The following is a 224,444-nucleotide window of genomic DNA, read 5'->3' as shown; positions in this document are numbered from 1 at the left end:
GAGCGTCCATTGCGCTGTCTCTCGCTCAACCTCGGGATAAGCGGCCAGGCCGGTGTACCGCCTCACCGACATTGCGATCTCGAACTGGTACCTCATCCGGCGCGAGCAGATTCGGATTCGGGGGGCGGCGGCGCTCGTCGGTCCCACGGGCGCGGGCAAGTCCACGATCTTCGATGCGGTCGGCACGGTGCTGGCCGGCAACAATGCGAGCCGGCTCGCCCTCAACGCTTCCGCCTCGGGCCGCAGCGCCCGCACGGTGCGCGACTACTGCCTCGGCTGGATCAGCGACCCGGCCGAGGGCGGGCGCCCGACGCGGGAGGCCTGCGAGACCCTCATCAGCCTCGTGTTCGAGAATCCCGCGAGCGGCCGCATCGTCACGGTCGGGCTTGCGCTCGCCGCCCGCTCGGAGGAGCCGAAGGAGGAGACGCTTTCGCGCTTCATCGCCGTCGGTCACCGTTTCGAGATCGCCGATTACGTGCGCGAGACGAGCGAGGGCAGCTTCGTCGCACCCTGGGCGGAGATCGCCGCGGATCTCCGCCGCCGGTCCGACACGTTCGAGGAGTTCCGCACCTCCGGCGAGCGCTTCACCGCCGCCGTGCTGGCGACCCTGCGCGAGGGGGCGGCCGTGCCCGATCCGCGCCAGTTCCTGCGCACCTTCTCCAACGCGGTGGCCTTCAAGCCGATCTTCGACACCAGCGCCTTCGTGCGCAGCTTCGTACTGGAGGCCGAGCCGCTCGATGTCGCCCGCATCCGCCAGTCGATCGAGACGTGGCGGCGTCTGCTGGAGACCATCGAGGAACTGGAGAAGCGCCTCGCCCACCTCTCGCGCATCTGCGCGCGCTACGAGGGCTGGGCCCGGGCGAGCCTCACCGCCGCGCTGGACGAGATGCGTGCGGCGAGCGCGGATCTCCGCCGCCGCATCCTTGACCACGCCGAGGCCCGCCGCCTGCTCGCCGAGACGTCGGAGCGCCTGCGCATCGCCCGCGAGAGCGTGGCGACGAGCCAGGGCTTCGTGCGCGAGATCGATGCCGAGATCGCTGCCCGCAAGGCACTGATCGTCGGCAGCGTCGCGGAGGCACGGCTCGCGGCCTCCCATGCCGGTCTCGCCATGGTCGCCCGCGACCGGCGCGACCTCACCAACCGCCTCGCCGGGATCGTTGGCCTCGTGCAGGATGCCGGCCGCCTCAGCGCCATTGCCGGCCCCCTGCGCCGGATCGATCCGGGGGCCGCCCGCATCGTCGAGGCCTGCGCTCGCTCGGGGCTGCGCCGCGAGGCCCCCCCGGAGGACATTCTCCGGGTCGACGGGCCGTTGAAGGGGCTGCTCGACGGCCTTGCGCAGATGCCCGACGTGGCCGACGCTCTGGAAGAACAAGCGGAGGATCTCGCCCTCAAGGCCCGTGAGCGCGAGAACGAGGTGCGCGGCCTCGACGTGCAGGTCGGGGCCGGCCGGTCCTCGGCCGCGCGCCTGTCCTCCGACACGGAGGCCTTCCGCGATGAGTTGGGCCGGCTCGGCATCGAGGCGGCGCCGATCTGCGAACTTGCCGAAATCGTCGATCCGAAATGGGGCCCGGCACTCGAAGGCTTGCTCGGCCGCGCCCGCGAGGCGCTTGTGGTCGAGCCCGACCGGCTCGACCGCGCCTTCGCCCTGCTCGAATCGCGGAAGAATCAATTCTTCCGCTGTCTCCTGGTGAAGACCACCGATACCGCGCGGCGTTCCGCGCGGCGCTTCGATGACGGGCCGATGGGCCTGATCGAGACCGACAGCGACCACGCCGAGGCTTTCCTCGCGGCACGGCTCGGCGGCTACGACCTTGCCCCGGACGATGCCGCGCTCCGCAACATGAGCCGTGCGGTGGCGCCGAGTGGGCGCTCGACCTCGGGCATGGCCTATTCGGTGGTGCGCCCTGTGCCGCTGATGATGACCCGCGGCCAGCGCGGGCCCACCGCCGAGACCCGCCGCCGCCTCGACGAGGCACGCGAGGAGGCGCGGACCCTGCGGGCCGAGGCAACCGTGATGCGCGAGGCCGCCCGCATCGCCGCGCTGCTGCGGAGCCGGCTGGCGGAAGCGCCGGTCGATATCGAGGCCCTGCGCGCCGAGGCCGACGCCATCGAGGGCCGCCGCCGCAGCCTCTCCACCGAGCAGGAGACGGTCGCCCGCGCCGATGCCGGCGTGATCGAGGCGGAGCTGAAGGAGCTTCAGAAGGAGCGCTCCGCCTATCTCACCGAACTCGTGCAGGTGCTGGAGCCCAAGCGCGACGCCGCGCTCGCGGAAGAAGCCGGGCTGAAGGCGCGTGTCGCGCAAGGGAAGGAGGCGGCGCGCGCCGCATTCCTGGCCTACCGCACGGCGCTCCGGCGCTGGACCACCGGCGACACCGTTCGCATACGCCTCACCGGTACCGTCCCCGCCGACGTGCCGGACACGGTGACCGGGATCGCCGCGGCGCGGGCCGACCGCGCTGCGCTCGACACCAGGGCGCTGGCCTCGCTCGCTTCGCAGGCCCGTGCCTCCGCTCGCGAGGCCGCCGACAGCGTGCGCAACCAGGGCCGCGCCGCCGAGCGCGACCTTGCCGAGTATTGCGCCGCGTGGCGCGTCGAGAATCCCCTCGGTTCGGGCGAGCAGCCGGCTTCGTTCGGCTATGCCTGGGCGACCCGCGAGCGCGACGAGGTGGCGGGGCACGAGTTGCGCCGTTACCGCGACCAGTCGCTCCGGGCAGAGGCCGAGATGCGCCGCCTGATGACCGAGGATCTGCTGACGCGGCTCGCCGACAAGTTCGAGCGCATGCGCGCCCGGCTCGATGCCCTCAACGAGCGCCTCGCCTCGCAGACCTTCACCGGCCAGACCTACGCCTTCGAGGCGGAGGTGGACCGCCGCTACGCCGCCGTCCACGCGCTCGCCACTGAAGTCGCCCGCTCACCCGACGCGGCGCAGGCGGTGCTACCGGGCCCGGAGGAGGGCCCCGACAAGAGCCCGCTCGCAGCCGCACTCGCCGAGATCACGGCGCTGATCGAGGGCGAGGAGAACGCCGCACGGCTGGCAGATTACCGAAACTACTTCGTCTACGAGATCGGCATGCGCGACCGGGCGGGCAACCGCACCACGCTGTCGAGCCGGGCGCTGCGCGGTTCGGGCGGCGAGGCGCAGGCGCCGTTCTACGTGGCGATCGCCGCCTCGATGGCCTCGGCCTACTATCCCGGCGACCGTCCCGGCGACGAGACGCCGGGCTTAGGTCTTTGCCTTCTGGACGAGGCCTTCTCGAAGCTCGACGTGCGCAACAGCCAGTCGCTGGTCGACCTCTTCCGCGCCTGGGGGCTGCAACTCCTCATCGCCGCGCCGGAGGACAAGCGCACGACGCTGACCGAGGTGATGGACACCGTCGTCACCGTCTACAAGAGCCCGGATCTCGGCTCGGTCCGAATCGAGGCCGAACATCCGCTGGAAACCGCCAAGCGGGCGCTCGCCGAAATCAATCCGGATCGCCGCGGAATCGACGCTTTCCGTCTCTCGAACGCCGCGGAATAACGATGAGGCGGCCGGTCAGCGAACGGATCGCAGATCGGGCGCCCGTTCATCGAACTTTATCCTCTCCGGGCATTGACGACCCCGGCCACCCCGCGTAGAAGCGCGCCACTCCGGTGGATCGAGAGTCGCTTTCGGGTCGAGGCCAGGGGCTTCGGCGACCGTCGTCAGACCGATACCGGCATCACACCCTGACGTTTTCGTCAGATCAGCGGGTAAGAACGCGTCGTTCACGGCGTGATCCTCTGCCTCACCATCGTCAAAGGCCTTGATCGGCCTCTGGCGCTATTCGTTTTGCCGCGGGCTTGCTCGCGGACCGACCGCTCCGCAAGGGGCTTCGACAGGTTTCAGACGGTGGCCGCCCTGTGCGGCCGGATGAAGAGGGCACAGGATGCCGACGATCAACCAGCTGATCGCCCAGCCGCGCAAGGCGCAGAAGGCGCGCAACAAGGTGCCGGCGCTCAACGCCTGCCCGCAGAAGCGCGGCGTTTGCACGCGCGTCTACACCACGACCCCGAAGAAGCCGAACTCGGCGCTTCGTAAGGTCGCCAAGGTGCGCCTGACCAACGGCTTCGAGGTGATCGGTTACATCCCCGGCGAGGGCCACAACCTTCAGGAGCACTCCGTGGTCATGATCCGCGGCGGCCGCGTGAAGGACCTTCCGGGTGTGCGCTACCACATCCTGCGCGGCGTGCTCGACACGCAGGGCGTCAAGAACCGCAAGCAGCGCCGTTCGAAGTACGGTGCAAAGCGTCCGAAGTAAGAATCTCCGGGCGGCCATTTTCACGGCCTCGCAAGGATGTCGCCGGCGTTCACGCTCAAGGCGGCCTGCGCGAGGTGCTTAAGTCGATTGATCTGAGAGTAAACAGATGTCCCGTCGTCACTCTGCCGAGAAGCGCGAGATCATCCCGGACGCCAAGTACGGCGATGTCGTTCTGACCAAGTTCATGAATTCCATCATGTACGAGGGCAAGAAGTCGACCGCCGAGCGGATCGTCTACGGCGCGTTCGACATCGTCGAGAACCGCGCCCGCGCCAATCCGATCGAGGTGTTCCGCGCCGCGCTCGACAACGTCGCCCCGGCGATCGAGGTCCGGTCCCGCCGCGTCGGCGGCGCGACCTACCAGGTCCCCGTCGAAGTCCGCACCGAGCGCCGTCAGGCTCTCGCGATCCGCTGGCTGATCCAGGCCGCCCGCGGCCGCAACGACCGGACCATGATCGAGCGTCTCTCCGCCGAGCTGCTCGACGCCGCCAACAACCGCGGTAACGCCGTCAAGAAGCGCGAAGACACCCACCGGATGGCCGAGGCCAACCGCGCCTTCTCGCACTACCGCTGGTAATTCGCCGGTCCTGAGACCTTCGAGCGCGGCCAAGGGGCCGCGCTTCGTGCCCGCTTTCTCCCGGAGAGACCCCGATGCCCCGCACGCATGCGATCGAGGACTACCGCAACTTCGGCATCATGGCCCACATCGATGCCGGCAAGACCACGACGACCGAGCGGATCCTCTACTACACCGGAAAGTCCCATAAGATCGGCGAGGTCCATGAGGGCGCCGCCACGATGGACTGGATGGAGCAGGAGCAGGAGCGTGGCATCACGATCACCTCGGCTGCAACCACCTGCTTTTGGCGCGAGAAGCGCCTGAACATCATCGACACCCCCGGCCACGTCGACTTCACCATCGAAGTGGAGCGCTCGCTCCGCGTGCTCGACGGCGCCGTATGCGTGCTCGACGGCAACCAGGGCGTCGAGCCCCAGACCGAGACCGTGTGGCGTCAGGCCGACAAGTACGACGTGCCGCGTGTCGTGTTCGTCAACAAGATGGACAAGATCGGCGCCGACTTCTTCAAGTGCGTTGCCGACATCATCGGCCGCGTGGCCGGCAAGCCGGTTTGCTTGCAGCTGCCGATCGGTGCCGAGTCGAGCTTCAAGGGCGTGATCGACCTCATCAAGATGAAGGCGATCGTTTGGTCGGGTGAGGCGCTCGGCGCCAACTTCTCCGAGGAGGAGATCCCGGCCGATCTCGCCGATCAGGCGGTCGAGTACCGCACCAAGATGATCGAAGCCTGCGTCGAGCTCGACGACGACGCGATGACCGCCTACCTCGACGGCGTCGAGCCGGACGAGGAGACCCTGCGCCGGCTCGTGCGCAAGGCGGTGCAGCTTCGCGCCTTCCACCCGGTGCTGTGCGGCTCGGCCTTCAAGAACAAGGGCGTGCAGCCGCTCCTCGACGCCGTCGTCGATTACCTCCCGTCTCCCGCCGACCGCGGCGAGATCAAGGGTCTCGACTTCAAGACCGAGGAAGAGGTGGTTCGCCACCCGTCCGACACCGACCCCTTCTCCATGCTCGCCTTCAAGATCATGGACGATCCCCACGTCGGGACGATCACCTTCTGCCGCGTCTATTCCGGCAAGGTCGAGTCGGGCGCCAACGTCATCAATTCGTCGCGCGACAAGAAAGAGCGCGTCGGCCGCATGCTCCTGATGCACGCCAACAACCGTGAGGACGTCAAGGAGGCCTTCGCCGGCGACATCGTCGCCCTGGCCGGTCTCAAGGACACCCGCACCGGCGATACGCTGTGCGATCCGAAGGACGCGGTGATCCTCGAGAAGATGGAGTTCCCCGAGCCCGTCATCGAGATCGCCGTCGAGCCGAAGTCGAAGGCCGATCAGGAGAAGCTCGGCATCGCGCTCTCCAAGCTCGCCGCCGAGGATCCGTCCTTCCGCGTCTCGACTGACCAGGAATCCGGTCAGACCATCCTTCGCGGGATGGGCGAGCTGCACCTCGACATCAAGGTCGATATCCTGCGCCGTACCTATAAGGTCGACGCGAATATCGGTCAGCCGCAGGTGGCGTACCGCGAGAAGCTGACCCGCCGTCAGGAGATCGACTACACCCACAAGAAGCAGACCGGCGGCACCGGTCAGTTCGCCCGGGTGAAGTTCGTGGTCGAGCCGAACGAGCCGGGTGCCGGCTTCGCCTTCGAGTCGAAGATCGTCGGCGGCGCGGTGCCGAAGGAGTACATCCCCGGTGTCGAGAAGGGCCTCAACTCGGTCCTCGGCGCAGGCGTGCTCGCCGGCTTCCCGGTGGTCGACGTCAAGGTCGAGCTGATCGACGGCGCCTACCACGACGTCGACTCCTCGGCGCTGGCCTTCGAAATTGCCTCCCGCGCCGCCTTCCGCGAGGCGCTGCAAAAGGGCGGATCGGTTCTGCTCGAGCCGGTCATGAAGGTCGAGGTTGTCTCGCCGGAAGAGTATACCGGCTCGGTCATCGGCGATCTCAACTCCCGCCGCGGCCAGATCCAGGGCCAGGACATGCGCGGCAACGCCAACGTCATCAACGCGATGGTACCGCTGGCCAACATGTTCGGCTACGTGAACCAGTTGCGCTCCTTCTCCCAGGGACGCGCCAACTTCACGATGCAGTTCGACCATTACGAGGAAGTGCCGCGCGGCGAGGCCGATAAGGTCATTGCCAAGTACGCCTGACGCGAACGCGTCAAACTTCCTCGATCAACGACACTGACGATTAGGAGGCCCTGATGGGTAAGGAAAAGTTCTCCCGTACCAAGCCGCACTGCAACATCGGCACGATCGGGCACGTGGATCACGGCAAGACGTCGCTGACGGCGGCGATCACGAAGGTTCTGGCGGAGTCGGGTGGGGCGACCTTCACGGCCTACGACCAGATCGACAAGGCGCCGGAAGAGAAGGCGCGCGGCATCACGATCTCGACCGCCCACGTCGAGTACGAGACGACCAACCGCCACTACGCGCACGTCGACTGCCCCGGCCACGCCGACTACGTGAAGAACATGATCACCGGTGCCGCCCAGATGGACGGCGCGATCCTGGTCGTGTCCGCCGCCGACGGCCCGATGCCGCAGACCCGCGAGCACATCCTGCTCGCCCGCCAGGTCGGCGTGCCGGCGCTGGTGGTGTTCCTCAACAAGGTCGACATGGTCGATGACGAGGAGCTCCTGGAGCTGGTCGAGCTGGAGGTGCGCGAGCTCCTCTCCAAGTACGACTTCCCCGGCGACGACATCCCGATCACCAAGGGCTCGGCCCTGATGGCGCTCGAGGACAAGGAGCCGAAGATCGGCAAGGAAGCCGTCCTGGCGCTGATGGCGACGGTGGACGAGTACATCCCGCAGCCGGAGCGTCCGATCGACATGCCGTTCCTGATGCCGATCGAGGACGTGTTCTCGATCTCGGGCCGCGGCACGGTGGTGACGGGACGCGTCGAGCGCGGCATCGTCAAGGTCGGCGAGTCGGTGGAGATCGTCGGCATCCGTCCGACGACGACGACGACGGTGACCGGCGTCGAGATGTTCCGCAAGCTGCTCGACCAGGGCCAGGCGGGCGACAACGTCGGCGTGCTGCTGCGCGGCACCAAGCGCGAGGACGTGGAGCGCGGCCAGGTCGTGTGCAAGCCGGGTTCGGTGAAGCCGCACTCGAAGTTCAAGGCCGAGGCCTACATCCTGACGAAGGAGGAGGGCGGCCGCCACACGCCGTTCTTCACCAACTACCGCCCGCAGTTCTACTTCCGCACGACGGACGTGACCGGCGTGTGCACGCTGCCCGAGGGCACCGAGATGGTGATGCCGGGCGACAACGTGACCATGGACGTGGTGCTGATCGTGCCGGTGGCCATGGAAGAGAAGCTGCGCTTCGCCATCCGCGAGGGTGGCCGCACCGTCGGTGCCGGCGTCGTCGCCGCCATCAACGACTAACCGCAAGCATCATCGACAGGGGACGTAAGAGGGGCGGGCCCTCGCGCCCGCTCCTCAACGTTTCCGCCGAGGTCAGGTCATGAACGGTCAGAACATCCGCATTCGCCTTAAGGCGTTCGATCACCGCATCCTCGATGCGTCCACCAAGGAAATCGTCTCGACCGCGCGCCGCACCGGCGCGCAGATCCGAGGCCCGATCCCGCTGCCGACCCATATCGAGAAGTTCACGGTGAACCGTTCGCCGCACATCGATAAGAAGTCGCGCGAGCAGTTCGAGATGCGCACGCACAAGCGGGTGCTCGATATCGTCGACCCGACGCCGCAGACCGTGGACGCGCTGATGAAGCTCGACCTCGCCGCTGGCGTGGACGTGGAGATCAAGCTCTAAGTCCGCGTCGGATTTAGAGCTTACCGTTTCATCGCGCGAGGGAGAGACCTATGCGCTCAGGCGTCATCGCACGGAAGGTCGGCATGACCCGCGTCTTTACGGACGCTGGCGAGCATGTGCCCGTCACTGTGCTCCAGATTGATCAGTGCCAAGTCGTGGCACACCGCACGACCGAGAAGGATGGCTACGTCGCCCTCCAGGTCGGCGTCGGCAAGGCCAAGGTAAAGAACGTGTCGCAGGCCGAGCGTGGCCGCTTCGCGGTCGCCAAGGTCGAGCCCAAGAAGAGGCTCGCCGAGTTCCGCGTGTCCGAGGACGCGCTGATCCCGGTCGGTGCCGAGATCACCGCCGATCACTTCATCCCGGGTCAGTTCGTCGACGTGACGGGCACCAGCACGGGTAAGGGTTTCGCCGGCGGCATGAAGCGCTGGAACTTCGGCGGTCTGCGCGCCACCCACGGCGTGTCGATCTCCCACCGTTCGATCGGTTCGACCGGTGGCCGTCAGGATCCGGGCAAGACCTTCAAGAACAAGAAGATGCCGGGTCACCTGGGCGTCGAGCGCGTGACCACGCAGAACCTCAAGGTCGTCCGCACCGATCCGGAGCGCGGCCTGATCCTCGTCGAAGGCGCCGTCCCCGGTGTCGCCGGCGGCTGGATCCAGGTTCGCGACTCGGTCAAGCGCAAGCTGCCGGCCGATGTGCCGCTGCCGGGCAAGTTCCGTGAGAACGGTTCTGCCGGCGCGTCCCAGGTCGAGGCGGCCCCCGAGGCTCCGGCGTCCGAGGAGAACGCGTGATGAAACTCGATATCACCACGCTCGACGGCGGCTCCGCCGGCTCGGTCGAGCTCAACGAGGCGATCTTCGGCCTCGAGCCGCGCGCCGACATCCTGCAGCGGATGGTGCGCTACCAGCTCGCCAAGCGGCGCGCCGGTACCCACGCCGTCAAGAACCGCTCGGACGTCGATCGCACGACCAAGAAGCTGTACAAGCAGAAGGGCACCGGCAACGCCCGTCACGGCGCTGCCTCCGCCCCGCAGTTCCGCGGCGGCGGCCGGGCCTTCGGTCCGGTGGTGCGCGACCACAGCCATGACCTTCCCAAGAAGGTCCGGGCGCTGGCGCTCAAGCACGCCCTCTCGGCCAAGGCCAAGGCCTCGACCCTGATCGTCGTCGACGACATCAAGGTCGACAACCACAAGACCAAGGCCATGATCGAGCGCTTCGAGAAGCTCGGTCTGTCGAGCGCGCTGATCATCGGCGGCGCTGAAGTGGACGAGAACTTCGGCCGCGCCGCCCGCGCCATTCCGAAGATCGATGTGCTGCCCGTCCAGGGCATCAACGTCTACGACATCCTGCGCCGCGACACGCTCGTGCTGACGCGCGCCGCCGTCGATGCGCTGGAGGAGCGTTTCAAATGAGTGCCGATCCGCGCCACTACGACATCATCGTCTCCCCCGTGATCACGGAGAAGGCGACGAACCTCACTGAGCAGAACAAGGTCGTCTTCCGGGTTGCCCCGAAGGCCACCAAGCCGCAGATCAAGGAAGCGGTCGAGCGTCTGTTCGACGTCAAGGTCACGGGCGTGAACACGCTCACGACCAAGGGCAAGAAGAAGTTCTTCCGCGGGCAGCGCGGGCAGCGTTCGGACGTGAAGAAGGCGATCGTGACCCTCGCCGAGGGTGATACGATCGACGTCACGACCGGCCTCTGAGACTTGAAGCGTTAGGATCAAGCCGATGGCCTTGAAGACATTCAAACCGGTCACGCCGAGCCTGCGCCAGCTCGTGCTCGTCGATCGCCGTGAGCTCTACAAGGGCAAGCCGGTGAAGGCGCTGACCGAGGGCAAGAGCTCCTCGGGCGGCCGCAACAACCTGGGCCGCATCACCGTCCGCTTCCGCGGCGGTGGTCACAAGCGGGTCCTGCGCAACGTCGACTTCAAGCGTCGCGAGAACCTCAACGTTCCCGCGACGGTGGAGCGGATCGAGTACGATCCGAACCGGACGGCGTTCATCGCGCTCATCACCTTCCCCGATGGGAAGCAGAGCTACATCCTCGCCCCCCAGCGCCTGTCGCCGGGTGACAAGGTGATCGCCGGTGAGAGCGTCGACGTGAAGCCGGGCAATGCGGCGCCGATCGGCTCCATGCCGGTGGGCACCATCGTCCACAACGTCGAGCTGAAGATCGGCAAGGGCGGCGCGATCGCCCGCTCCGCCGGCAACTACGCTCAGATCGTCGGACGCGACCAGGGCTACGTGACGCTGCGCCTGAACTCGGGCGAGCAGCGCCTCGTGCACGGTCAGTGCTTCGCGACTGTGGGTGCGGTGTCGAACCCGGACCACATGAACATCTCGCTGGGCAAGGCCGGCCGTAACCGCTGGCTCGGCAAGCGCCCGCACGTTCGCGGTGTCGCCATGAACCCGGTGGATCACCCGCACGGCGGCGGCGAGGGTCGTACCTCGGGCGGCCGGAACCCGGTCACGCCCTGGGGCGTGCCCACCAAGGGGAAGAAGACCCGGTCCAACAAGCGGACCGATACCTTCATCCTGTCCAGCCGCCATAACCGCAAGAAGTAACAGCCATGGCACGTTCCCTCTGGAAAGGGCCGTTCGTCGACGGCTACCTCCTCAAGAAGGCCGACGCCGCCCGCGGCGGCAGCCGCAACGAGGTCGTCAAGATCTGGAGCCGTCGCTCCACGATCCTTCCGCAGTTCGTGGGCATCACCTTCGGTGTGCACAACGGACACAAGCATATCCCGGTCTACGTCACCGAGGAGATGGTCGGTCACAAGTTCGGCGAGTTCTCGCCGACCCGCACCTTCCCCGGTCACGCGGCCGACAAGAAGGCAAAGAGGCGCTGAGATGGGCAAGCCTGCCACCCCCCGCGCGCTCCCCGAGAACGAGGCGAAGGCCGTCGCGCGGATGCTCCGCGTGTCGCCCCAGAAGCTCAACCTCGTGGCGGCGCTGATCCGCGGCAAGAAGGTCGACACGGCCCTTGCCGATCTCGAATTCTCCCGCAAGCGCATCGCCCGCGATGTGAAGAAGTGCCTGGAGAGCGCGATCGCCAACGCCGAGAACAACCACGATCTCGACGTGGACGATCTCGTCGTCTCCCAGGCCTTCGTCGGCAAGGCGCTGGTGCTCAAGCGCTTCCACGCCCGTGCCCGCGGTCGCGGCGCGCGCATCCTGAAGCCCTTTGCGAACCTCACGATCGTGGTTCGCGAAGTGCGCGCTGAAGCGGCCTGAGGAGTTTACCGATGGGTCAGAAGATCAATCCGATCGGCCTGCGTCTCGGCATCAACCGGACCTGGGATTCCCGCTGGTTCGCCGAGAAGGGCGAGTATGCCAAGCTGATGCATGAGGACGTGGCCATCCGCGCCGCCCTCATGAAGCAGCTCAAGCAGGCCGCCGTCTCGAAGATCGTTATCGAGCGCCCGCACCGGAAGTGCCGCGTCACCATCCACTCGGGCCGTCCGGGCGTGGTGATCGGTAAGAAGGGCGCGGACATCGAGAAGCTGCGCAAGCTCGTCGGCACGATGACCAAGGCCGACGTGACCATCAACATCGTCGAGGTGCGCAAGCCCGAGATCGACGCGACGCTTGTCGCCGAGTCGATCGCGCAGCAGCTCGAGCGCCGTGTCGCCTTCCGTCGTGCCATGAAGCGCGCCGTGCAGTCGGCCATGCGTCTGGGCGCCGAAGGCATCCGCATCAACTGCGCCGGCCGTCTCGGCGGCGCGGAGATCGCCCGCACCGAGTGGTACCGCGAGGGCCGCGTGCCCCTGCATACGCTTCGTGCGGACGTCGATTACGGCACCGCCACTGCCTTCACGACCTACGGGACGTGCGGCATCAAGGTGTGGGTGTTCAAGGGCGAGATCCTCGAGCACGACCCGATGGCGCAGGACAAGAAGGCCCAGGAAGAGGGTGGCCGTTCCGGCGGGCGCCGCGAGCGTGACGGTGACGACCGGGGTGGCCGCGGCCGCCGCGAGCCGTCGCACGCCTGACGCTCGATCAAGCAGAAATCTTGAGAGGCTGCCATGCTGCAACCCAAGAAGACCAAATTTCGTAAGCAGTTCAAGGGTCGCATCAGTGGCGCGGCCAAGGGCGGCTTCGAGCTGAACTTCGGCCAGTTCGGCCTCAAGTGCCTGGAGCCCGAGCGCATCACCGCGCGGCAGATCGAGGCGGCCCGCCGCGCGATCACCCGCGAGATGAAGCGTCAGGGCCGGGTGTGGATCCGGGTGTTCCCGGATCTGCCCGTCACCGCCAAGCCCACCGAGGTCCGCATGGGCTCCGGTAAGGGTGCCCCCGAATACTGGGCGGCCCGGGTCCATCCCGGCCGCATCATGTTCGAGGTGGATGGCGTTGCCGAGGACATCGCCCGCGAGGCCCTGCGCCTTGGAGCCGCGAAGCTGCCGGTGCGCACCCGCGTCATCCAGCGCATCGCTGATTGATAGGAAGAGATCATGAAGTCCGACCAGAGACTGTCTGATCTGCGCGCTCTGTCGGCGGATCAGCTTTCCGACGAGCTCATCAGCCTGAAGAAGGAGCAGTTCAATCTGCGCTTCCAGGGCGCGACGGGCCAACTTGAGAACGTCGCCCGGGTCCGTGAGGTCCGCCGCGACATCGCCCGTGTCCGCACGCTGCAGCGTCAGAAGACGCTGGACGCGGCCAAGGCCTGAGGAGATTCCACATGCCCAAGCGCGTCCTTCAAGGCGTCGTCGTCAGCGACAAGACCGATAAGACCATCGTCGTGAAGGTGGAGCGTCGCTTCACCCACCCGGTGATGAAGAAGACGGTTCGCCGCTCGAAGAACTACCATGCGCACGACGAGGCCAATGCGGCCAAGATCGGCCAGACGGTGTTCATCGAGGAGTCCCGTCCCTATTCCAAGACCAAGACTTGGAAGCTGGTCGAGGACCAGGCTGCGGCGGCCGAAGCGGCCGGCACGGCGGCTTAAAAGCCTTCCCCATAAGAGTGACGGTGCGGGCGTGGAGCGAGAGCTCCGCGCCCGTTTTCGTTGATCCGCTTGAAATAGGAAACCGGTTTTGAATGTCCGCGGCGGCTTCCCCGGCGACGATGGTCAGGGCCCGCGCTGGTCGGCTTCTCATTCTTGTTGAGGCTGAAACCCTGATCCGGAGGCCATACCGCAACGGTAGCCGTATGCTTGTGGCTTGGGCGGAACCGCTCCGATGGGGCGCCGTGCTCTCAACGCCGGCACAGTTTTTTGCGGTGTGACCCGCCGAACGTCGCTGATCGTCTTGGGCCAGAGCTCGGCCGAGCGCGAAGCGGTGAGGCGCCATTCGCGCAGACGGCCGAGGTCTCGAGCACCCAAGGAGCTGCTTCACTTCGGGGAGGTGGCGCGAAGGCCTTGAAACATGTGTCGGCCCTCATCCGAACGATAGAGCAATACATTTCGGCGTATCGAAATACAGCCCAAGATCTTGAAATAATGTACGGGAGCCCTATTTAAATTTGTATTTTGAGTGGTTCAGTGTGTTGATAATCTACGTTGAGAATGATCGAATTTATAAGATAATTTCGTGTTGTTTATCGTCGTTCGATCGACAATCTCTCCGAGGGGTCCTGCGAGGATGCAGCGGCTCCTGAAGGAGCGCAGGAATGTCAGGCAACTTCGACCAAGCCTGGGAAGCCCTCGTCGCACATTTCGGCGCCGAGCAGATCAACGGCATTACGAGTTCACGCCGGCAGTTCGGCGACCATCTTTTGCCGGATGTCCAAATCGCGATCACGGCGCAACTTACCCCCCATAAGCCGAGGCTGTTCGGGGTCCACCAATTTCACGAGCACATCGCTCTCACGATTTCCGGCCTTCTCGTTCGGAGCGGCGAGTATCGGATCTCGATTACGCCGCTCCAGTATCAAGACGTGGATGTGGGGGAAGAGGATCCGTTCGCGGCTCTGAATAATGGCCTTTGGCTTTTCCAGGTAGAAGGCCGCCCCGTCGCGATCCTCCTCTCCAGTTACATCGATTACTCTGTGAGATCGAAATTTTCACAGGTCGAGATCGCCACGATGCCGGATCCGGTATCGCTACAATTCGCAGCCGGTTTCCTCGCAGAGATCCAAGCGGCGGGAGCACGGTCAACGCTTTACCGCGGTAAGGTTCTCTCGTTCGAAGCCGCCACCGACAGTTCCGGCATGCGCGCAGCGATGCAGGTTCACAGATTGCCCCGCATCCCGCGTGAGGCGGTCATCCTGGACGCGGATGCGATGAAACGCCTCGACCGGCACGTCTTCGAGTTTGACCGGCACAGGGAGGATCTAAAACGGCTGGGCCAATCCACCCGGAAGGGCATCCTCCTCTACGGTCCGCCGGGTACCGGCAAAACCCACATCATCCGCTACATCGCTTCGAACCTGCCGGCACGAACGGCGATCTTGATTACCGCCGAGCAGATCAAGATGCTCGGCCGCTACATGTTGCTCGCCCGGACGCTCCAGCCCAGCATTGTCGTGCTCGAGGATGTCGATTTGGTCGGCCGCTCCCGCGAGAGCATGAACAGCCCCAACACAGAGGTGCTCCTTAACCGTCTTCTCAACGAAATGGATGGCCTTCGCGACGACGCCGATGTGCTGTTCATCCTCACCACCAATCGGCCCGAGGAGATCGAGGAGGCTCTGGCCTCACGCCCGGGTCGCGTGGACGAGGCGATCGAGATCGGGAACCCGGACGCGGCCTGCCGCACGCGGCTTGTCAGCCTCTACGGAAAGGCTCTCAATTTCGAGGATGGGGCGATCAATGCCATCGTCACCCGCTCGGAAGGAGCGAGCGCCGCTTTCATGAAGGAGATGGTCCGCCGCCTCGCGCAAGCCGCGATCACCGCCGGATCGGGCAACCGAGTTACGGTGGCGACCGTCGAATCCGTCCTCGGCGAGGCCGTCAGCAGCCGCACCCGCATCGGTCGCCGAATCGTCGGCCTGGCGTCCAGCGTATCCGAGCGTGCAGGAAAGCAGGCGCCCCCCTTCGACGGCTGTGGTGATGATCTCTAGAGTCGCTCTCGGCTAACGAGAGCCGGTATGGCTCCGTCAGATACCGGCTGAAGCAACGACAGCTCGGCGCTCGCCTGTCGGCCGCTGACGTGAGTCGACGAACAGAAGACGGGAATGGTGCGGTCGGCATCGATGGCGCCGTTCCGCCAACGCCTGGACGCGGCGTGAAAGGCTGTCGTTCGCATAGAACTCAAGCCACTCCCCTCCGTCGGTCTGCGATCAGCCCTTCCGCTTCGGATCGCGGTTTCCGGCGGCGCGGATGAGACCGGCGAGGCCGGCCTCGATCACCATGTCGGCGGCCTCGGAGGGCGTGAACCAGCGGGCTTCACGCTGGCCGCGTTCGGGAAACTTCTTAAGCTGCTTGCGCACTTCCAGAGGAAACACCTTCACTTGGCAGAGAACCGCGTCACGGTTCTTGAGGCGCTTCTCGTAGAGATAGAAGCCGATCGGCCGCTTGCCGACGCGTCCGACGATACCGGCCTCCTCATAGGCCTCCTGCGCCGCCGCCTCGAAGGGCTTGCGCCCCTTCATCGGCCAGCCCTTCGGGATGATCCAGCGGCGGGTCTCGCGCGAGGTGACGAGCAGAATCTCCGTGCCACCTTCCGGTGTCCGGCGCATCGGCAGCACGCCGACCTGGGGCCGCGCTTCGCGGCTGCTCTCGATCGGGCCGGCCGTCATTCTGCTGAAACGCCCTGCGGCCCGCACGGTTCGCGCGCAGCGTCTGCCGCCAGGCCTGTCCCGAGCGGGAGCAGACAAGGGCAAACTTGCTTGAAGGATTGATGACGGGAAGGCACGTCGCTGCGATCGAAGCTGCCGTCGCATCCAGGTGATGAGCGACAGGGGGTCACTAGCGGAATCGTGGGGCGCGACTCAATCGAAATTTATCCGGCAAAAGGAAGTGAGACCGACCCGCGCGAGGGCGGATCAGCTCGCCGTCGAGAGGTTCTCGATGAGCGCATTCAAGTCGGCCCGCATCGCCTGAATTTCCGGCTCCGACATATTGAGCTGGCACATCACGGACTGTCTGACCGTGATCGCCTCCGAGCGGAGGGCCCGGCCCTGATCGGTGAGGGCGATCTCGACCTCGCGCTCGTCGGACTGACGGCGGCTCCGGTTCAGCAGTCCACTCGTCTCCAGGCGCTTGAGCACCGGTGTCAGTGTGCCGGAATCGAGGCGCAGGCGACGGCCGATCTCGGAGACGGTGATGCCGTCGTTCTCCCAAAGCACGAGGAGCACGAGATACTGCGGGTAGGTCAGCCCCATCCGTTCCAGCATCGGCCGATAGGATTTCGTCATCCGGTGGGCCGCGGCGTAGAGCGCGTAGCAAAGCTGATTGTCCAGCAGCAGCGGATCCCTCAGTACCTCTGCGCTCTCATTGGGAGCATTCACGGTTCACATCCTGCCGTTCGACAACGCCTTCCAGCCTGCCGCACCGGGGAAGGGGCGCCAACCTGCCGGTGATCCTCGTCCCTGCGGCGCTCCCTGACGATAGCGGATGCAACCCGGCAAGGCACATGCACAATTGTCCCAGTTCCGACCTCCCGGCGCTTTCTCCACCGCCGGTTCGGACACTCGTTCTTATCTCTCTTGGTCGAACACGCAAAAAGGCGGCCGTAGGGCCGCCTTTCGCACCGATCATTGTGTCACACGTTCCCCCGCAGCGCGGGAGCCGAACTCAGGCGGCGTCGGCGGTCTCGACCGAAGTCGGGCCGGAATCCTTGCCGCGGGCGTCGACGTCACGATCCACGAACTCGATGACGGCCATCGGCGCGTTGTCGCCGTAGCGGAAGCCGGCTTTCATGATGCGGCAGTAGCCGCCCGGACGCGACTGGTAGCGCGGGCCGAGCACCGAGAAGAGCTTCTTGACCATGTCCGCGTCGCGGATCTGGGCCATGGCGAGGCGGCGGGCATGGATGCTGTCGGTACGGCCGAGCGAGATCAGCTTCTCGATGACCGGACGCAGATCCTTGGCCTTCGGCAGAGTGGTGACGATCTGCTCGTGCTTGATCAGCGCGGCGGACATGTTGGCGAACATCGCCTTACGATGCTCGGTGGTGCGATTGAAGCGGCGACCGCGATAGCCGTGACGCATGGTGGCTGGTCCTTCTCAGTCACGGCCGCCGTGCCACGGTACGGCCGAGTGCCCTAGGGCTGTTTTCAGAAAATCCGCGTAACCCTGCGGCGGGATTCCTTGGGGAGTGTCCGCCCCGGCTTTGCTGGGGCGGGAGGTCGAGGCGGCCGGACAAGCGGCGCCGTGAAGCGCCGCCCAGTTCGGCCCGAGGCGGCCTCGCCTCAGTAGTGCTCTTCGAAGCGCTTGGCGAGATCCTCAATGTTCTCCGGCGGCCAGCCGGGAACGTCCATGCCGAGGTGCAGGCCCATGCCGGCCAGCACTTCCTTGATCTCGTTCAGCGACTTGCGGCCGAAGTTCGGGGTGCGCAACATCTCGCCCTCCGACTTCTGGATGAGGTCGCCGATATAGACGATGTTGTCGTTCTTCAGGCAGTTCGCCGAACGGACCGACAGCTCGAGCTCGTCGACCTTCTTGAGCAGCGCCGGGTTGAAGGGGAGCTGCGGCGCGAGCGGCGCGGCCTCTTCCTTCCGGGGCTCCTCGAAGTTCACGAAGACCTGGAGCTGGTCCTGGATGATGCGGGCGGCGTAGGCCAGCGCATCCTCCGGCGACACGGCACCGTTGGTCTCGAGCGTCATCGTCAGCTTGTCCTTGTCGAGATCCTGCCCCTCGCGGGTGGTCTCGACGCGGTAGCTGACCTTGGTCACCGGCGAGTAGAGCGCATCAACCGGGATCAGGCCGATCGGCGCATCCTCGGGGCGATTGCGCTCCGCCGGGACGTAGCCCTTGCCGGTAGCGACCGTGAACTCCATGCGGATCTCGGCCCCGTCGTCCAGGGTGCAGATCACGAGGTCGGGGTTCAGAATCTGGATGTCGCCGACGGCGCCGATATCACCCGCGGTGACAAGGCCGGGGCCCGTCTTGCGCAGGGTCATGCGCTTGGGCTGATCCGTCTGCGAGCGGATGGCAATGGTCTTGATGTTGAGGACGATGTCGGTCACGTCCTCACGCACGCCGGGGATCGACGAGAACTCATGCAGCACGCCGTCGATCTGGACGGAGGTGACCGCAGCGCCCTGAAGCGAGGAGAGCAGCACGCGGCGCAGGCTGTTGCCGAGCGTCGTGCCGAAGCCGCGCTCGAGCGGCTCGGCCACGACGGTGGCGACCCGCTTGGGATCGTCGCCGGCCGTCACCTGCAGCTTGTTCGGCTTGATGAGCTCTTGCCAGTTCTTCTGAATGACCACGGTCCTACCTCTTGCCAAACCCGCGCCGCCGGCGTCCCGGAAAGCGCTACGGCCGGCCCTGGATTGCTCTGGGAGCATCTGGACCGGTCCCAAAAAATTCAGGGCTTCTCGCCCGCCACCCAGAGGGCGGGAACGAAGCTGTAGCCCGCGCCATCGCGGGCCACGTATCCCAGCGCCGGAAACTCGAGATGCGAGCCGGCGATGAGGGTTCTCTCCGTCGCCACCTCGTCGAGCACACGCTTGCGGGTCGCCCGGGCCTGATCCCCATCCACATCGAAGGCGACGCCCGCCTCCGGCTGCTTGAACTGGATCGCCGGCATATGCACCACGTCGGTCCACATCAGCAGGGACTTGTCCCCTGATACGATCCGCATGCCGCAATGGCCGGGCGTATGACCGGGTAGGGGAGCGGCGGTGATGCCGGACACCAGCTCGCCGCCCTCGTGCTTGCGCAGCCGGGCACCGTAGGGTGCCACCGCCTTGCGGGCGTTCTCGAAATACGGCTTCGCCTCGTCCGGCGCCCGCGACAGTGCCGCATCGGGAAGCCAGTGCGCGGCTTCCGCTGCATGGATGACGAGTTCCGCGTTCGGGTAGGCCGCGCTGCCATCCTCCTTCACCAGCCCGCCCGCATGGTCAGGATGGAGATGGGTCAGGAGCACGGTCTCGATCTCCTCCGGCGCGACGCCGGCGAGCGCGAGGGCGGCGGGAACCCGGCCCATGGTCTCGGGGCCGAAATGGCCATACCCGGAATCGATCAGCACCGGCTTGCGGCCGGCACCGGTGACGAGGAACGCGTTCAGCGTGACGATCGGAGCCTCCGGGCGGAAGCCGGCGCGCTGGAGCGCGCCGGCCTCGTCCTGCGGAATGCCCGTGACAAGATCGAGGGAGCCTTGAAACCAGCCGTCGTTGAGCGCGGTGACCGTGAGGTCGCCGAGGTTCCAACGCAGCGCGCCGGGTAGAGGCTTCGATCCGTCCGCCATGGGCTTCTCCGCTCGGGGATGCTCCGGTGTCGTGCGATCAGACGCGGCGGCGCTTGCGCGGCCGGCAGCCGTTGTGGGGGATCGAGGTGACGTCGCGGATCGAGGTCACGGTGAAGCCCGCGGCCTGAAGCGCGCGCAAAGCCGACTCACGGCCCGAACCGGGGCCGGAGACCTCGACCTCGAGGGTGCGCATGCCATGCTCGGAGGCCTTGCGGGCCGCGTCCTCGGCCGCGACCTGGGCGGCGTACGGGGTCGACTTGCGCGAGCCCTTGAAGCCCATCGCGCCGGCCGACGACCACGAGATCGTGTTGCCCTGCGCATCGGTGATGGTGATCATCGTGTTGTTGAACGAGGCGGCGACATGCGCCACGCCCGAGACGATGTTCTTGCGTTCGCGCCGGCGGACGCGGGTCGGTTCCTTAGCCATCTTTTCGCTTTCGTCCTTCAATCACGCCCGTACTTCCAGGCGCTCGGGATTCTTTTGGGATTTGGCGGCGCGGCCTTGGACGACCGGTCCGCCACACCGGCCCCCGAAACGGGACACCCGGCGCGACGCGAAGGAGACCGAGCGAGGCACGGCCTCCGAATGCCAAAAAATTACTTCTTCTTGCCGGCGATCGGCTTCGCCTTGCCCTTGCGGGTGCGGGCGTTGGTGTGGGTGCGCTGGCCGCGGACCGGGAGCTGCTTGCGGTGGCGCAGGCCGCGGTAGCAACCGAGATCCATCAGGCGCTTGATGTTCATCGAGACTTCGCGGCGCAGGTCGCCCTCGACGATGTAGTCGCGGTCGATGGCTTCGCGGATCTGAAGCACCTCGGCGTCGGTGAGCTGGTTCACGCGACGCTCGGCCGGGATGCCGACCTTCTCGGTGATCTCCTCGGCCTTCTTCGGGCCGATGCCGTGGATGTACTGGAGCGCGATGACGACGCGCTTGGCGGTCGGGATGTTGACGCCGGCGATACGAGCCAAGATGTTCTCTCCATGTGGCGGACCCGGTCGGCCACGCCTCGGCGGATGAAAGCGCGCGTCCGGTGGAGGCCGGCCCCTGCGCGCCGCCCAGAACGACAAATCGGCCCGAAAGCGCGCTCTATGAGGCGCCCCGAACCACATCCCGCTTGGACGAAGGGGGTCCGCCTAGCGCGGGACGGACGGCTTGTCAACGCTTTGAAAACCGGATTGCGCTCCACGCCTCGCCGGACCCTCGGCGACGCATGAAAAAGCCCGCCCCGTCGGAACGGAGGCGGGCTGCAAACTCTGCGCCGCGGCGGCGTCTCAGGAAGAGGCCGTCTCGCGGAATCCATCGAGAAGGCTGGTCACATCCCCGGTCACCGTATCGATCGGCTTCATGCCGTCGATCTTCCGCAGCAGCCCGGTGCCGGCATAGTAATCGGAGAGGGGCGCGGTCTGCTTCCGGTAAGCGTCGAGCCGGGTCTTGAAGACCTCCGGCGTGTCGTCCTTGCGCACCGGCTGGCCGCGGGCGGCGGTCTCCTCGGCGCGCTTGGCGATGCGGCCGACGAGGGCGGTCTCGTCGACGACGAATTCCACCACCGCGTCGAGAGCGATGCCCTTCTCCGCCAGCATGGCGTCCAGGGCCTTGGCCTGCTCGACCGTGCGGGGAAAGCCGTCGAGGATGAAGCCGTTCTTGGCGTCGGCTTCTTCGATGCGGTCGGCGACGATGCCGACCACGATCGCATCGGACACGAGGCCACCGCTCTCCATGATCGCCTTCGCTTCCAGTCCCACCGGCGTCTCGGCGTCGACGGCGGCGCGCAGCATGTCGCCTGTCGAAAGCTGCGGAACGCGATAGCGCTCCACGATACGCTCGGACTGCGTACCCTTCCCCGCACCCGGCGGTCCGAGCAGAATGATCCGCATAGCGTCTCCCCGTCCTCAAGGCCCGGCGCCGGGCTCGTTCTTCATGGGCGGCGCGCCCACCTTCCTGAGGCCGCGCCGTCGTTATATCGCTGTGATGCGCAATTCCGGACTGCGCGTCCACCAAACCTTTGTCGAAGAGGGCGTCTCGGGGCGCCTCAGCGGCGGCGCGTCGTGGAGGCGCCGCGCAGCTTCGCCTTCTTCACGAGGCCCTCGTACTGATGCGCCATCAGGTGCCCGTGGATCTGCGCCACCGTGTCCATGGTGACCGAGACCACGATCAGCAGCGAGGTTCCGCCGAAGCCGAGCGCCGCCGAGGTGTAGGAGGCGACGATTTCCGGCACGAGGCAGACGAAGGTGAGGTAGGCCGCACCGATCACCGTGATGCGCGTCAGCACCTTGTCGATGAAGGCCGCGGTCCGTTCGCCCGGACGGATGCCAGGGATGAAGCCGCCCTGCTTCTTCAGGTTGTCGGCCGTCTCCTGCGGATTGAAGACGATCGCCGTGTAGAAGAACGTGAAGAAGATGATCAGGCCGGCATAGGCAACCATGTAGAGCGGCCGGCCATGGCCGAGATAGGCCGTCAGCGTACCGAGGATGCCGGTCGAGCCCTGGTTGGCCGAGAAGCTCGCCACCGTCGTCGGCAGCAGCAGCAGCGACGAGGCGAAGATCGGGGGGATCACGCCCGAGGTGTTGAGCTTGAGCGGCAGGAACGAGGACTGGCCCTCGTACATGCGGTTGCCGACCTGGCGCTTGGGGTAGTTGATCAGGAGCCGGCGCTGGGCGCGCTCCATGAACACGATGAAGTAGATCAGCGCGACCGCCGCGAGGCCGGCACCGAGCAGGATGGCGGGCGAGAGCGCGCCGGTGCGGGTCAGTTCGAGCGCGCCGAAGATCGAGGCCGGCAGGTGGGCGACGATGCCGGCGAAGATGATGAGCGAGGATCCGTTACCGATGCCGCGCGAGGTGATCTGCTCGCCGATCCACATCAGGAACAGCGTGCCGCCGGTCAGCGTCACGACGGTGGAGAGGATGAAGAACGGGCCGGGCGTAATGACCGCATTCGAGCCCTGAAGGCCGAAGGCGATGCCCCAGGACTGGACCAGCGCCAGCACCACCGTGAGGTAGCGGGTGTACTGGTTGATGACCTTGCGGCCCGATTCGCCCTCCTTCTTCAGCGCCTCCAGTGTCGGCACGACCGAGGTGAGGAGCTGAACGATGATCGAGGCCGAGATGTAGGGCATGATGTTGAGCGCGAAGACCGCCATGCGCTCGACGGCACCGCCGGAGAACATGTTGAACATGCCGAGCACGCCGCCGGCTTGGTTCTGGAAGTTCCGCGCGAATTGCTCGGGATCGATGCCCGGGATCGGGATGTAGGTGCCGAGCCGGAAGACGATGAGCGCGCCCAGGGTGAACCAGATGCGCTTCTTAAGCTCGTCGGCCTTGGCGATGGCGCCGAAATTCAGGTTCGCGGCAAGCTGTTCGGCGGCTGAGGCCATGTCTCGTATCCCAGGAATTGCCGTCGGGACGCGTCTCGAACGGTCCCTGAAAGCGAAAGCGGCGGCCGCGTGCGAGCACGGGCCGCCGCTTCGGCGTTCGACTTAATCGTGGCGTCAGGCCGACGCAACCGCGCCTTCCGCCGCGCCGCGATGGGCGACGCCGGCAGCGAAGGTCGTGGTCACCGAACCGCCGGCCTTCTCGACGGCCTCGATGGCCGACTTGGAGGCGCGGGTGACCTCGAAGCTGAGCTTGGCGGTCAGCTCGCCGACACCGAGCAGCTTCACGCCGTCGCGGGCGCGAGCGATGATGCCGGCCTTGACCAGCGCATCGACCGTGACGGCAGCGTTCGCGTCGAGCTTGCCGGCATCCACCGCCTGCTGCACCCGGCCGAGGTTCACCTCGTTCAGGTCATGGGCGTGGATGTTGTTGAAGCCGCGCTTGGGCAGGCGACGATGCAACGGCATCTGGCCGCCCTCGAAGCCTTTGATGGACACGCCGGTCCGGGCCTTCTGACCCTTCACGCCGCGGCCGGCTGTCTTGCCCTTGCCGGAGCCGATGCCCCGGCCGACGCGCATCCGGTTCTTGGTCGCGCCTTCGTTGTCGCGGATCTCGTTGAGCTTCATGGGTAAGCCCTCCTCACGCCGCGGCGTCGTCGAGGACGCGCACGAGGTGCGCGACCTTGCGGATCATTCCGCGCACCGAGGGAGTGTCCTCCAGCTCGGAAACGCGGTGCAGCTTGTTCAGCTTGAGGCCGACCAGCGTCGCACGCTGGGAGGCTTCGCGGCGGATCGGCGAGCCGATCTGCTCGATGCGGACAGTCTTGGTTGCCATGCTGCCCTCCCTTACGCGACGGCCGCTTCGGAGGTGTCGGCCGGGTCGGCGTCACGGCGACGGGCCTGGAGGGCCGACACCTTGAGACCGCGACGGGCCGCGACCGAGCGCGGGCTGTCCTCGTTCTTGAGCGCGTCGAAGGTGGCGCGCACGAGGTTGTAGGGGTTGGACGAGCCGAGCGACTTGGCGACGACGTCCTGCATGCCGAGCGTCTCGAACACGGCGCGCATCGGGCCGCCGGCGATGATGCCCGTGCCCTGCGGAGCAGCGCGGAGAATCACCTTACCGGCGCCGTGGCGGCCGTTGACGTCGTGGTGCAGGGTGCGGCCCTCGCGCAGCGACACCCGGATCAGACCGCGCTTGGCGGCTTCGGTTGCCTTGCGGATCGCCTCCGGCACCTCACGGGCCTTGCCGTGGCCGAAGCCGACGCGGCCCTTCTGGTCGCCGACGACGACGAGCGCCGCGAAGCCGAAGCGACGGCCACCCTTCACCACCTTGGCGACGCGGTTGATGTGGACGAGCTTGTCCACGAACTCGCTGTCGCGCTCCTCGCGGTCGTCGCGGCGACGACCCTCGCGTTCACGTGCCATATCTGATTCCTATGATCTCACTGACGCGGATCGCAAAGACCCGCTCGCTCGATGGGTCCCCTCCCCACGAGGGGGAGGGAACGCGGCGTCTTAGAAGTCCAGGCCACCCTCACGGGCGGCGTCGGCGAGAGCCTTGACGCGACCGTGGAAGATGTAGCCCGAGCGGTCGAAGACGACCTTGGTGACGCCCGCAGCCTTGGCCCGCTCGGCGACGAGCTTGCCGACCGCCTCGGCCGCCGCCTTGTCGGCACCGGTCTTGAGGCTGGCCTTGAGATCCTTCTCCAGGCTCGACGCGGAAGCGAGCGTGCGGCCCGCGGCGTCGTCGATGACCTGGACGTAGATCTGCTTGGACGAGCGGAACACCGACAACCGCGGACGGCCGTTGGCGGCAGCTTTGAGGGCCCGACGGACCCGCGCCTTGCGACGCAGGAGGGCTTCGTTCTTGTTCGACATGATCGCCCCCCTTACTTCTTCTTGCCTTCCTTGCGGAAGATGAATTCGCCAGCGTACTTCACGCCCTTGCCCTTATAGGGCTCGGGACCGCGATACTCGCGAATCTCCGCCGCCACCTGACCGACGCGCTGCCGGTCGATGCCCGACACCACGATTTCCGTGGGCTTGGGCGTCACGATGGTGATGCCGGCCGGGATCTCGTATTCGATGTCGTGGCTGTAGCCGAGCGAGAGCTTGAGCGCCTTGCCGGCCATCGCGGCGCGGTAACCGACGCCCGTGATCTCCAGCTTTTTCTCGAAGCCCTTGGAGACGCCCTCGACGAGGTTCGCCACCTGGGCGCGCGAGGTGCCCCATAGGGAACGGGCCTGCTTCGACTGGTCCTTGGGCTGCACCGAGACGGCGCCGTCCTTGAACTCGACGACCACCTGGGACGGGACGACGAACTGGAGTTCGCCCTTCGAGCCCTTCATCTTCACCGTCTGACCCGTGACCGTGGCGGTGACGCCAGACGGGACGGGGACGGGCTTCTTGCCTACGCGAGACATGTCGCTGTCCTCCGGATCAGAACACCTTGCAGAGCACTTCACCGCCGACGTTACGCTCGCGCGCAACGTGATCGGCCATGACGCCCTGCGGGGTCGAGATGATGGTGACGCCGAGGCCGTCGGCGACGCGCGGCAACTCGCCAACCGACGAGTAGACACGGCGGCCGGGCTTCGACACCCGCTTGATCTCCCGGATGACCGGGCGACCGTCGTAGTACTTGAGTTCGATCTGGAACTCGGTGCGGCCGTTGCCGAGGTCCTGCACCGCGTAATCGCGGATGTAGCCCTCGGACTTCAGCACGTCGAGAACCGAGGCGCGCAAGCGCGAGCCGGGGGTCTGGACGACGTTGCGGCGACGGCTCTGGCCGTTGCGGATGCGGGTGAGCATATCACCCACGGGATCGTTCACCATGGATGCCTCCCCTTACCAGCTGGACTTCACGAGGCCGGGGATGAGGCCCCGGTTGCCGAGCTCGCGCAGAGCCACGCGTGAGATGCCGAGCTTGCGGTAGTAGGCCCGCGGACGGCCGGTCATCTCGCAGCGGTTGCGGATGCGGGTGGCCGACGAGTTGCGGGGCAGTTCCGCGAGCTTCAGGCGCGCCTCGAAGCGCTCCTCCATCTCGCGGGACTCGTCGTTGGCGATGGCGAGGAGGGCTTTGCGCTTCTCGGCGAAGCGCTTCACCAGATCCTTGCGGTGGTTGTTCTTCTCGACTGAGCTTTTCTTAGCCATGTCTTTCTCCAGTGTCCGCGTCTAAGCGACGAAAGCCGTCGCTTACTGCCGGAACGGGAACTTGAAATGGGCGAGGAGAGCCTTGGCCTCTTCGTCCGTGGTGGCGCTCGTCTGGACGACGATGTCCATGCCCCAGGTCTGCTCCGCCTTGTCGTAGGAGATTTCCGGGAACACGAGGTGCTCCTTGAGGCCCATGGCGTAGTTGCCACGGCCGTCGAAGGAACGCGGGTTCAGGCCGCGGAAGTCGCGGACGCGCGGCAGCGCGATCGTGACGAGACGATCCATGAACTCGTACATGCGGGCCTTGCGCAGGGTCACCTTGCAGCCGATCGGCATGCCTTCGCGGACCTTGAAGGTCGCGATCGCCTTGCGGGCGCGGGTGATGACCGGCTTCTGGCCGGCGATGAGCGCGAGGTCGCCCGCCGCAACGGTGGCCTTCTTCGAATCCGCGGTGGACTCGCCGACGCCCATGTTGATGACGATCTTCTCGATCTGCGGGACCTGCATCGGGTTCGCGTACCCGAACTGCTCGATCAGCTTCTGCCGCACAACCTCGTCGTAATGCTTACGCAGACGCGGGATGTAGGCGTTCTTGTCGGCCTCAGCCATCGATCTGATCCCCCGTGGTCTTGGCGAAGCGGACCTTGCGGCCGTCTTCGAGGATGCGGAAACCCACGCGGGTCGGCTTGCCGTTCACGTCCTGGAACGCGAGGTTGGAGAGCTGGATCGCAGCCTCCTTGGAGATGATGCCGCCCTCTTCGTTCTGGGTCTGCTTCTGGTGCTTCTTGACCAGGTTGATCCCGCGCACGAAGGCCTTGCCGTCTTTCGGCATGACCTGGGTGACCTCGCCGGAGCGACCCGCGTCGCGACCGGTGAGAACGACGACCGTGTCGCCCTTCTTGATCTTGGCGGCCATCACAGCACCTCAGGAGCGAGCGAGATGATCTTCATGTGGTTGCGCGCGCGCAGCTCGCGCGGCACCGGTCCGAAGATACGGGTGCCGACCGGCTCCTTCTGATTGTTGATCAGAACGGCGGCGTTCTTGTCGAAGCGGATCACCGAACCATCGGCGCGCTTCACGTCCTTGGCGGTGCGCACGACGACCGCCTTCATGACGTCGCCCTTCTTCACGCGGCCGCGCGGGATCGCCTCCTTGACGGAGACGACGATGATGTCGCCGACGCCGGCATACTTGCGCTTCGACCCGCCGAGTACCTTGATGCACATCACGCGGCGCGCACCCGAATTGTCGGCGACGTCCAGATTCGTCTGCATCTGGATCACGGGAGTGACCTTTCCTTGTTTCAGGCGGGTTTCCGCACACGGACGGTATTGCCCGGCGGACGACGCCTGATGGGGATTTGAAGTCCCCGGCTCATGTAAGAGACCGCGCTATCGGCGTTGGAGCGCCGGCGCGGTCACCGCGTACGAAGGGATGCGAGCACCCCAAGGACTGTCGCGAAGGCGTGCCCGATACTACGGACGCGTGCGCTGTGCAAGCCTGAGCCGGGTGAATTCGCGCCGGCCGACCGCTGGAGGGAGGGGCGCACGAAGGATTTTACGGCTGAGCGCCGGTGTCGTCGAAATGCGGCCGGACCGTCGTCCTTCGCCGTCCCTCAGGGATCGAGCCGGGCCGGTCAGCAGCCCTTGCAGATCGAGCCCATGGTCTTGTTCATCTTGGCGTCCCAAGCCTTGTCGCGCGCCTGCGCGGCGCGCTGGGCCTTGAGCATCTGTTCCTGGGAGACGGGCGAGATGTCGCCCTGTGTCAGCGCCGGCGGCGGCGGCTTGGTCTGTCCGGTCGCGGTGACGGTACGGCCGGTCGGAGTGAGCCGATGGTTACCCGCGTCCTGAGCGAGGACGGGAGCGGAGAGCAAGAAGCCGGAAAGCAGGAAGGCGGAGACGGCGATCGGGCAACGCATGACTTCTTATCACTCCCTGGCGCGGGCCGCCGGAACGTGCGGACACGAGGCCGCAGCTCTGCGCGGAGGACGAGGCTGAAAGGGGGTCCCTCGGGGATATCACCGAGGCCACGCGCCCGCCGCACCGTCCGCGCGCCCGGAGACACCTAGGTGGCACCGGACCGAGCCGGTCGCAAGCGGCGCAGCGACCGGGCGGCCACCGCTTCCGTGCGGATGCACACCGTTGTCGGCCCATGCCTGCAACCGGACCGGTCCAGGCGCCGCGCCGAAGCCGTCCCGCTTCGGGGGCGAATCGGCGGCTCTTTTCAGTGCGTCTCGGGGTGAGCGTCGGCCACGGTGTTGGCCTTCGAGTAGTTCGTCCGCGGCCGTCCGGTCGGATCCTCGAAGGAGCCCGCCCACAGGCCGAGACGCTTGCCCCAGGCAACCGTCTCGGCACCGACATAAGCGGCCCGCTGGTTGCGCTCGGCCATGGCGAGGCCCTTCTCCGCCATCCAGGCGCTCAGGTCTTCCTTGTCACGATGGCAGACGGAGAGCGCGCGGCCGTAACTGTCCGTTTCGCGGATCTGGCAGGTGACGGTGGCATCCTTCAGGTGGGCGGCCAGCGCGTTGGCCGAGTGGGCGCCGCAGGCATAGCCGTGGCCCTTGGCGTTGAGGCAGGACTGTTTGAGTCCAGGTGCCGCCACGCCGTAGAGGCCGACGACACGTCCGCTGACGACCAGCGTATCGCCGTTCAGGATCCGCGGCCGACCGCTCACGCTTTCGCTGGCATGGCCCGCGCCGATGTCTCCGACGCCGAATGCGGCGAGGACGATGACGCTAAGACCGAGAAATCCCGTTCGTCTCATCGAAATACCATGGGTTTTCGACGCTCTGCTCGCGGAGGAATCCCCTGAGGAGGCGTCGGCGATTGCTCTGCCGAAGACGCTCACGTGTCTGTCGCTCACGTGATGGACGAAATGCCCGATCCCTCCCGCCCCGAAGGGCTTCGACAGGGGAGCGAGCGTCCGTCGGACGACCTAAAGCATGGCTTATGCCCTTTTCGTGGCCGGTAGCATGCCGCGGCGACATGCCGGTGCCGCGCCCGTCGCCGCAGGTCCCGTTTCAGGTTTCTTAACCAAGAACGGCCGTTCCGACGCACTCGCCAACGCGCATGCCGGCTGCCCCCTGTCGGAACGGCACGCCGGCCCTATCCTTGCCGCGCTGGTAGGCTCGCCTCCCGGTCGCTTGCGCCCACCGGGCGGCGATGCCCCCAAACCGTTCGGCGGGCGCAAGCGTAGAGGCAAGCGTAGAGGGCGGTCCCATTCCGCGCTGCTTGCTGTCCGCCAAGCATCGGATGCCGGCACGCGGAGAGGATGCGCGATCCAGACGGTGCGTCGGGACGCGACCCGTATCCTTGCCGGCGAACGGGATCGTCGCGGCAGACGTTTGCCCGAGCAGGGGTGAGGCGTCGTGCCGACCTCAGGGCGAGGAGGGTCGGACGATGGCGGTGAGCTTGGCGGATCTCGTGCGCGGGGCGGCCGGTGAGGCCCGGCGGCTCGCGGCCGCCTTTCCGGCGCGTGGACGGAAGGACGACTTCCCCTGGGCGGTCATCGCATCCTTTGATGCCGACGTGCGGGGCCATGTCGAGCGCGACCGGCGGATCGAGGATGAGCGCGACCGTGTGCTGATCGCCTCCGTCACCCTGGCCGAGACCTCCGGCGATGCCGACGCGGAGGAGTGGGACCGGGCGCGCCGCCAACTCGTCAGGGCGGTCGATTACCTGGAGGAGACGGTCCTCCGCTTCGGCATCGTCAACCGGGAAGCGGCCAAGCGCGGCTACGGAGCTGCGGGGGACCCAGTGTCATCGCCGCCCGGATGAAGCCGGCCGTCTCCTCCCAGGCCGGCATTAAGCATTGAGAAATCGCGTTCCGGTACGCTAACACTTGCGCAGCAGAGGCTTGACTTGGCGCATCGATGCTACAGCCGATCGAAGCCGGCCTGAGCCGCCCCTGGTACCGGCTCAAGTTTCCGGACGCGCTCGAAGCGCAGTACCGTGCCGAGACCGACCGGCAGTGCGGACGCTACGTGCAGTCCTGGCTCGCTGTCTTCACCCTGTTCAACGTCCTTTCCCTTGTCATGGACCGCGAAGTCTTTGGTCCTGAGGGGTTCGTCGTGCCCCTGGCCATGACGCTCGGCGTCTTCTGCCCGGTGGCGCTGGCGGCGATCGTCTCCCTGCGGGGACGGCCGACGATGGTGCGGATCTCCGCGGCCGTCCTCGCCACGGCGCTCGTCGATATCGTCGTCGTCCTCAACAGCGCCCGTCTCGCGCCCGCCCCGCATGCCGACGTCTACATCATCATCGCCACCATCGTTCCGCTGGTGGTGGGGCTGATCGCGCCGATGCCGTTCCGGCACTGCCTGTGGTTCTGCGGTGCCTCGTTTGCCCTCTATGGCGGCCTCGTTCTGGCGTTCGGACTGTGCAACGCGGAGCGCAACGGCCTGCCCCTGCTGGTTTCCGGGCTGATCCTAGTGCCGCTGAAGCTCTGCTACTCACGGGAATGGGAGGCCCGGAAAACCTTCCTCATCGGCTTACGGGTGAAGCTTCAGGGCGAGGCGCTCGCCCGCGCCAATGCGCGCCTCACGACGCTCTCGGAAACCGACTCGCTCACGGCCCTGTCCAACCGTCGCCACTTCTCGGAGCGCCTGGAGGCGGCATGGGCCCTCGCCGGCGAGCGGGATGCGTGGCTCGGCGTCATCCTCATCGACCTCGATCATTTCAAGCTCCTGAACGACACCGCCGGGCACGCGGAGGGGGACCTTTGCCTTGTGGCGGTGGCGGGGGCGCTACAGGCCTCCATCGCGGCCCGTGGCGGTCTGGCCGCACGCTACGGCGGGGAGGAGTTCGTGGCCCTGTTGCCGGACGCCGAACCGTCCGCGGCGCGGGCGGCCGGTGAGGCGATCCGCGCGGCCGTCACGGATCTCGCCATCCGCCATCCCGGCCTGCCTGCAGGGACGCCGGTCACCGTGAGCGTCGGCACCACCGCCGCGCGGGGGCGGACGCGCGATTTCGGCATTCAGGCCTGCGACCTGTTGAAGGCTGCCGATTTCGCGCTTTATGCGGCCAAGAACGAGGGCCGCAACCGGGTCGAGAGTTTCATGCCCGCCGCGAACGCGAACCGGCAGGCCGGCGCCGAGGCTCGCGCCAGCATCCCCTCCGCCTGAACTCGCTGGCCAGCCGAACAAAACGCGCGCTGCTGCGTCTTCCCGTCCGGGGCCGGCCGAATGTTGCCGGGTGAGAGGAACGACCGACGGATGCTGCTCGACGAGGAACGATGGGCCGGCTTACGCAAGGCTGACGCGCGGGCCGACACACCGTGCGACGCATCGGACGGCCCGCGTCTCCGACGGCTGAGTGCGGGACTCGCGGCGCCCGGCCCCTGGTTCTGGGCCCTCGTCGGCGTCCTGACTCTCCTCGACGCCCTCTGGCTTGCGATCGTCGGGATCGGTGTCGCTTGGACCGGCCTGTTTGCGGTGCTCGGTTCGGTGACCGTCCTGCTCGGGCTTGCCCTCCTGTTCAGTGCCGTCAAGCCGGAGCCCAAGCTGCGGGCCATGGCCCTGTCGAGCGCCTATCTGGCCGCCTTCACCACGGCGGCGGCTGTGCTGCATTATCTGGGAGCCACCCTGGCGCTGCCGTTCGCCGATCCCGCCCTCGCGCGGGTCGAGGCGGCCATGGGCTTCGATTGGCGCGGCTGGGTCGACGGTCTTGCCGCGCATCCGCACCTGTCCTGGTGGCTGGCGCTGGCCTACCATTCCAGCGGGCCTCAGGTTGGGCTCGTCGTCATCGCCTTGAGTGCGGTGTCACGGGTCGCGCGGCTCTGGGCCTATGCCCGCCTGTTCAGCCTCGCGCTGCTCGCCTCCATCGCGGTCTCGGCCTTGTTTCCCGCGATCGGGCCCTACGCCTATTACGAGCCGAACGCCTATCCGCAGGGGCATCTCGAAACGGTCGGAGCCCTCTGGCATCTCGACGCGCTGTATGCCCTGCGCGACGGAACGCTGCCGACGATCGCGCTCTCGGAGATCCGCGGCCTCGTCACCTTCCCCTCGTTCCACGCCTGCCTCGCGGTCCTCACCGCCTGGGCGCTCGCCCCGGTGCCGGTGATCGGACCGCTCGCGCTTCTCCTCAACGCCGCGATCATCGTCGCCACGCTCGGCGCGGGCGGACACTACGGGCCGGACGTGCTGGCCGGGACGCTGATGGGAGTCGTCCTGGTGGCCGCTCACCGGTTCCGGCGACCGTTCTCGCTCGCAGGCGCGGGGTTCTCGCGCAAAACGTTGCCGGGCAGAGGAGTTGGGCCGCTCCCGCGTCCGCGGATGACGGGTTGACGCTTCGGCCGGGATCGGGCGGGCGAACCGGCTTTCAGCGAAGCTGCGGGAGCGTAGGCGCCTCATCCCGCATCGGCGAACAGGTCGAGCTGGGTCGAGGCCGCGGCGCGGCGGCGGGGGCGGCGTGCGACGAAGCGTGGGAGCGCGGTGCCGGGCCTGCCGTAGAGGGCCACGCCGACGATGCGGCTGCGGTCTCCACTCAGCACGATCGACGCGGTGTGCGGACCGGAGCGGGCGACTTCCTCGACGAGCGGTTCCGAGGCCGGAAGTTCGGCCAGCGCGCTCAGCAGATCCGACAGGCCGGCGGCCTCGACGCCCATGACGCGGAAGTCGAAACTCCGGCCGGCCCAGATGTTGCGCGCCGCAGCGGCCCGGGTGGCCGAGAACGGGTTATCGATGATCTCAGTCGCTGGGTCGCGCAGGAACCCCGCGATGCGCTCACGCTCCGGCACGCGATGCGCGCTGGCAAGCAACGCGGAAAGTTCGGGCTTGGTGATCGACACCGGCCAAGGCTTGCATAGCTTGACCGGCCGCGTCGAGCCCGGATGGGCCGAGCGCTGTGGAGAGCGCATTCCGGCGAAGTGGAAACCGGTTCGTCGAAAGAATGCGCTTCAAAACAAGAATCGAGAGACGCCGGCCTGATGCAATCAGGTCGAATACGGCTCTAAAGCTTCGTCCCGAAAGGTGGTCGCCGGCTTTCGGAAAAAGACGATGCACAAACAAGGGGATAGGCCATCGTCCTGGATCCGATATCCAGGACGATGGTCTCGCGACACCAACGTGTTGGATCGCCGGAGTCCAATATCGAGCAGACAGACCACACGCCTTCGTCCTCTGGGGACGTACCATAGCGTGTGGATCGAAAGATCAGCGGCCGGCGGATTTCACAGCCGCGGAGACGAGGTTCTTGGTGGAGGGCGCAGCCGCGATCACCTTCGTGGCCGACTTCTTCGGCTTCTTCGTTTCGCGGTTGCCGCGTTTCTTCTCGGTGGCCATGTCGATGGCTCCTTCGGGTTCACGTGCGGTAGAAAGGCGTGCCGCGGCTAGTGAGAAGCCTTCACCGAGACCGCCATCGGAAGATTTCCCGGCCAGTAGCGAGCGATGAAGCGCGTCCTGTCCCAAAGTTCGATGGGATGATCGTTGAGGAGCGCCAAGGCATGCGCCTTCGCTTCGGGGTCGGTCCTGGCGCGAATAAAGCGTCCGGGCCCTTCGGCACCGGTGCTTCCGACATCATAGAGACGATAGGACGACGACGCGCCGCCGTGTTCGCTCATTTGAATAAGATTGGTCATGATCTCCGCCTGTGTGATCCAGGCGGGGACACATATGTCCTCAGCCATCGGAGCCTGAGGATTGCTCTTCCGATGGTGAGATCATCCTGCGCTTTTGAGGCACATAAAGATAGTCCTGTGTGAGCCGCCGAAAAAATTTGCCGAAGTCCTGAGTTTTACGGCGAAATAGCTTCGAATTCCGGCCTCTGGCCGTGTCTTGCGGGTGTTCGATCCAGCCCTCTGAGGTCCGGTGCCGATCCGCCATCGCGACAACCGGAACGCATCGTCCCGCCTCCTGTTCTCTCGCCGAGAGGGCGCGCTCACCGCCGCGCCGATGGGAGGGCCGCCGCCGATGCCGGACAAGCTTAAGAGAACCCTGCTCGGCGCCGTCATCGCCGTGGCGCTCGCCGCGGCCGTCTCCTACGGGCTCATCAGCCAACAGACCGCCGACAAGCTTCAGACCGAGGCCAACCAAACCCTCAACGAGGGACAGCCGGGAAGCCCGCCACAACAGCAGCCGACGCCGTCTCCCGAGGCCCAGAATTCCGGCAATCCGCAGCCGAACCCCGCTCCTGCCGCCCGTTGAAGCGGATCATTCGGCCCGCGCAGCCCTTCAGGATGCGGCCCATCGTGCCGGGGCGGATCCCGTGAAAGCTCAATCCACCTCGCCGCCCGAATGAAGGACATGGAGCCTGACAGCCCGGACGCATCCTCAACGCGACCGTTTGACGTGGCTTGACCGGTTTGCTCTCTACGGCATCCCGAACAATGCCTAGGATGGTTCGATGCCGCGTCTTCTACCCCTGATCCTCGCTGCGGCGATGGCTCCCTTGGGCATCGCACAAGCCGATGAACTGACCATCGAAGGCGTCGGGATCAGTCGCGATGTCGACTGTCACGGGAAGGACGTAGGGGTCTATGGCGCGGAGAATGAGATCGCGCTGACCGGACGATGCGGGCTCATCTCCGTGCACGGGTCGAAGCACAAGGTGAGTTTCGAAGAGGGACGGGCGCTCTTCGTCTCCGGTATGGACAACACGGTGCAGGGCGGCCGGGCCCAGGATGTGACCGTCAGTGTGACGCAGAACATCGTCACGGCGACGCTGGGCGGCGGCAGCCCCCCCGGTAAACTGGATACGTCGGGTGCCAACAATCGCGTCTCGCTCGTCCTCGCCGGACCCACGCAGCTACAGGTGAACGGCGCGGACCATGTCGTGGAGTGGACGCGCAGCGAGGGCGCCCCGAACCCCGAAGTGACGGCATCCGGAGCCAAGAACGTCATCAAGCGGAAGCCGTAGGGCGCCTCGTTGCGGAGGCCGTAGGGGGACGGTCGATCCCGGTGTTCGGCACCAATCGCCGCTCTCGGCCGTTATCCCTGTGAAGCGCGGCTTACCGTCGGCGCACCGATTCCAGGAGCCAACTCCATGAAGCGGCTATTGCTCGCCTCTGCCCTCGTTCTGTCCCCGCTCGCTCTGTCCGCGACAGCCCAGGCTCAAGGGACCATTCGCGGCGCCGAACGCGGCGTCGAAGACGGCAACCGTGCCGCCGGCCCGGTCGGCGGTGTCGTGGGCGGTGCTGTCGGGGCCGCGACCGGCACCGTCGGCGGTGTGCTCGGGGTCGATCCCGATCCACGCCGCGAGGAGCGTATCGAGCGGCGCGAAGAGCGGACCGTCCGTGAGCGTCCGGCCCGGTAATTGAGGTTGAGCGTGTCGGGGGCGATGCCGCTCCCGACCCTTCTCGGATGCCTTCAGGGCGCCGAGACCACCTGTGTGTCAGTCTCCTTCTGACACGATTTGCAATTCCAAATTCTTGGTGCGGACGGCGGGACTCGAACCCGCACAGCCTTGCGGCCGCAAGATTTTAAGTCTCGTGCGTCTACCGGTTTCGCCACGTCCGCATCGGTGCAGCGGTAGCGGTCCGGTGAGGCCAGATCAAGCGGGTGGGTGCCAGCCGTAGACCCAGGCGTAACGCGCGCTCATGCCCTCGGGGCCGGTGCGGCGCATCACCGTGTCCCGGGCAAAGCCGATCAGCCGGCCGGCATGGTAGAAGCGCCCGTTGCGGCGAGCGGCCCGCTGCACCGCGCGAACGCGGGACTGGCGTGCCGCAGCGTAGGCTGCCAACGCTTCGGGCACGCTCGCCGGGCCGGACAGGCTCGCCGCTAGAACCGCGGCATCCTCGATGGCGAGCGCCGCGCCCTGGGCCAGGAATGGCAGCACCGGGTGGGCGGCATCGCCCAGAAGCGCAATCCGGCCCCGTGCCATCGGCCGCACCGCCGGTCGGTCCACCAGCGACCACACCACCCAGCTATCGGGCAGGGTCAGCAGCTCCGTCAGCGGCGGCGCCGCGTCGGGAAAATGGTCGCGCAGGACGGCCGGGTCGCCGATCCGGCCCCAATCCTCGTCACCCTCGCGCTCGGGGACGATCGCCACGACGTTGAGCCGCTTGCCGCCGTTGATCGGATAATGGACGACATGGCGCCGGTGCCCGAGCCAGAGCCCCGTCTCGGCGCCCTGAAGTGCCTCCGGCGCGGCTTCACGCGGGATCACCGCCCGCCACGCCGCTTGGCGGTGGAGCCGCAGCGGGCGTGTGTCGAAATGCTGCCGCAGGCTGGAGCGCACCCCGTCGGCGCCGATGACGAGGTCGGCGTTCAGGGTCTCGGTGCGGTCGCCGTCGATGCTGCGCACCGTCAGGCTGACGCCGTCCCCGGTCTCGCCCAGGCCCGAGATCTCGCGCCCGACGCAGAGGCGGATGCCGGGGCGCCCACGCACGGCATCGAGCAAGATCGTCTGCAGGTCGGCGCGATGCAGGACGTAGTAGGGTGCGCCGTGACGCTCGCGGATACTCGCGCCGAGGCGGATGCCGCCGACGACGCGGCCGGTGGTCAGCGCGCGCACGGTGACGCCCGGCGGCTCGTCACTCGCCCGGCGCAGGGCCGCGCCGAGCCCGAGACCGATCAGCACCGCGCTGGCGTTCGGCGAGAGCTGGAGGCCGGCGCCGACCTCGGAGAACCCGGTGCGACGCTCGATCAGCGTGACGGCATGGCCGGCCGCGGCGAGCGACAGCGCGGCGGTGAGCCCGCCGATCCCGGCGCCGACGATGACGATGGAGAGCGCCGCCACGGACGGCCCGGTCCGGTCAGGCCGCCTTGGACGTCTTTTCCGGCGTCTCGTCGTGCCACACGCACCCGGCCGGCTCCGCCGTTCCCGGCTTCAGCTTCGGGTCGTAGCGGAACAGGGTCGAGCAGTACTGGCAGATGATCTCGGTCTCGCTGCCCATGTCGAGGAAGACGTGCGGATGATCGAAGGGCGGCAGCGCCCCGATGCACATAAATTCCTTCGAGCCCACCGCGATCACGGTCACGCCGGCCTGATTGTGGAAGTGGGGAACCGCCTTGTCAGCCATTGCACGTCCCTGAAACGGAGGCCGTGGTCTAGCGCGTTCGGGGCCGCACGCCTAGGGTCCCGCTTCGACCTGCCGACGGTCTGAACGACCCGCGCCTGCGAGGCGGCGGCCATTCGCGGGAGGCGCGGGCCCGATGCGGTATTCTCTTGTTCGCGTTGCCGAAGCGTCCGATCGGCAGGTCTACCATGCCATTCGCCGCTCCTCGTTGTGGGAGGAAAGGGGACGGGTTGGTTATGACGATGCCCGGCCTGAGGAGCTTTTTCCGAATCACCACGCTCTGCTCTTGATGCGGGATGAGGCGGGCATCGGCACCACGCGCCTCGACGACCTCGGGAACGGGACAGGGATCGTCAGGCTCGTGGCCATCACGGCCCCCCTTCGCAGGAACGGGCATGGCTGCGTGCTCGACGCGATGGTGGAGGATTACGCGAGAGCGCTTGGCCTCGGCAGGCTGTTCGTCAGCGCGGCGTCGGATGCCGAAGGGTTCTATTCGTCGACGGGATGGATACGACTGACGAGGGATGCGCCGGTCCTCCTCGGACAAGCCGAGGGCTTTGTGCCGATGACGAAACGCATCGTTCGACAAGGTACGCTGATTTGATGTGACTCCCGATTGGCCGCCCCGCTAGCTCGGTCCGGAACGAACCAAGGTGCGGTCGGGCCAATCAAACAGCGCCAAAGGCATTCATGCTCGGGCGCGCTCGGGTTGGCGCCGGCCCTGGGGCGGCGTAAGACGAGGGCATCCGCCTCGAACGTCCCTCGCTAAGCGCCCGATCCCCATGAGCCGTGAAGAGCAAGCCGTCGCCGAAGGCGGGCGCCGCGCCCCGGAGCCGCCGATCCACGGGCCGGAGGGGTTCGAGGGGATGCGCCGCGCCGGCCGCCTGACCGCGGAGGCGCTCGATCTCCTGGTCGAGGCCGCCCAGCCCGGCGTGACCACGGAGCATCTCGACCGGCTCGCCTTCGAGTTCGGCATGGATCACGGCGCCTATCCGGCCTCGCTGTTCTACCGCGGCTACCGCAAGTCGATCTGCACCTCGATCAACCACGTCGTCTGCCACGGCATCCCCAACGACAAGCCCCTGCGCGAGGGCGACATCGTCAACCTCGATTGCTGCCTGATCCTCGACGGCTGGCACGGGGATTCGAGCCGCATGGCCTATATCGGCGAGGTGCCGCGCAAGGCGCAGCGCCTGTGCGAGATCACCTACGAGGCGCTGATGCGCGGCATCCGCGCGGTGAAGCCGGGCGGCTCCACCAACGACATCGGCCGCGCAATCCAGACCTACGCCGAGGCCGAGCGCTGCGCGGTGGTGCGTGATTTCTGCGGTCACGGTCTGGGCCGCGTCTATCACGACGCGCCGACCATCCTGCACTACGTCGAGGCGAGCTACGACGTGCCGCTCAAGGCCGGGCAATTCTTCACCATCGAGCCGATGATCAATCTCGGGCGCCCGGCGGTGAAGGTGCTCTCCGACGGCTGGACCGCCGTGACCCGCGACCGCTCCCTCTCGGCGCAGTTCGAGCATACGGTGGCGGTGACGGAAGACGGCTACGAGATCTTTACCCTCTCGCCCAAGGGCCTCGACCAGCCCAAGCCGCACGGTCTCGATCCGCACGGCGCGCAGGCCGACTGACGGCCCGCCGGGAGATGGCCCGCCGGACGGCCGAACCGCCTGCTCTACCGGGCTTTGCCGAGGCGGCCGCTCCCGCGCCCGCCGAGGAGGCGCCGCACTATCACGGCCACCGCGAGCGCCTGCGCGCCCGCTTCGCGCAAGTCGGTGCCGAGGCGTTGGCCGATTACGAACTGCTCGAACTCACCTTGTTCCGCTCGATTCCGCGGCGGGACGTGAAGCCGCTCGCCAAGGCTCTGATCCACCGGTTCGGCTCGTTCGCCGAGGTCGTCAGCGCCGAGCCTGCCCGGCTCTTGGAGGTGGAGGGTGTCAGCGCCGGCGTCGCCGCCGACCTGAAACTCATCGAGGCCGCCGGCCGGCGGCTGGCCCGTGGCGCCATCGCCGCCCGCCCGCTGCTCTCTTCGTGGAGCGCCCTCATCGAGTATCTTCGCTCCACCATGGCCTTTTCAGGCCGCGAAGAGTTCCGGGTGCTGTTCCTCGACCGGCGCAACCACCTCCTCGCCGACGAGGTGCAGGGCCGCGGCACCGTGGATCATACGCCGGTCTACCCCCGCGAGGTGGCGCGCCGGGCGCTCGAACTCGCCTCCACCGCGATCATCCTCGCCCACAACCATCCGTCCGGCGATCCGACGCCCTCGAAGGCCGACATCCGCATGACGCGGGAGATCGTCTCGGCACTCGGTCCCCTCGGTATCGTGGTGCACGACCACGTCATCCTTGGCCGTGACGGTCATGCGAGCCTCAAAGCGCTCAAGCTGATCTGAGGCGTCCGAGGGCTCGGGTGTGCCCGTAGAAATTTCCCTGACGGGTTGCACAAACCTTCAGCGGAGCGTCGCTTCCAGGGATAGGCTTGCGCGGGTCGTCCGCTACATCGATCAGAGGGTCGCCCCGTGTCGCTCGCATCGACGAGGGCGCAAGGCGATCTCCTGCCCGCGGCGCCTCGTGCCGCGGCAGCCGGGGAAGAGACAGTTTCAGGGCTGGCAGGCGACCCGCCGCGTGGCCTGCCTCTTGCTCCGGCAGGACGAGACATCAAGGGGAATCGCGCGGATGGCGCACACGGCGTTCGATGAGATGAACGGGGGCGGGGCAGGCCAGCTGGAGCCGGCGGCCGTGCGCGAGGCCTACGACATCCTCAAGGCCTGGCTCGACAAGACGCCGCCGGAGCATTTCAACACCCGCCGCAGCCAGGCCGAGATGCTGTTCCGACGCATCGGCATCACCTTCGCGGTCTACGGCGCCAACGAATCGACCGAGCGGCTGATCCCGTTCGACATCATCCCGCGGGTGCTGACGAAGCCCGAGTGGGACTTCCTGGAGCGCGGCCTCAAGCAGCGGGTGACGGCGCTGAACGCCTTCATCAACGACATTTACGGCGCCGAGGAATGCATCAAGGCCGGGATCATCCCGCCCGACCTCGTCTACCGCAACCCGCATTACCGCATGGAGATGCGTGCCTTCGACGTGCCGCACGACCTCTACGTCCACATCGCCGGCATCGACATCGTGCGGACCGGCGAGAACGACTTCTTCGTGCTGGAAGACAACGCCCGCACGCCGTCCGGCGTCTCCTACATGCTGGAGAACCGCGAGGTGATGATGCGGCTCTTCCCCGAGCTGTTCTCGCGTCACCGCGTCGCCCCGGTCGAGAACTATCCCGACGCCCTGCTCGCGACCCTGCGCAGCTTGGCTCCGGCTTCCGCGACGCGCGACCCGACGGTCGTGCTGCTGACACCCGGCCGCTACAACTCGGCTTTCTACGAGCACTCGTTCCTGGCCGACAAACTCGGCGTCGAGCTGGTGGAGGCGGGCGACCTCTTCACGAAGGACGAGGTCGTCTACATGCGCACGACCGAGGGGCCACGGCGCGTCGACGTGATCTACCGCCGCCTCGACGACGATTTCCTCGATCCGCTGGTGTTCCGGCCGGATTCGGTGCTCGGCGTGCCGGGGCTGATGAACGCGTACGAGCGGGGCAATGTCACGCTGTCGAACGCGGTCGGCACCGGCATCTCGGACGACAAGGCCGTCTACAGCTACATGCCGGAAATCGTGAAATTCTTCACCGGCGAAGACCCGATCCTGCACAACGTGCCGACCCATCGCTGCCGGGAGAAGGACGCCTTCTCCTACGTCATGGACAACTTGAAGGACCTCGTGGTGAAGGAGGTCAACGGCTCGGGCGGCTACGGCATGCTGGTGGGCCCGCACGCGACGCGGCGCGAGATCGACGAGTTCGCCAAGAAGCTGCGGCACGCGCCCGACAACTTCATCGCTCAGCCAACGCTCTCGCTCTCCACTTGCCCGACCTTCGTCGCCTCCGGCGTCGCCCCGCGCCACGTCGATCTGCGCCCCTTCGTGCTGGCCGGCGCCGACGAGATCCGCATCGTGCCCGGTGGCCTGACGCGGGTTGCGCTGAAAGAGGGCTCGCTCGTTGTCAATTCGAGCCAGGGTGGCGGCACCAAGGATACCTGGGTGCTCGATGCCTGAGCGCTTCGCCCGATTCTTAAACAATCTTCAGGCGGGCCGGGCAGCGTCGGTGATGAAACACCGCGCATCTGCCGTCCCGGTCGCCAACGCGCCCGCGAGCTGACGCCATGCTGTCCCGGACTGCCGACAACCTCTACTGGCTCTCGCGCTACGCCGAGCGAGCGGATTTTCTGGCCCGCATCCTCGACGCGGCCCTGCGGCTCGCCGCCCTGCCGTCGAGCTACGGCGGGCGCACCTCGAACGAGTGGGCCTCCGCCCTGTCCTCGGCGGGCGATCCCGAGCTGTTCAAGACCCTCTACGATTCGGTCAACGAACACACGGTCTGCAACTTCCTCGCCTTCTCGCCCCACAACCCGTCCTCGATCCGCTCCTGCATCGCCACGGCGCGGGAGAACGCCCGCTCGATCCGCACGGCGCTCACCACCGAGATGTGGGACACGATCAACGGCGCCTATCTCGAACTGCGTTCCTACGAGGGGCGCGACCTCTCGCGCGACGAGTTCACGCAATTCCTCGACTGGGTGAAGCGGGTCTCGCTGACCTTCGACGGCTCGGCCTACCGGACGATGCTGCGCAACGACGCCTACTGGTTCACCCGTACCGGCACGGCGATCGAGCGGGCGGACAACACCGCGCGTATCCTCGACGTGAAGTACCAGATCCTGCTGCCGGCCTCGGAGCGGGTCGGCGGCTCGCTCGACTACTTCCAGTGGACGACGATCCTGCGCGAGGTCTCGGCCTTCAACGCCTATCACTGGGTCTACCGCGAGAGCATCAAGCCGGTGCTCGTCGCCGACCTGCTGATCCTCAACCCCGAGATGCCGCGTTCGCTCGCGAGCTGCTACCGGATGCTGGTGGAGCACCTCGATCTGATCGCCGACGCCTACGGTCGCCGCGGCGAGAGCCAGCGTCTGGCGAGCAACCTGCGGGCCAAGCTCCGCAGCGCCGACATCGAGCGCATCTTCGCCTCCGGCCTGCACGAGTTCATCCAGGGCTTCATCGTCGAGAACAACAGTCTCGGCGCGGCCATCAGCGATCAATATCTGGTGTGAGGGAAACCGGCTGATACGGCGTCCGCTTCGATCAAGCGGGCGCCGTATCAGCAAATGCGCAGTGCTCGCGCGAGGTCCAAATCCGCCCTCCCGAAGGCATCGAACGGATTTGGGAGAGCACTCGAAAGCTGGCCTAAGGCCATCGCGTGGCGCCTCGGCATGAGGAACGGCAAGCCTCACAAAATCATCCCGGCGAACGGGGTTCGAGGCTGCCGCCGATGCACGGGCGATTCGGCTATCCACGCCCCGTAATCGCGCGATGATGCGTGACACCCGTTTCCATGCATGCAGGGCTGAATATGCCGGCCGACATTGCTGCGCTGCACATCGGGTTTGTCGAGTAAAACACCTCTCGACGCATCGATTTGGAAAAAATGTGTCGGTTCATCGCAAGTCCGGCGCCGATACTCCATCAAAATTGTCGCAGGTCGTAGCCTGAGCGGGTGCTCGGCACGGCCCCGAAGAATGAAAATAATCGATCGCGCATTTTGGGGAGATGATCGCCAGCCGTCCTCCGGCTGAAACCGATCCCGTTCGACCGCTGCGGCGCGTGGTGAGCGGGCGGCGCATACGCGCAGCAAATCTTCTGTCCCCATCTCGTCCTGCTCGGCCGGCCCTTTGGAGATCCGTTCACGATGCTGTCGATGCATGTTGATGCCGAGACGGACTGGAAGGCCTCGGACTGTACCGTCACCGAGCCTTCGACGATCCGGCGTGCGATCTCCGCGGCTTCGATCGGGAACGTCGCCGAATGGTATGATTTCGGCGTCTATGCGTTCTTCGAGCCGACGATTCAGAAGGTGTTCTTCTCGAATCTCTCCCACACGATGGGGGAGATCGCGACCTTCGGGCTGTTTGCCGTCGCCTTCCTGATCCGGCCGCTCGGCGGCATGTTCTTCGGCCCTCTGGCCGACCGGATCGGCCGCAACAAGGTTCTCGCGGCCACGATGATCCTGATGGCCGTCGGCACCTTCGCGATCGGCTGTATTCCCAGTCAGGACAGCATCGGCATTGCCGCACCCCTTCTCCTGCTGGTCGCCCGCCTGGTCCAGGGCTTCTCCACCGGTGGTGAGTATGGCAGCGCCATGACCTTCATCGCCGAGTACGCCCCCGACCGGCGGCGCGGCTATCTCGGCAGTTGGCTGGAGTTCGGCACCTTCACCGGATACCTGCTCGGCGCGATCGTCGTGACCGTGGCGGGTCTCGCCCTGACCGAGCAGCAATTGCTCGACTGGGGCTGGCGTCTACCCTTCTTCCTGGCCCTGCCGCTCGGCCTCGTCGGCGTCTACCTGCGTTCGCAACTCGCCGAGACGCCCGCTTTCGCCGCGCTCGAGCAGGAGACGGAGGATCGCGAGAAGCGCCTGCGCGCGGGACAGACCGCGAAGGATATCCTGGCCCTCTGGCCCTACGTCCTCGTCTGCATGGGGTTGGCGCTCGCCTGGAACGTGCCGAACTACATGCTGACCTCCTACATGCCGACCTACGTCACGCAGACCCTGCCGATGATGCAGCATGCGGGCGGCATCTCGCCCACCGAGTCTCAGGTTCTGCAGATCGCGGTGATGGTGCTCGCGCTCCTGTCGATCCCGTTCATCGGCCGCCTGTCCGACCGGTTCGGACGGAAACCCTTCGCTCTGGCCGGGGCGGTCGGCCTCGTCGTCCTGGCCCTGCCGATGATCCTGCTGATCCGCTCTCAGAGCGAGGCCGCGGTCTTCCTCGGCCTGCTGATCATGGGGATGCTGCTGATCTGCTTCAGCGCCACGATGCCCTCGACCCTGCCGGCCCTCTTCCCCACGAACCTGCGGGCGAGCGGGCTCTCGATCTCCTTCAACGTGTCCGTCTCGCTCTTCGCCGGAACGACGTCGGTCGTCGTCGGATCGCTCGTCGCCTATACTGGCGACCTCAACTGGCCCGCCTATTATCTGATGATCGCGGGCGTGATCGGCGTGGTCTCGATCCTGCTCATCCGCGAACCCAACGGCACCAGCATGTGGGGCTCGCCACCGGCGGCCGCCAGCGAGCAGGAGGCGCACGACCTCGTCCAGAGCCTCAACGCCGCTTCGACGGGTGGTCCGGGGCCGGTCGCCGCCGCGCATCGCCAGATACTGTGAGCGCAGGGCAGGGAGCCGCCGTCTTCGGACCGGTTCCTTCCAAAGCGTGGTGAACGGGGAAGACGCCCGCGAATCCGCGCGCCGGGGAGGAGCGCACCGGACGAGCGGCTGGGAAATTCCGCTCTGCCAACGCTTTGAGCAGGGCCGCCGATTTCCAAACCGGGTTGCGTGTCCTAGCTTGCCGGGACTCATCCCGGCAGGATCAAGGCATGCGCATCCGGATCGTCCACGATACGGTCTATACCTACCAGCAGCCCGCGCGGGGCCTGATTCAGATCCTGCGGCTCACGCCCCGCGACCATGACGGTCAGCACGTGCGCGAGTGGCGGATCGAGCCCTCCGTCAACGGACGGCTCACCGCCCGCGAGGACGGGTTCGGTAATCTCGTCCACTGGTTCACCGCCGACGATCCCACCGACACGCTCACCGTGCGGGTGACCGGCGAGATCGAGACCTTCGAGACGAGCGGTGTCGTGCGCGGCGCGGTGGAGCGCCTGCCTGACCTGTTCTACCTGCGCGACACCCCGCTCACCGAGGCAAGCCCGGAACTCAAGGCCTTCGCGGAGAAGGTTGCGGGCAGGGGGGAGCGTGATGCGCTGCCGTTGCTGCACCGCTTGCTCGCCGCCGTTCACGACACCGTGACCTTCGAGCCGGGCCCGACCAGCGCCAGCACCACCGCCGCCCAATCCTTCGAGGGGGGGAAGGGCGTGTGCCAGGATCTCACCCACATCTTCCTCGCCGCCGCCCGGCACCTGGAGATCCCGTCGCGCTACGTCTCCGGCTATTTCCGCCGCGACGACGGCGCCGACGACCAAGAGGCGGGGCATGCCTGGGCGGAATCATTGGTGCCGGGTCTCGGCTGGATCGGGTTCGACCCGGCCAACGGCATCTCGGCGACCGAGGCGCATGTGCGCGTCGCCGTCGGCCTCGACTATCTCGGCGCCGCGCCGATCCGCGGCAGCCGCGTCGGCGGAGGCACCGAAACCCTCGACGTGGCCTTGCGAGTCGAGCAGGTGCAATCCCAATCGCAGTCTCAAGGCCGTGGTCAGCAGAGCCAGAGTCAAAGCCAGAGCTTGGGCCAAGGCTGAGCCGGGCCGGGCCTTGGAGCCCGGCTTTTAACAAAAGGTGTCTTGCCGGGTCGGCTCGGAGCATGCGATGCGGGCCGCCCGAACCTGCCCGGCGCACGGGCCCCTGCCTGAGGCGGCGACCGCCATGACCTACTGCGTCGGAGTGCTCGTCGAGGACGGGCTGGTGATGATCGCCGACACCCGCACCAATGCGGGGCTCGACAACATCTCGACCTTCCGCAAGCTGCACATGTTCAACACGCCCAATGAGCGCGTGATGATGCTGGCCTCCGCCGGCAACCTCTCCATGACGCAGTCGGTGCTCAGCATGCTTCGCGAGGGCGTGGACGACATCGAGGGCGAGACGCCGCCGAAGCTCGAAGACGCGGCCACGATGTTCAAGGCGGCTCAGCTCGTCGGCCGGGCGATTCGCCGGGTGCGCGAGATCGAGTCGGCCGGGTTCGAGGCGGCCAACCTGCGCATGGAGGTCTCGTTCCTGTTCGGCGGCCAGATCGGCACCGAGCCGATGCGGCTGTTCATGATCTACTCGGCCGGCAACTTCATCGAGTGCAGCCGCGAGGCGCCCTTCCTTCAGATCGGCGAGCACAAATACGGCAAGCCGATCCTCGACCGGGCCGTCACCTTCGAGACCGACCTCTACGACGCGCTGAAGGTGGGCCTCGTCTCGATGGATTCCACCATGCGCTCGAATCTCGGCGTCGGACTGCCGATCGACATCGCCGTGCAGCGCCGCGGCGCCCTCGACCTCGAAGTGAGCCATCGCATCGAGGCCGGCGAGAGCTACTTCCACGATCTGCGCGAGCGCTGGTCGGCGGCGCTCCGCGCGGCTCACCGCGCAATTCCGCGCCCACCCTACGGGCCGCAGCGGTAGCCGCTGCCATCACTCGCGAGCGAAGCAGTCCAGGGGGCGTCCTGTCCGGAAGGGGCGCGCATCGGATCGCTCCCGCCCCGTCTCGCGATGACGGCGGCGGCATCACGCCGATCGACTCAGCACCTCTTCGACGAACGCCGGCACCGTCTCGCTCGCGCGCCCGAGCCGGGTCGCCTCGAACAGACCGGCATTGTCGGCGGCCTCGAGCGTGAGGGCGAGCGTCGGGATGCCGAAAGCGCGGGCCTGCGCGACGTAGCCCGCCGCCGGGTAGACCGCGCCGGAGGTGCCGATCGCCACGAACAGGTCGGCCTCGGCGAGCGCCTCGTCGATCGCTTCGAGGTGGTGGGGCATCTCGCCGAACCACACCACGTCGGGCCGCATGTCGCCGCTATGGCCGCAATGCGGGCAGGGGGTCTCGACGGTGAGATCCTCGTGCCAGACGGTGTCCGTTGCGCAGGAGGTGCAGCGGGCCTTCAGCAGCTCACCGTGCATGTGCACCACGTGGCGCGAGCCGGCCCGCTCGTGCAGATCGTCGATGTTCTGCGTGCACAGGAACAGCCGGCCGCCGCGCTCCGCCAAGCCCGCTTCCAGCCGGGCCAGCGCCATGTGGGCAGGGTTCGAGGCGGCAGCGCGGGCGTCGCGGCGGCGATGGTTGTAGAAGTCGTGGACCAGCACCGGATCGGCGGCGAAGCCTTCCGGCGTCGCGAGGCGCATCGGATCGAACCGGGCCCACGCGCCGTCCGTGTCGCGGAACGTGCCGAGTCCGCTTTCGGCGGAGATCCCGGCACCCGTCAGAACGAAGATGTTGGACATCGCGCGGCTCAAGCGTCCGGCAGGCGGGTGGCGAGCACCTTGTCGATGCGCCGCCCGTCCATGTCGACGACCTCGATCCGCCAGCCCTGGGTCTCGATCGCATCGCCCTCCGTCGGGATGCGTCCGAGCTGGACGATGAAGAAGCCCGCGAGCGTGGAAAAGTCGTCCGAGCGCGGGCGCTCCGGAAAGCCGAGGCGATCGAACGCATCGGTCGCCGATATCATGCCGTCGATGAGCAGCGAGCCGTCCTCGCGCTCGACCACCATCCGCTCCTCGCCGGGCTCGGGGATCTCGCCGGCCATCGCCTCCAGCAGGTCGGTCTGGGTGACGATGCCCTCCAGGCTTCCGTACTCGTCGACGACGATCGCCATGCGCACCGGCTTGGTCTGGAACATCTCCAGCACCTTGAGGATCGCCAACCCCTCGTGGACGACGATGGGTTCGCGGGTCGCCCCCTTCACGTCGAGCGGCTTGCCGTCGAGGAACTGGTCGAGCAGATCCTGCTTGCGCAGCACGCCGACGACGTCGTCGATCTGCGCCCGGCTCACGACGAGCTGCTCGTGGCGGCAGGTGCGCACCGCCTCGATGATCTCCTCCTGCGAATCGTCGAGATCGACCCAATCCACCTCGTTGCGCGGCGTCATGATCTCGCGGATGCGCCGCTCGCCGATGGCGAGGATGCGCGCCACCGCATCCTCCTGCGCCTCGTGCAGCAGGCCCGCCTCGTGGCTCGCGGTGACGAGCAGGCTGAGTTCCTTCGGCGAGGGGAGGTTTCCTTCACCCTCGCCCGGCCTGAGGCCGAGGAGCCGCAGCACCCCGTTGCCGAGGCTGTTGAGGAGGTGGATCGCCGGGCCGAACACCAACAGGAACAGGGTCAGCGGCCGCACGATCACGAGCGCCGTGCGCTCGCTGCGCTGGAGCGCGAGGCTTTTCGGCGCCAGCTCGCCCAGCACGATGTGCAAGGTGGTGATGACGGCAAAGGCCAAAGCCACGGCCAGCGTGTGCGCGGTGGGGCCGGCGGCGGTCTCCGGCAGCCAGTAGAGCAGCGGTTCGATCAGGTGGGCCAGGGCCGGCTCGCCGACCCAGCCGAGTGCCAGCGAGGAGAGGGTGATGCCGAGCTGCGTCGCGGCGAGATGCGCATCGAGCCGGTCGGTGGCGCGCTGAAGCGCCCTGGCATTGAGCCGACCCTCGTTAACCAGTTCGGCGACCCGGCTGCGCCGCACCGCGACGAGGGAGAATTCCGCCGCGACGAAGAAGCCGTTGGCGAAGACGAGCGCGACGACCGCAATGAGGCCGAGCGCCGAAGACCAGAGACCGTCCGAAATCGTGCCCTCCCGGGGCCAAGCCGCACTGCTGACCGCCCCTGAGGCGGCACCGATGCTTGAGTGTCTCTCACAAAACTCCCGCTGCGCCGTCGCGCCCGGAAAGCAACCGTACGGTGATCGGGAGTGTTGTGAGGCACTCTTAGAGCCGAACCCCGCCATGGGGGAAGAGGTTCGGGCGCATTCTCGCGTGGGCGACCGCGCCTGCGTCATCCGATCGGCGCGCATCGTCATTTTCGTTGAAGCCGGCCGCCACCATCCGGGACGATGCTGTATGGGGAGGGTGTCGCCCCGGCCGCGCCACACTTCGTTTCCATGCATTTCGAAGGGCCGATCCCGGTGCGGGGCCCGGTATTGGCGTTGTCGAGGAATGTGGCCGTGATCAAGCTGCCGAAGCTGTTTCGGCCCAAGCGCCGCGATGCCGCGATGGCCGCCCCCTTCTTCGATCCCGCCTTCTACCGCTCGGCCTATCCCGACGTGGCCGCGGGCGGCGGCGACCCGCTCCGGCACTACCTCGACCATGGCTGGCTGGAGGGCCGCGACCCGTCCGCGGTGTTCTCGACGCTGTTCTACGCCGACCGCCACCTCGCCGACCGGGCGCCGATCAACCCGCTTGTTCACTACGCGGGGCTCTCACCGGCGGAGCGCCTGCGGGTCGCGACGCAGCCGGGTCCGGATTTCTCCGCGCTCCAGGCCGGCGTGGTCGAGCCCTATTTCGATGCGCCGTACTATGCCCGCCTCGCCGGTCTCGAAGGAGGCGAGGATCCGCTCGCCCACTACCTGAGCAAGGGCTGGCGACGCGGACTCGACCCGAACGACGCCTTCTCGGGTGATGCCTACCTGCAGCGCCACGCGCATATGCGGCGCCTCGGCGTCAGCCCGCTCTATCATTTTGCCGCGACGCGGCGGCTTCAGGCCTCGGAGGCCGCCGCCCCGCCCGCGCGGCGCACCAAGCCGCAGGCAGCCGTACTTCCCGTCGATCCGGCCGAGGCCACCGACGCGCAGATCTACGAAACGGTGGCAGCGGCCTTTGACCGGGAGCACTACCTCGACACCAATCCCGACATCCGCCGCTCCGGCGTCGATCCGGTCCGCCATTTCCTCGATTTCGGTGCCCGCGAGGACCGCGACCCGAGCCCCGACTTCTCGGTGCGGTTCTACCGCAAGCATTACCGGCGGGAGATCGGGGCGGGGGTGAACCCGTTCTTCCACTACCTCGCGGTGGGCCGGGGGCGCGGCTTCCGGCCGACGCCGTTCGGCCTCGGCACATGGCCGGCGCAGGTCGCGCCGAGCCCGGCCGAGTGGGAGCAGGCACAGCCCGCCGCCGACCTCGCTTCGGCGCGGGCCGTGCTGATCATGCCCGTCTACAAGGGCTACGACGACACCCTGCGGGCGATCCACGCGGTGCTGAGCGCGCCGCAGGCCACGCCCTTCGCCCTCCTCGTCATCGACGATTGCAGCCCCGATCCGCGCCTGAGCGCGGCGCTCGCCGACCTCGGCGGCCGGGGCCTGTTCGCCCACCTCGTCAACGAGGCGAATCTCGGCTTCGTGCGAACCTGCAACCGCGGCCTGGAACGGGCCGCGGGCAAGGACGTCGTGCTCCTCAATGCCGACGTCGTCGTCTACGGCGACTGGCTCGACCGCCTGCTCTGGCACCTCGACGCCGATCTCCGCGTCGCGACGGTCACGCCGTTTTCCAACAACGCCACGATCTGCAGCTACCCGCGGCCGAACGTCGACAACCAAGCCCGGCTCGAAATCACGCCCGCCGAGATCGACGCCTTCACCCGCGCCTGCAACGCCCGCACGAGTTCGCCGGTGCCGACCGGCGTCGGCTTCTGCATGGCGATGCGCCGGGAGGCGATCACGGCGGTGGGCCTTCTCGATGCCGAGACCTTCGGGCGCGGCTACGGCGAGGAGAACGACTTCTGCATGCGCGCCCTCAAGGCGGGCTTCACCAACGTGCTGGCCCACGACATCTTCGTGTTCCACTCCGGCAGCGTCTCCTTCGGCGCGCTGCTCGCGACCAAGGGCGCGGACATCTTCCGCGCGATCCTGACCAAGCACCCCGACTACCAGCGCCGGGTCCACAACCACATTGAGGTGGATCCCGCTCGCTTTGCCCGGCGCCGCCTCGACCTCTACCGCTTCGCCCGGCGCGCCGCCGCGAGTGCCGGGCGCGGTATCGCCCTGATCGTGACCCACGATTTCGGTGGTGGCGTCGAGACCCATATCGAGGCGCTGAGCCTCCGGCTCGCCGAGGCCGGCCTCGCCGTCGTCTACCTGCGCACCGACGAGCCCGGCGGGTTCAGGCTCGGCCTGCCCGGAGCGGGCGGAATCGATTTTCCCGTCTCGATCCTCGATCCGCTTTCCCTCGACCGGGATGCGGATCTCCTCGCCGAACTCATCGGCTGGCTTGGCCCGGCGATGGTGCATGTCCACTCGCTGGCGGGACTCGATGCGCCCTCGACCCGCGCGGCGATGCGGCTGATCGAGGCGGCGGGCAGCGGCTACGACGTGACGCTGCACGACTACGCCTCGGTCTGCCACCGCAACAACCTCGTGCGGCCCGACGGCGTCTATTGCGGGCTGGCGGAGCCCGCCACCTGCCGCGACTGCATCCGCCTCGACCGCGACGCCGACGGGATCGTCCTGCCCGATCCCGCCGAGCGGCGGCGGGACTGGGCCGGGTTCCTCGACCGCGCCCGGGCGGTGTTCGCCCCCTCGGCCGATCTCGCGGATCGCATCGGCCACGCGCTGCACCTCGACCGCATCGCTTTGCGCCCGCACGAGGAGACGCTGGCCGGCGTGGAACCTAAGGCGCGCCAGCGCCGGGAGGGGCCGTTGCGGGTCGCGGTCATCGGATCGATCGGCGCGCACAAGGGCTACGACGTGGTCCACAATCTCGCCCTCGACGCCCGGCTGCGGCAATTGCCGATCGTGTTCACGATCGTCGGGCACTCTGCCGAGCCGCGCGCCATGGAGGCGGCGGGTGTGCGCGAGACTGGCCTCTACGGCAGCGACGCGGCGGCGCTCGCCGAGATCGCCCGGCTCGATCCGGATCTCGTCCTGCTCCCCTCGATCTGGCCGGAGACCTACTGCTACACGCTCTCGCTCGCGCTGGCGGCGGGGGTGCCGCCGGTGACCTTCGACCTCGGCGCCCAGGCCGAGCGCCTGCGCGAGAGCGGGGCGGGCCATCGCCTCGATCCGGCCTTGGCCGACGACCCGCAGCGGCTAAACGCGGCCCTGCTCGCGCTTCCCATCGACGCGCTCTGGGCCGCCCGCGCGCCGTTCCGGCCGACTGTCTATCCACGGATTCTGGAAGATTACTACGGGCTCGACCCTGCCGCCCTCTCGACCGTTTCGCCCGAGGCGGGGAGGGAAGGGGCGGCTCCGATCGGTCACCGCGACGGGCGATGCCCCGCATGAACCCCCACATGTCATAGACGAGGCTGCGACTCAGCGGCTACAACGGTCAAGCTAGGCGAGTCTCGCGCGGTCTCGCCTCGGCGTTCGTTGCAAGCCAAGGGGAAGCCCATGACCACGCAGAACCTCAATGTGACCGCCCGCGAACGCGACACGCTTCTGGCGGCGTTGCGCTACTATCAATTCTACCGGATGCAGGGACATCCGTTCGATCCTCGCAAGGACGACTTGATCGACACCATCGCCGCCGGCAGCGGCGAGGCCCTCGACGTGACCGAGATCGACGATCTCTGCGCGGGCTTGAACGGCAACCGCCACGCCCTGGCCGGCGTGGCCGCCTGAAGCGCCTCCGCAACGCCCGCCGAGGCCCGATAGAGTCACTCAGGTCAACAGGGCGTTGAGTAGAACGGCCGCTCCGAGGCCGAGCAGGAACGCCGCCGCGAGCAGCGATGTGTCCGCGGTGGTCACCGGGAGGCTGCACCCGCCGAGATGCCGACCAGAAGCGGCCGGCGGGTCACTACGAACTGGCCCGGAACCGGCGCCCCGTCGTCGATCCGGGCACTCACCGGAACCGCGCCACCCGCCTGTGGCAGGCGCTGGGTGAAGGCCTTCGCCGAGCCGGCCGGGCTCGGCACCGCTTCGACGAGGGACGGCGCGAGAAGCGCATAGGCGGCCATCACCGTTCCGGCCGCCGCGATCTTGATCAGGTCCCGCATGATGTCCGCCCCTCCAGACCGGAGCCTTCGGCTCTCGCGTGGGGCGGTTCTACCGCCCCCTGGTTGCCGGCGGATTGCCTCGTACGGTTACCGGATTGCGTCGCGCAGGATCGACGAAACATCGGAAAACGAACGGGCGGCCCGCCAGCCCGAGCGCCACCTTAGGGCCGCCACGCCCCTGCGGATGAGCGCCAGCGCACCCGGCATCGCGCCGGCCGAGGTTCCGGGAGGGGCCCGTCAGGAGGAGGCCGGGGTCTACCCGCCGAACACCGAAGTCAGAACCTCGCCGCCCCGGTTGATCGCGACCTCCCACAGGCCGAGATTGCGCTGCGTCACCCGCTCCAGATCCTTGGTCGAGGTGATCGGCATGCCGTTGATCGCCACGATCACGTCACCCTTGCGGAACCCCGCCCGGCCGGCGAGCGAGCCGTCCTCGACGGTGGTCACCGCCACGCCCTCGTCCGGCAGGTCCGCCTGAAGCTCCTCGCCCACCGCCGGCGAGGTGTTGACGAAGGTTGCGCCTGCGAACGGCGTGCGGGAGCGGACCTTGAGGCTGTCGCGGGGCCGCGTCTCCGGCGCCGGTCCGAGCTTGACGGAAATCGTCTGCCGTTTGGTGCCGCGCAGAATGCCGAAATCGGCCGTGCCGGAAATGCCCTTGAGGGCGTAGCGGTAGCCGAAGGCTTCCGGATCTTCGACGGTCTGTCCGTCGATCGTGAGGATCACGTCGCCGCGCTTGAGGCCGGCTTCCTCGGCCGGACTCTTGGCCTGCATGCTCGCCACCAGCACACCGGTCGGCCGGTCGAGCCCGACGCTCTCGGCGATATCCGGGGTCACGCCCTGCACCCGTGCTCCGAGCCAGGGCCGGCGCACGAGGCTGCCGCCGCTCTTGGCGGTCTCGACCACGGCGCGGACCATGCTCGCGGGGATGGCAAAGCCGATACCGTGGCTGCCGCCGGACTGCGAATAGATCGCTGTGTTGATGCCGACGAGATGCCCCTTCAGGTCCACCAGCGCGCCGCCCGAATTGCCCGGATTGATTGCCGCGTCGGTCTGGATGAAGAACTGGTAGTCCGACGATCCGACCTGGGTGCGGGCGAGCGCCGAGACGATGCCCTGCGTCACGGTTTGTCCCACGCCGAAGGGGTTGCCGATCGCCATCACGAAGTCGCCGACCTCCAAGTGGTCGGAATCACCGATCGGCATCGAGGCGATGTCGGCCGGACCCTTGATCCTGAGCACGGCGAGGTCGGTGCGGGGGTCGCGCAGCACGATCTGCGCCTCGAACTCGCGCTTGTCGGCGAGCGCCACCTTCACCTCGTTCATGTTCTCGATGACGTGGTTGTTGGTGATGACGAGGCCCGAGCCGTCGACGATCACGCCCGAGCCCAGGGAGCGCTGTGCCCGCTCGCCGGGCATGCCGCTGGGGCCGCGGCCCGGGCGGTCCTCGCCGAAGAAGCGGCGCATGAACTCCTCCATGGCGTTGGACCGGGCGGAGCGCTTCTCGACATGGGAGGCATAGACGTTGACCACGGAGGGCGCGGCCCGCTTCACCACGGGTGCGAAGGAGAGCTGGATCTCGCCCTTCGACAGAGGCACCGCCTTGTCCGGGGAGGCCTTCTCCGCGGCGGGCTTTCCGGGGGTGTTCGCCATCTGCGCGCTCGCGGGCGCGGCGGCGAGAAGCACGGATACGAGGCAGGCCGGCAGGAGCGGCGAGGAGGGCATGCGAGGTCTCCGGAGGTCGCTGGAGCGGTGGCGGGCTATGTAGCCCCTGCGACCGCAGCGCGCGAGGGGCTGGTGCAGCGTCCGCGTCATGCATCGTCGGCCGGCATGCGATGCCGACCGCGAGCGTCTTGCTGTCAGGCCCGCCCCAAGCGTCGGCGCCCGCCCCAGGCAAGTCTTGTCCTTGGTCGGCTTCGGCTCTGCTCGGGTTTCGCTGTGGGGTGAGTTTCACCTCCGGACGACCGTGTGGACCGACGAAAAAGGGCAGCCGCCCGATGGCGACTGCCCCGACCTCGTGTCCCGGCCGGTGCTGGCTTTCAGTGCCGGCGGGCGTTGTCGTTCAGGCGGTTGGCGCTGCGGACGATGTCGCTGAAGCAGCTCAGCGAGGCGTCGGCGGCACGCTGCATCTCCGTCACCTGGAGGCGGATCGCCTCCGCCGGGGACTTGGCCCGGGCCAGGGCCTGGAAATGGGCGATGACCGCCTCGCCCTCTCCACGCGCGAAGGCGAACAGCTTCGCGTTGATCTCGGTGAGCGGCGCGAGCGTCGGCGCGAAAGCGAAGTTCGCGCCGATGCGTACGCTTTGCGGCTTCGACCGGGCATCCTCGGACGTCCTGGCTTCGGGATTGGCCTCGGCTAGCGTCGGAAGCAGCGTGGTCCAGGCGTGCGTCTCGGTCACCGCCTCGACGGTTTCGGCCACTTCGGACGCGACGACTTCCGGTTCGGCCGTCACGGCAGGCACTTGATCCGACGCGGCGGTAACCGTCTCCTCGCGTGCCTCGACCGCCTGCGCGACCGGCTGGTCATCCGCGGCGGACTGCGCCTCGACCGGGGCGGACTCGCCGGGCGGTTCGACGGCCTCGGCTGCACCGCTCTCTGCGGAATGCTCGGTGGTGGCCTCCACGGCTTGAGCCTCAACGGGCTGAGCCTCGGCGGTCTCGGTCTCGTCCGTCTTAGGCTCCAGGCTCGCGTCGGCCGGCGTCTCGGCCAACAGGGCGTCGGCGACCTCGGACGGCGTTGCGGTGACGGTCGGCGGCTGGGTAGTGGCGGGCGCTCCGGGTGGGCGTCCCCTGCGGCGGCTCGACGACATGGGCCTTCTCCTCGTTCGAAACCCTCTGCCTCAGCGTGGGTCCGAGCCGAGCCCGGAGCGCTGCGACGGAGCATAGCGTCGGAGCACGGGCGTGCCGAGCCCGCTCGTCGCGGATTCGGCCTCCCATGCTCCCCAGGCGGGCCGGGGCCCGCAGCCGGACCGGATTAGCGGCCAGCGGCGCTCTGAGCGAGGGCACCGTATTCCTTGGCCTGGGCCTGGAACGCGGCGAACTGGGTCTTCAGGAACTCGGACTGGATCTCGAAGGCCTCGCGCGGGTCCTTCGCGCGCACGACGCGCTGCACGTAGTCGAAGGTGCTGTCGGCGTTGGTCTTGGCGTGGTCGAGGCTCTTGAGCACCGCCGCGTTCAGCGTCGACTGGACGGTCGAGGCCGAGTTCCGGAGCTGCTCGGAGGTCTTCACCGCACCGTTCAGCAACGTACCGAAGGCGTTGCGAGCTTGATCGACGCTCTTGTCGGCGAAGTCGCGGAACTCTGCGGGGATCTCGAAGCTCTGGGTGCTCATCTGTCTCTCCTGTCAGACGGACCGGGAGAATTCGGTATCGGGGAGCGTGTAGAGCATCCCCGCAGCTAACCGGCCCGCACCTCATATGTTGCGGTGCAACATGAAAGTCAAGGACAGTTTCGAGCACTTGGACAGCACTGTCCAGCAGGGCGCCACATTGAACTAAGCTTCTGTTAAGAGCTGTGATTCCGCTACACCGCCGCTCGGCAGGCAGACGTACCATTATGCACTATAATGGTGGAAAGTGCCCTTTGCCAAGGGTGTTGCCTATGGAATGGACACCGATAGCTCCGCCGCAGCCTCACTCATATCGCACTGCCGCATCCTGAATTCGTCCCCGATCCGCCGATACAGTGCCAGCAGGGAAAGAGCGTGGGCGGCGAGCGTCAGCGGCGCTTGCCAGTACCGGTCATAGGCCGCCCGGCCGAGACGGGCGGTCAGCGCGTCGCCCTTGAGCGCCTCGAAGGCGCCGGCCAGCGCCGCCACCTCCGGCTCGACGACGAACCCGGTCTCACCGTCCGCAACCTTCTCCGCGGCGCCGGAGCGAAGCGACGCCACGACGGGGATGCCTTGAGCCAGTGCCTCGTAAACGGTGAGCGGCCCGGTCTCGACCCAGCGCGAGGGCGCGCAGAGTGCACGCGCTCGGCGGCGCAGGATCGCCTCGACGGCCTCCGGGCTTCTCCAGCCAAGCACCTCGGCGCCCTCCGCCCGCAGACGCGCTTCGAGCGGACCGGCCCCGATGAAGAGCGCGGGCAGTCCGGCCCGTCGCGCGGCCTCGGCGACGAGATCCGCGCCCTTCTCCGGAGTCAGGCGCCCGACATAGACGATCGCATCGCCCGAAGCCGGCATGGCCGGCGCGCGCTTCTCCACCCGCACCGGGTTGTCGATGCGGTGATGGCGCAGGCGCAGGCTCCCGGACCGACCCGCCACCCGCGCACGGCTGCCGTCGCAGACATGGACGACGTCGAGATCGGCTCCTCGCGCCGCGACCCGCAGCGCGGCAGCGCGGCCGACCCGCACCAGCTTGTGCAGCCGGCTCTTCGGATCGCAGGCGGCTGCCAGGCAGGCGCCGGACAGCGGGACGAGTGCGCAGGGCTCGGCCCGATCGAAACGGTAATCGACACCGTTCGGACAGGTGAGGGCATAGTCGTGCAGCGTCAGCACCAGGGGAACGCCGCGGCCGAGCAGCACCGGCAGCACGGCGGGCGAGAGCGCGCGGGTCCACTGATGCAGGTGAAGACAGTCGGGCGCCACCGGCAGGCTGTCGAGCGCGCTCGCGAGCCGCGCGGCGGCCTCGCCGTTCCAGATCCCCGACGTTGCGCCACGCCATGCCGGCAGCGACCACACGTCCGGCAGGCCGAGGTCGATGCGGTGCAGGCGCGGATGGTCGAGCAGCGGATCGACGGGGCCGGTGATGGCCTGAATGTAGGTCACCGCCGCGCCAGCCTCGGTCAGGGCGCGGGCGGATTCCACCGCGACCTTCTCGGCGCCCCCGCTGGCGGCGGCGAATTCAGCGAGAATCACGACATGCATGGAGGCATCCCGGCCAGAGGCGGGTGCGTCATCCCGACAGGTGACCCAATTCTCGGACAAGAACGACGCTCCGGAGAAGACGTCGCGACGGCGCGGCGAACGTCCGCTCTCAAGGTTTACGGGAGATCAACTGCCGGCTGGTAAACGTTGGCGAACTGTTCGCAGAGCGTCGAAGGTAAGCCGGTTACCGGCTTCCGGGACGATCTGCGGGAAAGAACCGGGAATCGCCGTGCACGTCGTCCTCGTTCTCGACCATGCCCACATCAATGGCGGCCAAGCCAAGGTCGCACTCGACTCCGCCGTGGGCCTGCGCCGGCGCGGCCACCGGGTCACGGTGTTCGCTGCGGTCGGCCCGGTCGATCCCCGGCTCGCCGAGAGCGGAGCGCGGGTGGTCTGCCTTGGGCAGGACGACATCGCCTCCACCACGAACAAGCTCGCCTTTGCCGCCCAGGCGATCTGGAACGCCCGCGCCACTGCCCGCCTCGCCGCGGAACTGAGGCTGTGCGATCCCCGGGACACGCTGGTGCATGTCCACGCCTTCGCCAAGGCGCTCTCGCCCTCGATCGGCACGGCGATCCGGCGGTCGGGGCTGCCGTGTCTCTACACGATGCACGAGTTCTTCCTCGTCTGCCCAAATGGCGGCTTCTACGAATATCCGGCCGACCGGATCTGCCACCGCACCCCGATGTCGGCGGCCTGCCTCACCACGAATTGCGACGCACGCTCCTACCCGCGCAAGCTCCTTCGGGTGGTGCGCCATCTCGGCCTGGAGCACGTCGCCGGCCTGCCCAACCTGTTCCGCCACGTGGTCACCATCAGCGCGCTCCAAGAGCGGGTGATCGCGTCGCTTCTGCCCCCGCGCACGGTGTTCCACCGGATCGACAACCCGATCTCGGTCGAGCGGCAACCGCCCGGGCACGAGGGACGCGGTGATGTCCTGTTCGTCGGTCGCATCTCGACGGAGAAGGGCGCGCCGGTCTTCGCCGAGGCCGCGCGGCGGGCCGGCATCCGCCCGGTCTTCGTCGGCGACGGGCCGAACGCGGCGGAGCTGAAGGCGCGCTATCCCGAGGCGGTGATGCTGGGCTGGAAGACCGGGCCCGAGGTGCAGGCCCTGATGCGGCGGGCCCGGGCGCTCGTCTTCCCGAGCATCTGGTACGAGGGCCAGCCGCTCACCGTCTACGAGGCGCTCGCCTGCGGCTGCCCGGTCATCGTCTCCGATGCCTGCGCCGGGCGCGAGGCGGTGGAGGACGGCGAGAACGGGTTCTGGTTCCGCTCCGGCGATGCCGGCGCGCTCGCCGCCCACCTGACCCGGCTGTCGGACGACGCGCTGGCCGCCCGCATGGCCGAGCGCGCCTACGAGCGCTACTGGTCGGCGCCGCTCAGCGTCGACGCGCATCTCGACCGGCTGGAGCAGGTCTACGGCTTGGTGATGCGCGAGGTCCGCCCCGCTCTGCACCCGACGGAACGGCCGGGCCTGCGCGGTGCGGCCCCTGCGGGACCGTGACGGTTCGCAGAACGGCACGAAACAGGAAGGCCGCGCTCGCGTTGGTCCGCATCGGAGCCGCATTGCGGCGCATGACGACAGACCCCGAGGTACCCCGTGTCCGACAAGACCCAACCGACCGACGAGACCAAGCCCAAGGGCTTCCAGCAGGACGGCCAGGGCGACAAGTCCATCCCCGAGAACTCGAAGGAGGAGAAGGACGAGCGCCTCGACGAGGCGCTGGAGGAGACCTTTCCGTCGAGCGATCCGGTGTCCGTGAAGATCACGAAGTAAGGGGCCGGGCGGGCGATCCGCCCGCCCTTCCGCCTCAGGCGGCGAGGTCCGGCTCCCGTCGGATCAGTCCGACGGCCTGCGCGGCAGGGCTCGGCCGACCGAATAGGTAGCCCTGTACCTCCCCGCAGCCATCGGCCCGCAGATGGGCGAACTGGGCTTCGGTCTCGACGCCCTCGGCCACGGTGACGATGCCGAGGCTCGCGCCGAGGCCGATCACCGCCCGCACGATCGCGGTCGAGTGCGGATTTTCGCCGAGCCGGCTCACGAAGGAGCGGTCGATCTTGATCTTGTCGAAGGGAAATTTCTGCAGGTAGCTCAGCGAGCAGTAGCCCGTTCCGAAATCGTCCATGGCGATCCGTACGCCGAGATCCCGCAGGGCATGCAGCGTCGCCACGTTGGCTTCGCTCGCGGCCAGCAGCACCGACTCCGTGACCTCCAGTTCGAGGCGGTGCGGTGCGAGCCCGGAGAGGGCGAGCGCCTCACGCACCGTCGCGACGAGGCCCGGATCGCGGAATTGCACCGGCGAGAGGTTCACCGCGACCCGAACCGGATCGGCCCAAAGGCTCGCCTCGGCGCAGGCTTGCCGCAGGACCCAGGCGCCGATCGGGACGATCAGGCCGATGTCCTCTGCGAGCGGCACGAATTCGGATGGCGGGATCGCGCCCTCGACGGGGTGGTGCCAGCGCAGCAGCGCCTCGAACCCGACGATCTCCCGCGAGCGGACGCCGACGACCGGCTGATAGGCGAGCGTGAGATCGCCCCGGGCGAAGGCCTCATGCAGGTCGGCCTCCCGTCGGCGCCGGGACCGGTCCCAACTGTCCATCGCCGCCTCGAAACAATGGGCAACGCTGCCGCCATCCGCCTTTGCCCGGTAGAGGGCGAGGTCGGCGTGGCGCAGCAGGGTATCGGAATCCGTCCCGTGCTCGGGTAGGCACGCAATGCCGACGCTCACGCCGACCTGGCACTCCCGGTCGCCGAGCCTGACCGGGCGTGACAACGCCTCGATAATCCGGCCGGCGACGGCGGACACGGTCGCGGCGTCGGGGTTGCGCAACAGCACCGCGAACTCGTCGCCGCCGAGGCGTGCGACCAGATCCTCCCCGCGCAGGCAGGCCGTGATCCGGTCCGCCACCGTCCGGAGCAGAGCGTCGCCCGCCGGGTGGCCGAGGCTGTCGTTGACGAGCTTGAACTTGTCGAGGTCGAGGCAGAGCAGGGCGGCGCCCGCGCCGGTGCGGGCCTGCTCGGCGATCGCCTCCGCGAGGCGGGTCGTGAACAGCGCCCGGTTCGGCAGGCCCGTCAGCGCATCGTGGTGGGCCATGTGGGTGATGCGCGCCTCGGCGCGGCGCTGCTCGGTGACGTCGATGGCCGCGCCGAGCACGGCCGGGCGGCCCTCGAAGGCGAGGCTGCGCTCGAACAGCGTCACCTCGATCAGCGAGCCATCGGCCCGGCGATGACGGTGCAGGCGGCCGTCGCGGGCGAAACCGCACGATCCGGCTTCCGACAGGTCCGGCAGGCTCCGGGCCAGGAAGGCCTCGCGGCTGTAGCCGTAATGGGCGATGGCCGCCTCGTTCACGGCGACGAAGCGGGACGAGTCCCCATCGACCAGCCACATCGGCAGCGGATTACTCTCGAACAGGAAGCGGAACGAGGCCTCGCGCGCCTTGATGTCCCCGACATCGGTCATGGCGACGGCGACGAGATCGCCGATGGCCTGCGCCTCCACCTTCAGGTGCAGCGTCGTCCCCTCGGTGCGCGGCACGGCGAGCTCGAATGTCGCCCGGTCGGCGCATCCCAGAACACCCGACAGCCGTTGCGTCACACCGAGCCGGACCGGGACGAGATCGCCCAGGCGCTGCCATTGCAGGCCTGCGACCGGCCGCCCGAGTATCTCCGCGGCGCCCTGATTGAGGGCGACGATCTTGAAGTCCGCGACCGCACCATCCGCATCGCGGACCGCGCCGAGCGCCATCAGGCCCTGGCCGGTCGCGCCGAACATCGCCTTCATCAGTTCGGTGCGCACGCCCTCGCTGTCGACGTGGACGAGGAGGAGGGGTGTTCCGCTGCCGTTGGCGAGCGGGACGCCGACGAGATTCCAGGTGGTGACGACGCTGTCGGTGATGCGGTCGCAGCGGGCCCCGGCCGGCTCGCCGGTGCGCAGGGCGGCGACCCCGATCTCCTCGATCGGACGGCGAATCTCGTCGGGCATCTGCACGAGCCTCCGGTCGCGGATCTCGTCCTCGAACCAGTCGCGAAATCCCGGGCCACCCCAGAGGATGCGCTCGGCCCGGCCTTCGCGGGTAGCGACCAGGGCGCAGCGGTCGGCCAGGCGGCCGAGCCGGCCCAGGACGACGGCTTCGTAACCCGGCATCGCCCCGGGCCGGGGCCGGCAACTGCGCCAGTGCTGGACCAGCGCGGCGGCGTGCGCGTCTGATGTCGGGATGGGCAAGCGAAGGCCGTGCTCCGAGAGGATCGAAGCACGGCTAGGCCCTCATTCGTTGAGGGGAAGTATATGAGCCGGCTATTCAGGCCGGATCGAGGGCATGATCCGTCCTCGGCCAGTACAAGACCGGCCAGGGACCGGTTTTGTCTTGACTACTGTTCCAGCAGGCGCCGGGCGATGACCTGGGCCTGGATCTCGGCGGCACCCTCGAAGATCGAGAGGATGCGCGCGTCGCAGAGCACGCGGCTGATCTTGTATTCCAGCGCGAAGCCGTTGCCGCCGTGGATCTGCAGGGCGTTGTCCGCCGCGGCCCAGGCGACGCGGGCGCCGAGCAGCTTGGCCATGCCGGCTTCGAGGTCGCAGCGCTTACCCTCGTCCTTCTCGCGGGCGGAGAAGTAGGTGAGCTGGCGGGCGATGTTGATCTCGACGGCCATCATCGCGAGCTTGTCGGCCACCCGCGGGAACTCGACCAGCGCCTTGCCGAACTGCACCCGCTCCTCGGCGTAGCGCAGGCCGATGTCGAGGGCCGATTGCGCCACGCCGATGGCGCGGGCCGCGGTCTGGATGCGGGCCGATTCGAAGGTCTGCATCAGCTGAGCGAAGCCCTTGCCCTCGATCTCGCCGAGCAGGTTGCCGGCGGGCACCGCAAAGTCTTCGAAGGAGAGTTCGTACTCCTTCATGCCGCGGTAGCCGAGCACCTCGATCTCCCCGCCCGACAGGCCCTGGACCGGGAAGGGCTCCTCGTCCGTGCCGCGGGGCTTCTCGGCGATGAGCATCGAGAGGCCGCGGTGGCCCTTCTCCTCGGGCTTCGTGCGCACGAGCACGGTCATGATGTCGGCGCGCACGGGGTGGGTGATCCAGGTCTTGTTGCCCGAGATCTTCCACTGGTCGCCGTCCTTGACGGCCTTGGTGCGGAGCGAGGCGAGGTCGGAGCCGGTGTTCGGCTCGGTGAAGACGGCGGTGGGCAGGATGTCGCCCGAGGCGATGCCCGGCAGGAAGCGCTGCTTCTGCTCCTCGGTGCCGCCGCACAGGATCAGCTCGGCGGCGATCTCCGAGCGGGTGCCCAGCGAGCCGACGCCGATATAGGCGCGGGACAATTCCTCCGAGACCACGCACATCGCGGCCTTGGGCATGCCCATGCCGCCGTATTCCTCGGGGATGGTGAGGCCGAACACACCGAGTTCGGCCATCTTCTCGATGATCGACATCGGGATGTAGGCGTTCTCGAGGTGCCACTCGTGGGCCTGCTCCACCACCTCGGCCTTGCCGAAGCGGCGCATCTCGGAGCGGATCGCCTCCATGTCCTCGTCGAGGCCCGAGGCACCGATGGTGGCTGCACCCGCGCTGGTGGCCTCGCGGATTCTGGCGACCAGCGCGGCGCGGTTGGCGGGCGTGTTGCCCTCCGCCACCATGGCGTCGATGGCCGGCGTGCGCAGGCCCGCGAGTTCGGCGGCGGTGAAGCCGAGCGCGGTCGGGCGGACCATTTCGCCCTGGCTCATGGGGATGCCGCCGAACATCTGGTCGAGATATTCGCCGACGCCGATCTTCACGAGCAGCGCCTCGGTCTCGCCGAAGCTGCCCTCGCCCTGGAGGCGTTCGGCGTAGTCGGCGAGTTCGCGCACCGCCTCGCCGTAGGTGGCGAGCCAGGACAGGCCGTGGGCGGCGTGCTGCTCGCGCTCCAGCGCGCCCGCATCGAGCTTGCCCTCGGGGCCCGTCACCCGCGCCTTCACGCGGGCGGTCGCCTCGGCGACGAGAGCCCTGGCGCCCACGGCGGCGTCCTTGGCCAGGGCGACGAAATCGGTCGGGTCGTTGGCGGGCTGGACGGCGGGGGAAGCTGCCATGGGGGCCTCTCTATCGATGAAGGCGCTCCGAGCCGAAGCGGATACGGGTTCGGCGTGACCGAGCGCGGTTCTCGGGAAAACGGTCAGATGCTTCCTTTATAGGTCGGATCGCCGGCACAATAGTGGTTTCTCATCGCCGCATCCCCCGTCTTTAGGCTGAATTCATCATACGGTTCACCGTGTTGCGCGCGTCTGAGGTCAGCTGGCCAAGCCGACGCCGGCGGCGGCCACCACCATGCCGGCGATCTGCACCGGGGTCAGCGCCTCGCCGAACATCACGTAGGCGATGGCCGCCGAAACCGGCGGTACGAGGAAGAGCAGCGAGGCGACGCCGGCCACCGCGCCGCGCCGGATCAGCGCCAGCAGCAGGAGGATGCCGCCGACCGAGTTGACGAGGACCGACCACGCCATGCCGAGGCCGAGCGGCAGGCTGAGGGTGAGATGCGTCTCGCCGGCGATCAGTGCGAGCGGGACCGCGAAGGCGGTGCCGCCGATGAATTGCAGGCAGGCGTTGGTGACGAGGTCGGCGCCGGCACCCTTGCGCTTCTGCCACAGCGTGCCGGCGGTCATGGCCAGCATCGCCGCAAGGCACACCGCGAGCGCGTCCGGCGGGATGCCGGCGGCGTCGACCGCTCCGAGCTTCGGCGCGAGCACCAACCCTGCGCCGAGGAAGCCGAGCCCGATGCCGGCCCAGCGCCGCGGCGCGACCCGCTCACCGAGCAGAGGCTGCGAGGCGGCTGCGGTGAGGAGCGGCTGGAGGCTCCCGACCAGCGCCGCGATACCGGCGGGCAGGCCGCGATGCACCGACCAGAACACCCCGGCGACGTAGATGCCCTGCATCAGCACGCCCGCGACCATCCCGTCGCGCCAGCCGGCGGCGCTTCGCGGCCAGCGGGCGCGCAGGACGAAGGCGATCCCGGCCAGGACGAGCGCGACCAGGGCCAACCGCAGGGCGACGAAGGCCAGCGGCTCGGCATAGGGCGCCACGTAGCGCGCGGCGACGAAGCCGCTCGCCCAGATCAACACGAAGGCGGCCGGGATCAGGCTGGAGGATACGCTCGACATGGCGCCGGGCAGGCACCACGCAACCGACCTCAAGGCAACCGGGAAAACCTGAGGGCGGCCATGCTCCCCCCGCACCGGAGCGAACCCGAGATTGACGCGCGGCATCCGATAGCCCGTATGGAGCAGCCCGCCTCGACTCAGCCGAAGAAGCCGTCTCCCCCCTTGAGCCGATTCAAGAAGATCCTCGACGTGACGGGCATCGCCGCGCAGCGCTTCGTCGCCCATGACGGCTGGGCGATCGCCAGCCACATCGCGCTGTCGATGCTGACCTCGCTGTTCCCGTTCCTGATCCTGCTCGCGGCACTCGCCGGCCTGATCGGCACCAAGTCGCTGGCCGACGAGGCCGGCACGCTGATCTTCGACGCGGTGCCGCGGGAGGTCGCCAAACCCATCGTCGGCGAGGTGCACCGCTTGCTCACCGAGCAGCGCGGCGGGGTGCTGACAATCGGGGCCGTGCTTGCGCTCTACTTCTCGTCGTCGGGCGTGGAATCCCTGCGGGTCGGGCTCAACCGCGCCTACGGCATCCGGGAGATGCGGCCGTGGTGGCTCACCCGGCTCGAATCGATCGGCTACGTCGTCTGCGGCGCCTTCTCGATGCTGGCCTTCGCGCTGCTCGTCGTGCTCGGGCCGCTGATCTGGCGCCAGCTCGTCTTCGTCGCGCCGGGCCTGGAGCCGCTGGCGCTCACCGTCGCCATCGGCCGCATCGGCGTCACCGCCTTCCTGATCGCGCTGGTGCTGGTGATCGCCCACAAGTTCGTCGCGGCCGGGCGGCGGCCGGTGCTGTCGGTGCTGCCGGGCATCGCCGTGACGCTGGGCCTGTGGTTCCTCGCCGGCCTCGGCTTCGGCTTCTACCTCGACCGCTTCTCGAACGCCTACGCCTCGACCTACGGGGGCCTCGCCACGGCGATGATCTTCCTTGTGTTCCTTTACTGGCTCGCGGCGATGTTCCTGTTCGGCGGCGAGGTGAACGGCACCGTCATCGCGGCGCGGCGCCAGCGGCTTCAGGCGCGGATGCGGGCGCGTCAGGCGGAGGCGTCGCGGGTGAGCGCGAATCCGCTGCCGTGATCGATCCCATGAGTTTGCGCTCGCGGGCCAGTTCCGCGAGCCGCTCGATCCGGATGCCGGACGGCGGCAGGTCGATCACGAAGCGCTCGGCCATCTCGCCCAGGACGAAATCGGGGCGGACGGCTTCGAGATAGTGCCAGTCGATCCCCGTCGACCACAGGAAATGCACCTCGCGGAACGTGTCGGCGAAGAGCGCGGTGAGCGTCGCGACCGGACTGTGGGCGGTGTGCTGCGCGTAGGAATCGCCGAAGATGACGAGGCGGCGCGGATCGGCCCCGGGATCGTCGTTGCGGAACACCGCGTGCGCGCCGAGATGGGCGTCGCCGCCGCGGCCTAACGCTTCCATCTCCAGCAGGAGATCGTTGGCGTGGATGCGCCGCGCCGCGCTCGCGATCGCGCTGCTCTCCGCAAGCTCTGACCTGTGGGGCGTGAATTTGAGGCCGAGATCGCCCGCGAAGGGGAGGGCGGTGCGTTCGCGCCGGGCCTCGATGTCGTCGCGCGGGGGCACGCCCATCCGCGCCAGGATCGTGCGGTAGGCCAGCGTGCAGCCTTGATGCGTCCAGTGGGTATCGGTGCGTAGATAGAGCGGCGGGCCGTCAACCGCCGCGCGGAAGGCGCCCGCGAGATCGACCCAGGCGCGGGCGCCCGGCGAGGCGGTGAGCCAGCGGGCGAGCCGGAGCGCCGGGGCGCGGGCCGGATCGAAGGCGAGACCTTCGGCCCGGTCGGGATAGACGGTGAGCTTTTCCGGGGCGAGAGCGTGGACGTAGGTCGCGCCGAGCCGGGCGCAGCGCCGCGCGCGGGTCTCGATGATCCGCCGCCAGCGCCACAGCGTCCCCCGCGCGACGCCCGGCCGGCCATACTGCGCCAGCACCCGGTTGTTGCCGCGGATCAGGAACAGCCAGCCGTCCCGGCCCTCGTACACATCGGCGGCCGGGTCGGGGGCGGAGATCATGCGCCGGTTCTAGCGGCTGGCCGGACTGCCGGCCAGAAAAACCCTCCCCCCGCGGAGGGGAGAGGGGGCTTCAGTTCGGATCTATCCGCCGAACAGCCGCTTGATGCCGGCGAGCAAGCCGCCGCTGCTGGCGGGCTCTTGCGCCGTCGTCGCGGATGGGGCCGGGGCGGCGGCCTGCGCCGAGGCCACGACCGTCTGGACGAGGCCGAGGGCGGCCGTGTCGGTGGTCTCACGGTCGATCAGGATCAGGCTGCCGGTATCGCGGTTCTCGACATAGGGATCGACGGCGATCTGACGGTCGAGGGTCAGGGTCACGTCGCCGATGTCGTTGACCGCGAGTTTCTCGGCAGGTCCCGCCTGTCCGGTCTCTGGGTCGATCCGGCGGTGCACCGCCTTCACCACGGCGTTGACGGTCTGCGTGCCGACCTTGGCCCACAGGCTGGCGCCGGGGACGAGATCGGATTCGGCGGCCCAGAACAGACGCACGTCGAGGCTGTCGGTCAGCGTCAGCGGCGCGTCCGAGGTCGCAATCACCGCGCCGCGGGAGGCATCGACTTCGTCGGCCAGCACGAGCGTCACCGACTGGCCCTCGCTCGCCCGCTCCAGATCACCGTCGGCGGTGAAGATGCGGGCGATCGTCGAGGTCTTGCCGGAGGGCGCGACAGTGACGGCGTCACCCGGCGCGACGGAGCCCGAGGCGATCAGCCCCGAGAAGCCGCGGAAATCCGAGTTCGGGCGGTTCACCCACTGCACCGGCATACGGAAGGCGGCGGCGCGCTCCTCCGACTTCACCGGCACCTCTTCGAGGTAGCGCAGCAGCGGAACGCCCGCGTACCACGTCGCGGCGGTGCCCGGCAGCACGACGTTGTCGCCGTTCTTGGCCGAGAGCGGGATCGCTCGCACCTCGGTGAAGTTCAGCGGCGCGGCGAATGCCTGGAAGCCGGAGACGATCGCGTCGAACTTGTCCTGCGACCAGCCGACGAGATCCATCTTGTTGATGGCGAGCGCCACCCGGTGAATGCCGAGCAGGGAGACGAGGAGCGCGTGGCGCCGGGTCTGGCGGGTCAGCCCGTGGCGGGCGTCCACCAGGATCACGGCGACGTCGGCGGTCGAGGCGCCGGTCGCCATGTTGCGGGTGTACTGCTCGTGGCCGGGGGTGTCGGCGACGATGAACGAGCGCCGGTCGGTCGAGAAGAAGCGGTAGGCGACATCGATGGTGATGCCCTGCTCGCGCTCGGCCTGAAGGCCGTCGACCAGCAGCGCGAGATCGACCTCGCCCCCTTGCGTGCCGTGCTTGCGCGAATCGCGCTGGAGCGCCGTCACCTGATCGTCGAAGATCTGCTTGGTGTCGTGCAGGAGCCGCCCGATCAGGGTGGACTTGCCGTCATCGACCGAGCCGCAGGTAATGAAGCGCAACACCTCCTTGCTCTGGTGCTGGCGCAGGAAGGTGTCGTAGCCGAACGTTTCCGGAGACTGATGGATGGTCATCAGAAGTAGCCCTCCTGCTTCTTGCGCTCCATGGCGCCGGCGCCATCCTTGTCGATGACCCGGCCCTGGCGTTCCGAGGTGCGGGCGGCCAACGTCTCGCCGATGATCTCCGGCAGGGTCGCGGCCGGGCTCTCGACAGCCCCGGTCAGCGGGTAGCAGCCGAGCGTGCGGAACCGGACCTGCCGCTGTTGCGGAGTCTCGCCCGGCTCGAGCGGAAAGCGGTCGTCATCGATCATGATGAGTTGGCCGTCGCGCTCCACCACCGGCCGCTCGGCGGCGAAGTAGAGCGGGACGATCGGAATGTTTTCCTGCTCGATGTAGAGCCAGATATCGAGCTCGGTCCAGTTCGAGAGCGGGAACACGCGGAAGCTCTCGCCACGCCGCTTCTTGAAATTGTAGAGGTGCCACGGCTCGGCGCGCTGGCGCTTCGGGTCCCAGCGGTGCTGGGCGTTGCGCAAGGACACGATGCGCTCCTTGGCGCGGCTTGCCTCCTCGTCCCGGCGGGCGCCGCCGAAGGCCACGTCGTACTTGTACTTGTCGAGCGCCTGCCGCAGGGCCTGCGTCTTCATCACGTCAGTGTGCACTTCCGAACCGTGGCTGACCGGGCCGATGCCCTTGGCGAGCCCGTCCTGATTGGTGTGCACGATGAGTTCGAGACCGAGTTCCTCGGCGCGCCGATCGCGGAAGGCGATCATCTCGCGGAACTTCCAAGTCGTGTCGATATGCAGCAGCGGGAACGGCAGGCGCCCAGGCGCGAAGGCCTTCAGCGCCAGATGCAACAGGACGGACGAGTCCTTGCCGATCGAGTAGAGCATTACCGGATTCTCGGCCTCGGCGACCGCTTCCCGGAAGATGTGGATGCTCTCGGCCTCCAGACGCTGCAGATGCGTCAGGCGGGTGCGCGCGGGCGCGGCAACGGCGGCGCTCATCAGACCAGTTCCCTTCTGTGTTCGCGTGAGGTCGCAGCGCTGGCCGGCTCTTCGAAGGCGGCAGCCTCCTGTCCGGGCGCTACGTCGCCTTCCGGCCCGTGCAGGTGCAGGCCGCACTCTTTCTTGGATTCCTGCTCCCACCACCAGCGGCCGGCGCGCTCGTCCTCGCCGATCTTGATGGCGCGGGTGCAGGGCGCGCAGCCGATCGAGGGGAAGCCGCGATCGTGCAGCGTGTTGTAGGGAATGAAGTTGTCGCGCACGAAGCGATCGACGTCCCCGCGCGACCAGTCGGCGAGCGGGTTGACCTTGATCAGCCCGCGGCCCTCGTCGGCCTCCGCCAGCGGCGTGTCCGCGCGGTTGGCGGATTGCCCGGCGCGCAGGCCGGTGAACCACGCCGCCGCGCCGTCCAGCGCCCGCCCGAGCGGCTCGACCTTGCGGAACCCGCAGCAGGCCTGCCGCGCGGCGACCGAGTGCCGGAAGCCGTTGATGCCCTCGCGTGCAACGAAATCCTCCTCCGCGATTCGCTCCGGCGCGTAGGCGCGGATGCGGATGCCGTAGGCGGCCTCCGTCTCGGTCCAGACGTCGTAGGTCTCGGGGTAGAGCCGGCCGGTATCGAGGGTGACGATCTCGGTGCGGCCCTTGTTCAAGGCGAGCGCGTGCGTGAGCGCCTGATCCTCGATGCCGAGGCTGGTGGTGAAGACGAGACGGCCCGGGATGCGGTCCTCGACGAGGCGGATGCGCCCCCGGAGGTCCAACCCCGCCATCTGGCTGGCGAGGTCCCCGGCCGCTCGGACGAGAGCAGCGGTCATGTGAGTAAAATCGGATTGCCTGCTTGTCGGAGTTCTGAAATGTTCGCTATAACGAACGCTGTCAAGGCGTCGGGACCCTTGTGGTGCTGTCGCGCACGCAATTCCCCGCTGCGCCGCGAGCGAGCCTGCAACGGTCACCGCGGCGGATCGTTGCCCAGTTAGAAAATAATCTTCTCAACGAGGCGCCCAGTCGGGCCTGTCGCTCAAGTGTCGGGCGACGCCTTCGAGAGACCATCCTCGCCACCCAATCCGGAGAGGCCGCCCTTGGACTCGATCGACCTCAAGATCCTCGCGCTGCTGCAGAAGGACGCCACGCTCTCCATCGCCGCCATCGGCGAGCAGGTCGGGCTGTCGCAGACCCCGTGCTGGAAGCGCATCCAGCGCCTCGAAGCCGACGGCGTGATCGACCGGCGCGTGGCCGTGCTCGACCCTGTGAAGCTCGGGCTCGGCCTCACCGTCTTCGTCTCCATCGAGACCGCCGACCATTCCAAGGACTGGCTGGAGCAATTCGCCGACCGCATCGCGGCGATGCCGGAGGTGCTCGAATTCTACCGCATGGCCGGCGACGTCGATTACATGCTCCGCGTCGTCGTGGCCGATATGGCGGCCTACGACACGTTCTATAAGAACCTGATCGCCACGCTTCCTCTTAAGAACGTGACCTCGCGCTTCGCCATGGAGAAGGTGAAGTCGACGACCGCCCTGCCGTTGCCGGCGCCGCCCCCGCGGGGACGCGCCGAGCCCCGGCTGGCGGTGGTCGGAGAATAAAATTCCTTATTGCGGCGCAGCAACGAACAATCTCTTCTCTCTGCGGGGCGTTCTTTAAAACGGACGTTTCGACGTTGACAGCGGCGCTCCGGCGGACGACATGGCACCCACAATGTCCAGGCAAGCACTTCTCCCCCGCACGGCTCCCTTCGGAGATCAGGAGCGGGCCCATCTCGACGCGGCGCTCGGCGCGGCGACGCCGATCCAGCGTGCGTGGCTGACGGGCTTCCTCGCCGGCCTCGATGCGGCCGCCGGCCAGCCCGCGACCGCAGCCGCCGCCCCGGCCGCGCCCCCGAAGGCGGCCGAGCCGCTGACGATCCTGTTCGCCTCCGAATCGGGCAATTCCGAAAAGCTCGCGAGCGACGTGAGCAAGCTGGCGCGCAAGCAGGGCTTCAAGCCGAAGATCGTGGATTTCGCCGATCTCGATCTGGCCACCCTGCCCAAGGCCGGCAAGCTCATCGCCATCGCCGCAACCTGGGGCGAGGGCGAGCCGCCGGCCCGCGCGGTGCGAGCCTATGGCGAGTTGATGGGCGACGCGGCCCCCCGCCTGGAAGGCGTGCAGTTCGGCGTGCTGGCGCTCGGCGACACGAGCTACGCGGAGTTCTGTGCGATCGGGAAGGCGCTCGACACGCGCTTCGAGGCGCTTGGCGCCAAGCGCGCCTACGACCGCGCGGACCTCGACCTCGACTTCGAGAAGCCGGCCGCCGAGTGGATCAAGGGGACGCTGAAGGCGCTCGCGCCGGCCGAGAGTGCGGCCGACAACGTTGTGGCGGTCGATTTCCGCGCCGGAGCCGAGGACGAGGATGGCGAGGTCAGCCGCGAGCCGGCGGTGGTCGAGGTGATCGACCATGTGAACCTCAACTCCTCGCGCTCCGATAAGGAGACGATCCACCTCGCCCTCGAATTCGAGGATGGGGCGCCGGCCTACGAGCCCGGCGATTCGCTGGAGATCTTCCCGGAGAACGACCCGCAGCTCGTGGACGAGATTTTGCGCGCCACAGGACTCTCCGGTGACGAGGCCTTGCGCAAGGCGCTGCTGGCCGAGCGTGACATCACCACGCTCTCGCCCACCACGGTCGAGCGCTTCGCCAAGGCCACGGGCCATGCCGATGCGCAGAAATTCGTCGAGAGTGGCGAAGTGAAGGCCTGGATCGAGGGGCGGCACCTGATCGACCTGATCGAGCGCTTCCCCGCTGAACTGACGGCCGAGCATCTCAACACCGTGACCCGGCCGCTGCCGCCGCGAGCCTATTCCATCGCCTCCTCGCGTCGGGAAGTCGGCGACGAGGTGCATCTCACCATCGCCGCCGTGCGCTACGAGACCCACGGCCGCGCCCGCTCCGGCGTCGCCTCGGTGCATGTGGCCGACCGCATCAAGAACGGCGCCAAGCTGCGGGTTCGGGTGAAGCCCAACAAGCATTTCCGCCTGCCCTCCGACCCGTCGACCGACATCATCATGGTCGGCCCCGGCACCGGCGTCGCCCCGTTCCGCGCCTTCGTGCAGGAGCGCCGCGCCACGGAAGCCCCCGGCCGCTCCTGGCTGTTTTTCGGCGACCGCCACTTCACCCACGACTTCCTGTACCAGCTCGAATGGCAGGACGCGCTGGAGGACGGCTCGCTGGCCAAGATCGACGTCGCCTTCTCCCGCGATCAGCCGGAGAAGATCTACGTGCAGGATCGGATCGACGCACATGCCGCCGAGGTGGTGGAATGGCTCGACGGCGGCGCCCATTTCTACGTCTGTGGTGACGCCAAGAACATGGCCAAGGACGTGCGCGCCGCCGTGGTGCGCGCCTTCGAGAGCGTGAAGGGCCTCAGCAGCGCCGATGCCGAGGCGCATGTGGCTTCGCTGGAGCGCGCCCGGCGCTACCAGCAGGACGTTTACTGAGACACGACGTTGACTGAGGAAGGACGGCGTTCCTTCCCGATCTGGACTTCATCCTGAGACGCTCGCGCCAGCGCGCTTCGCTGGAAGGCTCCAGGGATCGCCGCGAGAACGGGAGCCCTCCTTCGAGGTCTCCGCTTCGCTCCGTCACCTCAGGACGAGGTGGTGAGCGGGGATGAGCGGCCGAACTCGATCATTGCAGAGATCACCGCCATGGACGACCACAAGCCGATCGAAACCCCTGACGGCCCCGCCGTGGACACGCCCGGCATCGGCGCGCGCCGCTACGAGACGCCGCCGACCGAGCTTCCGATCACGGAGGCCGAGGCCGCACGCGCCGCCGGGCTCGCCCATAACGAGCACCTGAAGATCGCCAGCGGCTATCTCCGCGGCGGGCTCGCCGACGGGCTGCTCAAGCACGCCACCGGCGCGATCTCCGAGGATGACGGCCAGCTCGTCAAGTTCCACGGCATGTACATGCAGGACGACCGGGACATCCGGGCGGAGCGCACCAAGAAAAAGCTCGAAAAAGCCTTCAGCTTCATGATCCGCCTGCGCATCGCGGGCGGCGTCATCACGCCGAAGCAGTGGCTGATCCTCGACAACATCGCCACGACCTATGCCGGCAGCGCCCTGCGGGCGACCACCCGGCAGACGTTCCAGTATCACGGCGTCATCAAGTCGAACCTCAAGCGCACCATGGCGGCGATCGACTCGGCGCTGCTCGACACCATCGCCGCCTGCGGCGACGTCAACCGCAACGTCATGGCCGCGACCAACCCGGCCCAGGCCGGTGCCCACAAGGTCGCGCTCCAGCTCGCCAAGGACATCTCCGACACCCTGCTGCCGAAGACCGGCGCGTGGCGCGAGATCTGGCTAGACGGCGAGCGCGTGGTCGGCGGCGAGGACGCGGCGGAGGTCGAGCCGGTCTACGGCAAGACCTACCTGCCGCGGAAGTTCAAGACCGTGGTCGCGGTGCCGCCCTCCAACGAGGTCGACATCTTCGCCCATGACCTCGGCTTCATCGCCATCCTCGACAAGAAGAACCAGGTCACGGGCTGGAACGTCACCGTCGGCGGCGGCATGGGCATGACCCATGGCGAGACCGACACGTTTCCGCGCACCGCCGACGTGCTGGGCTTCGTGAAGCCCGAGGACGCCCTGAAGGCGGCGGAAGCCGTGATGACGGTCCAGCGTGACTGGGGCAACCGCAAGAACCGCAAGAACGCCCGCCTCAAGTACACGATCGAGCGCTTCGGCCTCGACGCGTTCCGCGAAGAGGTCGGAAAGCGCATCGGCAAGCCGCTCGGCGAGCCGAAGCCCTTCACCTTCGACGGCAACGGCGACCGCTACGGCTGGGTCGAGGGCGACGACGGGCGCCACCACCTCACGCTCTACGTGCCGTCGGGCCGGATCAAGGACATCGACGGCGGGCCGCAATTCCTCTCGGGCCTGCGCCGCATCGCCGAGGTGCACGAGGGCGATTTCCGCCTCACCGGCAACCAGAACGTCATCATCGCCAACGTGCCGGCCGGCAAGCGCGCGGAGATCGACGCGCTCGTCGACGAGTACGGCCTGACCCGGGGAGCGGGAGCCCTGCGCCGCAACTCCATGGCCTGCGTCGCCTTGCCGACCTGCGGTCTGGCGCTGGCCGAGAGCGAACGCTACCTGCCCGACCTCCTGTCGGAGCTGGAGGAAAGCCTCGCCCGGCACGGGTTGCAGGACGAGCCGATCACCATCCGCTCGACCGGCTGCCCCAATGGCTGCGCCCGACCCTTCATCTCGGAGATCGGCCTCGTCGGCCGCGGCCCCGAGCGCTACCACCTCTATCTCGGCGCCGCCTTCGACGGCTCCCGGCTGAGCAAGCTCTACCGCGAGGACGTCACCGCCTCCGAGATCAAGGGCACCCTGGATCCGCTGTTCGCCGCCTATGCCAAGGATCGGCAGCCCGGCGAGCACTTTGGGGATTTCGTGATCCGCGCCGGCTTCGTCGCGAAGACCAGCAACGGTCCGGACTTCCACGAGCGAACGGGGCCGCTGCGGGCCGCCTGACCGGCCACGCGCGCCTCTCGTCTCCGCAATGCCGGTTTTTGATAAGCCGGCAGCCACGGTTCGGGACGATGTTCGACGATCGGGGACGGTCCGGTGCTCCCGCGCCGTCCCCGAGGCGCAGCCTCACCACGAGACCCGGGCCGTCATCAGCGCCTGGAAGGGTTCGCCGACCGCCACCAGCACGTTGCTGGCCCCCGAGGACGGGTAATAGGTCTCGTCGAGGAAGTTCTTGAGATTGAGCTGGAGCGCGGCCGGGAAGCCGTTCACGTGGGTCCGGTAGCTCAGGAAGGCATCGCACACGACGTAGTCGGGCAGGGTGAAAGTGTTGGCCGCATCGCCCGGTCGCTCGCCGACGTAGCGCGAGCCCAGCCCCACTTCGAGGAAGCCGTCGCCGAGTTGCAGCGAGCCTACGGTCGTGGCCGGGGCGACGAGCCCGACCTGATGCGTGACGAACAGCGTTGCGGTCGTCCGCGGCGTGTTGAGCAACTGGTTTCCGGCCAGCAACGGATCCTCGGTGACGATGGCATCGGTGAACCCGTAGCTCCCGATCACCGACCAATCCGGCAGGATCTGCCCGGCCACGTCGAGTTCGAAGCCGCGCGAGCGCGCCTTTCCGGCGGTCGCCGCCGTGCGGATGCCGTTCACGACCTGCGTGACGAGCACGTTGGTCTTTTCGGTGTCGAACACTGCGCCGGTCACGAGCAGGCCGGCCCCCAGCTCCGCCTTGACGCCGACTTCCCAGGCGTCGCCCTCTTCGGGCAGCAGCGCTCCGGTGCGGTCGAGGTCGGTCACGTTGGGACGGAAGGACTGGGTGTAGCTGCCATAGACCGAGAGGTGAGGGGCGATCCGGTAGACGAGACCCGCCCGCGGCAGCGGCTTGATCCCGTCGATATCCGTCGAGACGATCGCCGGGACTCCCGCAAAGGCGAGCTGATCGTAGAACTGCGCGCTCGCCCCGGCCACGAAGATGAGCTGGTCGGTCAGATGGATCGAGTCCTGAAGGTAGAGGCTGGTGTTGATGAGCCGGTCGCGGTTGTTGCTCGCCGGCAGCGACAGGCGGTTCGAGGCGGCGATCCGGCCGTAGACCGGATCGAAGACATTGAAGTCGCCCTGGTTGGCGCCGCGATAGCTCTCCCGGCGATAATAATCGACGCGCTCGTGCATCGCCCCGACCAGCAGGTCGTGGTGCAGGCCCAGCGCCTCGAACCGGCCGACGAGGTCTACCCGGGCGACCTGGGAGTTGAAGTCGGCGCCGCGGGTCGCGTCGGCCCGGCGGGTGAGGAAGCCGGTGGCCGCGTTGTAGGAGACCGGACGGATCTGGTTGTCGTCGTAGGTGAGGTTGCTGGCGGTGAAGCCGACCTGCATCTTCCAGGCGTCGTTGAAACGGTGCTCGACATCGAGGCTGCCGAGATGGCTCATCGCCTCGACCCGGCTCAGGGCCTCGTCGAAGCGCCGCTCCCGCGGGACCCGCAGGGGACGGCCGGTGCGGGGATCGAAGGTCGTGCCCCGGTCGAACGGGATGTTGTAGTGGGCGAACTCGTAGCCGACCGTGACGGTGGTATCGTCGCCCCGCCATGTCAGCGAGGGCGCCGCGACCTGTCGCTGGATCGTGCCGAAGTTGCGCCAGTAATCGTAGTCCTGCACGTCGCCCACGATCCGGTAGGCGAGGTTGGTCCCCTCGATGGGGCCGGTCAGATCCGGCTGGATGATCGCGCCGCCGAAGCTCGTCGCCGTGACGTCGAGGCTGTTCTGCCGGGTGAAGAGCGGCCGCTTCGACACCAGGTTGATCAGGCCGCCGGGCTCCGAGATGCCGTAGAGCAGCGAGGCCGGCCCCTTGAGCACTTCGACCCGCTCGATGCTGTGGCTGAAGTTCTGCTGAAGGACCGTGCGGCGCCCGTCGCGCAGGATCGAGCTGTCGCGGGTAGTGCCGAAGCCGCGGCGGACCACACCCTCCTGCGTGCCGCCGAGGCTGTTGGTCTGGGCAATGCCGCTGACGTTGCGAAGGGCCTCGTCCAGGCTCAGCACCCGCTGGTCCCGCAGGACGGCCTGGGAGACGACGGCGATGTTGGCCGGCGTGTCGAGCAGCGGCGTCTCGGTGCCGGTCCCGAAGCTGCTGCGCCGCGGCTGGTAGCCGATCGCGGCGGTGCCGTCGCCGGTCACGGTGAGTTCGTCGAGTGTGACGCCGGCTCCCTGCTCCTGAGCCTGGGCGGTGCGGTCTGAGGCCAGGAAACTCGTGGTCGACAGCAGCAACAACAGCGTGGCTGCCGTGCAGCGATGCTGCACGATCACGCAGGAAATCCGCATCGGCCCGGTCTCTTCCTTGGTTGAGTCCGGACTGTCATTTGATGGTTTGACGTCTAAATCAAATAATATCTTTTATAACTTTTCCAAGTCGACGATTTAACGCTGTAGTTCATGAAGTATTTTTCAAAAATGTATTGAATTGCATGGATGTAAGAGCAGTCAAGTTCCGCATTTGCTGAATGTCACCGTTTCGTGGTGTAAATCGTCCCGAAGAGGCGCTGCGCCAGAGTCGGACAGGCGGTCGCCGAAACCCGGATCCGCCATTCCGAAGCAATCAAGCGGACAGGGTGTCGTCCACAGCCAGCAGGCGTCAGGCCGGCACTGCCACGTTGTCGATGAGCCGCGTCTTGCCGAGATAGGCCGCCACCAGTACCCGCGCCTCGTGCACGGCCCGCGCGACGGGCCGGAGCGTCTGCGCATCGCGCACCTCGAGATACTGCACCGGACCGAACCCCGCCGCCTCCAGAGCCGCGATGCCCTCGGTGACGAGCGGAGCCGCCTCGGCGCCGCGGGCCAGACGCTCGGCGATGTCGGCGAGCACCGCGTGCAGGCGTGGCGCGATGTGCCGCTCACGCGGGTCGAGGTAGCGGTTGCGCGAGGAGAGCGCGAGGCCGTCCGCCTCGCGCAAGGTCGGAACGCCCTCGATGGTGACCGCCATGTCGAGGTCGCGGGTGACCGAGCGGATCACCTGCAATTGCTGGAAATCCTTCTCGCCGAACAGGGCGATGTCGGGCCGCACCTGATGGATGAGCTTGGTGACGACGGTGGCGACGCCGGAGAAATGGCCGGGCCGGAAAGTGCCGCACAGGCCCTCCGCCGCGGGGCCGGGCTCGATGCGCGTCGAGAAACCGGCCGGGTACATGATCTCGACGGAGGGGAGCCAAGCGGCGTCTGCGCCGGCCTGAGAGAGCAGCGCGAGGTCGGCCTCGGTGTCGCGCGGGTAGCGCGAAAAATCCTCGTTCGGGCCGAACTGGGTCGGGTTCACGAAGATGCTGACGATGGCCCGCCGGCCGATCGCCTTGGCGTGCGCGACGAGGGCGAGGTGGCCCGTATGAAGCGCGCCCATGGTCGGCACCAGCACGATGCGGTCGCCGCCAGACCGCCATGCATCGACCTGCGCACGCAGAGCCTCAAGGGTGTCGAAGCGAACGGTCGTGTCGGACATGGGACGGCTCGGTGCAGGGAAACGCGCGGCACAGGTAAGCGCCGCCGCCGCCGGATTCCAGCGGGGCGGCCCCCCTTCACGGGCAATAGCGCAGGGGCCGGTCGAACGGGTCGTCGTAGCCGGGCCCGGGACGGAAGCCGTAATAGCTCGGCTTGCCCAACCCGTATTCCGAGCCGACATAACTCGGATCGTACGGCGCGTTGGTCGGCACCGGGACGATGCGGGGGGCGCAGCCGACGAGACGACGGGGCAGGGGGCGGGGCGGCCGGTCGCCCTCAGAATCCCCGTCGCCCCGAGGGAAGAAGCGCGGGGCCGAGGGCGCCCCAGCGGGCGTGCCGGGCTCGAACACCGGCAGGTCGGCCGCGAATGCGTGGCTGCCGAGGAGGGCGGCGAAGGGACCGGAGAAGAGACCGCAAAGGACGAGGAGAGCGCAGAGCACCCGCTGCCGACCGGCCGTCATCGCCATCACTCTCCCGCTCCGTCGCACGATGCCTTGCAGCTTATGGTGAACGGATCGTTATCGCGCGGCGCCTTCACGCCCGCGGATAGACGATGACGGAGAGATAGGTCATCGGCGTCTCGATGAGCTTGGCCGGGCCGTGCAGGCCGTTCGAATCGAACATCAGCGCATCGCCGGGCGCCAAGTGATAGTCCTGGCCCGAGTGGTGATAGATCACCTCGCCGGTCAGCATGTAGATGAATTCCGTCCCGACATGGCGGAAACTCGTATAGGCCTCGGCTTCGTCCTGCAGGGTGATGAGATAGGGCTCCACCACCACGTCGCCGCGGATTCCGGCGCCCAGAAGCTCGTAGAGATGCCCGACCTTGGTGCCGCGCCGCTCGATCGGCACGCCCTGGCCGCGCTTCACGTAGCTGCAGTCACGGGTCTCCTCGAAGGCGGCGAAGAGGGCGGTGATCGGCACGTTGAGGGCCGAGGCGATCGCGTTGATCGAAGCGAGCGAGGGCGAGATTGCCCCGTTCTCGATCTTGGAGATCATGCCCGGCGAGATGCCGGCCGCACTGCCGAGGTCGGCCACCGACAGGTCGCGCTCCCGTCGCAGCAGGCGGACTTGGTGGCCGAGCGCCTTTTCCAGGGGACGCTCCTCCGCGACGGGCGCGTTCGACGCAGTGTTCAGCATGGATCCCTGGCTGCTCCTTTCGCCGTTGCGGCGCGAAATGATTATGGCGCAGGATTTCGCCACCGCCACCGGGAGCGGCCGCTGCGGGACGTCATGTGGCCCGCTGCAACTGTCATTTCGCCGATGCTGAACATCGGCACGTGGCTGCGATGAAGCCTCTGTTCCGCCCCGCGTTCGCCCGTGATGCCGACATTCCGGGCAGGCTCGGTGCGACGTAAACGCGTTTCGCGTTCGTGCAGGCTGTCACGGCGATCCGTGCCCGCATTCACGATTCGTCAAAACATCCTGCCACCGGCAGACACTTCACCATCCGATACGACAAAAGGGCCCGCGCTGTTCGCGCCGACCCTTCCCAAGGCCGTTTCTCGATTGAAATCCTGGAGCATCGTCCCGGATATCGGATCCGGGACGATGCTCTCGGCTTTTGTTTTGCATCGTCTTTTCCCGAAAGCCGGCCACTGCCTTCCGGGACGATGTTCTAGAACGGAATGTCGTCGTCGAGGTCGTAGTTCGGCTTGCCGCCGCCGCCGCCGCCGCCGCCGCCGCCGCCCGAGGAGGGCCGGCGGTCGCCGCCGCCGGAGCGGCTCGAGCCGTAATCGTCCCGCCCGCCGCGGTCGCCGCCGCGATCACCACCCCGGTCGCCGCCGCGGCTGATCTGGCCGCCGCCCTCGTCCTCGCCCGCGAAGTCGCCGCCGCCGCCACCGCCCCGGCCGTCGAGAATCGTCATCTCGCCGCGGAAGCGCTGCAGCACCACCTCGGTGGTGTACTTCTCTGCGCCCGATTGGTCGGTCCACTTGCGGGTCTGGAGCTGGCCCTCGATGTAGACCTTCGAGCCCTTGCGCAGATACTGCTCCGCGACCTTGGCGAGGTTGTCGTTGTAGATCACGACCGAGTGCCACTCGGTCTTTTCCTTGCGCTCGCCCGACGCCTTGTCCTTCCAGGACTCCGACGTCGCGATGCGCAGATTCACCACGGGATCGCCCGAGGACAGACGCCGGGTCTCGGGATCGCGCCCGAGATTGCCGACCAGAATCACCTTATTGACGCTGCCCGCCATCTCATCTCTCCATCCGGTCCGATCTCACAGGGCATTGTACGCCACGCCCGCGATGGCCGCGACTCTTGAGGGTGCCGCCCCGTCCGGGCAAGCCATCCGCGACCGTTGTGCCCGCTAACCACCGCGTGTCGTAGCCGCCGCGAATGTTCTATCTCCGTTCTCGTTGCTCGACAAGCCGCATCACGCTCGTCGACGCGCGGTCCCAGTCAGGCGACCTTCACGACGAGCTTGCCGAAATTGGCGCCCCGCAGCATTCCGGCGAAAGCGGCCGGTGCGCTCTCCAGGCCCTCGACCACGTCCTCGCGCGCCTGGACCCGTCCGGCGCGCAGCCAGCCGCCGACGTCGCGCACGAAATCGCCGTGCATCGCGGCAAAATCCCAGACGATGAAGCCGCGCAGCGTCAGCCGCTTGGTGAGGATGGCACGCATCAGCACCGGCGAGCGGTCGGGCCCGGCGGGGAGTTCGCTCAAGTTGTAGCTCGCGACGAGGCCGCAGACCGGCACCCGCGCGAAATCGTTGAGGAGCGGCAGCACCGCGTCGAACACCGCTCCGCCGACATTCTCGAAATACACGTCGATCCCGTCGGGGCAGGCGCGGGCCAGCGCATCGGGGAAATCGGCGGCGCGGTGGTCGACCGCCGCGTCGAAGCCGAGCGTCTCGGTCAGGTAGGCGCATTTCTCCGCGCCCCCTGCGATGCCAACGGCCCGCGCGCCCTTGATGCGGGCGATCTGGCCGACGAGGGAACCGACCGGCCCCGCGGCGGCGGCCACCACCACGGTTTCCTTCGGCTGTGGCCGGCCGATCTCCAGAAGCCCGGTATAGGCGGTCATGCCGGGCATGCCGAGGATGCCGAGGAACTGGCTCGGCGGCCCGTCGGCGGGGTCGATGCGCTGCAGATTCTGGCCGTCCGAGACGGCGAATTCCTGCCAGCCGGAATTGGCCAGCACGAGATCGCCCTCGGTGAATGCCGGATTCTCCGAGGCGACCACCTCGCTCACCGTCTGACCGACCATGGTCTCGCCGATTTCGACGGGCTTGGCATAGGATTTCGCCGCGCTCATCCGCCCGCGCATGTAGGGGTCGAGGGAGAGCCAGCGGGTCCGCAGCAGCACCTCGCCCTGTTGAGGCGTCGGGGTTCGCCCCTCTTCCAGGCGGAAATGTTCGGGCTTCGGCTCGCCGTGCGGGCGCGCAGCCAGCACGATCCGACGGTTGACGACTGCCATGGAGCCCTCCGGGGTTCGTTCGGGGTGGAACCGGGCAGATGGGTCGCGCGCTGGTTCCGGCAATGCATGTTCTTGCAATGCATGGCGGCACAACAGCGGAGGTTCGCGATGGCGTGGAAGACGGCAGCTGTGACGGCGGCGATGCTGGCGGTGTGCGGCACCGCCGGAGCGGCGGGGGCTGATCCGCTGTCGGGCTATCGCGGGACATCGCGGGTGCTGGTGCTGGCCGCGCCGGATGCCGATGACGCGCGGCTGAAGGCGCAGCGGCAGGCGCTGGCATCGGCGCGGACGGGTGCGTCCGAGCGTGATCTCGTCACGATCGAGGCGGTGGGGAAGGGGGCGGAGGCCTCCGCCCTGCGTCGGCATCTCGGTCTTTCGGACGATGCTTTCCGGGCGGTGCTCGTCGGCAAGGACGGCGGGGCCAAGCTCACCTCGGCAGAGCCGATTCCGCCGCAGCGCCTGTTTTCCACCATCGACGCCATGCCGATGCGGCAGGACGAGGCGAAGCGGCGCTGACCCGCGCAAGAAAAAGGGGCCGCGAGCGGCCCCTTCATCAACTTCGGTTCGATCAGTAGCAGCGTTCGACGAGAACGCGGCGGTAGCCGTAGGGCGTCCAGGTCAGGCGCGGGACGGTGTAGCAACCGCCACCGCCGCCGAAGTACGGATCGTAGCCGACGTTCGAGTAGCCGTAGGGACCACCCCAGCCGCCATAGCCACCGCCCCAGCCACCATAACCGCCGTAGAGGCCGCCCGCGGCGAGGCCGAGACCCAGTCCGAGGCCGACGCCGCCGAGACCGATGCCGCGCCGGTAACCCCAGCCGCCGCCCCGCCAACCGCCATATCCGCCGCGCCAGCCGCCGAAGCCGGCCCCGCGATAGAAACCGCCCCGGCCGGCAAATCCGCCGCCGAAACGCGGGCCGCCGAAGCCGCCGCCTCGGAACCCACCGAACCCGCCGCCGAAGCGCGGACCGCCAAATCCACCACCACGGAAACCACCGCCACCGAACCCGCCGCCACGGAAGCCACCGAAGCCCGGACGGGCATCGGCGGTGGCCGGGATCATCATCAGCGCGCTCGCCATCAGCGCCGATGCCAGAACAACCCGTTTCATCAGATCGTCTCCACCCGAGAGAGAAATTGCTCCCCTGCTGGTTTTGAACGTGTGACGGGAAAAAACGGTCCCTGCGACCTCTGGTCCCAAACATCTTGTGATCACGCGATGCACCAAACGGCGCGTCGGGCAGGCCGCTTGAATGCTGCCATGCTTTCGCGCGAGGAGGGCGGATACGGCCATGCCTGCCCCGCAGGGGCCGCCCCTTCAGGAACCGCTCGCCCGTGATGCGCCGCTGCCTCGCCGTTCCCGCTCTCGCTGCTGCCCTGGTCGCCGGCTTCGTTGTCGGGCCGCTCGCCCCCGCGCCCGTCCAGGCGCAGGCGGCGCCCGTCGCCAAGGGGCCGTGCCAAGCGGTCGAGTTCGAGGGGCAGCCCTACACGGTCTGCACCGTCGATCTGCGGCGCGAGCGCGTGCGGCTGTTCTGGCTCGGAACGGACGGCTTGCCCTACGGCTCGCTGTCGAGCCTCGCCGACCGGCAGGGCCCGCGCCTCAGCTTCGCGATGAATGCCGGAATGTACGACAAGGGGCAGGCCCCGGTCGGGCTCTATGTCGAGGACGGGCGCGAGCTGAAGGGCGCCTCCATCGCCAACGGGCCGGGCAACTTCCACCTCAAGCCGAACGGCGTCTTCTTCGTGAAGGGCGACCGCGCCGGCGTGCTCGACACCGGACGCTACCTGCGCGCCAAGCCGGCACCGGATTTTGCCACGCAATCGGGGCCGATGCTGGTGATCGACGGCAAGATCCACCCCAAGATCTCGGCGGACGGCCCGAGCCAGAAGATCCGCAACGGCGTCGGCGTGCGCGATGGCGGGCACGTCGCGGTGTTCGCGATCTCGGAGCGCCCAGTGACCTTCGGCGCCTTCGCCCGCCTGTTCAAGGACAGCTTCGGTTGCCGCAACGCCCTGTTCCTCGACGGCAGCGTATCGAGCCTCTACGCGCCCGGCCTCGGCCGCTCCGACCTGAGCCGGCCGCTCGGGCCGCTGGTGGGGGCGGTGGGAAAGTAGACGGGCAGTCGGAGCACCACGCCTTCCCAATCACGCCCTCATCCTGAGGTGCCCGCGCCAGCGGGCCTCGAAGGATCCTCCAGGGATCTCGCGGGGTCTGGAGGATCCTTCGAGGCTGCGCTTGCGCTGCGCACCTCAGGATGAGGTTCGAGAGTGGGAGTCAGTTGCGGGCGGGAGGCGCTATCGCTGCCCGAAGGCCGTGCTCTTGAACAGATCCTTGAACTGGTGCGGCTGGCTGCGCCAGTACTGCTTCGGTGCCCGTACCTGCGCGCCGAGTTCGGCCGCAGCGTGCCAGGGCCAGCGGGGATCGTAGAGCATGGCGCGGGCGAGCGAGACCACATCGGCCTTGCCCTCCGCCAGGATGGCTTCCGCTTGGCGCGGCTCGGTGATGAGGCCGACGGCGATGGTGGTGAGCCCGGTCTCCGCCTTGATCCGCTCGGCGAAGGGCACCTGATAGCCCGGCCCCACGGGGATCTTCTGGGCCGTCGAGAGGCCGCCGGTGGAGACGTGGATGGCGGCCGCACCCCGGCGCTTGAGGGCCCGGGCGAGTTCCACCGTCTCGTCGAGGGTCCAGCCCTCCTCGACCCAATCGGTCGCCGAGACGCGCATCCAGACCGGCTTGCCCGCGGGCACGACTTCGCGCACAGCCTCGAAGCATTCGAGCGGAAACCGCATCCGGTTCTCCAGGCTGCCGCCGTACTGGTCGTCCCGGCAGTTGGAGAGCGGCGAGAGGAACTGGTGCAGCAGGTAGCCGTGGGCGCCGTGCAGCTCGACGGCGTCGATGCCGAGGCGCAGGGCGCGCTTGGCCGTCGCGACGAAACCGTCGCGCACCCGCTTCAACCCGTCCGCGTCGAGGGCGTGCGGCGGCACCTCGCCTTCCGCGTGGGGCACCGCCGAGGGCGCCTCGGTCCGCCAGCCGTCGGGGGCGTCCGGGGCGATCTGGGCGCCGCCCTCCCAGGGCGCGCGGCTCGACGCCTTGCGGCCGGCATGGTTGATCTGGATCGCCACCGGAATGGGAGCGTAGCCGCGCACCGCGTCGAGCACGCGGGCGAGCGCCCGCTCGGTGGCGTCGTCGTAGAGGCCGAGATCACCCGGCGAGATCCGCGCCTCGGGCGAGACCGCCGTCGCCTCCAGGGTGAGGAGCCCGGCGCCCGACTGCGCGAGCTGGCCGAGATGCAACAGGTGCCAATCCGTCGCCGCGCCGGCCAGCGCCGAGTACTGGCACATCGGCGCGATGATGATGCGGTTCTCGAGTTCCAAGTCGTCCAGGCGCAGGGGCTCGAACAGGCGGGCGGACATCGGCAGGCTCCGGTCGCGGTGGCGGCGATTGGCGGCCTATCTGGGATAAGCTGCCCACGGCCGCCAGCCCGGAACCGCGCAAGGGGCACACGAGATCCTCGCCGCGGGCTTCCCCCGGCGGCGAGTTCCTCCATCTCATTCTGTGCGAAAAACGGAAGGACCGTTCGGGATGGGATTGCTGGTCGAGGGGACGTGGCACGACAAGGGCTACGACACCGCCAAGTCCGGCGGGCGCTTCGAGCGCTCGGCCGCCGCCTTCCGCAACTGGGTGACGCCCGACGGCACCCCCGGTCCTTCGGGGGAGGGCGGGTTCGTCGGCGAGGCGGAGCGCTACCATCTCATCGTCGCGCTCGCCTGCCCCTGGGCTCACCGCACGCTGATCGTCCGCCGACTGAAGGGGCTGAAGGCCATCACCGTCTCCGTGGTCTCGCCGTACATGCGCGAGGAGGGCTGGGTCTTCCGGGCCGAGGAGGAGGGCGGGGTGCCGGGCTCGACCGCCGATCCGCTGTTCGGGGCCAAGCGGCTCTACGAGATCTACGTGCGGGCGAAATCCGACTATTCCGGCCGCGTCACCGTGCCGGTGCTGTGGGACAAGGAGCGCGAGACCATAGTCTCGAACGAATCGGCCGAGATCATCCGCATGCTGAACGGCGCCTTCGGCGCAGGCGGGCCGGACCTCTACCCGGAGGCCCTTCGGCCTGAAATCGATGCAATCAACGAGCGCGTCTACGACCGGGTCAACAACGGCGTCTACAAGGCGGGCTTCGCCACCAAGCAGGACGCCTACGAGGACGCCTTCACCGCCCTGTTCGCGGAACTCGACGCGCTCGAAGACCGGCTCGGCCGGCAGCGCTACCTCTGCGGATCGGTGCTCACCGAGGCCGATATCCGCCTGTTCACCACGCTGGTGCGGTTCGATGCGGTCTATGTCGGGCACTTCAAGTGCAACCGGCGCCGGATCGCCGACTACCCCAACCTCTCGAACTACCTGCGCGACCTCTACGCCCTGCCGGGCGTGGCGGAGACGGTGAACCTCGATCAGATCAAGCGCCACTATTACGGCAGCCATCCCGGTATCAACCCGACCGGGATCGTGCCGCTCGGCCCCGAACTCGATTTCACTGCGCCCAACGATCGCGCCCTGCGCTTCGGCGGTTGAACCGGGGCGCCCCGCAGGAAATATCCCCGGCGACAACCGGCAGCGAATGCCGACCAGGAGGAACACCACGCCATGACGATCCGCTCGCGCGCCCCGCTTCTCGCCCTACTGGGTCTGGTTGCCGCCGGCCCGGCCTCGGCTCAGCAGGCCGAGGTGAAGATGACCGGCCAGTGCGAGCGGCTGGTGATCGGCGGCCTCGACATCACCCAGAACTGCAAGGAACAGCTCGTCAACACGGTCGCGCGCGGGCGCACCACCTTCGATTTCGCCGCCTGGGACGGACAGTCCCTCAGCTTCAGCGGTGCGGGCACTCAGCACGAGCAGACCGAGGAGACTGAGCAGCTCCAGCCGATCAGCCTCGTCGTGCCGGGCATGAGGAACAGCGAGGGCATCGCCCGCAGCCCGGCCCCCGCGGTCGGCGCCTGCAAGTTCTCGAAGCCGGAGCCCGGCAAGACCCGGATCGCCTGCGAGGCGACCTCGCAGGGCAAGACCTATGCGGGCGTATTCGTCACCGAGACCAAGGCCGGCGCCGAACCGGGCAAGGAGGGGGCAAAGGATCTCCCGAAGGACGGTTCGGCCAATCCGCCGAAGCCTTGAGCCCGCTATGGCCTGATGCTCGTGCCGGCTGTGCGCTGACCGGCCACGAGACGTCGGCTTCGTGATGTCACGCGCTCGTTCGCCGAACCGGCCCCGGTCCTGCGCAAGAGCGCTTTGGTGATTGCGAAAACGTCTGGTCAGCCGCGCCGCCAAGCCCCATGTAACGCGAAGATGCGCCGCACGAACCCGCGCTGCCCGCATCGACGTGCGTTTTGTGAATCTCCGAGGGCTCCATGCTCGAAGCCAACGCCGCCGCCGGCGCCCCCGTCGACGGCCTCATCAAGGACACCACCACGGCGGGGTTCCGGCAGGATGTCATCGCCGAGTCGATGAACCAGCCGGTGATCGTCGATTTCTGGGCGCCCTGGTGCGGCCCGTGCAAGCAGCTCACGCCGGTCCTCGAGAAGGTGGTGCGGGCGTCGGGCGGGCGGGTGAAGCTCGCCAAGCTCAACATCGACGAGCATCCCGGCGTCTGGCAGCAGATCGGCCAGCAGCTCGGCCTGCAATCGATCCCAGCCGTGATCGCGATCGACCGCGGCCGTCCGGTGGATGCCTTCATGGGCGCCGTGCCGGAATCCGAGGTGCGCGCTTTCGTCGATCGGCTCGCCGGCCCCTCCGAGATCGATCAGGTGCTGGAGGAGGCCGCCGCGGTCGCCTCCGCCGGCGATCTCGCTGCCGCCTCCGAACTCTACGCCGCGGTCCTGCGCGAGGAGCCGGAGAACCTGAAGGCCATCGCCGGCCTCGCCAAGACCCAGCTCGAACTCGGTGAGGCCGAGAACGCCAAGCAGGTTCTCGCCATGGTGCCCGCGGACAAGTCCGACGACCCGCTGCTGGCGGGCGTACGCGCCGCCCTCGAACTCGCCGACCAAGCCGGAAGCCTGGGCGACCTCGCCGCGCTGCAGAGGCGCATCGAGGCCGACGGAAGCGACTTCCAGGCCCGGTTCGATCTCGCGCTCGGCCTCAACGCGGCGGGCAAGCGCGAGGAGGCGGTCGATCAGCTCGTGGCCATCGCCCGCGCCGACCGGAGCTGGAACGAGGACGCGGCGCGCAAGCAACTGCTCCAGTTCTTCGAGGCCTGGGGCCTGATGGATCCGGCCGCGATCCGGGGACGCCGCCAGCTCTCGACGCTGCTGTTCTCGTGAGCCACACTCTCCGCGAGAACGCCGGGGCGACCGAAGCGGCCGGATGCGGCGCCCCCCGTCCGGTCCCACAGCAGGAAAGCCGCGCATGAGCCCGCAGCCGAGCTGCAAGTCGCCGGCGGATTGCCCCGCCGTCATCCCGATCTTCCCGCTGCCGGGGGCGCTGCTCCTGCCGCGGGGACAGATGCCGCTCAACATCTTCGAGCCGCGCTATCTCGCCATGGTGGACGACGCGCTGCGCTCCGACCGGATCATCGGCATGATCCAGCCGGACGCGGACGGGGCCGGCTCGCCGCTCAGCCCCCGGCTCTACCGGGTCGGCTGCGCCGGGCGGATCAGCCAGTTCGCCGAGACCGGCGACGGCCGCTATCTGGTCTCGCTCACCGGCGTCAGTCGCTTCCGGGTCGAGAGCGAATTGTCCGTCACCACCGCCTATCGCCGCTGCCAAGTCTCCTACGACGCCTTCGCCCAGGATTTCGAGGCGCGGGCTGGCGAGGAAGCGGTCGATCGCGAGAGCGTGCTCCAGACCCTGCGCAACTTCGTCGATGCCAACGAGCTTCAGGTCGATTGGGCCGGAATCGACGAGGCGTCGAACGAGGCTCTGGTCAACGCGCTCTGCATGATGAGTCCGTTCGGCGTCCGCGAGAAGCAGGCGATGCTCGAAGCGTCCGACCTGAAGACGCGCGCCGAGGTCCTTGTCGCCGTCACCGAAATGGAGCTGGTGCGCGCCAGCGGCTCCGAGCCGACGCTGCAGTAATCAAGGGCTTCCGACCGCTGGCGGTCGGGGAGCCCGCCCACAGGACGCAAACATCATGGCCGATACGCCTGCCCCCACCGTCGAAGCGACCCGGGTCGATCCCCGGCTGCTCGAACTCCTGGTTTGTCCGCTGACCAAGGAGGCGCTGGAATACGACGCCGCCCGCGAGGAGCTGATCAGCCGCTCCGCCAAGCTCGCCTACCCGATCCGCGACGGAATCCCGATCATGCTGCCGGAAGAGGCCCGTTCCCTGACGGATTGATCGGTCGGCGACGCGCCGTCGATGCTGTGAGAGAGCGAACATGAAAAAGGGCGCCCGGCTTTCGCGGGGCGCCCTTTTCGTTGGACGATTGAGGACGGTTAGCGTCCCTGCTGGATCGCCGAGAGCAGCCACGGGCCGCCGGGCTCGCGCACGAAGGTCCAGAACTCCTTGGCCTCCTGCGGGCCGTTCTCGACATGGCGGTTGGTGGCCCGCTCGAACACCTCGTCACGCAGCGAGAAGCGCATGGCGACGGTGGCGAACTCCATCGGGCCCTCACGCCACGCCTCGGACAGGTCGCCCTGGAGAAGCTTCACGTCCGAGATCCGGTTGACCACGCCGCGGGCGGCGTTGGCGCGCAGGTCTTCCTCGAAGTAGTTCACCATCTCCGGGGTCGCGACTCGGCGCAGGGCGGCCACGTCCTCGCGGCCATAGGCGTCCTGGATCTCCTGAAGCGAGCGCTCGAAGGCCTGGAAGTCGTCCGGCTGGACCTGAACCGGCTGGACGGGCTGCGGACGGGCATTGCCGCCCAGACCGCCACCCATCGGATTAACGCCGGGATTCATGCCACCCTGCGGCGGCAGGCCGGAGCGGGCATGGGGCGCGTTGCCGGCCATGGCGGGCTGGCCCTCCTGACGACGGCGGAAGAAGCGCACCGCCAGCATCACGAGGAAGGCGATCAGACCGATCTGGAAGATCAGGCCGATGAACGAGCCGATGCCGCCGAGGCCGCCGGAGAAGCCGGCACCCAGCAGGGCACCGAGAAGTCCGGCGCCGAGCATGCCGCCGAGAAAGCCGCCGCCGAAGCGCCGGCCCTGGCTCTGGCCTGCCATGCCGGGATTGTTGAAGCCGGGGCTCGGGCTCGTCTGCGAGCGCTGGATCGGTCCCATCGCGCCCGGCGAGGTCGCGGTGGAGGGCGGCGCGCTGAAGGTCTTCGAGCCACGCGAGCCCATGCCGCCACCGCCGCCCGGCCGCGCATCGACGGCGGGCGCCGCAAGGGCGAGCGAAGCCGCAAGCGCAAGGAGGGTCACGACGCGCCGACGGCGCGCGGGGGAGGATGCCATGGGTCAAAACCTCGTGGTGAGCGTGAAAGGGAACAATCGCCCCTTTAAGATGGTGGCGTCCGAGCGGGATTTTTAGTCCCGATCCAGGGGTGAGTTTCGAACGGTTAAGAGTGTCTCACGAACCGCCACGCTGCGGCCCGAACCCATCTTGGGGGGCGGCGGACGGCGCCAAGCCGCGCCCTTGCGGGCTCGGGCGTCACCGGGCAGCCGGGAAAACCAGCCGTACGGTCGCGCCCTCGCCGGGCCGGCTCTCGATGGAGATCGTGCCGTTCTGGCGCTTCATCAGCCCGTGCACGATGGCGAGCCCCGCACCGCGTCCGGATTCACGGGTGGTGGCGAACGGCGCGAGCGCCCGCGACAGCATCTCCGGCGACAGGCCGTGCCCGGTATCCGAAACCGTGAGGCCGACGGCCCCGGCCTCCGGGCGCTGGAGCGAGCGGTCGCCCGGCTCGATGGCGAACAGTGCGACGCGGATGCGGCCCTGCCCGGCCATCGCCTCGCAGGCATTGGCAAGGATGTGGCCCAGTGCTAGTTCGAGCTGGATCGGGTTGCACAGGGCCGGCGGTAGATCCTCCGGGATCGACAAGTCGAGCCGGATCCCGGCCGGCAGAGTGGGGCGCAGCCGGTCGAGACCGAACCGCACCGCCGCGGCGAGATCGACCGGGCGCAGGTCGGGCGCGATCCGCCGGGAATGGGCAAGGAGCTGGCGGGTGAGCACGGCGGCCCGCTCGGACGCCTCGGTGGAGCGGGTGATGGCTCGCTGAATGAACGGCTCGGGCCGGTCGCCGAGGCGCCGCTTGAGCCCGTCGATATAGCCGATCAGGATCTGCAGGAAGTTGTTGAACTCGTGTGCGACGCTGTTGGTGAGGAGGCCGAGCGCCTCCCGTTGCCGCGATAGGGCCAGCGCATCCTCGGCATCCCGCCGCCGCGTCACGTCCACGATCTGGCCGAGGACGCGGGGGGCGCCCTCGCCGGGCAGGGCCGTGAGGTGGATCTCACCCCAGAACGAGGCGCCGCCGCTGCGGCCGAACAGCAGCTCGGCGCTGCCGGCCTCGCCGCGGGTCAGCGCCGCGCGCAAGGGCGTCCAGCCGGCATGATCGCTTTGGCGGCAGGCAAGCGCCTCGATCCCGCTGCCGACCAAGGCGGCCTCGTCGAAGCCGGTCAGCGCCAGCAGGGCGGGGTTGACGCCCGTGATCGTCGGCCCGGCCTCCAATACTTCCAGCATGAGTGCGGGCAACGGGAGCAGGGCGAGGAACCCCGTCCCGGCTCCCCCTTCCGGGGTGGGTGATGCAGCGGCGCCGGACAACATCATGGGGCGCCGCCGGTAAGGGCGAGGGCGTTTGTGGCAGGCGACGAGGCTCGGCGGGCGAGGGGACGTCTCATGGATGGTCCGGAGCGCGGCAGCAGCATGGCCGTCAACGCTCGAAAGTCGATCCGGATCAGCGGTTGGCGGTGGTGACGGGCGAAGTGCCGTTCTCGAGGCCGACCCAGGCCTTGCCGTCCTGTCCCTCGCGCTTGATGAAGCTGTAGCCGGTGCGCTGCCAGGGCAGCACCGCGTTGGTCTTGTTGTCGAGGATGAGGTCGCCCCGGTCGGTGCGCACCATCAACACCGCGTGGCCCTCGCCGATCTCGTCAATCACCACCGTCATGCGCAGGGCCCGGCGCGGCAGGCGCCGCTCCACCAGCATCCGGCGCTTGAGGAGCTGGATGTCCTCGCAATCGCCGAAGCCGTCATCGGGAAAATCCCAGCGATCGACGACACCCCAATGGGCCATGTCGGTGATCGGCTTGATGCGGGCGTTGACCCGGCGGTTCACCGTCGTGAGCGTGTGCCAGAGCGCGGGCGTCAGGGCGACGAGTGCCGGCTCCGAGGTATCGACGGCGCATTCGGACGGGTATCGGGCGCAGAAATCGTTCCAGGCCGCCACGGGCCGGGCCGGCGCGCCTGCATCGGCGGCGGTGCCCGCTTCGGGCAGGCCGGCGACGGTGCGGGCTTGGCTCGGCTGGACCGGTGCCGCGGCGCCGCCGAGCAACAGGGTGGCGCCGACGAGGGACAGATGGGCCGCCCGGCGGAGGCGCCGCCTCACGTTCCCGCGGGGGAACGCCGATCCGTCGCCGACGCTCCGAAGCACCGCGTACCGCATGGCCGACCGTCCTGCCGCCCCTGTTTCCCGGCAAAGCTTGCACGGGCCGGCGCCCGGCTCAATACGAAAGTGACGGAAGGGTGAAGGCGGATGGCCGCTTATCTGTGCCATGGCGAGACAACCCCGATCAGGCTGGCAATCCGGTCACACTTGCCCGCGCGAACGGCTTCAGCCGTGCGGGAGCGAGCAGCGAACCGGGCCGCGGATCACCGGTTCGCCGTGGTGACGGGCGAGCTGGCCCCACCGAGCGAAACCCATGCCAGGGTGTCCTGCCCCTCGCGCTTGATGAAGACGTAGCCGGTCTCGTGCCAGGGCATCACGGCGTTGGTCTTGTTGTCGAGAATGTAGTCGCCGCGGTCGGTGACGAGGGTGAGCACGGCATGGCCCTCGCCCTTCTCGTCGATCACGACGGTCATCCGCATCGCCCGGCGCGGCAGGCCGGCCTCGGCGAGCATCCGGCGCTTGAGGAGCTGGAAGTCCTCGCAATCGCCCGCACCGTCCTCGGCGAGGTCCCAGCGGTCGGGGCGGCCCCAATGCTCCTGATCGGTGATGGGCTCGATCGTCCGGTTCACGCGCCGGTTGACCGAGACGATGCTCGACCAGACGGCCGGGGTCAGGGTGATCCGGGTGGGCTCGGCCCGGTCGAAGGCGCATTCGGCCGGATAGGACTGGCAGAACTCGGTCCAGGCCAGGATCGGCTTGGCCGCGGCACCGGGGGTGAGGCCGGCGCTCGCCGCGGGCAGGGCTGCCATCTGCGAGGCCGTCTGCGCCTCGGCGCTGCCGATGAAGCCGACGCAGAGGGCCAGCAGCGCCAGCATCCCCATCTGGAGACCCGACTTGAGATGACCCGTCCCGGTGGTGCGCATCGTGGCGTTTCCTTCGAACGAGGCCAGGATGTCGCCGCACCTCCTCCGCCGCGCTGAAGCCGATCCGCGCAATTTTATCGATTCGCCCCGGCGACGATCCGCTTCTGCGTGAGGGCGAATTGCGGCTCACGGATCTGCGGCAAATGCGGGGGATCGCGTTAGGGACCGGGAAACCCTGAAGCGCCGCCGGTCGGCCCCATGAGATCGCGGGCGCACCGGCCGCCGCATTCCGTGGTTGCGCGACGAGGGGCTGGGCATTTCGCCGGCTCCACCGCTTTGCTGCGGACGGGGCGGCGTGTCCGGGGAAGATCCGGGAGATGGAGGCTTGGGAAGGCGGGAGCGGGCGGGCGATCGGCTACTACCCCTCTGGGCCGGCGATCTTCAGGCCTCGGACCACGCGCGGCGGAACGCTCCGTTCAGGAGCCAGCCTGTGCGATGAGGTATCGATCCGGCAAGGGCTCCGATGCGGCGCCCCGTCACGTCAGAGCGTGATGCCCTCGTGGAAGCGGTCGGGTGAGATCGGCAGCATGAACTGCGCGCCGATTCCACCTTCGAAGTAGCGCACCACCCGACCGGGCGTGGAGCCGACCAGAAGGTGCGTGCCGATCGGCGGCGACGAGGCGGTGGCGAGCGCCACGCCCGACATCGAGATGTCGATGATCCGGGCGGCGATGAACCGGCCGCTTTCCAGGCGCAGCGTGACGCCGGGCTGGTTCGGCACGAGGCGTTCGTTGGTCCGGCCCTCCGGCAGGCCGAGGCTCTCGCGGTTGGCGAGCCACATGAGCTGGGACGCGATCTTGTCGCGCTTGCGCGGCGTCGCGTTGATCCGCATGGCGAAGCCCCGCGGCGGGTGGCGGACGATGACCCCTTCGAGCCGGCCGATCTGTTCGAGATACAACACTACGCGCTCGTTGAGCGCGCCGATCACGGCGCAGGTCAGGCGGACGCCGCCGGGGGACATGTCCACCGTCTGGCACGGATATTCCCGCCGGTCCGCCAACATGTAGCGACCGAGCAACGTCGCGCGCACCCGCTGGTGCCGGCGCTGCTCGGCGGCGTAATCGGACAGGGTGGGGGCCATCCCGGATCGGGAAAGCTCAGTCATGTCAGCTCGGCGGTCTCGATGTCCCTGCCGAATCACTAGCCGCGTTGCGGTTACAAAAGACTTGCAGGCATATCGAACATGACTCGCAAGCCGTCACGAAAGTGAGATCCGGCGGTGAAAGCGGTCCGTATCAAGCACCGCCCATCGCCTTCGTCCGCTGGGGACGGTGCCCCGCGCCGCAGGCGGTCAGGCGTTGCTGCGCCCCCCCTCGTGAACCAGCAGGTGGCCGAACCGGACGGGGCGGGCATCGTTGGCGGGCTCGGGCAGGGCGTCGACGAAGGTTCGCATCGCCGCGGGCTCCGGCGCGGCCGTCTCGAGCACCCGCAGGGACACGGCTTCGAGCCGCAGGATCGGGCGGCTGCCGAGCCAGGTCGGAATGCAATGGGGGCTGAGGGAGCCGAGAATGCGCGCCTGGGTCTTGCCGCGGTGGCGCAGGGGCAGGAGCAGGAGTTCGAGATCGAGAGTCTCGTCCCGCGCGGTGACGCCGGTGATCCCCGCCACCACGCCCACCGTATCGCCGGTGACGGTCTCGACGAGTTGCCACGGATCGGAGAAGGCCGGCTGCCGATCGCCCCACAGATCGACGAAGGAAGTGCCCCGCAACTCGCGGCCGAACAGGGCGCACAGGCGGGTGCCGGCCAGGCGCACCGCACTCGACTGCCGCGCCGGATCGGTTTCCAGAATGAAGCTGTCGGCGAGCAGGTTGCGGATCTCGCCGGGCTCGATCTCACCGCGCTCGGGCGCGGACCGTTCTCCGCGCAGCCGGTCCCAGTAGGTGTGAAGCTGACGGCTGGTCGGATGCTTCATGATGTTCCGCATCGGTACGGCCCGGTTCGAAACGGGCTCGGTTCTCGGTCGGCACGGGACAGAACGCGTCTCCGTGCGCCGTTCGTGGTCCCTCTCCGCACACCCTATGCCGTCCCGTCCCGGCACGCTCGCGCAACTCATCCTTAACCTTAACGGGCCATTTACGAATTCGGCGGCAATTGGCCGACCCTGTGCCCGATTGGACCTTGCGGCGTCCCGCCTGCCCCCGACATGGTGCCGAATGGATGCTTCTCCCGACCTGCCGCACCAGGGCCGCGTACCCGTCTTCAACCTGCCGAGGGTCGTCACGGTCTCGATCGCGGTTCTGGCCGTGATCCACATCGTCCGCAGCGTCCTGCCGGATGAACTCGACCTGTCGGTGCTCCTCAACCTCGCCTTCATTCCCGCCCGCTGGACCGCCGCGTTCGATCCCGCATCCGCGGCCGAGATCGTCCGGGCGGCAGGGGAGGGAGCGGCCCGGCCCGACATTGCCACGGCGCGGCAGGAATTCGCCCGCTATCTCGTCGCCGAGCCGTCGGCGATGCCCTGGACCGGCGCGACCTACGCCCTGCTGCACGGCTCGTGGGTGCACCTGATCTTCAACGCGGTGTGGCTCGCCGTCTTCGGCACCCCGATCGCGCGTCGCTACGGGGTCCTGCGCTATGGCCTGCTGGCGCTCGCAGGCGTCGTGGTCGGCGCGCTCGTCCACCTCTTCGTCGATCCCTACAGCCTGATGCCGCTGGTCGGCGCCTCGGCCGGCATCTCGGCCCTCATGGCGGCAGCGGCCCGCTTCGTGTTCCAGCCTCCGCCGCCCTTCGTGGCCGGGGCGCCCTGGCAATTGCCGCCGCGGCCGAGGCTGCAGACGATCCCCGAATTGCTGCGCAACCGCCCGGCGGTGCTGTTCCTCGGGGTCTGGTTCGTCACCAACCTGCTGTTCGGCGTCCTGGCCCTGCCGCTCGGGGGCAGCGAGGGGCCGATTGCCTGGGACGCGCATCTCGGCGGCTTCGCCGCCGGCTTCTTTCTTCTGCCGCTGATGGAGCGCCGCGGCAGGTCACAACGGGGTTAATCATCCGTTACGAAAGCGCTCTCGGGGCCTTCATTCCGAGATGATAGCCTGGATATAGACGAATTTTTTCAGACACTTCCAAGGTTTGCCAAAACGGCCTGTGACTTTGGCGCCACATCGGTTTCTTTTGAAATGGAGGTGGCAATAAAACGGCCGCCTCGTCCGTCGATTATCTGAACGAAAGCGGATTAAAACCAAACCAGCAAATGATCGCTTTGTTCCTGATGGAGAGTGGACCCCGGTGAAACAACGAGCAGCCGTCATCGCCCGTCTCGGGCTCGCCCTATCCGCCGCTGCGTGGGGCCTCGGTGGCACAGCCGCCCAAGCCGCCTCCGCCGCGCAGCCCGGCCAGACCGTCGGTGTGCCGTTCGGTGCGCCGTTCCCGAAGGGCTTCTACGCCGTGAACCTGTCGAGCTTCGGCGTGCGCGAGACTTCGCCGCTCGATTCCGAGAGCAACGTCAACCTGCCGACCCTGCTGTGGGCGACGCCCTTCTCCGTTCTCGGCGGGCAGGTGCAGTTCGTCTTCGTCGCGCCCATCGCCGCCTCCAGCGTGCGCGGCGCGCCCTACAACAGCGGCTGGGGTCAGCCCCTGCTCGCGGGCCAGCTCGCCTGGGATCTCGGTGGCGGCGTCGGCGTCAGCTACCTTCTCGGCGGCTACCTCCCCTGGGACACCCGCTTCCTCACCCAGTCCCCCTCGCTGAGCCACCGCTTCGCGCTCACCTACGCCGCCAACGACTGGGCCATCACCGGCAACCTGCTCTACGGCCACATCCTCGAGCCGCGCTCGCCCAACGGCGTGCTCTATCCCGATTACCTCAACCTCGACGTCACCCTGACCAAGAAGTTCGGCAAGTGGCAGGTCGGCCCCGTGGCCTTCGGCTCGGTCGATCTCACGACCAACGTCGTCGGCTACCGGCAGCAGGGCCAGATCGCGGTGGGCGGCCTCGTCGGCTACAACTTCGGCTTCATGAACGTGCAGGGCTACGTCACCCGCGACGTGGCTGAGCGCAACTACGGCGGCAAGGAAACCCGCGGCTGGCTGCGCATCATCGTCCCGTTCCTGCAGAACAAGGGTGAGGCCGAGCCGAACCGTACCCTGATCACCCGCCGTCAGGCTGAGGGGCGCTGAGAGAGGACTCACGCGCCGACCGCGTCACGATACGAAGCCGGCCCCGATGGCGCTCCGCCGTCCGGGTCGGCTTTTTCATTGCACGCTGTCCGTGATCGAGGTGCCGGTGCCGTGCAAAGCCGCGCATCACGCAAGAACACATCGGCCCTCACGGCGACAGTGAACTTTTCTTCCGATTTTTCTCTTTCATGAACAATAGCGCCTCGTCCGGCGCTTGCCAGCGCGGCCGAGGCGCCACACACTTGCCAGGGAAGAACCGGGGCCAACCCGGTCGTATCCGCTCCCGCACCGCGGGCTGACGGTGCGGTCACCCTTGGGAGGAGACTTCATGACCGTTGCGCGTATCCTGGCAGAGAAAGGCGGCTCGGTGGTCACGGTGCCGCCCCATCGCACCATCGACGAGGCGATCCACCTGCTGGCCGAGAAGCAGATTGGTGCCCTCGTGGTCGGCGATGCCGAGGGCCGCGTGATCGGCATCCTGTCCGAGCGCGACGTGATGCGGGCGCTGGCCAGCGAAGGCGCCTCGGCCCTCGACCGCCCGATCTCGCATCACATGACCGCGAAGGTCGTCACCTGCACCCGGCGCGCCAGCATCGAGGACGTGATGGAGACGATGACGGAAGGCCGCTTCCGCCACCTGCCGGTGGTGGAGGAGGGGCGTCTGGTCGGTGTCGTCTCGATCGGTGACGTGGTGAAGCGGCGTATCGCGACCGTCGAAGCCGAGCATCGGGCGATGCGCGACTACATCACGATGGCCTGACGACAGGCGGGAATCGGGGCTCGTATCACTCGCGGCGGCCTTAACCGCGCGCCGCCGCGCCCTCGATCATGCGCCGGATCTCGGGCAGGGCCGTCCGCACCGCCTGACGGCCGAGGGCGATTCCGTCGGCCGCCCGGTGGAACTCGAACTGTCCGAACTCGGCAAGAAGCGGCCGGATCGCCACGTCCGGCGGTTCGCTCGCGAGCCGTGCCCGTGAGATCCGATCCTGGGTGATGTTGAACGCGTCGAGCATGACCCGCGCGACGCCGGGGCTCGGCGGGACGGCGGATGGCGCTGGCGCCGGTCTGCGGCGGCCCATGAGGCGGCGGCTCGCGCCGCTCAGCAGCCCCCAGCGGCCCCGGCGGCGCATGGTGGCCTCCAGCGTCTGCTCGATCGCACGCTCGACCGGCTCGTCGGGAGGGTCGTACACGGGATCGTCCCGCTCGGGACGGATCACCGTCGCGGGCGCGCGCGTCTCGCCCGCGAGATTCACGCAGATGACGAGGTCGGCGCCGAGTTCGCGTGCCAAGCGGACGGGCACCGGATTCACCAGCGTCCCGTCCATCAGCAGGCGCCCTTCGAGCGCGACCGGCGGGAAGATGCCGGGGATGGCGTAGGAAGCCCGCACCGCCTCGACCAGGGGGCCGCGGGACAACCACACCTCGTGGCCGGTGCCGAGTTCGGTCGCCACGCTGGCGAAGGCAAGACGCAGATCCTCGATGCGGAAACCGTCGAGTTCGCGTGCGAGACGGCGGCGCAGGCGCTCGCCCGCGATCAGGCCGGATCCGGTGATGCGCGGGTCGAGCAGGCCGACCACCCGGCGGCGGGTGAGCGAGAGTGCGAACGCCTTGAGGGCGCCGATGCGGCCCGCGGCGTAGGCCCCGCCGACCACGGCACCGATGGAGCAGCCCGCAACCACCTCCGGGAAGATCCCGGCTTCCTCCAACCCCTCGATCACGCCGATATGCGACCAGCCGCGGGCGGAGCCGCCGCCGAGTGCCAGACCGATGCGGGGGGAGCGGAAGCGCGGCGCCACCGGTTCCACGGCCCCTTCCGGAAAATGGGGCACGGTGGAACGGGACGCCTCGAACATCATCGATCCGGGTCGGCAGGGACGAGGGTAGGGGTGCCGGTGGCAGGATCGCGCTCGACCGCGCGGTAGAAGCAGGAGCGGCGGCCGGTATGGCAGCAGCCGCCGTCGCCGGCGACGTCCACCCGGATCAGAATCGCGTCCTGATCGCAATCGACCCGCATCTCCACGACCCGCTGGATCTGCCCGGAGGTCGCGCCCTTGTGCCAGAGTTCACTGCGGGAGCGCGACCAGTACCATGCCTCGCCGGTCTCCAGGGTGCGGGCGAGGGCCTCGGCGTTCATGTGTGCGAGCATCAGCACGCGCCCGTCCCCCGCATCGACGGCGATGCAGGCCACGAGGCCGTCGGGGCCGAAGCGCGGCGTGAGCCCCGCGCCTTCCTCGATCTCGGCGCGGGTGCCGGGGGAAGCGAATCGGTCGGTCATGATCGCAGGCTGATACGTCTCAGCCCTTCGGGTTCCGGACGAAAGTCAGGAAGCGGACCTGCTCGGACGGATCGTTCTTGTAGATGCCACGGAACTGCGTGGTGATAGTGGAGACGCCGGCCTTCTGCACGCCGCGCATCGCCATGCAGAGATGCTCGGCCTCGATCATCACCGCGCAGCCGCGCGGCTGAAGGATGCTCTCGATCGTGTCGGCGATCTGCGCGGTCATGGTCTCCTGCGTCTGCAGGCGACGGGCGAAGGCATCGACCACGCGGGCGAGCTTGGAGAGGCCGACCACGCCCTTCGTGGGGTAGTAGGCGATGTGGGCGAGCCCCATGAACGGCACCATGTGGTGCTCGCAGTGGGAATAGAACGGGATGTCGCGCACCAGTACGGCGTCGGAGTAGCCCTCGACTTCCTCGAAAACCCGCTCCAAGAGCGCGTCCGCGTCGGCGCGGTAGCCGCCGAAGATCTGCTCATAGGCCTTCACCACCCGGGCGGGGGTGTCGATCAGCCCCTCGCGGGTCGGGTCGTCGCCGGCCCAACGCAGGAGCGTGCGCACGGCGGCCTCCGCCTCCTGCCGGCTCGGGCGGCCGAGCGCCACCTCGTTCGGCACCCGCTGGGCCGATTCGGGCAGGGGCGCGATGTCGGGGGCGATGTCGGGACGGCCCGGATCGTTGGCGCCGCGCATTCCTTGTAGGCCGACCGAACTCATGCGTCGCTCGTCGTCGCTCATGCCGTAGGACAGGGATTTGAGAGCGGCATCCATGGCATCTCCGGCCTTCGCCACACGCGCCTTCAAGGTGGTGCTGTCGGGCTTGGCGTACATCGTCGATCCGTCCCGGCGTCTTAAAAGCTCAAGTGCCGACGCCCTCGAACGATCCGAATCCTGGGCCAGGGCGTGACCGGGGTCGACGGTACCATTCTCGCGGAATGGCGGTGTCGCGCCTATATCGTCGCAATCGCGCCGTCGCGCAATGCATGGCATGCGTATCTGGCGCAACGAATCCTGCGACCTCACTCGAACAGGCGCCGCGAAAGGCGTGTCAGCGATGATCGACGACATCTACAACCGCCGCATCCTGGAACTGGCCGCCGACATTCCCCGCCTCGGCCGGCTGGCGGCGCCGGACGCCACCGCCACGGCCCATTCCAAATTGTGCGGCTCGACCGTCACCGTCGATCTGAGTCTGGAGGCGGACGGCGTCACGGTCGCCGACTTCGCCCATGACGTGAAGGCCTGCGCCCTCGGGCAGGCCTCCTCCTCGCTGATGGCCCGCCATGTCGTCGGCGCGACGGCCGAGGAGTTGCGTGCGGTTCGCGCCCGGATGCGGGCGATGCTGAAGGAGAACGGTCCCGCGCCGGAGGGCGAATGGGCGGATCTTTCCGTGCTGGAACCGGTGCGCGACTTTCGAGCCCGTCACGCCTCCACACTCCTGACCTTCGACGCCGTGGTGGACGCCCTCGACCAGATCGCCGCCCGCAAAGGCTCCGGCGCGCCCGAAGCCGCATGATTCGCCGGGCGGCGCATGGGGCGATCCGCGCCTACCAGCTCACGCTTTCCGGGTTGGTCGGGCGCCATTGTCGGCACTGGCCATCCTGCTCGGCCTATACCGATGAGGCGATCCAGCGGCATGGCCTCTGGGCCGGCGGCTGGATCGGCTTTGCCCGCATCTGCCGCTGCGGTCCGTTCGGCACACACGGCATCGACCTCGTCCCCGAACATCTGCCGGAGCGGGCCGCATGGCACCGGCCCTGGTCCTACGGCCGCTGGCGCGGTGTCGAAGCGCCGCCGCCCTTGGTGTGCGAGGCGGTGGAAGAGGGCCGCTGACGGCCTTCATTTTCCGAGATTCGTCGGCCACCGCGCGGCCTGCCGACAGCTCGTGCGGCCAGCAGGACTGCGGGACGGGCGTTCCGGCGATAGCGCGCACGAAAAAGCCCCGACCTTTCGGCCGGGGCTCTCTCGTTTCGGAATCTGCGTCGTCGCTTAGCGGCGGTCGCCGAGCAGCGAGAGCAGGAACTGGAACATGTTGATGAAGTCCAGATACAGCGTCAGGGCGCCGTTGATGGACATCTTGGCCGCGCCCTCGGCATCGAAGCCGCTGTAGAGGTACATCTCCTTGAGCTTCTGCGTGTCGTAGGCGGTCAGGCCGGCGAAGATGAGAACGCCGAGCACCGAGATCGCGAACTGAAGCGCGGAAGAGGCCAGGAAGAGGTTCACCAGCGAAGCGATGATGATGCCGATCAGGCCCATGATCAGGAACGAGCCCATGCCCGACAGGCTACGCTTCGTGGTGTAGCCGTAGAGGCTCAGGCCCGCGAAGGTCGCCGCCGTGATGAAGAACACCCGCACCACGCTGCCACCCGTGAACACGAGTAACAGGGTGGACATCGAGGCGCCCATCACCGCCGCGAACGCCCAGAACATCATGCGTGCGGACGAGGCCGACATGCGGTCCATCCGGAACGAGAACACGAAGATGAAGGCGAGCGGCGCCAGCATCAGCACCCACTTGAAGGGGCTGTTGTAGAGGAACTGCCCGAACGGAGTCAGGGCGACACGGCCGGCACCGGTCTGCGCGACGGCGGCCATGTTGAGGGCGAGCGCCACGAGACCGGAGATCCCGAGGCCGACGACCATGTTGTTGTAGACGCCCAGCATGAAGCTGCGCAGGCCCTGGTCGACTTCGACCTGAGAGCCGGCGTACCCCTGCGGCTGGGCGCCGGCGCGGAACGGGCTGTTGTCGAATGCCATGAAAGTTTCCCTTGAAACCTCTCGGCGCGGAGTTGTGACGGGGTCCACGCGCGACCCCTGGCGCATCGAACGCGCCTTAGGCTCGAATATGTTCGCTTGAAGAACCATAAACAAGTGGGCCCTCAGCGTGCGGCCGCGTTTTCAACCTCCCGGAATAACGAAGATTTTTGCCGATCGATCGGGATGAAAAATCCCGTTCAATCGTGGCGACCTATTTTCAGAACTGGCGCAGATAGGGAGCCGGCCGCTGGCCGAGGATGCGCCACGTCCCCGCCAGCCCCACCACGACGGCGAAGACGACGGCGAAACCGGCAACCGCCAGCGCTCCGGCCGGGTCGGGCGCGAAGTCGAGGCGCATCACCCGGGAGACGATCACCCAGCCCGCAACCGATCCGGCCAGGATGCCGAACAGCGCGGTAATGAGCCCGAGGGCGCCGTATTCCAGGGCGTAAGCCGAGAGCAGGCGCATCCGCGTGGCGCCGAGAACCTTCAGCACCACCGCGTCGTAGAGCCGGGCGCGGTGGCCGGCGGCGAGCGCGCCGGCCAGAACCAGAAGGCTCGCGATCACCGCGACGACGCTGGCGCCGCGGATCGCCAGGACCAGCTTGTGCACGAGGTCGTTGACGGCATCGAGCGCGTCCTTCACCCGCACGCTCGTCACCGAGGGGAAGGCCTTCGCCGCATCACGCACCACCTCGGCTTCCAGCTTCGGGTCAGGCCCGTTGGGGAGCGTCAGGGTCGCGAGGTCGGCATGCGGCGCGCCGCGGAAGGTGCCGGGGGAGAACACCATCACGAAGTTGATGCCGAGCGAGCGCCACTCGATCTGGCGCAGGTTGGCGACCCGCGCAGTGATCGGGCGGCCGAGCACGTTGACGGTCACCGTGCCGCCGACCTTGAGCCCGAGGGCGCGCGCCAGTTCGAGATCGAAGGAGACGAGCGGCTGGCGCGCCTCGTCCGCGCTCCACCACGCCCCCTCGACGATCGACGAGCCGTCCGGCGGGGTCTCGGCGTAGGTGATGCCCCGGTCGCCGTCGAGCACCCAGGCGGCGTCTTCCGGCGGCTTGATCTGGCCGGCCGGTACGCCGTTCAGCGCCGTGATCCGTCCGCGCATCATCGGCACCCGCTCGATCTTGGCGTCGGGCGCGCGGGCACCGAGGAAGGCGGAGAACGCGTCCGCCTCACGCGAGGGCACGTCGAGGAAGAACAGGCTCGGGGCCCGGCCCGGAAGTGAGCTTTCGAGCGCGCGGGTGATGTTGCTGTCGATGGCGCTGAGCGTCACCAGCAGCGTCGTGCCGAGGCCGAGCGAGAGCACCACCGCCGGGGTCAGGGCACCGGGACGGTGCAGGTTGGCCAAAGCCATGCGCGGCACCATGCCCTTCGGCCGCGGCAGACGGGCGGCCCCGGCCATCAGTCCCGCCGCGACGAGGCGTAAGGCCCCGAAGGCAAGCGCGGCGGCCGCCATGAAGATCAGCGCCACCTTGCGGTCGAAAGCGGTGACGAGGGCAAGGCCCGCGAGCGCAAGCAGGGCGGCGGCGAGCACCGCGAGGTAGCGCCAGCGCGGGCGGCGCGCGGACGGATCGACGGCATCGCGAAACAGCCCGGCGACGGAGACGTCGTGGGCGCGGCCGAGCGGCAGGATCGCGAAGGCGAGCGCCGTCAGCAGCCCGTAGGCCGCCGCCAGAGCGAGGCGGGCCGGGGCGATCTCGGGGTTGAGCGGCAGCGGAAGCTGGTCGCGGAGTGCAAGGTCGAGAAGGAACGGTAGGGCCGCGCCGACGGCGAGGCCGAGCACGGTGCTGATCGCGGCGATCAGCATCACCTGGATCAGGTAGAGCGCGACCACCTGCGAGCCCGGCGCGCCGACGCTCTTGAGGGTGGCGATCGAGGCCTGCTTGCCATCGACGAAAGCGCGCGCGGCATTCGCCACGCCGACCCCGCCGACGATCAGCGCGGTGAGTCCGACGAGCGTCAGGAACTGCGTGAAGCGCTCGATGCCCTTGGCGAAGCGCGGATCAGCGTTGTCACGCGCGCGCATCTCGAAGCCGGCCTCGGGCAGGGCCTTCTGCACCGCCGCGTTGACCGCCGTCAGGCGCGCGTCGTCGGCGCCGGGCATCTGCAGGCGGTAGGTGAAGCGGTTGAGGCTGCCGGGTTGGATCAGGCCGGTGGCGCGCAGCGCGGCGAGCGAGACGAGCAGGCGCGGCCCGAATCCGATGCCGGAGCCGATCCGGTCGGGTTCCGAGGCGAGGGCGGCGCGGATCTCGATGGGAAAGCCGCCGAGCGTCACCCGGTCGCCGGGCTTGAGCCCGAGCCGGGTCAGCAAGGCCGGGTCGGCCGCCGCGCCGAAAACGCCGTCCCGTTCCGCGATGAGATCCTGCACCGGCGCCTGCGGGTCCGTCTCGACCGTGCCGACTGCCGGATAGCTCGGATCGACCGCCTTCAACTCGACCAGGGCCGCGCCGCCATCGCCCGCCACCGCCATGGCGCGCAGGCTCGCGACCTCCGAGACCGGCGCCTGCCCCTCCAGCACGGCCCGCTCGGCCGGCGTCGCCTCGCGGTTGATCAGGCTGTAGGTGATGTCGCCGCCGAGAATCCGCCGGCCCTCGCGCCCGAGCCCGCCGGAGAGCGAGGCGGCGATCGAGGTGACGCCGCTGATCGCCGCCACGCCGAGCGCGATGCAGGCGATGAACACCCGAAAGCCCGAGAGCCCGCCGCGCAGCTCGCGCAGGGCCAGCCGGAGGGTGAGCGGCAGACGGGAGGCGGGGACCGGCTTCGAAGAATCCGGCTGGGACAGCGTGCCGTGCATGCGGGCTCGAGCGTTTCGTCGCCGGTCGGGCCGGCGGGGCCAATCTGGGCATTGAAGCGGCGCACGCAACTGTTCGCACCGCCGCACGGATCCATGCGGATCAGGACAGTATCACGGCACCGTCACGGGAAGGTCGATCGTCACCCGTGTTCCGACACCTTCCTCGCTTTCGATGGCGATCTGCCCGCGCAGGGTCGAGACGACGAGATTGTCGGCGATGTGCAGGCCGAGCCAGGTGCTGTCCTTGTCGCGTCCGGTGGTGAAGAACGGGTCGAAGATCCGCCGCAGGTTTTCCCGCGGGATGCCGTGGCCGTCGTCCCGCACGACCATCCGGATCTGCGTGTCGCCGCGCCGGCTGACGTCGAGGACAGGCGTGTTGGACCTCGTGGCCCTTGCGCCGCAGGATCGGATCGAGCGTGCTCATCTCCGCGAAAGGCCGGGCGTCCGGCCGGGTGAGCAGCAGGGTCGCCGGCAGCAGGACCAGGACGGCGACGGCGAGCCGCAGCGCGGTGCCGCCACCCGGGACCCTTCCAAGCACCGGCGGCAGCCGCTACACCGGCAGCCCTTCGATCCGCCGAGTATCGGAAAGCCAGCCGTGTCGTCCCTGCGCCTGGGCGTGAACATCGATCACGTCGCCACCGTCCGCAACGCCCGCGGCGGGCTCGCGCCCGATCCGGTGCGCGCCGCCCACGAGGCCGTGGCGGCGGGTGCCGACGGCATCACCGCGCATTTGCGCGAGGATCGCCGCCATATCCGCGACGCCGACATCGCGGCGCTCAGGAAACTGCCGGTGCCGCTCAACCTCGAAATGGCGGCGACCGACGAGATGGTCGGCATCGCGCTCGCCACCCGGCCGCATGCCGCCTGCCTCGTGCCGGAGAAGCGCGAGGAGCGCACCACCGAGGGCGGCCTCGACATCATCTCCGGCCGCGCGCATCTGGCCCCGCGCATCGCCACGCTGTCGGAGGCCGGCATCCGCGTCTCGCTGTTCGTCGAACCCGACGAGGCGGTGATGGAGGCGGCCCACGCCCTGCACGCGCCCGTGGTCGAGCTGCATACCGGCTCCTATTGCGAGGCGGTGATCGAGGGCGATCAAACGAGAATCGCGCACGAACTCGGCCGCATCGTGCGGGCCAGCGCGCACGGCGCCGGGCTCGGCCTCGAGATCCATGCCGGTCACGGCCTCACCGTGGAGAGCGTCGGCCCGGTGGCGGCGCTGCCGCAGATCCGCGAGCTGAACATCGGCCACGCCCTGATCGCCGAGGCGATCTTCGTCGGCCTGCGGCAGGCGGTTCACGACATGCGCGCGGCGATGGACCGGGCGCGTCGGCAGGCCGAGCCGTGATCCTCGGCATCGGCACCGATCTCTGCGACATCCGCCGCATCGAGTCCTCGCTCGAACGCTTCGGCGAACGCTTCACCCATCGCGTCTTCACCGACGGCGAGCGGGCGAAATGCGACCGGCGGGCCGCCCGCGGCCCGTCCTACGCGCGGCGCTTCGCCGCCAAGGAGGCTTGCGCCAAGGCGCTCGGCACCGGCATGAGCCAGGGCGTGTTCTGGCGCGACATGGAGGTGGTCAACCTGCCCAGCGGCCAGCCGACGCTCAATTTGAGCGGCGGTGCGCGGGAACACCTCGCCCGCATGGTTCCGGAGGGTTACGAGGCGCGGCTGCACCTCACGCTGACCGATGAGCCGCCTCTCGCACAAGCCTTCGTGATCATCGAGGCGGTGCCGATTACCGCGACATCATAGGTTTGTATCTGCACATCCCCTGCGTTGCGGGGCGGCGCAGCATAGTCTAGACCCGCCGCCCAGCAGGACAGCCACCGCCACGTGGGACGCGGCTGCCGATCTTACGGCGGGGCCGGAGGCTGTTTCACTCATGAGCATGGGACGCGCGCGCTTGGATCGCGAGGGCAAGACGGAGATCCGGCCGGCCGAGCCCGGAACCTGGGCGAGCATCCGGGAAACCGTGAAAGTCGGCGTGCAGGCGCTGCTCATCGCGCTCGTGGTGCGCACGCTGCTGTTCCAGCCGTTCAACATCCCCTCGGGCTCGCTGATCCCGACGCTGCTGATCGGCGACTACCTGTTCGTCTCGAAATACACCTACGGCTACTCGAAATACTCCTTGCCGCTCTCCGAGTACCTGCCGTTCCAGGCGAATGGGCGGGTCTGGGGCGCCGAGCCGAAGCGCGGCGACATCGCCGTCTTCAAGTTGCCGAAGGATAATTCGACCGACTACATCAAGCGCGTGATTGGCCTGCCCGGCGACAAGATCCAAGTGATCGAGGGCGTGCTCAACATCAACGGCAAGCCGGTCAAGCGCGAGCGCATCGCCGATTACGAGACGCTCGATGCCTTCGACCAGACGGTGAAGGTCGCCCAGTACAACGAGACGCTGCCGGGCGGCGTGACGCACCGGGTGATCGAGCGCGATGGCGACCGCGGCTTCTGGGACAACACCGAGGTCTACACGGTGCCGGCCGGTCACTTCTTCATGATGGGCGACAACCGCGACAACTCCACGGATTCGCGCGACCTCGCCAGCGTCGGCTACGTGCCGTTCGAGAACTTCGTCGGCCGCGCCGAGATGATCTTCTTCTCCATCGACGAGCGCACCCCCGCCTGGCAGATCTGGCGCTGGCCGTCGGACGTGCGCTGGGGCCGCATCTTCTCGACGATTCACTGACCTCCTGACGAACGTGACAGCGACGGGACGATCCGCCCCTCTCCCTTGGGGAAGAGGGCGATGAGCGAGGACGGCGAAGGCGCCGCTCGCTCCAGCCGCGCCCGGCGCGCGCATCGTCCCCGGCCGAGCCTCGCGGTGCTGGAGGCGCGCATCGGCCACGTCTTCGCCGATCCCACCTTGCTGCCGCTGGCGCTCACCCATGTGAGCAAGGCTGGTCCCTCCGGCCGGGTCGGCAGCTATCAGCGCCTCGAATTCTTGGGCGACCGGGTGCTCGGGCTCGCGGTCGCCGAGACGCTGTACAAGGCCCTGCCGGGCGCGGAGGAGGGCGAGCTGTCGCGGCGTCTGGCCGGCCTCGTGCGGCGCGAGACCTGTGCCGTGGTGGCCGAGGCCTGGGAGGTCGGGCCGCATCTCAATCTCGGCCCCGGCGAGATCCAGACCGGCGGGCGGCGCAACCAGACCATTCTGGCCGATGTCTGCGAGGCGATTCTCGGCGCGGTGTTCCTCGACGCCGGCTATGAGGCGACGCGGGCGATCGTGCAGCGCGCCTTCCGCCCCGGCGAGGAAACCGCGGCCCCGCGCGGGCGCGATGCGAAATCGGCCTTGCAGGAATGGGCGATGGCGCGCAGCCTCGCGATCCCGGTCTACGAGGTGGTGGAGCGCTCCGGGCCCGACCACGCCCCGGTCTTCCGGATCGCGGCGCGGGTCGAAGGCATCGAACCCGGATATGGCGAGGGCGCCTCGAAGCGCGTCGCGGAGCAGGAGGCGGCTCGTGCCGTGCTCGCCCGCGAGGGCATCGGTGGGACGCAAGGACAGGATGGATCAGGTGTTTAGGTCGCGGATGGTCGAATCGGATGTCTGAGCACGAGCCGGAACACGAGGCTGACGAAGACGGCGCCCCGCAGGAACAGCGGCCGGACGTGCAGCAAGCGACGCAGGAAGGGACGCGTGCGGGCTTCGTCGCGCTGATCGGCGTGCCGAATGCCGGCAAGTCGACCCTGCTCAACGCCCTCGTCGGCGCCAAGGTCTCGATCGTCTCGCGAAAGGTCCAGACGACGCGGGCGCTGGTGCGCGGCATCGTCATGGAGGGCGAGGCGCAGATCGTGCTGGTGGACACGCCCGGCATCTTCGCCCCGAAGCGCCGCCTCGACCGGGCCATGGTGCACTCCGCCTGGAGCGGCGCTGCAGATGCCGATGCGATCTGCCTGCTGATCGATGCCCGGAAAGGTGCGGACGAGGAGGTCGAGACCATCCTGCGCCGCCTGCCTGAGGTGAAGCGGCCCAAGATCCTGATCCTCAACAAGATCGACCTGATCGCCCGCGAGCGCCTGCTCGAATTGGTGGCAAAGCTCAACGCGATGGTGCCGTTCGAGGACACCTTCCTGATCTCGGCGCTCAAGGGCGACGGTGTCGCCGACCTGCGCAAGGCGCTGGCCGCGCGGATGCCGCCGAGCCCATGGCTCTACCCCGAGGACCAGATCTCCGACGCGCCGCTACGCATGCTGGCCGCCGAGATCACCCGGGAAAAGATCTACGACCGCTTGCACGAGGAATTGCCCTACCGCTCCACCGTCGAGACCGACCAGTGGCAGGTGCGGCCCGACGGATCGGTGCGCATCGAGCAGACGATCTTCGTCGAGCGCGAGAGCCAGCGCTCGATCGTGCTGGGCAAGAACGGCCAGACCATCAAGGCGATCGGGCAGGCGGCCCGCATCGAGATCACCGAGGTGGCCGAGGCCAAGGTGCACCTGTTCCTGCACGTGAAGGTCCGCGAGAACTGGGCCGACGATCCCGCGCGCTATCGCGAGATGGGCCTCGAATTCCCGACGGGCTGACCTCTATTCCCTCATCCATCCCATCCTCGCCCTCATCCTGAGGTGCCCGCCCGAGCGGGCTTTGACGGATCCTCCAGGGATCGCGCGGGATCTGGACGATCCTTCGAGGCCGCCGCTCCGCGTCGGCACCTCAGGATGAGGGCGGGGGCTGGACGGATCGTGCTCCCGATGGCCGCAGCCTGAATGCCAACCCCCATGCCCCAAACCGACTCCGACATCCGGGCCATCCTCTACGGCCTCCCTCCCGCAGACCTCGCGGAGGTGCCCGAGGACGCCGCCCAGGTCTCACCGCTGATCCCCGGATCGGCGCGGCTGGAAGATGTCGCCGAGGCGAGCCTCGACTCAGCCCTGTTGCTGGCCCCGCCCGGCACGGCGGAGCGGCGCTACGCCCTGGCGCTCGCGATCCGCGCCGTGCGGCCCGGCGGGCGACTGGTGGCGATGGCGCCCAAGGACAAGGGTGGCACCCGGCTCGCCAAGGAGCTGCGCGGCTTCGGCTGCGCCGTCACCGACGAGCCGCGACGCCATCACCGCATCTGCACGGCGACGCGTCCCGAGGTGCCCGCCGGCCTTGAGGCCGCATTGGCGGGCGGCGCCCCGCGCCACATCGACAACCTCGCGCTCTGCACCCAGCCCGGAATCTTCTCCTGGGACCGGCTCGATCCCGGCAGCGCCCTGCTGCTGCGGCATCTGCCCGTGCTCTCGGGGCGCGGGGCTGATTTCGGCTGCGGCCTCGGCATCCTGGCCCGTGCGGTGCTGAAATCGCCGAAAGTCGCGTCGCTCGCCCTGATCGACATCGACCGCCGCGCCATCGAGATGGCCCGCCGCAACGTCGGCGAGCCCGGCGCCACCCTGCACTGGGCGGATCTGCGCAGCGCCGAGCCGGCCCTGTCGGGCCTCGACTTCGTCGTCACCAACCCGCCCTTCCACGATGGCGGCTCCGAGGATCAGGCGCTCGGCCAAGTCTTCATCAACCGCGCGGCGGCGGTGCTGCGGCCGAGTGGAACGCTCTATCTCGTCGCCAACACCCACCTGCCCTACGAGGCGCCCCTGCGCGCCGCCTTCCGTACCGTCACGACGCTGGCGACGGAGGGGGGCTACAAGCTGTTCGAGGCGCGTAAATGAAGGCGCTCCGCCTCGACCGGCTGCTGGCCAATCTCGGCTACGGCTCGCGCCGGGAGGTCGAGGGGCTGGCCCGCGCCGGCCTCGTCCGCCTCGACGGGCAGGCCCTGCGGGACGCCTCGCAGCGCATCCCGCTCGCGCCCGATCTCTCCGCCCGGATGCGGGTGCAGGGCGAGGCGCTCGATCCGCTGCCGGGTCTCTGCCTGATGCTGCACAAGCCGCTCGGCGTCACCTGCTCGCACAAGGAGGTCGGGCCGCTGGTCTACAGCCTGCTGCCCGAGCGCTGGCGGCGGCGCGATCCGGCGCTCTCCACCGTCGGGCGCCTCGACAAGGAGACCTCGGGCCTCCTGCTGATGACCGATGACGGCGCGCTGCTGCATCGGATCATCGCGCCGAAGGCCAAGGTGTCCAAGCGCTATCGGGTGACCCTGGCCCGCCCGCTCCAGGGCGACGAGACCGCGATCCTCGCCTCGGGCGAGATGATGCTGGAGGACGAGGACAAGCCGCTCCTGCCGGTGGAGATGGAGACCGACGGCCCGACCCATTGCACCGTGACCCTGCACGAGGGCCGCTACCATCAGGTCCGGCGCATGTTCGCCGCGCTCGGCAACCACGTCGATGCCCTCCACCGCGACCGCGTCGGCGGCCTGGCGCTCCCCGCGGACTTGCCGGCGGGCGAGTTCCGGATCCTGGGGCCCGGCGAGATCGCCACTTTGTTCGAGGGGTAGCGCTCTATCCTGCCACGGCCCTGCGCCGCGCGAGGCGCCGGTCGAGGAGCACCAGTGTCCATCCGACCGTGAGGAAGGCCGCCGCGATCGCCCCGGCATAGGCCGCCACCGGCCCCCAGCCGATCTTGCCCACATCGAGGAACGGGTAGGGATAGCGCGCGTCGTAGGCGCCGCGCACGAGCGTGTAGCCGAGGTAGATCAGCGGGTAGCTCGCAAACAGCGCGAGATCGCGCAGCGCAAGGCGCCCCTTCGGCACGAAGGCGAGCCAGAACAGCGGCACCATCACCGGCAGCGCTTGGTGGAGCAGGACATCGCCGACGAGGTCGCCGCCGCGCAGGGTCCTGACCCCGTAGAGCAGCAACCGCTGCACGAGGCCGACGAGCAGGGTCGCGAGCACGGTCGTGGCGACGAGCCGGGGCTGGGCCAGGGCCGGCACCCGCAGGGCGATCCCACCGAACACCGCGAGGACGAGGAGCCCGGTGAGGTTCGTGAAGTAGGCGGCCATGATCCAGGCCGCGAGCGGCATCGAGCCGGTCCGGCCGAACACGGCGGAGAAGCCGACCCCCACACCCACGGCGGCGCAAAGTGCGATCAGGGCCGCAGCGAGGCGGGCGGGGCGGGAATTCATGGCCGGATCACGTCTGGGCGGAAGTGGCAGCAGCTTCTGGCTCCTGTTCGCGACCAAGACGTGACGCGGCTTGACACGCGAGGCCCCGTGCCGGACGCCACCGGCCCGTGCTGCTCGATCTCCTGCATCTCCTCACCACGCCCGCGCCGCGGGCCCAGCGCCGGCTCGGCTACCTGCGCGACAGCATCTGGCTGATGTCGCGGGCGCGTCGCTGCCGCCGGGCCTGGGCGCCGCATCTGGAGGCGAGCCGGGCGGTGATGCGCGCGGCCATCGCCGCCACCGAGCGGCGCGACACCGCCGTGGTGCTGGGCTCCGGGCTCCTGCTCGACGTGCCGTTGGCGGATCTCGCCAAAACTTTCCGGCGGGTGGTGCTGATCGATGCCGTGCATCTCCGGCCCACCCGGCGCGCGATCCGCGCCTTCCCCCATGTCGAGACGCTGACGGCGGATCTCAGCGGCGCGATGGCGCTGATGACCGGTGCGGCGCGCGATCTCGATCCCCGCCTGCCGCCGGTCTGCGCCGAACCCGGCACCGGCCTCGTCATCTCCGCCAACCTCCTCTCGCAACTGCCGATCCGCCCGGTCGAACGGCTGGAGGCCTCGCGCCGTCCCCTCGGGGCCTGGACCTCGGCGGACGGCGACGCCTTCGGCCGCCGGATCGTCGAGGGCCATCTCGATGCGCTGGCGGGCCTGACGGCGCGTGTCTGTCTCGTCACCGACATCGACGAGACCGAGGAGGACCGGCAGGGGCAGGTCCACGCGCGGCACGACCTTCTCTACGGCGTGCGGCTCGGACGTCCAGAGCAGGCCTGGACCTGGGAGCTCGCTCCGTTCGGCGAGACCGCGCGCGGCCGGCGCCTGATCCATCGCGTCGCAGGGTTTTCGCATTGGACGCCGTGAGATGAGCCCCCGCCGCCATCGCTGCGGGCATCCGTCGAACTCTCAGAACAAAATAAGAAGAACGATCCAGGTGTTCGGCTGTCTGGCAGTCCCGAAGGGTTTATCTGGCGAGATCAGCCGGTACATCCAACTCGATTGTCGGATCGGGCGGAATGTTCGGATAATCTGATCGGGAAAAACAGAAAAGACATTCGGGAGGTTTCAGCATGATGCGCCGCTTCTCCATCCTTCTGCTTGCCGCGATCCTCGCGCCCGGTGCCGCCAGCGCCCTGTCGATGACCGACACGCTGGAGGCGTGGCGGCAGAGCTCGACCATGGATCGCCTCCAACTCGCGACCCGCTTCGGCAAGTCGTTCGTGTCGGTCAACGAGAGCTTCACGGCTGGCTACTTCGTCAAATGCATCGACGAGGTGGCGGGCTATTCCAATGCGCAGAAGGCCAAGATCGAGGACGCGGTCCGCGAATGCGTCGCCTCGCAGCTCCGGATGACGGGCAAGGGACAGGCGGACGAGTAGCCGCCTCTCAAATCTCGATCTCGGTGCCGATCTCGATCACCTGCCGCGCCGGCACGCAGAAATGGGCGCCGGTGCGCTCGGCGTTGTTCTGCATCACTGCGAAGACCGCCTCGCGCCAGTCCGACATGCCGCGCTGGTCGGAAACGGGGATGATCGTCTCGTGGCCGACGAAGACGGTGAGATCCTCGGTGAACTCCTTCGGCAGGAGGCCGGCGCCGACGGCACAATCCAACCCCTCGGGGATCGAGGCCGATTGCATGAAGCCGTAATGCAGCACGACGCGGCGGATGTCGGGGGTGATCTCGGTGACGCGGGCGCGCTCCTCGCGCGGCACCGTCGGCGTCTCCTCGAACAGGGCGGTCACGATCAGCACGCGGGCGTGCAGCGCGCCCAGGCGCTCGACGAAGCGCAGCATCGGCAGCGGGATACCTTCGGTCGCCGAGGACAGGAAGGCGGCCGAGCCCGGCAGGGTCGTCGGCGGCTCGTGGCGGAGGCTCTCGAGGAAGTGTGCCTCCGGCGGGCGCAGGCCCGTGCGCGCCTGTTCCAGGCAGGTGTTGCCCTTGAGCCATGTCAGCATCAGGAAGGCGATCGCACCCGCCAGCAGCAGCGGAAACCAGCCACCCTCGAATAGCTTCACGCTGTTGGCCGAGAGGAAGATCAGGTCGATCACGAGGAAGAAGCCGTTGACCGCAAGCACGATGGGCCAGCCGAAACCCCATTTGCGGGCGACGAGGCCGGCGAGCAGGGTTGTGATCGCCATCAGCAGCGAGACGGCGATGCCATAGGCCCCGGCCAGCGCGTCGGAGGAACGGAAGATCAGAACGGCCGCCAGCGTCGCGGCGGCCAGCAACCAGTTCACCAGCGGCACATAGATCTGCCCGCTCTCGTCGGGCGCGGTGTGGACGATGCGCAGCGGCGGCAGGAAGCCGAGCTGGATCGATTGCCGGGTCAGCGAGAACACCCCCGAGATCACGGCCTGTGAGGCGATGACGGCGGCCAGCGTGGCCAGCCCGATCAGCGGGTAATGCAGGACGCCCGGCGCCAGGCGGTAGAACGGGTTCTCGGCCGCGGACGGATCGACCAACAGGATCGCGCCCTGCCCGAAATAGTGGATCACCAGCGCCGGCAGTACGAGAACGAACCACGCGACGCGGATCGCCCGCGCGCCGAAATGGCCGAGATCGGCATACATCGCCTCGCCGCCGGTGACGGCGAGGAAGGCCGCGCCCAGCATCGTGAAGCCGACATGCAGGCCGGCATGCGCCGTGAACTCGACCGCGCGCAGCGGATTGACCGCCGCCAGGATCTGCGGCGCCTGCACGATGCCGCCGATGCCGAGGGCGGCCAGCACAAGGAACCAGACCAGCATCACCGGCCCGAAGATCCGGCCGATGAAGGCCGCCCCCTGGCGCTGCACGAGGAACAGGCCGACGAGGATGACCAGCGTGATCGGGACGATGAAGCGGTCGAGGGCGGGCGCATCGACCCGCAGGCCCTCCACCGCCGAGAGCACCGAGATCGCCGGGGTGATCGCGCCGTCGCCGTAGAGCAGGGCGGCGCCGACGAGGCCGACCACGAGCAGCAGTGCCTGCCGCGAGCCGGGTTGCGCATGGCGGGCGCCGAGCAGCGCCAGCATGGCGACGATGCCGCCCTCGCCGCGGTTGTCGGCGCGCAAGATCAGGATCGCGTATTTCAGCGAGACGACGAGGATCAGCGCCCACAGGATCAGCGAGACGGCGCCGGTCACTGCGACCGGGCTCGGATTTCCGCCCGGACTTGCGGCGCGCACCGCCTCCTTCAGCGCGTAGAGCGGGCTCGTGCCGATATCGCCGTAGACGACGCCGAGGGTGGCGATCAGCAGGCCGGCGCCAAGGCGGCGGCCCGGCCCGGATACCGATCCGTCCGCTCCGGAGAGGGGGGCAGCGGGCTCGCTCAAGACTGCGCTCCGAAAGGCGGGGCCGTTGGTGGCGATTCACCTATGGGGGCGGCGGATTAAAAGCCAGGGTCTTTCGTAATTGTGTGCCGGGTCGATTACGGCTCGCGAGACGGGGAGGCATCCGGCCCGGTCTTGTCGGGGTTGGGGCGGCCGTCGCGCAGCCGAGCGGCGGCGGCCGCCGCCTTCTCGGCGATGCGGCGGCGCAGGTCGTCGGACAGCTCGATATCGACGAGGCGCCAGCCCCAATCGCGCAGGCGTAGGCGGATGCGGAACTGCTCGTGGCGTGGCCGGTCCGGCGGCACGGCGACCAGCACGGAGCGGAAGCCGCGCATGTCGGCGGCGAGATAGTAGCGCAGCAGCCGCTTGAGATCGGGGATGCGCAGGCCGTCGCGCCGCTCGTGCCGGCCGGCCGGCGCGGCGAGGTCGGCGCCCTGCGGCCAGCCGTCGTCGAGGAGGTCGATCACGGCCTTCGGCGTCAGCGCCGATTCCATGATCGGGAGTGCGACCGCCGCCGCCGCGTCGGCGATGCGCTGCCGCTCGCGCGGATCGAGGGCGTTGCTGTCGGCCTTCACGGCGGCGCTGATCTGGCGCGCGAGCGACAGGCGCAGCGTGCGGAAGTTGACCCGCTGCTCCACGGCTGCCGCGTCGCCCGCCTGCACCGCGGCAGCGAAGCCGTAGAGCGACCAGAACGGCGTCAGCGTGTAGGCGAACCAAGCCGCCACCGCGAGAAGGGGAATGAGCCACCACCGCATCGGATCAGCCGCGGATGCGCGGATGGATCATGCCGGGTTGTCCCCGGCCCCATTGTCCCCGGCGCCATGCCAGCCCGTCAGCCCGGAAAAGGCCGCGACGACGCCCTCGTAGACGGGGCGCTTGAAGGGAACGATGAGGTCCGGCAGCGTTTCCAGCCGCTCCCAGCGCCACGCCTCGAATTCGGGCTTGTGATGGCCGCCGCCGGGGGCCTCCACGTCGATCACCGACGCGTCGCCGGTGAGGCCGAAGGCGAACCATTTCTGGCGCTGGCCGCGGTAGCGGCCCTTCCAGGCCTGCTTCATCACCGCGGGCGGCAGATCGTAGGCGAGCCAGTCGCGGGTTTCGCCGAGCAGCGTGACGGCGTCGGCCGGCACGTTGGTCTCTTCGTGGAGTTCGCGGAGCGCCGCGGCGAGGGGCTCTTCCCCCTCGTCGATCCCGCCCTGCGGCATCTGCCACGCGAGATCGCCATCGACATGTTCGGGGCCCGCCTCGCGCTTGCGCCGCCCGATGAAGACGCGGCCGTCGCGGTGGAACAGGGTTACCCCCACGCAGGGGCGGTAGGGCAGCGCGCTGCCCTCGGGCAGGCGCAGGAGGTCGTCGTCGGGGCGGGTCATGGCGGGCTCGTGCTGGCGGCGCGACCATAGGAGGCCGAACCGGTGCGGGCAACGCCGACCTAACCCCTATCTGAGGCCGTAAAACGAGCGTGGGCGCGGCCTCGGCCGAGCCCACGTCTTTCCCTGCCGTTCCCGAGGTAGAACTCAGGCGGCGCGCACGTTGGCGAGGAAGCGGCCGACTTCCGCCGAGAGATGCTGGGACTGGTGCGACAGCTCGGAGGAGGCGGCGAGCACTTCGGCGGCGGTCGCCCCCGCCTCCTCGGCGGCCTGCGCCACGCCCGCGATGTTGCTCGTCACCTCGCCCGCACCCATGGCCGCCTGGGCGACGTTGCGCACGATCTCCTGTGTCGCCGCGCCCTGCTGCTCCACCGCTGCCGCGATCGAGGCCGCCACCGAACTGATCTCCTCGATGCGCCCGGTGATGCTGCCGATGGCCGAGACCGCGTGGCCCGTGGTCTCTTGAATGCGGCCGATCTGGCCGGAGATCTCCTCCGTCGCCCGTGCGGTCTGGTTGGCGAGTTCCTTCACTTCCGCCGCGACCACCGCGAAGCCGCGGCCGGCCTCACCCGCGCGCGCCGCCTCGATGGTGGCGTTGAGGGCAAGCAGGTTGGTCTGCCCCGCGATCGTGGTGATCATGGTGACGACGTCGCCGATCTTGGAGACGGCCGCGCTGAGAGCCCGGACATGGGCCGCCGTTTGCGCGGCCTCTCCCACCGCCGCCTGGGCGAGCGTCGAGGAGCCGCTGACCTGCCGACCGATCTCCTGCACCGAGGCGCCCAGCTCCTCGGCCGCCGCCGCCACGGTGTTGACGTTGGTCGCGGCCTCTTCCGCCGCTGCCGCCACGCTGATCGATTGGCCGGCGGTACGGGTCGCGGCGCCGGTCATGCCATGCGCCGAGGCCTGCAATTGGGCTGCGGCGGACGAGACGAGGCTGACGACGCCGCCGACCGCGCCCTCGAACCGCTCCGCCATCTCGCGCATCGCCGCCTTGCGCTGCGCTTCCGCCCCGGCGCGGGCCGCGGCGCTCTCCTCCTCGAGGTTGCGCATGCGGATCAACCCCGCCTTGAAGATCTGCACCGCGTCGGCGATCGTCCCGATCTCGGTCCGCCGACCCTGATGCGGGATCGTCACCGTAAGGTCGCCCGCAGCCAGCGCCTGCATCGGCTCGACCACGGAGGCGATACCGCGGGTCACGCCGCGGGTGATCAGCACCGCGAGCAGGATCGCGAGGACGAGCCCGAAGACGAGGACGGCAAGGCCGATCGTCCGCACCTGCTGGAACACGGTCTCGCCCTTCGCCATCGCGCGTGCGGCGCCTTCGTTGTTGAAGGCGATCAGCTTCTCCAGGGCGTTCGACATCGCCCGGCGCGGGGCGAGGCCTTTCGCCTCGTAGTGGGAGAAGGCGTCCGCCTTCCGGCCCTGACGCGAGAGATCCATCACGGTCCGCCGCTCGGCCTCGAAGGTGGCGGTTTCCCGCGCATAGGTATCGTAGAGCGCCCGCTCCGCGGCATCGGTGATCAGGGTCTCGTAGGCCGCGCGCTTGTCGGTGATGAGCTTGCCGAAGCGCTCGAAATCCTTGTCCATGGACGCGATCAGTTGCGGGTCGGTCGCTTGCGTGTGCCGCAGCATCACGCCGTTCATCCGCGCCGCCGCCGTGTCGATCTCGCCGAGCAGGCGCACGCTGGGAAGCCAATTGCGCTCGATGTCGAGTGCTTGGTCGCGCATCGTCTGCGTTCCGACGAGGCCCAGAACCCCTAAGCTGACGAGAAGGATCGTCAGAACCGTGAATGAAGCGATGAGCTTGCTGCGAATGGGAAGAGTTTGGAGCGACACGGAGGACTCCGACAGGAACGGCTCGCGCGATTCTGCTGAGCGAGCGGCGGGATCCTGGCCCGAAAACACTTACCGGATCGCGAATTGTTCAAATGATTTTGCGCGGCGTGACAGGATTAAATGGATGTATGCTTCGTAGTGAGCCGAAGACTGACATGAGTCGATTTTCATGCAATTTGCGCGTGTCCCATGCGCCAAGAAGGCAGGGCAAGCGTGTCACGGTGTGCCGTCCGGAGATTTGCCGGGGTCAGACGGCATCACCTCGACGAACTCGCTCGATCGGGCCGGCTCCTGACCAATCCGGCCGGATGACCGATTTTGGATGGCCGCCATCCCACCATCGGCAACCGCCGTTCGGGCGATGTTTAAGGCGCCGCGCTCGTCAGCTTGGAGACGTTGCCCGGGCGGCGCAGGATCGCGCTCACCGGCACGAGCCGGATGCCGCGTGCCTCCAGATCGCGCGACCACCGCGACAGGCGCTCGATCGTCAAGGGCGAGGCACTGGACGAGGCCAGCACGAGGCCCTTCTGCCGAGCCAGCGTCTCCAGGCGTGCGAGTTCCGCGTCGATGGCGTCGGGCCGCGCGACGGCGTCGATCACGATCTCGGCCCGCGCGGTCGGCAGCTTGGTCTTCGCCGCGGCGGTCGCGACCTGCGAGCCGGGCGCCGCGCCGTCATCGACGAAGCCGAGCCCGCGGGCGGATAGGTCTTTCAGCACCGGTTCGAGGGCGGCGGGCTCGCTCATCAGCTTGGCGCCCATGAAGTTCACGGCCGCGACGAAGCCGGGGAACCGGCTCATCGCCCAGGCGGCCCGGTCGAGGTTCTCGCCGGGGCGGGCCGAGGCCAGGAGCGTCTGCGGCCCTGGATCGCTGTCGGGATAGTCGAACGGCTCCATCGGCAGTTGGAGCAGGATCTCGTGTCCGGCCTCGCGGGCGCGGGTCGCGGTCTTTTCGAGATCGTTGCCGTAGGGCGAGAGCGCGAGGCTCACTGCCGCCGGAAGCCGGGCGATGGCGCCGAGGGTGGCGTTCTCGCCGATGCCGAGACCGGACACGAGGATCGCGATGCGCGGCCCGGTGCCGGGCTCGTCCGGGCGGGCGTAGACGTCGAGCGGCCGCAGCCGTCCTTCGCCGAGGCGGGGCAGGGGGCCGTGGCGCCCGCGCTCGGTCAGACGCGAATCGGGGGCCGGCGCGAGCTTCACCTGGGCGGCGTTCGGGACGCGGATGATCACCGGTGCATCGGGTGCCGTCGAACCGTCGGGGCGGAACACGCTGACGCCGGAGGCCTGTTCGACCTCGCTGGCGGACTGGGCCGGTCCCTTCGAGGCGGGCGGTGCAGGGTCTGCGATGCGGGGGGCGGAGGCCGGGGCCTCGCGGATCTCGATGAGCGCTTGGGCCCGAGGCTCGCCGCCGCGGGGATCGCCTGTGAGCGCGATGCCACCGGCGATCAGCGCCAGAATCATAGCGCCGCCGCCCGCCGCCGCCGCGCCTGCGGACGGGCGCAGGGCAAAGCGGGGACGGGCCGCCTTGTCCGCGACACCGAGAGGCTTCGTCAGGATGTCGTCGGCCGCGTCGCTCACCCGCCGTCCTGCCTGTTGGCGCATGCTCTGAGAACCGGGCGCAGCCTCCAACGAGAAACGGCCCGCAATCCCGGTCTGAACCGGTATTGCGGGCCGTCATGGTTAATCTTTCCCTAACACCGCAGCGGATGCCCGCTGCGGGCCGGCACAATCAGTTCTGCGTGGCCGGCTTCGTCACGTTGGCCGCACCCTTCTGGATGCCGTGCAGGAAATCGACCGCAGAGATGAGTTGCTTGTCCTTGGCCGGATCCGGCGGGATGTAGGCCGAGGAACCACCGCGCTCCTCGGTGTCCTTCTGCTTCAGGTGGCCCTTCAGGCCGGCCTCGCCCTTGGTCTCGTCCTTGCCCTTCAGGTCGTCGGGCACCTCCTGCAGCACCTCCTGATCCGGCTCGATGCCCTTCGCCTGGATCGAGCGGCCGGACGGCGTGTAGTAGCGCGCGGTGGTCAGGCGCAGGGCGCCCTGGCCGCCGAGCGGGATGATCGACTGCACCGAGCCCTTGCCGAAGGAGCGCGTGCCCATGATGGTCGCGCGCTTGTGATCCTGCAGGGCGCCGGCCACGATCTCGGAGGCCGAGGCCGCGCCGCCGTTCACCAGCACCACGATGGGCTTGCCCTTGGCCAGATCCCCGGCCTTGGCGGAGAAGCGCTGCGTCTCGTCCGGGTTGCGGCCGCGGGTCGAAACGATCTCGCCGCGGTCGAGGAAGGCGTCGGACACCATCACCGCCTGATCGAGCAGGCCGCCGGGGTTGTTGCGCAGATCGAGCACGTAGCCCTTGAGCTTGTCGCCGCCGATCTCGCCCTGGAGCTTGTCGATCGCGGTCTTCAGGCCGTCATAGGTCTGCTCGTTGAACTGGGTCAGGCGGACATAGCCGACATCACCGCTCTCGACCTTCGAGCGGACGGGGCGGATCTTGATGACGTCGCGCGTCAGCGAGACGTCGAGCGGCTCCTTGGCCTCCTTGCGGGAGATCTTCAGCTTCACCGTGGAGTTCACGGGGCCGCGCATCTTGTCGACGGCTTGGTTCAGGGTGAGACCCTGGACCTGATCCTCATCGATCTGGGTGATGATGTCGTTGGCGAGCAGGCCGGCCTTGGAGGCGGGCGTGTCGTCGATCGGCGAGACGACCTTGATCAGGCCGTCCTCCATGGTGACCTCGATGCCGAGGCCGCCGAACTCGCCCTTCGTCGTCGTCTGCATGTCGCGGAAGGATTTCGCGTCCATGTAGCTCGAATGCGGATCGAGCGAGGTCAGCATGCCGTTGACGGCCGACTCGATCAGCTTCGACTCCTCGGGCTTCTCGACGTAGTCGGTCCGCACCTTCTCGAACACGTCGCCGAACAGGCTCAGCTGCCGGTAGGTCTCCGCCGAGGCCGCGATGGCGCTCGTGCCGGACAAGAGCTGGGTCTGGGTCGACAGGGCCGAGGCGCCGACGCCGAGGACCGCGCCGAGTAACACGAGGGACACTTTGCGCATTATCCGCGAACCTTCTCGCTGGAACTTCTGGCCCACCACGGCTCCGGATCGATGGAGCCGCCGTCTTTCCTGAATTCGACGTACAGGACGGGATCAATCCGATCATCGTCCTTCTGTGACGCAGCCTGCGTCACGTTCGCCGGCGTGCTTGCCGGGGTGCCGCTGCCCTCGCCCATCACGGCTACCGGTTCGCCCGCCAGTACGAACTGGCCGACCTCGACGTTGATCTGATCCATCCCCGCGAGCAACAGATAGTAGCCGTCGCCCGCATTGATGATCAAGAGACGCCCGTAGGAGCGAAAGGGTCCGGCAAACGAGACCCATCCGTCCGCGGGCGAGGAGACCACCGCCTTCGGCCGCGCCCGCAGCGAGATGCCGCGGGTGGTGCCGCCCTGGCCGTCGGGCTGGTTGAAGCCGCGCAGCAGGGGGCCGCTCACCGGCCTGGGCAGATCGCCGCGGGCTTCCGTGAACTTCACCTTGGGGGCGAGCCGCGCCGGATCGCGCGCGCCGGCTGCCGCGAACTTGTCCTGGATCGCCCGCTGCTCGCGTTCGGCGGCGGCGCGGACGGCGTCGGCGGCGCGGCGGGCGCTCGACAGCTCGCCCTCCATCCGGTCCACGAGTTCCTTGAGCGATTTGGCCTGGGTGCCGAGCTCGGTACTCTTCTGGCGCTCGGCGGTGAGGCTGGTCTCGACCTCCGCCTGCCGGCTGCGGCGGGCCGCGATCAGCGCGTCGAGGCGCTGGCGCTCGGCGGCCCAGCCCGCGAGATCTTTCTTCAGCGCCTCGCGGTCGGCGGCGATGAGGCCACGCACCCGCACCAGTTCGGTGAGGTCGCCGGCCAGGGTGTCGGCCTCGCCGCGCAGCTCCGGCACCACCGCGCCGAGCATCATCGAGGTACGGATCGCCGCCAGCACGTCCTCGGGGCGCACCAGCACGGCCGGCGGCGGGCGCCGGCCCATGCGCTGGAGCGCGGCCAGGATCTCGGCGATGACCGCGCGGCGCGCCTCCAGCGATTTGCGGATCGCCGCGTCGCTGTCGGTCAGCGCGCGCAGGCGCTCCTCCAGCCGGTTCATCCGGTCCTCGGTCGCCTGGGCTTGCCGCCCGGCATCGAGCAGGGCGGCGCTGAGCTTGGTCCGGTCGGAGCCGATCGCGGCGATCTCGGACTCGAGTGCTGCCCGGTTGCCGCTGCTGGCCGCCAGCGCGTCCTCGATCTGCTTGAGGCTTTGGGCGCGGCGATCCCGCTCCTCCTGCGTGCGCCGCATCGCCTCCGGATCGGGCACCGTCTGCGCGCGCACGGGCAGGGCGAGGCCGCCTGCAAGGCAGGCAAGAGCCGTCAGCGTGGCCGTCAGGATCGTTGCCGACCGGAAATGCGCCGTCACCTTGGATCTCATGCCTCGGGATCGCCCCGGTGATAGGGGTGTCCGGCCAGGATGGTCAGTGCCCGGTAGACCTGCTCAAGGGCGAGCACGCGCACCAGGCCGTGCGGTAGTGTCGCCGCCCCGAAGGCGAGAATATGGTCGGCACGCCCGCGCACATTCTCGTGAAGGCCATCCGCCCCGCCGACGACGAGGACGAGGCTGCCCCGCCCCGCATCGCGCCATGACCCGATCTTGTCGGCGATGCGCTCGCTCGGCCAGTCGGAGCGGCCGCGCTCGTCGCAGGCGATCACTGCCGCGTCGCCCGGCACCAGGGCGAGGATCGCCGCCGCCTCCTCGGCGATGCGGTCGGCCGAACGGCGCGCGCGCGATTCGGGGATTTCGGCGAGGTCGCAGGCGGTGACGCCGAGGCCCTTCCCGAGCGCGACGGCGCGCTCGCGGTAGCGGGCGGCGAGATCCCGCTCCGGCCCGTTCTTCAGGCGTCCGATGGCGACGACGAGCAGGCGCAAGGGGCGTGAGCGATCCCGTAAGCAAGGTGACGGGGCGCGATAGCACGATCATGCCGGGGGCGGGGAGCCGATCGCGCCGGAAAACGTCGCCGGCAATGCAGTCTGCAAGACGAGAGCACGGCCGAGCCGGGGTGGCGGCGCGGCGGCGGCGACCTACCTGCCGCCCTCACGAACGCCTTTGGCCCCTCAGCCGTCCTTCCGCTGCGCCCACCCCTCCGGGATCTCACGACAGGATCACGATGCACTCGCCCGCCAGCGCCGCCCCGACGCGCCTCGACCGCAAGGCCGTGGGAGCGGTCGTGCTCGGCAACGCCCTCGAATTCTACGATTTCACGATCTACGCCTTCTTCGCCAAGTCGATCGGCGCGACCTTCTTCCCCTCGGACAGCCCGACCGACAGCCTGCTCGCCTCGCTCGCCCTGTTCGGGATCGGCTACGTGATGCGCCCCGTGGGCGGCGTGCTGATCGGCGCCTTCGCCGACCGGGCCGGGCGCAAGCCCGCCATGCTCATCACCATCGCGCTGATGGCCGTCGGCATGCTGATGCTGGCGGCCTGCCCCGGCACGGCGGTCCTCGGCGTCTGGGCTCAGGTGATCGTGATCGCCGGGCGGCTGATCCAGGGCCTGGCGCTCGGCGGCGAGGTCGGCCCCTCCACCGCCTTCCTGATCGAGGCGGCCCCGGCGCGGCACCGCGGCTTCGTCGCGAGTTGGCAGATCGCGAGCCAGGGCTGCGCCGCCCTGTTCGCCGGCCTGTTCGCCACCGTGCTGACCCTGGTGCTCGGCGATGCGGCCATGGCCGATTGGGGCTGGCGGCTGATGTTCGGCCTCGGCCTCCTCGTCGTGCCGGTCGGCCTCGTGATCCGCAGCCATCTGCCGGAGACGGCGGGCGAGGGTCACGATCCCGCCGCCGCCGGTTCGACGGGGGCCGTGCTCGGCCGCCTGCTGCGCCAGCACGGACGGATGCTCGGCCTGACCTTCCTCATCATCGCCGCCTCGACCGTCTCGAACGCCATCGGCACCAACATGCCGGTCTATGCCGGGGCAACGCTCGGTCTCTCGGAGATGGCGGCCAACGCCGTTCCGATCGCCCTGGGGCTGGCCTCGGTGATCTTTCCGCTCCTCGGCGGTTGGCTTGCCGACCGGTTCGGGCGCAAGCCGGTGCTGATCTGGCCGCGGGCCCTGATCCTCGTGCTCGCCGTGCCGGTCTTCCTGTGGATGCTGCGAGAGCCGAGCGCGCTCAGCGTCTACGCCGTCACCTTCCTGCTCTCGGCCCTGTCCTCGATCAACGCGGCGGCGATCATCGTCGCCATTCCCGAAGCCCTGCCGCGGGCGGTGCGCAGCGCCGGGCTGTCCATCGTCTACGCGCTCTCGGTCTCGATCTTCGGCGGCAGCACGAACTACGTCGTGAACTGGCTGATCGCCGCGACCGGCGACCGGATGGTGCCGGCCTACTACCTCGCCGCCTTCAGCCTCGTCGGCACACTCGCCGCCCTGCTGCTGCCGGAGACGCGGGGGCGGGATATCCATGTCGACACAGCGACGCGGAGGTGAATCCCGGCAGCGCGTCATCGCCGAGGGGTAGGCCTTGGCGAGCCGGAGAGAACCCGATCGGGCCCGGGCATCCAAGGCGATCGGTGAGAGGGGGCGGAAAGCGTCGCGTTCGCGGTGAGAGCGCTGTCTCGCCAATGTCCGCGGGTTCGGAGACTGAGTATTTCGGTGCAATGAATCCTTAGGAGAAATAAGACTTAGTGTGTCTCTGTCAGAGGACGCACGACGACGTGTTCGTGGCCCGGTGAGATGAGAATGAGATTCTTTCGCGGCCGCCGAGAACTTCTGAGCGGTATCGTGCCAATTTATACGGACCCGGAAGCTTGCATCCGCCAGCTCAGGGAGTTGCAGAAGCAGATCCCGTCGCTCTATGCGCTGCTCTCCGTCAACGCCTGCGCCCTCGCCTTCACCCATTACCCTTTTGCGCCGGCTTGGCTGACCGTCGGGCTCCCCGGCGCAATGATCGGCTTGTGTGCAGTACGGGCCGTGCACTGGTGGCGTCTTCGGCCGCAGGCGATGTCCGGGGCCGCCGCCGTCAAACGGATGCGCGGCACCAGCTTCCTCACCGTCCTGTTCTCGGTCCTCTTCGTCGCTTGGGCGATGACGCTCAACGCCTATGGCGGCCCGTTCGAGCAGGGCCACGTCGCGATCTTCGTGGCGATCACCGTCATCGCCTGCATCTTCTGCCTGACGCATCTGCCGGCCGCGGCGCTGATGGTGACCGTCATCGTCATGGGCAGCTTCCTGATTCACTGCTTCACGAGCGGCAACAGCGTCTTCATCGCGATCGCGCTCAACACCGCCTTCGTCACGGTGGTGATGGTGCGTATCCTCACCAACAACTTCCTGGCCTTCCTGCAACTGGTCGAGTCCAAGGCCGAAGCGCAGCGACTCGGCGCGGAGAACCAGCGGCTGGCGCATACCGACAGCCTCACCGGGTTGCCCAATCGGCGCTATTTCTTCCAGCGTCTCGACGCTTTGATCACCGCCTCGGCGACCGAAAACGCCGCCTTCGCCCTCGCGATCTTCGACCTCGACCGCTTCAAGCCGATCAATGACACGTTCGGCCACACCGCCGGAGACCGGGTGCTGGAGGAAACCGGGCGCCGTCTCGGCGCCTTCGCCGTGGACGGCGTGACGGTCGCGCGCCTCGGCGGCGACGAGTTCGGCGTGCTGATCCACGCGGTCGACTGCACGGCCGCCGCGGTCGAGCTTTGCAACCGCATCTGTTCGGCGCTGCACACGCCGATCTCACTCGGCGAGACGCAAGTCGTGCCGGGATGCTCGGGCGGCTTGGCGCTGTATCCCAGCGCCGGACGCGCCGCGGACGCGCTGTTCGACCGGGCCGATTATGCGCTCTACCATTCGAAGGAGCGGAAACGCGGGACCACGACCCTGTTCTCGCAGGAGCACGAGGACGCAATCCGGGCCGAGCGCGCGGTCGAGACCGCTCTCCAGAGCGCGGATCTCGCCGCCGAGATCGAGATGCACTACCAGCCGATCCTCGACACGCTGACGGATCGCATCACGACGGTCGAGGCGCTGGCCCGCTGGACGAGCCCCAAGCTCGGCCGCGTGCCGCCCGACCGCTTCATCGCCGTGGCGGAGCGCTGCGGGATGATCCACTCGGTGACTCTGCTTCTCCTGCGCAAGGCGCTCGCCGACGCAGGCAGGCTCCCGCCCGAGATCGGCCTGTCGTTCAACCTCTCCTCGCACGACCTCGCTTCTTCGGAGACGGTCATCGCGATCCTCGCCGCGGTCCGGCAGAGCGGGATCGATCCCCGGCGGATCACGCTGGAACTGACGGAGACCGCGCTGATGCGCGACTTCGAAGGAGCGCAGAAGGCGATCACGCTCCTGCGCGCGCTCGGTATCAAGATCGCGCTGGACGATTTCGGGACGGGGTATTCGAGCCTGAACTACGTCCACCGCCTGCCGCTGGACCGGATCAAGATCGACCGCGGCTTCATGGCCAATGTCGAATCCGATCTCGGGCGCAGCGTCGTGATCACCATCCTCGATCTGTGCCAGAACCTCGGTCTGGACGGCATCGCCGAGGGGATCGAGACCACGGCGCAATTGAGCGCGGTGCGCCGCCACGGCTGTCGCTACGTTCAGGGCTATCTGATCGGCATGCCGAAGCCGATGTCGGAGTTGCTCGGCGGCCTTCGCGGCGTGGCGGAGGCGCACCCGGTTTCCGCCTGAAGCGGCCGGGGCGCCTCGCGCTGCCCGTGTTCCTTCGTCTCTGCCCGCTTACTGCAGGCCATCGGGCCGGTCGCCCGCAGCCCAGGCGAGCGCCTGTTCCAGGCGGTCGTTGCCCCAGAACAGTTCGCCGTCCTCGGTGAGAAAGCTCGGCGCGCCGTAGATGCCGCGGGAGCGGGCCTCCTCGCCGGCCACCTTCAGGCGGCCCTTGTTGGCCTCCGAGGCTGCCGCCTTGAGGATCTGGGTGCCGTCGAGCCCAAGTGCATCGAGGATGCGCCCCACTGCTGCCGGCTCGGCGATGGAGCCGCCCTTGGCAAAACTCGTCTCGAACACCGCCTTCGAAAACGGCACCAGCCAGTCCTGATCGGCGCCGTAGGTCGCCACGCGCACCGCGCTCAGCGAATTCTGCGGGAAGGGATTGGGGCGCGTGACCGGCGGGAGCCCGAGCCGGGCGGCCTCGCGGTCAAGGTCGCGCCACATGTTGCGCCCCTTGGCCGGGTAGAGGTTGAACGGCGAGTTGGTCCAACCCTGCGACGCGAAGATCGGCCCGAGCAGGAACGGTCGCCAGCGCAGCTCGACATCGGCGGTCTTGGCCAGCGCCTCGATGCGCATGGCCGAGAGGTAGGAGTAGGTCGAGGCGAACTCGTACCAGAATTCCAGGGTCGCTCGCCGCGGCATTCGTCGATTCTCCGGATCGGCTCGTCCGTCCTGCCGGTGACCCTACCACGTCTGCGGCGGCACTCCGGGGCAGGCTGGATCGGAAACGAGGCAACGGGCATGCCGCCCCGCCGGTTGCGCGCCGCGCGCCTCCGCTGTTAATCCGCCTGCACCCTGTTGCCCGAGCCCAACACCATGTCCGACGCCAGCCCCAACAAATCCGTCAAGAAGGTCGTTCTCGCCTATTCCGGCGGGCTCGACACCTCGATCATCCTCAAGTGGCTTCAGACCACCTATGGCTGCGAGGTCGTGACCTTCACCGCCGATCTCGGCCAGGGCGAAGAGCTGGAGCCGGCGCGCCGCAAGGCCGAGCTGCTCGGCATCAAGCCGGAAAACATCTTCATCGAAGACCTGCGCGAGGAATTCGTCCGCGACTACGTGTTCCCGATGTTCCGGGCCAACGCGGTCTACGAGGGGATCTACCTGCTGGGCACTTCGATCGCCCGGCCGCTGATCGCCAAGAAGCAGATCGAGATCGCCGAGCGCGTCGGGGCCGACGCCGTGTGTCACGGCGCCACCGGCAAGGGCAACGATCAGGTCCGGTTCGAACTCGGCTACTATGCGCTCAAGCCCGACGTGACGGTGATCGCCCCCTGGCGCGAGTGGGACCTGCGCTCGCGCGAGCAGCTCATCGCGTTTGCCGAGCAGCACCAGATCCCGATTGCCAAGGACAAGCGCGGCGAGAGCCCGTTCTCGGTCGATGCCAACCTCCTGCACGCCTCCTCCGAGGGCAAGGTTCTGGAGGATCCGGCGGTCGAGGTGCCGGATTACGTCTATTCGCGTACCCTCTCTCCCGAGGACGCGCCGGACACGCCCACCATCGTCACCATCGGCTTCGAGCGGGGCGACGCCGTCTCCATCGACGGCGAGGCGCTCTCGCCCGCCACGCTGCTGGCCAAGCTGAACGAGCTCGGCCACGCCAACGGCATCGGCCGGCTCGATCTGGTCGAGAACCGCTTCGTCGGCATGAAGAGCCGCGGCATGTACGAGACTCCCGGCGGCACGATCCTGCTGCCGGCCCACCGCGCCATCGAGTCGATCACGCTGGATCGGGGCGCCGCCCACCTCAAGGACCAGCTGATGCCGCAATACGCAGAGCTGATCTACAACGGCTTCTGGTTCTCGCCCGAGCGCGAGATGCTCCAGGCGCTGATCGACAAGAGCCAGGAGAAGGTGACCGGCGAGGTACGGCTCAAGCTCTACAAGGGCGGCGTCCACGTCATCGGCCGGACGAGCCCGCACTCGCTCTACGATCAGGACCTCGTCACCTTCGAGGAGGGCGCCGTCGCCTACGACCACCGCGACGCGGCCGGCTTCATCAAGCTCAACGCCCTGCGCCTGCGTACCCTGGCGCAGCGCAAGAAACGCGAGGGCTGAGCCCCGCGCTTCAGCGATCCCCTAGGAAGGCGGGATCGTTCGAGACGAGGAGCACGCGCAGGTCGGAATCCGGGACGTAGTCGCGGGCTTCCCAGACGAAGGTGGTCGGACCCGTCTTGCGCACGCCCTGGCGGCAGAAGCTGACGAGGGCGTCCGCACGGCCCTTGTCCACCGTCAGGGTGAAGCGGCCGATGCGCCCGGCCCAGTTGCGGGCCGTGGTGACGATGTAGGGCACCTCGAAGGCGCGGGTGTAGCCCTCGGGCTTCGCCGCGGCGAGACGTCGGATTCCGGAGAGGCCGGCATCGTCGAGGCAGTAGCGCGCGCGGAAATCGCGCGCCGCGGCGTCCTTGGGCGAGAGGAACCAGTTGCCGGCGATCGGCGCATAGCTATGGGCGATGCGCAGCTCGGCGTCCGCCGGAAACACCTGCTCCCAATGGAACTTGGCCTCGCTGCGCCACTGCGCGCCGGCGTCCGGCGTCGCATCGGACAGCAGGTCGGCCTTGTGCAAGGCCTGGAGGTCGGCCGGCGAGAGCCGCTTGAGCGCCGTTTCCAACTCTTCGCGCCGCAGCGGGTTGAGCGGAAGCCCCTGCTGTTTGAGGCGTTCCGTGATCTCCTGCGTACCGTGGAACGCGCGCTCCTCCAGGGCCGGCTCGATCGTTCGGCCGTCGGCCTTGACCGTGAAGCCGACGAAGTTGGCGCTTCCCCGAACCGGCAGCGAGAGGGCGCTGAACGAGAGTTCGGCCCCGTCGATGGGCGGGAGCGGGAAGGCGAGGCGCAGGGTGCGCGGCGCCTTCGAGCGGTTGCGGAAGACGTAATCGACGTCGATGCGGTCGATGCCGATGCGAAGATCCTCGCTCGCCAGTTCGATCTCGGCATCGCGCACCAGAACGAGGCCGCCCGCGTCGAGGGTGGCGGCGCTGTCGTTCGCCCGGACGGGTAAGGTCACGGATGCCAGCGCCAGAATGAGGGCGCCCGGCACCGTTCCCGTGATCCATCCTCGCTTCATCCGGCCGCTCCCTCTTGCAAACGCTGCACCGCTGATAGGCGGGCGGCACAGCGATTCGCAAAGGGGGGAAGGATGCGCTCAGGCCGGCTCCCAGCCGATCGTGCCCTCGAGCTGCCGGAACGGGCCCGGCCCGAGATCGCCGTAGCGCAGGAAGATCTGCATCGCCGGCTGCATTTCGCGGTGCAGGCGCTCCAGGCGGGCCTCCTGTTCGTCGGTCAGGATGGCGCGGCCTTCCGCGTCCTTCTCGGGCGGTTCGCCGAGATGGACCGCCATCTCCACCGTGTACCACGTCATGTGGCCGTAGGGCCGCTTCGGATCGACGCTCGGCACGTCGTACTCTTCGTCCCATTCGAGGCTGAACGCCCGCAGCAGCCGAAGGTGCTCGTCGGTGACTTCGAAGGTGATGTGCTCGGGCGTCTCGCCGGTGGCCTCGTCGCGGAACACGTCGAAGACATCCCCCGTCGCGAGCTTGGCGAGCGGGTTGTGATACTGGTAGCGGCCGGGCTTCAGCGTCGCGTTCTGCAGGAACACGGCGAGCGCGTCGCCCATCGCCCGGTGCTCCTCGTCCGCGCCCTCGTCGTCGCCGGTGACGTTGAAGATGTCGCCGTCGCGGTCGGTGCTGCCGTAGGGCGCGTCCGGATGGATCATCGGCGCGCCGGTCTCCGCTCCGTTCCAGGCCACGACCATCCGCCGGATCAGCGCGATGCGCTCCAGCGTCAGGTCGAAGGTGTCCGTCTCGCTCATGTCGCCGGTCTGCCTCTCGCGCCCCGCGGGGCGGTGGAGGGCCCCGTCGCAACGCTCAGTGGCCCAGCGCCCGCGCGGGTGCAAGCCGTGCGCTGTCTTGTTAGGCGGCCGGTTTCACGGTCTCGCGGGCGAGCAGGGCGTCGACCGCCTCGGGCAGGGCGTCGAAATGCTCGATGACCCAGTCGGGCGCAAGTTCGCGCATCGGCACTGGGGTATAGCCGAAGGTCACGCCGACGACTGGGATGCCGGCGGCCTTGGCCGCGGCGACGTCGGCCTTGGAATCTCCCACCATCACGGCGCGGTGGAGATCGCCCCCGGCGCGCTCGATGGTCGCGGTGATGTGGCGCGGATCCGGCTTCGAGAAGGCGAAGGTCTCCTTGCCGACGATCGTGTGGAAGCGATGGCCGATGCCCAGCGCATCGAGCAACGCCACGGCGTGCGACTCGACCTTGTTGGTGCAGATCGCGAGGCGAAATCCCGCCGCCTCCAGCCGGTCCAGCGACTCGACCACGCCGGGGAAGAGATAGGAATTGTCGGTGAGATGCTCGCCGTAATAGGCGAGGAAGTCCTGGAACAGCGTTTCGAGCCGCTCCGGTGTCAGGCTCGCACCCGCGACCGTAAAGCCGCGCTGGATCAGGGCACGCGCGCCTGCGCCGAGCAGGTCGCGGGCCTGTTCGAGGGGGAGCGGCGCGTGGCCGTCCCGGGCGAGGATGACGTTGAGGGTGCCGATCAGGTCGCCCGCGGTCTCGGCGAGGGTACCGTCGAGATCGAACACGACGATCGGGGAGCTGTGCGCGTTCATCGGCGTCCCGGTGCGTTCCATTGTCAAGCTGGCTAGCGGTCGTCTCTCCTACGATCAACCCTGGCGGTTGATGCCCGGTTAGCGCGGACCCTCAGTGTTGCCTCTCTGCCCAAGCTCCGCCACGGAGCGGGTGCTTGATCGCGCCACCGATGATTCGCCGTTTTCGCTCTTCCGCAACAAGACGATGTCCCGCCCCATGCGTGTCCCTTCGCGTCTTTCTCTTCCCCGGTCGTCCGCCGGCCTGCTCGCCGTGGCCCTGGCCTGCCTGCCGGTGGCGGCCGAGGCGGCCGGGCCCTATGAGTTCGTGGCCGCGCCCGCGGTCGATCTGAACCGGATCTACCGGATCGACCGCGCCAACGGCGAGGTCACCTCCTGCCAGTACGGCCTGCGCGACGACAGCGTCGGCGTCACCCTGTGCTTTGCCGCCGGCGAGGGCGCCGGCCCGCAGAGTCCGGGCGAGTACGGCCTGATCGCCTCGCGCCACGCCCGCGAGTCGGGAATCTACCGGGTCAACTACCGCACCGGAGAGACCAGCGCCTGCTACGTCCAGATCCGTCAGGAACTCGTCGTCTGCACCGAGCAGGCCGGTCCACCGCCCGCCGGCACCGCGAGCGGGGCGGGTGCCGCCGCAACCGGACCGGCCCCCGGCCGCGCCGGCCCGAGCGCCACGCCGCCGCAGGGAACACGGCCCTGACCGCAGACGAAGCGTCGGACGCCCCTTGGGAGGCATCCATGCTTCTTTGCGTCCGTCTTTTGCGGTCGCTGGGAGGCGTGCTAGGGCCTGCCTCCCATTCCACCCCAGATTCGACGGTTCGATGCAGCCCCCGATGCAGCCGATGAATTCGCTTCCCGAGGTCGTTTCGTGAGCGCGCCGGATCTGAAGCGGGCGGCGGCCGAGCGCGCGATCCCCCTGGTCGAGGACGGGATGCGCCTCGGCATCGGCACGGGCAGCACGGCCGCGGCCTTCATCACGCTTTTGGGCGAGCGCGTGCGTGCGGGCCTCAAACTGACCGGCGTGCCGACCTCGGAGGCGACCCGCCTCGCCTGCGAGCGCGAGGGTATCCCGCTCGCCACCCTCGAAGAACTGCCCGAACTCGATCTCACCATCGACGGGGCCGACGAGGTCGATGGAAGCTTGCGCCTCATCAAGGGGGGCGGTGCCGCCCTGTTGCGCGAGAAGATCGTCGCGGTCGCGAGCCGCCGCATGGTGGTGATCGCCGACGCCGGGAAGCAAGTCGAGACCCTGGGCGCCTTTCCGCTGCCGGTGGAGGTGAACCTGTTCGGCATCGGCGCCACCACCCGCGCCGTCGAGGCGGCGGTGGCGGGAGCCGGCTGCACGGGCGAGATCGTGCGCCGCCACGACGCGTCCGGCGCGCCGCTGCTGACCGACGGCGGCCACGCCATCCTCGATCTGCGGCTCGGCCGCATTCCCGATCCGGAGGCTCTGTCGGCCCGGCTCTGGGCGGTGCCGGGCGTGGTCGAGCACGGCCTGTTCCTCGGCATTGCCGACGCGGCCATCCTCGCTGCGGCCGAGGGTGATGCGGCCGTTGTCAGCGTTCTCGGCCGCCTCTGACGCCCGGCCGCCGCCCTCCCTTTTTTCGGAGCTTCTCCCGCATGGTTCTCCGTCTTGCCGCCCTGGGCGGCCCCTGCCTCGCGGCCCTTCTGTCGCAGGCCGTTCTCGTGCCGGCGGCGCACGCGCAACAGCCGGCCGCCAAGCCCCCGGCCGCCTCCCCCAAGCCGACGGCGAAGCCCGGAACGGCCCCGCCGCCGGCCCCCGCGCCGGAGCCGGATCTCAGCGCCGCCCACCTCGCACTCGCCCGCGAGGTGATGCTGAGTTCCGGCATCGCCCGCTCCTTCGACTCGATCATCCCGACCATGGCCGAGCAGATCCGCAAGAACGCGGTGACGCGGCCCGACCTCGCCAAGGATCTGGACGAGGTGCTGAAAGGTCTCGATTCCGAGATGGAACTGCAGAAGCAGCGGCTCATCACTATCGCCGCGCGCATCTACGCCAAGCGCCTGAACGAGGCCGAGCTGAAGGACATCGTCGCCTTCTTCCGCTCGCCCGCGGGCAAGCGCTACGTCGAGACCCAGCCGCAGATCCTCGATGACATGGTCGGCGCCATGCAGGATTGGACCCAGGAAGTCTCGGAATACATCATGGTTCGCACCCGCGCCGAGATGGGCAAGCGCGGCCACCAGCTCCAGTGACCCTCGGCACCGCCGCGGCCCCGCGGCTCTACGCGGCCGGTGCCGTCGCCCTGGCGCTGGTGGCGCCGATGATGGCGCTCGCCAACCGGTCGAGCCCGCTCGTCGTCGGTATCGCGGCGCTGCTGTTCCTCGCCGGCGCCGTTGCCGAGCGCGGCGGGCGCGCCGCCTCCGACGTGATCAGCCCCCTGCGCGCCCCACTTGGCCTTGCCGCGCTGGCCTTCCTCGGCTGGTGCCTCGTCTCGCTGGCCTGGAGCCCGTTTCCCGCGCTCTGGGGGCGCGTGCTGTCCGAGTTCCTACCGACGCTCGCCGCCGCGGCGATCCTGGCCCGGCTCGCGCCGGCCCGGCTTCCGGCCTGGGCGCTGCCCCTCGGTGCCGGCCTGCTCGCTGCCGCCTGCCTTTTTATCGCGGGAAGCCTCGCCCTCGGGCTGGCGCCGCAGGCGTGGCTCGGGCAGCGCGTGGCCCTGTTCATGTTCAACCGCCCGCTGCTGACGGTGCTGCTGCTCGCCGGGCCGCTCGCCGCCTTCCTCGCCCTGCGCGGCCATCGCCTCGCCGCCGGGGTCCTGCTCGCGGTGGCGAGCCTCGCCATCCTGCGCTCGATCAGCGGCGCGGCTATCCTCGGACTGCTCGCGGGCGCTGCGATGTTTGGGGTCGGGCGCCTGTTCCCGAGATCCATGGCCCTGGCGCTTGCGGCGCTGGTCCTCGGGCTTGCCTTCGCCCTGGCCCCGGTCGAGGGCGACATCCTCCACCGGCTGATGCCGGAGGCGGCGCATGAGCGGCTGACCCAGTCTTCGTCGCGGGCGCGGGTCGCCATCGCCCAGAGCTTCGGCGCCGCGGTGGCCCAGGCCCCGTGGATCGGCTCCGGTTACGGCATGGGCCTGCGTTTCGCCGAGGTGCCGGCGGCCCAAGCGCTCGAACCGGAAATGCGGGCGATGCTGGCCGTCGGCCACCCGCATAACAGCTTCCTTCAGATCTGGGCCGAACTCGGCCTCGTCGGCGCGGCGCTCGCGGCGCTGGTCGCCTTCCTGGTCCTAAGGGCGGCGGCGACGCTGCCGCGCCTGCTGTTCGCAACGGCACTCGGCTTACTGGGCGCGGCGGTGGCGGTGATGTTCGTCGAGCACGGCGCGTGGCAGGGATGGTGGACGGCGGGCCTCGCGGCCGCCATCACATGGCTGCGGGCGGCGGCTTGCGCCAAATCCCCATACGAGCCCGCACGCGAGAGCGAAGCCGCGCGCTCATGAGCGAGACCGAGATGAGCGAGTCCAAGAAGGGCGAGACCGAGATGGGCCAGTCTTGCGACGTCGATCTGTTCGTGATCGGCGGCGGTTCGGGCGGGGTGCGGGCGGCCCGCATCGCCGCAGGCCACGGCGCGCGGGTGATGCTGGCCGAGGAGTATCGCGTCGGCGGCACCTGCGTGATCCGCGGCTGCGTGCCGAAGAAGCTGATGGTCTATGCCGGCCGCTTCACCGACGAGTTCGAGGACGCCGCCGGCTTCGGCTGGCACCTCGAGCCACCGCGCTTCGACTGGGCCGCGCTGAAGCGCTCCCGCGATGCCGAGGTGGCGCGGCTGGAAGGCATCTACGGCCGCAACCTCGCGGGTGCCGGCGTCGAGGTGGTGGCCGACCGCGCGGTGATCGAGGACCCGCACACGGTGCGCCTCGTCAATTCGGGCCGGCGCGTGCGCGCAAAGTTCATCCTGATCGCGACCGGCGCCACGCCCGTGCGCGAGCCGCTGATTCCGGGTGCGGAATTCGCGATCGATTCGAACGGCGTGTTCGAGCTGGAGACCCAACCGGAGCGCATCCTCGTGGTCGGCGGCGGCTACATCGCCGTGGAATTCGCGGGCGTCTTCGCCAGCCTCGGATCGAAGACCACGCTGCTCCATCGCGGAACGAGCCTGCTGCGCGGCTTCGACCCCGAGATCGCAGACGCGCTCGGCGAGGCCTATGCCAAGCGGATGGACCTGCGCCTGAATCAGACCGTCGAGCGCCTGGAGCGCGACGGATCGGCGATCCGCGCCACCCTGAACGGGGGCGAGAGCCTCACCGTCGATTGCGTGCTGGTGGCCACCGGCCGGCGCCCCAACGTCGCCGGGCTCGGGCTGGAGCGGGTCGGGATCGACCTCGACGAACGCGGCGCGATCCCGGTCGAGGCGGACTCGCGCACGAAGGTGCCCTCGATCTACGCCGTCGGCGACGTGAACGGCCGCGCCGCACTCACCCCCGTGGCGATTCGCGAGGGCCACGCCTTCGCCGACACGGTGTTCGGGCAAAAACCCTGGTGCGTCGATCACCGCCTGATCGCCACCGCCGTGTTCTCGACGCCGGAGGTCGGCGTGATCGGCCACAACGAGGACGTCGCCCGGCGCTGCTACGGCGACATCGACGTCTACAAGGCGAGCTTCCGTCCGATGAAGGCGACGCTCTCGGGCCGCGACGAGCGGGTGATCATGAAGGTTCTGGTGGACCGCGCCAGCGACCGGGTGGTCGGCGTCCACGTCCTCGGGACGGATGCCGGCGAGATCATCCAGGCCATCGGCATCGCCGTCACCATGGGCGCGACCAAGGCCGATTTCGACCGCACCATCGCCGTGCACCCGACGCTGGGCGAGGAACTGGTGACGATGCGGACGCCCCATGTGGTGAAGCACCCGGTGGGGGTGGGATAGCGCATCGGAGTTTTCCGAGGACCGGCGACACCCTTTCGAGATGAGGCTCGCGCCTACTCCGCCGCCGGCAGGCTCAGCGACAGCAGCCGCGCCGTGCGCGAGCGGCTGCCGGTGTTCGGGTCGGCGCCGGGCTCGAACGCACGGCGGCCGTCATCGAGGGCGCCGTTCACCGCGTCGATGGCGAGGATCAGCGCGGAGATCATCCGCGAATCGATGCTGCGCTCGCGGGCTTGGCGCACCACGTCGGCGATCAGCGCGTCGGTCTCGCGGGTGAGCGCGTCGAGGGCGGCCGACGATTGCGCTTCGCGGGCCTCGGCCAGGATGTCGAGCAGGCGGTCGAGGACGATGTCGATACGCTCGCGCCGTTTGCGGGCGAGGCGCTGGCCGAGCCATGCGACGCCCGAGCCCAGCGTGCCGCCGAAGAAGGCGAACAGGTAGATCCAATCCTCGTAGCGATCGAGGAAGGTCTGCTGCTCGCGCTCGAAATAGTCCACCGCGCCGGGATGGTTGGGAAGCTGGGCACTCGTGGCCGTGACGGTGGTGTCGTAGTCCGGCGGCTTCATCTGGTGGGCGATCGGGGCGGAGGCCGCGAGGCGCGAGCGCCACTCGAACAGGTGCTGCACCACGGAGGCGACGGCGACGCGGCTCACCGCGCCGCGGGCCATCAGCCGGTAGGAGACGCCCACCGTCTCGACATCCTCCTCCGGGCGCTTGGGTCGTCCGCCGAAGGTGCCTGCCGAGAGCGTGACGGCCTGGAGCGTCGGCATGCGCTGCACGATCGCCTTGCCGTCGGGCACGCTGACGAGGGTGACCTTGCGCTCCGGCGCGGCCGCCTCGACCGCCCGCAGCATCGCCTGCGCCGGTTTGGCGGTGGGCGAGGCGATGATCGCCACCGCATCGACCCGCTTGGCTTCCAGCGCTCCGGTGATCTCGGAGGCTTTCAGCGGCACGAGGCCGATGCGACCGGCCGCGAGGGCGTCGCTGCCGAGCGCCTCGGCCTCCGGGGCCGCCTTGAAGTCGTAGAAGTCGAGCAGGCTCGTCAGCACCGGCAGGTCGGCCTCGTGGCGCGTGACGACCCCGAGGCGCCGGGTCGAGAGATCCGAAAAACTCTCGATCCCGCTGGTTTCCGGGGCGGCGACGATCAGCGCCTCGTCGTGGAGGATGGCCAGCGTCAGGCCATTATCCGGTAGCTTCACATCGGGCCGCACCACGGCGAGGTCGGCGCGGCCCTGCTCCAGGGCGGCAGCACTGTCGCGCACGTCGTCAAAGGGCGCGACCTTCAGGCGCACGTCCTCGTGATTGCGGGTCAGCGCCCGCGCATAGGTCTCGATCAGCCCCGCTTCGACCCCGTCGCGCGGGCCGACCGCCACCGTGAGCAGTGTGGGACGTGATAGGGTGACGACGAGGCCGGCTACCGCCGCGAAGCCGAGGGCCAGCAGCACGTAGAGCCATTCGCGCCTCATGAGCGTGGCCACCATGCGGCGGCGGAGCCCTCGAAATCGCGTGCGATCCATCCGAGATTCATGAATCGAAAACCTGTCCGGATCGTGAAGAACGAATGATCGCCCGAACCGTTTCAAGCCGAAGTGAAGGCAGACCCGAAGCAAGGCCCGAGCCGCCGGTCACGCCTGCGTGGCTGGAACGGGTGACGACGCATTATCTCGACCGCTACGGCGCCTCGTCCGAGATGCTGCGCCGGGTGCTCGCTCGCCGTGTCGAGCGCCGCTGCCGCTCCCGCGACGAGGATGCGAGCGCGCATGCCGGGTTGATCGAGGAGACGGTCGCCCGTGCGCAGCGGGCCGGGCTCGTGGACGATGCGCGCTTTGCCGCCGCCCGCTTGCGGGGTCTGAGGCGGCGCGGCACGTCGACCCGGCAGGCGCAGGCGCGGCTTGCCGCCAAGGGGATCGACCGGGAGACGATCGCGGCGACCCTCGCCGAGGAGGACGAGGCGGCCGGGACGCAAGGTGGCGAGGCCGATACCGAGGAAAAGGCAGCCCTCGCTTATGCCCGCCGCCGCCGCCTCGGCCCCTATCGCCGGCCGGAAACCCGCGAGGCCCACCGCGACCGCGACCTCGCCGCCATGGCGCGGGCCGGCTTCTCCTACGCGCTCGCCAAGGCCGTGCTCGCCGGCGAGGCAGATGAAGACGCGACATCCGTCAACCAAGAGTGAGGTCTGCCCCTCGACAGGCTCGCTCACCGCTCCACGTCGGAGGCCACGCGGATCGCTTCCGCTTCAAGACGACGAGGACGACGTACATGACCGACCGCCATGCGAGCGCCCACTGGGAAGGCGACGGCAAGACCGGCAAGGGCACGATCACGACGCAATCCGGTGTGCTCTCGGACAACCCCTACGGTTTCAACACCCGCTTCGAAAACGAGCCCGGCACCAACCCGGAAGAGCTGATCGCTGCCGCACATGCGAGCTGCTTCACCATGGCGCTGGCCTTCCAGCTCCAGTCGGCCGGCCTCAAGGCGACCTCGCTCGACACCAAGGCGGTCGTCACGCTCGTGCAAGACGGCGACGGCTTCAAGGTCACGAAGTCGGCCCTCACCCTCAAGGCGGTGATCCCTGGCATCGACGAGGCGAAGTTCGCCGAACTCGCAGGCAACGCCGAGAAGGGCTGCCCGATCTCGAAGCTGCTCAACGCCGAGATCACCCTCGACAAGACGCTCGCCCAGGGCTGACGCGTCCCGGCCCTTCCGTCGCGCCGCGTTTGCGCGGCGGGAGGGCACTTTTCCGGTGCGCAGGCCAATGCGCCACATTGATCCGGGCGCCCGCACGTTCATCTTCCGTTCGATGGACGACAAGCTCGCGCGCAAGCTGCGCATCCTCGCGGATGCCGCCAAATACGACGCCTCCTGTTCCTCGTCGGGCGCCCCGAAGCGCAAGGCCGGCGCGGGGGAACTCGGCTCGACCACCGGGGCGGGCATCTGCCACGCCTACACGCCGGACGGGCGTTGCGTTTCGCTGCTGAAGATTCTGCTGACGAATTATTGCCTGTTCGACTGCGTCTACTGCGTGAACCGGCGCTCCTCGAACGTCGCCCGCGCGCGCTTCTCGGTCGAGGAGGTCGTGACGCTCACGATCGAGTTCTACAAGCGCAACTACATCGAGGGATTGTTCCTCTCGTCGGGCATCATCCGCTCGCCCGATTATACGATGGAGATGCTGACCCGCGTCGCCAAGAAGCTCCGGCGCGAGCACGGATTTCGCGGCTACATCCATCTGAAGTCGATCCCCGAGGCGAGCCCCTGGCTGATCGAGGAGGCGGGGCTCTACGCCGACCGGCTCTCGATCAACCTCGAACTGCCGACGGAAGAGAGCCTGAACCGACTCGCCCCGGAGAAGGACGGCGCGGCGATCGAAAGCGCGATGGGCCAGATCGGCGAGCGCATCATCGAGGCCAAGGAGGAGCGCCGCCGCTTCTCGCCGGCCGGGCAATCGACGCAGGTGATCGTCGGGGCGGACGCCACCACCGACGAGGCGATGATCCGCAAATCCGCTTTGCTCTACGGCACCTACGGGCTCAAGCGCGTCTACTACTCGGCCTTCAGCCCGATCCCCGACGCCTCCGCCGCCCTTCCGCCGCAGGCGCCGCCCCTGCGGCGCGAGCACCGGCTGTATCAGGCCGATTGGCTGATCCGGTACTACGAGTTCTCCGCCGACGACGTGGCCGGAGCGTCTGAGGACGGCATGCTCGCCCTCGACATCGACCCCAAGCTCGCCTGGGCGCTGAAGAACCGCCACCGCTTTCCCGTCGATGTGAACCGCGCCGACCGGGAGATGCTGCTGCGGGTGCCGGGGATCGGGGCGCGGGCGGTCGATGCCATCATCAAGGCCCGCCGCCACGGCCGCCTGCGCCTCGACGACGTGGCCCGCCTGAGTTCGGGGCTGAAGCGGGCGCGGCCCTTCCTCATCGCCGAGGATTTCCGGCCGACGACACTGACCGACCGGCTCGATCTGCGAGCGAAGCTCGCCGAGCCTGCCGAGCAGTTGAGCCTGTTCTGATGGGCAAGCCGTCGCGTGACCTTCCCCTCACGGAGCGGGCAGGGGATTTCGGCGGCATTCACGTCGTCAGCCTCGCCCCCGGTGCGGATCTTTCAGGCTTTCGCGCGGCGGCTCGCCGCTTGATCGCGGCCGAGATACCGCCTGAAAACACCGCCTGGCAGAGTGAAGCCCCGAGCCTGTTCGGCGCCGAGACCGCCCCCGTGGACGGCCTGCCGCTGCGGCTCCCCCGCGCGGTGACCGAACTGATCCCGATGGTGGTGCCCCACCGCGACCCCGAGCGTTACGGCTTGCTCTACGCCCTGCTCTGGCGCGTCCTGCACGGTGAGCGGGCACTGATGGAGGTCCTGAGCGATCCGCTCGTCCACCGGCTGCACCGGATGCGAAAGGCGATCGGGCGCGACCTGCACAAGATGCACGCCTTCCTGCGCTTTCGGCGGATGCCGGGGGAGGGGGCCGAGCGCTTCGTCGCGTGGTTCGAGCCCGACCATCACATCCTGGAAGCCGCCGCACCCTTCTTCGTCGATCGCTTCCGCGCGCTGACATGGTCGATCCTGACGCCGGAGGGCTCGGCCCACTGGGACGGTTCGCTCCGCTTCGGCCCGCCCGGCCGCCGTGAGGACGTGCCGGAGGGCGACGGCTTCGAGGCCGGCTGGCGCGACTATTACGAGAGCACGTTCAATCCGGCCCGGCTCAACCTCGATGCCATGCGCGCCGAGATGCCCCGCAAGTACTGGCGGAACATGCCGGAGACGGCGGCGATTCCCGCCCTCGTCCGGGCCGCGAGCGCCCGTGCGCAGGCGATGATCGAGAAGGCGCCGACGATGCCGGTCAAGCGTGACCCCGTCCGCGCCGTGGCGAAGATGGCCCAGGACGAACCGGACTCGCTGGAAGCCCTCAACGCGATCATCACTCGCTCCGAACCGCTTGTGCCCGGCGCCACCCAGGCCGTGCTCGGCGAAGGACCGGTCGGCGCCCGGATCGCCTTCGTCGGCGAGCAGCCGGGTGATCAGGAGGATCGCCAGGGCCGGCCCTTCGTCGGCCCGGCGGGGCAGCTTCTCTCCCGCGCGCTCGAAGAGGCGGGGATCGACCGGCGTGAGGCCTACCTCACGAATGCGGTCAAGCACTTCAAATTCAATCTGCGCGGCAAACGCCGCATCCACGAGAAGCCGACGGCGGGCGAGGTGAGCCATTACCGCTGGTGGCTCGAGAGGGAACTCGAGTTTGTTGCCCCCAAACTCGTCGTGGCGCTGGGGGCCACCGCGGTGCTGTCGCTGACGGGCAAGCCAATCCCGGTCACCCGCGCCCGCGGCCCCGCCGATTTCGGGCGGCCGTTCGCGGGCTTCATCACGGTCCACCCCTCCTACCTGCTACGCCTGCCCGACGAGGCGGCGAAGTCGGCGGCCTATCAAGCTTTCGTAGATGATCTGCGGCGGGCCAACGCCCTGGCGGCATGAAACGAAATCCTGGCTCCATCGCCACGGTGCTGCCGGCCCTGGAAGAGGCCAACCCGCGGGGGCAACGCGATGAACGCGTTCATGGCGCTGGCCGGTGCCATCGCGCTCGACGTGGCCTGCGCCCGCAACTTGTCACGGGTGCCGCTGCGCCCCTCGCGCCGGGTCCGCAGCGATGATGGTCGCCGCAGCGGTTTCCTCGAGTCGCTCGACATCGTCGGGCCGCAGGCGATGCGGGCCTGGACGCCGGCCGAGGCGGGGGCAAGCTGTCTCCGCACCAGTGCCGTTTTACGCCGCGAGGCGCTCCCGGTCCGCGCGGTAGCTGAGGATCAGGTGCTCCGGGATCATGCCCGCGGCCACCGCGACGGCGATCGCGCGCGGGCGTGCGATGCGCTTCGGCTCGACCGAGATCTCCGGGATGGTTTCGGGCACGATGTCCGGAACGACTTCGAGCAGCGGCTCCGGCGAGCGCGCCACGATCGGTGCTGATGCCGCGGCACGGTCGGCCATGAACTGCGCGATGATCGCGTCGGCGAGGCCGGCAAGCACGATCTCGGCCGAATCCGGCACGATCGCCGCGTCCGGCCCGGCCGAGACCACTGCTGCGCCGATCCGGTCTTCCGGCCGCGGTGCCAGCGGCCACGCGGTGGAGGCGTCGGGCATGTTCGGCTCCGGCGCGGCGGAGGCCGGGGACAGGACGAGGATCTCGGACGGCGCCCTCGCGACGACGACGTCCACCGGCACCGGTGCGGTGAGCAGGATGGCGGCTCCGCCCGTTTCCTTCGCCTGCGCCTCGGCCTGTTCGTGTGCGAGAATGCGGGCCTCGTCACGGGCGGCCTCGGCCTCGAAGCGGGCGAGCAGCGCCATCAGGCCGCGGGCCTCTGCGAAGGGCAGAGTCTCGCAGGCGGTCAGCGCCGCCTCGATCATCGAACGGGCGAGGCGCGGCCCGTCGATGCCGTTGCGGCCGTCGTTGGAATCGCGCCACACGGTCAGCGCCGCGCGCACCGCCGGCAGCAGCAGGTCGGGCAATCCGGCGCGGCGGTGCAGGGCGGAAAAGCCCGCCCCGTGCGGCTCGCGCATCAGCCCGGCGACGCGGGCGCGGCTCAGTCCGCTCAACTCGGCCAGCGCCATCTCCGCGAAGGGCAGGCGCAGGGAGAGAACCGCCCGCAGCATCAGCCCGGCGGTCAGCTGTTCCTGCACCCGCAGATGCGCGACGAGCCGGGCGAGGCCCGCTTCCCCGGCCTCGTCGCTCAGCGCGAGGGCGGCGGCGTCGCGGGCCTCGCGGGCGGTGCGGGCGCCGCGCTCGGAGCTGATCCAGCCGGCATCCTGGCCGAAGCGCGAGAGCTGCTCGGCGATCAGGGTGACGATGGCGTGGCGCACCTCGATGGCGAGATCGGTGCGTGCGAGCAGGGCTTGGCGCAGGGCCGCGTCGTCGCCGTGCCGCTCGACCATCCGCAGCAGCGCGGCGGTGCCGATCGCGGCGAAGGGGTTGTTTGCCAGGGCGATGAGCGAGGGAGCGTCGCCCACCTCCGCCAGCGCCGCGGCCACCGGCTTCGACAGGTCGGCTCGCCCGGCCACGGCGGTGCGGGTTTCCTCGCAGCCCATGGCGACGCAATCGACGAGGTCGGCATCCATCAGCACGGGCGAGCGCGCCAGCACGAGGCAGGCGATGTCCGGCTGGTCGGAGGCCAATGCCACGATCAGAGGGCGCGGTGCCTGATCCGAGTCGGCGCAGGCTTGCGCCAGCGCCCGGCGCACCGCCGCGGCGGGGTCGTCGAGCAGGGCGAGCAGGGCGGTCTTGGCCTCCCAGGCTGCCTCCGGCCCCAGCGTACCCTGGAGGTAGCTGCGCGTCAGCGCGCCCGCGGCCTCGGCGCGCCGCTCGGGGGATGCGTTCTGGGTGAGGGTGAGGAACTGGCGGAGGATCATGAGCCGCTCCTGAGCCGGAAGGCGGAGGGATCGAACAGCGAATTTTTCGCTTGCGTGGCGGTCGGCCGGTCCGTCGTCGGGCCGGCCATGAAGGTGGTGGTCGTGGCAGCCATTGCCGTCAGTCCGGCGGGCCGGCGCGGGGGAAGCGGCACGACGATGGGCTCCGAGGCTGCCGCAGTTTCCGCCACGGCCGTGCCAATGCTCGTGGCGGCGCTCGGAGTGGTCGTGCTCTCGGTCTCGTTCCAGGCATCGGAGCGCGGAAAGTAAGTCGGGCCGGTGCGGTCCGCGCTGCTGGCAGCGGCGCGGTTCTGCCAGAGCTTGGCCACCCCTTCCGAAACCGCGCCCTGGCGCCGGTCGGTCTGGAACAGCGAGCGCAGGCCGCCTTCCAGCGAGGCGTAGGCGGTCGGCGGGTTCGCCTCGGCCGCGGCGGTCGCGACCGGGGTCGCCACGCCGGACGTCGTTTGGCTCAACAGGCCGTAGAGTTCGGAGGCGCTGCGCGGGCGCCCGGCGCGGTCGTAGAACAGGCTGCGGTTGGCGGCGGCCGCCTCCGGCATGTCGAGGGCGGCGGGCCGCGACGGGTTCGCCTGCGCCGACGCGATCAGGGCGCTCGCGCCCTTCGCCCCGAGGACATGGGCGGCATAGAGATCGCCCGCATTCGGCTCGCGCCCGAGCGCCGTGCTCAGCGCTTCGCCGTTGCGCTGCGTCAGCGCGCCCGCCATCGCCGCCGAGACTTTGGGATCGCGGCGCAGATCGAGGATCGCCTGCCGCGCCGCCGGATCCGCCACGGTGTAGCGGCCATCCGTGCCGGCGGTGATGGCATCGGCGTAGGAGGAGAGGCCGAGCTTGGGCCCGGCATTCTTCATGACGCCGAGCCAGGTCTGCTCGATGAACTGGAACAGGCCGGTCGCCGTGGAGGTGCTCGCCTTGGCTGAGGGGTTGAGGCTCGATTCGCGCTGGGCCGTGGCGAGCAGGTAGTCGAAGCCTACGCCGCTCGTTTGCGCGCCCTCGCGGATCGCATCGACGACCTCGCCGCTCGCCGCGGCGGCCCGCGCCGGGGCGGCGGTCTCGCGGGTGGCGGTGGGAGCATTGGTGAACAGGAACATGACGTGTCCCGCCGGGACCGTCACTCGGCCCCGCGAGCCCTGACATTCCTGCACCTATGGTAAAGGAAGCTTGAATATGGCGGCTTCCGACGCGTCGCTTTGCGAGAAAGCGTAGGTTTTCCGCCGGCTTGAGCGGAGAGGCGCCGGCCGAATCCGCCCCGATCCCTTGAAGGCCGCATGACCCCCGCCTCTCCTCGCCTTGAGCCTGATGCGCTGCGCCGCGCCGTCACCATCGTGGATGCGGCGTCGGCCGATGCGGCTCTGGCGGCGGGCGCCGACGCCCTGGTGTTCGAGGCTGCGCTTCCGCCACGGCTCGTGGCGGCTCTGCGGGCGCACCGGCCGAGTCTGACGCTCTACGCCGCTCTCGACGGCCCCGACGCGTCCGGCCTCGATGCGCTCATGGCGCAAGGGCCGGACGGCGTGCTGCTGCGCGATGCGCGCTCCGGCCGGGATGTCGCCGCCCTCGGGGGCCGGCTCGCCGTCTGCGAAGCGCAGGCCGGCCTGCCCGACGGGGCAACGGTGATCCTCGCCGCGATCGCCCATCCCCTCGGCGTGCTCGACGCCCGCAGCTTTGCCGGAGCGAGCCCGCGGCTTGCCGGCCTCGGCCTCGACGGGACGACGCTTGCGGCAGGTCTGCGAGAGGCGGCCCCGCTCGCCCAGGCCCACAGCCTCATTCGCCTTGCCGCGGCGGCAGCGGGTGTCACCGCCTTCGAGATGCTGACAGCGGACGAGGATGACTCACCCGAACGGCTTGCGGTGGCGCGGCAGGACGGTTTCGAATGGGTCGTGCTGCGTGCTCCGGCACGCGTCGCGGCCCGGACGCGCGGCGGGGCCGGGTGAGGCACCCCTCGGCCGCAAGCGGGACAGAAGAGGTTCTCATGCTCACCGTCTACGGCGACGCCAAGTCGGGCAATTGCCTGAAGGTGGCCTGGGTCGCCGCGCATCTCGGGATCGACCTGGACTGGCGCGAGGTCGATATCCTGAAGGGTGAGACGCGCACGCCCGATTTCCTTGCCCTCAACCCGGACGGGCGCGTGCCGACCCTCGTGCTGGAGGACGGGCGCAGCCTCGCCGAGTCGAACGCGATCATCGGCTATCTCGCCCGCGATTCCGCGCTGATCCCGGCGGATGCCTTCGCGCAGGCGAAGATGCGGCAATGGCTGTTCTGGGAGCAGTACAGCCACGAGCCCACCATCGCCGTGCGCCGCTTCCAGCTTCTCTATCTCGGCCGGGACGAGGCGGAGCTGGAACCGAAGCTGTTCGAGCGGGGTCACGCCGCGCTCGCCCTGATGGAGGGCGCCCTGGCGGATCGGCCGTTCCTCGTCGGCTCGGCCTAGAGCCTCGCCGATGTGGCGCTCGTGGCCTATACCCGCCTCGCCCATGAGGGCGGTTTCGATCTCACGCCCTATCCGGCCTTGCGGGCCTGGATCGCTCGCGTCGAGGCCGGGCTCGGGATCGTGGGTTAGAGCTTTCGTCCTCAAAGCGGGCCATCGGCATCGAGGCTCCGGCGGCTTGCCGAACCACCACGCGCTTTCGTCGCCAAATCACCGAAGCTTGCTTCGGATTAAAATCGTTCCATTTCGCAGGGGCGGCCCCTGTCCCATGTCGCGCCCCCTGATACGGTTGCCGCTTGATCCAAGCGGGGACCGTATCAGCAAGCCCGCGCGGCGCTTGAGCGAAATCCGAATCCGCCATCCCGAAGGGATCAAACGGATTTGGTATGAGAGGAATGAATGTTGGTCTCAACATACGGACGTGCCCTGGCTGCGGGCGTCGCGCTGGCGCTTATCGGCGGGCTTCCGGCCCGAGCGCAGGACAGCTCGACGGCCGAGCAGACGATCGACGTCATGAACACCCTGTTCGGCAAGCATGCCGGCAAGCGCGCCAACCACGCCAAGGGCGTGGTCGCCGAGGGCAGCTTCACCCCCTCCGCCGAGGCGGCGAAGGTCAGCAAGGCGTCCCTGTTCGCCGGACCGGCCGTGCCGGTGACGATCCGCTTCTCGGACGCGACAGGCGTGCCGACGATCGCGGATGGTGCCGCCAACGCCAATCCGCACGGCATGTCGCTCAAGTTCAAACTCAGCGACGGCGCGGACATGGACGTTGTCGTGAACTCGCTCGCCTATTTCCCGGTCGCCACCGGCGAGGAATTTCGCGACCTCCTGAAGGCGGTGTCTGAGAGCGGGCCGGACGCGAAGAAGCCGACCGCACTGGAACGCTTCGTCGCCACGCACCCCGCCGCTGCTACGGCGGGTTCCACGGCCAAGACCCCGTCGAGCTTCGCCCGGCAGACCTATAACGGCGTCAACGCCTTCGTGTTCGTGGACAAGGACGGCAAGCGGCAGCCGTTCCGCTTCCGCTTCGTGCCGGCGCAGGGCGAGGAGATTTTGCCCGCCGAGGAGGCGGCCAAGCAGGGGCCGAACTACCTCATGGACGAGATCGGCCCGCGCCTCGCGAGGGAGCCGGCGAAGTTTCGGGTGCTGGCTCAGCTCGCCGAGGCGGGTGATCCCACCAACGACGCCACGAAGCCGTGGCCGGAGAGCCGGAAGACCCTCGACCTCGGCACGCTGACGGTCACGAAGGTGGTGGCGGACAGCGCGGAGGCCGAGAAGGCACTCCTGTTCATGCCGAACGCACTCACCGACGGCATCGAGGTGTCGGACGATCCGCTGATCGACGCCCGCGTCCAGGCCTATGCGGTGTCGTTCGGACGACGCGCGCAGTAGGGGATCGGGGCCACCGGGATCGCGCCGCCTAACGGGCGGTCCCGGTGGCCGGAGCCGAGGATCCGGCGGGACGGGGCGCATCCGGGGCACCGGTGCGGGCGCCGTCCTTCGTGGCGCCCGAGCCAGTCAGGCCCCCTGCGCCCACGCTGCCCGTGGAGGGGCCGGCCTCATTCCGGTCCTGGGCCGGGGGTGGGGACGCAGTCCGCTTGTCTTCGGCCGCCGCAGCACTGCCGGAGAGACCGGCGAGAAGCGAAGCGCCGAGGAGAATTCCGCGTCCAGACAATCCCATCATGCGTTCGCTCCCAAATGCGGCAAGTCGTCGGTGCCGTCCGCGTGACCAACCGCAGGCGCTTGGCCATGTTCCGGAGCGCGCGGGAGTCACATCGCAGTCCGCTTGCCGCACTCAGCGGATCGGACAGCGGTCACGCGGGGTGGGATCTCACCCCGCGCGCTCAAGCGCCCTTCGGCCGGTGCAACTCGAACCGGTTCTCGGACTCGGTGGTGAAGTAGTCGAAATAGCCGCCGCGCAGGATCGGGCGCATGGCGCCGGTATCGACCCGGCCGTCCCGCACGAAGCGGTCGTCGACGTAGATCGAGACCACCTGCCCGATCACCATGAAATTCGCTGGCTCTCCGCCGCCGAGCGGCACCAGCGGCACGGTCTGAAGCCACTTGCACTCGATCGCCGCGGGCGATTCCGCGACGCGGGGCGGGCGCACGCGGCGCGAGGGTGCGGGGGTCAACCCGGCAAAGCCGAACTCGCTCTCGCCCCGTGCCAGCGGCGCCGAGGTCGCGTTGACCGCCTCGCGCAGATCGAAGGTAGCGAGGCTGCACACGAACTCGCCGCCCTCTTCGGCAAAGGTCATCGCGTCCTTGCGGCCCGAGGAGGAGAACATCACCATGTCGGGTTCGCCGCCCACCGCGTTGAAGAACGAGTAGGGCGCAAGGTTCACCCGGCCCGCCCGGTCCATGGCGCTAATCCAGCCAATCGGGCGCGGGGCGACGATGGCTTTCAGCGGGTTATGCGGCAGGCTGGGCGTCTCGGCCTCGTAATGCATGGGGAATCCCTCAGAGCCGGGTGACGATCTGGACGAGGTCCGGCCGCGGCCGGTCCGACGGCACCTCGCGGGCGCGGCCTATGTGGATGAAGCCGGCGATCCGCTCGGCCGGGTCGAGACCGAGGGCATCGAGCACCCGGCGGTCGTAGGCGAACCATTCGGTGAGCCAGGAGGTGGCGTAGCCCGCCGCGTTGGCGGCGACCACGAGGTTCATGCAGACGGCGCCCGCCGAGAGCACCTGCTCCCATTCCGGGATTTTGACGTGGGGCCCGGCGCGGGAGACCACGCCCACCACCGTCGGCGCATGGGTCAGGCGCTGCCGCTCCTGCGCGCGCCGCTTCTCCTCGGCCTCCGGAAAGTCGGCGAGGAAGGTGCGCTCGATGATCGCGCCGACGCGCTCGCGCGCTTCCCCCTCGATCACGAGGAAGCGCCAGGGGCTGAGCTTGCCGTGGTCGGGCACCCGCGCCGCGACCGTCAGCCAGATCTCGAGTTCTTCCGGCGCGGGGCCGGGCCCGTCGAGCAACATCGGCGGCACCGAGCGGCGGGTGCGCAGCAGGTCGAGGGTGCGATCTCCAGCGGCATCTCGAAGCTCGGTCATGGACAATCCGGTTGCGGGGGCTGAAGGATGGGTGACGCTGAACTGCCGACCGCCATGCCGCCGCCACGGTCGGGTTTCAAGAGCGCGTGGGTGCATCAGGGCGCATCGAGGGCCAAGATGGCCCCGGACGGCGCGGGCAGAAGGATCGAGGGACGATGGGACGCGGGTCCGCAGGCTGCCGTATCGTCGCCTCGGTCGTCGCTCTGGCCGCACTCCTCGCGATCCCGGCCGCCGCGCAGGCGCCGACGCCGTTCGGACCGGGCCTGCCCTCGCCGGGCGTGACCGGGCCGATGCTGCCCCCGCCTGCGGCGGAGGGCGAGGCGGACCTCACGCTCTCGGCAGTCTTCGTCGGCGCGAACGGGCCGATCCGCTCCGGCCTGACCTGGCGCGTCTACGGCGAGAATGGCGACGGCGCCCGCCCGACGATCGTCGCCCGCTCGAACGAGCCCGCCCCGACCTTCAAGCTCGCGGCCGGCGCCTATGTCGCCACCGTCACCTACGGTTATGCCAGCGCCTCGAAGCGGATCACCATGGCGGGCACCGCCAGCACGGATCAGCTCCGCGTGGCCGCGGGGGCGCTCAAGCTGTCCGGCGCGGTCGGCGACCAGAAGATCCCGGGCAACCAGCTCGGCTTCTCGGTCTACGTGCCGATCGGGACGAACTCGGAAGGGCGCCTCGTGCGCAGCGGCATCAAGGCCGGCGAGATCGTGCGGCTGCCCGAGGGCACCTATCACGTCGTGTCGAGCTACGGCGATTCGAACGCGATTCAGCGTGCCGACCTCCGGGTTGAGAACGGCCGGGTCACCGACGCGACCATGAACCACCGCGCCGCCACCGTAACCCTGAAGCTCGTGGCCGCCCCCGGCTCCGAGGCCTTCGCCGGCACCGCCTTCAGCGTGCTGACGCCGGGCGGCGACACGATCCGCGAGGCGATCGGCGCTTTTCCGTCGGTGACGCTGGCGGAGGGTGACTACGTGCTGATCGCCCGCCACGACGGCCAGGTCTTCACCCGCGAGTTTAAGGTGGAGAGCGGCATGGACCGCGACATCGAAGTGGTGGCGAAAGGAAGCTGAGCCCGATGAGCCTGTGCAAGACCGCCTTCGCGGCCCTCCTGATCCTGTCCGGCGCGAGCGCGGCGGGTGCTCAGATCGTCGTGGACGGCTCGGAGTCCGGCGTCGGGGCGGAGGCGGTGCGCACCGCGTTGAGTCTGATCGAGCGGCAGATGCGCGACCCCGAGGCGAAGGTCGCCGACCTGCGGATCGGCCGGGCCGGGGCCCTGTGCGGCACGGTCGATGTGCGTAACCGCATGGGCGCCTATACCGGCCCCCGGCCGTTCGTCGCCGACCTCTCCGAGAAATTCCTCGGGCGTCTGCCCGAGGGGCCGGAACTGCGCAGCCCGGGTTCGATGGCGGCCTTCCGGGCCATGGAGCGGGCGAAGTCCCTGTTCGAAGCGAACTGCACCGCCGGCTGAGCGTCTGTCTGGCGAACGAGGTCAGCCGGTTCGTGGATCGGATCCGCTCGCCCGGCCAATTCCCTCATCCTGAAGTAGCGGAGCGAAGCGGAGGCCTCCCGAAGACGCCGCGATCCCTGGAGCCCTCCTTCGAGGCCGCTCCGCGGCACCTCGGGATGAGGTGAGATCCTGGGAAAAGCCGTCGAAAGGGCGCTCAGGCGAACGGCACGATCAGCGGCAGAGCGAGCAGGGCGCCCGCGGCCAGAACGATCGCGTCGCGCAGGCGCCGGCCGATCCAGGCATGAGCGCCGGGATGCTGCGCGTGGGTGTCTTCCAAAAACGTCATCTTTCGTCTCCTGTCTTTCGATGGCCTCGATATGACGGCGCCATCGCTTTCCCGACAGAGACGGTTGCGGTACGATTTCGAAGAACTGTCCGGGACGAGTGACGGTACAGTTCGGAGGGACAGCCATGACGGTTACGGTCGCGGAGCCGGTCCTCTCACGGGTCGAGACGGTGATGCGGGCCATCGAGGCGCGGATCGAGGGTCGCGCGCTCGGCCCCGGCGCCCGGTTACCCTCGGTTCGGGGCCTCGCCGACAGCATGCAGGTCTCGAAATCGACCGTGGTCGAGGCCTATGACCGGCTGGCGGCGCGCGGCGCCATCGTCTCGCGGCCGGGCTCGGGCTTCTTCGTCTCCGCCCGCCCGGAACCGCTCTGCCTCACCGCGATCGGCCCGCGGCTCGACCGGGCGGTCGATCCGGTCTGGATCACCCGGCAATCGCTCGAAGCCCGCCCGGACTCCCTGAGGCCCGGTTGCGGTTGGCTCCCGCCGGATTGGCTACCGGAAGCCGAGCTGCGCCGGGCGCTGCGCCAAGTCGCCCGCCAGAGCGAGGCGGTGATGTTCTACGACACGCCGCAGGGCCACGCCCCCTTGCGCCAGCACCTCGCTTTGCGGCTGACCGAGCGTGGCATCCGCGCCCATCCCGATCAGCTCGTGCTGACCGATTCCGTCACCCACGGCCTCGACCTGATCATCCGCTTTCTCGCCGAGCCCGGCGATACGGTGCTGCTCGACGATCCCTGCTACTTCTCGTTCCAGGCCCTCGCCCGCGCTCACCGCTTGCAGATGGTCGGGGTGCCGTTCGGGCCCGAGGGGCCGGATCTCGCCGCGTTCGAGGCGGCGCTGATCGAACATAAGCCCCGCTTCTACATCACCAATTCCGGCCTCCAGAACCCGATTGGCGCGACCTTGAGTCCGGTGGCCGTCCACCGCATCCTGCGGCTCGCCGAGATGCACGGCACGCTCATCGTTGAGGACGACGCCTATGCCGATTTCGAGGCGGAGCCGGGCCCGCGTCTCGCCGGCTTCGACGGGCTCGACCGGGTGATCCATGTCGGCGGCTTCTCGAAGACGATCTCCACCGGCGCCCGCGTCGGCGTGATCGCGATCCGCGACGACTGGGTCGAGCGCCTCGTCGATCTCAAGCTCGCCGTGTCGTTGAGCGACAACCACCTCACCGCGGCGACCCTCCACCGCTTCCTCGATGACGGCAGCTACCGCCACCACGTCGATGCCATGCGTACCCGGCTCGCGGAGGCTCGCGGTACGGTGGTGCGACGGCTGGCGGAGGTCGGCCTCACCGTGCCCTTCGTGCCGAAGGGGGGCATGTTCCTCTGGGCGCGCCTGCCGGACGGCCTCGACGCAGCTGACATTTCCCGCCGGGCCCTCGCCCGCGGCGTGGTGCTGGCGCCGGGCAACGTGTTCTCGTTGAGCCAGGGCGCCGCCGGCTCGATGCGTTTCAACGTAGCGCAATGCGCCGACCCGCGGGTTTTCTCCGAACTCGCGCGGGCGATGGAGGGGTAAGGCGCGAAGGCCCCACCCCGCCTCGCCTTAAGGCGCCGGAAGCTCGACGTGCTGACCATCGAGCACCGTATCGGTACTCGGACGGCTCTCCGCAGCGGCGTCGGCCCGGCGGCGATCCGGGGAGGTCGCCTCCTCGAGGAAGGCGGCGAGCGCCGCGTCGAGTGCCATCGTCGTGGTCTTCTGGCTACCCATGCGGCGCACCGAGACCGTGCGCTCCTCCGCCTCCCGGCGTCCGAGCGCCAGCAGAACCGGCACCTTGGCCAGCGAATGCTCGCGGACCTTGTAGTTGATCTTCTCGTTGCGGAGATCCGCTTCCACCCGGAGCCCGGCGCGCTCCAGAACCCGCACGACCTCGCGGGCGTAAGGGTCGGCGTCGCTGGTGATCGTCGCCACCACCACCTGCACCGGCGCGAGCCAAAGCGGGAAGTGCCCGGCGAAATGCTCGATCAGGATGCCGGTGAAGCGCTCCATCGAGCCGCAGATGGCGCGGTGGATCATCACCGGCGGCTTCTTCTGGCTGTCGGCGTCGATGTAGCTCGCGTCGAACCGCTCCGGCAGGTTGAAGTCCACCTGCGTCGTGCCGCACTGCCAATCGCGGCCGATGGCGTCGCGCAGCACGTACTCGAATTTCGGCCCGTAGAACGCGCCCTCGCCGGGATTGACGGCGGTCTTGATCCGCCCGCCGGACTGCTCCTCGATCTGCGCCAGCACCTGCGTCATCACCGCTTCGGCGTGATCCCACAGGGCGTCGGAGCCGACGCGCTTCTCGGGCCGCGTCGAGAGTTTCACCAGGATCTGGTCGAAGCCGAAATCCGCGTAGGTCGAGAGGATCAGGTCGTTGATCTTCAGGCACTCGGCAGCGAGCTGGTCCTCGGTGCAGAAGATGTGCGCGTCGTCCTGGGTGAAGCCGCGCACCCGCATCAGGCCGTGCATCGCGCCCGACGGCTCGTAGCGGTGGACCACGCCGAACTCGGCCATGCGCAGGGGCAGGTCGCGATACGACTTCAGCCCGTGCTTGAAGATCTGGACGTGGCCGGGGCAGTTCATCGGCTTCAAGGCAAACCAGCGCTTGTCCTCGGCCTCCTCGCCGGCGGATTGGGCCGCGAACATGTTCTCGCGGTACCAGCCCCAGTGGCCGGAGGTCTCCCAGAGCGACTTGTCGAGGATCTGCGGCGCGTTCACCTCGGCGTAGTCGCCCTTCAGGCGGCGGCGCATATAGGCGATCAGCTCCTGGAAGATCGTCCAGCCCTTGGCGTGCCAGAACACGACGCCCGGCCCCTCCTCCTGGAAGTGGAACAGGTCCATCTCACGTCCGAGGCGGCGGTGGTCGCGGCGCTCCGCCTCCTCCAGCCGGTGCAGGTAGGCGTCGAGATCCTCCTTCGTCGCCCAGGCCGTGCCGTAGATGCGGGTCAGCATCGGGTTGTTGGAATCGCCCCGCCAATAGGCGCCCGCGACCTTCATCAGCTTGAAGGCCACGCCGACCTTGCCCGTTGAGGTCATGTGCGGGCCGCGGCAGAGGTCGAACCACTCGCCCTGGCGATAGATCTTCAGATCCTCGCCCGGCGGGATCGCATCGACCAGCTCGACCTTGTAGCGCTCGCCCCGCTCGGCAAAGAGCGCCTTCACGTCGTCGCGCTTCCAGACTTCCCGGGTGAAGGGCGCGTCGCGCGCAATGATCTCGCGCATCTTCGCCTCGATCTTCGGGAAGTCCTCCGGCGTGAACGGCTCATCCTTGGCGAAGTCGTAGTAGAAGCCGTTCTCGATGACGGGGCCGATCGTGACCTGCGTGCCGGGCCACAAAGCCTGCACGGCTTCCGCCAGCACGTGCGCGCAGTCGTGGCGGATCAGTTCGAGCGCCCGCGCATCGTCGCGCGAAATGAACTCGATCGCGGCATCCCGCTCGATCGTCTCGTCGAGATCGCAGACCGTCCCGTCGAGCGCCATGGCGACCGTGCGCTTGGCGAGCGACTTGGCGATGCCCTCCACCACGGTCCGGCCGGTCACCGCGGCGTCGTACGCGCGGGTGTTGCCGTCGGGGAAGGTCAGGATGGGCATGATGGGACCGTGTTTTTTGCCAAGCGTGCCCCGCGGAGGGGACGGCGGGTTTTCGGAAGGCGGGCGGGCGAAGTCAATGCTGACTCATCACACCGAAAGACAACAGCAGCCCCTCAGAGATCGTCCGGTCCCCAGCCGAGGCGCGCGGCGATCGCGCTTGCTTCGGCGTCGTCGAGGAACAGCACCAGTCCCGCCCCGCCATCGGCGGCGATCCGGAAGCGCCGCGTCTCACCCGCCGGCCGGCTCGCGTCGAGCCGTTCGAGCAGGCTCCAATCGAAGTTCTTGTCGGCGGGGAAGGTCAGCGGCGGGATCGGCGGCTCGGTGTCGAACGCGACGCGGAAGCCGTGGCCGTAGGGGCCGAGCCCCGGCACGCGGGCGACGGTGACGCCGCGGCCGGTCCAGACCCCGGCGACCGCGATCAACCGGGCGAACAGCGCGCGATAGCTGTCGTCGTCGGCCCCGTCGTAGCAGTGATCTTCGAAGATCGCGGCGTTGGAGAATTCGTCCTCGATCCCGTCGGCAAGGGCGCGGTAGCTCCACAGGATGTCGATCGACAGCGCCTGCGGGCCGCGCTGCGTCAGCGGCCGGGTCGCGTTGTCGTCGCCGACGGCGAATTCGTGATGCTCCGCCATCGCCCGCGCGGCGGCGCGCCGGTCCATCCCCGCGTAGTGCGGGCCGAGCCGGAGGCCGGCGGCGATGAGGCCGTCGAGGGCCGCCTCCACGGCATCGACCTCCGCCGCGCTGCGCTGGTGCGGCGGCTGCGGCTCCCGGGCCGCGCCGGACGGGGCGACGATCTCCGCCGCGCCGGGCCGTTGCGGCGGCGGCGACTCCCAGGCCGTCAAGGACGGGGCCGGCGCGGGCGGGCGATTCCGGCCGAACAGGCGGCGGAGCCAATCGATCATGTCGTCCCCCACAGCCACGCCGCGCCGCGCACGCCCGAGGCGTCGCCGTGCAGGCTTGCCCGCACCGGCGTGTCGAAGCGGTCGGAGAAGACGTGAGGCGCGATTGTGCCTGGGAGAGCGGCGACGAGGCCCTCGACGCGCGAGAGGCCGCCACCGAGCACGATGACGTCGGGGTCGAGAATATTGACCACATGGGCAATGCTGCGCCCGAGCCGGTCGCGATAGCGCGCCATCGCCGCGGCGGCGTCCGCATCCCCGGCCTGCGCCCGAGCGACGATTGCCTCGCCGGTCAGATTTTGGTTCGTACACCGAAAGAAATCCGCGGCGAGTCCGGGACCGGAGAGCCAGGTCTCGATGCAGCCGTGGCGGCCGCAATAGCAGGCGGGGCCGGGGCGCTCGTCGTCGCGGGGTTGGGGCAGCGGGTTGTGCCCCCACTCCCCACTGATCGCGTTGCGGCCCGTCAGCGCCTGCCCCCGCAGCGCGATTCCGGAGCCGACGCCGGTGCCGAGAATGATCGCCCAAACGAGGGTCTCGCCCGCCCCGGCGCCATCCACCGACTCCGACACGGCAAGGCAGTTTGCGTCGTTCTCGACCCGCACCGGGCGGTCGAGGCAGGCCGCGAGATCTCCCGCGAATGGCCGGCCGTTCAGCCAGACCGAGTTGGCGTTCTTGATCAGGCCGGTGGCACGGGAGACCGCACCGGGCATGCCGACGCCGACGCTTGCTCCGGTCGCGCCGGCCTGCCGTTCCAAAGCGGCGACGACGCCGGCGATGGCGTCGAGGGTGCCGGCATAGTCGTTCCGCGGGGTCGGCACGCGGGTCTCCGCCCGCGTCGCCCCGTCGGCATCAAGCGCGATCCCGGCGATCTTGGTGCCGCCGAGATCGATCCCAATCCGCAACCCGTCGGAGACCAAGGCGGGCTTACTGCGCCGCCACGACCTTCGGAGCGGTCGCCGGCACATCCTCGCCGGGGCCTTCCGGCGCCTCGTCCGAGATCTCGGTGCCGATGGAGAACGGATGCGCCATCACCTCGGCGAGCTTCTTCTTGTCGAGCTCGCCCTCCCAGCGGGAGACGACGATGGTGGCGACACCGTTGCCGATGAGGTTGGTGAGCGCGCGGCACTCCGACATGAACTTGTCGACGCCGAGCACCAGGGTCATCGCCGCCACCGGCACCGGGGCGCCGGGGATGGCGGCCAGGGTCGCGGCCAGCGTGATGAAGCCGGCGCCGGTGACGCCCGAGGCGCCCTTCGAGGTCAGCATGGCGACGATGAAGATCGTCGCGTACTGCCCGACCGTGAGGTCGGCCCCCACCGCCTGCGCCAGGAACAGGGTGGTGAGCGTCATGTAGATGTTGGTGCCGTCGAGGTTGAACGAGTAGCCCGTCGGGATCACGAGGCCGACGACCGAGTCAGACGCGCCGAGGCGCTTCATCTTGGTCATCATGTGCGGCAGCACGGTCTCGGAGGAGGAGGTGCCGAGCACGATCAGCAACTCGTCCTTGATGTAGGCGAGGAACTTGAAGATCGAGAAGCCGGCAAACGCCGCAATGCCGCCGAGCACGACGAAGATGAACAGCAGCGAGGTGGTGTAGAAGGTGCCCACCAGCCAAGCGAGGTCGATGACCTTGCCGATGCCGTACTGGCCCACCGTGAAGGCCATGGCGCCGAAGGCGCCGAGGGGGGCGAGCTTCACCACGAGGCCGATGATGCGGAAGAAGACCTGACCCGCCGCATCGATGCCGTGGGTGATGCTCTCGCCCTTCTTGCCCATGCCGGTGAGCACGACGCCGGTCAGGATCGAGATCAGCAGCACCTGAAGCAGGTCGCCGGTGGCGAAGGCGTCGAAGAAGCTCTTTGGGATGATCGCCATAAGGTGGGCGATCGTGGAGTCGGCGGCCGCCTTGCTGGCGTAGCCCTCGACCGCCTTGGCGTCGAGCTTCGACACGTCGGCGCCGAAGCCCGCGCCCGGCTGGATCACCTCGCCGACGATGATGCCGATAAGGAGCGCGAGGGAGGAGACGACCTCGAAGTAGATCAAGGCCTTGAGGCCGACGCGGCCGACCTTCTTCAGGTCGCCGATCGAGGCGATGCCGTGGACGATGGTGCAGAAGATGATCGGCGCGATCAGCATCTTGATCAGCGCGATGAAGGCGTCGCCCATCCATTTGAACGACTTGCCCCATTCCGGGCTGAGCCAGCCGAGCAGGACGCCCAGCACGATGGCGATCAGCACCTGGATGTAGAGCACCCGGTACCACGGTGTATGCGCGCTGGGCGTGCCGGGCGCGCCCGCATCATGCGTTGCGGAATGGGCCATGTTTCCTCACCGATACCGTGTTGCGCGGCCTCGCCCGGGCGGCTTTGGGCGGACGCTATTCCGTTTGATCGCGGTGCTCAATCGCACCCCGGTAGTCGGCGCGGCGTTTGTAACTAATGAGTCTTTCGACTTGGCCGGGCATCTTGGCCGCATGTCTCGCCCGCATGTCTTGCCCGGGCATCGCGTCACGGTTGCCGGGGCGACCTTCGGGCCGGGCTGATGGCAAGGAAGCGGGGCCGGTGCAAGCCGTCCTTCCTCCGCTGTCCACTGCGTCGGGACTAGTCCTCGGCGTTGTCCTCCGTCCCCGCGACGAAGCGGCTTCCCCTTGGCGGGCGGGCGCTCTAGAAGCGCTCCATGTTCGGCCTCATCCTCGTTCCGCCGCGAATTACGGGCCCGGCCTCCGCGTAGGCGCCGCGTTCAGCGGCCGCGCCGGATGCCGGGTGAAGCGCTTCCGCCCGTTTTTCTTCGACCGTCCCCGCGACGAGAGCCCTGCCGAACCCTGCCATGAGCGACCAGACCGACGCCGCCCCCGTGGCTGCCCGCGATTATTCGCGGACCCTGTTCCTGCCGAAGACCGATTTTCCGATGCGCGCGGGGCTGCCGACCCGCGAGCCGCTCCTGCTCGAGCGCTGGAAGGATATCGGCCTCTACGAAAAGATCCGCGCCGCCGCGAAGGGCCGTCCGCGCTTCGTGCTGCATGATGGCCCGCCCTACGCCAACGGCAACATCCATATCGGGCACGCGCTCAACAAGATCCTGAAGGACGTCATCGTCCGCTCGCAGGGCGCGCTCGGCCGCGACGCGGATTACGTGCCGGGCTGGGACTGCCACGGCCTGCCGATCGAGTGGAAGATCGAGGAGCAGTATCGCGCCAAGGGCAAGAACAAGGACGAGGTGCCGGTGCTGGAATTCCGCCAGCAATGCCGGGCTTTTGCGGCGGACTGGCTGAACACACAGAGAGACGAGTTCAAGCGGCTCGGCGTCACCGGCGACTGGGATCGTCCCTACTCGACCATGGCTTATCCGGCCGAGGCGCGCATCGCCGCGGAGCTGATGAAGTTCGCCGCCTCCGGCCAGCTCTATCGCGGCTCGAAGCCGGTGATGTGGTCGGTGGTGGAGAAGACCGCGCTCGCCGAGGCCGAGGTCGAGTACGAGGAGCATGTCAGCGACACGGTGTTCGTGGCGTTCCCGATCCGCGAGGGCGCTCCGGCGGAACTGACTGGCGCACGTGTCGTGATCTGGACGACCACGCCCTGGACGCTGCCGGCCAACCGCGCCGTCGCCTACTCGAAACGCGTCGCCTACGGGCTCTACCGCGTCACGGAAGCGGCGGACGACAACTGGGCCAAGGTCGGCGAAAGCTACCTGCTCGCCGACGCGCTGGCCGAAGGCGTGTTCAAGGCCGCTCGCGTCGAGGCCTACGAGCGCGTGGCCGATGTGCCGGCGGCGAATCTCGCCGGGCTCATCCTGTCGCATCCGCTTGGCACCTTCGATCCCGGCTACGGCTTTCCGGTGCCGATGCTGGAGGGCGAGCACGTCACCGACGAGGCCGGCACCGGTTTCGTCCACACGGCGCCGAGCCACGGTCGCGAGGATTTCGAGGTCTGGATGGCCAATGGCCGCCGCCTCACGGAAGCCGGCATCGACACCCGCATCCCCTACACCGTCGATGCCGACGGCCGGCTGACCGCGGAGGCGCCGGGCTTCACCGGCCGCTTCGTCTTCACCGCCAAGGGTGAGAAGGGCGACGCGAACAAGGCGCTCATCGCCGCGCTCACCGAGGTCGGCGCGCTGGTCGCCCGCGGGGTCCTGCGCCACCAGTACCCGCATTCCTGGCGCTCGAAGAAGCCGGTCCTGTTCCGCAACACGCCGCAATGGTTCATCGCCATGGACCGGCCGGTGGATGCGCTCGGCAACCGCACGCTCCGCGAGACGGCGCTCCACGCCATCGAGCAGACGCAGTGGGTTCCGCCGCAGGGCAAGAACCGCATCAACGGCATGGTCGCCGGCCGGCCGGATTGGGTGGTCTCGCGCCAGCGCGCTTGGGGTGTGCCGATCACCGTCTTCGTCGAGCGCGAGACCGGGGCGGTGCTGCGCGACGCTGCGGTGAACGCCCGCGTCGCCGAAGCCTTTGCGGCGGAAGGCGCGGATGCGTGGTTCGCGGAGGGCGCCACCGAGCGCTTCCTGGCGCCCGGTTACGATCCGGCGAACTACGAGAAGGTGACCGACGTCCTCGACGTGTGGTTCGATTCCGGCTCGACCCACGCCTTCGTGCTGGACGACGCACAAGCCTTCCCCGGCCTTGCCGGCATCCGCCGCGCCGTCGATGGCGGGCCGGATACGGTGATGTATCTCGAAGGCTCCGACCAGCATCGTGGCTGGTTCCAGTCCTCGCTGCTCGAATCCTGCGGCACGCGCGGCCACGCCCCCTACGACGTGGTGCTCACCCACGGCTTCGTCCTCGATGCCAAGGGCGAGAAGATGTCGAAGTCGCGCGGCAACGTCGTCGCGCCGCAGAACGTCATCAAGGAATCGGGCGCCGACATCCTCCGCCTCTGGGTCGCCGCGGCCGATTATTCCGACGACCTGCGCATCGGTCCGGAGATCGTGAAGACCTTCGCCGAGACCTACCGCAAGCTGCGCAACTCTCTGCGCTGGATGCTCGGCTCGCTCGCCCACCGGGTTCCCGGCGACGACGTGCCCTTCACCGAGATGCCGGAGCTGGAGCGCTTCATCCTGCATCGCCTCGCCCAACTCGACGGCGAGATCCGCGACGCTTACGCGGCCTTCGACACCAAGCGGATCGTCGCGCTGCTCAACGGCTTCATGACCGGCGACCTCTCGGCCTTCTACTTCGACGTGCGCAAGGACGCGCTCTACTGCGATCCGATCTCCTCAGTGACCCGCCGGGCCGCACTTCAGGTCATCGACGAGGCGTTCCGCCGGGTCGTGATCTGGCTCGCGCCTGTCCTCGCTTTCACGGCCGAGGAAGCGTGGCTCGACCGCTACCCGTCGCAGGACAGCTCGGTGCATCTCCAGACCCTGCCGGAGACGCCCGCCGAATGGCGCGACGACGGCCTCGCCGCCCGCTGGCAGAAGATCCGCAAGGTCCGCCGCGTCGTCACCGGCGCGCTCGAGATCGAGCGCGCGGCCAAGCGCATCGGCGCCAGCCTGGAAGCCGCACCGACCGTCTACGTGTCGGATTCCGATCTTCTGGCCGCGCTCGACGGCGTGGACTTCGCCGACACCTGCATCACCTCGGCGATCACGGTTCGCGCCGGTGAGGGCCCGGCCGACGCGTTCCGCCTCGACGAGGTGAAGGGCGTGGCCGTGGTGCCCGAGCGGGCCGAGGGCATCAAATGCGCCCGTTCCTGGCGTGTGACACCCGAGGTCGGCAGCGATCCTGCTTATCCCGACGTGACGCCCCGCGACGCGCGGGCCCTGCGGGAGTGGGACGCCGTCCATCCGGAGGCGGCGTGACCCCCTTTCGCGCCGGCCTGATCGCTTTGCTGGCCACGCTGGTGCTCGATCAGGCCTCCAAGCTCTGGCTCTATTTCGGCACCGACCTCGTGATGACGCAGCCCTGGCGGCTGGCGCCGTTCGCGGATTTCGTCGTGGTCTGGAATCGGGGAGTCTCCTACGGCCTGTTCCAGCAGGAGGGCGGTCTCGGGCGCTGGCTGCTGGTGGCGATCTCGCTTGCCGCCGCCATCGGCCTGTCGGTGTGGATGCGCCGGGCCGGCTCGCGGCTGCTTGCGGTGGCGCTCGGCCTCATCGTCGGCGGCGCGCTGGGCAACGCCATCGACCGGGCGGCCTACGGGGCGGTGTTCGACTTCGTTCACCTGCACGCGGGCGGCTGGTCCTGGTACGTGTTCAACGTGGCGGATGCGGCCATCGTCGCGGGCGTCATCTGCCTGATCCTCGACAGCCTGCGGCCGGCCCAGCGCGCGCCGGCCACGGACGTCGCCGGGAACGGCGGCCGTCCCCAGGCTTGAAACGAAGCTCATCCCGCCCGCGTCAAGGCGCCATACCTTCGCCCGAAACCCGGCTCACCTCGTTCACGAAGGTCTCGGTCCGCGATTCACGTTGAATCGCAGTTCGGCTGACTGCCCCGGATGAAAAGCGGGCGGAGCCGATCCTTGAAACCTTGGGGAACATCGCATGAACGGGCGGCGCAGCGTCTCGCGGGCTTTCGGATCGATCCGCCCTCTGGCCTTGGGTGCAGCCCTGCTGCCCGGCCTTTCCGTCGGCGCAGCCCACGCCGAGGGTGAGTTCATGCGCGACACGCTGAGCAATCTCGGCCTGATCGAGCCGGACCGCCCCGCCATCACCTATCGCGAGCGCGCGCCGCTGGCCATGCCGCCCAAGCTCGGCGGCCGGGAGGATCTGACCGCCGGCCTGCCCGCGCCCCGCGCCCGTCAGGCCGATCCGGCCTGGCCGAAGGATCCGGAGGTGGTCCAGCGCGAGCGCGCCGCCATCGAGGCGAAGAAGCCGATCGTGCGCGGTGCGCAAGGGCGCATGAACGACAACAACGAGACGCTCTCGGTCTACGAAATGGATGCCGGCCGCCGCGCGGGCGCCGGCGCGCTCACCGGGCCGGCGAACGCACCCGGCCAGGGCGATACCCGCGATTCGACCTGGCTCAACCCGTTCGAACTGCTCAAGGGCACGCCGGACAAGACCGAGCCGTCGCTGGTCGAGCCCGACCGCGATACGCTGACCGATCCGCCCAACGGCTACCGCAAGGCGCCGATCAAGGTCGCCAAGCCGCAGGGCGGCCCGGTCGGCGGTCCGATCAGCGACCGTGAAGAGGCCGACCCGCGTGCCTATATGAGAAACTCGTCCGGGCGCTGAGAGCGGACCTTCGCCCGGTTGCGCCGCTTACGGCGGGCCGGCGAAGGCGCGAAGCACTCGGGCGGACCGTCACCGCGCGGACACGCCGCGCGGTATGGGATTTGCCACCGGCAACCGATCTCGGGACAATGCCGGGATTCGTGGGACGGAAAGCGCGGAGGGCGGAAGAGCCCCCGCATAAGGAAAGTGGGATGCACCTCTACCGGAAGGCCATCGCGCCCGTAGGACCGCAGCGAGGCCTGAATCACGCCGGCCGCGTGGACGCCGCCCCGTTCGGGCGCTCCGAGGCCGGCGGCCCGGAGGTTTCCGCCTTCGTGCTCGACAACGGGCTCGACGTGGTGGTGGTGCCCGATCACCGGGCGCCGGTCGCCACGCACATGGTCTGGTACCGCAACGGCTCCGCCGATGATCCGATCGGCCAGTCTGGCATCGCCCACTTCCTCGAACACCTGATGTTCAAGGGCACCGAAGCGCATCCGGCGGGCGCCTTCTCGAAGGCGGTCTCGTCGCTCGGCGGTCAGGAGAACGCCTTCACCAGCTACGACTACACCGCCTATTTCCAGCGCGTCGCCCGCGATCACCTCTCGACGATGATGGCCTTCGAGGCCGACCGGATGAGCGGCCTCGTCCTCGACGACGCCGTGGTGGCGCCGGAGCGCGACGTGGTGCTGGAAGAGCGCCGGATGCGGGTCGAGACCGATCCCTCGGCGCAGCTCTCCGAGGCGATGGCCGCCTCGCTGTTCGTGCACCATCCCTACGGCATCCCGATCATCGGCTGGATGCACGAGATCGAGGAGCTGAACCGCAGCCACGCCATCGACTACTACAAGCGCTTCTACACCCCCGAGAACGCGATCCTCGTGGTGGCCGGCGACGTGACGCCGGACGAGGTGCGGCGTCTGGCCGAGGACACCTACGGCCGTGTGACGCCGCAGGGCGCGCGGCCCCAGCGGCTGCGCCCGCGCGAGCCGGAGCCGCGGGCGATGCGCCGGATCGCGGTGGCCGACCCGAAGGTCGAGCAGCCGACCCTGCAGCGCCTCTACCTCACCCCCTCCTGCATGACCGCCCGCGACGGCGAGGGCTACGCGCTCGAACTGCTCGCCGAGGTCATCGGCGGCGGCGCGACCTCGTTCCTCTACCGCAAGCTGGTGCTGGAGATGGGCGTCGCGGTGAATGCCGGGGCTTGGTACATGGGCTCGGCCATGGATGACACGCGCTTTGCCGTCTACGCCGTGCCGGCCGAGGGCGTGACCCTGGAGGCGCTCGAAGAGCATATCGATCGCGTGCTGCGCCGCGTCCCCGAGGCGCTCGGCGCCGAGGCGATCGAGCGGGCCAAGATCCGGCTCGTGGCCGAGACGGTCTATTCCTCCGATTCGCAGAGTTCGCTCGCGCGCATCTACGGCTCGGCGCTTGCCATCGGCGAGACCGTCGAGGAGGTGCGCCGCTGGCCGGTCGAGATCGATGCGGTCACCCATGACCGGCTCGTCGCGGTCGCCGCCCGCTACCTCGTGCCCGCCCGCTCGGTGACCGGCTACCTCACCAAGGCGCGCGACACGGACGTGACGATCGCCTGAGACCACCTGATTCTTCGCGCTGCCCACTTTGGCGGCGCCGTTTGCGAAAAGACGCTTTAAGGAACTTCCGATGAATCTCGCCGAGACCGGCACCCGCGCCGCGACGTCGCCGACCCAGGCGCTGCCGCTTGCGGCCGCCCCCGGCATCGAGGCTTGGCACGTCGCCTCGCCGGTGGTGCCGATGATCGCGCTCTCCTTCACCTTCGAGGGCGGCGCTGCGCAGGACGTGGAGGGCAAGGCGGGCACCGCGCAGATGATGGCGCGGCTGCTCGACGAGGGCGCGGGCGACCTCGACTCGGACGCCTTCCAAGAGGCGCTCGCGGCCCGCGCAATCGAGCTGAGCTTCCACACCGGCCCCGATTCCATCGGCGGGTCGCTCAAGACGCTGCTCACCCACGCCGATGAGGCGATCCGCCTGCTGGCCCTGTCGCTGGCCGAGCCGCGCTTCGATCAGCCCGCAATCGAGCGCGTGCGGGCGCAGATGATCGCCAGCCTGCGCTACCAGCAGAACGATCCCGGCGTGCTCGCCTCCCGGCGCTACTTCCGCGAGGCCTTCCCGGGGCACGCCTACGGCCGCTCCTCGGCGGGCACCATCGAGACCCTGTCGGCGATCACTCGCGACGACCTCGTGGCCCTGCATCGGGCCGTGATCGGCCGCGGCAGCCTGAAGGTCGCGGCTGTGGGTGCCTTCGACGAGGCGACGATCACCGGCATGATCGCCCGCGCCTTCGGCGCTCTGCCCGAGGCAGGCCCGCTCAAATCCATTCCGCCGACCGCGATCAACGAACTCGGCCGCCGCATCGTCGTCGATCTCGACGTGCCGCAATCGGTGATCCGCTTCGGCATGCCGGGCGTGGCGTGGCGCGACCCCGACTTCATCCCGGCCTATGTGCTGAACCACATCCTGGGCGGCGGCGCCTTCACCTCGCGCCTGTTCCAGGAAGTGCGCGAGAAGCGCGGCCTGGCCTACTCGGTCGGCACCTCGCTGACCTCGCATCGCGCGGTCGCCATGACCTGGGGCTACACCGCCACCAAGAACGAGCGCGTGGTCGAAGCCCTCGACGTGATCGGCGACGAGATCCAGCGCCTCATCACCGAAGGCCCCTCCGACGAGGAGTTGCAGAAGGCCAAGGACTACCTCACGGGCTCCTACGCCCTCGGCTTCGACACCTCCACCAAGATCGCCAACCAACTGGTGCAGATCGCCTTCGAGGGGCTCGGCATGGACTACATCGCCCGTCGGAACGACCTCGTGGCGAGCGTGACCCAGGCCGACATCCGCCGGGCCGGCGCGCGCACGCTCGGCGACGGCAAGATGCTGGTCGTCGCCGCGGGACGGCCCACGGGGCTGTAAGCGTTTCTGCTCGATACGGGCTTGATGAGGCCGGCACGCGGTAAGCGCGTTGCCGGCCTTTTTGTTTGCTGCCCAAGGCTTTGGTTCGCGGCGTGGTGCCCCATTGAGGCCGGCGCCTTGGGCTTGCGCCCGAACCTCCTATCTGGTGAAGGCTGAAACCGCTTCCCGCGCGAGGCCTCAAGCGATGCAGCTCACCGGACTCCACCACGTCACCGCCATCACGGCGCAGGCGGCCGACAACCTCGCCTTCTACTCCCGCGTGCTGGGGCTCCGGCTGGTCAAGAAGACCGTCAATCAGGACGATGTGTCGGCCTACCACCTGTTCTACGCCGACGGCCGCGCCTCGCCCGGCACCGACATCACCTTCTTCGACTGGCCGGCGCCCGCTGAGCACCGCGGCACCGACAGCATCTCGCGCACGCTGCTGCGCGTCGGCGGTGCGGGAAGCTTCGACTGGTGGCGCGAGCATCTCGCCCGCCAAGGCGTGAACCACGGGTCGGCGATCGAGCGGGACGGGCGTCTCACCCTCGATTTCGAGGACGGCGAGGGCCAGCGCCTCAGCCTCGTAGATGATGGCGGCGTGGGAGAAGCGCATCCCTGGGCGGGCAGCCCGGTGCCGGCCGAGCATCAGATCCGGGGGCTAGGGCCGATCCGCCTTACCGTCTCGCAGCCCGAGCGCACCGAAGCGGTGCTGACGCAGGTTCTCGGTTTTCGCCGCGCCCGGACCTTCGAGCTGCCCGAGGGCGAGGTGACGGTGTTCGAGACCGGCGAGGGCGGTCCCGCCGCGGAGGTCCAGCTTCTCAAGGGGACAGGCGCGCCGGCCCGCCAGGGCGCGGGCGCCGTCCACCACGTCGCCTTCCGCATCCCGGATGCCGATTACGACGCCTGGGCCGATCGCCTGAAGCAGCGCCGCGTCCCCTCTAGCGGCCCCGTGGACCGCTACTACTTCCGCAGCCTGTACTTCCGTGAGCCGAACGGCATCCTGTTCGAGATCGCCACCGACGGGCCGGGCTTCGCCACCGACGAGACGATGGAATCACTTGGCGAGCGTCTCGCACTGCCGCCGTTCCTCGAACCGCGCCGGGCGGAGATCGAAGCAGGGCTGAAGCCGCTGTAAGCTTGCCTGGATTGCGCTCCCGCCGGGGCAGGCATGCGCCGGAATCAAGAACAGTTCCAGGCAAAGTCACATTCCAACCGCTGTGGCAGCGCTGCGTCTTGACGCGGATGCTGCGACTGCGAGAAGAGCCCCGTTTCGACGCTTCCAGAATCGGGAAACCTGCGGCCGATGAGCAAGTACAACGAGGAGCGCGTCCTCTCCGTCCACCACTGGACCGACACGCTCTTCTCCTTCCGCACGACGCGCGATCCTTCGTTCCGTTTCCGCAACGGCGAGTTCACGATGATCGGCATCGAGGTCGAGGGTCGGCCGCTGCTGCGTGCGTACTCGGTGGTCTCGGCCAATTACGAGGAGGAGCTGGAGTTCTTCTCAATTAAGGTGCCGAACGGTCCGCTCACCTCGAAGCTCCAGCACCTCAAGGTCGGCGATCCGATCATGATCGGCAAGAAGCCGACCGGCACGCTGGTGCTCGACAACCTGCTGCCCGGCAAGAACCTCTACCTGCTCGGCACCGGCACGGGGCTCGCCCCCTTCCTGTCGATCATCAAGGATCCGGAGACCTACGACCGCTTCGAGAAGGTCGTGCTGATCCACGGCTGCCGTCAGGTGCAGGAACTGGCCTACGGCGAGACCATCACCGAGACGCTGCCGAAGCACGAGTTCCTCGGCGAGATGATCGCCAACCAGCTGATCTACTACCCGACGGTCACCCGCGAGCCGTTCCGCAACCGCGGCCGGATCACCGACCTGATGACCTCGGGCAAGCTGTTCGAGGATATCGGCCTGCCGCCGATGTCGATCGAGAACGACCGCTTCATGCTGTGCGGCAGTCCTGAGATGATCAAGGACACCCGCGAGCTGCTGACGAGCCTCGGCTACGAGGAGGGCAACCACGGCGAGGCGGCCCACTACGTGATCGAGAAGGCCTTCGTCGAGAAGTAGGTCCTCCGTAGCGAGCGGCTGGCTCGGCCGCTCCACCGCACCGCCTCACCCTGAGGTGCTGCGCGGCAGCCTCGAAGAATGCTCCGGGGATCCGTGCGCGAACCGGATGATTCTTCGAGTCGCGCTGGCGCGGGCATCTCAGGATGAGGGCGCGGGTGGGACAACGCCGTTTTCCTAACCGAGCGATCCGCACACCATGCCTCCGCCCGCCTTGTTCGTCGTCGGCGCCGGCACCGAGATCGGCAAGACCTACACCACCGCCGCACTCGTCCGCCGTCTGCGCGGGCAGGACCGGCGGGTGCGGGCGCTGAAGCCGCTCGCGAGCGGCGTTCCCCCGCTCGACCATCCCGACTTCGCCGAGAGCGACACCGGGCGCCTGCTCGCGGCGCAGGGGCTCGCCGTCACGCCGGAAACGGTCGAGGCCTGTTCGCCCTGGCGCTTCGCCGCGCCGCTGGCACCCGACCTCGCCGCCGCCCGCGAGGGGCGCAGCCTCGGGCTGCCTGAGCTTGTCGCGTGGTGCGGCGCGCGTCTGGCCGAGGCCGATGACGGTGAGACCGTGGTGATCGAGGGCGTCGGCGGTTTGATGAGCCCGATCACCGAGGGCGCCACCGGCCTCGACTGGCTGAGATCGCAGGGAATTCCGTCGCTGCTCGTATCCGGCAGCTATCTCGGCGCCATCAGCCACGCGCTGACGGCCGTCGAGACGCTGAGGGCGCATGGCATCCCACTCGTCGGCATCGTCGTCAGCGAGAGCGAGGGGGCACCGATCCCCCCTGAAACCGTGGCCGGGCAGATCGCGCGCTATGTTTCCGTACCGGTCGTCTGCCTGAGGCGCGGCGGGGATTTTCCGGTTGGGCTCGCCGCGCTGGATTGAAGCCTCAGCGTGCGCGGGGCGCCTTCGGCTCGCGGGATTCCTGGATCTCCTCGGCCTTCTCCTCGTCGGTGTCGCTGCTGCGCTTGATCGTGTCGTCGGGCTTGGCGGCCAGACCCTTCACGATGGCGACAAGGCGCTTGCACTCGTCCGGGAAGCCGTAGGATTCGAGCACGATCGCGGCATCGCGCAGAGTCCGCAGGTCGCGCACGATCTGGGCGTTCTTGACCTCCTGAAGTTCCTTCTTCGCCGCGATCGTCGGTTCGAGCCCGGTATCCTCGACATTGCATTCGGCTCGGGCGGCCGGAATCGCGGCGAGCATCAGGAAGGCGCAGGTAATCAGGCGACGCATGGTCACGTCTCGTATGGGTTGAGGGCGGGGAAACTCAGTCGCGGTGGCGCAGCAGGTCGTTGGTCACGGCCACGAGCTGCGACGCGCGGTAGGGTTTGGGCATGAACACCGATTCGTTCACGGCCTCGGCGGCGGAGAGGCCGTCGCGGCCGCCGGAGGTGTAGACCACCGGCAGGCGCGGCAGGCTGCGACGGGCGCTGCGGGCCAGCGCGATGCCGTTCGTGTTGCGGGCCAGATCGATATCGGTGAAGAGCAGGTCCACGTGCTCGCTCGACAGGATCGCCTCAGCCTCCTCCGCGTCGGCCGCGGTCAGCACCCGGTAGCCTTCGTCGAGCAGGGCCTCGGCGGCCAGCTCGCAGACGAAGAACTCGTCCTCGACCACGAGGATCGTGTCGGCATGCGGCGCCAGGGAGAACGGCGGCAGGGCAGCGGGGACGCAGGCGAAGGGGATCATGGCAGAACTCCAACTCACCCGTGCTCGGGCAACAGCCGAGCTTGCGGATCGCCGGACCAACGGGGCCGTGAAGGGCCTCGTTCACCGTGATTGCTTCGATTTGCGCGCATTTGGTAACCGATCAGTTAACCTTGACGGCACGGTGCAGGAACTGGTCTCAGTCGCGCCCGACGCGATGACACGCCTAAACCCTTGTCGGATGAGGCCGTCTTTCGCCCCCGCCCCCGCCCGTCTTTCGAAGAGCGCCTTAACGATCGTGCCCGCCCCGTGACCCGACCCTGGCAGATCGGCTTCGGCGTCGTGCTCACGGCGCTCGCCGGATTCGTGGACGCGCTCGGCTTCATCCGGCTCGGCGGCCTCTACACCTCGCTCATGAGCGGGAACACGACGCAGCTCGCCGTCTCGCTGGGCCATGGTGAGCCGCTCGGCGCCGTGCTGCCGGCGCTGCTGATCGGCGCCTTCCTCGTCGGCGCGGTCTCGGGGGGCGCCATCGCCGCCCTGTGCCCGCCGCGCTGGGTCACGCCCGCGGTGCTCGGCCTGGAAGCCGTCGCCTTGACGGCGGCGGTCGCCCTGGCCGCCGAGCACGCCCATGTCGGCGTGGCCTCGCTGTTCCTGGCGCTCGCCATGGGCGGGCAGAATGCGGTGCTCGCCCATGTCCAGGGCTTTCGCGCTGGCACCACCTTCGTCACGGGCGCGCTGTTCGCGTTCGGCCAGAAGGCGGCGCTGGCGCTCGCCGGGCGAGGGCCCCGGCTGGGCTGGGTCGGCGACGGCTCGGTCTGGCTCTCGCTCCTCGTCGGGGCGGTTGCGGGCACGCTCGCCCATGCGCATCTCGGAATCGTGGCCCTGGCGATTCCCGCCTGCGTCGCGGCCGGGCTATGTCTGGCCGCAACGCTGTTCACCCTGTCCTACCGGCGCGCGCCGGTGCCGCTGACCAAGATCTGAAGGAAGACCCCTCCGGCATGAGCGTCTCCGCTCCCTCTCTCACCGAGCACGTCGCGGACATCGCCGCCGGCGCTCACGTCACCGCCGCCCACTGGCTCAAGGGGACATTGGCGCTGGCGCTCGCCGATGGCGGCGTGCTGCTGGCCCGTGACGGCGCGACCGAGACCGTTGCCGCCCACTCGGACAGCGGCATCCTCGTGGCGGCGAGCAACGGCGTCCGGCTGGTGAGCGGGGGCGATGACGGCCGCGTGGTCGCGACGGAAGCGGACGGCCGGTCGAGCGAGCTGGCGCGAGCCAAGAACGGCGGCTGGATCGATGCGCTGGCGCTTCACGGCGACGGCTCGTTCGCCTTCGCCTCGGGACGCACCATCATCGCCCGCGACGCCAAGGGCCGCGAAAAGAGTTTCACCGCGCCCACCACCGGCCGTGGCCTTGCCTTCGCGCCGAAGGGCTACCGGCTGGCGGTGGCGCACTACAACGGCGTCAGCCTCTGGTATCCGAACCTCGAGACGCCGCCCGAATTCATCGAGTGGAAGGGCTCGCATCTCGACGTGACGTGGTCGTCCGACGGCCGCTTCGTCGTCTCGACCATGCAGGAGAACGCGCTGCATGGTTGGCGCCTCCAGCCCGACCGCGGCCACATGCGGATGTCGGGCTATCCCGCCAAGGTGCGTTCGCTTTCATGGTCGTCGGATGGCAAGTGGCTCGCCACCAGCGGTGCCGAGGCGGCCATCGTCTGGCCGTTCGACTCGAAGGAGGGCCCCACCGGCAAGGCGCCGCGGGAATGCGGCGTGCGGCCGGCGCGGGTCTCGCAGGTCGCGTTCCACCCGAAGGCACCGGTCCTGGCGATCGGCTACGAGGATGGCTGCGTGCTGCTGGTGCGCTTCTCCGACGCTTCGGAGCTGCTGGTGCGCCCGGCCGTGAAGGGCAGCGCGATCTCGGCGCTCGCCTGGGACCCGGCCGGCGCCCGCCTCGCCTTCGGCTGCGCCGACGGGCAGGCCGGCCTGCTGACCCTGCCGGCCTGACGCCCGCGCCGTGGCCCTGTTCGGACGCGCACCAAAGCCCGATGCCGCCGCCCGGCGGCGGGTGGAGGCTTGGCTGCGGAAGGCGGGCGGCTACGGCCTCGATACGGCGATGAGCGTGAGCGAGATCGTCTGCACCGATCCGGCCTGTCCCGGCACCGAGACCGTGGTTCTGCTGTTCCCGCCCGGCGAGAAGGCGCGGGCGGTGAAGATCACCGGCGCCCTCGACGCCCTCACCGAGGCGGATGTAGCGGCCGCCCTCTGCCAAGATTGAGCCGCGGCCCTCCCCGAGGGACGCGGATCGCCCTACAAACCGGGTGGCCCCCGCAAAGGAAATGTCGATGTTCCGTGTCGTCCGAACGCTCGGCCTTGCCTTCGGACTGCTCGCGGCGGTCATCGCCGCGCAGGCACCGGAATTCGCCCAGCAATACACCCAGCGCCTCGGCGGGGCCCTGGACGAGCTGCGCCGCTCCATCGCTTCCCTCGATGCCGACGCCCAGGCCACCGGCCGCAGCCGGGACGAGGCGCTGGCGCTGCTGCGGACCAACCCGGATGCCTTCATCGCCCGGCGCGGCGAGTCGGCCCGGGCCGATGTCGAGCGGCTGAAGCGGCTGGAAGCGCAGAAGCTCGCCCTCGACACGGCGGCGAGCCCGCTCGGACGCCTCGGCGTGATGGCGCGCGACCCCGACATGAGCATCGCCCGCGCCGCCTATCGCGACTATCAGCCGGCGGTGCCGACCACGGCGGACGGCCTCGTCGCCGGGCTGCTCGGCTTCCTCGCCGCCTGGGGCGGCTGGCGCGTCACCAGCGATGTCGGACGCCACCTCGCCCGCCGCCGTCGCCGCGCGCGGCCAGAGACCACGGCAGTTTGATGCAAATTTCGCGCTGCTGCACGGGCTGAGGTGTTGCAGCGCCTCTACAGCCCGGCCCACCCCACTGCACTAGGTGTAGGCTAAGCGCCCGCAATCCGCAGGGGCGCCGGATCCGGTCCTCCCTCGATCATGCCGCGTCCCCCGACCACGACCGTCGATCCCGCCCTCGACGCGGCGGCCCTGCTGCGCCGTATCGGCTTCTTCGGCCTGTTCGTGGTGCTGCCGGTGGCCGCGCAGGTCTCGCGCCGCGCCACCGTGGTGCTCGCGCCCATCGCCGTCGTCCTGCTGATCACCGCAAGCGCCATCGACCAGCACCAGCGCGCCGTCGGCCCGGCCCTGAAGCGGCTGCTGACCGCGCCGTCCTTCCTCGCCGGCATGCTGGTGGTGTTCTGGTCAGGGCTGTCGCTGGTCTGGACGCCGTTTCCCGGGCCCGCGAGCGAGCGGCTGGCCAACCTCGTCGCCACCGTGGTGATGACGCTGCTTGCCTATCTCGCGCTGCCCGACCGGATGCGTTCGGCCAACCTCTACTTGCTGCCGCTCGGCGTCGGTGCAGCGGCCATCGTCGCGATCCTGATCAACCTCGTCGGCGACGCGATGCTGAAGGACAACCCGGACGGTGACAGCGCCTTGGAACGCGGCGCGGTGCTGCTGGCGCTGCTCGCTTGGCCCGCCGTGGCGTGGCTGCGCTCGCGCCGCCGCGACATGGGCTCGCTCGTCGTGGTCGTGCTCGTCGCGGGCGCGCTGCTGCTAGCGCCGGGCGTCACCGCCCTGTTCGCGCTGGCGGTGGGGGCGCTGGCCTTCGCGCTGACGCATTGGCGCCTGTCGCTCGGCGTGCGCGTCACCGCGCTGATTGCCGCCGGCCTGCTCGTGGTCGCGCCGCTGCTGCCGTTCCTCGCGCGCCCCATCGGCATCGCCCTGTTCGGGCCCGTGGCGCCCGGCGTGCTGGCGCTCAAGGCGTGGCAGAAGGTCGTCACCCTGGAGCCGGTGCGGCTCGTGACCGGCCATGGCCTCGAGACGACCCTGCGCGGAAAGATCTTCGGCATCCTGCCGATCAATGCGCCGACCACGATGCTGTTCGAGTTCTGGTACGAACTCGGCATCGTCGGCGCCTTCGCCGCCGCGTTCGCCCTCTACGGCGCGATTTTCCGCGCGGGCCGCGATGCTACGGTGTTGGCGCCTTGCGCCATGGCGGCCTTCGCGACCGCCTTTGCCATCGGCTGCGTCGGCGTCGGCCTCACCACGATCTGGTGGCTCACCACGCTCGCCCTGGCGATCCTGACCTTCGTGGCGATCGAGCGCGGGCAGTTCCGCTCCCGCCGGCCCAAGGTCGGGCTGATCCCGCGCCTGCCTGCGCGGGGGTAGACGGAAGGCTCGTCCTTTCCGACGCGTTCGAGATTTCTCGCGTCGGCCTCGCCTCGCGATGACGGGGGGACGCGGAAAGCGAGCGGACCGAGACCGGGCTCAGGCTTCAGACGTCTCGATCACGTCGGCCGCCGCCTCAATGCCGGCCATGTCGTCGTCGGAGAGGCCGAAATGGTGGCCGATCTCGTGAACGAGGACGTGGGTGACGAGGTGGTCCAGCGTCTCGTCATGCTCGGCCCAGTAATCGAGCAGCGGCCGGCGGTAGAGCCAGACGGCGTTGGGCATCTGCCCCGTGGCGACCTCGCCCGCCTGCGCCAGGCCGACGCCGCGGAACAGGCCGAGCAGGTCGAACTCCGACTCGCAGCCCATCTCGGTCAGAGTCTCGTCGTCGGGAAAGTCATCGACGTGGATGCGCACGCCCGCGCAGAGCACCCGGAATTCCTCCGGCAGGGCGGCGAAGGCGGCATCGGCGAGAGCCTCGATCTCGACCAAACTCGGAGCCTTGGCCCCGGCCCAGTGGCCCGCAGCCGCGTCGCTCACGGCGCGGCGGGCTCGGGTGGGACGACCGGCAGCACGCAGCGGACCAGGAAGGACGCCAGATCGCTGGTGATGTGGTCGATATGCGGCTCCTGCACCGCCTCCTGCTCGAAGAGCTCGCGGAACGGATCGAGCGTCGGCGGCACCACCAGCACGGTCGCCATGCCGAGGTCGTGCGGCACCACGAGGTTGCGGGCGATGTCCTCGAACAGGGCCGAGCGCCGGGGATCGACCTCGTGGCGAAGGAGGAAGCGCTCGTAGGTGCCGCGGTCGGGCTTGGGGATGAAGTCGGCGTCGGCGATGTCGAACACGTCCTCGAAATGGTCGAGGATGCCGAGCTTGCCCGCGACCCGTTCCGCGTGGCGGCGCGAGCCGTTGGTGAGGATCAGCTTGCGCCCCGGCAGATGCTCGATCGCCGTGCCGAGGGCTTCGTCGAGCTTGATCGTCGAGTGGTCGATGTCGTGGGCGAAGTCGAGGAAGTCGTGCGGATCGACCCCTTCCTCCACCATCAGCGCCTTCAGGGTGGTGCCGTAGCGATGGTAGAAATGCTTCTGCAGGGCGCGCGCCGAGATCGCGTCGAGCCCATAGAGCCGCATGACGTAGAGCGTGATCCGCTCGTCCACCTGCGGCCAGACCCGCGCGTCGCTCGGGTAGAGCGTGTTGTCGAGGTCGAACACCCAGGTATCGACGTGGGAGAACCCGCGGGCGTCGGGGGTGGTGAAGTGGCTCTCGCCGGGAAGCAGCAAGGGGAGGATAACGCTTGTGAGGGGAAACGGGACGGGAATGTCCCGTCCCGTATGTAGGGAGGCGCGTCGCTCAGGGAAGCGCTGCCGTCAGGTGCGCCGGATCAGGGTGCCCGCACCGAAATCGGTGAACAGCTCGAGCAGCGCCGCGTGCGCCACCTTGCCGTTGAGGATGACCACCGCCTCCACGCCCTGTTCGAGGGCGTAGATGCAGGTCTCGACCTTCGGGATCATGCCGCCGGTGATGGTGCCGTCGGCGATCAGGCGGCGGCAATCCTCGATGGTCAATTCCTGGATCAGGTTCTTGTCCTTGTCGAGCACGCCGGGCACGTCGGTGAGCAGCAGCAGGCGCTTGGCCCGCAATGCCCCGGCGATGGCGCCGGCGAAGGTGTCGGCGTTGACGTTGTAGGTCTTGCCGTCCTCGCCGTAGGCCACGGGGGCGAGGACCGGGATCAGCTCGGCCTTCAGCACCGCGTCGAGCACGCCGCGCTCGACATGCTCGGGCTCGCCGACGAGGCCGAGATCGATCGCCTGCTCGATGTTGCTGTCGGGGTCCTTGACCGTCCGCATCGCCCGCTTGGCGCGAACCATGTTGCCGTCCTTGCCGCACAGGCCGATCGCCCGGCCGCCCTCGGCGGCGATCCAGCCGACGATCTGCTTGTTGATCGAACCGGCCAGAACCATCTCGACCACCTCGACAGTGGCCTCGTCGGTGACGCGCAAGCCGCCGCGGAACTCCGATTCGATGCCCAGCCGGGCCAGCATCTTGCCGATCTGCGGCCCGCCGCCATGCACGACGATCGGCTTCAGGCCGGATTGTTCGAGCAGCACGATATCCTCGGCGAAGTCCTCCGCCGCCGCCGGGTCGCCCATGGCGTGGCCGCCATACTTGATGACGACGATTTCCTGATCGTAGCGCTGCATATGCGGCAGCGCCTGGGTCAGGATCTCGGCACGCACATGCACGTTCGGCAACGGATCGGTCATCGCGGTCGTCCTGGCTCTCTCTCGAGTCGGAGGCGGATTCGGCACGGCTTCTAGCGCAGGCTTTGTGCGACGCGAAGAGTCCGCGTGCTCGCGATCCTGCGATGGGTGCCGTGCGAAGAGCGCTTTCGAAGAGCGCTTTCACGACATCCGATCGGCGCCGACACGTCGGACGCCGGTGGCCACCCCTTGGAACGATGCCATAGCGCCGCTTCGTGTCACTCTTGAAACGCGGCTCGGCCGATCGCGGGGTCGAGGGACGGAGACGAGGAAACTCAGGTTCGGCGGGTCGAACTCTGATGCTTGTGGTCGTTGAGCTGTATTCGGGTCGTCGTTTCAGCCGATTTCGATCCGGTGCTTAAACGATGGTTAACCATCACGATCAATCATCCCCTGGTTGAACGAAGGGGGGCGACCATGCTGAATGCCGATCTGGCGATGCCGCGTCCGAGTCTCACGCATCCCGGCCTGCTTGCTCGCATCGTCGAGCGTCTCGGCCAGGGCGCAGGCTCTTCCGCCGACATCTGGCGTCAGCTCACCGAGAACTACGCGGTCGATCTCGACGCCGTGGCTGCGCTCCTGCCCTGCGCCGAGCCCGAGCCGCTCTGGCTCACGGCCCGCGCCCAGGCTCGCAAGCGCTGATTCGGCACGCGCCGATCCCGCGTCAGCCGATCACCCGCAAGCCGTCGCCCGTCCGCAGCACGCCGCCGGACAGCACCTCGGCGTAGACACCGCAATCGGCGTGGCCGACCCCCTGCATGAGGGTTCTCGGGATCGACAGGTCGCGCTGGCCCGTCTGCGGATCGACATTGGTGGCTGCGCACCGCTCGGTCCGGCTCGTGATCTTCAGCCGGACGTCGCCCGCTTCCAGCACCCGGCCGACCATGTCGAGTTCGGCCCAAGGCTCCAGCCCGTCGAGATAGAGGTTGCCGCGGAAGCGCAGGGGATCCACGGGGGCGCCGACGAGATCCTCGGTCGCCGCCACGCTCGCGCGGTTGATGAGTGAGACGTAGCCGGTGGGCGAATCGGTGAAGCGGTAACCGGGCGGCGCCGTCAGTACCCGCGGCGCACCGCGCAGTTCGTTCGGCAGGAACCCTTTCATGAATTCGGCGAGCGCCGCGCGCCCCTCCGCCGTGCTCAAGTTCGCGTCCACCGCCTGTACCCCATTCTCCTCGACCGTGAGGCGATGCGTGGCGTCGTCGAACCGGGTGCGCAGCCGCGCCAGCGCCTCGTTGCGCATCAGCATCAGGTAGGCGACCTTCGGCCGGTGGCGCGGCACGGTCTCGTTGAAGCCGGAGGGGCCGTTTTCGATGGCGTAGAGCCGGTCGCCGGGAAAGTAGCCGCTGGTTTCCAGCTCGGCCGTCTCCAGCGCCTCGGGCGAGAGGCCTTTGACCGGGTAGCGGTAGAGGGCGGCGATGCGGAGGTCGGGGCTCTGGCTCATCCGCCTTCGCTAAATCCGGGAGCGCCCGATTTGCAACCGGGCCGGCAGGCGCACGCGCCGTCTACGGAGAATTCCGCATGGTCCGCCGCCGCGGTCTCGGCCAGCCTGCCCCCTCGCGTCAGGAGGATGAGGACAGATGGCCGAGGTCACCGCGCTCTATCGCTATCCGGTCAAGGGTCTCTCGGCCGAGCCGCTTCCGGCGTTGACGCTGGCCCGCGCATCCGGCCTCGCCTTCGACCGCGAATACGCCCTCGCGCTCGGCACCACGGCCTTCGATTCGCTGAAACCCAAGCCGCTCGACAAGGGCTGCTTCCTGATGCTGCGCAGCAACGAGGTGCTGGCTGCACTCGCGACGCGGTTCGACCCCGAAACCGGGCAGTTCACGATCACCCGCGACGGCGAGACGATGCTCACCGAGGATCTGACCGAGCCCGAGGGCCGCGAGGCGGTCGAACGCTTCTTCGAGGCTTATGTCGGCCCGGCGGCCAAGGGTCGGCCGCGCCTCGTGCGGGCGGCCGACCACAAGTTCACCGATGGCAGCGTGATCTCGCCGGCTTTCATGCGCGCGGTCTCGCTCATCAACCTCGCCTCGGTCCGTGCCCTGGAGGAGCGGACGGGCAGCGCGATCCACCCGTTGCGCTTCCGCGCCAACATCTACGTCGATGGGCTGGAGCCGTGGGCGGAGATGGAGTGGGTCGGCCGGGAGGTGACGATCGGGAGCTTACGTCTGCGGGGGCTCGCCCGCACGCCGCGCTGCGCTGCCGTCGATGTGAATCCGGAGACGGCTCGGCGCGACACCAACCTGCCCAAGGCGCTGAAACGCCATTTCGACCACGTCGATCTCGGCATCTACCTCGAAGTGCTCACCGATGGCGCCGTGGCGGTCGGCGACCGACTCCAACAGGCCTGATCCGAATGCCCAACTGGGATGCGTTTTGGGCGCCCTCGCCCTCTTGTGTCACGTAAACGCAACACCCAATTCATCCCTGCCGGCGGCTCAGAAGAGAGCGCCGGTGTCCCGGCGGGGCTGACCCCGCGGGGCGACGCATCGGAGGCTCCGTGCCGCGTGAAGCGGGCGGAAGACCGATCCGATCCGGGGAAGGGCAACACGAAATGAATTTCGAGAAATACACCGAGCGCGCCCGCGGCTTCGTCCAGGCCGCGCAGAATCTCGCCGTCCGCGAGGGCAACCCGCAACTCGCGCCCGGCCATCTCCTCAAGGTCCTGCTCGACGATCCCGAAGGGCTCTGCGCCGGTCTCATCGACCGGGCCGGCGGCCAGTCGCGGGTCGCGCATGCGCAGGTCGAGCAATGGCTGGCCAAGCAGCCGAAGGTCTCGGGCAACTCCGCGCAGCCGCAGGCGACGCGCGAACTCGTGCGCCTGTTCGACACCGCCGAGCAGGCCGCCGAGAAGGCAGGTGATTCCTACGTCACCGTCGAACGCCTGCTTCTCGCCTTCGCCGTCGAGAAGGACGGGGAGGCCGGCCGCATCCTGACCGCGGCGGGCGTCACCGCGGCCTCGCTCAACGGCGCGATCAACGCCTTGCGCAAGGGCCGCACCGCCGACAACGCCTCGGCCGAGAACGCCTACGACGCGCTGAAGAAGTACGCCCGCGACCTCACCGAGGCCGCCCGCGAGGGCAAACTCGATCCGGTGATCGGCCGCGACGAGGAGATCCGCCGTACGATCCAAGTCCTGTCGCGGCGCACGAAGAACAATCCCGTGCTGATCGGCGAGCCCGGCGTTGGCAAGACCGCCATCGTCGAGGGCTTGGCGCTGCGCATCGTCAACGGCGACGTGCCGGAATCCCTTAAGGAGAAGAGCCTGCTGGCGCTGGACATGGGCGCGCTGATCGCCGGCGCGAAGTATCGCGGCGAGTTCGAGGAGCGGCTGAAGGGCGTACTCTCCGAGGTGACCGCGGCGGAAGGCCAGATCATCCTGTTCATCGACGAGATGCACACGCTGGTCGGCGCCGGAAAGGCCGACGGCGCCATGGACGCATCGAACCTCTTGAAGCCCGCGCTTGCCCGCGGCGAGTTGCATTGCGTCGGCGCGACCACGCTCGACGAGTACCGCAAGCATGTCGAGAAGGACGCCGCGCTCGCCCGCCGCTTCCAGCCCGTCTTCGTCTCCGAGCCCACCGTCGCGGACACGGTGTCGATCCTGCGCGGCATCAAGGAGAAGTACGAGCAGCACCACGGCGTGCGCATTCAGGATTCGGCGCTCGTCGCGGCGGCCACGCTGTCGAACCGCTACATCACCGACCGCTTCCTGCCCGACAAGGCGATCGACCTCGTCGACGAGGCGGGCTCGCGCCTGCGCATGCAGGTCGATTCGAAGCCGGAGGAACTCGACAACGTCGATCGTGAGATCGTGCGGCTGAAGATCGAGGGCGAGGCGCTGAAGAAGGAGACGGATTCCGCCTCCCGCGACCGGCTCCAGCGCCTGGAGAAGGAGCTCGCCGACCTCGAAGAGCAATCCGCCACCATCACCGCGCGCTGGAAGGCCGAGAAGGACAAGCTGGGTGCTGCCGCCGAACTCAAGAAGAAGCTCGACGAGGCGCGCAACGACCTCGCCTCGGCGCAGCGCCAGGGCCAGTACCAGCGCGCGGGCGAACTCGCCTACGGCGTGATCCCCGGCCTGGAGAAGCAGCTCTCCGAGATCGAGGCCGCGGCCGAGAACGGGAGCGCCCGCGACGGCATGGTCGAGGAGGCGGTGACGCCGGCCCATATCGCCGGCGTCGTCTCCCGCTGGACCGGCGTGCCGGTGGACAAGATGCTGGAGGGCGAGCGCGAGAAGCTCCTGGCGATGGAGCAGGCGCTCGCCAAGCGCGTCGTCGGCCAGCGCGAGGCGGTGGAGGCGGTCTCGACCGCGGTGCGCCGGGCGCGGGCCGGCCTGCAGGATCCAAACCGGCCGATCGGCTCGTTCATGTTCCTCGGGCCGACGGGTGTCGGCAAGACCGAGCTGACCAAGGCGCTGGCCGGCTTCCTCTTCGACGACGACACCGCGTTGGTCCGCATCGACATGTCCGAGTACATGGAGAAGCACGCCGTCGCCCGCCTCATCGGCGCGCCTCCGGGCTATGTCGGCTACGAGGAGGGCGGTGCGCTGACCGAAGCCGTGCGGCGCCGGCCCTATCAGGTCGTGCTGTTCGACGAGGTCGAGAAGGCGCATCCGGACGTGTTCAACGTCCTCCTGCAGGTGCTCGACGACGGGCGCCTGACGGATGGACAGGGCCGCACGGTCGATTTCCGCAACACGCTGCTCATCATGACCTCGAACCTCGGCTCGGAGTATCTGGTGAACCAGCCGGCCGGCCAGGACACCGACGCGGTGCGCGACGAGGTGATGGGCGTGGTGCGGGGCCACTTCCGGCCCGAGTTCCTGAACCGGGTGGACGAGATCATCCTGTTCCACCGCCTCGCGCGCTCGGAGATGGGCGCGATCGTCGACATCCAGCTCGGGCGTCTGGCCAAGCTTCTGGAGGATCGCAAGATCACCCTCGACGTGGACGACGAGGCTCGCACCTGGCTCGCCGACAAGGGCTACGACCCGGCCTACGGCGCGCGTCCGCTGAAGAGGGTGATCCAGAAGAACGTGCAGGATCCGCTGGCCGAAGCGATCCTTTCAGGGGTGATCCACGACGGCGAGACCGTGCCGGTGCGCGTCGGCCCGGCCGGACTGATGATCGGCGACGTCGCGGCCGAGCGCCGGCCGGCAGGCGTGTTGCTGAACTGATCGGGTGAACGACAGGCCCCGGCGCGGGAGACCGCGCCGGGGCAGCCTCGACCGGGGCCACGCCGGAACGATCCGGAGCGCCCCCTTCACCGCGCCGGAGAAGGAAACTCGATGAGGCGGATCGCTCTCGCGCTCACGCTCTGGGCCGCCGCCGTACCGGCGCAGGCGCAGCCTGCCGACGATCCGGCCGCGCTGCGGTCGGTCGCCGGCGACGCGGCGCTCCTCACCGCGCTCAAGAACCGCTGCCCGGCGCATGTCGGAATCGATGTCGGCTTTACCGAGACGCTTCAGGGAACCGTGCTGATGGACGGCATCCGGCAGGCGGGCAAGGAGCCTTTCATGCGGATCGTGAAGGCCGAGAAGGCCCGGATCCGCGCCGAGATCGAGGCGACGGGGGTCGCCGCGTGGTGTCAGCGTCAGAAGTCGCGCCTCGAACGCCCCTATCCGGACGTGTTCCGCCCCGGGTAATCAGCTCGGCATACCCTCGTCTTGCGTTGCAGCGAAATCCCATCGACAACGAGTGGATGACCGCCGAGACGATCACCTACGCCATCGGCGACATCCACGGCTGCGCCGATCTGCTCGACCGCCTGCTGGAACGCATCGAGGCCCATGCGGGGGGCTGCGCCAGGAAGCTCGTCTTCCTCGGCGATTACATCGATCGCGGGCCCGACAGCGCGCGGGTGATCGAGACCCTGCGCCGCCTGCAATGGCGCGAGCCGGAGGACGTGGTCTGCCTCATGGGCAACCACGAGGAGATGTTGCTGAAGAGCCTGCGCGAGCCCGGCGCCCTCGACCATTGGGTCTATAACGGCGGCGCCGAGACTCTCACGTCGTTCGACGTGTCGGGGCCGGAGGAGCTGCCTGGCGAGATGCTCGACTGGATCGAGGCCCTGCCGACCCTGCACGAGGATGCGCAGCGCTGGTACGTCCATGCCGGCTTCCGCCCCGAAGGGGAGGTGCCGGACCCGGACCTCCACAACCGGCTCTGGATCCGTGAGCCGTTCCTGTCCGAGGACCACGATTTCGGCCGCCACGTCGTCCACGGCCACACGCCGCAGACCCGCGGCGGGCCGGATTGCCGTCGCTTCCGCACCAATCTCGACACGGGCGCGGTCTATGGCAACGCGCTGACGGCGGGCGTCTTTTCGCAGGCGCAGGGCCCGGCCGTGGAATTCTTGCGGGTCTCGGCTCAGGCTTGACCGCCGGAGCCGACTCGACCTAGCTTCTCGTCATGGCCCCGTACAGCCCGCCGCTCGCACCCCTCGGGGAACGGTGAATGTACGGCCGACCTCGGATCGACCCCTTGTTTGGGCCGCCTGTCAGTAACGCGAGCACTGACGCCGAACGCGCCCAAGCGAAGGCTCGACCATGCTCGACATCTCGAACGCCAAATCGATGGCCAGGACGCTGCGCACCTCGTTGTCGGAGCGCCGCATCGATCTCCCCCACAGTACTTGCCTCGAACTCGTCGCCCGGCAGTTCGGCTTTTCCGACTGGAACGTCCTGTCGGCCCGGCTGGAAGAGCGGGAATCGCCGAGCGTCACGCCGCTGACACTGCCGAAGGACTGGTTCGTCGTCGGCTCCGTCGGCGATACCACGCACCGGCTCGGCCTCGATCCCGATCGACCGGGCGCCGCTTTGATCGAAAGCATCGTCGCGCGCGGCCAAGGCAAGGATTTGACGGGGCTGATCGCCGTGCTGATGCAGAGCATCGGCGCGCAGGACTTCCTTGGGCAGCGCCTGAGGCTCACGGCCGAGCTGAAAGTCGAGGATGCGGACGCTGCCACGTTGTGGATGCGTGTCGATGGCTACGAGCGGCGCGGCTTAAGCTTCGACAACATGATGGAGCGACAGACCGACGGTCCGCTCAAGGGAACCGCGAATTGGACCCGGCGCAGCATCGTCCTCGACGTGCCGGAGCAGGCCGCCAGCCTCCATTATGGGTTCTTCCTCAAGGGCTACGGGCGAGTCTGGGCGCGAAACGTCCGGATCGAGGCGGTCGGGGGTGAGATCCCGGTGACGATGACCCGGCTCGGCGAGACGGGCGACGTGAGCCGGATGCCCAGGCGGCCGGCCAATCTCGATTTCTGTGAGCGTTGAGGTTTCGTCACCGGACCGGCTTGAACCCGGCGTCGGCTCCCTCTCTAACAGGGCCTAACCGCGGCCGTTCGTGCCGCGGATGAGGAGCCGACGCCGATGGATGCGCCCGCAGAGCCCCGCAAGCGGACCGAGGAGCGGGCCATGGCCCGCCTCGCGCTCCGTTTCACCGATTGGGCGGAGAAGTGGTTTCCCGACGCCTTCGTGTTCGTGGCCATCGCCGTGGTCATCGTGGCGTCGGCGGCGCTCATCAACGGCGCGCCGGTCCAGGCGGTGTCGAAGAGCTTCGGCGACGGGTTCTGGACCCTGATCCCCTTCACCATGCAGATGGTCTTCGTCACCATCGGCGGCTACGTGGTGGCGACATCCGCCCCGATGCAGGCCCTGATCGACCGGATGGCACTGGTGCCGAAGACCGGCCGCGGCGCCATCGGATACGTGGCACTCGCCACCATGCTCTCCTCGCTCCTGAGCTGGGGCCTGAGCCTGATCTTCGGCGGCCTGCTCGCCCGCGCGCTGGCGCGGCGCACCGAGTTGCGGATGGATTACCGCGCGGCGGGCGCGGCTGCCTATCTCGGCCTCGGCGCCACCTGGGCGATGGGTCTGTCTTCGTCCGCGGCGCAGCTTCAGGCCAACCCGAAAAGCCTGCCGCCGGGCCTCTTGCCGATCACAGGCGTGATCCCGTTCAGCGAGACGATCTTCCTGTGGCAGTCGATCCTGATCGCCGCCATCCTCGTGGTGATGTCGGCGCTGATCGCGCTCGCTTCCGCGCCGGGCCGCGAGACGGCGGTGACGGCGCAGGACCTCGGCGTCGATGTCTCCAAACAGGAAGACAGCGTCGCGCCGCCCAAGCAGCCCGGCGAATGGCTGGAGCACGCGCCCGTCCTGACGATCCTCATCGGCCTGCTGGCAGCGGGCTGGCTGATCCAGGAGTTCGCGCGCCAGGATTGGATGATCGCGATCTCCAACCTCAACACCTACAACTTCCTGTTCCTGATGGCCGGCTTCGTGCTGCACTGGCGGCCCAAGCGCTTCCTGGCCGCGCTCTCCAAGGCGGTGCCGGCCACCGCCGGCATCCTGATCCAGTTTCCGTTCTACGCCGCCATCGCCGCGATCCTCACGGGCGCCAAGAACGCCGCCGGCCACAGCCTCTCGGACGTCATCGCCCACGCCTTCGTGGCGATGAACACGCAAGGCAGCTTCCCGCTCGCCATGGGCGTCTACTCGGCGCTGCTCGGCTTCTTCATCCCCTCGGGCGGCGGCAAGTGGCTGTTGGAGGCGCCCTACGTGATGCAGGCGGCCAACGAGCTGAAGGTGCATCTCGGCTGGGCGGTGCAGGTCTACAACGCGGCCGAGGCGCTGCCGAACCTCATCAACCCGTTCTTCATGCTGCCGCTGCTCGGAATTCTGGGCTTGAAGGCCCGCGACATCGTCGGCTTCAGCTTTCTTCAGCTCATCGTCCACCTGCCGGTGGTGCTGTTCCTGCTCTGGGCGCTCGCCTTCACGCTGGAATACCACCCGCCGGTCATACCGGGCTGAGGTGCTCTACGGCCGGCCCTGCGGCGGGCCGCCCACCACGATCAGGCCGGCATCCATCAGGCCGCTGGCCTCGTCGCCGCCGGTGGGGAGAATCGTGAAGCTCACGGGGCGCAGGGGGGCCGCGTCATGGCCAGTGCTCTTCTCCGACCAGAGGCTCGTGGCGAGCGGTGAGAAGGTGTCGGCCGGGAAGGCTTCGTCGAGGCCCGCGGCGCGCGCCCGCTCGGTGACGCGCCCGAGGAAATCCTTCGCCCGCACGCCGAGCCGCATGGGCAGGCCGTCGCGCACGGCCGACCAGACGGTGAAGATGAGGCAGTGTCCGCCGTCGGCATCCCGCCCCCACGAGGCGACGTAGCGCGGCGACAGCAGCTCGATTGCCTGTTCCCTGTTCGGAACGCGGGAGGGAAGCTGATCGATCGCCTCCCGCGAGGCGGGCCGCGTCGCGAGACCCTCGAACGGGGTGCGGCCGTGGCGGATGTAGCCGAGGCAATCCTCGAAGATTAGCCGCATCACCAGCGGCTCGTTCTCCTCGATCTCCGCGGCGTGAGCGGGAGACGCCCCCAGGCAAACGGCGAGCAGAAGCCAGGATCTGAGCAAGCGTCCTCCTGCGGGCTCAGCCTGAGCGCCGAGGTTCAACGCCGCGCCGGCACCAGCACTGCAAGCGCCGCGAGCAACCAGCCGGCCATCAGCACGACGCCACCGCTCGGCGCCGCTATTGGAAACAGGGGCGTGCCCGTCAGCGCCCGCAGGGCGAGATCGCCCGAGAACAGCGCGAGGCCGACGATCAGGGCCGCCGCCGCAAGCCGTGCAAGGCCGCCGCGAACGAAGCCGGTCGCGGTAAGGCCCGTGAGCGCCAGAACGGCGGGGGCGTGGAACAGCAGGAACTGCGCGGCCGTCTTCAGCGTCTCGCCGCCGCTGGTATGGGCGGCCGCGGCACTCGCCGCGACGCCGAGCCCGCCGGCGAGTGCGGCCAGGGCAGCGAGGACGCGGTCGAGGCCGGTCACGCGCCGCGCTCCTGCAGCAGCCGGGCGATGCTGGCGCGCAGTTCGGCCACGCCGCGGTCGTCGCGGCTCGAAGTCAGCAGCACTTCGGGATAGGCCGCCGGGCGCTTGGCCAAAGCGGTATGGATGCCGGCAATCCGCCGTTCGATCTCGGCCTTTTTCAGCGCGTCGCCCTTGGTCAGCACGATCTGATAGGAGACCGCCGCCTTATCGAGCCCGTCGAGCAGATCGGTGTCGATCTCCTTGAGGCCGTGCCGGGAATCGATCAGCAGGTAGACGCGGGCGAGGTTCGACCGGCCCTTGAGGTAGGCGTGGATCAGCTTGGTCCAGGCCTCGACCTTGGCCTTCTCCACCGCCGCGTAGCCGTAGCCCGGCATGTCGACGAGGGTCAGGCGCTCGCCGATCCGGAAGAAGTTGAGCTGCTGGGTGCGCCCCGGCGTGTGCGAGGTCCGCGCGAGCGTGTTGCGCCCGGTCAGGGCGTTGACGAGGCTCGACTTGCCGACGTTGGAACGGCCGGCAAAGGCAATCTCGACACCCTCCATCGGCGGCAACGCCCCGAGGGCCGGGGCAGCGGTGGTGAAGTCCGCAGCTCCGGCAAACAGCAGGCGGCCGGCTTCGAGCAGTTCGGGGGAGGGGGCGTCTGTGGGGTCGTCGGTCATGGGGCTGCGCGCTTCTTCCCCCCTTGCAGGCAAGGGGAGGGGTGGGGGGATGCCGGCCAATGCTCGGCGATGCGGTCCGCACCGCCATCGGCCTCGTCCCCGCTAAAGCATCGTCCCGAAAGGCGGTGGCCGCCCCCGGAAAACAATGATGCAAAAACAAGTGCCGAGAGCGTCGTCCCGGATCCGATATCCAGGACGACGCTCTCGGGGAGGAGGTCGGCGCTCGACGGGCGAGCGTCAGCTCTTAGACTCAGCCCTTGGCCGCGGCGCTCTTGTTGCCGCGTTTGAACATGCCCTTGAGGTTGTCCCACAACTCCACCTTCACGCCGTTACGGCGCATGATGACGTATTGCTGGATCACCGAGAGGGTGTTGTTCCAGGCCCAGTAGATCACGAGGCCGGCGGGGAACGAGCCGAGCATGAAGGTGAACACGATCGGCATGAAGGCGAAGACCTGCGCCTGGACCGGGTCCGGCGGCGCGGGGTTCATCTTCATCTGGATGAACATCGTGATGCCCATGATGATCGGCCACACGCCCAGATGGATCGGGATGTACTCGGGCGGTGTGAACGGAAGCAGGCCGAACAGGTTGACGATGCTCGTCGGATCGGGCGCGGCGAGGTCCTGAATCCAACCGAAGAACGGCGCGTGCCGCATCTCGATGGTGATGAACAGAACCTTGTAGAGCGCGAAGAAGACCGGGATCTGGATCAGCACCGGCCAGCAGCCGGCGACCGGATTGATCTTCTCCTTCTTGTACAGCTCCATCATCGCCTGTTGCTGCTTCGTCCGGTCGTCCTTGTAGCGCTCCCGGATGGAGGTCATCTCCGGCTGCACGGCCTTCATCTTGGCCATGGAGACGTAGGAGCGGTTGGCGATCGGCAGGAAGAACAGCTTCAGGATCAGCGTCACGAGCAGGATCGAGACGCCGAAGTTGCCCAGGAGGTGGAAGAAGAAGTCGAGCGCCCGGAACATCGGCTTGGTCAGGAACCAGAACCAGCCCCAGTCGATCATCAGGTCGAACTGCTTGATGCCGAGCTCGCGCTCGTAGGCGTTGATCTGGTTGACCTCTTTGGCACCCGCGAACAGGCGCTGGGTCGTGGCCGACGACGCGTTCGGCGCCACGGTCACGGCGTCACCCCGCACGGAGGTCTGGTAGATCTTGGTCGCGCCGTCGGTGCGCTCGGTGAAGGCGCCGGTGAAGGGCTTGCCCTGCTCCGGGATCGCGGCGGCGGCCCAGTACTTGTCGGTGATGCCGACCCAGCCGCCGGTCACGTTCGTCCACGCCTTGCCGAGCGTGGCGGGACCGCCATAGGCCGCTTCCTTGCCGACCTTGTCGTAGGTGTATTCGTGCAGGCCGTCATTGCCGAGCACGCCGATCAGGCCCTCGTGCAGGACGTAGTAGCCCTGGGTCTGCGGCTTACCCCAGCGCGAGACGAGGCTGTAGGGATAGAGCGTGACGGGGTTGGCCGAGGTGTTCTCCACCTCGTCGCGCACCGTGAACATGAACTTGTCGTCCACGGCGACGAGGCGCTTGAAGACGAGGCCCTGGCCGTTGTCCCAGGTCAGCGTCAGCGGCCGGCCGGGCGCCAGCAGGTCGCCATCCGCCTTCCAGAGGGTGTCGGCGTTGGGCAGCGGGCCCGCATTGGCGCCGACCCAGCCGAACTCGGCGTAGTACGGGTTGGCGGAGCCGGTGGGCGAGAGCAGCACGATGCGCGGGCTCTCGTCGCTGACGGTCTCGTGGTAGTTCTTCAAGCTCACGTCGTCGATGCGCGCGCCCTTGAGGCCGATCGAGCCGTAGAGGGCCGGCGTGTCGATGCGGACGCGCGCGGAGCGGGCCAGCGCATCCTCGCGGGAGATGGGGCCTTGCGCAGCGGCGCCCGGCAGGGTGCCGGGAGCGGGCGCGTTGGGGCTGCCCTCGCGCGGACTCGGCGACGGGATGCCGTCGGCCGTCTGCGGTGCGCCCGTCTGTGCGGTCTGGCTCTGCGCCGCCTGTCGCTGCCGCTCGCTGGCCGGCCCGGTGACGAAGTAATGCCAGCCAAGCAGGACCACCAGCGACAAGGCGATGGCGACGAACATGTTCGTCTTGTCGTTACCCATCGGTCGATCCGTCAGGCGCTTTCGATGTGGGGGGAAAGGTCGGAGTGCCGCCAGCCGCCGCACCGCGCCCGGAGCGGGAGCCGCCGCGTCGCGGCGTGGTCGGCCGGGCGGTGTCGCCGGAGCGCGGCGTGGCCGGGCGCGTCACGGAATGGAGCGCGCGGCGCAGATCCGCGACGAGGCTGTCGAACGAGGCGTCGAGGGAGGGGCGTCGGGCGATCACCACGACATCCGCTCCGATCGCAGGCGCATCCGCCGCCACGGCGGCAACGGCGCTACGCAGGCGTCGCCGTATCCGGTTGCGTTCGGTCGCATGCCCTACGCGCTTGGTGATGGTGAAGCCGAGGAAGAGGCCCTCGGCAGTCGCGCCGTCGCGCATCTCGCCCGGATCGCGCAGGCGCCCTTGGGCGCTCATGCGGTCCGTATGAAAGCGCCGGCCCTGGGCGGCTGCCAGGAAATCCGGGCGCCGCCGGAGACGTCCGATCGTCGGCACGGGCGCTCCGATCCCGATTCGCGGGCTCGTGTTGCAAGAGGCGGCGTCGCGCGAAGGCGGCGCCGCGGGACGTATCAGGCCGAGAGGCGCTTGCGGCCGTGCGCGCGGCGGGCCGCGATGACCTTGCGGCCGCCGGCGGTGGCCATGCGGGCGCGGAAGCCGTGGCGGCGCTTCCGAACGAGCTTGCTGGGCTGATAGGTTCTCTTCATGGTCGGTCTCCGGCGGCCGAGGTATCGACCCGGTGGCGCTGCCGATGAGCGCGCGGACCGTGCGTGAACCTCGAAATGGGATCTGCAAACGCGAAGGGCGCCCGGAACGGGGCGCCGCTTCGCAGTGGCGCGGCTTATGGCGGAGGGGGCGCCGCAAGTCAATGTCGGCGCCGGCCCATGACGGCACCGCCCGCCGCTGCGACGCCTTGGGCGATTTCGGGGCCGATTCGGCCGGCGGCGGTGGCTATCGGACCGCAATGGTGCGGTCGCCCGAGTCCCGATTTGGGTCTTTGCGAAGCCTGTGCCGCCGAAACCTGCGGCCACGGGCCGGCCCTTAACGGAGCGTTAACCTTTCCGTTCTACGAAGAGACACATCCAGATTGTCTGGATCCTGATTGGGATCTCTTTCCAGTCTGATTGATGCCTCCCTGTAAGACTCACGAAAGCCGCTCCTCCTGGGGCGGCTTCTTTTTTGCCTTTCGCCGCACGCCGTGTGCCTGGCGCCGGGTCTCGTGCCGGCCGGCACCGTTAACGTTAAAAAGACGTGAACCTCCTTTCGGCTCGCGTTCGGCGCTACACTTGCCCCACTGGCCGCATTCGCACCGGCATCGTCCCGATCCGGGGCAGATGGTTCGCTGGCGGTACAGGAGGCAGGATGACCGAGTTCGACGTCACGTTCCGGGACGATCGCGAGTGGGTGAGCTTCGGCGAGTCCTACGTGACCTCGGAAGGCTTCAAGACCCTGTTCCGCGAGGGCATGCTGCTGGTCGAGGAGACGGCGGCCTATCTCGATGGGGAGGGGCGCTCCGAATCGCGTCTGATCTCCCGCGATGCCACGCTCGCCTATGCCAGCGAGAGCATGCGCCTCACGACCCGGCTGATGCAGATCGCCTCGTGGTTGCTGGTGCAGCGCGCAGTGTCCGAGGGTGAGATCTCGTTGGTTCAGGCGCAGGAGGAAAAGACCCGCGTCAAGCTCGCCGAACCGGAGCGCGCCCTGCCCGACTCCGGCGATGCCTTCACCGCCCTGCCGCTGCGGCTTCAGGATCTCGTGCGCCGCTCGCGCCGGCTGCACACGCGCATCCTCCACCTCGATGCGCTCATCAGCGAGGATCGTCCCGCTCCGGTGCCGCGGGAAAGCCCGGTGACGGCCCAGTTCGGCCGTCTGCGCGCCGCGTTCGGCGGAGAGTGATTCCGACCGTCCTTGCCCCGATCCGACCCGGATTCCGGGGTGGATCCGGAGCGCGCGGCATGCTCGGCGTAGGGGGCGCGGGCTGATGCCCCGGCCCGCATCGTCCTGGATATCGGATCCAGGACGATGCTCTAGCCTATTGTCTTTGCATCATTTTTTCCGAAAGCCGGCAGCCACTTTTCGGGATGATGCTCTAGGCGGATCGTCTCGGCCGAACCGTATTGCCGTTTTGCTCACGACGGAGACGCAATCCGAAGGCTGCGCTTCGCCGCCCGGTGGTGCGAATGTAGTCCGTCCTACTGTCCGTCCCGCAGACACCGCTCGTGTGGGCTTTGTTGTCAGATCGTCCGCACAAACGAAAACGGCGCCGCGAGCGGCGCCGTCTGGTCGATTCAGGCTCGCGCCCAAACCCTGAAAGAGTCACTTCTTGCCGAAGCCGAGGCCGCCGAAGCGCGAGTTGAAGCGCGAGACGCGCCCGCCGCGATCGAGCATCTTCTGCTCGCCGCCGGTCCAGGCCGGGTGCGTGGACGGGTCGATGTCCAGGTTGAGGACGTCGCCTTCCTTGCCGTAGGTCGAGCGGGTCTTGTAGTCGGAGCCATCGGTCATCACGACCTTGATGAAGTGGTAGTCGGGGTGCTCAGTCCCCTTGGCCTTGCCGGCCTCGTTCTTTGCCATGACGAATTCCTGAGGTAGCACGCCGACCGGCCCCGCCACTCAGGGGAGGAGCCAGGGGCAAAACATCGCGCGCATTCCGATGAAGGCGCGCCTATACCTCAGCCTCGGACGAGGAACAAGAGAGCGCGGGCGCATCGCCGGTTTTCCGCGAAACGATGACAGGGATATCGGCCGCGACGGGCTTAGGGCTCCGGCGCGAACTGGAAATCGGGGCGGTCGCTGCGTATGCGATGGTTTCAAGCAAAGACGACACGACAGAAACGGCACGGAACGGGACGAAACGATGTCGAGGAATGATGGCCCGCAAGCGTGATGCGTCGTCCGGCGCAGAAATCGATCCGCAGGCGGCGCTCCGGGGGCGGGCGCCGCTTGGGGCGCTCAGACCGCTGATTCCCTTCGCGAGCCGCTACCGGGGCCGCATCCTCGCGGCGCTGATCTCGCTGATCGCCGCGTCGGGCGCGACGCTGGTCGTGCCGATCGCGATTCGTCGCGTGATCGACCACGGCTTCTCGCCGGAGGGGCAGGCGCTCATCAACTCCTACTTCCTGGCGCTGCTGGTGGTGGTCGCGGTGCTCGCGGTGTCGAGCGCGGGCCGCTACTACTCGGTGGTGACGCTGGGCGAGCGCGTCGTCGCGGATCTGCGCTCGGCCGTGTTCGCGCGGCTGACGAGCCTCGACCCGACCTTCTTCGACAAATCGCAATCCGGCGAGATCGTCTCGCGGCTCACGGCGGACGCCACGCAGGTCAAGGCGGTGTTCGGGGTCTCGATCTCGATCCTGCTGCGCAACCTGTTCCTGTTCGTCGGCGCCGTGGCGATGATGGTCTGGACGAGCCCCGGCCTGTCGATCCTCGTGCTCGCCGCGATTCCGCTCATCGTGTTTCCGCTGATCCTGTCGGGACGCGGCGTGCGCCGCCGCTCGCGCGCGGCGCAGGACCGGCTCGCCGACGCCTCGGCCTACGCGGCGGAAGCGGTCGGGGCCGTCCGCACCATGCAGGCCTTCGGCATGGGCCGCGCCACCGCCGAGCGCTTCGCCGAGGCGTCCGAGAACGCCTACCGAGCGGCGCGCGTCTCGATCACCGCGCGCGCCCTGCTCACAGGCGTGGCGATCTTCCTGATCTCGGCCTCGGTCGTCGGCGTGATGTGGTACGGCGCCAAGGGCGTGCTCGCGGGCACCACGAGCGCCGGCCAGCTCTCGCAATTCGTGCTCTACGCCGTGTTCGGCGCGAGCGCACTCGGCCAGCTCTCCGAGGTCTACGGCGAACTCGCCCAGGCCGCAGGCGCCGCCGAACGGCTCGGCGAAATCCTTGCCGCCGAGCCGGCGATCAAGTCTCCCGAGCACCCCGCCGCCCTGCCGAGCCCGGCCCGCGGCGCGGTCGCGTTCGAGGCGGTGCGCTTCCGCTACCCGACCCGGCCCGAACACGCGGCGCTGGACGGCATCTCCTTTACCGCAGCGCCCGGCGAGCGGATCGCCCTCGTCGGCCCGTCGGGGGCCGGCAAGACCACGGTGTTGCAATTGCTGCTGCGCTTCTACGACCCGGACGAGGGGCGCGTGACGATCGACGGCGTGCCGTTGCCGCAGGCCGATCTCGACGCCCTGCGCGCCCGCCTCTCCCTGGTGCCGCAGGATCCGGTGGTGTTCTCCGGCACGGTTCTCGAAAACATCCGCTACGGTCGCCCCGGCGCCCGCGAGGCGGAGGTCGAGGAGGCGGCACGCCTCGCCAACGCCGACGGCTTCATCCGCGCCCTGCCGCAGGGCTACGCAACGCTGCTCGGCGAGCGCGGCACTACCCTCTCGGGCGGGCAGCGCCAGCGCATCGCCATCGCCCGCGCCATCCTGAAGGACGCGCCGGTCCTGCTCCTCGACGAGGCGACCTCGGCGCTCGATGCCGAGAGCGAGCGCGCGGTGCAGAACGCCCTCGACCGGCTGATGCAGGGCCGCACCACGCTGGTAATCGCCCACCGGCTCGCGACCATCCGCGCGGCCGACCGCATCCTCGTCTTCGACGGCGGCAAGATCGTCGAGGAGGGAACGCATGAGAGCCTGCTCGCGCGCGGCGCCCTCTACGCGCAACTCGCGAGCCTGCAATTCGCCGACAGCTTCGACGACAGTGCCCGGGCGCGCGACCCGCGCCCGAAACACGCGGCGGAATAGAGCATCATCCCGAAAGGCGGACGCCGGCTTTCGGACAAAGATGAAGCGCTGACGCAGACGAAGGCGATCGATGGATCTCACCCGCTTCCCCCGTGTCGCACTCACCGACGGGCCGACGCCGATCCGCTCCCTCGACCGTCTCTCGACCCATCTCGGGCCCGAGCTGAACGGCGTCCGCCTGTTCGTGAAACGCGACGACATCGGCCCCGTGGGATTGGGCGGCAACAAGCTGCGCAAGCTCGAATTTCTGCTGGGTCAGGCGCTGGCGGAGCGGGCCGACACGGTGATCACCGTCGGCGCGCTGCAATCGAACCACGCCCGGCTCACCGCCGCCTCCGCCGCGCGGATGGGGCTGGCCTGCGAGCTGTTCCTCACCCGCAGCGTTCCGCGGGAGGACGCCGATTATACCGCCAACGGCAACCGGCTGTTGCAGGACCTGTTCGGTGCCCGTGTCCATCTGCTGCCGGGCGAGGCGGATTCTCTGGCGCAGGCCGAGGCGCGGGCGGAGGAATTGAGGGCGGAGGGGCGGCGCGTCTACGTCTTCCCCTCCGGCGGGTCGAGCCCGCTCGGCTGTCTCGGCTACGCGGCTTGCGCCGCCGAGATCCTGGAGCAGACGGCCAATCTCGGCCTCGCCTTTGCCCGCATCGTCGTGCCGAACGGCAGTTCGGGCACCCATGCCGGGCTTGCCGCCGGCCTCACCGCCGCCGGCCGCGACCCTCATCTCGCCCAATCCTACACGGTGCTCGCCCCCGAGCCCGAGGCGACGGCCGCGACGCTGGCCAGGGCCCGAGACACCCTCACGCTGATCGATGGTAGCCAGACGCTCTCCGATGATGCCATCCGCGTGGACGGCGCCCATCGAGGGCCGGGCTACGGCATCCCGACCGAGGGCATGCGCGAAGCGGTGCGGCTGATGGCTCGGACCGAAGGGCTGCTGCTCGACCCCGTCTACAGCGGCAAGGCGTTCGCCGGGCTGCTCCACGACGTGCGCGCCGGCCTGTACGAGCGCGGCGCGGCGGTGCTGTTCGTGATGACCGGCGGCGTGCCGGGGTTGTTCGCGTATCGGGGCGAGTTTTAGTGGTGCGAACCCTCACCCCTCTGCGGGGGAGGGTGCCTCGCGCATGCGAGGCCGGAGAGGGGAGCGACGCTTCCGGACAATGCGGAGCCGGCCGCTCACCCGACCCCCTTCGAGGGCCACCTTCTCCCGCGGAGGGGAGAGGGATTCATTCTCACCGCTCGGTCAACTTCATCTCGATGCGGCGATTTCGTGAATAAGCCTCCTCGCTCGTTCCCGAATCGAGCGGCTGGTACTCGCCGAAGGCGCCGGCCAGGAGCCGCTGCGGCGGCAGGCCCTTGCTCCGCAGGTACTGCACCACGGCGATGGCACGCGACGCCGACAGCGCCCAGTTCGACGGGAACTGGGCCGACTGGATCGGGCGCGCATCGGTGTGGCCATCGACGCGCAGCACCCAGGGGATGTCGGCGGGGATTTCCCGCGCGATGTCGAGGATCGCCCCCGCGATCCGATCGAGTTCCGGCCCGGCTTCGGGCTTCAGCGCGGCAGAGCCGGCTGCGAACAGCACCTCGGATTGCAGCACGAAGCGGTCGCCGACGATGCGGACATCCGTGCGGCTGCCGATGACTTGGCGCAGGCGCCCGAAGAAGTCGGAGCGGTAGCGGGCCAGTTCCTGCACCCGCTGGGCGAGGGCCACATTGAGGCGGCTGCCGAGTTCGGCGATGCGGGCCTGGCTCTCCCGGTCGCGGGATTCGGAGGCCGCCAGTGCGTCTTCGAGCGCTGCGAGCTGTCGGCGCAAGGCCCGGATCTGCTCGTTCAGAAGCTCGACTTGGTTCTGGGCCCGTTGCGTCGCGCCGCGCTCGGCCGCGAGCTGGGCATCGACGTCGGCGCTCTTGCCCTGGGCCGCTTCGCTGGCATCGGTCAGTGCCCGGAGCCGGTCGCGTTCGGCTTCCGTGGCGGTCAGGGTGTTGCGCAGGCCGGAGGCCGCCTCCTCCTGGGCGCGGCGGCTGGAGCGCTCCAGCGCCAGCAGGTCGGTGAGGTCAGCGATCTGGCGGTTGAGGCGGACCAGCACCGCGTCGCGCCCGGTCAGCTCCTGCGAGAGGAAGAACTGCCCCACCACGAAGACGGTGAGCAGGAACACGACGGCGAGCAGAAGCGTCGCCAGCGCATCGACATAGCCCGGCCAGACATTCAGGCTGCGCTGCGAACGCGCGCGGATCGACGCCATGCTCTCAGTTGACCTTCTCGCGCGCCAGCCGTTCGAGCACCTGCTTCAATTCACGCTCCCGGGCGGCCTGGGCCTCGACCCAGTCGCGGATCATCTGCTGCTCGGCGCGCATGTGCTGCACGAGGCCCTGGATGCCCTCGGCGAGGTTGGTCATCGCCTGGGTCGCACCCCGGCCCCCGGCGCCCTCGGCGATGACGCCGCTCAGCCGATCGACCGCCGCCTGCAACTCGCGGGCGATGGCGGGATCGTGCTCGGGCGCCGGGCGCGCCGCGACGGCGGTGGTGGCGACCGCCTGCTCCTCGCCGGAGACGAGCCAGTCCTCCAACTCGTTGTGGAAGCGGGAATGGGCCTGCCCTGCCTGAAGGTCGAGGAAGCCGACGATCAACGAGGAGGCGAGGCCGAACAGCGAGGCGGAGAAGGCGAGGCCGATGCCGGACAGGGGCACGGCTAGCCCGCTCTTGAGTTCGTCGAACATCACCGCCGCATCCCCACCGCCGCGCATGCCGCCAATCACAGAGCCCACCGCCGAGAGCGTCTCGATCAGGCCCCAGAAGGTGCCGAGCAGGCCAAGCAGGATCAGGATGCCGGCGATGTAGCGCAGGATCTCGCGGCCCTCGTCGAGCCGCACCGCCGTGGTGTCGAGATGCGCGCGGGTGGATGAGAGCGTCATCCCCTCGCGGCGCGCCGCGATGGCCGGCAGCAGCGGCGCGAGAAGCGACGGCCGGTCCTTCGGGTTCTGCCCGGCGGCGACCGCGTTGACGTAGCGCACCTCGCGAAACAGCCGCGTCACCTGCCCGAAGGCAAGCAGCACCGCGATCAGGAGCACGCCGAGGATCAGCCCGTTGAGGCCCGGATTGGCGAGGAAGGCCGGGGTGATCTGCTTGTAGAGGACGAAGGCAAGGAAGCCCGCGAGCGCAAGGAACACCAGCATCCGCACCAGCGTCATGCCGGGCTTGGCGAGGGGAGGCGTGTCGAGGGACGCGGAACGGGCCGCCATCGGGTCCATACTCGTGTTGGGCCTGACGCCGGGACCGGCGGCACCGCTGTGTCGAAACCGGCGGCACTCTGGCGGCTCGGCCTGCCGCGATCAAGTCACGGTGCGCTATCGTTCAACGAGCCTTGAGGCGCAGAGGTGGACTCAATCCCACTCGCGCGGCCAGGTCTCCTCGAGATGCGGCCCGAGGCGTACGGCCCAGACGCGCTTGGCCAGACCCGTCGCGTCGTCGGTCTCGACCGCGATGCCGCACAGGGTGCCCTCGCCGGTGGCCGCTTCGAGACGCGAGCCCGGCGTCTTCTGAAGGAAGCGGCGCACCGGCTCGTCCTTCTGCATCCCGAGCACGGAATCGTAGTCGCCGCACATCCCGGCATCCGACAGGTAGGCGGTGCCGTGGGGCAGGATGCGGTGATCGGCGGTCGGCGCATGGGTGTGGGTGCCGACGACGAGGCTGGCGCGGCCGTCGAGGAAATGCCCCATGGCCTGCTTCTCGCTGGTGGCCTCGGCGTGCATGTCGACGATTACCGCATCCGCCGCCGCGCCGAGCGGGCAGGCGTCGAGTTCGCGGTCGGCCGCGGCGAAGGGATCGTCGAGCGGGTCGAGATAGATCCGGCCCATCACGTTGACGACGAGGACGCGCGCGCCGCGGGGCGTCTCGATCACCGTGGCGCCGCGGCCCGGCGTGCCCGGCGGGTAGTTCGCCGGGCGGATCAGCCGCGGCTGGCGGGCGATGAAGACGAGCGCTTCGCGCTGGTCGAAGGAGTGGTTGCCGAGCGTCACGGCGTCGGCGCCGGCCTGGAGGATTTCGTCGCAGATCGATTCGGTGATGCCGAAGCCGCCGGCCGCGTTCTCGCCGTTGATGACCACGCAATCGAGGCGCCAGCGCTCACGCAGGGCCGGCAGGCGTTCGGTGACGGCATAGCGGCCGGGACGTCCGACGATGTCGCCGAGGAAGAGGATGCGCATCGCGTCGAATCAGTTTTGCCGGAGCGGCACGAGACCGGCCTCGGTCACGAGATGGTCGAGCGGGCGGTCGTGCGGCTCGGCCGGCACCTGTGCGATCTCCTGGACGGAGAAAGCGATGCCGACCGTCAGCACCGGTCCGTTCTTCGAGAGCCGCTCGATCGCCTGATCGTAGTAGCCGGCGCCGTAGCCGATGCGCTGGCCCGCCCGGTCGAAGGCGGCGAGCGGCACGATCAGGGCGGTGGGGTCGAGCGGGGGAAGGTCGTCGCGGGGCTCACTGAGGCCGAAGCCGCCCTTCACCAGTTCCTCGCCCGCGCGCCACTCACGGAAGACGAGGCCCTGCTTGGTCACCTTCGGTAATGCGACACGCTGGCCGCGGGCGAAAAAGCGCTCGATCAGCGGGCGCGGGTCGATCTCGGAGCGGATCGGCCAGAAGGCGCCGACAAGCGGCGCTTCGGCCAGTTCGGGGATGGCCGCGATGATGTCCGCGGCGCGCAGCGCGCCGGCGAGGCGGGCCTCGGGCGAGAGCGCGTCGCGGCGGGCCAGCGCCTCGGCGCGGAGGCTCGCCTTCAGCGAGCGTTCGGAGGATGAGTGCGGAGCCACTTGAGCCGTTGGAGTGTCGATCCCGGGAAACCTACAGTGTAGGTGGGCGCCGTGTTGGCCAAGTCCACGGACGAGGCCAGTGACAGCTCCCTGGGGAGTCGATAAGGCCCCGGGGAAAGTTCTCCTGACGAACTCTGCAGCCCCGCCCGCCAGAGATAGACGCGCCGGGGCTCGGACGCCAGGGGGCGATCGTGTCACGCCTCAGAAATTCGAAGCCGGCTGTGCGTGCTCCCGCCCCGCTCAGCCGCCGCGGCCGGCCTCGCCCTTGCCGGCGGAAGCGCCGCCCGGCTGCCCCGACAGCGCCCGCGCCAGTCGGTCGATCCGCTCGGCGGCGATGCCGACACCGCTCGCGAGCCGGGCCTGATCGGCCGCGCCCTGGGTCGCGTGCTGTTCCAGGTCGGCGATGCGGCGGCGGGCTTCGAGCAGTTCGTCGGCCAGGGTCAGCGAGGCCATGACGTGCAGGCGCATGTCGCCGATCTCGCCGAAGGTGCCGCGCATTTCGCTGACGCGGTCGTCGAAGCTCTTGGCCAGGGCCGCGAGGTGATCCTCCTCGCCGGGGCCGCAGGCCATCCGGTAGCTCTTGCCCGCGATGGTGACGTTGACGTGCGGCATCCGCGTGTGAACCTGACTCGAACTCAGCGCCAACTCAGCGCCCGGTGGGGCCGGACAGCACGTCTTCCACCGTCTCGATGGCGCGATCGAGGCGGCGGTTGACCTCACCGGTGGTGGAATTCATCCGGGCGAGCCGCGCCCCCGCCGCGTCGAGTTCGGCGGCGAGCCGCACCCGGTCCTCCTCTAGCAGGGCGAACTCCGTCTCCCGGTCGCCGCGGCTGCGCTCGGATTCGAGCTTGCGGGCCACCGCCGTCTCGAGCAGCGCCAGCGCGGCGTCGAGCCGGTGCAGGGCCTCTTCCAGCCCGCCACCGTCCTGCCCCCTTCCTTGCGCTGCCTTCGTCTCCGCTCGCGCCATATCTCGCGCCATCTCCACCCGTCGGTTGCCGCGTCATCGGAGTCTGCCACGAAACGCGCCCCGCGCCACGGCGACCAGAACGTAAACGGCCGGCGGCGGAAGGACTTTCGCGGTACTCCGAACCCCCGCTGCGAACAGGTTTCAGCCAAGCGCATTCGAAATTCCAGACAATTCACAGGCTTGCCCCCGATCTTTGACAGCCTCGGGCGCCATGTTAGAGAGCCGGCGCCCGGCCCCGATCCCCCGGCGCGGGGCCGCCCTACGGATTTCTGAAACCGTGACTCTTCCCGGCTCCCCGCTCAGACCGTCCGCCGACCGGACGGCTGCGGGCCGCCTCACGGTTCATCCCCCGTTCAGTGCCGCCCCGCTTGGAGCGGTCCCACGTTCATCGGGTGCCGCGCGCGAACGCCGCCGGCCGGCCCGACCGGTTCCCCATCGGCGCGCGGGTGCGCCCCATTTCGAAGGAGTCACGCCGTGACCGTCAAGGTTGCCATCAACGGGTTCGGGCGCATCGGCCGTAACGTGCTGCGCGCCATCGTCGAAGCCGGCCGCACCGACATCGAGGTCGTCGCGATCAACGATCTCGGCCCGGTCGAGACCAACGCCCACCTGCTGCGCTACGATTCCGTGCATGGCCGCTTCCCGGCCGAGGTCGCGGTCGAGGGCGACGACATCGTCATTAACGGCAAGCGCATCCGCGTCACCGCCGTGCGCAACCCGGCCGAGCTGCCCCACCGCGACCTCGGGGTCGACATCGCGCTGGAATGCACCGGCATCTTCACCTCGAAGGACAAGGCGAAGGCCCATCTCGACGCCGGCGCCAAGCGCGTCCTCGTCTCGGCGCCCGCCGACGGGGCCGACCTCACGGTCGTCTACGGCGTGAACCACGACCGGCTCACCGCCGAGCACCTCGTGGTCTCGAACGCCTCCTGCACCACGAACTGCCTCGCGCCGGTCGCCAAGATCCTCGACGAGACCGTGGGCATCGAGCGCGGCTTCATGACCACGATCCACTCCTACACCAACGACCAGCCCTCGCTGGATCAGATGCACAAGGATCTCTACCGGGCCCGCGCCGCGGCGCTCTCGATGATCCCGACCTCGACCGGCGCGGCCAAGGCTGTCGGCCTCGTCCTGCCGGAGTTGAAGGGCAAGCTCGACGGCACCGCGATCCGCGTGCCGACCCCGAACGTCTCGGCGGTCGATCTCGTGTTCACGGCCAAGCGCGAGACCTCGGTCCAGGAGATCAACGACGCGATCAAGGCCGCCGCCGCCGGCCCGCTCAAGGGTGTGCTCGGCGTCACCGACCGGCCGAACGTGTCGATCGACTTCAATCACGATCCGCACTCGTCCACCTTCCACCTCGACCAGACCAAGGTCATGGACGGCACCTTCGTGCGCATCCTGTCCTGGTACGACAACGAGTGGGGCTTCTCGAACCGCATGGCCGACACCGCCGTGGCCATGGCCAAGCTGATCTGACGCTCTAGCTACGCCTGACGAAGGGCGGCCGGCCTCCGAGCCGGCCGCCCCCAATTGTCGATCGAGTTCCCTGGGGCGAGCCCGGCTCGCCGAAGCTGCAAGGTGCGTACGCGATGACCGAGACCTCGCCGGCCAAGCCTTCCGGGACCGACTTCATTCCCGCCCCCTCGTCCTCCTCCGCGCCGCCTGCCACCGTGACGCCCGCGGCCCCGCCGCCGAGCGTCGGCAAGGCCGAGCTGCCGGCCTCCGGCGCCGTCAACCACGCCGACCAGCTCGCCCGCATTGAGGACAAGACGGCGCGGATCGAGGACAAGTATGCCCGCTCCGAGGCGCTGCTCTCGCGCGTCGAGGAGAAGATCGAGTCGGCCTCGACCCGGATGAACGACGCTGCCCGGCAGGTCGATCTCTCGTCGCTGCGCAGCGAAGTCCGCACGCTGTCCGACCGGGTCGGCCGCCTGCCCGGCACCGGCGCCCTCGTGTTGACCGCGATCATCACCGCCGTGCTCACCGTCGCGCTGATGGTCGCCGTGCAGCGGCTGAACCTCGACCGGATGCTGCCGCACAGCCTCGGCGGTCAGAGCCAGACGACGTCCGCCACTCCGTCGTCCAATCCCCCTGCCTCCAACCCGTAAGAAGCAGACGCCGCCATGACGGATTTCCGCACCCTCGACGATGCCGGCCCGCTCAAGGGTAAGCGCGTGCTGCTGCGCGTCGATCTCAACGTGCCGATGGAGAGCGGACGCGTCACTGACGCAACCCGGATCGAGCGTGTCGTGCCGACGATCCGCGAGATCGCCGATGGCGGCGGGCGGGTGATCCTGCTGGCGCATTTCGGCCGCCCCAAGGGCAAGCCGGACCCGAAGGATTCGTTGAAGCCGATCCTCTCGACGCTCTCGGAGAAGCTTGGGCGGCCGGTGGCGTTCGGTGAGGATTGCGTCGGTGAGGCCGCCGCCTCGGCCGTCGCCGCGCTCAAGGACGGCGACGTGCTGCTCCTCGAAAACACCCGCTACCACGCGGGTGAGGAGAAGAATTCTTCCGAGTTTGCCGAAGCGCTGGCTGCCAACGGCGACATCTACGTCAACGAGGCGTTCTCCGCCGCCCACCGCGCGCATGCTTCGACCGAAGGGCTCGCCCGCCTGCTGCCGGCCTATGCCGGGCGCCTGATGCAGGCCGAACTCGATGCGCTCACCAAGGGCCTCGAATCTCCGGCCCGCCCGGTCATCGCCATCGTCGGCGGCGCCAAGGTCTCGACCAAGATCGACCTGCTCGAAAACCTCGTCGCCAAGGTCGACATGCTGGTGATCGGCGGCGGCATGGCCAACACCTTCCTGCACGCGCAGGGCAAGGATATCGGCAAGTCGCTGTGCGAGAAGGATCTCGCCGAGACCGCCAAGCGAATCCTGGCCGCGGCCAAGGAGAAGAACTGCACCATCATCCTGCCGGTCGATGCGCTGGTCGCCCGCGAGTTCAAGGCCAATGCCGAGAACGAGACCGTGCCGGTCGATGCGGTACCCTCCGACGCGATGATCCTCGATGTCGGCGCCTCCTCGATCGCCACGATCGACGGCGCCATCGAGGAGGCGCGGACGCTGGTCTGGAACGGTCCGCTCGGCGCCTTCGAGCTGACGCCGTTCGACACCGGCACGGTCGCGGTCGCCCAGCACGCCGCCCGGCGCACCAAGGCTGGCCAGCTCGTCAGCGTGGCGGGCGGCGGCGACACGGTGGCGGCCCTCAACCATGCGGGCGTGGGCGAGGACTTCTCCTACGTCTCCACGGCCGGCGGCGCCTTCCTCGAATGGCTGGAGGGCAAGGAACTGCCCGGCGTCGAGGCATTGCGCGCGCAGGGCTGAGGCCGGATCGGCCGCCCCGCAACGCGGGCGGCGACGCCGACAAACGAGCGCATTTTTCAGCGCCGGGCCGCAGGCTGGCGGCACCGGCGCACCTATATAGGCCGCAGCAAGGGACAGGCCCGGCTGAGGCCGCATCGCACGAGGATCGAACCATGGCACGCATCACCCTCCGGCAGCTCCTCGATCACGCCGCCGAGTACGGCTACGGCGTGCCCGCGTTCAACCTGAACAACATGGAGCAGGGGCTCGCGATCATGGCGGCGGCGGATGCCACCAATTCGCCGGTGATCCTCCAGGCGAGCCGGGGTGCCCGCGCCTATGCCAACGACGTGGTGCTGGCCAAGCTCATCGACGGCCTCGTCGAGATCTACCCGCACATCCCCGTCTGCATGCATCTCGACCACGGCAACAACGAAGCCACCTGCGCCACCGCGATCCAGTACGGCTTCACCTCGGTGATGATGGACGGCTCGCTGAAGGCCGATGGCAAGACCCCGGCTGACTACAACTATAACGTCGAGATCACCCACAACGTCACCAAGATGGCCCACTGGGCCGGCGTGTCGGTCGAGGGCGAACTCGGTGTGCTCGGCTCGCTGGAGAGCGGCCAGGGCGAGGCCGAGGACGGCCACGGCGCGGAGGGCGTGCTCTCGCATGACCAGCTCCTGACCGATCCGGACGAGGCGGTGAAGTTCGTGGCCGCCACCAAGGTCGATGCGCTGGCGGTGGCGATGGGCACCAGCCACGGCGCCTACAAGTTCACGAGGCAGCCGGACGGCGACGTGCTTGCGATGGGCGTGATCGAGGAGATCCACCGCCGCCTGCCGACGACCCACCTCGTCATGCACGGCTCCTCCTCGGTGCCGCAGGACCTTCAGGACATCATCAACCAATACGGCGGCGAGATGAAGCCGACCTGGGGTGTGCCGGTTGAGGAGATCCAGCGCGGCATCAAGCACGGCGTGCGCAAGATCAACATCGACACGGACAACCGCATGGCGATGACCGGCCAGATCCGGAAGGTGCTGACGGAGAACCCCTCCGAGTTCGATCCGCGCAAGTACCTCAAGCCCGCCATGGAGGCGATGACCAAGCTCTGCCGGCAGCGGTTCGAGGAGTTCAACACCGCCGGTCAGGGCTCGAAGATCCGCCCGATCTCGGTGGCCGAGATGGCGAAGCGCTACGCCAACGGCTCGCTCGACCCGAAGATCGACGCCTGATCCGCCATGGCAGCCTCTGAGTCGGCCGCGGTCCGGCCCCGCCTCGCCCTCCTCACCCCCTACGGTCTCGGCGCGCCCGAGGCCGAGGCGACCGCCCGGGCGCTCGACGCCGCCTGCGCCGCAGGTGACGTGGCGGCGGTGATCCTGCGGCTGGCGCCGTCCGACGAGCGCAGCCTCGTCGCCCTCGTCAAGCGTCTGACGCCGGCAGCGCAGGAGCGCGGTGCCGCGGTGCTCGTCTCCGTGCCGGGCTATGCCGGCGACGTCGTCTCCGTCGCGGCCCGCGGCGGAGCCGACGGGGTGCATCTCGACCGCGCCGACGAAGAGGCTTTGCGCGATCTGCGCGGGCGTCTGCGTGATGGCCGCATCCTCGGGACGGGCGGCGTGCTCGGCTCGCGGGACGCGGCGATGGTCGCGGGCGAGACCGGTGTCGATTACCTGATGGTCGGCGGCCTCTTCCCCGACGGCGTCGCCCCCGATGCCGAGGACGTGCGCGAGCGCGCGGCGTGGTGGGCGGAGATCTTCGAGACGCCCTGCATCGCGGTGGCGACCTCCGCCGAGGATGTCGCGGCGCTTGTGCTGACGGGTTCCGAATTCGTTGGGCTGGAAAGTGCCCTGTGGCTCGATGACCCCGAGGGAGTTCGGGCCGCACAGGCGCAGCTCGACAGGGCACAATGATTTTTTTTGATGGAAGGACCGTGGTGGTGCCCTCCAAAGCTCACCCCCATCTGAGAGGGCAGGGAAGGGCGCGTCGGCGCACGGGGAAGGCTGCACTCCGAACTGGCCTCTTGTCCCTCACGGCCCTGGGCGCCTGCGCCGTCCTCGCGCTCGACGTCGGCGCTCTTCACGCCGCCCCGAAGCAGCCGGCCACGAAGGAGCCTGTCGCGCAGACACCGGCCAAGCCGAACCTGCTCGACCTCAAGCGTGAGCTGCCCTCACCCTACTCGGCCAATGTTCAAGGGGCGCAGCCCGCGACGGCGAACCCGAATGCGGATGCCGCCTACGGAGCCTATCAGCGCGGTCGCTACGTCACCGCCTTCCGCGAGGCGACCAAGCGGATCGAAGCGAATCCGAAGGACGCCGCGGCGATGACGCTGCTCGGCGAGCTTTACAACCAGGGACTCGGGGTCAAGCCGGATCCCAAACGCGCCCACGAATGGTACCGGCTGGCGGCCGTGCAGAGCGACCCCAACGCCATGGCCTCCCTCGGTCTGATGGCGATGGACGGGCGCGGGCAGCCCAAGGACGAGAAGGCCGGCCGGGTCTGGCTCGAACAGGCGGCCCGCAAGGGACAGCCCAGCGCGTGCTACAATCTCGCGCTGATCCAGCTCGCGAGCGACAAACCGGCGGATCTGGCTGCGGCCCTGGCCAATTTCCGGGCCGCGGCCGAGGCCGAGATTCCGGCTGCGCAATACGCGCTCGGCGTGCTCTACCTCCAAGGTAAAGGTGTCGCGAAGGACACGACCCAGGCCGCGCAGTGGTTCCGCCGCGCCGCCGACAACGGCGATCTCGGCGCCGAGGTCGAGTTCGCGATCCGGCTGTTCAACGGCGACGGCGTTTCCAAGGACGAGACCCGCGCCGCCCGCTACTTCCTGCACGCGGCTCAGCGCGGCAACGCCATCGCTCAGAACCGGATCGCCAAGCTCTACGTCGCCGGCCGCGGCGTGCCGAAGAACCTGATCGAGGCGGCGGCCTGGAACCTCACCGCGGCTTCGCAGGGCCGCGCCGATGCCGGCCTCGACGGGGCGACCGCCGGCCTCAACCCGGACGAGCGCAAGCGCGCCGAGGCGCTGGCGGCGGACCGGGTGAACCTCTCGCCTTAAAGCATCGTCCCGAAAGCTGGTTGCCGGCCTTCGGGAGAGGACGATGGTTTAGCCACCTGCGATTCCCGAACGGCCGGCGTGTTTGAACCGAAGAAGCGGGGCAGGGGGCTGGCGCATCCGGCGACGCTTGCGCGAGGATGTGACTGTCACGCAACCGTAGGCTTTCGTACAACCGCGTGACAGGAGCCCGAATGACGTCCAGCCTTCTTCGCCGCAAGCCCTTGCAACTGGAGCCCGGTGAGGAGCGTCGGCTGGCACGAACGCTCGGCTGGCCGCATCTCATGGCCCTCGGCGTCGGTGCGATCGTCGGGACCGGCATCCTCACGCTGATCGGCGTCGGGGCGGCCAAGGCCGGGCCCGCGGTGATCCTGTCCTTCGCCATCGCCGGCGCGATCTGCGCCTGTGCGGCGCTCGCCTATGCCGAGATGGCGACGATGATCCCGGTCTCGGGCAGCGCCTATACCTACAGCTACGTCGTGCTCGGCGAGATCCTCGCCTGGATCATCGGCTGGAGCCTGATTCTCGAATACTCGCTCGTCGTCAGCGCGGTGGCGGTCGGTTGGTCCGGCTACGCCGCGCCGCTGCTGGAAAGCCTGATCGGTTTTCCCAAGGCGCTGATGCAGGGGCCGGATGCGGGCGGGATCGTCAACCTTCCGGCCGTTGCAATCATCGTCGTCGTCGCCGTGCTACTCCTGCGCGGCACGCGCGAGAGCGCCACGGTCAACGCCGTGCTGGTGCTGGTGAAGATCGCCGCCTTGATCGTCTTCGTGGCCTTCGCGCTGCCGGCTTTTGAGGCTGCCCATCTCGAACCGTTCAACCCGTTCGGCTTCGTGAAGAGCGTGGGCCCCGACGGGGTCGAGCGCGGCATCATGGCGGCGGCGGCGATCATCTTCTTCGCCTTCTACGGCTTCGACGCCATCGCCACCGCGGCGGAGGAAACGCGCAACCCCGGCCGCGACCTGATCATCGGCATCGTCGGATCGATGGCGGCTTGCGTCCTGATCTACGTCGCGGTCGCGGTCGCCGCGGTGGGGGCCGTGTCCTACACGCGCTTTGCCGACAGCCCGGAGCCGCTGGCGCTGATCCTGCGCGAACTCGGCCGGCCGCTGGTGGCGCAGTATCTCGCGGCTTCCGCCGTGATCGCCCTGCCCACCGTCATCCTCGCCTTCTTCTACGGCCAGAGCCGGATCTTCTTCACCATGGCCCGCGACGGGATGCTGCCGCAGAGCCTGGCGAAACTCTCCTCGACCGGAACGCCGGTTCGGATCACCCTCTTCACCGCGGCCGTCGTGACCGTGCTCGCAGGGCTCGTTCCGCTGGGGGAACTCGCCGCACTCGCCAATGCCGGCACGCTCGCGGCGTTCATGGCCGTCGCGGCCTGTATGCTGGTGATGCGCGTCCGTGCGCCGGAAGCCCCCCGCACCTTCCGCGCCCCGGCCCCGTGGTTGATCGGGGCGATCACGATTCTGGGCTGCGGCTATCTGTTCTTCAGCCTGCCCGCGACGACCCAGCTCTGGTTCGCCGTCTGGAACGTCCTCGGACTGGTATTCTACGCCCTCTACGGCCGCAGGAACGCGGCGGTCGCGGCGGGATAGCCGGAGCGGGTCAGGCGCGACCGGAGAGGTCACGCAGAACCGCCGGGATCATCTCCGGAAGATCCTCGGAGATCAGTCCAGGCCCGAAGCGCAGGCCGGCATCGCCGTGCAGCCACACGGCGGCGCAGGCGGCCTCGAACGGCTCCATCCCCTGCGCCAGCAACCCGGCGACGAGACCGCCGAGCACGTCGCCGGAGCCGGCGGTGCCGAGATGCGGCGTGCCGTGGTCGTTGATCGCTGCGCGTCCGTCCGGGGCCGCGATCACCGTGTCGGCCCCCTTCAGCACCACGACCGCCCCGGCGATCTCCGCCGCCCGCGCGGCCCGCTCGACCTTCGTCAGACCCTCCGCCACGGCCTCCGTACCGGAGAACAGCCGCGTGAACTCGCCCTCGTGCGGCGTGAGCACCGCTTGCGCCTCGCCGTCGCGGATATGGCGGGCGAGCGTGCGTACCTCGCTGCGGAAACTCGTGAGTGCGTCGGCGTCGAGCACCAGGGCGCGCCCGGCACCTGCCGCCACCGCGACGAGGTCGCAGGTCGCCGGACCGGTGCCGAGGCCCGGCCCGAGCAGCAGCGCATTCAGCCGCTCGTCGGCGAGCATGTCGTCGAGGTCGTCGGAACTCTCGCAGGGGCGCAACATGATCGCGGTGAGATGGGCGGCGTTCTCCGCCAGCGCCGAGGCGGGCGAGGCCATGGTAACGAGCCCCGCACCGACCCGCAGCGCCCCGCGGGCGGCCAGCCGCGCCGCGCCGGTGCGTGTGGCGGGGCCCGACAGCACCAGAGCGTGGCCGCGGGTGTATTTGTGGCTGCCGGCGGTGAGCTGCGGCAGCGCCCACAGGCCGGGCGCGTTGCGAGACAGCGCGCGGGTCTCTCCGGCGATCCCGGCGGCGAAGGCGGCCTCACTCGTACCGATCTCGGCGACGTGGAGCGCGCCGCAATGGCTCCGGCCAGGCTGGAGCAGGTGGCCGGACTTGAGCGCGACGAAGGTCACCGTCTCGGTCGCCTCCACCGCGAGCCCGCGCACCGCGCCGCTGTCGCCGTCGATGCCGCTCGGCACGTCCACGGCGAGCACGGGGATGCCCGACCGGTTCACCGCTTCCACCAGGGCGCGGGCCGTCCCTTCCAGATCGCGGCAGAGGCCGGCGCCGAACACGGCGTCGATAATGAGATCGGCCGTCGGAATCGCGGCCTCGACGGTACCCACCGGGCCGGTCCAGGCCTCGGCGGCAAGCGCCGCATCGCCCTTGAGCGCGGCGCGTTCGCCGAGCAGGCGCAGATCGACCCGGTAGCCGACCTCGTCCAGCAGGCGGGCGGCCACGAACCCGTCGCCGCCATTGTTGCCGGGGCCGCACAGCACGAGCACCCGCCCGCCCTCGGGCGCGAGGGCACGGGCGCGCTCAGCGACCGCGGCGCCCGCCGCCTCCATCAGTGTGATGCCCGGCGTGCCGGCGGCGATGGCCGCAGCATCGACCCGGCGCATCGCCTCAACGGTGAGCAGCCGATGCGAGGCTTGGAGGGATTTCACCGGCTCATGCATGCAACTGGCTCAGCCTATGCCTGTAAATTCATCGTTTTAAGCAGAATTGCCTACATATTCCGCTTTGTTTGCATATTTCGTGCGCAACTTCCCGGTCCCGTCATCCAAATCGCCGTGGCGGTCGCGCGGCGGCGATGGTACATAATTGGCTGACTGAGGGACGAGACGGATCGGGCTTTTCCGGATGAAGAAGATCGAGGCGATCATCAAGCCGTTCAAGCTCGACGAGGTGAAGGAAGCCCTCCAAGAGGTCGGCCTTCAGGGCATCACCGTGATCGAGGCGAAGGGCTTCGGCCGGCAGAAGGGCCATACCGAACTCTACCGCGGCGCCGAGTATGTCGTGGATTTCCTGCCCAAGGTGAAGCTGGAGATCGTGCTCTCGGACGCCCTCGTGGAAGGCGCCGTAGAGGCGATCCGCAAATCGGCTCAGACCGGCCGCATCGGCGACGGCAAGATCTTCGTCTCGACCATCGAGGAAGCCATCCGCATCCGCACCGGCGAGACCGGCACCGACGCGATCTGATCCGGGCGACCCCGCTGTCCTGGCCCGCTTCGTGAAGGGCCGGCCGCGTCCGCGCTTCACATGAAGCGCCGTAGCCGAGCGACGCCGTGCCCGATCTCGATGCAATCGTCAAAGACATCGCCGCGGAGATGCGGGCCCGGCCTGATCGCGGCACGGTGGCGAGCTACATCCCCGAACTGGCCCGTGTCGACGCCCAGGGTTTCGGCCTCGTCGTGATCGACGGCGACGGCCGGGTCGCGGCCGGTGGCGACGCCGACACCCCCTTCTCGATCCAGAGCATCTCCAAGGTCTTCACCCTGACGCTGGCGCTCGGCATGGTCGGCGACCGGCTCTGGCGCCGCGTCGGCCGCGAGCCGTCGGGCAGCCCGTTCAACTCCATCGTCCAGTTGGAGCGCGAGAACGGCATCCCGCGCAATCCCTTCATCAATGCCGGCGCCATCGCCGTCACCGACGTGATCCTGTCGGGGCATCAGCCAAGGGAGGCGCTGGGCGAGATCCTGCGCTTCATGCAGTTCCTGGCACAGGACGACGGCATCACCATCGACGAGCGTGTGGCGGCCTCCGAGAAGCGCACGGGCTTCCGCAACGCGGCGCTCGCTAACTACATGCGCTCCTTCGACGTGATCGAGAATCCGGTCGATTATACGCTGGGCGTCTATTTCCATCACTGCGCCATCGCGATGACCTGCCGTCAGCTCGCCAATGCCGGGCTGTTCCTGGCCTATTCCGGGCACCACCCGCTCGCCGGGCATTCGGTGATCTCGGGCGAGCGCGCGCGGCGCATCAACGCCATCATGCTCACCTGCGGCCACTACGATGGCTCGGGCGATTTTGCCTACCGCGTCGGCCTGCCGGGCAAGAGCGGCGTCGGCGGCGGTATTCTGGCCGTCGCGCCGGGGCGTGCCTCGATCTGCGTCTGGTCGCCGGGGCTGGATGCCGCCGGTAACTCGCATCTCGGTCGCATCGCCCTGGAGATGCTGGTGAAACGGACCGGGTGGTCGATTTTCGGGGTGTGAGGCGCCCGCTGCAGGATAACCGCGTCGTTTCGTGCACATCCCTCTCCGCGCGTGCGGGGACAGGGGTAAAGGGCGGCATCGTCTGGCTCACAACAAACAAAAACCGCCCCCGTCCTTCGACGGAGGCGGTCTGTTTCAAGCCTGGAATCGGCCTCGAAGATCCTTATGCGACGGCCTTCTGCGCGGCTTCGCCCGGGAGCGGAACCTCGGAGATCGTCTTCAGAACCTGCGAGGCGATCTGGTAGGGGTCGCCCATGGAGTTCGGGCGGCGGTCCTCAAGGTAGCCCTTGTAGCCGTTGTTGACGAAGGAGTGGGGTACGCGCACCGAGGCGCCGCGGTCGGCCACGCCGTAGGAGAACTTGTTCCACGGCGCCGTCTCGTGCTTGCCGGTCAGGCGCATGTGGTTGTCGGGGCCGTAGACGGCGATGTGGTCGTCGAGGTTCTTCTCGAAGCCGGCCATCATGGCCTCGAAATACTCCTTGCCGCCGGTCTCGCGCATGAACGTCGTCGAGAAGTTGCAGTGCATGCCCGAACCGTTCCAGTCGGTATCGCCGAGCGGCTTGCAATGGTACTCGATGTCGATCTCGTAGGTCTCGCACAGGCGCTGGAGCAGGTAGCGGGCCATCCACATCTCGTCGGCGGCCTTCTTGGAGCCCTTGCCGAAGATCTGGAATTCCCACTGGCCCTTGGCCACCTCGGCGTTGATGCCCTCGTGGTTGATGCCGGCGGCAAGGCAGAGGTCGAGATGCTCCTCGACGATTCTGCGGGCCACGGGGCCGACATTCGAGGCGCCGACGCCGCAATAATACGGGCCCTGCGGGGCGGGGTAGCCGGTCTCGGGGAAGCCGAGCGGGCGGCCGTTCTTGTAGAGGAAGTACTCCTGCTCGAAGCCGAACCACGCGCCGGCATCGTCGAGCACGGTCGCGCGCTTGTTCGACGGGTGCGGGGTCTTGCCGTCCGGCATCATCACTTCGCACAGCACGAGCACGCCGTTGGTGCGGGCCGGGTCGGGGAAGTGGCGCACGGGCTTCAGCACGCAGTCGGAGGAGGAACCCTCGGCCTGCTGCGTCGAGCTGCCGTCGAAGCCCCAGAGCGGGAGCTGCTCGAAGGTCGGGAAGCTGTCGTACTCTTTGATCTGCGTCTTGCCGCGCAGGTTCGGTGTGGGCGTGTAGCCGTCGAGCCAGATGTACTCGAGCTTAAACTTGGTCATTCCGAGTCTCTCGTGCCTTGAGGATCCGTGTCCTGACGAAACCTGTGCGGAACCGGCGTCGTTGAGAGCCTGCCCTGCCGTTGGATCGCGGCGTCCGGCGGGTGATGTTCCCGCCGCATCCGAGACGCCGATCCACCGGCGAGCAGGGCGCCGGCCCGACCCCCCGAGCGCCCGCTGTGCGGGCGGACGCTCCGGTTTCCGCCTAAGCATGTCGCGTGCCAGTCAGCTCGACCGCCGGGCTGCGGCTTGTGCGGCAAATATGACGGTTCAAGGGCCGCGATCGCAGACGAAACACCTCGAACGTCCCGCGATTGCGCGGATTTTTTGCCTGCCGACGGGTGGCAACGGGCAAGCGCGAACGATATCGTCCGCGCGGCCGGCGAGACCGGCCGGGGACGCGAGAGGGGGCCGGACCCGGATCAGGAGCGACGCCGCGGGCGTGAAGCCGCCCCGTCGAGACGTGCCGCTTTCCCGATCAGCCCATCGCGCCCAGGAACGGACCGGCTCGGGCCGAGCCCGGCCGATGGTTCGCCGCCCCGCTTCCAGAATTTGCCGAGGAGACGCACAGCATGAATACGGCCGCCGATGTGCTGAAGGCCATCAAGGACAATGACGTCAAGTACGTCGACTTCCGCTTCACCGACCCGCGCGGCAAGTGGCAGCACGTGACCTTCGACGTCTCCCTGATCGACGAGGAAATGTTCACGGACGGCACCATGTTCGACGGTTCGTCGATCGCCGGCTGGAAGGCGATCAACGAGTCCGACATGCTGCTGATGCCCGATCCGGTCACGGCCTGCATGGACCCGTTCTTCTCGGCCTCCACCATGTCGATCGTCTGCGACGTGCTCGAGCCCTCGACCGGTGAGCCCTACGCCCGCGACCCGCGCTCGACCGCCAAGCTCGCCGAGGCCTATCTGCGCTCCACCGGCATCGGCGACACGATCTATGTCGGCCCCGAGGCCGAGTTCTTCGTGTTCGACGACGTGAAGTTCGGCGCCGACCCCTACCATACCGGCTTCCAGCTCGACTCGACCGAGCTGCCGACCAACGGCTTCACCGATTACGAGGGCGGCAACCTCGGCCACCGGGTGCAGACCAAGGGCGGCTACTTCCCCGTGCCGCCGCAGGATTCGGCCCAGGACATGCGCGGCGAGATGCTGGCCGCGATGCAGTCCATGGGCGTGAAGGTCGAGAAGCACCACCACGAGGTGGCGAGCGCCCAGCACGAACTCGGCATGAAGTTCGACACGCTGACCCTGCTCGCCGACCACATGCAGATCTACAAGTACTGCATCCACAACGTCGCGCAGAGCTACGGCAAGTCCGCCACCTTCATGCCCAAGCCCGTCTACGGCGACAACGGCTCCGGCATGCACGTGCACCAGTCGATCTGGAAGGACGGCAAGCCGCTGTTTGCCGGCGACAAGTATGCCGACCTCAGCCAGGAATGCCTGTGGTACATCGGCGGCATCATCAAGCACGCCAAGGCGCTCAACGCCTTCACGAACCCGTCCACCAACTCCTACAAGCGTCTGGTGCCGGGCTACGAGGCCCCCGTGCTGCTGGCCTACTCGGCCCGCAACCGCTCGGCCTCCTGCCGTATCCCGTGGACGACGAACCCGAAGGCCAAGCGCGTCGAGGTCCGCTTCCCCGATCCGATGGCCAACCCCTACCTCGCCTTCTCGGCCCTGCTGATGGCCGGCCTCGACGGCATCCTCAACAAGATCGATCCGGGCCCGGCGATGGACAAGGATCTCTACGATCTGCCCCCGCGCGAGCTGAAGAAGATCCCGACCGTCTGCGGCTCGCTTCGTGAGGCGCTGCAGAACCTCGACAGGGACCGCGCCTTCCTCAAGGCCGGCGGCGTGTTCTCGGACGACCAGATCGACTCGTTCATCGAGCTGAAGATGACCGAGGTGCTGCGCTACGAGATGACCCCGCACCCGATCGAGTTCGTGCAGTACTACTCGCTCTGAGGAGTAGCTGGGCTCGTCGGCGCGAACGCAGCGCCGACGAGCCCGGGGATAGCGTTGAACGCGGAATGTGCTGTCGTCCCCGATCGTATCGCGGTCGGAAACAACGCCAGAACGAGCGCCGGAGCCTTTCACAAGGCTTCGGCGCTTCGCGTTTCAGGCCTCCGACGCACCGTTCGGCACAAGGGTCTGCTTTGCCCGAGCGCGCCGATCCTTGAGCGTCTTGCGAAATTGTTAGGAAGTCGCCCGCATCAAATGATGCACTCGGTTGCGCACAGGAAAGGGCAGCGATGGTTCTCCCGCGGCTGCGTAGCCTCCTCGATTTCTATGCCGTGCGCGAGAACGATCCGGTGCTCGCTGCGGCGCAGTTCCAGGCGCTCGCCCGGCAGATTCTCGTTCTCTACGCGACGCTCATCCTCAATGCGGGCGCCCTGGCTTATACCCATTACGGCACAGCCCCCGATTGGCTGACCCTGTGGCCGCCCATCGTTCTGACCGTCCTGTGCATCGCACGGGCAGGCGCCTGGATCCGTTCGGCGCGTCGCGTGCCCGACGAACGCGAAGCCTTCGCGCGGCTGCGGGCGATCAACGTGTTCGCGGCCGTCTTCGGGGTCGCCTTCTCCGTTTGGGCGATGGCGCTGATCGTCGACGGCGATCTCGCCAGCGACATGCACGTGCTGTTCTTCCTTACCGTGACCATGCTGGTCTGCGTGCAGTGCCTCGCACACCTGCGCACCGCGGCGCGGCTTCTCGTCACCCTCGCCATGCCGGTGGGGTTCTATTTCCTGATCTTCGGCGAATTCATGCTGCAGGTCATGATCTTCAACTACCTTGTCGTGCTGGCCGGGCAGTTGGTGGTGCAGAATTTCGCCCACCGCGATTTCTGCCATCTCGTCGGATTGACGGAGGAGAACGGCCGTCTCGCGCATACCGACTCCCTGACCGGACTGCCCAACCGTCGCTCGTTCGTGGCACAGCTCGAAGAAGCGGTCGGCCGGGCGGAGGCGGGCGGTTCGCGGTTCTGGGTCGGCGTGATCGATCTCGACGGCTTCAAGCCGGTCAACGACAGTCTCGGGCACCGGGCCGGCGACGGCGTGCTGCGCGAGGTCGCCCGGCGTCTCCAGGGTGAGGGTCTCGGCCGGGCGGCTCGGTTCGGCGGCGACGAGTTCGGCTTGATCGTCGAGGGCGACGCCGACCTCGACGCGCTCGGCCGCCGGATCTGCGCGCTCCTGCGCGCGCCCTACATCCTGCGCGAGGGCGTGGCGCAGATCGGCGCCTCGATCGGCTTTGCCCGCTTCCCCGATGCGGCGCGCAGCGCCGAGACGCTGATCGAGCGCGCGGATTTCGCGCTCTACCACGCCAAGGCCTTCCACCGCGGCAGCGCGACCTGTTTCGCGCCCGAGCACGAGGCGACTTTGCGCCAGCGCGCCGCCATCGAGCAGGCCCTGCGCCGCGCCGACATCGAGCGGGAATTCGTTCTTGCCTTTCAGCCCATCGTCGACGTCGTCGAGGGCCGCGTCGAGGCCTACGAGGCGCTGGCGCGCTGGACGAGCCCGACGCTCGGGCCCGTCTCGCCCGCCGCGTTCATCCCGGAGGCCGAGCGCAGCGGCCTCATCCAGGACCTCACCCGGGTCCTGTTCCGCAAGGCGCTCGAGGCGATGCGGGACTGGCCGGAGCCTGTGGGCCTGTCCTTCAACCTCTCGGCCCGGGACATCGCCGCGCCGGAGAGCTTGGAACGGCTCACCAGCCTGATCGTCGCGAGCGGCATCGATCCGAGCCGGATCGTCTTTGAAGTGACCGAGACCGGGCTGATGCGCGACCTCGGCGATGCCCGGCGAGCGCTGGCCTCCCTCAAGGCCCTCGGCGTGCGCATCGCGCTCGACGATTTCGGGACGGGCTATTCGAGCCTCAGCTACCTGCAGAAGCTGCCGATCGACCGGCTGAAGATCGACCGCAGCTTCGTCATGCAGCTCACCGAGGACGCGACCTCGCTCAACATCGTGCGCTCGATCCTCGATCTCTGCCGCCACCTCACGCTGCAATGCGTCGTCGAAGGCGTCGAGACGACGGAGCAGATGCTGCTGCTGCGCTCGGTCGGGTGCCGCTCGATGCAGGGTTACCTGTTCCACAAACCGATGCCGGCCGAGGCGATCGCGGCCTTCGAAGGGGCGTTCGGCGCGCCTGCGACCCGATTGCCGGACCCTTACCTCGCCGTGGTGGCCTGAGGGCGACGGGCGGTTCCGGCCGGGATAGACTGCGCGGAGCCCCTGCCGCCTCCGCGAGCCGCACCATGTCCCTCACCGTCCCCGTGATCCTCGGTTCCGTGCGTGCGGACCGCGCCGGCCTCCGCGCCGCACGCTTTCTGGTGGCGCAGCTCGAAGCCCGCGGCCACGAGGCGCCGCTGATCGATCCCGCCGAGTTGAAGCTTCCGCTGCTCGACCGGATGTACAAGGAGTATCCCAAGGGCGAGGCACCCGAGCCGATGGAGCGGCTCGCCGCCCTCTACCGCCGTTCCGACGCCTTCGTCGTGGTCTCGGCCGAGTACAACCATTCGGTCCCGCCCGCGCTCTCGAACACCCTCGACCACTTCCTCGAGGAGTATTTCTGGCGGCCGTCCGCCATCTGTTGCTACTCGGCGGGGCAGTATGGCGGCGTGCGCGCGGCGATGCAGTTGCGGGCGATGCTGGCCGAACTCGGGACGCCGAGCATTCCCTCGCTCCTGCCGATCCCGCGCGTCCAGAAGGCGCTTAGCGAGGCGGGCGAGCCCGCCGAGGACTGGCTCGGCCGGGCTGCGAAGAAGTTTCTCGACGAACTGACGTGGTACGCCGAAGCCCTGAAGGCGAAGCGGGCCGGGGGCACGCCGTACTGAGTGTGTCTCATAAAACTCCCGCCGCGCTGTCATCGCCAGAGCGAGAACTGTCAGAGACCGGGAGTTGCGTGAGGCACTCTGAACCTTGCGCGCGGCACTCGGTTTGCACCCCTCGAAGCACGGGCGGATGAGGAAAGCGGGCGAATGAACGTGAGTGTCGACAGAGTGAGGGACGTGCTGGCCGAACTGATCAAGGCCGCACTCGTCTCCGATGACGGCCTGAGCCTCGCCTTCCGGCAGGCGGCGGCGGACAAGATCGCGGCGCTCGCCGCCGACCCGCCGACGGCGGACACGGTGCGGATCGATGGCGCCTGGACCCTGGCGATCCGCGCGGCGGAAGCGCCCGAGCTGCAGCCGGAGGAAGGACGGGTGAACCTGGCACTGCCGCGGACCGCGCCCTTTACCCTCGAGGACCTGTCGCAGGCCGATTTCGACGTGGATCGGGCGGTGGAGACGATCCGCAAATCGGCTTCCACGGGCTGACGAGGGGGCCGAACCTGTTCACGGCCGGGGCCGCGGCGTTGTTCTGACGCCCCTGAGCGCCCATCTTGAAGAGGTGCCGGGATCGTCAACGGTCTCCCCAATCAACGAAAAACCGAACGCGCCACGCCTTCCCGGACCGGCGCGGAGAGCCTTGCTCCTTGGCCAGACGCATCAATCCGACGGCGGGCACCCCCGTTCTTCCCTCCCGCGAGCAGATCCTCGCCTTCGTCGCCGAGACGCCCGGAAAGGTCGGCAAGCGCGAAATCGCCAAGGCTTTCGGCATCTCGGGCGCCGACAAGATCGGCCTCAAGGCGATTCTGAAGGACATCGAGGCCGACGGTGCGCTCGAGCGCGACCGCGGCGGTTTGCGGAAAGGCGGCAGCCTGCCGCCGGTCGTGCTCGTCGACATCGTGTCGCGTGACCGCGACGGCGACCTGATCGCCCGCCCGGCCCAGTGGGACGGGGAGGGCGAGGCGCCCAAGATCGCCGTCGAGACCCCGCGTGCCGGCCGCAAGGGCAAAAGCCCCGCCCCCGGCATCGGTGACCGGGCGCTGGTCCGCGTCGCGCCGGACCCGGAGGCACCCGGCCGCTACACCGGCCGCGTCATCAAGGTGATCGGCAAGAACCGCGCGGAAGTGATCGGCGTCTACCGCGCCGGCCGCGACGGCGGGCGGCTGCTGCCCGTCGAGAAGAAGTCGCAAGGCAAGGAAATCGCGATCCCGCCGGGCGAGGAAGGCGAGGCCCGGGACGGCGATCTCGTCAGCGTCGCGGTGGAGCGCGAGACCCGCTTCGGCCTGCCCCGCGGGCGCGTGACCGAGCGGCTCGGCGCGCTCGGCTCCGAGAAGGCGGTGAGCCTGATCGCGCTGCACATCCACAACATCCCGCATGTCTTCCCCGCTGCCGTGCTGGCGGAGGCGGATGCGGCCAAGCGCGCGACCAAGCGCGGCCGCGAAGATTGGCGCGCGGCGCCGCTCGTCACCATCGATCCGCCCGACGCCAAGGATCACGACGACGCGGTGATGGCGGAAGTCGATCCCGATCCGGCCAATGCGGGCGGTTTCATCGTCACCGTCGCGATCGCGGATGTCGCCGCCTATATCCGGCCGGATTCGGCCCTCGACCGCGAGGCGCTGTTGCGGGGCAATTCGGTCTACTTCCCCGACCGGGTGGTGCCGATGCTGCCCGAGCGGATCTCGAACGATCTCTGCTCGCTCCGCGAGGGCGAGGACCGCCCGGCGCTCGCCGTGCGCATGATCATCGGTGCCGACGGGGTGAAGCGCAGCCACAGCTTCCACCGTGTCCTGATGCGCTCGCACGCCAAGCTCGCCTACGCCCAGGCTCAGGCCGCGATCGACGGGCGGCCGGATGAGGCGTCGGGGCCGGTACTGGAGAGGGCGCTCCGCCCGCTCTATGCGGCCTACGAGGCGATGAAGCGGGCCCGCGACGCGCGCGGCCCGCTCGCCCTCGACCTGCCCGAGCGCAAGGTGCTGCTCAACGCGGAAGGCGGCGTCGATCGGGTGATCGTGCCGGAGCGGCTGGAGGCGCACCGGTTGATCGAAGAGTTCATGATCCAGGCCAACGTCGCGGCGGCCGAGACCCTGGAGAAGGCGGGCTCGCCGCTGATCTACCGGGTCCACGATGAACCGGCGCTGGAGAAGATGCGCGCGCTTGGCGAGGTGCTCGCCTCGGTCGGCGTCAAGATGACCAAGGCCGGAGCGCTGCGGCCCGACCTGTTCAACCGCATCCTCGCCCAGGTGGCCGAGAGCGAGCACGCCCCCTTCATCAACGAGGTGGTGCTGCGTTCGCAGGCACAAGCGGTCTACGCTGCACAGAATCTAGGCCATTTCGGCCTGAACCTGCGCCGCTACGCCCACTTCACCTCGCCCATTCGCCGCTACGCGGATCTCATCGTCCACCGTGCTCTCGTGCGTGCCTGCGGATTAGGCAAGGACGGCCTGGCCGGCGATACTACTCCGGGCATGCTCGACGCGGTGTCCGAGCAGATCTCCGCCGCCGAGCGGCGGGCGATGGCGGCCGAGCGCGAGACCATCGACCGGCTCATCGCCGGTTATCTCGCCGACCGGGTCGGGGCGACCTTCTCGGGACGCATCTCCGGTGTGACGCGCTCGGGCCTGTTCGTGAAGCTTGCCGAGACCGGGGCCGACGGGTTCGTGCCCGTCTCCACCATCGGCCACGAATATTACCGCCACGACGAGGCCCTGCACGCGCTCGTCGGCGACCGCAGCGGCGAGACCTATCGCCTCGGCGACACGGTCGAGGTCCGTCTCGTCGAGGCGGCGGCGGTGGCCGGGGCGCTGCGTTTCGAGATCCTGTCGGAGGGGCGCAGCCGTTCCGGGACCAAGCCGAGCGGAACCAAGACGAGGCCGAGCAAGGCTGCCGTCGCCGCGAAGGCGAAGGCGTTGAAGGGCAAGGGTTTCAAGGGCAAGAGTTTCAAGGGCGAGTCGCGTTCGGGCAAGGCGGCTGCGTCCGAGAGCGATGCCGCGCGGCGCCATCGCGGCTCGCGCCGTTGAGCGGAAGGGGCTAGACTCAGGCCATGGAAACCTACGCCTCCCCTCCGGCCCCGGCTCCCCAGGAGCGGACGCGGCTGCTCTCGGCCATGGCCAGTGGCTTCCTCAACCGCTGCCCGCATTGCGGGGAGGGGCATGTGTTCGGCCGCTTCCTCAAGGTGCGCCCTGCTTGCGAGGCCTGCGGCCTCGAGATGGCGGGCCACCGGGCCGACGACCTGCCGCCCTATATCGTGATCTTCCTCGTGGGCCACATCGTCGGCTACCTCGTGCTCGAGATCGAGATGGGCTACGACGTCCCGCTCTGGATTTCGATGACGGTGTGGCCGTTGCTCACCCTTGTCCTGGCGCTCGTGCTGTTGCAGCCGGTCAAGGGCGCGGTGATCGGCCTGCAATACACGTTCGGCATGCACGGTTTCGGCAAGCTGCCCCCCGCGCGTGGCGGGCTCCTTGGCGGAACCGGCACGGGGGAGAGTCGCGGCGGTGAGGCAGGAAGCAGAGCAGGCGACGCCCGAGAGCTTGGATCGGCCTGATCCGTCTGCCGCCCCGCCCCGCCCGGTGCCGTTGCGCCCGCGCGATGCCGCGACCCTGATCATACTCGACCGGTCACGAAAGAAGCTGAAGCTGCTGATGGGCCGGCGCCATGCCGACCTCGCCTTCATGGGCGGCAAGTTCGTGTTCCCCGGCGGCCGGATCGAACCGTCCGACCGGCTGATGCCGGTGGCAGGCGCCCTGTCGCAGAGGGCCGACGACGCCTTGCGCGCCAAGCTGCCGCGCGCGCCCCACCATCTCGGCCGCTCGCTCGCGCTCGCCGCGATCCGCGAGACCTACGAGGAGACCGGCCTTCTCATCGGCACCCGCGATTACGGCCCGCCTGAGACTGCGCCGGAGGGCGCATGGCAGGCTTTCGCCGAGGAAGGGGTCATGCCCGATCTCGAAACCCTGCATCTGGTGGCGCGGGCGATCACGCCGCCGAAGCGCCCCCGCCGCTTCGATACCCGTTTCTTCGCCGTCGATCGCAAGGCGGTGGTCGCCGAGCGGCCCGGTATCGTCGGGCCGGATGCGGAATTGACCGAACTCGCCTGGGTCGATCTCGACGCCGCGCGCAAGCTCGACCTGCCGCGCATCACCCGCGTGATCCTCGACGATCTGGAAGCGGCAGCCGACGCCGGCTTTCCGCCCTACCGGGCGATCCCGTTCTACTTCGAGCGCCGCGGCAAGGGGGTCCGGGAGGAGATCTGAACGAAATAGGATGCATCTTCCGCGATGTCCGCGCTGACGGAAGTGCACCTTTTGATGGGTAACAGGAGATTCTTAAACGAAGTCGGGCATCGTGGGACGGCAAGTGGAGCCGAAAACACCCATGCTTTCCGTCCTTCGTCGCTCCGATGCTGCGTCCATCTTCGACGCCCTCAACCGCTCCCAGGCGGTCATTACCTTCGCCGTCGACGGCACGGTGCTCGACGCCAACGACAAATTCCTCTCACTGATGGGCTATACGCTCACCGAGGTCCGGGGACGCCATCACCGTCTGTTCGTGGACCCGCGAGAGGCTGAAAGCCCCACCTACGAAGCCTTCTGGCAGGATCTGCGGCGCGGCGCGTATCAATCGGCGGAGTACGGTCGCATCGCCAAGGACGGACGCACGGTCTGGATCCGCGCGAGCTACAACCCGATCCTCGACGCCAGGGGCCGGGTCCGCAAGATCGTGAAGTTCGCCCTCGACGTGACGGTGGAAAAGCTTGCCGCCGCCGAGACGGCCGGGCAGATCGCCGCGATCGGCCGCTCGCAGGCGGTGATCCAGTTCGACCTCGACGGGTCGGTGCGCAGCGCCAACGCCAACTTCCTCGAAGCCCTCGGCTACGCGCCGCACGAGGTGGAGGGCCGCCACCACAGCCTGTTCGTGCGGCCGGAAGAAGCGGCATCCCCGGAGTACCGTGCCTTCTGGGAGGGCCTCGCCCGCGGCGAGTACCAGACCGGAGAGTTCCTGCGCCTCGGCAAGGATGGGCGCGAGGTGTGGATCCAGGCGACCTACAACCCGATTCTCGATCCGTCCGGTCGCCCATTCAAGGTCGTCAAATACGCCTCCGACATCACGGCCGCCAAGCGCGTCGCCGCCGACATGACCGGGCAGGTCGAGGCGGCCCGCCGCTCGCAGGCGGTGATCGAGTTCGATCTGGACGGCTCTGTCCTCGATGCCAACGATAACTTCCTCAACGCCATGGGCTACACCCTGGCCGAAGTGCAGGGCCGGCACCACCGGATGTTCGTGACGCCCGAAACCGCGGCGAGCCCAGCCTATGCCGACTTCTGGTCGACGTTGCGGGCGGGGCAGTTCACCTCCGCCGTCTACCAGCGGGTCGGCAAGGACGGTCGCGAGGTCTGGATTCAGGCCTCCTACAACCCGGTTCTCGACGCGGCCAGGCGGCCCTTCAAGATCGTGAAGTACGCCTTCGACATCACGCAGAGCATGACGGTGCGCGCCAGCGCCCTCGCCATGGCCGAGCAGACGCTGGGCCGGGTGAGGGCGGTGGCCGGCGCGTCGGAGGAGATGCACCGGATCTCGGCGGCGATCGCCGAGCAGATGAACCGCTCGCACGAAGCGGTCGGCGACATCCAGGCCCGCATGAGCGCCGCCGGCGCCCTCTCGGCCAAGCTCGACGACGCGGCCGCGGCGATGACCGGCGTGGTCGAGGTCATCACAGGCATCGCCGAGCAGATCAATCTGCTCGCCCTCAACGCCACGATCGAGGCCGCCCGCGCCGGCGCGGCCGGTCGCGGCTTCGCCGTCGTCGCCACCGAGGTGAAGAGCCTCGCCGCGCAGGCACGCGCCGCCACCGCCCGCATCACCGGCGAGATCGTCGCGATGCAGACGGTCTCGCGGGATGTGGGCTCGGCCCTGGTCTCGACCGCGACCGTGGTCGACAGCGTGCAGGGCTTCATCGCGCAGACGACGGCGGACAGCACGCGGCAGCGCGCGACCACGGGCCAGGTCAACAGCGACATGCAGGCCACCGCCGCGAGCGTGGCAGAGTTCGCAAGCCGCCTCGATGCCTGGGGTGTCGGGCTGGAAGAGCGGCGGGGCGAGGAGCGCCTTCGCTCCTCGCGCTCCGGCCATGTCGCGTTCGTGCCGGAGCGTGGGCGGAAAGCGGGGGAGCCTCAGAGCCGGCCCTGCACGGTTCTTAACATCTCGGAGGGCGGCGCCAAGCTGGCGCTCGAAGCTGTGGACCTGCCGGACCTCTTCACCCTCCACATCGACGGCGAGCCGTCCCGGCGCTGCCGCCTCGTGCGGCGTGCCGACGACGGGATCGGCGTTCAGTTCGTCTGATCCCGAGTTGCGTCCGGAACGGTTCTGGCCGGCTTCCAGGACGCAGCGTGACGGGCCACCTACCGGTGCGCGTCGGAGACCAGTGCGGCCAACCCCTCGCGATAGGTTGGAAAAGCAAGCTGCACGCCGAGTTCCTCGCGGATCAGGCGATTCCGCACCCGCTTGTTCTCGCCATAGAAGCTGCGCGCCATCGGGCTGAGGTCGGCGGTCTCGAAATCGATCTCAGGCGGCAGCGGCAGTCCGGTGAGCGCGGCGGCATGCTCGGTCACCGTCTGCGGCGGGGCCGGCTCGTCGTCGGTGACGTTATAGACCGCGCCCCCCCGTGGCCTTTCGATCGAGGCGGCCAGCGTCGCGGCGATGTCGGCGACGTGGATGCGGTTGAACACCTGCCCCGGCTTGACGATGCGCTGCGTGCGGCCGTCGCGCAGCTTCACGATCGGATTGCGGCCGGGGCCGTAGATGCCCGAGAGGCGAAACACCTGCACCGCCTTGCCGGTCTCGCCACCCAGCGCGAGCCACGCGTTCTCGACGGCGAGGCGGTCGCGCGAGCGGGCGCTTTTCGGGGTGGCGGGCGTGGTCTCGTCGATCCAGGCGCCCTCTTGGTCGCCGTAGACGCCGATGGTCGAGAGATAGCCGATCCAGCCGATGCGGCTGTTCGCGATGGCGTCGCGGTAGCGGGTGAGCACCGTGTCGCCGTCCCGGCCCGGCGGGGCGGAGATCAGCAGCACGTCGGTGTCGGCCAGATCCTCGGCGATGCGGGGATCGTCCGCATCCGGTCCGAAGGCGCGCAGGGTGAACCCGGTCTCGGCCGCAAGGCTTCGGGCCCGCTCGGGCTCGGTCACCGTCGCCCGTACCGCGTTGAAGCGAGCCCGTTCACACTCGGCAAAATGCCGGGCGGAGAAGCCGAGGCCGAAGACGAACAGGTTCATGCGGTGTCAGGTCTCCCGTGGGCCGTCCGCTTCCATAGGGAGGGCGGCGGCGTCACGCCATTCCTCCCTCACATGCGCTTCGGTTTCCCCGCGTCCATGGGCGGCGAACAGTTCGTGCAGTCGCGCCCGCGGCAGCAGCCGTCCGCAGGCCCAGATGGCGGCACCGCGCACCGCCGGATCCGGCTCATCGAGACAGGCCACCGCCTCCGCGGCGAGGGCAGCATCACCGGAGTTGCCGATGGCGATCAGCACGTTGCGCAGGAAGCGGTCTCGGCCGGTGCGCTTGATCGGCGTGCCGGCAAAGCGCACGCGAAACCCCGCATCGTCGAGGCGGGCGAGTTCGGCGAGCGGCGGCGCGGCGAGATCGTCGCGGGCGGCCAAGCGGATCTCCCGCGACGCGCCCGCGAACTTGTTCCAGGGACAGACCGCGAGGCAGTCGTCGCAGCCGAACACCCGATTGCCGATCTGCTCGCGATACTCGGCGGGGATCGGGCCCTGATGCTCGATGGTGAGGTAGGCGATGCAGCGGCGCGCATCGAGCCGGTAGGGCGCCGGAAAGGCATCCGTCGGGCAGATGTCGAGGCAGCGGCGGCAGGAGCCGCAATGGTCGGTCTCGGGTGTGTCGGGTTCGAGCTCGGCGCGGGCGAAGATCGCGCCGAGCATCAGCCAGTTGCCGTGCTCGCGCGAGATCAGCACCGTGTGCTTGCCCTGCCAGCCGAGTCCGGCGGCCTGGGCCAGGGGCTTTTCCATGAC

Annotated in this window: 223 protein-coding genes, 1 tRNA gene, 1 other RNA gene and 1 pseudogene (1 of these 226 cut by a window edge); 118 read left to right on the top strand and 108 right to left on the bottom strand. The window is 68.7% G+C overall.

Features of this window, described 5'->3' with window-relative positions:
- Positions 1-52 precede the first annotated feature (52 nt).
- From J2W78_RS18230 to J2W78_RS18150, 17 genes are all read left to right on the top strand, one after another.
- Positions 53-3,520 carry an SbcC/MukB-like Walker B domain-containing protein gene (locus J2W78_RS18230; protein WP_253372775.1) on the top strand — a complete coding sequence of 1,156 codons (3,468 nt, stop codon included), beginning with the start codon at positions 53-55 and terminating at the stop codon, positions 3,518-3,520.
- A gap of 388 nt (positions 3,521-3,908) precedes the next feature.
- The gene (gene rpsL / locus J2W78_RS18225; protein WP_004447775.1) at positions 3,909-4,280 is read left to right on the top strand and encodes a 30S ribosomal protein S12; all 372 of its coding nucleotides are present in this window, start codon (positions 3,909-3,911) and stop codon (positions 4,278-4,280) included.
- 106 nt (positions 4,281-4,386) lie between these two features.
- The gene (gene rpsG, locus J2W78_RS18220) at positions 4,387-4,857 is read left to right on the top strand and encodes a 30S ribosomal protein S7 (protein ID WP_004447768.1); all 471 of its coding nucleotides are present in this window, start codon (positions 4,387-4,389) and stop codon (positions 4,855-4,857) included.
- A 74-nt stretch (positions 4,858-4,931) separates the two neighbouring features.
- Complete coding sequence (gene fusA / locus J2W78_RS18215) at positions 4,932-7,007, top strand: elongation factor G (protein ID WP_253372773.1); 2,076 nt, start codon at positions 4,932-4,934, stop codon at positions 7,005-7,007.
- Between the two features lie 53 nt (positions 7,008-7,060).
- A complete protein-coding gene (tuf, locus tag J2W78_RS18210; protein ID WP_012253644.1) occupies positions 7,061-8,251 on the top strand; it encodes an elongation factor Tu in 1,191 nt (396 codons plus the stop codon).
- 79 nt (positions 8,252-8,330) lie between these two features.
- Positions 8,331-8,639, top strand: a complete 309-nt coding sequence (gene rpsJ, locus J2W78_RS18205) for a 30S ribosomal protein S10 (RefSeq protein WP_003597088.1) — start codon at positions 8,331-8,333, stop codon at positions 8,637-8,639.
- A 50-nt stretch (positions 8,640-8,689) separates the two neighbouring features.
- Positions 8,690-9,430 carry a 50S ribosomal protein L3 gene (rplC, locus tag J2W78_RS18200; RefSeq protein WP_253372771.1) on the top strand — a complete coding sequence of 247 codons (741 nt, stop codon included), beginning with the start codon at positions 8,690-8,692 and terminating at the stop codon, positions 9,428-9,430.
- Complete coding sequence (rplD, locus tag J2W78_RS18195; RefSeq protein WP_253372769.1) at positions 9,430-10,050, top strand: 50S ribosomal protein L4; 621 nt, start codon at positions 9,430-9,432, stop codon at positions 10,048-10,050. Before rplC ends, rplD begins: the two co-directional genes overlap by 1 nt.
- Entirely contained in the window at positions 10,047-10,343 is a 297-nt protein-coding gene (locus J2W78_RS18190; protein WP_003597094.1) for a 50S ribosomal protein L23, read from the top strand. The genes rplD and J2W78_RS18190 overlap by 4 nt, the downstream gene beginning before the upstream one ends.
- Positions 10,344-10,368: 25 nt before the next feature.
- Positions 10,369-11,205: a 50S ribosomal protein L2 gene (gene rplB, locus J2W78_RS18185; protein ID WP_012253645.1), complete on the top strand. Its 837-nt coding sequence runs from the start codon at positions 10,369-10,371 to the stop codon at positions 11,203-11,205.
- A 5-nt stretch (positions 11,206-11,210) separates the two neighbouring features.
- Complete coding sequence (rpsS, locus tag J2W78_RS18180) at positions 11,211-11,489, top strand: 30S ribosomal protein S19 (protein WP_003597098.1); 279 nt, start codon at positions 11,211-11,213, stop codon at positions 11,487-11,489.
- A 1-nt stretch (position 11,490) separates the two neighbouring features.
- The gene (gene rplV, locus J2W78_RS18175; protein ID WP_003597100.1) at positions 11,491-11,874 is read left to right on the top strand and encodes a 50S ribosomal protein L22; all 384 of its coding nucleotides are present in this window, start codon (positions 11,491-11,493) and stop codon (positions 11,872-11,874) included.
- An 11-nt stretch (positions 11,875-11,885) separates the two neighbouring features.
- Positions 11,886-12,632, top strand: coding sequence for a 30S ribosomal protein S3 (gene rpsC / locus J2W78_RS18170; protein WP_003597102.1), 747 nt, complete (start codon positions 11,886-11,888; stop codon positions 12,630-12,632).
- 33 nt (positions 12,633-12,665) lie between these two features.
- Entirely contained in the window at positions 12,666-13,079 is a 414-nt protein-coding gene (gene rplP, locus J2W78_RS18165; RefSeq protein WP_003597105.1) for a 50S ribosomal protein L16, read from the top strand.
- A 12-nt stretch (positions 13,080-13,091) separates the two neighbouring features.
- Positions 13,092-13,307, top strand: a complete 216-nt coding sequence (rpmC, locus tag J2W78_RS18160) for a 50S ribosomal protein L29 (RefSeq protein WP_003597107.1) — start codon at positions 13,092-13,094, stop codon at positions 13,305-13,307.
- An 11-nt stretch (positions 13,308-13,318) separates the two neighbouring features.
- Positions 13,319-13,585: a 30S ribosomal protein S17 gene (gene rpsQ, locus J2W78_RS18155; protein WP_003597108.1), complete on the top strand. Its 267-nt coding sequence runs from the start codon at positions 13,319-13,321 to the stop codon at positions 13,583-13,585.
- A gap of 662 nt (positions 13,586-14,247) precedes the next feature.
- The gene (locus J2W78_RS18150) at positions 14,248-15,639 is read left to right on the top strand and encodes an AAA family ATPase (protein ID WP_253372767.1); all 1,392 of its coding nucleotides are present in this window, start codon (positions 14,248-14,250) and stop codon (positions 15,637-15,639) included.
- A 219-nt stretch (positions 15,640-15,858) separates the two neighbouring features.
- Here J2W78_RS18150 and J2W78_RS18145 read toward each other — a convergent pair whose 3' ends face one another.
- From J2W78_RS18145 to J2W78_RS18045, 21 genes are all read right to left on the bottom strand, one after another.
- Entirely contained in the window at positions 15,859-16,317 is a 459-nt protein-coding gene (locus tag J2W78_RS18145; RefSeq protein WP_253372765.1) for an NUDIX hydrolase, read from the bottom strand.
- 246 nt (positions 16,318-16,563) lie between these two features.
- On the bottom strand, positions 16,564-17,028 hold the full coding sequence (locus J2W78_RS18140) for a MarR family winged helix-turn-helix transcriptional regulator (protein WP_253372763.1): 465 nt from the start codon (positions 17,026-17,028) through the stop codon (positions 16,564-16,566).
- A 286-nt stretch (positions 17,029-17,314) separates the two neighbouring features.
- A complete protein-coding gene (rplQ, locus tag J2W78_RS18135; protein WP_147018254.1) occupies positions 17,315-17,731 on the bottom strand; it encodes a 50S ribosomal protein L17 in 417 nt (138 codons plus the stop codon).
- Positions 17,732-17,931: 200 nt separating this feature from the next.
- A complete protein-coding gene (locus J2W78_RS18130; RefSeq protein WP_003597114.1) occupies positions 17,932-18,951 on the bottom strand; it encodes a DNA-directed RNA polymerase subunit alpha in 1,020 nt (339 codons plus the stop codon).
- Between the two features lie 98 nt (positions 18,952-19,049).
- Entirely contained in the window at positions 19,050-19,931 is an 882-nt protein-coding gene (locus J2W78_RS18125) for an MBL fold metallo-hydrolase (protein ID WP_253372761.1), read from the bottom strand.
- Positions 19,932-19,968: 37 nt separating this feature from the next.
- Positions 19,969-20,358, bottom strand: coding sequence for a 30S ribosomal protein S11 (gene rpsK, locus J2W78_RS18120; RefSeq protein WP_003597118.1), 390 nt, complete (start codon positions 20,356-20,358; stop codon positions 19,969-19,971).
- Positions 20,359-20,528: 170 nt separating this feature from the next.
- Positions 20,529-20,897: a 30S ribosomal protein S13 gene (gene rpsM / locus J2W78_RS18115; protein WP_003597120.1), complete on the bottom strand. Its 369-nt coding sequence runs from the start codon at positions 20,895-20,897 to the stop codon at positions 20,529-20,531.
- A 303-nt stretch (positions 20,898-21,200) separates the two neighbouring features.
- Complete coding sequence (locus tag J2W78_RS18110) at positions 21,201-21,803, bottom strand: adenylate kinase (protein WP_253372759.1); 603 nt, start codon at positions 21,801-21,803, stop codon at positions 21,201-21,203.
- 155 nt (positions 21,804-21,958) lie between these two features.
- Complete coding sequence (gene secY, locus J2W78_RS18105; protein ID WP_056198873.1) at positions 21,959-23,302, bottom strand: preprotein translocase subunit SecY; 1,344 nt, start codon at positions 23,300-23,302, stop codon at positions 21,959-21,961.
- A gap of 114 nt (positions 23,303-23,416) precedes the next feature.
- Positions 23,417-23,926 (bottom strand): 50S ribosomal protein L15, encoded by a 510-nt coding sequence (gene rplO / locus J2W78_RS18100; RefSeq protein WP_253372757.1) that lies wholly within the window; start codon positions 23,924-23,926, stop codon positions 23,417-23,419.
- A 13-nt stretch (positions 23,927-23,939) separates the two neighbouring features.
- On the bottom strand, positions 23,940-24,134 hold the full coding sequence (rpmD, locus tag J2W78_RS18095; RefSeq protein WP_012253651.1) for a 50S ribosomal protein L30: 195 nt from the start codon (positions 24,132-24,134) through the stop codon (positions 23,940-23,942).
- A gap of 11 nt (positions 24,135-24,145) precedes the next feature.
- A complete protein-coding gene (rpsE, locus tag J2W78_RS18090; RefSeq protein ID WP_012253652.1) occupies positions 24,146-24,724 on the bottom strand; it encodes a 30S ribosomal protein S5 in 579 nt (192 codons plus the stop codon).
- A 90-nt stretch (positions 24,725-24,814) separates the two neighbouring features.
- Positions 24,815-25,177: a 50S ribosomal protein L18 gene (gene rplR, locus J2W78_RS18085; protein WP_253372755.1), complete on the bottom strand. Its 363-nt coding sequence runs from the start codon at positions 25,175-25,177 to the stop codon at positions 24,815-24,817.
- Positions 25,178-25,188: 11 nt separating this feature from the next.
- A complete protein-coding gene (gene rplF, locus J2W78_RS18080; RefSeq protein WP_253372753.1) occupies positions 25,189-25,722 on the bottom strand; it encodes a 50S ribosomal protein L6 in 534 nt (177 codons plus the stop codon).
- Between the two features lie 16 nt (positions 25,723-25,738).
- Positions 25,739-26,134 (bottom strand): 30S ribosomal protein S8, encoded by a 396-nt coding sequence (gene rpsH, locus J2W78_RS18075; RefSeq protein ID WP_003597138.1) that lies wholly within the window; start codon positions 26,132-26,134, stop codon positions 25,739-25,741.
- Positions 26,135-26,146: 12 nt separating this feature from the next.
- Complete coding sequence (gene rpsN, locus J2W78_RS18070) at positions 26,147-26,452, bottom strand: 30S ribosomal protein S14 (RefSeq protein ID WP_003597141.1); 306 nt, start codon at positions 26,450-26,452, stop codon at positions 26,147-26,149.
- Positions 26,453-26,494: 42 nt separating this feature from the next.
- A complete protein-coding gene (gene rplE / locus J2W78_RS18065; protein WP_003597142.1) occupies positions 26,495-27,061 on the bottom strand; it encodes a 50S ribosomal protein L5 in 567 nt (188 codons plus the stop codon).
- Complete coding sequence (gene rplX, locus J2W78_RS18060; protein ID WP_253372751.1) at positions 27,054-27,368, bottom strand: 50S ribosomal protein L24; 315 nt, start codon at positions 27,366-27,368, stop codon at positions 27,054-27,056. Before rplX ends, rplE begins: the two co-directional genes overlap by 8 nt.
- Entirely contained in the window at positions 27,368-27,736 is a 369-nt protein-coding gene (rplN, locus tag J2W78_RS18055; RefSeq protein ID WP_012253654.1) for a 50S ribosomal protein L14, read from the bottom strand. Before rplN ends, rplX begins: the two co-directional genes overlap by 1 nt.
- A 353-nt stretch (positions 27,737-28,089) precedes the next feature.
- Positions 28,090-28,371, bottom strand: coding sequence for a hypothetical protein (locus J2W78_RS18050; protein WP_253372749.1), 282 nt, complete (start codon positions 28,369-28,371; stop codon positions 28,090-28,092).
- Between the two features lie 305 nt (positions 28,372-28,676).
- Positions 28,677-29,216, bottom strand: coding sequence for a thermonuclease family protein (locus J2W78_RS18045; RefSeq protein ID WP_253372747.1), 540 nt, complete (start codon positions 29,214-29,216; stop codon positions 28,677-28,679).
- A 635-nt stretch (positions 29,217-29,851) separates the two neighbouring features.
- Between J2W78_RS18045 and J2W78_RS18040 the strand changes: the two genes are divergently transcribed.
- The 3 genes from J2W78_RS18040 (at position 29,852) to J2W78_RS18030 (ending at position 32,733) form a co-directional block, all read left to right on the top strand.
- Positions 29,852-30,229, top strand: coding sequence for a hypothetical protein (locus tag J2W78_RS18040; protein ID WP_253372745.1), 378 nt, complete (start codon positions 29,852-29,854; stop codon positions 30,227-30,229).
- 95 nt (positions 30,230-30,324) lie between these two features.
- A complete protein-coding gene (locus J2W78_RS18035; RefSeq protein ID WP_253372743.1) occupies positions 30,325-31,572 on the top strand; it encodes a GGDEF domain-containing protein in 1,248 nt (415 codons plus the stop codon).
- A 90-nt stretch (positions 31,573-31,662) separates the two neighbouring features.
- Complete coding sequence (locus J2W78_RS18030) at positions 31,663-32,733, top strand: phosphatase PAP2 family protein (protein WP_253372741.1); 1,071 nt, start codon at positions 31,663-31,665, stop codon at positions 32,731-32,733.
- 62 nt (positions 32,734-32,795) lie between these two features.
- Here the strand turns inward: J2W78_RS18030 and J2W78_RS18025 are convergent, their stop codons facing one another.
- The 3 genes from J2W78_RS18025 to J2W78_RS18020 all read right to left on the bottom strand — a co-directional run bounded on the left by J2W78_RS18025 (position 32,796) and on the right by J2W78_RS18020 (position 34,025).
- Positions 32,796-33,236: a hypothetical protein gene (locus J2W78_RS18025; protein WP_253372739.1), complete on the bottom strand. Its 441-nt coding sequence runs from the start codon at positions 33,234-33,236 to the stop codon at positions 32,796-32,798.
- Between the two features lie 364 nt (positions 33,237-33,600).
- Entirely contained in the window at positions 33,601-33,729 is a 129-nt protein-coding gene (locus J2W78_RS24775) for a hypothetical protein (protein ID WP_301288606.1), read from the bottom strand.
- A 47-nt stretch (positions 33,730-33,776) separates the two neighbouring features.
- Positions 33,777-34,025 carry a hypothetical protein gene (locus J2W78_RS18020; protein WP_253372737.1) on the bottom strand — a complete coding sequence of 83 codons (249 nt, stop codon included), beginning with the start codon at positions 34,023-34,025 and terminating at the stop codon, positions 33,777-33,779.
- Positions 34,026-34,356: 331 nt separating this feature from the next.
- On the opposite strand from J2W78_RS18020, the gene J2W78_RS18015 reads away from it, so the two are divergent.
- The 3 genes from J2W78_RS18015 to J2W78_RS18005 all read left to right on the top strand — a co-directional run bounded on the left by J2W78_RS18015 (position 34,357) and on the right by J2W78_RS18005 (position 35,698).
- Positions 34,357-34,590, top strand: coding sequence for a hypothetical protein (locus tag J2W78_RS18015; protein WP_253372736.1), 234 nt, complete (start codon positions 34,357-34,359; stop codon positions 34,588-34,590).
- Positions 34,591-34,789: 199 nt separating this feature from the next.
- Positions 34,790-35,302 (top strand): DUF3060 domain-containing protein, encoded by a 513-nt coding sequence (locus tag J2W78_RS18010; protein ID WP_253372734.1) that lies wholly within the window; start codon positions 34,790-34,792, stop codon positions 35,300-35,302.
- Positions 35,303-35,428: 126 nt separating this feature from the next.
- On the top strand, positions 35,429-35,698 hold the full coding sequence (locus tag J2W78_RS18005) for a hypothetical protein (protein WP_253372732.1): 270 nt from the start codon (positions 35,429-35,431) through the stop codon (positions 35,696-35,698).
- A gap of 116 nt (positions 35,699-35,814) precedes the next feature.
- Here the strand turns inward: J2W78_RS18005 and J2W78_RS18000 are convergent.
- From J2W78_RS18000 to J2W78_RS17990, 3 genes are all read right to left on the bottom strand, one after another.
- Positions 35,815-35,901, bottom strand: a tRNA-Leu gene (locus tag J2W78_RS18000).
- Between the two features lie 34 nt (positions 35,902-35,935).
- Complete coding sequence (locus J2W78_RS17995; protein WP_253372730.1) at positions 35,936-37,123, bottom strand: FAD-dependent oxidoreductase; 1,188 nt, start codon at positions 37,121-37,123, stop codon at positions 35,936-35,938.
- A 16-nt stretch (positions 37,124-37,139) separates the two neighbouring features.
- Positions 37,140-37,406, bottom strand: coding sequence for a zinc-finger domain-containing protein (locus tag J2W78_RS17990; protein ID WP_253372728.1), 267 nt, complete (start codon positions 37,404-37,406; stop codon positions 37,140-37,142).
- 133 nt (positions 37,407-37,539) lie between these two features.
- Here J2W78_RS17990 and J2W78_RS17985 point away from each other — a divergent pair, with 133 nt between their 5' ends.
- From J2W78_RS17985 to J2W78_RS17950, 8 genes are all read left to right on the top strand, one after another.
- Positions 37,540-38,007 carry a GNAT family N-acetyltransferase gene (locus J2W78_RS17985; protein WP_253372726.1) on the top strand — a complete coding sequence of 156 codons (468 nt, stop codon included), beginning with the start codon at positions 37,540-37,542 and terminating at the stop codon, positions 38,005-38,007.
- A gap of 178 nt (positions 38,008-38,185) precedes the next feature.
- Positions 38,186-39,040 (top strand): type I methionyl aminopeptidase, encoded by an 855-nt coding sequence (gene map / locus J2W78_RS17980; RefSeq protein WP_253372724.1) that lies wholly within the window; start codon positions 38,186-38,188, stop codon positions 39,038-39,040.
- A 14-nt stretch (positions 39,041-39,054) separates the two neighbouring features.
- Entirely contained in the window at positions 39,055-39,801 is a 747-nt protein-coding gene (radC, locus tag J2W78_RS17975) for a RadC family protein (RefSeq protein WP_253372722.1), read from the top strand.
- A 283-nt stretch (positions 39,802-40,084) separates the two neighbouring features.
- Entirely contained in the window at positions 40,085-41,524 is a 1,440-nt protein-coding gene (locus J2W78_RS17970; protein WP_253372720.1) for a circularly permuted type 2 ATP-grasp protein, read from the top strand.
- 107 nt (positions 41,525-41,631) lie between these two features.
- Positions 41,632-42,576 (top strand): alpha-E domain-containing protein, encoded by a 945-nt coding sequence (locus J2W78_RS17965; protein WP_253372718.1) that lies wholly within the window; start codon positions 41,632-41,634, stop codon positions 42,574-42,576.
- 635 nt (positions 42,577-43,211) lie between these two features.
- A complete protein-coding gene (locus tag J2W78_RS17960) occupies positions 43,212-44,687 on the top strand; it encodes an MFS transporter (RefSeq protein ID WP_253372716.1) in 1,476 nt (491 codons plus the stop codon).
- Positions 44,688-44,896: 209 nt separating this feature from the next.
- Positions 44,897-45,775 carry a transglutaminase family protein gene (locus tag J2W78_RS17955; protein WP_253372714.1) on the top strand — a complete coding sequence of 293 codons (879 nt, stop codon included), beginning with the start codon at positions 44,897-44,899 and terminating at the stop codon, positions 45,773-45,775.
- A 124-nt stretch (positions 45,776-45,899) separates the two neighbouring features.
- Positions 45,900-46,646 carry a peptidase gene (locus tag J2W78_RS17950; RefSeq protein ID WP_253374081.1) on the top strand — a complete coding sequence of 249 codons (747 nt, stop codon included), beginning with the start codon at positions 45,900-45,902 and terminating at the stop codon, positions 46,644-46,646.
- 102 nt (positions 46,647-46,748) lie between these two features.
- Here J2W78_RS17950 and J2W78_RS17945 read toward each other — a convergent pair whose 3' ends face one another.
- Together J2W78_RS17945 and J2W78_RS17940 are read right to left on the bottom strand one after the other, a co-directional pair.
- On the bottom strand, positions 46,749-47,459 hold the full coding sequence (locus J2W78_RS17945) for an SIR2 family NAD-dependent protein deacylase (protein ID WP_253372712.1): 711 nt from the start codon (positions 47,457-47,459) through the stop codon (positions 46,749-46,751).
- A gap of 8 nt (positions 47,460-47,467) precedes the next feature.
- Positions 47,468-48,943 carry a hemolysin family protein gene (locus J2W78_RS17940; RefSeq protein WP_253455018.1) on the bottom strand — a complete coding sequence of 492 codons (1,476 nt, stop codon included), beginning with the start codon at positions 48,941-48,943 and terminating at the stop codon, positions 47,468-47,470.
- A 216-nt stretch (positions 48,944-49,159) separates the two neighbouring features.
- Here J2W78_RS17940 and J2W78_RS17935 point away from each other — a divergent pair, with 216 nt between their 5' ends.
- Together J2W78_RS17935 and J2W78_RS17930 are read left to right on the top strand one after the other, a co-directional pair.
- Positions 49,160-52,210: a glycosyltransferase gene (locus tag J2W78_RS17935; protein WP_253372710.1), complete on the top strand. Its 3,051-nt coding sequence runs from the start codon at positions 49,160-49,162 to the stop codon at positions 52,208-52,210.
- Positions 52,211-52,318: 108 nt separating this feature from the next.
- Positions 52,319-52,549 (top strand): hypothetical protein, encoded by a 231-nt coding sequence (locus tag J2W78_RS17930; protein WP_253372708.1) that lies wholly within the window; start codon positions 52,319-52,321, stop codon positions 52,547-52,549.
- 122 nt (positions 52,550-52,671) lie between these two features.
- Here J2W78_RS17930 and J2W78_RS17925 read toward each other — a convergent pair whose 3' ends face one another.
- The 5 genes from J2W78_RS17925 to J2W78_RS17905 all read right to left on the bottom strand — a co-directional run bounded on the left by J2W78_RS17925 (position 52,672) and on the right by J2W78_RS17905 (position 57,784).
- On the bottom strand, positions 52,672-52,923 hold the full coding sequence (locus tag J2W78_RS17925) for a hypothetical protein (protein ID WP_253372706.1): 252 nt from the start codon (positions 52,921-52,923) through the stop codon (positions 52,672-52,674).
- Between the two features lie 255 nt (positions 52,924-53,178).
- The gene (locus J2W78_RS17920; protein ID WP_253372704.1) at positions 53,179-54,645 is read right to left on the bottom strand and encodes a DegQ family serine endoprotease; all 1,467 of its coding nucleotides are present in this window, start codon (positions 54,643-54,645) and stop codon (positions 53,179-53,181) included.
- A gap of 314 nt (positions 54,646-54,959) precedes the next feature.
- Positions 54,960-55,730 carry a phasin family protein gene (locus tag J2W78_RS17915; protein ID WP_253372702.1) on the bottom strand — a complete coding sequence of 257 codons (771 nt, stop codon included), beginning with the start codon at positions 55,728-55,730 and terminating at the stop codon, positions 54,960-54,962.
- Positions 55,731-55,894: 164 nt separating this feature from the next.
- Positions 55,895-56,251: a phasin gene (locus J2W78_RS17910; protein ID WP_253372700.1), complete on the bottom strand. Its 357-nt coding sequence runs from the start codon at positions 56,249-56,251 to the stop codon at positions 55,895-55,897.
- Between the two features lie 267 nt (positions 56,252-56,518).
- Positions 56,519-57,784, bottom strand: coding sequence for a glycosyltransferase (locus J2W78_RS17905; protein ID WP_253372698.1), 1,266 nt, complete (start codon positions 57,782-57,784; stop codon positions 56,519-56,521).
- A gap of 229 nt (positions 57,785-58,013) precedes the next feature.
- Here J2W78_RS17905 and J2W78_RS17900 point away from each other — a divergent pair, with 229 nt between their 5' ends.
- Positions 58,014-59,288, top strand: a complete 1,275-nt coding sequence (locus J2W78_RS17900; RefSeq protein WP_253372696.1) for a glycosyltransferase family 4 protein — start codon at positions 58,014-58,016, stop codon at positions 59,286-59,288.
- A gap of 96 nt (positions 59,289-59,384) precedes the next feature.
- Entirely contained in the window at positions 59,385-59,561 is a 177-nt protein-coding gene (locus tag J2W78_RS17895) for a hypothetical protein (RefSeq protein ID WP_253372694.1), read from the top strand.
- A 34-nt stretch (positions 59,562-59,595) separates the two neighbouring features.
- On the opposite strand, the gene J2W78_RS17890 is transcribed toward J2W78_RS17895, so the two are convergent.
- The 3 genes from J2W78_RS17890 to J2W78_RS17880 form a co-directional block, all read right to left on the bottom strand.
- Positions 59,596-62,007 carry a putative bifunctional diguanylate cyclase/phosphodiesterase gene (locus J2W78_RS17890; RefSeq protein ID WP_253372692.1) on the bottom strand — a complete coding sequence of 804 codons (2,412 nt, stop codon included), beginning with the start codon at positions 62,005-62,007 and terminating at the stop codon, positions 59,596-59,598.
- A gap of 146 nt (positions 62,008-62,153) precedes the next feature.
- Positions 62,154-63,842, bottom strand: coding sequence for an acyl-CoA dehydrogenase family protein (locus tag J2W78_RS17885; protein WP_253372690.1), 1,689 nt, complete (start codon positions 63,840-63,842; stop codon positions 62,154-62,156).
- 198 nt (positions 63,843-64,040) lie between these two features.
- A complete protein-coding gene (locus J2W78_RS17880; protein ID WP_253372688.1) occupies positions 64,041-64,907 on the bottom strand; it encodes a DMT family transporter in 867 nt (288 codons plus the stop codon).
- Positions 64,908-65,024: 117 nt separating this feature from the next.
- Here J2W78_RS17880 and J2W78_RS17875 point away from each other — a divergent pair, with 117 nt between their 5' ends.
- The gene (locus J2W78_RS17875) at positions 65,025-65,972 is read left to right on the top strand and encodes a YihY/virulence factor BrkB family protein (RefSeq protein WP_253372685.1); all 948 of its coding nucleotides are present in this window, start codon (positions 65,025-65,027) and stop codon (positions 65,970-65,972) included.
- Here the strand turns inward: J2W78_RS17875 and J2W78_RS17870 are convergent.
- The 4 genes from J2W78_RS17870 to J2W78_RS17855 form a co-directional block, all read right to left on the bottom strand.
- Positions 65,884-66,924 carry an alginate O-acetyltransferase AlgX-related protein gene (locus tag J2W78_RS17870; protein ID WP_253372683.1) on the bottom strand — a complete coding sequence of 347 codons (1,041 nt, stop codon included), beginning with the start codon at positions 66,922-66,924 and terminating at the stop codon, positions 65,884-65,886. The genes J2W78_RS17875 and J2W78_RS17870 overlap by 89 nt on opposite strands.
- A gap of 81 nt (positions 66,925-67,005) precedes the next feature.
- Positions 67,006-68,412, bottom strand: coding sequence for a sulfate adenylyltransferase subunit CysN (gene cysN, locus J2W78_RS17865; RefSeq protein WP_253372682.1), 1,407 nt, complete (start codon positions 68,410-68,412; stop codon positions 67,006-67,008).
- The gene (cysD, locus tag J2W78_RS17860) at positions 68,412-69,341 is read right to left on the bottom strand and encodes a sulfate adenylyltransferase subunit CysD (RefSeq protein ID WP_253372680.1); all 930 of its coding nucleotides are present in this window, start codon (positions 69,339-69,341) and stop codon (positions 68,412-68,414) included. The genes cysN and cysD overlap by 1 nt, the downstream gene beginning before the upstream one ends.
- Positions 69,341-70,150, bottom strand: coding sequence for a phosphoadenylyl-sulfate reductase (locus J2W78_RS17855; RefSeq protein WP_253372678.1), 810 nt, complete (start codon positions 70,148-70,150; stop codon positions 69,341-69,343). The genes cysD and J2W78_RS17855 overlap by 1 nt, the downstream gene beginning before the upstream one ends.
- Positions 70,151-70,414: 264 nt before the next feature.
- Between J2W78_RS17855 and J2W78_RS17850 the strand changes: the two genes are divergently transcribed.
- The 3 genes from J2W78_RS17850 (at position 70,415) to J2W78_RS17840 (ending at position 74,855) form a co-directional block, all read left to right on the top strand.
- Positions 70,415-70,918 carry an Lrp/AsnC family transcriptional regulator gene (locus J2W78_RS17850; RefSeq protein WP_003603570.1) on the top strand — a complete coding sequence of 168 codons (504 nt, stop codon included), beginning with the start codon at positions 70,415-70,417 and terminating at the stop codon, positions 70,916-70,918.
- A 112-nt stretch (positions 70,919-71,030) separates the two neighbouring features.
- A complete protein-coding gene (locus tag J2W78_RS17845; RefSeq protein WP_253372675.1) occupies positions 71,031-72,806 on the top strand; it encodes a diflavin oxidoreductase in 1,776 nt (591 codons plus the stop codon).
- A 210-nt stretch (positions 72,807-73,016) separates the two neighbouring features.
- Entirely contained in the window at positions 73,017-74,855 is a 1,839-nt protein-coding gene (locus J2W78_RS17840; protein WP_253374079.1) for an NADPH-dependent assimilatory sulfite reductase hemoprotein subunit, read from the top strand.
- Positions 74,856-74,978: 123 nt separating this feature from the next.
- Here J2W78_RS17840 and J2W78_RS17835 read toward each other — a convergent pair whose 3' ends face one another.
- From J2W78_RS17835 to J2W78_RS17810, 6 genes are all read right to left on the bottom strand, one after another.
- Positions 74,979-77,159 (bottom strand): TonB-dependent siderophore receptor, encoded by a 2,181-nt coding sequence (locus tag J2W78_RS17835; RefSeq protein WP_253372673.1) that lies wholly within the window; start codon positions 77,157-77,159, stop codon positions 74,979-74,981.
- Positions 77,160-77,469: 310 nt separating this feature from the next.
- Positions 77,470-78,324 carry a pantoate--beta-alanine ligase gene (gene panC / locus J2W78_RS17830; RefSeq protein ID WP_253372672.1) on the bottom strand — a complete coding sequence of 285 codons (855 nt, stop codon included), beginning with the start codon at positions 78,322-78,324 and terminating at the stop codon, positions 77,470-77,472.
- A gap of 76 nt (positions 78,325-78,400) precedes the next feature.
- Positions 78,401-78,784: a hypothetical protein gene (locus tag J2W78_RS17825; RefSeq protein WP_253374078.1), complete on the bottom strand. Its 384-nt coding sequence runs from the start codon at positions 78,782-78,784 to the stop codon at positions 78,401-78,403.
- 73 nt (positions 78,785-78,857) lie between these two features.
- The gene (locus J2W78_RS17820) at positions 78,858-79,463 is read right to left on the bottom strand and encodes a helix-turn-helix domain-containing protein (RefSeq protein ID WP_253372670.1); all 606 of its coding nucleotides are present in this window, start codon (positions 79,461-79,463) and stop codon (positions 78,858-78,860) included.
- 478 nt (positions 79,464-79,941) lie between these two features.
- Positions 79,942-80,520 carry a single-stranded DNA-binding protein gene (gene ssb / locus J2W78_RS17815; RefSeq protein WP_253372668.1) on the bottom strand — a complete coding sequence of 193 codons (579 nt, stop codon included), beginning with the start codon at positions 80,518-80,520 and terminating at the stop codon, positions 79,942-79,944.
- A gap of 206 nt (positions 80,521-80,726) precedes the next feature.
- Positions 80,727-81,743, bottom strand: a complete 1,017-nt coding sequence (locus J2W78_RS17810) for an NADP-dependent oxidoreductase (protein ID WP_253372666.1) — start codon at positions 81,741-81,743, stop codon at positions 80,727-80,729.
- A gap of 108 nt (positions 81,744-81,851) precedes the next feature.
- On the opposite strand from J2W78_RS17810, the gene J2W78_RS17805 reads away from it, so the two are divergent.
- Positions 81,852-82,259, top strand: coding sequence for a DUF4174 domain-containing protein (locus J2W78_RS17805; protein WP_253372664.1), 408 nt, complete (start codon positions 81,852-81,854; stop codon positions 82,257-82,259).
- A 52-nt stretch (positions 82,260-82,311) separates the two neighbouring features.
- Here J2W78_RS17805 and J2W78_RS17800 read toward each other — a convergent pair whose 3' ends face one another.
- On the bottom strand, positions 82,312-82,854 hold the full coding sequence (locus tag J2W78_RS17800; RefSeq protein WP_253372662.1) for a hypothetical protein: 543 nt from the start codon (positions 82,852-82,854) through the stop codon (positions 82,312-82,314).
- A 227-nt stretch (positions 82,855-83,081) separates the two neighbouring features.
- Between J2W78_RS17800 and J2W78_RS17795 the strand changes: the two genes are divergently transcribed.
- Positions 83,082-83,858, top strand: a complete 777-nt coding sequence (locus tag J2W78_RS17795) for a phosphodiester glycosidase family protein (RefSeq protein ID WP_253374077.1) — start codon at positions 83,082-83,084, stop codon at positions 83,856-83,858.
- 180 nt (positions 83,859-84,038) lie between these two features.
- Here J2W78_RS17795 and J2W78_RS17790 read toward each other — a convergent pair whose 3' ends face one another.
- The gene (locus J2W78_RS17790; RefSeq protein WP_253372660.1) at positions 84,039-85,157 is read right to left on the bottom strand and encodes an NADH:flavin oxidoreductase/NADH oxidase; all 1,119 of its coding nucleotides are present in this window, start codon (positions 85,155-85,157) and stop codon (positions 84,039-84,041) included.
- Positions 85,158-85,326: 169 nt separating this feature from the next.
- On the opposite strand from J2W78_RS17790, the gene J2W78_RS17785 reads away from it, so the two are divergent.
- The 5 genes from J2W78_RS17785 (at position 85,327) to J2W78_RS17765 (ending at position 89,071) form a co-directional block, all read left to right on the top strand.
- Positions 85,327-86,316 (top strand): glutathione S-transferase family protein, encoded by a 990-nt coding sequence (locus J2W78_RS17785; RefSeq protein WP_253372658.1) that lies wholly within the window; start codon positions 85,327-85,329, stop codon positions 86,314-86,316.
- 72 nt (positions 86,317-86,388) lie between these two features.
- Entirely contained in the window at positions 86,389-86,913 is a 525-nt protein-coding gene (locus tag J2W78_RS17780; RefSeq protein WP_253372656.1) for a hypothetical protein, read from the top strand.
- Positions 86,914-87,146: 233 nt separating this feature from the next.
- Complete coding sequence (locus tag J2W78_RS17775) at positions 87,147-88,055, top strand: thioredoxin family protein (RefSeq protein ID WP_253372654.1); 909 nt, start codon at positions 87,147-87,149, stop codon at positions 88,053-88,055.
- A gap of 85 nt (positions 88,056-88,140) precedes the next feature.
- Entirely contained in the window at positions 88,141-88,809 is a 669-nt protein-coding gene (locus J2W78_RS17770; RefSeq protein ID WP_253372652.1) for an LON peptidase substrate-binding domain-containing protein, read from the top strand.
- Between the two features lie 55 nt (positions 88,810-88,864).
- On the top strand, positions 88,865-89,071 hold the full coding sequence (locus J2W78_RS17765) for a Trm112 family protein (protein WP_253372650.1): 207 nt from the start codon (positions 88,865-88,867) through the stop codon (positions 89,069-89,071).
- Between the two features lie 98 nt (positions 89,072-89,169).
- On the opposite strand, the gene J2W78_RS17760 is transcribed toward J2W78_RS17765, so the two are convergent.
- From J2W78_RS17760 to J2W78_RS17735, 6 genes are all read right to left on the bottom strand, one after another.
- Positions 89,170-90,132, bottom strand: coding sequence for a Tim44 domain-containing protein (locus J2W78_RS17760; protein ID WP_253372648.1), 963 nt, complete (start codon positions 90,130-90,132; stop codon positions 89,170-89,172).
- A gap of 196 nt (positions 90,133-90,328) precedes the next feature.
- Positions 90,329-91,444: an ATP-binding protein gene (locus J2W78_RS17755; protein WP_253372647.1), complete on the bottom strand. Its 1,116-nt coding sequence runs from the start codon at positions 91,442-91,444 to the stop codon at positions 90,329-90,331.
- Positions 91,445-91,571: 127 nt separating this feature from the next.
- Positions 91,572-92,276 (bottom strand): transglutaminase-like cysteine peptidase, encoded by a 705-nt coding sequence (locus tag J2W78_RS17750; protein ID WP_253372645.1) that lies wholly within the window; start codon positions 92,274-92,276, stop codon positions 91,572-91,574.
- Positions 92,277-92,482: 206 nt separating this feature from the next.
- The gene (locus tag J2W78_RS17745) at positions 92,483-93,142 is read right to left on the bottom strand and encodes a transglutaminase-like cysteine peptidase (RefSeq protein WP_253372643.1); all 660 of its coding nucleotides are present in this window, start codon (positions 93,140-93,142) and stop codon (positions 92,483-92,485) included.
- Between the two features lie 481 nt (positions 93,143-93,623).
- Complete coding sequence (locus tag J2W78_RS17740) at positions 93,624-94,247, bottom strand: PilZ domain-containing protein (RefSeq protein WP_253372641.1); 624 nt, start codon at positions 94,245-94,247, stop codon at positions 93,624-93,626.
- 186 nt (positions 94,248-94,433) lie between these two features.
- Entirely contained in the window at positions 94,434-95,054 is a 621-nt protein-coding gene (locus tag J2W78_RS17735) for a PAS domain-containing protein (protein ID WP_253372638.1), read from the bottom strand.
- Positions 95,055-95,295: 241 nt separating this feature from the next.
- Here J2W78_RS17735 and J2W78_RS17730 point away from each other — a divergent pair, with 241 nt between their 5' ends.
- From J2W78_RS17730 to J2W78_RS17720, 3 genes are all read left to right on the top strand, one after another.
- Positions 95,296-96,120 (top strand): rhomboid family intramembrane serine protease, encoded by an 825-nt coding sequence (locus J2W78_RS17730; RefSeq protein WP_253372636.1) that lies wholly within the window; start codon positions 95,296-95,298, stop codon positions 96,118-96,120.
- Positions 96,121-96,361: 241 nt separating this feature from the next.
- A complete protein-coding gene (locus J2W78_RS17725; RefSeq protein ID WP_253372634.1) occupies positions 96,362-97,249 on the top strand; it encodes a transporter in 888 nt (295 codons plus the stop codon).
- A 328-nt stretch (positions 97,250-97,577) separates the two neighbouring features.
- Complete coding sequence (locus J2W78_RS17720) at positions 97,578-98,009, top strand: CBS domain-containing protein (RefSeq protein ID WP_253372632.1); 432 nt, start codon at positions 97,578-97,580, stop codon at positions 98,007-98,009.
- Positions 98,010-98,049: 40 nt separating this feature from the next.
- Here J2W78_RS17720 and J2W78_RS17715 read toward each other — a convergent pair whose 3' ends face one another.
- Genes J2W78_RS17715 through folE form a run of 3 tightly spaced genes read right to left on the bottom strand, consistent with a single transcriptional unit; the run spans position 98,050 to position 100,353 of the window.
- The gene (locus J2W78_RS17715; protein WP_253372631.1) at positions 98,050-99,105 is read right to left on the bottom strand and encodes a patatin-like phospholipase family protein; all 1,056 of its coding nucleotides are present in this window, start codon (positions 99,103-99,105) and stop codon (positions 98,050-98,052) included.
- Positions 99,102-99,524, bottom strand: a complete 423-nt coding sequence (gene hisI / locus J2W78_RS17710; RefSeq protein WP_253372629.1) for a phosphoribosyl-AMP cyclohydrolase — start codon at positions 99,522-99,524, stop codon at positions 99,102-99,104. The genes J2W78_RS17715 and hisI overlap by 4 nt, the downstream gene beginning before the upstream one ends.
- Before the next feature lie 19 nt (positions 99,525-99,543).
- Complete coding sequence (gene folE, locus J2W78_RS17705) at positions 99,544-100,353, bottom strand: GTP cyclohydrolase I FolE (RefSeq protein ID WP_253372627.1); 810 nt, start codon at positions 100,351-100,353, stop codon at positions 99,544-99,546.
- 223 nt (positions 100,354-100,576) lie between these two features.
- On the opposite strand from folE, the gene J2W78_RS17700 reads away from it, so the two are divergent.
- On the top strand, positions 100,577-101,038 hold the full coding sequence (locus J2W78_RS17700; RefSeq protein ID WP_253372625.1) for an iron-sulfur cluster assembly scaffold protein: 462 nt from the start codon (positions 100,577-100,579) through the stop codon (positions 101,036-101,038).
- Complete coding sequence (yidD, locus tag J2W78_RS17695; RefSeq protein ID WP_253372623.1) at positions 101,035-101,355, top strand: membrane protein insertion efficiency factor YidD; 321 nt, start codon at positions 101,035-101,037, stop codon at positions 101,353-101,355. The genes J2W78_RS17700 and yidD overlap by 4 nt, the downstream gene beginning before the upstream one ends.
- A gap of 156 nt (positions 101,356-101,511) precedes the next feature.
- Here the strand turns inward: yidD and J2W78_RS17690 are convergent, their stop codons facing one another.
- From J2W78_RS17690 to J2W78_RS17680, 3 genes are all read right to left on the bottom strand, one after another.
- Positions 101,512-102,279 carry a Bax inhibitor-1/YccA family protein gene (locus J2W78_RS17690; RefSeq protein WP_253372621.1) on the bottom strand — a complete coding sequence of 256 codons (768 nt, stop codon included), beginning with the start codon at positions 102,277-102,279 and terminating at the stop codon, positions 101,512-101,514.
- A gap of 217 nt (positions 102,280-102,496) precedes the next feature.
- Positions 102,497-105,079, bottom strand: coding sequence for an ABC transporter permease (locus tag J2W78_RS17685; RefSeq protein ID WP_253372619.1), 2,583 nt, complete (start codon positions 105,077-105,079; stop codon positions 102,497-102,499).
- A gap of 111 nt (positions 105,080-105,190) precedes the next feature.
- Positions 105,191-105,409 carry an ATP-binding protein gene (locus tag J2W78_RS17680; protein WP_253372617.1) on the bottom strand — a complete coding sequence of 73 codons (219 nt, stop codon included), beginning with the start codon at positions 105,407-105,409 and terminating at the stop codon, positions 105,191-105,193.
- 265 nt (positions 105,410-105,674) lie between these two features.
- Between J2W78_RS17680 and J2W78_RS17675 the strand changes: the two genes are divergently transcribed.
- The 7 genes from J2W78_RS17675 (at position 105,675) to J2W78_RS17645 (ending at position 111,447) form a co-directional block, all read left to right on the top strand.
- Positions 105,675-106,424 (top strand): pyridoxine 5'-phosphate synthase, encoded by a 750-nt coding sequence (locus J2W78_RS17675; protein WP_253372615.1) that lies wholly within the window; start codon positions 105,675-105,677, stop codon positions 106,422-106,424.
- On the top strand, positions 106,421-106,831 hold the full coding sequence (acpS, locus tag J2W78_RS17670; RefSeq protein WP_253372613.1) for a holo-ACP synthase: 411 nt from the start codon (positions 106,421-106,423) through the stop codon (positions 106,829-106,831). The genes J2W78_RS17675 and acpS overlap by 4 nt, the downstream gene beginning before the upstream one ends.
- 130 nt (positions 106,832-106,961) lie before the next feature.
- Entirely contained in the window at positions 106,962-107,768 is an 807-nt protein-coding gene (gene lepB / locus J2W78_RS17665; protein ID WP_253372611.1) for a signal peptidase I, read from the top strand.
- Between the two features lie 60 nt (positions 107,769-107,828).
- On the top strand, positions 107,829-108,599 hold the full coding sequence (gene rnc / locus J2W78_RS17660; RefSeq protein WP_253372610.1) for a ribonuclease III: 771 nt from the start codon (positions 107,829-107,831) through the stop codon (positions 108,597-108,599).
- 20 nt (positions 108,600-108,619) lie between these two features.
- On the top strand, positions 108,620-109,600 hold the full coding sequence (gene era / locus J2W78_RS17655) for a GTPase Era (protein ID WP_253372609.1): 981 nt from the start codon (positions 108,620-108,622) through the stop codon (positions 109,598-109,600).
- Positions 109,601-109,795: 195 nt separating this feature from the next.
- On the top strand, positions 109,796-110,722 hold the full coding sequence (locus tag J2W78_RS17650) for a class I SAM-dependent methyltransferase (RefSeq protein WP_253372607.1): 927 nt from the start codon (positions 109,796-109,798) through the stop codon (positions 110,720-110,722).
- On the top strand, positions 110,719-111,447 hold the full coding sequence (locus J2W78_RS17645) for a pseudouridine synthase (protein WP_253372605.1): 729 nt from the start codon (positions 110,719-110,721) through the stop codon (positions 111,445-111,447). Before J2W78_RS17650 ends, J2W78_RS17645 begins: the two co-directional genes overlap by 4 nt.
- Before the next feature lie 4 nt (positions 111,448-111,451).
- Here the strand turns inward: J2W78_RS17645 and J2W78_RS17640 are convergent, their stop codons facing one another.
- The gene (locus J2W78_RS17640; RefSeq protein WP_253372603.1) at positions 111,452-112,075 is read right to left on the bottom strand and encodes a Pr6Pr family membrane protein; all 624 of its coding nucleotides are present in this window, start codon (positions 112,073-112,075) and stop codon (positions 111,452-111,454) included.
- Positions 112,076-112,182: 107 nt separating this feature from the next.
- Here J2W78_RS17640 and J2W78_RS17635 point away from each other — a divergent pair, with 107 nt between their 5' ends.
- Together J2W78_RS17635 and J2W78_RS17630 are read left to right on the top strand one after the other, a co-directional pair.
- Positions 112,183-112,974 carry a hypothetical protein gene (locus tag J2W78_RS17635; RefSeq protein ID WP_253372601.1) on the top strand — a complete coding sequence of 264 codons (792 nt, stop codon included), beginning with the start codon at positions 112,183-112,185 and terminating at the stop codon, positions 112,972-112,974.
- 206 nt (positions 112,975-113,180) lie between these two features.
- Positions 113,181-113,489: a hypothetical protein gene (locus J2W78_RS17630; RefSeq protein ID WP_253372599.1), complete on the top strand. Its 309-nt coding sequence runs from the start codon at positions 113,181-113,183 to the stop codon at positions 113,487-113,489.
- 7 nt (positions 113,490-113,496) lie between these two features.
- Here the strand turns inward: J2W78_RS17630 and J2W78_RS17625 are convergent, their stop codons facing one another.
- The 8 genes from J2W78_RS17625 to rlmH all read right to left on the bottom strand — a co-directional run bounded on the left by J2W78_RS17625 (position 113,497) and on the right by rlmH (position 123,555).
- Positions 113,497-115,425 (bottom strand): potassium transporter Kup, encoded by a 1,929-nt coding sequence (locus tag J2W78_RS17625; protein WP_253372598.1) that lies wholly within the window; start codon positions 115,423-115,425, stop codon positions 113,497-113,499.
- A 95-nt stretch (positions 115,426-115,520) separates the two neighbouring features.
- Positions 115,521-116,177 (bottom strand): DUF2939 domain-containing protein, encoded by a 657-nt coding sequence (locus J2W78_RS17620; RefSeq protein ID WP_253372596.1) that lies wholly within the window; start codon positions 116,175-116,177, stop codon positions 115,521-115,523.
- A gap of 27 nt (positions 116,178-116,204) precedes the next feature.
- Entirely contained in the window at positions 116,205-116,792 is a 588-nt protein-coding gene (locus J2W78_RS17615; protein ID WP_253372594.1) for an RNA pyrophosphohydrolase, read from the bottom strand.
- A 144-nt stretch (positions 116,793-116,936) separates the two neighbouring features.
- Positions 116,937-118,625, bottom strand: a complete 1,689-nt coding sequence (locus J2W78_RS17610; RefSeq protein WP_253372592.1) for a methyl-accepting chemotaxis protein — start codon at positions 118,623-118,625, stop codon at positions 116,937-116,939.
- 365 nt (positions 118,626-118,990) lie between these two features.
- Positions 118,991-120,199 (bottom strand): divergent polysaccharide deacetylase family protein, encoded by a 1,209-nt coding sequence (locus J2W78_RS17605; protein ID WP_253372590.1) that lies wholly within the window; start codon positions 120,197-120,199, stop codon positions 118,991-118,993.
- Positions 120,200-120,350: 151 nt separating this feature from the next.
- Positions 120,351-121,673 (bottom strand): S41 family peptidase, encoded by a 1,323-nt coding sequence (locus J2W78_RS17600; RefSeq protein WP_253372588.1) that lies wholly within the window; start codon positions 121,671-121,673, stop codon positions 120,351-120,353.
- Positions 121,673-123,061: a murein hydrolase activator EnvC family protein gene (locus J2W78_RS17595; RefSeq protein ID WP_253372586.1), complete on the bottom strand. Its 1,389-nt coding sequence runs from the start codon at positions 123,059-123,061 to the stop codon at positions 121,673-121,675. Before J2W78_RS17595 ends, J2W78_RS17600 begins: the two co-directional genes overlap by 1 nt.
- On the bottom strand, positions 123,058-123,555 hold the full coding sequence (gene rlmH, locus J2W78_RS17590; RefSeq protein ID WP_253372585.1) for a 23S rRNA (pseudouridine(1915)-N(3))-methyltransferase RlmH: 498 nt from the start codon (positions 123,553-123,555) through the stop codon (positions 123,058-123,060). The genes J2W78_RS17595 and rlmH overlap by 4 nt, the downstream gene beginning before the upstream one ends.
- Before the next feature lie 239 nt (positions 123,556-123,794).
- On the opposite strand from rlmH, the gene J2W78_RS17585 reads away from it, so the two are divergent.
- Entirely contained in the window at positions 123,795-125,105 is a 1,311-nt protein-coding gene (locus J2W78_RS17585; protein WP_253372583.1) for an MFS transporter, read from the top strand.
- 252 nt (positions 125,106-125,357) lie between these two features.
- On the top strand, positions 125,358-127,307 hold the full coding sequence (locus tag J2W78_RS17580; RefSeq protein ID WP_253372581.1) for a putative bifunctional diguanylate cyclase/phosphodiesterase: 1,950 nt from the start codon (positions 125,358-125,360) through the stop codon (positions 127,305-127,307).
- Positions 127,308-127,355: 48 nt separating this feature from the next.
- Here J2W78_RS17580 and J2W78_RS17575 read toward each other — a convergent pair whose 3' ends face one another.
- The gene (locus J2W78_RS17575) at positions 127,356-127,982 is read right to left on the bottom strand and encodes a 2-hydroxychromene-2-carboxylate isomerase (RefSeq protein ID WP_253372579.1); all 627 of its coding nucleotides are present in this window, start codon (positions 127,980-127,982) and stop codon (positions 127,356-127,358) included.
- A 174-nt stretch (positions 127,983-128,156) separates the two neighbouring features.
- Between J2W78_RS17575 and J2W78_RS17570 the strand changes: the two genes are divergently transcribed.
- A complete protein-coding gene (locus J2W78_RS17570) occupies positions 128,157-129,398 on the top strand; it encodes an argininosuccinate synthase (RefSeq protein ID WP_253372577.1) in 1,242 nt (413 codons plus the stop codon).
- Between the two features lie 10 nt (positions 129,399-129,408).
- On the opposite strand, the gene J2W78_RS17565 is transcribed toward J2W78_RS17570, so the two are convergent.
- The 3 genes from J2W78_RS17565 to gph form a co-directional block, all read right to left on the bottom strand.
- Positions 129,409-130,404 carry a DUF4424 family protein gene (locus tag J2W78_RS17565; RefSeq protein ID WP_253372576.1) on the bottom strand — a complete coding sequence of 332 codons (996 nt, stop codon included), beginning with the start codon at positions 130,402-130,404 and terminating at the stop codon, positions 129,409-129,411.
- A 78-nt stretch (positions 130,405-130,482) separates the two neighbouring features.
- Complete coding sequence (locus J2W78_RS17560) at positions 130,483-131,148, bottom strand: hypothetical protein (RefSeq protein ID WP_253372574.1); 666 nt, start codon at positions 131,146-131,148, stop codon at positions 130,483-130,485.
- 100 nt (positions 131,149-131,248) lie between these two features.
- The gene (gph, locus tag J2W78_RS17555) at positions 131,249-131,950 is read right to left on the bottom strand and encodes a phosphoglycolate phosphatase (RefSeq protein WP_253372572.1); all 702 of its coding nucleotides are present in this window, start codon (positions 131,948-131,950) and stop codon (positions 131,249-131,251) included.
- 184 nt (positions 131,951-132,134) lie between these two features.
- Between gph and J2W78_RS17550 the strand changes: the two genes are divergently transcribed.
- The 5 genes from J2W78_RS17550 (at position 132,135) to gorA (ending at position 136,826) form a co-directional block, all read left to right on the top strand.
- Positions 132,135-132,644: a hypothetical protein gene (locus J2W78_RS17550; RefSeq protein ID WP_437178538.1), complete on the top strand. Its 510-nt coding sequence runs from the start codon at positions 132,135-132,137 to the stop codon at positions 132,642-132,644.
- 168 nt (positions 132,645-132,812) lie between these two features.
- Positions 132,813-133,523 (top strand): ribose-5-phosphate isomerase RpiA, encoded by a 711-nt coding sequence (gene rpiA, locus J2W78_RS17545; protein ID WP_253372568.1) that lies wholly within the window; start codon positions 132,813-132,815, stop codon positions 133,521-133,523.
- 41 nt (positions 133,524-133,564) lie between these two features.
- Positions 133,565-134,161 (top strand): DUF2059 domain-containing protein, encoded by a 597-nt coding sequence (locus J2W78_RS17540; protein ID WP_253372566.1) that lies wholly within the window; start codon positions 133,565-133,567, stop codon positions 134,159-134,161.
- Positions 134,162-134,229: 68 nt separating this feature from the next.
- On the top strand, positions 134,230-135,399 hold the full coding sequence (locus tag J2W78_RS17535) for an O-antigen ligase family protein (RefSeq protein WP_253374076.1): 1,170 nt from the start codon (positions 134,230-134,232) through the stop codon (positions 135,397-135,399).
- Between the two features lie 41 nt (positions 135,400-135,440).
- On the top strand, positions 135,441-136,826 hold the full coding sequence (gene gorA / locus J2W78_RS17530; protein WP_253374075.1) for a glutathione-disulfide reductase: 1,386 nt from the start codon (positions 135,441-135,443) through the stop codon (positions 136,824-136,826).
- Positions 136,827-136,879: 53 nt separating this feature from the next.
- Here gorA and J2W78_RS17525 read toward each other — a convergent pair whose 3' ends face one another.
- Positions 136,880-138,289: a TAXI family TRAP transporter solute-binding subunit gene (locus J2W78_RS17525; protein WP_253372564.1), complete on the bottom strand. Its 1,410-nt coding sequence runs from the start codon at positions 138,287-138,289 to the stop codon at positions 136,880-136,882.
- 95 nt (positions 138,290-138,384) lie between these two features.
- On the opposite strand from J2W78_RS17525, the gene J2W78_RS17520 reads away from it, so the two are divergent.
- The 4 genes from J2W78_RS17520 (at position 138,385) to J2W78_RS17505 (ending at position 142,292) form a co-directional block, all read left to right on the top strand.
- Positions 138,385-138,996 (top strand): RecX family transcriptional regulator, encoded by a 612-nt coding sequence (locus tag J2W78_RS17520; protein ID WP_253372562.1) that lies wholly within the window; start codon positions 138,385-138,387, stop codon positions 138,994-138,996.
- Positions 138,997-139,082: 86 nt separating this feature from the next.
- Complete coding sequence (locus tag J2W78_RS17515; RefSeq protein WP_253372560.1) at positions 139,083-139,514, top strand: OsmC family protein; 432 nt, start codon at positions 139,083-139,085, stop codon at positions 139,512-139,514.
- A 112-nt stretch (positions 139,515-139,626) separates the two neighbouring features.
- Positions 139,627-140,838: a putative DNA modification/repair radical SAM protein gene (locus tag J2W78_RS17510; RefSeq protein WP_253374074.1), complete on the top strand. Its 1,212-nt coding sequence runs from the start codon at positions 139,627-139,629 to the stop codon at positions 140,836-140,838.
- Positions 140,838-142,292, top strand: coding sequence for a UdgX family uracil-DNA binding protein (locus J2W78_RS17505; RefSeq protein WP_253372558.1), 1,455 nt, complete (start codon positions 140,838-140,840; stop codon positions 142,290-142,292). The genes J2W78_RS17510 and J2W78_RS17505 overlap by 1 nt, the downstream gene beginning before the upstream one ends.
- Positions 142,293-142,577: 285 nt before the next feature.
- On the opposite strand, the gene J2W78_RS17495 is transcribed toward J2W78_RS17505, so the two are convergent.
- A complete protein-coding gene (locus tag J2W78_RS17495) occupies positions 142,578-144,215 on the bottom strand; it encodes a DUF2336 domain-containing protein (RefSeq protein WP_253372556.1) in 1,638 nt (545 codons plus the stop codon).
- Positions 144,212-145,318 carry a transglycosylase SLT domain-containing protein gene (locus J2W78_RS17490; RefSeq protein WP_253372554.1) on the bottom strand — a complete coding sequence of 369 codons (1,107 nt, stop codon included), beginning with the start codon at positions 145,316-145,318 and terminating at the stop codon, positions 144,212-144,214. The genes J2W78_RS17495 and J2W78_RS17490 overlap by 4 nt, the downstream gene beginning before the upstream one ends.
- 177 nt (positions 145,319-145,495) lie before the next feature.
- On the opposite strand from J2W78_RS17490, the gene J2W78_RS17485 reads away from it, so the two are divergent.
- The 3 genes and pseudogenes from J2W78_RS17485 (at position 145,496) to J2W78_RS17475 (ending at position 148,044) form a co-directional block, all read left to right on the top strand.
- Positions 145,496-146,158: an aldolase/citrate lyase family protein gene (locus J2W78_RS17485; RefSeq protein ID WP_253372552.1), complete on the top strand. Its 663-nt coding sequence runs from the start codon at positions 145,496-145,498 to the stop codon at positions 146,156-146,158.
- Positions 146,159-146,196: 38 nt separating this feature from the next.
- Positions 146,197-146,784: pseudogene (locus J2W78_RS17480) on the top strand (glutathione S-transferase family protein).
- 267 nt (positions 146,785-147,051) lie between these two features.
- Positions 147,052-148,044: a catalase family peroxidase gene (locus tag J2W78_RS17475; protein WP_253372550.1), complete on the top strand. Its 993-nt coding sequence runs from the start codon at positions 147,052-147,054 to the stop codon at positions 148,042-148,044.
- 452 nt (positions 148,045-148,496) lie between these two features.
- Here the strand turns inward: J2W78_RS17475 and J2W78_RS17470 are convergent, their stop codons facing one another.
- On the bottom strand, positions 148,497-149,102 hold the full coding sequence (locus J2W78_RS17470) for a flavin reductase family protein (RefSeq protein ID WP_253372548.1): 606 nt from the start codon (positions 149,100-149,102) through the stop codon (positions 148,497-148,499).
- Positions 149,103-149,112: 10 nt separating this feature from the next.
- Positions 149,113-149,700: a nitroreductase family protein gene (locus J2W78_RS17465; RefSeq protein ID WP_253372546.1), complete on the bottom strand. Its 588-nt coding sequence runs from the start codon at positions 149,698-149,700 to the stop codon at positions 149,113-149,115.
- A gap of 155 nt (positions 149,701-149,855) precedes the next feature.
- Here J2W78_RS17465 and J2W78_RS17460 point away from each other — a divergent pair, with 155 nt between their 5' ends.
- Complete coding sequence (locus J2W78_RS17460; protein WP_253372544.1) at positions 149,856-150,773, top strand: hypothetical protein; 918 nt, start codon at positions 149,856-149,858, stop codon at positions 150,771-150,773.
- Positions 150,774-150,778: 5 nt separating this feature from the next.
- Complete coding sequence (locus tag J2W78_RS17455; RefSeq protein WP_253372542.1) at positions 150,779-151,171, top strand: hypothetical protein; 393 nt, start codon at positions 150,779-150,781, stop codon at positions 151,169-151,171.
- A 193-nt stretch (positions 151,172-151,364) separates the two neighbouring features.
- Here the strand turns inward: J2W78_RS17455 and J2W78_RS24770 are convergent, their stop codons facing one another.
- Positions 151,365-151,496: a hypothetical protein gene (locus tag J2W78_RS24770; protein WP_301288603.1), complete on the bottom strand. Its 132-nt coding sequence runs from the start codon at positions 151,494-151,496 to the stop codon at positions 151,365-151,367.
- Positions 151,497-151,621: 125 nt separating this feature from the next.
- Here J2W78_RS24770 and J2W78_RS17450 point away from each other — a divergent pair, with 125 nt between their 5' ends.
- On the top strand, positions 151,622-153,016 hold the full coding sequence (locus J2W78_RS17450; RefSeq protein ID WP_253372540.1) for a PLP-dependent aminotransferase family protein: 1,395 nt from the start codon (positions 151,622-151,624) through the stop codon (positions 153,014-153,016).
- Positions 153,017-153,043: 27 nt separating this feature from the next.
- Here J2W78_RS17450 and thrS read toward each other — a convergent pair whose 3' ends face one another.
- The 4 genes from thrS to J2W78_RS17430 all read right to left on the bottom strand — a co-directional run bounded on the left by thrS (position 153,044) and on the right by J2W78_RS17430 (position 158,292).
- The gene (thrS, locus tag J2W78_RS17445; protein WP_253372538.1) at positions 153,044-155,071 is read right to left on the bottom strand and encodes a threonine--tRNA ligase; all 2,028 of its coding nucleotides are present in this window, start codon (positions 155,069-155,071) and stop codon (positions 153,044-153,046) included.
- Positions 155,072-155,184: 113 nt separating this feature from the next.
- Positions 155,185-155,973 carry a hypothetical protein gene (locus J2W78_RS17440; RefSeq protein ID WP_253372536.1) on the bottom strand — a complete coding sequence of 263 codons (789 nt, stop codon included), beginning with the start codon at positions 155,971-155,973 and terminating at the stop codon, positions 155,185-155,187.
- Positions 155,970-156,872, bottom strand: a complete 903-nt coding sequence (locus tag J2W78_RS17435; RefSeq protein ID WP_253372534.1) for an ROK family protein — start codon at positions 156,870-156,872, stop codon at positions 155,970-155,972. Before J2W78_RS17435 ends, J2W78_RS17440 begins: the two co-directional genes overlap by 4 nt.
- Before the next feature lie 22 nt (positions 156,873-156,894).
- The gene (locus tag J2W78_RS17430; protein ID WP_253372532.1) at positions 156,895-158,292 is read right to left on the bottom strand and encodes a dicarboxylate/amino acid:cation symporter; all 1,398 of its coding nucleotides are present in this window, start codon (positions 158,290-158,292) and stop codon (positions 156,895-156,897) included.
- 504 nt (positions 158,293-158,796) lie between these two features.
- Between J2W78_RS17430 and ileS the strand changes: the two genes are divergently transcribed.
- From ileS to bioD, 8 genes are all read left to right on the top strand, one after another.
- Positions 158,797-161,772 carry an isoleucine--tRNA ligase gene (gene ileS, locus J2W78_RS17425; protein WP_253372530.1) on the top strand — a complete coding sequence of 992 codons (2,976 nt, stop codon included), beginning with the start codon at positions 158,797-158,799 and terminating at the stop codon, positions 161,770-161,772.
- Complete coding sequence (gene lspA / locus J2W78_RS17420) at positions 161,769-162,284, top strand: signal peptidase II (protein WP_253372528.1); 516 nt, start codon at positions 161,769-161,771, stop codon at positions 162,282-162,284. Before ileS ends, lspA begins: the two co-directional genes overlap by 4 nt.
- 166 nt (positions 162,285-162,450) lie before the next feature.
- Positions 162,451-163,143, top strand: a complete 693-nt coding sequence (locus tag J2W78_RS17415) for a hypothetical protein (RefSeq protein ID WP_253372526.1) — start codon at positions 162,451-162,453, stop codon at positions 163,141-163,143.
- A gap of 191 nt (positions 163,144-163,334) precedes the next feature.
- Positions 163,335-164,717 (top strand): M16 family metallopeptidase, encoded by a 1,383-nt coding sequence (locus tag J2W78_RS17410; RefSeq protein ID WP_253372510.1) that lies wholly within the window; start codon positions 163,335-163,337, stop codon positions 164,715-164,717.
- A gap of 70 nt (positions 164,718-164,787) precedes the next feature.
- Positions 164,788-166,071: a M16 family metallopeptidase gene (locus J2W78_RS17405; RefSeq protein WP_253372508.1), complete on the top strand. Its 1,284-nt coding sequence runs from the start codon at positions 164,788-164,790 to the stop codon at positions 166,069-166,071.
- 184 nt (positions 166,072-166,255) lie between these two features.
- Entirely contained in the window at positions 166,256-167,188 is a 933-nt protein-coding gene (locus tag J2W78_RS17400) for a ring-cleaving dioxygenase (RefSeq protein WP_253372506.1), read from the top strand.
- A gap of 168 nt (positions 167,189-167,356) precedes the next feature.
- Complete coding sequence (locus J2W78_RS17395; RefSeq protein ID WP_253372505.1) at positions 167,357-168,130, top strand: ferredoxin--NADP reductase; 774 nt, start codon at positions 167,357-167,359, stop codon at positions 168,128-168,130.
- Positions 168,131-168,326: 196 nt separating this feature from the next.
- A complete protein-coding gene (bioD, locus tag J2W78_RS17390; protein ID WP_253372503.1) occupies positions 168,327-169,004 on the top strand; it encodes a dethiobiotin synthase in 678 nt (225 codons plus the stop codon).
- Between the two features lie 4 nt (positions 169,005-169,008).
- Here bioD and J2W78_RS17385 read toward each other — a convergent pair whose 3' ends face one another.
- Together J2W78_RS17385 and J2W78_RS17380 are read right to left on the bottom strand one after the other, a co-directional pair.
- Positions 169,009-169,353, bottom strand: a complete 345-nt coding sequence (locus J2W78_RS17385; RefSeq protein ID WP_253372501.1) for a photosystem reaction center subunit H — start codon at positions 169,351-169,353, stop codon at positions 169,009-169,011.
- Between the two features lie 34 nt (positions 169,354-169,387).
- Complete coding sequence (locus J2W78_RS17380; protein ID WP_253372499.1) at positions 169,388-169,807, bottom strand: response regulator; 420 nt, start codon at positions 169,805-169,807, stop codon at positions 169,388-169,390.
- Positions 169,808-170,074: 267 nt separating this feature from the next.
- Between J2W78_RS17380 and J2W78_RS17375 the strand changes: the two genes are divergently transcribed.
- The 5 genes from J2W78_RS17375 to J2W78_RS17355 all read left to right on the top strand — a co-directional run bounded on the left by J2W78_RS17375 (position 170,075) and on the right by J2W78_RS17355 (position 174,005).
- Entirely contained in the window at positions 170,075-170,749 is a 675-nt protein-coding gene (locus tag J2W78_RS17375; RefSeq protein WP_253372497.1) for a YoaK family protein, read from the top strand.
- Positions 170,750-170,766: 17 nt separating this feature from the next.
- Positions 170,767-171,774, top strand: coding sequence for a WD40 repeat domain-containing protein (locus J2W78_RS17370; protein ID WP_253372495.1), 1,008 nt, complete (start codon positions 170,767-170,769; stop codon positions 171,772-171,774).
- A 10-nt stretch (positions 171,775-171,784) separates the two neighbouring features.
- Positions 171,785-172,045, top strand: a complete 261-nt coding sequence (locus tag J2W78_RS17365) for a hypothetical protein (protein WP_253372493.1) — start codon at positions 171,785-171,787, stop codon at positions 172,043-172,045.
- A 67-nt stretch (positions 172,046-172,112) separates the two neighbouring features.
- Positions 172,113-172,643 carry a DUF2937 family protein gene (locus J2W78_RS17360; RefSeq protein ID WP_253372490.1) on the top strand — a complete coding sequence of 177 codons (531 nt, stop codon included), beginning with the start codon at positions 172,113-172,115 and terminating at the stop codon, positions 172,641-172,643.
- 129 nt (positions 172,644-172,772) lie between these two features.
- Positions 172,773-174,005 carry a peptide ABC transporter permease gene (locus J2W78_RS17355; RefSeq protein ID WP_253372488.1) on the top strand — a complete coding sequence of 411 codons (1,233 nt, stop codon included), beginning with the start codon at positions 172,773-172,775 and terminating at the stop codon, positions 174,003-174,005.
- A gap of 99 nt (positions 174,006-174,104) precedes the next feature.
- On the opposite strand, the gene J2W78_RS17350 is transcribed toward J2W78_RS17355, so the two are convergent.
- The 3 genes from J2W78_RS17350 to argB form a co-directional block, all read right to left on the bottom strand.
- Positions 174,105-174,545, bottom strand: a complete 441-nt coding sequence (locus J2W78_RS17350; protein WP_253372486.1) for a metallopeptidase family protein — start codon at positions 174,543-174,545, stop codon at positions 174,105-174,107.
- Positions 174,542-175,288 carry a pyrimidine 5'-nucleotidase gene (locus J2W78_RS17345; protein WP_253372484.1) on the bottom strand — a complete coding sequence of 249 codons (747 nt, stop codon included), beginning with the start codon at positions 175,286-175,288 and terminating at the stop codon, positions 174,542-174,544. The genes J2W78_RS17350 and J2W78_RS17345 overlap by 4 nt, the downstream gene beginning before the upstream one ends.
- Before the next feature lie 87 nt (positions 175,289-175,375).
- Positions 175,376-176,272, bottom strand: coding sequence for an acetylglutamate kinase (gene argB, locus J2W78_RS17340; protein WP_253372482.1), 897 nt, complete (start codon positions 176,270-176,272; stop codon positions 175,376-175,378).
- A gap of 414 nt (positions 176,273-176,686) precedes the next feature.
- Between argB and J2W78_RS17335 the strand changes: the two genes are divergently transcribed.
- The gene (locus J2W78_RS17335; RefSeq protein WP_060769852.1) at positions 176,687-176,911 is read left to right on the top strand and encodes a hypothetical protein; all 225 of its coding nucleotides are present in this window, start codon (positions 176,687-176,689) and stop codon (positions 176,909-176,911) included.
- A gap of 22 nt (positions 176,912-176,933) precedes the next feature.
- Here J2W78_RS17335 and J2W78_RS17330 read toward each other — a convergent pair whose 3' ends face one another.
- Positions 176,934-177,710, bottom strand: coding sequence for an MOSC domain-containing protein (locus J2W78_RS17330; RefSeq protein WP_253372480.1), 777 nt, complete (start codon positions 177,708-177,710; stop codon positions 176,934-176,936).
- 136 nt (positions 177,711-177,846) lie between these two features.
- Here J2W78_RS17330 and J2W78_RS17325 point away from each other — a divergent pair, with 136 nt between their 5' ends.
- The 6 genes from J2W78_RS17325 to J2W78_RS17300 all read left to right on the top strand — a co-directional run bounded on the left by J2W78_RS17325 (position 177,847) and on the right by J2W78_RS17300 (position 185,087).
- Complete coding sequence (locus J2W78_RS17325; protein ID WP_253372478.1) at positions 177,847-178,620, top strand: MOSC domain-containing protein; 774 nt, start codon at positions 177,847-177,849, stop codon at positions 178,618-178,620.
- Positions 178,621-178,823: 203 nt separating this feature from the next.
- Positions 178,824-181,448 (top strand): ATP-dependent chaperone ClpB, encoded by a 2,625-nt coding sequence (gene clpB / locus J2W78_RS17320; RefSeq protein ID WP_253372477.1) that lies wholly within the window; start codon positions 178,824-178,826, stop codon positions 181,446-181,448.
- Positions 181,449-181,559: 111 nt separating this feature from the next.
- Positions 181,560-181,916: a hypothetical protein gene (locus J2W78_RS17315; protein WP_253372475.1), complete on the top strand. Its 357-nt coding sequence runs from the start codon at positions 181,560-181,562 to the stop codon at positions 181,914-181,916.
- A gap of 56 nt (positions 181,917-181,972) precedes the next feature.
- The gene (locus J2W78_RS17310; RefSeq protein ID WP_253372473.1) at positions 181,973-182,650 is read left to right on the top strand and encodes a metallophosphoesterase family protein; all 678 of its coding nucleotides are present in this window, start codon (positions 181,973-181,975) and stop codon (positions 182,648-182,650) included.
- Between the two features lie 169 nt (positions 182,651-182,819).
- Positions 182,820-183,551, top strand: coding sequence for a glyoxalase superfamily protein (locus J2W78_RS17305; RefSeq protein WP_253372471.1), 732 nt, complete (start codon positions 182,820-182,822; stop codon positions 183,549-183,551).
- A gap of 96 nt (positions 183,552-183,647) precedes the next feature.
- Complete coding sequence (locus J2W78_RS17300; RefSeq protein ID WP_253372469.1) at positions 183,648-185,087, top strand: short-chain fatty acid transporter; 1,440 nt, start codon at positions 183,648-183,650, stop codon at positions 185,085-185,087.
- Positions 185,088-185,093: 6 nt separating this feature from the next.
- Here the strand turns inward: J2W78_RS17300 and J2W78_RS17295 are convergent, their stop codons facing one another.
- The 6 genes from J2W78_RS17295 to rpmH form a co-directional block, all read right to left on the bottom strand.
- Positions 185,094-185,681: a hypothetical protein gene (locus J2W78_RS17295; RefSeq protein WP_253372467.1), complete on the bottom strand. Its 588-nt coding sequence runs from the start codon at positions 185,679-185,681 to the stop codon at positions 185,094-185,096.
- Positions 185,682-185,716: 35 nt separating this feature from the next.
- Positions 185,717-186,088, bottom strand: coding sequence for a DUF423 domain-containing protein (locus J2W78_RS17290; protein WP_253372465.1), 372 nt, complete (start codon positions 186,086-186,088; stop codon positions 185,717-185,719).
- Positions 186,085-186,744, bottom strand: a complete 660-nt coding sequence (gene yihA / locus J2W78_RS17285; RefSeq protein ID WP_253372463.1) for a ribosome biogenesis GTP-binding protein YihA/YsxC — start codon at positions 186,742-186,744, stop codon at positions 186,085-186,087. The genes J2W78_RS17290 and yihA overlap by 4 nt, the downstream gene beginning before the upstream one ends.
- Before the next feature lie 250 nt (positions 186,745-186,994).
- Positions 186,995-188,845: a membrane protein insertase YidC gene (gene yidC / locus J2W78_RS17280; protein WP_253372461.1), complete on the bottom strand. Its 1,851-nt coding sequence runs from the start codon at positions 188,843-188,845 to the stop codon at positions 186,995-186,997.
- Positions 188,838-189,335: a ribonuclease P protein component gene (gene rnpA, locus J2W78_RS17275; protein ID WP_253372459.1), complete on the bottom strand. Its 498-nt coding sequence runs from the start codon at positions 189,333-189,335 to the stop codon at positions 188,838-188,840. The genes yidC and rnpA overlap by 8 nt, the downstream gene beginning before the upstream one ends.
- Before the next feature lie 74 nt (positions 189,336-189,409).
- Positions 189,410-189,544, bottom strand: coding sequence for a 50S ribosomal protein L34 (rpmH, locus tag J2W78_RS17270; RefSeq protein ID WP_012253788.1), 135 nt, complete (start codon positions 189,542-189,544; stop codon positions 189,410-189,412).
- Between the two features lie 655 nt (positions 189,545-190,199).
- On the opposite strand from rpmH, the gene rcdA reads away from it, so the two are divergent.
- A complete protein-coding gene (gene rcdA, locus J2W78_RS17265) occupies positions 190,200-190,733 on the top strand; it encodes a protease adaptor protein RcdA (protein WP_253372457.1) in 534 nt (177 codons plus the stop codon).
- Positions 190,734-191,153: 420 nt separating this feature from the next.
- Here rcdA and rpmE read toward each other — a convergent pair whose 3' ends face one another.
- The gene (gene rpmE / locus J2W78_RS17260) at positions 191,154-191,408 is read right to left on the bottom strand and encodes a 50S ribosomal protein L31 (RefSeq protein WP_003602933.1); all 255 of its coding nucleotides are present in this window, start codon (positions 191,406-191,408) and stop codon (positions 191,154-191,156) included.
- Between the two features lie 296 nt (positions 191,409-191,704).
- On the opposite strand from rpmE, the gene J2W78_RS17255 reads away from it, so the two are divergent.
- Positions 191,705-193,561 carry an ABC transporter transmembrane domain-containing protein gene (locus J2W78_RS17255; RefSeq protein WP_253374073.1) on the top strand — a complete coding sequence of 619 codons (1,857 nt, stop codon included), beginning with the start codon at positions 191,705-191,707 and terminating at the stop codon, positions 193,559-193,561.
- Between the two features lie 70 nt (positions 193,562-193,631).
- Positions 193,632-194,639, top strand: coding sequence for a D-cysteine desulfhydrase family protein (locus tag J2W78_RS17250; RefSeq protein ID WP_253372455.1), 1,008 nt, complete (start codon positions 193,632-193,634; stop codon positions 194,637-194,639).
- Between the two features lie 151 nt (positions 194,640-194,790).
- Here J2W78_RS17250 and J2W78_RS17245 read toward each other — a convergent pair whose 3' ends face one another.
- The 7 genes from J2W78_RS17245 to J2W78_RS17215 form a co-directional block, all read right to left on the bottom strand.
- Positions 194,791-195,804 carry a peptidoglycan -binding protein gene (locus J2W78_RS17245; RefSeq protein WP_253372453.1) on the bottom strand — a complete coding sequence of 338 codons (1,014 nt, stop codon included), beginning with the start codon at positions 195,802-195,804 and terminating at the stop codon, positions 194,791-194,793.
- A gap of 4 nt (positions 195,805-195,808) precedes the next feature.
- Positions 195,809-196,801 carry a MotA/TolQ/ExbB proton channel family protein gene (locus J2W78_RS17240; RefSeq protein WP_253372451.1) on the bottom strand — a complete coding sequence of 331 codons (993 nt, stop codon included), beginning with the start codon at positions 196,799-196,801 and terminating at the stop codon, positions 195,809-195,811.
- 141 nt (positions 196,802-196,942) lie between these two features.
- The gene (locus J2W78_RS17235; protein ID WP_253372449.1) at positions 196,943-197,764 is read right to left on the bottom strand and encodes a TIGR00282 family metallophosphoesterase; all 822 of its coding nucleotides are present in this window, start codon (positions 197,762-197,764) and stop codon (positions 196,943-196,945) included.
- Positions 197,765-197,773: 9 nt separating this feature from the next.
- On the bottom strand, positions 197,774-198,364 hold the full coding sequence (locus J2W78_RS17230) for a 5-formyltetrahydrofolate cyclo-ligase (protein ID WP_253372447.1): 591 nt from the start codon (positions 198,362-198,364) through the stop codon (positions 197,774-197,776).
- A non-coding RNA gene (gene ssrS, locus J2W78_RS17225) (6S RNA) lies at positions 198,354-198,510 on the bottom strand. The genes J2W78_RS17230 and ssrS overlap by 11 nt, the downstream gene beginning before the upstream one ends.
- A 94-nt stretch (positions 198,511-198,604) precedes the next feature.
- A complete protein-coding gene (locus J2W78_RS17220) occupies positions 198,605-198,976 on the bottom strand; it encodes a cell division protein ZapA (RefSeq protein WP_253372445.1) in 372 nt (123 codons plus the stop codon).
- Between the two features lie 34 nt (positions 198,977-199,010).
- Complete coding sequence (locus J2W78_RS17215; protein ID WP_253372443.1) at positions 199,011-199,331, bottom strand: DUF4164 domain-containing protein; 321 nt, start codon at positions 199,329-199,331, stop codon at positions 199,011-199,013.
- A 474-nt stretch (positions 199,332-199,805) separates the two neighbouring features.
- On the opposite strand from J2W78_RS17215, the gene gap reads away from it, so the two are divergent.
- From gap to J2W78_RS17180, 7 genes are all read left to right on the top strand, one after another.
- A complete protein-coding gene (gap, locus tag J2W78_RS17210; RefSeq protein ID WP_253372441.1) occupies positions 199,806-200,813 on the top strand; it encodes a type I glyceraldehyde-3-phosphate dehydrogenase in 1,008 nt (335 codons plus the stop codon).
- Positions 200,814-200,926: 113 nt separating this feature from the next.
- Positions 200,927-201,445: a hypothetical protein gene (locus tag J2W78_RS17205; protein WP_253372440.1), complete on the top strand. Its 519-nt coding sequence runs from the start codon at positions 200,927-200,929 to the stop codon at positions 201,443-201,445.
- A gap of 15 nt (positions 201,446-201,460) precedes the next feature.
- Positions 201,461-202,663 carry a phosphoglycerate kinase gene (locus tag J2W78_RS17200; RefSeq protein ID WP_253372438.1) on the top strand — a complete coding sequence of 401 codons (1,203 nt, stop codon included), beginning with the start codon at positions 201,461-201,463 and terminating at the stop codon, positions 202,661-202,663.
- Positions 202,664-202,815: 152 nt separating this feature from the next.
- On the top strand, positions 202,816-203,883 hold the full coding sequence (gene fba, locus J2W78_RS17195; protein WP_253372436.1) for a class II fructose-bisphosphate aldolase: 1,068 nt from the start codon (positions 202,816-202,818) through the stop codon (positions 203,881-203,883).
- A 6-nt stretch (positions 203,884-203,889) separates the two neighbouring features.
- Positions 203,890-204,558 (top strand): thiamine phosphate synthase, encoded by a 669-nt coding sequence (locus tag J2W78_RS17190; protein WP_253372434.1) that lies wholly within the window; start codon positions 203,890-203,892, stop codon positions 204,556-204,558.
- On the top strand, positions 204,555-205,703 hold the full coding sequence (locus J2W78_RS17185; RefSeq protein ID WP_253372432.1) for a tetratricopeptide repeat protein: 1,149 nt from the start codon (positions 204,555-204,557) through the stop codon (positions 205,701-205,703). Before J2W78_RS17190 ends, J2W78_RS17185 begins: the two co-directional genes overlap by 4 nt.
- A gap of 191 nt (positions 205,704-205,894) precedes the next feature.
- Positions 205,895-207,298: an amino acid permease gene (locus J2W78_RS17180; RefSeq protein WP_253372430.1), complete on the top strand. Its 1,404-nt coding sequence runs from the start codon at positions 205,895-205,897 to the stop codon at positions 207,296-207,298.
- Positions 207,299-207,308: 10 nt separating this feature from the next.
- On the opposite strand, the gene J2W78_RS17175 is transcribed toward J2W78_RS17180, so the two are convergent.
- Positions 207,309-208,832, bottom strand: coding sequence for an NAD(P)H-hydrate dehydratase (locus tag J2W78_RS17175; protein WP_253372428.1), 1,524 nt, complete (start codon positions 208,830-208,832; stop codon positions 207,309-207,311).
- Positions 208,833-209,016: 184 nt separating this feature from the next.
- Here J2W78_RS17175 and J2W78_RS17170 point away from each other — a divergent pair, with 184 nt between their 5' ends.
- Both J2W78_RS17170 and J2W78_RS17165 read left to right on the top strand, forming a co-directional pair.
- The gene (locus J2W78_RS17170) at positions 209,017-209,355 is read left to right on the top strand and encodes a P-II family nitrogen regulator (protein WP_003600526.1); all 339 of its coding nucleotides are present in this window, start codon (positions 209,017-209,019) and stop codon (positions 209,353-209,355) included.
- 86 nt (positions 209,356-209,441) lie between these two features.
- Entirely contained in the window at positions 209,442-210,371 is a 930-nt protein-coding gene (locus J2W78_RS17165) for a glutaminase (RefSeq protein ID WP_253372426.1), read from the top strand.
- A 163-nt stretch (positions 210,372-210,534) separates the two neighbouring features.
- Here the strand turns inward: J2W78_RS17165 and J2W78_RS17160 are convergent, their stop codons facing one another.
- Entirely contained in the window at positions 210,535-211,581 is a 1,047-nt protein-coding gene (locus J2W78_RS17160; RefSeq protein ID WP_253372424.1) for a glutamine synthetase beta-grasp domain-containing protein, read from the bottom strand.
- 569 nt (positions 211,582-212,150) lie between these two features.
- Here J2W78_RS17160 and glnA point away from each other — a divergent pair.
- The 8 genes from glnA (at position 212,151) to J2W78_RS24765 (ending at position 222,762) form a co-directional block, all read left to right on the top strand.
- Positions 212,151-213,560, top strand: a complete 1,410-nt coding sequence (glnA, locus tag J2W78_RS17155; RefSeq protein WP_253372422.1) for a type I glutamate--ammonia ligase — start codon at positions 212,151-212,153, stop codon at positions 213,558-213,560.
- A gap of 287 nt (positions 213,561-213,847) precedes the next feature.
- Positions 213,848-215,782 carry a putative bifunctional diguanylate cyclase/phosphodiesterase gene (locus J2W78_RS17150; RefSeq protein WP_253372420.1) on the top strand — a complete coding sequence of 645 codons (1,935 nt, stop codon included), beginning with the start codon at positions 213,848-213,850 and terminating at the stop codon, positions 215,780-215,782.
- 65 nt (positions 215,783-215,847) lie between these two features.
- Positions 215,848-216,426 carry an NADPH-dependent FMN reductase gene (locus J2W78_RS17145; RefSeq protein ID WP_253372418.1) on the top strand — a complete coding sequence of 193 codons (579 nt, stop codon included), beginning with the start codon at positions 215,848-215,850 and terminating at the stop codon, positions 216,424-216,426.
- Positions 216,427-216,570: 144 nt separating this feature from the next.
- A complete protein-coding gene (locus J2W78_RS17140; RefSeq protein ID WP_253372416.1) occupies positions 216,571-216,909 on the top strand; it encodes a hypothetical protein in 339 nt (112 codons plus the stop codon).
- Positions 216,910-217,067: 158 nt separating this feature from the next.
- The gene (rnr, locus tag J2W78_RS17135; RefSeq protein WP_253372414.1) at positions 217,068-219,440 is read left to right on the top strand and encodes a ribonuclease R; all 2,373 of its coding nucleotides are present in this window, start codon (positions 217,068-217,070) and stop codon (positions 219,438-219,440) included.
- A 23-nt stretch (positions 219,441-219,463) separates the two neighbouring features.
- A complete protein-coding gene (locus J2W78_RS17130) occupies positions 219,464-219,967 on the top strand; it encodes a DUF983 domain-containing protein (protein ID WP_253372413.1) in 504 nt (167 codons plus the stop codon).
- On the top strand, positions 219,918-220,676 hold the full coding sequence (locus tag J2W78_RS17125) for an NUDIX hydrolase (RefSeq protein WP_253372411.1): 759 nt from the start codon (positions 219,918-219,920) through the stop codon (positions 220,674-220,676). Before J2W78_RS17130 ends, J2W78_RS17125 begins: the two co-directional genes overlap by 50 nt.
- Positions 220,677-220,797: 121 nt before the next feature.
- Positions 220,798-222,762 (top strand): methyl-accepting chemotaxis protein, encoded by a 1,965-nt coding sequence (locus J2W78_RS24765; RefSeq protein WP_301288601.1) that lies wholly within the window; start codon positions 220,798-220,800, stop codon positions 222,760-222,762.
- A 59-nt stretch (positions 222,763-222,821) separates the two neighbouring features.
- Here J2W78_RS24765 and J2W78_RS17105 read toward each other — a convergent pair whose 3' ends face one another.
- Both J2W78_RS17105 and queG read right to left on the bottom strand, forming a co-directional pair.
- Positions 222,822-223,691 (bottom strand): SDR family oxidoreductase, encoded by an 870-nt coding sequence (locus J2W78_RS17105; protein ID WP_253372409.1) that lies wholly within the window; start codon positions 223,689-223,691, stop codon positions 222,822-222,824.
- A 6-nt stretch (positions 223,692-223,697) separates the two neighbouring features.
- A protein-coding gene (gene queG, locus J2W78_RS17100) for a tRNA epoxyqueuosine(34) reductase QueG (RefSeq protein WP_301288874.1) crosses the window boundary here: on the bottom strand, positions 223,698-224,444 show its 3' portion. It continues 396 nt past the right edge of the window; the window shows 747 of its 1,143 coding nt (coding positions 397-1,143); its start codon lies beyond the right edge, outside the window; the stop codon is at positions 223,698-223,700.

It is taken from the genome of Methylorubrum extorquens (genome assembly GCF_024169925.1).
In the GTDB taxonomy this organism is placed as follows: Bacteria; Pseudomonadota; Alphaproteobacteria; order Rhizobiales; family Beijerinckiaceae; genus Methylobacterium; species Methylobacterium extorquens_A.
This window is presented reverse-complemented; position numbering and strand designations above follow the sequence as displayed.

Coding starts and splice junctions, on each gene's coding strand:
- rpsL (WP_004447775.1), top strand. CDS start 3,909: ATGCCGACGATCAACCAGCTGATCGCCCAGCCGCGCAAGGCGCAGAAG.
- rpsG (WP_004447768.1), top strand. CDS start 4,387: ATGTCCCGTCGTCACTCTGCCGAGAAGCGCGAGATCATCCCGGACGCC.
- fusA (WP_253372773.1), top strand. CDS start 4,932: ATGCCCCGCACGCATGCGATCGAGGACTACCGCAACTTCGGCATCATG.
- tuf (WP_012253644.1), top strand. CDS start 7,061: ATGGGTAAGGAAAAGTTCTCCCGTACCAAGCCGCACTGCAACATCGGC.
- rpsJ (WP_003597088.1), top strand. CDS start 8,331: ATGAACGGTCAGAACATCCGCATTCGCCTTAAGGCGTTCGATCACCGC.
- rplC (WP_253372771.1), top strand. CDS start 8,690: ATGCGCTCAGGCGTCATCGCACGGAAGGTCGGCATGACCCGCGTCTTT.
- rplD (WP_253372769.1), top strand. CDS start 9,430: ATGAAACTCGATATCACCACGCTCGACGGCGGCTCCGCCGGCTCGGTC.
- J2W78_RS18190 (WP_003597094.1), top strand. CDS start 10,047: ATGAGTGCCGATCCGCGCCACTACGACATCATCGTCTCCCCCGTGATC.
- rplB (WP_012253645.1), top strand. CDS start 10,369: ATGGCCTTGAAGACATTCAAACCGGTCACGCCGAGCCTGCGCCAGCTC.
- rpsS (WP_003597098.1), top strand. CDS start 11,211: ATGGCACGTTCCCTCTGGAAAGGGCCGTTCGTCGACGGCTACCTCCTC.
- rplV (WP_003597100.1), top strand. CDS start 11,491: ATGGGCAAGCCTGCCACCCCCCGCGCGCTCCCCGAGAACGAGGCGAAG.
- rpsC (WP_003597102.1), top strand. CDS start 11,886: ATGGGTCAGAAGATCAATCCGATCGGCCTGCGTCTCGGCATCAACCGG.
- rplP (WP_003597105.1), top strand. CDS start 12,666: ATGCTGCAACCCAAGAAGACCAAATTTCGTAAGCAGTTCAAGGGTCGC.
- rpmC (WP_003597107.1), top strand. CDS start 13,092: ATGAAGTCCGACCAGAGACTGTCTGATCTGCGCGCTCTGTCGGCGGAT.
- rpsQ (WP_003597108.1), top strand. CDS start 13,319: ATGCCCAAGCGCGTCCTTCAAGGCGTCGTCGTCAGCGACAAGACCGAT.
- J2W78_RS18150 (WP_253372767.1), top strand. CDS start 14,248: ATGTCAGGCAACTTCGACCAAGCCTGGGAAGCCCTCGTCGCACATTTC.
- J2W78_RS18145 (WP_253372765.1), bottom strand. CDS start 16,317: ATGACGGCCGGCCCGATCGAGAGCAGCCGCGAAGCGCGGCCCCAGGTC.
- rplQ (WP_147018254.1), bottom strand. CDS start 17,731: ATGCGTCACGGCTATCGCGGTCGCCGCTTCAATCGCACCACCGAGCAT.
- J2W78_RS18125 (WP_253372761.1), bottom strand. CDS start 19,931: ATGGCGGACGGATCGAAGCCTCTACCCGGCGCGCTGCGTTGGAACCTC.
- rpsK (WP_003597118.1), bottom strand. CDS start 20,358: ATGGCTAAGGAACCGACCCGCGTCCGCCGGCGCGAACGCAAGAACATC.
- J2W78_RS18110 (WP_253372759.1), bottom strand. CDS start 21,803: ATGCGGATCATTCTGCTCGGACCGCCGGGTGCGGGGAAGGGTACGCAG.
- secY (WP_056198873.1), bottom strand. CDS start 23,302: ATGGCCTCAGCCGCCGAACAGCTTGCCGCGAACCTGAATTTCGGCGCC.
- rplO (WP_253372757.1), bottom strand. CDS start 23,926: ATGAAGCTCAACGAGATCCGCGACAACGAAGGCGCGACCAAGAACCGG.
- rpmD (WP_012253651.1), bottom strand. CDS start 24,134: ATGGCAACCAAGACTGTCCGCATCGAGCAGATCGGCTCGCCGATCCGC.
- rpsE (WP_012253652.1), bottom strand. CDS start 24,724: ATGGCACGTGAACGCGAGGGTCGTCGCCGCGACGACCGCGAGGAGCGC.
- rplR (WP_253372755.1), bottom strand. CDS start 25,177: ATGTCGAACAAGAACGAAGCCCTCCTGCGTCGCAAGGCGCGGGTCCGT.
- rplF (WP_253372753.1), bottom strand. CDS start 25,722: ATGTCTCGCGTAGGCAAGAAGCCCGTCCCCGTCCCGTCTGGCGTCACC.
- rpsH (WP_003597138.1), bottom strand. CDS start 26,134: ATGGTGAACGATCCCGTGGGTGATATGCTCACCCGCATCCGCAACGGC.
- rpsN (WP_003597141.1), bottom strand. CDS start 26,452: ATGGCTAAGAAAAGCTCAGTCGAGAAGAACAACCACCGCAAGGATCTG.
- rplE (WP_003597142.1), bottom strand. CDS start 27,061: ATGGCTGAGGCCGACAAGAACGCCTACATCCCGCGTCTGCGTAAGCAT.
- rplX (WP_253372751.1), bottom strand. CDS start 27,368: ATGGCCGCCAAGATCAAGAAGGGCGACACGGTCGTCGTTCTCACCGGT.
- J2W78_RS18050 (WP_253372749.1), bottom strand. CDS start 28,371: ATGCGTTGCCCGATCGCCGTCTCCGCCTTCCTGCTTTCCGGCTTCTTG.
- J2W78_RS18045 (WP_253372747.1), bottom strand. CDS start 29,216: ATGAGACGAACGGGATTTCTCGGTCTTAGCGTCATCGTCCTCGCCGCA.
- J2W78_RS18040 (WP_253372745.1), top strand. CDS start 29,852: ATGGCGGTGAGCTTGGCGGATCTCGTGCGCGGGGCGGCCGGTGAGGCC.
- J2W78_RS18035 (WP_253372743.1), top strand. CDS start 30,325: ATGCTACAGCCGATCGAAGCCGGCCTGAGCCGCCCCTGGTACCGGCTC.
- J2W78_RS18030 (WP_253372741.1), top strand. CDS start 31,663: ATGCTGCTCGACGAGGAACGATGGGCCGGCTTACGCAAGGCTGACGCG.
- J2W78_RS24775 (WP_301288606.1), bottom strand. CDS start 33,729: ATGGCCACCGAGAAGAAACGCGGCAACCGCGAAACGAAGAAGCCGAAG.
- J2W78_RS18020 (WP_253372737.1), bottom strand. CDS start 34,025: ATGACCAATCTTATTCAAATGAGCGAACACGGCGGCGCGTCGTCGTCC.
- J2W78_RS18015 (WP_253372736.1), top strand. CDS start 34,357: ATGCCGGACAAGCTTAAGAGAACCCTGCTCGGCGCCGTCATCGCCGTG.
- J2W78_RS18010 (WP_253372734.1), top strand. CDS start 34,790: ATGCCGCGTCTTCTACCCCTGATCCTCGCTGCGGCGATGGCTCCCTTG.
- J2W78_RS18005 (WP_253372732.1), top strand. CDS start 35,429: ATGAAGCGGCTATTGCTCGCCTCTGCCCTCGTTCTGTCCCCGCTCGCT.
- J2W78_RS17990 (WP_253372728.1), bottom strand. CDS start 37,406: ATGGCTGACAAGGCGGTTCCCCACTTCCACAATCAGGCCGGCGTGACC.
- J2W78_RS17985 (WP_253372726.1), top strand. CDS start 37,540: ATGCGGTATTCTCTTGTTCGCGTTGCCGAAGCGTCCGATCGGCAGGTC.
- map (WP_253372724.1), top strand. CDS start 38,186: ATGAGCCGTGAAGAGCAAGCCGTCGCCGAAGGCGGGCGCCGCGCCCCG.
- radC (WP_253372722.1), top strand. CDS start 39,055: ATGGCCCGCCGGACGGCCGAACCGCCTGCTCTACCGGGCTTTGCCGAG.
- J2W78_RS17970 (WP_253372720.1), top strand. CDS start 40,085: ATGGCGCACACGGCGTTCGATGAGATGAACGGGGGCGGGGCAGGCCAG.
- J2W78_RS17965 (WP_253372718.1), top strand. CDS start 41,632: ATGCTGTCCCGGACTGCCGACAACCTCTACTGGCTCTCGCGCTACGCC.
- J2W78_RS17960 (WP_253372716.1), top strand. CDS start 43,212: ATGCTGTCGATGCATGTTGATGCCGAGACGGACTGGAAGGCCTCGGAC.
- J2W78_RS17955 (WP_253372714.1), top strand. CDS start 44,897: ATGCGCATCCGGATCGTCCACGATACGGTCTATACCTACCAGCAGCCC.
- J2W78_RS17950 (WP_253374081.1), top strand. CDS start 45,900: ATGACCTACTGCGTCGGAGTGCTCGTCGAGGACGGGCTGGTGATGATC.
- J2W78_RS17945 (WP_253372712.1), bottom strand. CDS start 47,459: ATGTCCAACATCTTCGTTCTGACGGGTGCCGGGATCTCCGCCGAAAGC.
- J2W78_RS17940 (WP_253455018.1), bottom strand. CDS start 48,943: ATGGCGGGGTTCGGCTCTAAGAGTGCCTCACAACACTCCCGATCACCG.
- J2W78_RS17930 (WP_253372708.1), top strand. CDS start 52,319: ATGACCACGCAGAACCTCAATGTGACCGCCCGCGAACGCGACACGCTT.
- J2W78_RS17925 (WP_253372706.1), bottom strand. CDS start 52,923: ATGCGGGACCTGATCAAGATCGCGGCGGCCGGAACGGTGATGGCCGCC.
- J2W78_RS17920 (WP_253372704.1), bottom strand. CDS start 54,645: ATGCCCTCCTCGCCGCTCCTGCCGGCCTGCCTCGTATCCGTGCTTCTC.
- J2W78_RS17915 (WP_253372702.1), bottom strand. CDS start 55,730: ATGTCGTCGAGCCGCCGCAGGGGACGCCCACCCGGAGCGCCCGCCACT.
- J2W78_RS17910 (WP_253372700.1), bottom strand. CDS start 56,251: ATGAGCACCCAGAGCTTCGAGATCCCCGCAGAGTTCCGCGACTTCGCC.
- J2W78_RS17905 (WP_253372698.1), bottom strand. CDS start 57,784: ATGCATGTCGTGATTCTCGCTGAATTCGCCGCCGCCAGCGGGGGCGCC.
- J2W78_RS17885 (WP_253372690.1), bottom strand. CDS start 63,842: ATGGCAGCTTCCCCCGCCGTCCAGCCCGCCAACGACCCGACCGATTTC.
- J2W78_RS17880 (WP_253372688.1), bottom strand. CDS start 64,907: ATGTCGAGCGTATCCTCCAGCCTGATCCCGGCCGCCTTCGTGTTGATC.
- J2W78_RS17875 (WP_253372685.1), top strand. CDS start 65,025: ATGGAGCAGCCCGCCTCGACTCAGCCGAAGAAGCCGTCTCCCCCCTTG.
- J2W78_RS17870 (WP_253372683.1), bottom strand. CDS start 66,924: ATGATCTCCGCCCCCGACCCGGCCGCCGATGTGTACGAGGGCCGGGAC.
- cysN (WP_253372682.1), bottom strand. CDS start 68,412: ATGACCATCCATCAGTCTCCGGAAACGTTCGGCTACGACACCTTCCTG.
- cysD (WP_253372680.1), bottom strand. CDS start 69,341: ATGAGCGCCGCCGTTGCCGCGCCCGCGCGCACCCGCCTGACGCATCTG.
- J2W78_RS17855 (WP_253372678.1), bottom strand. CDS start 70,150: ATGACCGCTGCTCTCGTCCGAGCGGCCGGGGACCTCGCCAGCCAGATG.
- J2W78_RS17845 (WP_253372675.1), top strand. CDS start 71,031: ATGTCCAGGCAAGCACTTCTCCCCCGCACGGCTCCCTTCGGAGATCAG.
- J2W78_RS17840 (WP_253374079.1), top strand. CDS start 73,017: ATGGACGACCACAAGCCGATCGAAACCCCTGACGGCCCCGCCGTGGAC.
- J2W78_RS17835 (WP_253372673.1), bottom strand. CDS start 77,159: ATGCGGATTTCCTGCGTGATCGTGCAGCATCGCTGCACGGCAGCCACG.
- panC (WP_253372672.1), bottom strand. CDS start 78,324: ATGTCCGACACGACCGTTCGCTTCGACACCCTTGAGGCTCTGCGTGCG.
- J2W78_RS17825 (WP_253374078.1), bottom strand. CDS start 78,784: ATGACGGCCGGTCGGCAGCGGGTGCTCTGCGCTCTCCTCGTCCTTTGC.
- J2W78_RS17820 (WP_253372670.1), bottom strand. CDS start 79,463: ATGCTGAACACTGCGTCGAACGCGCCCGTCGCGGAGGAGCGTCCCCTG.
- ssb (WP_253372668.1), bottom strand. CDS start 80,520: ATGGCGGGCAGCGTCAATAAGGTGATTCTGGTCGGCAATCTCGGGCGC.
- J2W78_RS17810 (WP_253372666.1), bottom strand. CDS start 81,743: ATGGCAGTCGTCAACCGTCGGATCGTGCTGGCTGCGCGCCCGCACGGC.
- J2W78_RS17805 (WP_253372664.1), top strand. CDS start 81,852: ATGGCGTGGAAGACGGCAGCTGTGACGGCGGCGATGCTGGCGGTGTGC.
- J2W78_RS17800 (WP_253372662.1), bottom strand. CDS start 82,854: ATGAAACGGGTTGTTCTGGCATCGGCGCTGATGGCGAGCGCGCTGATG.
- J2W78_RS17795 (WP_253374077.1), top strand. CDS start 83,082: ATGCGCCGCTGCCTCGCCGTTCCCGCTCTCGCTGCTGCCCTGGTCGCC.
- J2W78_RS17790 (WP_253372660.1), bottom strand. CDS start 85,157: ATGTCCGCCCGCCTGTTCGAGCCCCTGCGCCTGGACGACTTGGAACTC.
- J2W78_RS17785 (WP_253372658.1), top strand. CDS start 85,327: ATGGGATTGCTGGTCGAGGGGACGTGGCACGACAAGGGCTACGACACC.
- J2W78_RS17780 (WP_253372656.1), top strand. CDS start 86,389: ATGACGATCCGCTCGCGCGCCCCGCTTCTCGCCCTACTGGGTCTGGTT.
- J2W78_RS17775 (WP_253372654.1), top strand. CDS start 87,147: ATGCTCGAAGCCAACGCCGCCGCCGGCGCCCCCGTCGACGGCCTCATC.
- J2W78_RS17770 (WP_253372652.1), top strand. CDS start 88,141: ATGAGCCCGCAGCCGAGCTGCAAGTCGCCGGCGGATTGCCCCGCCGTC.
- J2W78_RS17765 (WP_253372650.1), top strand. CDS start 88,865: ATGGCCGATACGCCTGCCCCCACCGTCGAAGCGACCCGGGTCGATCCC.
- J2W78_RS17760 (WP_253372648.1), bottom strand. CDS start 90,132: ATGGCATCCTCCCCCGCGCGCCGTCGGCGCGTCGTGACCCTCCTTGCG.
- J2W78_RS17755 (WP_253372647.1), bottom strand. CDS start 91,444: ATGATGTTGTCCGGCGCCGCTGCATCACCCACCCCGGAAGGGGGAGCC.
- J2W78_RS17750 (WP_253372645.1), bottom strand. CDS start 92,276: ATGCGGTACGCGGTGCTTCGGAGCGTCGGCGACGGATCGGCGTTCCCC.
- J2W78_RS17745 (WP_253372643.1), bottom strand. CDS start 93,142: ATGCGCACCACCGGGACGGGTCATCTCAAGTCGGGTCTCCAGATGGGG.
- J2W78_RS17740 (WP_253372641.1), bottom strand. CDS start 94,247: ATGACTGAGCTTTCCCGATCCGGGATGGCCCCCACCCTGTCCGATTAC.
- J2W78_RS17735 (WP_253372638.1), bottom strand. CDS start 95,054: ATGAAGCATCCGACCAGCCGTCAGCTTCACACCTACTGGGACCGGCTG.
- J2W78_RS17730 (WP_253372636.1), top strand. CDS start 95,296: ATGGATGCTTCTCCCGACCTGCCGCACCAGGGCCGCGTACCCGTCTTC.
- J2W78_RS17720 (WP_253372632.1), top strand. CDS start 97,578: ATGACCGTTGCGCGTATCCTGGCAGAGAAAGGCGGCTCGGTGGTCACG.
- J2W78_RS17715 (WP_253372631.1), bottom strand. CDS start 99,105: ATGATGTTCGAGGCGTCCCGTTCCACCGTGCCCCATTTTCCGGAAGGG.
- hisI (WP_253372629.1), bottom strand. CDS start 99,524: ATGACCGACCGATTCGCTTCCCCCGGCACCCGCGCCGAGATCGAGGAA.
- folE (WP_253372627.1), bottom strand. CDS start 100,353: ATGTACGCCAAGCCCGACAGCACCACCTTGAAGGCGCGTGTGGCGAAG.
- J2W78_RS17700 (WP_253372625.1), top strand. CDS start 100,577: ATGATCGACGACATCTACAACCGCCGCATCCTGGAACTGGCCGCCGAC.
- yidD (WP_253372623.1), top strand. CDS start 101,035: ATGATTCGCCGGGCGGCGCATGGGGCGATCCGCGCCTACCAGCTCACG.
- J2W78_RS17690 (WP_253372621.1), bottom strand. CDS start 102,279: ATGGCATTCGACAACAGCCCGTTCCGCGCCGGCGCCCAGCCGCAGGGG.
- J2W78_RS17685 (WP_253372619.1), bottom strand. CDS start 105,079: ATGCACGGCACGCTGTCCCAGCCGGATTCTTCGAAGCCGGTCCCCGCC.
- J2W78_RS17680 (WP_253372617.1), bottom strand. CDS start 105,409: ATGGTCGTGCGGGACGACGGCCACGGCATCCCGCGGGAAAACCTGCGG.
- lepB (WP_253372611.1), top strand. CDS start 106,962: ATGAGCATGGGACGCGCGCGCTTGGATCGCGAGGGCAAGACGGAGATC.
- rnc (WP_253372610.1), top strand. CDS start 107,829: ATGAGCGAGGACGGCGAAGGCGCCGCTCGCTCCAGCCGCGCCCGGCGC.
- era (WP_253372609.1), top strand. CDS start 108,620: ATGTCTGAGCACGAGCCGGAACACGAGGCTGACGAAGACGGCGCCCCG.
- J2W78_RS17650 (WP_253372607.1), top strand. CDS start 109,796: ATGCCCCAAACCGACTCCGACATCCGGGCCATCCTCTACGGCCTCCCT.
- J2W78_RS17645 (WP_253372605.1), top strand. CDS start 110,719: ATGAAGGCGCTCCGCCTCGACCGGCTGCTGGCCAATCTCGGCTACGGC.
- J2W78_RS17640 (WP_253372603.1), bottom strand. CDS start 112,075: ATGAATTCCCGCCCCGCCCGCCTCGCTGCGGCCCTGATCGCACTTTGC.
- J2W78_RS17630 (WP_253372599.1), top strand. CDS start 113,181: ATGATGCGCCGCTTCTCCATCCTTCTGCTTGCCGCGATCCTCGCGCCC.
- J2W78_RS17620 (WP_253372596.1), bottom strand. CDS start 116,177: ATGCGGTGGTGGCTCATTCCCCTTCTCGCGGTGGCGGCTTGGTTCGCC.
- J2W78_RS17615 (WP_253372594.1), bottom strand. CDS start 116,792: ATGACCCGCCCCGACGACGACCTCCTGCGCCTGCCCGAGGGCAGCGCG.
- J2W78_RS17600 (WP_253372588.1), bottom strand. CDS start 121,673: ATGCGCAAAGTGTCCCTCGTGTTACTCGGCGCGGTCCTCGGCGTCGGC.
- J2W78_RS17595 (WP_253372586.1), bottom strand. CDS start 123,061: ATGAGATCCAAGGTGACGGCGCATTTCCGGTCGGCAACGATCCTGACG.
- J2W78_RS17585 (WP_253372583.1), top strand. CDS start 123,795: ATGCACTCGCCCGCCAGCGCCGCCCCGACGCGCCTCGACCGCAAGGCC.
- J2W78_RS17580 (WP_253372581.1), top strand. CDS start 125,358: ATGAGATTCTTTCGCGGCCGCCGAGAACTTCTGAGCGGTATCGTGCCA.
- J2W78_RS17575 (WP_253372579.1), bottom strand. CDS start 127,982: ATGCCGCGGCGAGCGACCCTGGAATTCTGGTACGAGTTCGCCTCGACC.
- J2W78_RS17570 (WP_253372577.1), top strand. CDS start 128,157: ATGTCCGACGCCAGCCCCAACAAATCCGTCAAGAAGGTCGTTCTCGCC.
- J2W78_RS17565 (WP_253372576.1), bottom strand. CDS start 130,404: ATGAAGCGAGGATGGATCACGGGAACGGTGCCGGGCGCCCTCATTCTG.
- J2W78_RS17560 (WP_253372574.1), bottom strand. CDS start 131,148: ATGAGCGAGACGGACACCTTCGACCTGACGCTGGAGCGCATCGCGCTG.
- gph (WP_253372572.1), bottom strand. CDS start 131,950: ATGAACGCGCACAGCTCCCCGATCGTCGTGTTCGATCTCGACGGTACC.
- J2W78_RS17550 (WP_437178538.1), top strand. CDS start 132,135: ATGTCCCGCCCCATGCGTGTCCCTTCGCGTCTTTCTCTTCCCCGGTCG.
- J2W78_RS17540 (WP_253372566.1), top strand. CDS start 133,565: ATGGTTCTCCGTCTTGCCGCCCTGGGCGGCCCCTGCCTCGCGGCCCTT.
- J2W78_RS17535 (WP_253374076.1), top strand. CDS start 134,230: ATGATGGCGCTCGCCAACCGGTCGAGCCCGCTCGTCGTCGGTATCGCG.
- gorA (WP_253374075.1), top strand. CDS start 135,441: ATGGGCCAGTCTTGCGACGTCGATCTGTTCGTGATCGGCGGCGGTTCG.
- J2W78_RS17525 (WP_253372564.1), bottom strand. CDS start 138,289: ATGAGGCGCGAATGGCTCTACGTGCTGCTGGCCCTCGGCTTCGCGGCG.
- J2W78_RS17520 (WP_253372562.1), top strand. CDS start 138,385: ATGATCGCCCGAACCGTTTCAAGCCGAAGTGAAGGCAGACCCGAAGCA.
- J2W78_RS17515 (WP_253372560.1), top strand. CDS start 139,083: ATGACCGACCGCCATGCGAGCGCCCACTGGGAAGGCGACGGCAAGACC.
- J2W78_RS17510 (WP_253374074.1), top strand. CDS start 139,627: ATGGACGACAAGCTCGCGCGCAAGCTGCGCATCCTCGCGGATGCCGCC.
- J2W78_RS17505 (WP_253372558.1), top strand. CDS start 140,838: ATGGGCAAGCCGTCGCGTGACCTTCCCCTCACGGAGCGGGCAGGGGAT.
- J2W78_RS17495 (WP_253372556.1), bottom strand. CDS start 144,215: ATGATCCTCCGCCAGTTCCTCACCCTCACCCAGAACGCATCCCCCGAG.
- J2W78_RS17490 (WP_253372554.1), bottom strand. CDS start 145,318: ATGTTCCTGTTCACCAATGCTCCCACCGCCACCCGCGAGACCGCCGCC.
- J2W78_RS17485 (WP_253372552.1), top strand. CDS start 145,496: ATGACCCCCGCCTCTCCTCGCCTTGAGCCTGATGCGCTGCGCCGCGCC.
- J2W78_RS17475 (WP_253372550.1), top strand. CDS start 147,052: ATGTTGGTCTCAACATACGGACGTGCCCTGGCTGCGGGCGTCGCGCTG.
- J2W78_RS17470 (WP_253372548.1), bottom strand. CDS start 149,102: ATGCATTACGAGGCCGAGACGCCCAGCCTGCCGCATAACCCGCTGAAA.
- J2W78_RS17465 (WP_253372546.1), bottom strand. CDS start 149,700: ATGACCGAGCTTCGAGATGCCGCTGGAGATCGCACCCTCGACCTGCTG.
- J2W78_RS17460 (WP_253372544.1), top strand. CDS start 149,856: ATGGGACGCGGGTCCGCAGGCTGCCGTATCGTCGCCTCGGTCGTCGCT.
- J2W78_RS17455 (WP_253372542.1), top strand. CDS start 150,779: ATGAGCCTGTGCAAGACCGCCTTCGCGGCCCTCCTGATCCTGTCCGGC.
- J2W78_RS24770 (WP_301288603.1), bottom strand. CDS start 151,496: ATGACGTTTTTGGAAGACACCCACGCGCAGCATCCCGGCGCTCATGCC.
- J2W78_RS17450 (WP_253372540.1), top strand. CDS start 151,622: ATGACGGTTACGGTCGCGGAGCCGGTCCTCTCACGGGTCGAGACGGTG.
- thrS (WP_253372538.1), bottom strand. CDS start 155,071: ATGCCCATCCTGACCTTCCCCGACGGCAACACCCGCGCGTACGACGCC.
- J2W78_RS17440 (WP_253372536.1), bottom strand. CDS start 155,973: ATGATCGATTGGCTCCGCCGCCTGTTCGGCCGGAATCGCCCGCCCGCG.
- J2W78_RS17430 (WP_253372532.1), bottom strand. CDS start 158,292: ATGGCCCATTCCGCAACGCATGATGCGGGCGCGCCCGGCACGCCCAGC.
- ileS (WP_253372530.1), top strand. CDS start 158,797: ATGAGCGACCAGACCGACGCCGCCCCCGTGGCTGCCCGCGATTATTCG.
- J2W78_RS17415 (WP_253372526.1), top strand. CDS start 162,451: ATGAACGGGCGGCGCAGCGTCTCGCGGGCTTTCGGATCGATCCGCCCT.
- J2W78_RS17410 (WP_253372510.1), top strand. CDS start 163,335: ATGCACCTCTACCGGAAGGCCATCGCGCCCGTAGGACCGCAGCGAGGC.
- J2W78_RS17405 (WP_253372508.1), top strand. CDS start 164,788: ATGAATCTCGCCGAGACCGGCACCCGCGCCGCGACGTCGCCGACCCAG.
- J2W78_RS17400 (WP_253372506.1), top strand. CDS start 166,256: ATGCAGCTCACCGGACTCCACCACGTCACCGCCATCACGGCGCAGGCG.
- J2W78_RS17395 (WP_253372505.1), top strand. CDS start 167,357: ATGAGCAAGTACAACGAGGAGCGCGTCCTCTCCGTCCACCACTGGACC.
- bioD (WP_253372503.1), top strand. CDS start 168,327: ATGCCTCCGCCCGCCTTGTTCGTCGTCGGCGCCGGCACCGAGATCGGC.
- J2W78_RS17385 (WP_253372501.1), bottom strand. CDS start 169,353: ATGCGTCGCCTGATTACCTGCGCCTTCCTGATGCTCGCCGCGATTCCG.
- J2W78_RS17380 (WP_253372499.1), bottom strand. CDS start 169,807: ATGATCCCCTTCGCCTGCGTCCCCGCTGCCCTGCCGCCGTTCTCCCTG.
- J2W78_RS17370 (WP_253372495.1), top strand. CDS start 170,767: ATGAGCGTCTCCGCTCCCTCTCTCACCGAGCACGTCGCGGACATCGCC.
- J2W78_RS17360 (WP_253372490.1), top strand. CDS start 172,113: ATGTTCCGTGTCGTCCGAACGCTCGGCCTTGCCTTCGGACTGCTCGCG.
- J2W78_RS17355 (WP_253372488.1), top strand. CDS start 172,773: ATGCCGCGTCCCCCGACCACGACCGTCGATCCCGCCCTCGACGCGGCG.
- argB (WP_253372482.1), bottom strand. CDS start 176,272: ATGACCGATCCGTTGCCGAACGTGCATGTGCGTGCCGAGATCCTGACC.
- J2W78_RS17335 (WP_060769852.1), top strand. CDS start 176,687: ATGCTGAATGCCGATCTGGCGATGCCGCGTCCGAGTCTCACGCATCCC.
- J2W78_RS17330 (WP_253372480.1), bottom strand. CDS start 177,710: ATGAGCCAGAGCCCCGACCTCCGCATCGCCGCCCTCTACCGCTACCCG.
- J2W78_RS17325 (WP_253372478.1), top strand. CDS start 177,847: ATGGCCGAGGTCACCGCGCTCTATCGCTATCCGGTCAAGGGTCTCTCG.
- clpB (WP_253372477.1), top strand. CDS start 178,824: ATGAATTTCGAGAAATACACCGAGCGCGCCCGCGGCTTCGTCCAGGCC.
- J2W78_RS17315 (WP_253372475.1), top strand. CDS start 181,560: ATGAGGCGGATCGCTCTCGCGCTCACGCTCTGGGCCGCCGCCGTACCG.
- J2W78_RS17310 (WP_253372473.1), top strand. CDS start 181,973: ATGACCGCCGAGACGATCACCTACGCCATCGGCGACATCCACGGCTGC.
- J2W78_RS17305 (WP_253372471.1), top strand. CDS start 182,820: ATGCTCGACATCTCGAACGCCAAATCGATGGCCAGGACGCTGCGCACC.
- J2W78_RS17300 (WP_253372469.1), top strand. CDS start 183,648: ATGGATGCGCCCGCAGAGCCCCGCAAGCGGACCGAGGAGCGGGCCATG.
- yihA (WP_253372463.1), bottom strand. CDS start 186,744: ATGACCGACGACCCCACAGACGCCCCCTCCCCCGAACTGCTCGAAGCC.
- yidC (WP_253372461.1), bottom strand. CDS start 188,845: ATGGGTAACGACAAGACGAACATGTTCGTCGCCATCGCCTTGTCGCTG.
- rpmH (WP_012253788.1), bottom strand. CDS start 189,544: ATGAAGAGAACCTATCAGCCCAGCAAGCTCGTTCGGAAGCGCCGCCAC.
- rcdA (WP_253372457.1), top strand. CDS start 190,200: ATGACCGAGTTCGACGTCACGTTCCGGGACGATCGCGAGTGGGTGAGC.
- rpmE (WP_003602933.1), bottom strand. CDS start 191,408: ATGGCAAAGAACGAGGCCGGCAAGGCCAAGGGGACTGAGCACCCCGAC.
- J2W78_RS17255 (WP_253374073.1), top strand. CDS start 191,705: ATGGCCCGCAAGCGTGATGCGTCGTCCGGCGCAGAAATCGATCCGCAG.
- J2W78_RS17250 (WP_253372455.1), top strand. CDS start 193,632: ATGGATCTCACCCGCTTCCCCCGTGTCGCACTCACCGACGGGCCGACG.
- J2W78_RS17245 (WP_253372453.1), bottom strand. CDS start 195,804: ATGGCGTCGATCCGCGCGCGTTCGCAGCGCAGCCTGAATGTCTGGCCG.
- J2W78_RS17240 (WP_253372451.1), bottom strand. CDS start 196,801: ATGGCGGCCCGTTCCGCGTCCCTCGACACGCCTCCCCTCGCCAAGCCC.
- J2W78_RS17235 (WP_253372449.1), bottom strand. CDS start 197,764: ATGCGCATCCTCTTCCTCGGCGACATCGTCGGACGTCCCGGCCGCTAT.
- J2W78_RS17220 (WP_253372445.1), bottom strand. CDS start 198,976: ATGCCGCACGTCAACGTCACCATCGCGGGCAAGAGCTACCGGATGGCC.
- J2W78_RS17215 (WP_253372443.1), bottom strand. CDS start 199,331: ATGGCGCGAGCGGAGACGAAGGCAGCGCAAGGAAGGGGGCAGGACGGT.
- J2W78_RS17205 (WP_253372440.1), top strand. CDS start 200,927: ATGACCGAGACCTCGCCGGCCAAGCCTTCCGGGACCGACTTCATTCCC.
- J2W78_RS17200 (WP_253372438.1), top strand. CDS start 201,461: ATGACGGATTTCCGCACCCTCGACGATGCCGGCCCGCTCAAGGGTAAG.
- fba (WP_253372436.1), top strand. CDS start 202,816: ATGGCACGCATCACCCTCCGGCAGCTCCTCGATCACGCCGCCGAGTAC.
- J2W78_RS17190 (WP_253372434.1), top strand. CDS start 203,890: ATGGCAGCCTCTGAGTCGGCCGCGGTCCGGCCCCGCCTCGCCCTCCTC.
- J2W78_RS17185 (WP_253372432.1), top strand. CDS start 204,555: ATGATTTTTTTTGATGGAAGGACCGTGGTGGTGCCCTCCAAAGCTCAC.
- J2W78_RS17180 (WP_253372430.1), top strand. CDS start 205,895: ATGACGTCCAGCCTTCTTCGCCGCAAGCCCTTGCAACTGGAGCCCGGT.
- J2W78_RS17175 (WP_253372428.1), bottom strand. CDS start 208,832: ATGCATGAGCCGGTGAAATCCCTCCAAGCCTCGCATCGGCTGCTCACC.
- J2W78_RS17170 (WP_003600526.1), top strand. CDS start 209,017: ATGAAGAAGATCGAGGCGATCATCAAGCCGTTCAAGCTCGACGAGGTG.
- J2W78_RS17160 (WP_253372424.1), bottom strand. CDS start 211,581: ATGACCAAGTTTAAGCTCGAGTACATCTGGCTCGACGGCTACACGCCC.
- glnA (WP_253372422.1), top strand. CDS start 212,151: ATGAATACGGCCGCCGATGTGCTGAAGGCCATCAAGGACAATGACGTC.
- J2W78_RS17150 (WP_253372420.1), top strand. CDS start 213,848: ATGGTTCTCCCGCGGCTGCGTAGCCTCCTCGATTTCTATGCCGTGCGC.
- J2W78_RS17145 (WP_253372418.1), top strand. CDS start 215,848: ATGTCCCTCACCGTCCCCGTGATCCTCGGTTCCGTGCGTGCGGACCGC.
- J2W78_RS17140 (WP_253372416.1), top strand. CDS start 216,571: ATGAACGTGAGTGTCGACAGAGTGAGGGACGTGCTGGCCGAACTGATC.
- J2W78_RS17130 (WP_253372413.1), top strand. CDS start 219,464: ATGGAAACCTACGCCTCCCCTCCGGCCCCGGCTCCCCAGGAGCGGACG.
- J2W78_RS24765 (WP_301288601.1), top strand. CDS start 220,798: ATGCTTTCCGTCCTTCGTCGCTCCGATGCTGCGTCCATCTTCGACGCC.
- J2W78_RS17105 (WP_253372409.1), bottom strand. CDS start 223,691: ATGAACCTGTTCGTCTTCGGCCTCGGCTTCTCCGCCCGGCATTTTGCC.